The sequence below is a fragment of the Virgibacillus sp. L01 genome, from assembly GCF_052246775.1.
Taxonomy (GTDB): domain Bacteria; phylum Bacillota; class Bacilli; order Bacillales; family Amphibacillaceae; genus Lentibacillus.
In genome coordinates this window covers 1-230,686 of sequence record NZ_JBQQCP010000006.1, presented here as the reverse complement: position 1 = coordinate 230,686, position 230,686 = coordinate 1, and the positions used below count along the sequence as shown (strand labels likewise).

The window sequence follows — 230,686 nt, the reverse complement described above, 5'->3', positions numbered from 1 at the left end:
TTCACGCCCCAAATAAATGGATTCACCCAGTCGTAAATTATTGATTTTTCCGATATTTTCAGCAGCCGTAAACCAATTGTAATTAGCCGAATTCCCCCCTGAAATATATGAAAGTGGGAGAGAAAATTTTAGTTCAATAAGGCCAGCTAGTTTCGATAGGTCTGCCATCTTTTTTTCACTTGGTTTGACCCCTCCAAAGCAGGCGAAATTTGCACCAATCCCAACAATTTTAACTCCTGAAAGTTTTAGGATCTCCTGAACAAAACCCTCAAGGTCTGCAGGCATAATTCCTTCTCTTAAATCTCCCATTTCAACCATCAAAATAATTTCATGCACTGTATTGTATTTTTCAGCTGTCGTACTTAGCCCTTTAATAACAGCTAACTCCGTATTCATACTAATATCAGCATTTTTAACAACTGCATCAAGCTCACTAAGAGCAGGTGATCGTAGCAAAACAAATTGTGCGTTCACGCCTGCATCACGCATCTTCTTGATATTTTCTATTTTAGAATCTGCGAGTAGATGAATCCCTTTATTTACAAAGATTTTGGCGATATTCGGATCACCGCAAACAGTTTTTGTAACCGCCATGATTTCGATCCCTTTTAATCCATAAAATTGAACCAATTTCTCAGCGTTATGAGCGATCTTTCCAAGGTTAACTTCAACCCTGGATGTGGCAGGTGCCGCAGTACCAATCAATTTACGAGTACTTTATTCTTTTTCCTTGCCAACTCCGGATAAGTTGTAAATAATGTATCTATTAATTTGTCACAGCCATGCTTAAGCACATCCGTCGCAGGAAGCTTCAGATCCTTTTCATACGTAGTGACAGCCTCAGAAATCTCTGTATCCGACATATTTTCATGATTGATGGTTACCCCAATCACCTTTGATTTTGAAAAAGTTTCAATGAGTTCAATTTCACTTTGTATTGTTGGCATTTTCATATAGTCAAAATCACCTAAGTTTTTCCGCTTCGGTGGGTGCTGAACAATAATGGAGCTTGGTCTTGATCCCCTGATTATCGAACAGGAACTAATGTATGCGGGGTGACTTAGTGCCCCTTGGCCTTCAACAATAATAATATCCGGATTATCATTATCATAAGCTCTCATAACTTGATTTTCAATCTCCCCTGTCATAAATTGTGAAGGGATTGCATCTATTGCTACGCCGTACTTTGCACCTTGAATTAAACCAGTTTGACCCGTTGCAACAAAAGCCACTTTCAGACCCATTTTTATTAATGCTTCTTCAAGAATTACCGATGTTGTTCGTTTACCAACTGCGCTGTCCGTGCCAAGCACCGCAACGGTAGGTGTATTGATATCGAGAATTCTTCCTGAAAATAAATGCATATCCTTTTTTTCAGGCGGCTTTCTTACGTCATTGATCATTACGCCATACTTTATTGAATGTTTCACAAATTCTTCATCGTTTGTAAAAAATTCATGCAGGGTGTTTACAATACTCATCCCTTGTTTCATTGCTTCTAATACAATTTCACGTTCATAACGTTTCAAGAATGCTTCTGATGGTGCTATCCCATAAATGAACTGATCAGGTACTTTAGATAACTGTAAAAGGGCTTGCTCAAGACTTGCGAATATAGGGATGTTGTTTGGCTTCCCTTCTAAATAATCACCAGCGTCGACACCAGCTTTTGTACTGTCGATTACTCCAACAACCTGGTATTTATCCGATCTGCGTACAAGGCCGTTTGCAGTTTTGCCATCCATTGTACCGAACATGTTCTCACAATAAACTATTGCTGTTTCCTTCATAAACTTCCACTCCTATAGATATTTTAAATTATTTGGTAATTTTTACCATATAAAGGCAAATAAAAAACCCTTTCATCTAGTAAAAATCGACATACGAAGAGCCAAGATACTAATCATGCAAGGATTGTTTTTCGAGGTATTTAGTTTTTTAGTCTACATTTATAAGTATAGCACAGTTAAGGAAATAATATGTCTTTTTTTGAAAACTTGGCTTTTCACCAGGACTTAATAGTGAAAGCCTCCTATGCAGGAAGAAAAGGTAACCCTCCTTTAAGCTGGATGAGTTACCCTTTTAAAATTAGTACATCGTCAGTTTTCTCTGAATCACACCAAGGTCCTCTGGTGTTCCACTTACCAGGATTTTGTCGCCATCCTCTAAGGTGGTGTTCCCGTGAGGAATAACTACTTTCCCATGTCTGTATATGTGTAAGATCAAGGATTCCCCCAGAAATGGCAGATTTGTAATTGGTGTCTGATCATAATAGGAATGATTGACATTAATTTCCCTAATAGTTTTGTTATGGTTCGTAATAAGCCGAACAATACCCGGATTATCAATAAGTGCTTTTAATAGCGTTCTTGTTGAATAGAGCATCGAGTATACTGTAAATCCTTCCTCAGATAACTCATCCTGGAGATTTTTATTTTCAATCCGTAAAATAATTGTTTTTATACCTTGTTCTTTTGCATGACGGCCAAGATCAATGTTAGTTAAATCGTCGTCTGATGCAATTACAATTTTATCTGCCTTGAATGCATTTTGTTCCTCCAGAGATCCTATCGTTAACTGATCGACATGTATATGCGGAAATGAAAATAACTCTGTACCGCGTACAGTCTTAGTACTATACACTCGCACAACTGCCTTATCCTCCATCTTATCTCTTGCGACCAGCATTGTTGCATCATTGGCTCCAATAATAGAAATTTCTAATTGTCTTGGACGATAATTTGATTTTGGAAATAATTTTGTGAACGTAATTGGCGAAATTAGACAGGTTACGATGGATACTAGAATAATAGCTCCATTTAAGACCTCGTTAATCACACCTAATTCAAGCGCTATTGAGGAGGCTGCAATTACGAGACTTAGCTTCGATGTTGTTAAGATACCTACGCTAAAAACTTCTTTCCATGAGTACCACTTTTTCAATACTAATGCCGGAATTACTTTAGCAAGATACATAAATAGTAGTAAGAGCGGCATTAATAACAGGATTTTTTGATCCACAAACAGTTCCCAAATGTCTAACCCCACACCAACCATTACGAAAAAGATGGGGATTAGAAAACCAAATCCGAAAGAGTCCAACTGGTGGATAAATTCCTTTCTGGGTGCAAGTAAAGATATGATAACACCAGCAAGAAACGCTCCCAATATATTTTCTGCTCCAATCGTTTCTGACAGAGAAACAAACAATAAAATTAGAGCAAATACCCCTCTGGTTCCCAGCTGTACTGTTCCTTTTAAAAGGTTATCAAACAGTTCAAAGTTGAAATACTTTTTAATTGTTCGATAGGCAAGAAAAACGGCCATGAAAAGTACTAATAACAGTAATACCCTCATACCTTCCTGATCTTTGAACATGGCATATACCGTTAATAGAATCATAGTTGTAAAATCTGCAATAACGGTGATCAGTAAAATAATTTGACCGAGAAGCCCATCCGTCAGATTCTTCTCTTTAATAACTGGAACGACAATACCAAGTGACACTGTTGAAATAATCAATGTCATTAAGTAAGGGTCCTTAATTAAACCCAACAGAACCAGTACACAGGATAGTGCGAATGACACACTAATAATTAAAGCAAAGATAACCAACGAAACCTTCACAGGATCCGGAGAATTTTCATCTTTCTTTTTCTTCTTTTTAAAAACACTAAAATCTATTTCTAAACCACTGATAAACATAAGGAATATAAACCCAAGCAGTGAAAGCAACTCAAGCAAAGGATCCCCTGAAATAATATTAAAACCGCTTTTTCCGATAATCAGCCCGGCAATAATTTCGGCGATAACGACTGGAATAAACCGTAAATTAAACCGCTGCAGCAAAATTGGAATAAAAAAGGCAATCCCGACCACGATCATTAATGATGTTAGTGATTGATGTTCCATAAAACACCCACTTTGAATTATGTGATAAGAATAAGATTAACGAATGTTCACAGTTTTTACAATAATATTGTTTTTTTCATGGTAAACAAATGGATACAGTGAAGGGTAGGCAAATGGGATAGACAATCTTGAAAGAAGAATTATTTTGAAGATAAATTTATTAGTTTTTCATTGGGACAATTCGTTCTATTTGTAGTAACACGGAGAGTACGTGAATGAATGCTTCATATATCGTGGCATCTTTCATGTGGTTTTTATGGTGATGATCGAACGTCACTGCAATTTCTTTTCTCGATGCATAATCGAAATGGTAAAAATCAATAATTGGAAAGTATAATGCGTCACCAATGGGAATTAAAGTCCCCATTACGATTTCACCGGTTTTTGGAGGAACTGCTGTGGGATCATAAACCATGACATCTATGGTTTTTGTTGTCAGCATATCTATCAGGACAAGCACTCGGTCATTATATTTGTAACCGACATAGTAAAATTTGGGTACTGCCTTGTCCCATTCTCTTAACCACGATGTGATCAAAGGCTTGTCATTAAGTCTATGAGCATTTTCAGCAATATAATCTTCCACACAACTTTCTGAGACATCCTGGCTTGAATGGTATAATACTTGCCACCAAAATAGATTCATTTCTAATACCTGACGTTTTTCACTATCTGGACAATGTTCATCAATAAATTCCTGTAACATTAGACTGTACTCCGTAAAATTTCGTTCCAGCACATACCATGTGAAGTCTCTAAATTCCTCTGTCAGTAAAACCTGCCTCATTTCATCAGGAATCGGATAATCATGCCGGAATTGCTTTGCCTTTGATTCGGACTGCGCAAATTCCGCCACCTTTTCTATTGGTCTTTTCTCCATAAAATCAATCCTTTCTTTTTTAGATACACTAAATTTAATTAGACATTAATCTGCATATTCCTCTTTTTATTTAATAGTTTTTCGAAGTCTGAATTGCAGCTCTCGAAATTCACCCAAAACATTTCCCGCAAAATTTTTTGACAGAAATAAAAATATTTTAACAATCTGGTTTTCTAATCCCTGTCATAGCGCCAAACAGAAGTTGGCATGAAATTTGCTTGTAATAGGTGGAGCATAAAAACAACAAAAACAATAACGTTTTTATGTCGCTTAAAAGTGCGGAACGATTTATAGGGGGTGACAACAAGATGAATCAGAGTATATGGGAATTCTTAGTAAACTATCAGGATCAGTTGATTAGTCTAACCATCGAACACGTAAAACTTGTAGGCCTAGCAATTTCAATAGCAATTGCTATTGGTGTGCCTCTGGGAATATATTTAACTACTAATAAAGGACTTGCCGATTTAGTACTGCAGTTAGCTTCCATCATGATGACAATTCCGAGCCTTGCTTTTTTTGGAATTATGATGCCGCTGCTTGCACTAATTGGACAAGGAATAGGATTTGTACCTGGGCTAATAGCATTAGTTCTTTATTCACAACTTCCTATTATAAGAAACACATATGTGGCGATCAATAACGTTGACCCAAATATTCGAGACGCTGCTAAAGGGCTTGGGATGACGGTATGGCAGCGATTGAGAATGGTAGAAATCCCTAATGCTATGCCTATTATTATGGCAGGTGTCCGTATGGCTGTTGTTTACAGTATTGGAATCGGAACTATTGCGTCATTTATAGGGGCAGGGGGTCTTGGAGTAATTATTAACCAAGGAATAGCCAGAACGAACTTTAACATGATAATCGCTGGAGCTGTTACCGTAGCCCTTTTAGCCATTTTAGTTGATATGCTTTTAGGATTATTACAGAAATGGTTAACACCTAAGAGTATTTAAAACATAAAAGAGGGGTGAAAGAAAAATGATAAATTTTTATAATATAACAAAAACCTACAATGGCGACACGAAAGCAGTCGATGATATAAGTTTTAACGTTCCTGAAGGTGAAACAGTTGTTTTGCTAGGACCATCTGGCTGTGGCAAAACCACACTATTACGAATGGTTAATCGACTGATTTCATCGACAAGCGGAACCATATCCGTCAACAATCAACCTATTAACTCTTTAGACAAAATTGAACTGAGAAGAAAGATAGGTTACGTCATACAAAGTAATGGGCTATTTCCTAATATGACCATCGAAAGGAACATTATGGTTGTCCCTGAGCTTTTAGGCTGGGATAAAGGCAGGAAACGGAAACGCTACAACGAGCTAATGGGATTAATGGGGATGGATGCCGATCACTTTCGCAGTCGATATCCACATGAACTTTCCGGGGGACAACAACAACGAATCGGTATCGCCCGTGCAATGGCAGCTGATCCTCCTGTATTACTAATGGATGAACCATTTGGTGCGCTTGATCCGATCTTGCGTAATAGAATCCAGGATGAATTTTTACAGATTCAAAGAGAAGTAAATAAAACCATTTTATTTGTTAGTCATGATATTGATGAAGCAATCAAAATGGGTGATAAGGTGGCAATTTTCAATTCAGGGAAACTAGTACAGTATGACCGTCCTACTGAAATACTTGCCCGCCCGAATAGTGACTTTGTTGCTAAGTTTGTTGGTAATGACAGAGCATTGAAAAGTCTAAGTCTTCATCTAGTAAAAGACCTGGTTGCATCACAAACTCTATTACCAGCAGATGTTACTGCAAAAGACTCTAAACCTATTAATCTGAATAGCAATTTAAAAAATGCATTATCTATTTTGCTTAACCAGGAAGCGGAGCAGTTGGTCGTATTAGGTAATGACAATAGCCCATTAGGTGCAATCACGTATGAACAGATTGTTCAATATATGCATCATGAAATAAAAGGAGAAGAGTCAGAACTGGGAGTGACAACATGAAAAACCGTTTCGTTGTAAATTCCATAAAAGTTTTATTTACTATCCTGGTAATTAGTTTTTTAACATGGGCTATTCAAAATAATTACTTTAGCCAAATTAGTGACCAGCCAGAAAAGTTTTTCTATTTGTTAAGACAACATGTACAACTTGTTGGGTTATCATCATTACTTGCTCTGCTCGTTGCCATTCCAGGAGGTATCTTTCTGACAAGGCCCAAATTTCGAAAGGCGGAATGGATCATTGTCAACCTGTCAAACCTGGGCCAAACGGTACCAAGTTTAGCCGTACTAGCTCTGTCTATTGGTTTCTTAGGACTAGGATTTATACCGGCAGTATTTGCCTTATTTATTAATTCAGTTCTGCCAATTTTACGTAATACAATCGCCGGGATTGATTCTATTGACCCCGAAATAATAGATTCTGCAAAAGGAATGGGATTCAAACCGCACCAAATTTTGTTTCAAGTCGAACTGCCAAATGCAGCATATTCGATAATGGCCGGAATTCGAACAGCTATTGTCATTAATATTGGTACCGCGGCATTGGCATTCTTAATTGGCGGCGGAGGATTAGGTGTCTGGATTATTACCGGAATTCAAATGTTTGATAATTCATATCTATTCTCAGGTGCAATTCCCGTAACCATATTAGCTATCTTAGTAGACTTTACACTTCGTATCATCGAAAAGGTTATTATCCCTGAACATTTACGTCGGTCAGTGGCAGAAACAGAAAATTAATTTATAAATTACAAAATTATTAGGAGGAACATATTATGAAAAAAACAATTTATTTACTTTTATCATTAGTACTTTTAGCTGGGATTCTTTCGGCTTGCGGAAATAGTGAAGCATCAGGAAATGAAGAAAAGAAAATTACCATTGGATCCAAAAACTTTACAGAACAATATTTATTGTCTAAAATTACGGCACTTTATCTTGAAAAAAATGGATTTGAAGTAGAAGAAGTTAGTGATTTGGGTAGTTCTGCTCTGCGAAAGGCATTGGTAAATGAGCAAGTTGACTTTGTATGGGAATATACTGGTACAGCACTTGTTAATTATTTAGGAAAAGACCCTATCGCAAAGGCTCAGGAATCTTATGAGGCAGTAAAAAAGGCTGATAAAGAAAATAACATTACTTGGATGAACATGAGTGAAGTAAACAATACGTATGCTATTGCTATGGAAAAAACTGATACGAAAAAACTAGGGATTAAATCACTTAGTGATCTGGCAAATTATGTTAACAATAATCCCGGAGAACTTACTTTTGCATCTGCACCAGAATTTGCTTCTCGTGAAGATGGTTTAGTGGGTCTGCAAAAAGTTTATGACTTTAAATTTGGATCTGGAAATGCCCCTACGATGCAATATGGCCTGCAATATGAGGCTATTAATAAACAGGAGCTCGATGTCGTAGAAGTATTTTCAACAGATGCACGTGTTAAAGAATTTGATTTAACTATATTAGAAGACGACAAGCAGTTTTTCCCAGCGTACTACGCAGCAGTTGCAGCAAGAGATGAAATTGTAGAGGAGTACCCTGAGCTAAAAACATTAACTGCTGAACTAGCTGAAGTACTTACTTCAGAAGTTATGACAGACCTCAATTACCAAGTAGAAATAGAAGGCAAAATGGTTGAGGAAGTTGCTAAGAACTGGTTAGACAATAGTGGCTTGTTAAGTAAATAATACTAAAAATTAAAAGTCGCCTGAGCATATGTACAGATAATAAGTACATTAAGGCGACTTAACTTTTATTGGAGGATATAGTCATGAAAATAACAGATATAGAGATTAAACATTATGTAATTCCTTTAGAACCGCCATTTAATGCAGCATGGGATCCGGAGCCCAGGAAGAAATTTGCATCAACCATTGTTTATATATATACCGATGAAGGACATGTTGGCATTGGGTCAGGAGATTTAATGCTAGGTTTTAAAGGGCATGAAAACCTGTTCATTGGAAGAGATCCCTTTGAAATAGAAAGACATTTTCAAGTCCTTGAAAATATTGACCTGCATTATGGTCGCTGTTGGCCTGTCGATCTTGCCCTTTGGGATTTAATGGGGAAAGCAACCGGCAAACCCGTTTATAAACTGTTGGGTGGTCGTTCTAATAAGATTGATGTGTATGTCTCCACTGGTGAAATGGTGGCAGCCGAAACTCGCGCAAAACAAGCGGTTCAATTTGTGGAAAAAGGCTTTAAAGCAATGAAGATTCGCTTTCATCATGAAGATGTAAACGAGGATATTAAAATTGTCAAAGCAATTAGAAATGCTGTTGGAGATAAAATTGAAATTATGGTTGATGCTAACCAAGGGTGGAAAATGCCATGGGATACGGAAGTACCTTGGGATTTGAAAAAAGCTTACCAGGTAGCGAAAGAATTAGAACAACTAAACGTATTTTGGCTTGAGGAACCACTCCCATGCCATGACTTTGAAGGAATGGCAAAATTACGGGAAATGACGGGGATCCGAATTGCTGGAGGCGAAATGAACCGACGTATGCATGATTACCGTGAAATGAATAAACATGGATCATTGGATGTATATCAGTCAGATGTTGCTTTAACTGGAGGCATTACTGGTGTCAAGAGAGTAGCTGAAATGGTACAAGGGAATGGAGCATGGTGGAGTCCACATACTTGGAGTAATGGAATTGCACTAATGGCTAATCTGCACCTGGCATGCGCAATAAGCGATGGCCCTTACGTAGAATATCCCTTTGATCCACCAACTTGGACGCCAGAGAGAAGAGATTTTGTACAAGCAAATAAAATAATTGCTCAAGATGGAGCGATTGTTCTATCTGACAAGCCTGGTCTTGGTATTGAGTTAGATGAAGATGCCTTAAAGAAATATGAGATTGATTCCGTATATTTATTCGGGGAATGATATAATAGATGTAACGTTTATTAAAAGGTGATAAAACTAATGTTATACAGTAAAAAACGGAATTTATTAATCATTTTCTCCATAATTGCTATCATTCTTATCGTAATGGTTTCTGTTAATGATCAGACAACTGAAAACCCTGATACACCGGATGATGAGGTGAAGGGAGAAGTTATTGTTGGCGGGAAAGATTTCACAGAGCAATTTATATTATCTGAAATAACCTCCATTTATCTTAAAGAGAACGGATACTTAGTAGAGGAAGTAAGTGACATTCCACATAGTAAGGTTATCCGCTCAGCGCTTTTAAATAATCATATTGATTTGTACTGGGAATATACCGGTACAGCATTTATGAATTATATGGAATCACAGTATTCAACTGCATTAGTCGACCAAGTCTACACTAAGGTGAAAAATTGGGATGAACAAAATAATGTTAAATGGCTACAACCTACAGATATCAATAACTCATATGCATTAATCATGAGCAAAACGAATGCAGATAGGCTGGGGATTCACTCAATTTCAGACTTGGCTCAGTATATGAACGAACAGAATGATCAATTGAATTTTGCTGTTAATCAGGAATTCCTTGTTCGGGATGATGGGTTAGATGGGTTAGAAAAACATTATGATTTTCAGATTCCGCCAAATAGCCTTAAAAATATAGATACTGGTTTATTTTATAAGGCATTAGAAAATGGAAGAGTAGATGTTTCTCTTGGTTATGCTACTGACGGTTATTTAAAAAACAAAGGCCTTGAAGTCCTAAAAGACGACAGAGCTTATTTTCCACCTTATTATGCTGTCCCCACTATAAGAGAGGAAACATTGGAAAAGTATCCAGACATAAAGAAGCTATTACACGATCTTTCGGACCACCTAAATCATAGAAAAATGATTAATTTAAATTATCAGGTGGATGTTCGACATGCTAATATATCGAAAGTAGCACGGGAATGGTTGATGTCAGAAGAGCTCATTCCCAAAATTGATTTAGAATTATTTGAGGAGACGGGAAAATAACTAAAGCTTTCCAGAATAATAACAGGATAGGATGTTTAGAACGTTCATTTTCAATTGTTGGGACTAATATGAACTTGATATAAACTGCGACACATACTAGGAGAACCGATTGTAGTATTTAGTGTGGCTTTCTGACCACGCAGTTGGAATATACTCGCGCACCAAGGGCTCACCACGAGCCTTCGACGCACAGGACGTGCTAGTGCAGACGTTGCCACAGGACGTGGCGTACTTAGTCTGCCTCGCTCGCAAAGGACGCTCCCTGTGGGGTCTCTTAGGATCGCTGTCCCACAGGAGTCTCGCATATTCCAACTGCTGGTTTAAATTTAGCAGTTAAGAAAGCATAAATCCTTTCTTACTGCATAAGTGCAACTAAGGTTTTCGCCATTAAGGCTTAGCGATAAGCCAAGTTTTCTAAAAATCTTGTTATTATCCATTACCATAATCATTTGTTAACTTCTAGGATAAATTGAGCACACCAGCGTAGGAAATACATGGAGACTCCTGCGGGAACCGGCTAAAATCGGTCACGTCCTGTGACCAACGCCGGTACTAAAACGTCCTGTTCGTCGTAGCAACAGCTGAAGATCCCGCAGGAAGCGGTTTTTGCTTCCGAGGAAGCTGAAGCGTTGCCCGCGGAAAGCGGAATGTATTTCCGAAGCGGTGTCATAGCGATAAAGTTTTCTCTACAGTACTTAGTAGTTTATGTCCAATCAGAAATAATAATAAATCCGAACTAATTCGAATTCCATTTCAAGAATTTTGAATTATAGTTCGGATTTCACTTTGACTGAAACACTTTTATCCCAGCCTCCCTTTGTTAAGGTTATATTAATTATCAAAGGTTGCAGATTTGTTCATCTTATAGGAAAGCAACTGCCTTGATATTCCAAGTAGCTTGGCAGCTTCTGCTCTATTCCCATTCGATTTCTCTAAAGTGGACAAAATAACTTGCTCTTCAACTTCATTCAAATGCTCCGGAAGTGTTTTGGTACCCTCGGTGACATCAGATAATGCAGACTTGGATTTTTGCAATTCCTGCGGCAAATCATCAGTGGACAATTCAGTGCCTTTACTTAATACGACTGCCCGTTCAATTGCATTCTCTAATTCTCTGACATTTCCAGGCCACTCATAATTCATTAGCGCCTTGATAAAAGACTCCGTAAGCTGGCATTCTTTGCTATGAATTTTTTTGTATTTGTCTAAGAATCGATCAGCGAGTAATTCAACATCCTCTATATGCTCCCTTATAGGAGGTATATAAATATCAACTATTTTTAAACGGTAATATAGGTCTTCTCTAAAAGTTCCTTCTTCTACCATTTCTTTTAAATCCCGGTTCGTTGCCGCGATGATTCGAACATCCACTTGCTTGGTCTCATTGCTTCCAATCCGCATAAATGTTTTATCTTGAATAACCTGTAATAGTTTTGCCTGTAATGTAAACGGAACCTCTCCAATTTCATCCAGAAAAATAGTCCCCTCATCAGCCGCTTCAAACTTTCCTTTTTTACTCGTGTTCGCTCCAGTAAATGCACCTTTTTCAAATCCAAACAATTCACTTTCCAGCAGGTTTTCCGGAAGGGCTGCACAGTTGATAGTAAGAAACGGAGCCTTATTTCGGCCACTTACCTTATAAATCATACGTGCTACCATACTTTTGCCAGTTCCACTTTCCCCTTGTAGCAAAACAGTAGCATTCGTATCAGAAACTCTTTCAATTATTTGAAGGATTTGTTTCATTTCCGGACTTGATCCGATAAAGCCTGACCTTGAACTTATTTCCTTTAGTTCGCTCTTTAAATCCTCATTTTCCCTCTTTATATCAATCCATTTTTGCGCCTTTTGAATAACAACTTCAATCTCTTTTATTTTGGCGGGCTTGCTAATATAGTCAAATGCACCTGCCTTCATAGCTGAAACCGCACTTTCTATATCCCCATAGGCTGTCATAATTATTATTGCTTTATCAGGGTAAGTCGACGAGAACTCCTCTAAAAGTTCTAATCCCATGGTGTCTGGCAGCCTTAAATCCAGGAAGACAATATCTATAGGATTTTCCTCCAATTTATCCCTTGCTTCCTCACCATTTGAGGCAGTATAAATAACATAATTTTTCTTTTTAAAAGACGAGGATAATATTTTTAATAATTTAATTTCATCATCGACAAATAGTATATTGTTCAAGTTATATCCTCCTCTGTTATATTTGGCAATTTAATAATAATTGATGTTCCTTTTCCTTCTTGACTTTCGGCCCAAATCTCACCATTGTATCGCTTTACTATTTCATGTGAAATAGACAAACCAAGTCCTGTTCCTGTATTTTTCGTAGAGTAGAACGGGTTAAAAATCCACTTTAATTCTTTTCCGGGAATTCCTGGGCCTGTATCACTTATCTCGACCTTCCACTCCTCTTCAAGCTCCTTAATGCTAACCGATAATATGCCTCCATCCTTCATCACCTGGATACTATTAAGCAATATATTAAGGAACACCTGTGTTATTTGATTTCGATTGCCAGATACAAATGAATCAGCAGCATCGTAGGACCTATTCACAACAATATCCTGAAATTCGGTATTCTTGCCTAAATTTTGGATTAACTCTTCTATGACTTCAGTAATATTAACTACCTCAGTTTCACTAGAACTTTCTTCCCCTTTTGTCAGTTGTAAAAAGTCTGTTAATAAATGATTCATTCGATCAGAGGTTTCCATAATATCATTAGCAAGGTCCTGAACCATATTAGAGTCAATTTCCTGTTCATTGTCTGTCTCTAAGGTTATTGCCTCTGCAGCCGTTTGGATTATATTTAGCGGGTTTTTAATTTCATGTGCAATGCCAGCAGTTAACTGACCCAGCGATGACAGTCGCTCCCTTTGTTTCAAGTAATCTTCCATTTTCTTAATATCACTCACATTACGGATAACCATTATTGTCCCGAGATGTGTATCGGTAGGTGCTTTAAACACGGAAGAGTAGATTTTTACAGTTTGTCTGCTGCCATTCCTGTCATAAATGTAGCTTTCATATTCATCTAATTCTTTACCTTCTTTTAATGTTTTAGATAATATAAATTCACTATTTGGCGGACTTGAAGGAAAATCGAAAATGGATTCCCCAATCACTTCTTCCTTTTTATACTTGGTAAGTTTTTCTGCACCATTACTAAACGATGTAATAGTTCCGTAGTAATCTGTGGTAATAATACAATATGGGATAGACTCGAGAATATAGAAAAGTTTACGTTCCTTCTCCGTTAACTCAGTAGCCATTTGTTCCAATACTAATGATAAATCCTCTATCTCATCTTTTGTTTTTAAATGATCAAAATTAGTTCGCTTGTTCTCCTTATATTCATTCACCTGTTTAACTAAGTTTAAGATTGGTTTTATAACTTTGGATGCACCTATAAAAGTGAGAAATAGTGCAATTAAAAATACAACAATAAACCCTTTAATTAGAAGTGACTCGAGGGAACGTGCAGGAGCCATTGCCTGGCTTTCCGTTTCACCAACAACCAGCCCTAATTTTCCTAACAATAAAGGTCTGTATGTTGCTATCATTTTTTCATTAAATAACGACCCTTGCCACAATCCGAAGCGGTCTTTTTGTAAATTCTCCGTTAAAGGATGATTATCCAGATCGGTGCCTATGTATTCGTTATTACTATGGGCTAAAACTACCCCATTACGGTCAACAATCATATTTATTCCAGCACTACCAATTACAAACTTCTCCAAATAACTGGAAAGTGTATTGAGATCAAGATAAGCAATCACCCCACCTTGGAATTCAACATCATTCTTCAAAGAAGGATAGGCTATTGCCAGTGTTTTTTTACCATTTGGAAGCTCCATTATTGTGGATATGTAAGGTGTTTTACTCCAAGAAAGACGATCCCTTATAAAGCCCACTTGATTGGGCTCCTGGTAGTTAAGTTTAGGTACATAACTTAATACATTGCCATTCTTATCAAATACTTTTAATTGGAGATATAGAGGATCATTTGAAACGATGCTCTCCATCTCTGACTTGTAAGCTTGTTGGTTTTCCCGCGTGTTATAGTATGAAGAAATTCTCAGGTCATTAAGGATTGTTGTTAATTTCGAATCAATATAATTTCCGAGTGTTTTAGAAGCTAACTGATCACGTTGTTCAACCTGTTCTCGAACAGAAGTATTAACGATGTTCACCGTAATTATATATAGAGAGGACAGAACAAAAAGGATAACAACAAAAACAATCAAAGAATATCGTTTAGTTAATCTGGTCTTAAGAAAATGCATGATAGATCTCCTGACTATTATCTCTTACATATATTATAACATCTACGACTATGAGGAGTACTGATTACAACGAATTACCAATGGTGAAAAATGTCATCGCCCACAAATGTAAATCAGCCCAGGTAAAGAAGTTCCGTATTTTTATACTCAAGTATAATTTATTAATCATATGTTCGCTGTTAAGCTATACAAAAGTATAAGGGGGAATTGACTCCAATGAAAAAATTTATAACTGTTTTATGTCTATCCTTCGCTCTCAGTATATTTTTAGCAGCGTGTGGATCTGATGAAGGAAAATCAAATTCAGAGGCAGATACCCAAGAGGATGTTAATGCTAGTAACACTGATGAAACAGATAAAGATAAAGCAGAAAATGAACAGGATGATGACGCAGCTCAGGAAGAGGATGAATCAGCATTACCAGAGGAAGTTCCATCAGACCTTCCTTTTCCATCTGAAGCCAATTTACAGGTTCAATCATATGATACAGCTGGGCACAAACAATATGTGGTAGGTTTTTCGTTTTCAGAAGAAATTAACGGGGTCTATAATACGTTTAAAGATTATGCAGAAAGTAATGGATACGACATCATCACAGAAGATAATGAAAACAACGGCTTTGAATCAATGAAAGAAACTGATGCAGGTCCAACGACATTTGGCGTGAATTTTTCAGATATGGGCTCAGTTAAAACGGGAACTGTGAGTTTTGCTATTCCATTAGAGTAGACATTAAGATCCCGCCTACAGCGAAGCTCTGAAAAGTTTTTGATGGTTTGCCTTCAGCGGAATGAGGATTCATCTCACCCTTCCGAGTGCACCTTTTCTACTAAATAACGGAATGAGGATTCACTTCGATTGTTTGGCGGATCCTCATTCCGTTATTTGCTTGAAATCAATCGTTTTAGGCTTGGGTGCGGATCCTCATTCCGCTATTTGTCATTTTTGCCTCAAATTTTGCTGATTTTCTGCTATTAGCGGAATGAGGATCCGTCTCGCCCTTCCGAGTGCACCTTTTCTGCTAAATAACGGAATGAGGATTCACTTCGTTGTTTGACGAATCCTCATTCCGTTATTTGCTTGAAATCAATCGTTTTAGGCTTGGGTGCGGATCCTCATTCCGCTATTTGTCATTTTTGCCTCAAATTTTGCTGATTTTTTGCTATTAGCGGAATGAGGATGGAAAATAGCCAACAAGACGGATAATTGTCAATAACCACAAGGTAAGATATGCAACAATGTTAATATACAACAGTATTGTGGAAATAGACTCCATCCCCAATAGAAATGATCCAATTGATAATGCCCCAGTAGCCATAACCAATGCGAAATAGCCCGGGAAGAGATCCCGGGCCTGCTGCTTTAAAAATTTAATCATTGCAAGTCAACTCCCTGAAATTAGGACATTATTCTTCACCTAGTTCCTATCTTATCATTTTCACTTCACTTATAATCACAAACCCGAAATTAACTTTCCAGCTAATTAACATGTTATCCTTTAAATACACTACTATCATCGGGGTGATTAAATGAAAATAGGGATTATTGGATTGGGTGATATTGCCCAGAAAGACTACTTGCCTGTTCTCTCGGAAAAAGAGGGTATCGAACTTGTGCTTTGTACTCGAAATGAAGACACGCTTAACCGTTTATCGGAAAAGTATAGAATTCATGAAAAGGTTCAAATAGTAGATGAACTTATTTCAAAGAATATTGATGCTGCATTTGTAAGTACTGCTACAGAGGCACATTTCAAAATAGCTGAAAAATTACTTAAAAGCGGCATTCCTACATATATAGACAAGCCAATATCTATGAATCTTCACGAAACAAATAAAATAACAGAGCTCTCAAAGGAAACAAATACATTAGCCATGGCAGGTTTTAATAGAAGGTTTATCCCGAAAGTTAAAGAGCTAAAGAAACATGGTAAACCAAGCCTGGTACTCATTCAAAAAAACAGATTTTCCTTACCCGATTATATACGAAGATTTGTTGTAGAAGATTTTATACATGTTGTTGATACACTTAGATTTCTAATGGATACAACTGTTTTGGATGTAAAAGTAGAGAACTTAAAAAATGGCGAGATGCTTGATCATCTGGTCATACAGCTTATCGGCGAAGGTTGTACTGCTATAGGAATTATGAACAGGAACGGCGGCGTTACCGAGGAAATCATTGAATATTCTACTAGGCATGACAAATATGTCGTGAACGGTCTTGTCGAGACAATCCACTATCACGATAAAGAAATTAATATTACTAAGACCGGTGATTGGGAGCCAACATTATATAAACGTGGTTTCTATCAAATAGTAGATCATTTTATCGATTCCGTAGAAAACAACAACAAACCTGACCCGTCTATTGATGACTCGCTGATCACTCATGAAATTTGCGAAAGAATTGTGAAACAGATTGACCAAGATGCTTAATAATTGGCACAAATATATAATATCCCAGTTGATGTAACTGGGATATTATACCTTAACTGGATATGGAGCTTATTTAAAATACACTTTCTCAACGTTGTATTTTGATTTTAGTTCATTAATAATATACGTTTCATAAATCTCTCTGTGGGCAGGATCCCTAACAATACAAACTTCAATCTTGCTTACTTCATCCCTGTGCAATTTAATCGGTGACACATTATCATTAAAATGCTTTTTAATTCGTGGTCTTAACTTCCTTGCCTTACCAACAAACAATAGCTCCTGATTGTCGTTGTAAAACATGAAAATTCCACCCTTATCTCTTGTGATCAGGTGAAAATCAGTAAATCCATAAATATTACTTTGCTCCGGATTATCCTGTTTCGTTATGGTAACATCTGGTGTTGGAATCGTTATATTTATCACGTATGCTCACTTCCTCTTCCTGCGTTGTTGTGTAAATGCTATCACAAATCGACATGTATTACTATTTCCTTAAGCCAAATCGTATTAAATAAAAAAAACTGGCACCCACCCTTTTCAAAGAGCAAATGCCAGATTTCACTAGTGACTTGAGTAGTTTACTATATGGGATAGATGATATATTAATGAATTCAAGCATTCAAAGACTTAACTATGTGCAAGCTTCTTTTCACTTAAATCCAACGCCTCCACTATTGAAGCATGAATTTCCCGAAAAAGCTCTGGGTTCTCGACTAGTGAAACGCCATAAGAAGGAATCATTTCTTTTATCTTCGGTTCCCACTCTTTCAAATATTGCGGGAAGCATTTTTCTATTACCTCAAGCATGACGTGAGCGGCAGTAGAAGCTCCCGGAGAAGCGCCAAGCAACGCTGCTATCGAACCATCAGTGGATGTGATTACCTCAGTACCGAATTGAAGCGTTCCTTTGCCGCCTCCCTCTGTATCTTTAATAATCTGCACACGTTGGCCCGCTACTACTAAATCCCAATCCTCAGTTTTGGCATTCGGGATAAACTCTCGTATTTCTTCCATACGTTTTTCTTTTGATAACAGAACCTGTTCGATTAGATATTTTGTCAATGGCATCTCTTTTGTTCCTGCTGCCAACATCGTTACGAGGTTATTCGGTTTCACGGTATTCACCAAGTCCAGCATGGAACCAGTTTTTAAGAACTTTGGTGAGAAGCCAGCAAATGGTCCGAACAACAGTGATTTTTTATTATCAATATATCTTGTGTCAAGATGTGGAACAGACATTGGCGGTGCACCAACCTTAGCCTTGCCATATACTTTTGCTTGATGCTGTGCTACTACTTCCGGATTGTTACACACCATAAATTGCCCGCTTACCGGGAATCCTCCAACATGTTTTGATTCTGGAATACCGGTTTTTTGAAGTAGAGACAGACTGCCGCCTCCACCACCGACAAAGACGAACTTAGATGTATGGTATTCGATCTTGCCGTTAACGTTATCATGTACTTTTACTTCCCACTTGCCGTCGCTGGTACGCTGGATATCCTCAACACTGTGCTTGTAGTTTACCTCAACATTGTTACTATCCAAGTGGTCAAACAACTTGCGCGTTAATGCACCAAAGTTAACATCTGTTCCAGAGTCGACTTTTGTAGCCGCTATTGGTTCATCGGATTTACGGCCTTCCATAATAAGCGGAATCCATTCCTTCAGCTTTTCAGGGGTATCGGAAAATTCCATCCCATGAAACAGAGGATTCTTTGATAGCGCTGCAAAACGTTTTCTCAAGAACGTTACATTTTTTTCTCCACGCACAAAACTCATATGAGGTAATGGCATGATAAAGTCCTGTGGATTACGAATAAGATTGCTGTTTACAAGGTATGACCAAAACTGTCTTGAAAGCTGAAACTGTTCATTAATTTTTACAGCCTTACTAATGTCTATAGATCCGTCGGGTTTTTCGGATGTATAGTTTAACTCGCACAGTGCAGAATGGCCAGTACCCGCGTTATTCCATTCGTTAGAGCTTTCTTCTCCTGCTTTGTCGAGCTTCTCAAACGTTGTAATTTCCCATTCCGGTGCCAATTCTTTCAATAATGAGCCCAAAGTTGCACTCATAACTCCAGCACCAATTAAGATAACGTCTGTTTCTTTAGGCATGTTACTCATATTTATCATCCTTAAAACTTAAAATTTATTTAAAGATTGTAGGCGCGACCAAGTCACAAACCTTACATTATATTCTCTATTATATTGTATCATATTTATTTAAAATTTAGCTTAACAAACTAAAAATGGAGGAGATTGAATTTATACCATCCCCCCTTCTCTTTCATACAAAAAACCATCGTTACCCTTAATACCCTGAGCGAATATTTCAATCACCTTGTCCCATACTAAGTCCAAAAAGGAGGGACATTTCATGGCAAAACGAACAAAGAAGAATGACCCGCAGCAAAAGAATAAACAAGGATTTGATTCCAGTAAAACAGATTCGGAATACTCTAAGGAACTCGGTAGTGCGGCTGCAAATCAGGCACACAAAGAAAAAGCTAAAAAAGAACGAGCATCAAAAACGCAAAATTAGTAGAGAGAATATAAAAAAGGAGTTTTAGTAAATATGTCTAAATCTAAACAACAACAAGAACGGGAATGGAAAGACAGAAAGCAATCACAAAACCCACACGGGAAAGTTAGATCTTTTGAAGAGATAGCTGACGAAACACGGAGAGATGGGAAGAAGTAGAGCGGTAAGAATGTTAGAAAACGAGGCATTCGTTAATGGGATTCTTAAGAATGCTTTCTTAGAACCCTTTATATTCTGGAGTGCAAGCCTAAATATAAATAACCCATTTTTTATTGACGGAGATGTAACTGCTAAAGATCATCATTGTGAAATTTGGACCGATTGTGAAAAATAATACGTTACGTCTTGTGAGTTCAGCTTAAGTGAATTTAGTGTTGCAGATTCGAAAAAAACAATCGAAGTGAATCCTCATTCCGCTAAATAGCTGAAAAAGTGCTCTTGGAAGGGTGAGACGGATCCTCGTTCCGTTAAAAGCAGAAAATCAGCCAATTTTGAGGTAGAAATGACAAATAGCGGAACGAGGATCCGAACCCAAGCTTAAAATGAGGGTTTTTAAGGAAATAACGGAATGAGGATCCGTCGAAGCAGTAAACCGGATCCTCATTCCGTTTAGGATAGATTTTTAAAGGTGTCTTTGCCTTTTGGGGCCAAGACACCTTTATATATTGGATGGATCAGCGTGATGCTATCCTTTTTCATCCACATCTTCCAAGGGTATGTATTTAAATATTTCCCCAGATTTAGTGAGCTTGGTAAGCCGCTCTAGCCAATGATAATATATCAAGGCATCATCTAGTTGTTGATAATCTAACCTGGCTCTTTCTCGTAATGTTTCATCTGTTTCATTATTTTCAATTACCTCATTGAGTTGTTCCTGTGATTTCCTAATACTAACCAAAAACATACTCACTTCGCGTTCCCATTTCATACCAAAGAAATTAGAGAAATAATTGAAGAAGTTTTTTTCAGCCATGAATGAATCTTTTCTCGAGCCTTTCTGCCATACCTTTTGAACGATATTAATTTCTTGAAGCCTTCTTACAGATGTACTCATGCTTGGTTTACTCATGCCGAGTGCTTCTTTCATTTCATCAAGGGTAATTGGCTGATGTTTAAAATACATCATTCCGTACAGACGTCCGACTGAAGGAGTAACACCATAAAGATCCATCGTTTCAGAAATCGTATTAACCATCATATTTTCGGCTAGGTCGATTTTTTCTTTGGCTTTTTCATTATTAAAATTATTTACGTTTCCTTCCATTGCGGCACCTCTTTTTTTTGGAAAATAATAAGAGCATTAGATACCTTTTGCTTGTTAAATTCATTTATAATTAATTAAATGTTTCTTCCATCTTATAATGAATAGTAATGTTATGCAACTACGCCGTTGAACTACCCGCCACTTATCGACCTTACGATCCGATTGAAGTGGGGGATTCCTAAGAACACCGGCGTAACCGCCAGTTATGGATTAGGCTATTCCCGCAGTTCCTGCGGTTAGAAGTCTTATCGCTTCGTTTTTAAGGTTTAATCCTGCATTGATATCTCGATGGTGATGTGCACCACATACACAGGTCCACTCACGCACACGCAGGTCTTTAACGTCTTTGTTTTGATAGCCGCAACTCGAACACAGCTGCGAACTGGGAAAGGTTTTACTCACTTCCACAACAGTCTTGCCGTACCATTTAGCTTTATATGTCAACATGACCTTGAATTGATACCAGGAAACATCAGCAATGGATGGAGCGTTTTTCTTGTTTTTCATCATATTCGATACCTGCAGACGCTCGATTCCAATCACATCGTGGTTTTTAATGATATCGGTAGAGGTCTTATGCAGGAAATCTTCGCGCTTGTTTTCGATTTTCTCATGAATGCGAGCTATTTTGATTCGTTGTTTGTTCCAGTTGTGGGAAGCCACAACGCGTCTTGCGAGCACTTGTTGAGCTCTTCCCAGTTTTTGCTCCAGGGACTTGTAGTAACGATTGTTTTTGTAGATAGTTCCATCCGACAGAACAGCGAAGTCTTTCAATCCCAGGTCAACACCGGTATTGGAATTGGTCTGCGGTAATGGCGCGATCTCCACTTCCGCAAGAACAGACACAAAGTACTTTCCGCTCGGGTTACGTCGGACTGTGGCATTGATAATTCGCCCTTTGATTTCACGACTTTAGGAAAACCGCATGAGACCAAGTTTAGGCAACTTGATATGGTTATCCAAAACAGCGATATTCCCATTGGTTTGTTTGGTGGTATACGACTGGACCTTATTCTTTTTGCTTTTGAATTGAGGCGCTTTATTTTGTTTTCTGTAATACCGTTGGTATGCATCAGCCAGATTCTCAACGGACTTTTGAAGGGAAATACTGTCCACTTCCTTTAAAAAAGGATAATGTTCTTTTAACTGGCGAACCGCTTTTATCGTTCCATATTTATTGAAAAACGCACCTTTCCAATTATTAGAAGGCAGCTGGCCGTTTTGTACCATCTCTTCTGTTATGTACCAGTAGGCATCTTTTTGTTTCTGTTTTGCAAGAAAGAAATTGAACACAAACCTGGAGCAACCAATCGTCTTGTTGATTAGCTCGATTTGGCTTCGATTGGGGTATATGCGGAACTTAAAAGCTTTGTTGACGAACATGAAACTCACCCACTTCACAGGAACGTTTGTTCTAATAATATCATGAAGTAGGTGTTTTGGCTATCGCCAACCGACATTCATCTCCACCTTATTGCTGGGCTGAATCCCTTTGCACAATTGAAGAGGGAGTTTTCTGTCGGAGAATGATAAAATTCCAAACAGGTTGTGATTATTTTAGAAAACTTGGCTTATCCACACGCCTTAGCCATAGAAAAGAAGACGATTCTCTTATCGAGAGTCGTCTTCTGATTTTACACATTTATTTCATCCATTTGTCAATTAGATCCTGGTTTTCTTCAACCCATTTTTGTGCGCCTTTGATAGGATTGTCCTCATTATTTTTGGTGTAAACCATCAATTTACCAAGCTGCTTATCGTTCAATTTAAAGTTTTTCATCCATTTGCTAACTTCTTCAAAGTCTGAGGAAAAATCTTCGCGAGTTGCCATATAAATTTTTTCTACTCCACCGAAAGTATTCTTAGGGTCCTCTAAAAACTTCAAGTCCACTTCAGAAAATACATAATGCGGTTTCCATAGCGGTGCAACGATAGGTTTTTCTTGTTCCACTGCACTCTTAATAGATGAAATCATTACTGGTGTACTGCTATCTACCAATTCATAATCAAGACCGTATTCCTTTATCACATCTTCTGTTACCAGCATTGTTCCTGCTCCAGGCTCAAAACCTACTATTTCTCCATCGAATTTAGCTTTGTTTTCATTTAGATCTTTAATACTATTTATATCTTCCATATACGTTGGAACTGCCAATCCAACCTTTCCATTATCATACCAAGGTTCTTCGAAGAAATTTGCCTCATCTTTATACTCTTCATAATAACTCTTATCTTGTACCGGCAGCCAAATTTCTGGTGCCACATCTAAATCGCCTTCAGCTAAAGCAGCCATCTGGGGACCCATCTCAATAAGTTTTAACTTCACTTCATAACCCTTATCCTCCAGAATTGCCTTCCACATATTTGTAACGGCAATATTTTCGGGCCAATTAATTTGTCCTATCGTGATTGTTCCTTTATTTTCATCTGGTTTGTCAGCTGCACTGCCGGAATCATCACTTCCACTAGTTGAACCGCAAGCTGCTAGTGCAATAATTAAAACAGTAAATAAAACGAATTGACTTATTTTTCGAAAACTCATTAAATGACATACACCTTTCCAATTTTTATTTTGTCAAACATCTATTGAAAAAAACACCTTTTCCAAAAGTGCTAGTAGCATTATATTACTAATTCGGCCCCCTTATATTAAATAAAATAAATACGTTCAATATTTTCTAAATGTTTGACTCTACATATTAGGATAACGAAAGATCAACTTTTGTCAAATCTGATAATTTATTTCATCTTGTTTCATTATTGTCTTAACAGTGATATCAACATCTTATATTTTTTTAATGTTTGAGTTAATTTTCATAATCACTTGTTATCGTTATCTATCCGAACAATTGAATTGATTATCGAAATAAACAACCTGTACCTATTGATTGGTACTAACTTTGATAACGTTATGTAAATCCATGCTTGAGCTCTAAGCCTTTTTAATAGCTATATTACGCTTCCCCCAAGAATACTCCCTCGAGTTTTACAAGTTTAAAAAATCATGTTATGTTTGTATTGTTTCGTGAGTTAAAAATATATTTAACAAATTTAATATTTAAAACACAGTCAAAGAAAATGAATAGCCTTGCATGAAGTTTCTGATGAATATTTTTAAAATTTTCTTTGTCTACTGTATTCCATTTAACAATTTTCAGGAGGTATTACAGATGAATCAAACATACGACTATATAATTGTTGGCGGCGGAAGTGCAGGTTCTGTACTTGGCAATCGCCTAAGTATTGATAAGAATAAAAGTGTTCTAGTTCTGGAAGCGGGGCGTAATGATTACTTTTGGGATTTGTTTATTCAAATGCCGGCAGCTTTGATGTTCCCGTCAGGCAATCGCTTTTATGACTGGATCTATTCTACGGATGAAGAGCCTTATATGAATGGGCGGCGTGTCCCACATGCCCGAGGGAAAGTGCTTGGAGGATCAAGTTCCATTAATGGAATGATTTATCAGCGCGGGAACCCAATGGACTATGAACGGTGGGGGGCTGAATCGGGAATGGAAACATGGGATTACGCCCATTGTCTTCCGTACTTTAAACGACTGGAAACAGCCTCTGGAGCAGACCCATCTGATGAGCATCGCGGTCACCATGGTCCAGTTAAATTAAAGCGCGGACCTGCAACGAATCCTTTATTTCAAGCCTTTTTCGATTCGGCTGTTGAGGCTGGTTACACGAGAACACCCGATGTAAATGGTTTTCGTCAAGAAGGATTTGGTCCATTTGACAGCCATGTACACAACGGTAGACGTGTTTCCGCTTCACGCGCATATTTACGTCCTGCCATGCGACGCAAAAACCTTACAGTAGAGACGCGCGCTTTTGTTACGAACATTAATTTTGATGGTACTCAAGCGACGGGCCTAACATACCAGAAGAATGGAAAAACCCATCATGTTAACGCGGGTGAAGTTATTCTTTCCGGTGGCGCATTCAACACGCCGCAGCTGCTTCAATTGTCCGGTGTAGGAGACGCTGACCATTTGAAGTCACTTGGTATTGACCCGGTCGTTGACTTGCCTGGTGTCGGTGAAAATCTTGAAGATCATCTCGAAGTATATATTCAACACGCTTGTCCGCAGCCGGTTTCGGAACAACCTAGCTTAAATAAAGCAAAAATGCCTTGGATCGGCTTACAATGGCTCCTTGGACGTACTGGTCCAGCAGCAACGAATCATTTTGAAGGAGGCGGGTTCGCCCGTTCGAATAACGATGTAGATTATCCGAATCTGATGTTCCACTTCCTGCCGCTTGCAGTTCGATATGATGGGCAAAAAGCGGACACGGAGCATGGATTCCAAGTACACGTTGGACCGATGTACTCCAATTCAAGAGGCAGTCTGAAGATTCGTTCGCGTAATCCTTTTGAGCATCCAAGCATTGTATTTAACTATCTATCTACCGAAAGGGATCGACGGGAGTGGATTGAAGCAATACGTGTTTCAAGGGATATCCTTTCTCAGCCTGCATTAGCACCTTACAGTACAGGCGAAATTTCACCCGGTCCATCTGTTGAAACGGATGAAGAAATCCTGGAGTGGGTAGCAAATGACGCCGAAACGGCACTCCATCCATCCTGCACGGCAAAAATGGGACCTGCATCAGATCCGATGGCAGTCGTAGATCCACTGACGATGAAGGTTCATGGCGTGGAAAATTTACGGGTTGTTGATGCATCGGCTATGCCGCATACGACAAACGGAAATATCCATGCACCGGTATTGATGTTGGCAGAAAAAGCAGCAGATATCATTCGTGGACAAAAACCAATGAAGCCTGAGTACAAGGATTATTACCGTCATGGCGTTCATCCAGCAGACGCGGGTACGGTTGAGAAGTAAACTTGTACAATGGAAAAATCGGGATAAAAGAATAGATGCAGTGAGAAAGTATATATACTTTCTTCACTGCCAAAATAGGTCAGTCCTGCACAACGCTATCACTTTAGCACAGTGAGGGACTGACCCATTTAATTTTGTTTAATAACTTTACTAAGTTTCTGAACTCCCTCCACTATCTCTTCTTCCTCCGCATAACTAAATGATAGACGAAGGTATTCCGCTCCATCTTGCTGATTCAGGAAAAAATGTTTACCCGGGATATAGGAGACACCTTCATCGAGTGCTTGGGTTAAAAGTTCCGACGTATCAACTCCAGCAATTTTGACCCAAACAAAGTAACCACCTTCAGATACATACCAGGAGACCGATTCCGGCATGTGCTGATCCAATTCAGAAAGTAGGACGGTACACTTACGTTGATATATTTCCCTTAAGAATTTAAGCCGCTTATCGAAGTCATTTTTTTCTAAAAAAGAAGCCATTGTTGCTTGGGTAAATGGATGGTCTAAATCCTTTTTAAACCAATCCACAGCGGTAATCAATTCGGGTGTTGCAGTTATCCATCCGATTCTCATTCCCGGCGCTACTACCTTGGATAAAGAACCAAGATGCAGCACGCGCCCTTCGTTGTCCATTGCTTTTAATGGGGCTGCTTGTTCATGAAAGTATAATTCGCCATAAGCATCATCTTCTAAAATAAGAAAATCATATTTGGTGGCAAGCTCTAGCACATGTTTCCGGCGATCCGTTGTCATCGTTGTACCTGTTGGATTTTGAAAAGTTGGGATGGTATATAAAATACGAGGAAGCGGGAGCTCTTTACTTTCCCTTTCCGCTAGAATCGCTTCCAATTTATTTGTTTGCAGACCGTGCTCATCCACCGGGATACTTATAAAGTGCTCCGTATAGTTTTGGAAGATTTCTAACGCTTCCATATACGTTGGTGATTCTATTGCAACGAAAGTTTCATGATCCATTAAAATGCGGGCAACTAAGTCGATCGCCTGACATGCACCAGATGTAATTAGGAGTTCTTCTTCTGAAACACGAATACCGCGGCGGAACAATTTATCTTTAATCTGCTCCTTGAGCTTTGCCATTTTAGGGCTTCCAACATAATGCAATGGCAAATCTTTCTCATCTTCAAGCAAACGGGTAACTGCTGCTTGTAGCTGCTCAACCGGAATGAGATTAGGTGCTGGAAATCCAGAACTTAAACGGATACAATTATCTGGAAGTATCGGCATCCACTCGCCCGGCGGGTTATTCCTAAGTGCGGCTTTTGTGCTTTCAGCAAAAAATGATTCACTATTCACTTCTATCATTCACCTTTCCATTAAAACGTACTGTTTATATACAGATCACTACTTCTATAATACCATTGTTGGTAAATAATTTTGGAAGAGAAAATTAGCATACATTTCGCCTCTGTTGTTTAAGAACACATTTTTTAACGGAATGAGGATCCGCTTCAATTGCCTGGCGGATCCTCATTCCGTTATTCCCTTGAAAACACTCGTTTTAGGCTTAGGTTCGGATCCTCATTCCGCTATTTGTCATTTTCGCCCACGAATTCGGCTGATTTTCTGCTATTAGCGGAACGAGGATCCGTCTCACCCTTCTGAGAGCACCTTTTCTGCTATTTAGCGGAATGAGGATTCATATCAATTGTCTGACAGTCACTCATTCGTGTGTGTTTTATGTTTTCTCTCCTAAAACTGAACTCATTATCGTGGATACTTAGTCTAATTCTCTAGAAAAATAACAGATGTGCCATTAATGCAGCAACCGGCAGTGTCACGATTGTTCTTTGCAGAAATATAATAAACAGCTGCGCAAATGAAACTGGAATTTTTGACTTTATCAATAGGATGCCAATTTCAGACATGTAGATTAACTGGGACAAGGACATTACACCTATAACAAAACGTGTAAGTTCTGACTCAATCCCACTTCCAATTACAGCCGGTAAAAACATATCTGCAAAACCAACAAGCATTGCAGGTGCAGCAGCTTGAGCTTCTGGAATTTGCAGTAATTGAAGTAACGGTACGAAAGGATATGATAAGTAATTAAAGATTGGCGTAAACTCCGCAATAACAAGTGCTACCGTTCCTAACGCCATCACCAATGGTATTAAAGCGAACCAAATATCGATCACATTCTGTACCCCGCTTTTTATAACACCGGGATAACTCTTGACTTGGTCTGCTTTTTCAACAGCCTTTTTTACCCCCCACTGGAAACTAGACACCCCTTCTGGCACAACTTCATCTATTTGTTTCCCAACCGGTTCGTAATACGTATCTTTCTTAATTGAGAGAGGCGGGATCCGTGGACAAACAATAGCAGCGATTACTCCTGTTACGATTACGGTAAAATAAAACTGGATAAACATATGGTCAATGTTTAGAAACCGTGCAATAACAAGACTAAAAGCAATCGAAGCAATCGAAAAGTTCGTTGCAACTACAGATGCTTCACGTTTTGTATAATAACCAGATTCATATTGTTGTGTGGTCAATAATACACCGACTGTTCCACTTCCCATCCATGATGCTAAGGCATCAACAGAGGAACGTCCAGGCAACTTGAATAAAGGAAACATTACTCTACGTACCAATGTTCCAATAAAATCCATCAACCCAAATTGAAGTAAGAGCGGCATAAATAAACAAGCAAATAAAAACCAAACCATTAATACCGGAATTAAATCATATAGTACTACCCCGCCCGTAATACTCGACCAAATAAATTCAGGACCTATTTGATTCAATGTAAAGACAGCAAATAATGCGCCGATACATCTCAAGATTAACCAGAACGGCGTAATGTCAAATAAAGCCGTTAAGAATGCACTCTTTTTAACCGCTCCTATTGTGGTAAATTTAACGAGCAAACTACCAGCAGCAGAAATACAGAGGATAATTGTCATTATTGAAGGAATATAATCAGCTATTGCACCCTGTAAACCATCCGCTAAAACCCCTAATCCGATTGTTACTTTTCCATTTACAGAAATAGGGACTAAGAATAGCAAAACACCAATTAATGAGGGAAGCCAAAAAGCCATATATTGTTTGGCTGTAAACTCCTTTTTGTTCGTAACTTCTTCTGTCTGTTGTAATTTTTCAGTTAACATGTCGCCTCTCCTCCAACTTCTTTATATTTTAAATATTATTTCCGCTGAGTTTAATAACTCATAATATACATTATTTTGTATAAATATACAACAGACTTTTTATCTTTTAGTGTTTTACTCATTCTAATAATAAAGCCAATTTTCTTTATAAATAACTAGAAAACAGGCTTTTGGAATATGAAAATAAATGTATAAAATATAGGATAATTTTTATTTAACAGGTTTAGTTTTGAAAGTAGAGAACACATAATAATTAGCATACATTTTGCCCTTGTTGTTGAAGTATCCATATTTTAGCGGAATGAGGATTCATCTCAAGTGTTTGTCGGGTCCTCATTCCAAGTAGCTGAAGCACGCGGCAACTTCCATTAGAAAATACGAAACAAGCCCCCCCTTCCCAGTTGTTCAAAATAACCAAATAACCCTTTGATTATTGTTTACTATTGACGTATAATAGATTTTGTTCGACATATCTAACTAGAGAGTGTGAATTCACATGAAAACATTGAATAATTTATTTATCCTGGAAAGCATGAAAGAATGCACGGTGCTTGCAGGCCATCGGGGATTAACCCGAAGCGTGCAATCAGTAAACATATCCGATACGCATGATGTTATTAATTTTTTAGATAAAAATAATTTACTGCTTACAACTGCATATGGATTTCAAAACGATACAGAAAAACTGTGCGAACTCATTAGGCAAATGCATGAACTCGATTGTGCAGGCATCGTTATCAAAGTTAACCGCTTTCTGAAACAATTGCCAAAAGAGGTCAAACTGCTGGCTGATGATCTGGCATTCCCGATTATTGACTTGCCGACAGCTCAAACGCTGGGTAATTTATCACGGCACATCCTTAATTATTTAAATGATCATGAGTCAGAGCAGCTGTATTATGCGCTGCATGTACAAAGAGAATTTTCGGATATGATGGTTCAAGGCCATAGTCTGAGATCGCTTGTAGAACAATTAGGGCACTTTCTGCAGCGCCCAGCTCTCTTATTAGACCACCGGGGAGAGGCAATTACACAAAGTCACGATTTCCGCATGGATTCTATGAAACCGGTGGGACAGAAAATCACTGAGGCGGTTAAGAGTGATTTAGAAAATGCCAGGGAAGGCAGTACATTTTCTTTGCCTGCAGAGGAGAAATCCATTACAACGTATCCGGTCAAAACAAAACGGCAGTATCCAAGTATGTTAGTAATTTTAGATGCACAGACCTTACCTTATCCTTCTTCACATATGGCTATTGAGCAAGCCGGGAACGTGATTTCGTTTACCATAATTAAAGAACAAGCAATTGAAGAAAACACACGGCTGTTGAAAAACAACTTTTTTGCTGATTTGATTGAAAGGCGCGTACACTCTGTTGAAGAGATTATGAGCAGAGCGGAATATTATGGATTGAAAGCTGACAATGAAAGCGTCTGTATTGTTTGTTCAATTGACGCAGAAGGGAACAGCTATGAAACATTGCAGCTTTACGAGAAAAAAATTGGCAACCTGCATCACTACATTTATGACCAGCTAGAAGATGAAATCATTAATGGAAACATGAAGGCAACTTTATTCACGAAGGAAACGTATTTTGTGATGATCTTGCAATTTCCTCACTATACAGAAGCAGAAATTAACAATGTTACCAATTTTGTCGAGCGTGCCCAGACAAATATCGAAGGAGATAATTCGGTATCATTCGGAATAAGCAACCCTATCCAATCGATCACTGAAATCCCAACCGCTTACGAGGAAGCAGTGGAAGCGGTTCTCAATGGATATAGCATGCGAATGGCCGGGTTTATTAACTTTTATAAAACAAAAGAAATAAAGGAATTATTAAACACACTGCCGCGGAAAGACTTAAAGGCAATTTATGAAAATACACTAAAAACACTGGCCTATCCAAAGACAAAAGAGGATGTTGAGCTGGTCAAAACGATCGAAACCTATTTAAATTGCCAATGTGAAATCTCCGACACATCACGAAGACTCTACATCCATCGGAACACGGTAAAATACCGAATCAGCAAAACCGAAGAAATGCTTGATTGTTCTTTCCATGATCCAAATGATTCCCTAAAAGTTCGTGTCGCCATACTAATCGGAAAAATTCTGGAAGAAGATCAGCAGGAATAATTGGGCCAAATGAACAAAAACCCAGGACCACTTTTTGAAAGTTGTCCTGGGCCATTATTTTTATGTTGTGTGAATTCTAGCTCCATTGAATAAGTTGAGCGACGACAAGTGAAACCAGAGATATTGCAGCCAACATCAGGAATAGCGGGAAGAAGAAACGAATCCACTTCTGGTAGGCAACCCCGGCGATTGATAAAGCAGCCATAAAGTAACCAGATGTTGGATAAAGAATATGAGCGAATCCATCTCCCAGTTGGAAAGCAAGGACTGCTGTTTGTCTTGTAACGCCGATAATATCTGACAAAGGCGCCATGATCGGCATTGTCACAAGTGCTTGTCCACTTCCAGACGGAATGAAAAAGTTAATGACCAATTGAATAAAATACATCCCTGCTGCACCGAGAACCGGCGGCAGTTGATCAACTGCTGTTCCTAAACTGTGTACAATCGTATCCAAAACTTGTCCATCTTCCATAACAACCGCAACCGCTCTTGCGATACCAACAATGATAGCACCGACAAGCACATCACGAAAACCTTGGTTAAACCCTTCACAAACCTGCGTTAACGTAAGTCCGGCAATTACACCGACAACAGTACCCATTACAATAAATAAACCTGACATTTCAACCATGAACCAGCCTTGGCCGATAACACCATAAACTAAAATTCCAAAGAAAATGAATGTTGCCATGGAGGCGTATTTTTGCCGTGTTGTCATCTGTTTTGCTTCGATTTGTGCCTTATTCTGATAAAGAACTCTTTTCTCTTCATCATCTTCATACACTAAACTGTTTAACGGATCATTTTTAACTTTCTTCGCATAGCGCATAATATAAAAGACGGCAACGCTCAAAGCAACAATGAAAATAATCAAGCGAAAGCCCATTCCTGAAAAGACCGGAATCCCGGAAATCTTTTGGGCCAAACCTGTATTAATCGGGTTTAAAACCCCAGCAGCAAAGCCTATCACCGTACCGCAAAGTGCGATTGCTGCAGCAACAATTGAATCATATCCTAATGCAATTAAAAGCGGCATAATAACCGGAATATACACCAGACTTAACTCAGGCGTACCAATTAATGTTGCAACGGCAGCAAAAGGAATAGTCAATGCCGGAATAATAAAAATACTTCTATTCGAAAACTTACGTGCTAGATTATCAACGGCAATTTCAATTATTCCTGTGTGACGCAATACCATAAACATACCGCCAATAATAAACGTAAAGAAAACAACTTCCCCTGCATCAATCAGCCCTCTTGGAATAACAGTCAGAAAATCAATAAGACCAACAGGTGTTTGCTCCACTGTCGAATAGGAATTTGGATCAATCGTCGTTCTTCCTTCAGGTCCTGGAACCCGCTCGTATTCCCCGGCTGGCACAAAGTAAGTGGCAACCGCAGCGAGTGCACTTAATATAACAAGAATCACATAAATATGAGGCATTTGAAACTTCTTCTTTTTCTCTTGATTTTCCACATTAGTTCCCCCTTTAGCAATATTCTGATAATAGTTGTTGTTGATTAATCAACTACTAAAACGCTTTCTTTTGTGTAGTATACGAGGACACCAAGTGAAAGTAAATGTATGGATTAAACCAAACTAACATTAGCAAACTGTACAATCTGCACTAGACTTTTTCATTTTTGTTCAAATTGTATAATTAGTTGTACATTTTTGACTATTTCTGATCCAGCGGGACCGGAACTCTGAACCATTTTTTTCCATAATATGAATACTCATCCACCTTCTATCATAAAAATAAATTTGTAATTAGAGAGGTTTTTTCATATAATAAGTGAATTTGAGAATTCGCGGACAACAGAGACCTTAATTGCTTAAAACAAACTAAAAAGGTGATGTTGGCGGATACTAGGGACCTTATTTAAAAACAAATGCCCTCTATTAACCATGATATTGGTAAAATAAGGGCTACTGTGTCCGCTAAATAACAAAAGTCATAGATTCCATTAATTATAGAAGTTAAAAAACGCATGAGAACCGCTCCCATGCGTCTATCTTAGCAGCAGAATTCCTCTCCTGCAGTAACAAATCACCTACATCAAAACCGCTACCAGTCCCGGCGTAATAACCGATACAACTACTGCACTGACAACCATCGCAATCGTGCTGACAGATCCTGCGAGCTGGTCATGTTCCATGATGGTTGCTGTTCCGATGGCATGTGATGCACTACCCATCCCGACACCACGTCCGATTGGGTGATGAATACGGAAACATTTCATAACTGTTGAGCTGATTAGCACCCCGCCAATTCCTGCTATCATCACAAAAACTGCCGCCAAAGGTGTTGCTCCGCCAAGCGTGTCCGTGATGGCCATGGCTACCGGGGTAGTAACCGATTTTGGCGCAAGTGAATGGATAATTAGCTGATCAACCCCCGCCCATTTTGCCAGTAATACACCCGTTGACACGCCGACTGCCGCTCCTAGTATTGTTCCGCTAAGAATAGGCACCAGTATTTTTTTCAATATGCTTCGCCGCTGGTAAACAGGATAGGCGAGGGCCACAATCGCAGGACCCAGCATATGGTTTATCCATTTCCCGCCACGCATGTAGGTGTCATAAGGGATTTGAAACGCCAATAAGATAGCGATAATGATAACCGTAGCTATAATGACAGGTATGGTAAATGCAGAATTGAACTTCTTGTATATATAGAGTGCCGCAGCATATATTCCAACTGTTCCGGTAATAGCGGCTATGGCAATTAGGCTATCAATCATGTTCTACTTCCTTCCCACGCATCATCCACTGCGTCACAAGTCCTGATCCCGCCATCACAAGCACCGTACTCACGAGAACGATCACAATCAGGAGAAATCCCTTTCCGGAAAAAACCTCATAATAATTTATAATCCCGACCGTAGCCGGAATGAAAAACAGCGTTAAATGTTTCACAAAAAAATTGGCACCCTTTTCAACCCATACGTCCTTCACAACATTTGTCGAGAGCAGGATAAACAGAATAATTAACCCGATGACACTCCCGGGCACAAATAAATTCAATGCTTCCTGAATCCAATGTCCGATTAAATAGATTCCATACAAAAAAGCAATTTGGATAATTATTTTATAAATTTTAAACAATTGACGAACACTTCTTTCGGGAAAAATATAGTAGAAAGCTTACGTTGCACTTATGCAGTAAGAAAACTGCAGATAAAGTCTATCATAAAGTGATTCAGACTTCTTGAAAAGTGAACAGACTCACATACTAGCAAATATATAGTAACGTACAGACTGTGTCAGTGATAGTTTTATCCTGAAAAATAATACTATCATTTCGTTCTAGCGTATAAAATTTAGGACTGCCCTTCTTTATATTATAATCGAACCGTCTTTTAAAAAGGTGGCATATATTTCTTAGAAATTTCCCCCTTCAAAATGATACATTTAACTGAGAAAAAACGAATATAGTAATGAATAGAGTGGGTTAGCTCTTTCATCAGGCATATGAGAGAATGGCTCCAACCATATGCTTCTTGAACTACTCCCTCTCATTAGATGGAACAAGCAAATATCCTAGTATGAATGATTAATAACCATCATAATATTAAGTAAAAAATGTTGGGAAGTGTTTACTTCGGCATGTTAAACCCCGATAAACTTTATGTTGAGTTTAGAGAAGGAATTACCGCTACAGAACCTATAATCCATAGGCGTTACACCCTGACCCATTCGGATATTACTGCAGAGCTTTTTTTGACAATTGGATTAAGATTTGCCCGGGATAAATTTGGCCCTATGAGAGATGAAGTACTTGGTGAGTGGACTAAAATTAGAGGTTGCTATGTATATAATGTGTATTTGGATGTAAACGGACAATCTAATCAGACTGTTGCAGCAAAACGAAATGACATATTTAGACGTGAACTACCACTTGCCTTAAGGGCAATCAGATATGGAGATAGTAGATTTTTCATTTCACATCCTGAGTTGAATAATTCTCCAATTATAGTTCACTTTAAATCACTATATCCCCAGTTGAATAAGATAGAAAATTGGGGTACTTTTGTAAAGTACTAAACTAAAAATGACACTTTTTACTAAGCAAAGACGATTATATTAACGAATAGAGTTGGGCTAGCTGCTTTCATCAGTCATCAGGCAAATGAAGCAATAGCCTGCTTTCTTTTTAGATAGCTAGAAAACAGGCTTTTGAATTTTTTTAATTTACTTCGGTTTGATTCAAAGCTTCCTGGATTGAGCGTTGCCGAGCAGTAAACGAAATAATAAGCCTTTATATTTCAGATCGGCTAGACCGGCAATCACCAGTACAATTATGACCGGCAGCAAAAGTCTTTTCTTTCCTGTAACATTCATTCATCCATGCTCCTCTACTAATAGTTATTAATTATATAACAGCCTTTTTTTGACAAACTGGGGCGAATTCGATACTTTCATAGACTTGCGATTGGTTAGTCGCAATGGCAATGTTTAATAAAATCAAGTTCACCTATGCATTTACAATTTTTAATTGGCGTAGTTCTTCTACATTTTTAACACCGGATAACATCATAGAGGTTTGAAGGTCCTGAAGAAAATTAGCCAAAAATTGGTCTACCCCTTTTTCGCCACCTGCAGCTAGGCTATAGACGTATGGACGGCCAGTCAGGACAGCATTAGCCCCAAGAGCTAGCACCTTTAAGGCATCAATCCCTCTTCGGATCCCACTATCAAATAATACAGGAATTTGACCATCTACAGCCTTTACGATTTCAGGTAGAGCATCAATGCTAGAAATAACACCATCTAATTGCCTTCCACCATGATTTGAAACGATAATTCCATCAACCCCATATTCAATAGCCCGAAGAGCATCTTCTGGATGTAAAATCCCTTTCAAAACGATTGGCAACGACGTTCTCTTTTTCAACTCTTTGACATGCTCCCAATTTAAAGCTGGGTAATTAATATTATCTACAATCCCCTGAAAAATAGTGCGTGAATTAACCTTTTCCAATGTTGATAAGAATACAGGATCTGATTCAAAGTTTCCTTGACCATAGCCTTGTTCTAATGGTGAAAAGCGATGATACATGTCTTTCTCTCTATAACCTAGTGTAATAGTATCAATCGTTAATACAATCGCTTCATAACCTGCTTCTTCAGCTCGTTTCACCAAATTAAAGGAAATTTCCTCGCTGGTGGTCCAATATAATTGAAACCATTTAGAACTACCACTAGCAGCTTGAACAATATCTTCAATTGAATAACTCGAAACAGTACTTTGTATAAACGGAACCCTATACTTGGACGCTGCCCGAGCAACAGCCAGATCCCCCTGCTCATCAGCTAACTTTAAAACACCAACTGGCGCGAGTAATAGTGGCGTAGGGTATGTTTGTCCAAAAATAGTTATACTCGTATCCAAATTGGACACATCATTTAATAATCTCGGGGTAATTGAATATTTCTTAAATGCATCAGCATTTTTCCTGATTGTCTCCTCACCACCTGCCCCGGAAGCGATATAACTAAAAGCAGGAGCAGACATAGCCTGTTTTGCAACACTTTCTATTTCCTCGAAGCTAATTGGCAAATTTTCCTCTGTGTCAGTAGATTGAACGACATTATCATTACTTTTAAAAGAATTAGACATCCTTTGATCACCCCTTCACTTTTTGCTATTAAAGCACGGGGACGGGTTTTATGCAATACGAAGCAAGCGGCTCCGTCCCCCTGCTTCTAGCCTGGGGATTGAGCTGTTGCTTCTTCTTATTGTTTAACTAGGAGCAAGTAAACCTTTCCCTTGGATTCTTTGTTTCAATTTAATGTAATCCATATTGTTCGAGATAATCTTTCTCCAGCTTTCTCAAAATTGTTTTCCTTTAGAGACTCTAAGCTGGATGTGATGTTAGTTACGCATGAAATTCACTGAATTACTGCGTTCATCCTTTTTGCTTCTTACATAATTGCTATTCACTATTTATTTTAATAATTATAATACGATAGGCAACAATAGAATTGAATTTCCCAAAGGAAAGAGGCGAATTGGTGAATGCTGTTAAAGTATAAAAACTTTTTTTCAGTTCTGGGTCAATGGATTATCTTTGGAAGCATAATTGGTATAGTTGTTGGCTCGACAACTTATTCCCTTTTAGAGATAAACGATTATCTAGGAGATGATATACGATTAAAAAGGGATTGGCTTATCTTCCTTCTCCCCTTTGGAGGAATTATCATAGGATACATATATATGAACTACGGAAAAGTATTTTGGAATAATACTTTGAACGACACTGCTGAACTAAATAATTTGGTGATAGACTCAGTTCATGGAAAAAAAGATGTACCGCAGAGAATGGGACCTATCGTTTATTTCGCGACTTTTGTCACAGTCCTCTTTGGAGGTTCAACCGGAAGAGAAGGTGCAGCTGTCCAAATGGGAGGAAGTGTCGCTGCTGCGGTAAACAAATTTTTTAAGGTAAACATATTCGATAAGAAAATTTTTATGATGAGCGGGATAAGTGCTGGTTTTGGTGCTGCATTTGGAGCACCTATAACAGGTGCTGTTTTTGGCATGGAGATGACTGCTTTAGGAAAGCTGAAATTTGAAGCACTTGTTCCTTGTCTTACGGCAAGCTTTGTTGGTCACTATGTAACTACAGCAGTATGGGGACATAAACACGAAGAATTTATAATACAAACCGTACCGGAAATATCTATTAGTACATTTATAATAGTTATTCTTCTATCAGTCATTTTTAGCCTAATTAGTGTTTTATACTGTCAGTTGAGGCATGGGATAAAAAAATTCTCTGAGAAACTTTTCAAAAAAAACCACATGAAAAGAGCCTTTTTTGGAGGTATTGTCATTATAGTATTAACTTTAATCGTTAGTTCACAAGATTACAATGGCCGAGGATTACAGATGTTAGAACAATCTTTTATAGAAGACGTTCCACCCTTTGCTTTCCTGGCCAAGCTACTATTTACAGCAGTAACTCTTGGTACCGGCTTTGTTGGCGGTGAAGCCATACCTTTATTTTTTATTGGAGCAACATTAGGCAATACCTTATACACATTCATCGATTTACCTATGTCATTTCTCGCTGCACTAGGATTAATCGCTGTTTTTTGTGGAGGGGCTAACACCCCTATAGCAGCTTTCCTGCTGGCAATGGAAATGTTTGATGGAAAAGGGTTAGAGTACTTTTTTGTTGCTTGTTTAGTCAGCTATCTATTCTCAGGACATCATGGGCTATGGCCATCTCAAAAAATATATGAACCTAAAAGCAGGTTATATAATACTCTTCACGCAGAAACTATTGAAAACGTTGAAAAAAAGAAAAAACTTTAGAAAATTAGACGTAAAACAGCAATATGCTGCCATTTTATTGTTCTAGTTATATAAAGACACTTCACTAAAGAATAAAGTAAAGGATATCATCCACAATAAACAATAGATATTAAACATTCTATATATAGGAATTTTAATTTTAGCAACATTTGAAAAGAGGGGATCCTATTGGATTTACACTTCATATGGAAGGCTGTTGTCGTCGTGATAGGAGGAGTCCTGATTTTACGGTTAGCTGGAAGAAAATCAATCTCACAGCTTACTGTTGCTCAGACTGTCATGATGATAGCTGTTGGATCATTAATTATTCAACCTGTTGGCGATAGGAACATTTGGATTACAATGTTGATTACATTTTTAATGGTAGCTACACTTCTTTTTATTGAGTATATCGTTTTGAAATCGAATGCGCTTGAAACTTTAATTTATGGGAAAGGACTTTTAGTAGTTGAAAATGGCCAAATTAATGAAAGTAATCTAAAGAAGATGCGATTAACGGTTGATATGCTTGAAGTACGAATGAGACAACAAAACATTCAGCATTTTACTGATTTACAATGGGCTACAATAGAATCGAACGGTCAGTTAGGATATATGTTAAAGTCTGATAAACAATACGCTACTAAAGAGGATATTCAGATGCTGAAATCGCTGATTGAATCAAATCAATCTAATCCTCCAAATGAAACATCAAAAACTAAAACAGGTGTGTCAGATAACATATTTACTGAGGTTAAAAATAGAAAGCATAAAGAAAAACCTAAAGAGAATCTGGATTAACAGTAATACTAAAGGATTCCAACTAAGCATGATGATTTACGTTCTTGATCAAGAAACATTCTTTAGGAGAATTACAGTTCGGCTGCATCTTTCCTCTAGAGACAACCCGGAAAACAGAATCTCTTATTTACCGGTATTGGCTGAGAAAAAGAAAGATGTGGCGAAAAGGGAAGCTAAAATGAAGGAGTCCAAACAGACTGGTGAAAAGGCTGCTATCAGACGCTGGCAAGAGAATTGTAACAATTCGAGAATGGACTGTGATTTGGATAATATGACTGAGTTCGCATTACCTGATGGAACAACAAAAAACGAAAGACGGCATACAGGCTTAAAGGGCTAGGTACAGTTTGGGGGTAAGCGGACTTATTCCTTGATCCAGCAGACGAGACCTTCGGGATATGGGTGGTTAATCAGAGTTAGTTGACGAATGTCTACAGGCAACCGTAACGCCCACCCGATTCCATACTCTTGTTAAAATTAGTGATTATGTTTAATTCTATATCCTTTTCTGGGCATAACTCAAACAGTGAATTTATCAGTTCTGTGTCAATACCTAGACTAGGCAGGTCTTTCTGGAAACTTTTAAAGGCAACACGTGAACTTCCTCCCAAGTACTACTTCTTAGATTGAGCGTTGCCACACAGTAAACGAAATAACAAACCTTTATATTTCAAATCGGCTAGACCGGCAATCACAAGTACAATCATGACCGGCAGCAACAGTCTTTTTTTCCTGTGAAATTCATTTAACCCAGCTCCTTTACTATAAGTTTATTAATTACAAAACAGCTTCCGTTGGTAACTAATTATCACACCAGTCTTTTTGTTACTATTATTTTTGAACTATCTATCCATGGCGTTCTATTTATTTAAAGTCAATGGAAGAAAACCTGAACAATAATGATGAAAACAGTTTAAACAAGCCAAAATATACAAGTTTCCTATACTAAACTTGATATTTTGACTTGTTCCTTTTATATCTTCCACCGTACTCACGGTTCCTTGTACGGCACATTTAAGTTCAACGCTGCCGTTTCTCCTATTACCTCGCTTGTACGATAGCGTCAATTATTCCGTAATCTTTCGCTTCTTCAGCATTTAAGAAATAATCACGGTCTGTATCGACTGCAACCTTTTCAACCGGTTGGCCAGTTCGTTCTGCTATTAATTGATTCAATTGTTTACGCAGCTTTATAATCCTTTTAGCTGATATATCAATATCTGTTGCTTGACCTCGTGCACCACCAAGTGGCTGGTGAAGCATAATCTCACTATTTGGGAGTGCAAATCGTTTACCCTTTGTTCCGGCGAGTAAAAGCATTGCAGCGAATGAGGCCGACATTCCTGTACAGATCGTGCTTATATCTGGTTTAATGTATTGCATCGTATCAAAGATTGCAAACCCTGCAGAAGTTGAACCACCTGGGCTATTGATGTAAAGAGAGATATCCTTATCAGCATCATTAGCCGCTAAAAACAATAGTTGTGCTACAACACTGTTTGCCATGTGATCGTTAATTTCATCACTTACCATGATAATTCGATCCTTCAACAACCTGGAGTATATATCGTACGATCGTTCACCGTGACTTGATTGTTCAATTACATATGGGATTGCAGTCATCCCTATTCCTCCTTTGTATACAGCCTAAGCTGCCATCGAGAGGGAGCCTGAAGGAGGAGAGAATTGATAAAGTTTCAGCTTCGGTTGAGTTTCCATTGGGAATAAAATTGGTATAAGCCTGATCACACCAGTAGGATCATTCAACCGGATCGCCTGGATTATTGCCGGGGTCAATACTTCTATATTCTCCTCGGACCAATAATCCCTGACAGAATGTATTTCTTCATCTAATAACTGCCTTGTAAGCCTTTTTCTTGCTCGGTTTAAAACTGCTTTCACAGCTGTTTCAGTCATATCGAACATCTCGGCAATCTCCATAATTTGATACCGAAACACATCTTTTAACGCAACTATAACCGATTGCTTTGGTGTTAGCTTAGAAATCAACTCTTCTACCAAGTCCATCATGTCATCCTTATACTCATTTGTTTCATCAGTTTCTTCAAACGTAAACCCGATTATTTCTCGATTACGTTTTTGGAGTAAATCCATCCACAAATTAAATGCCATCTTTTTTAACAATGCAGCATTCAAATCTTTATGTTGTCCGTAGTGGTTTATCGCTTTGAATAACGTTTCCTGGACAAGATCCTCAGCATCCCATTTGTTTTTGGTCAAATAATGGCAATAAGGAATAAGTTTCGAATAAAGATCTTTCAGCTCAGAAGAATTAACTTTTTCAGTTTGTACTTCTATGCCAGGCCTGGCGTACATTTTACTCACTCCTTTAGCTCCTCTCTTTACTTATTTAACGATTTTAGAAGGAAAAAAGATACGGGAGTTATATATTTTTTATATAACACTAACATTTATACCTCATAAATAAGGGAAAAATGATTATATTCTCTGATTTTTTCTAACATGAGTAAGTCTCTTTCAAAGTCTAAGTTACACTTATGTAAATAAGAAAGCCTTATGCTTTGTTATCTACAAAAAAACACGTAATCCCCTTAACTGAATTAGGACTACGCTTTTGTCTTGTTGAACTTTTATTAACTTGACTAGTATTCCATATCCCATTTCGGGTATTTTAATACGTGACAAGTATTTCTTTGTGTAGACATTCCCATTATTAACACTACCAGCTATTTTTTAAATTTGTTATTCTAAAAAAAATAATGACCACTACTTCGATAAATTTCATAGCCTGGATGAGCATTAATGTCATCCCATGTATTACTCAATGCCCAGGGAGCCAATAAATCATCATCGTCAAGGTGGTATATATATTATTCATATTTACATTGAGAAAATCCAAATTTAAGTTTCTTTCCAAGTAATGAAAACCTTTCTATTGCATCATTTCAAATTTGTATGTACTAATTCGACACTGCTCTTTAAATCCCATTCGTTGATAAAGTTTCTCACCTTGTTTAGAAGATTGTAAAATTCCATAATGATAACTATTCTTTTTAGCCTCTAGTAACGAATATAGTGTGATTTCTTTTCCATAACCTCTCCTGCTAAACTCACTAAGTGTTCCAACATTATATATTCCAGCAACGCCTGCTGTATAATAAACTGATGAGATACAAACTGGTTTCCCACTTTCATATCCTATATAACTTTCTAATTGTGAATCTTGATTAATCCCTTTACTTAATACTGTCTTTAAAAAACCATCTCCCACTACCTTTGGAACTCCATAGATTTCTGTAAATAGGGTTGCTAACGTGTTTGCCTGTTCTTTATTTTCAACTTTTCTAACTTCTAAAGTTTGCGAAGAGGGGGCTTCTCCCTTAATAGTATCAAGACCAATCGCCATTGCCGAATAACTTCTAGAATACTGGAATCCATATGCCCTTAATACTGCTTCTATATTAACAGGTCTATTGGTTGGCCAAATTTCCCAGAACATAGGAACTCCTTTTTTATGATAAATGTTTGCCAGTTCTTTATATTTTATTTCAAAATCTTCTAAGCTGAGGTCTGTTCGAATTACTCGATTTACGACCTCTATCGGTATATCACTATATAATCCCTCAACCTCTTCTTGTTTCAAATAGTAAACTCCAGAACTATATATACTCGTTATCTGAAAGAAATCAATCAAGTTTCTCTGGTTAGCTATTATAAGTTCCACTTCAGTAGCTTCCTTTAAAATAGTGGGCATGATAAACCTCCTATCAATCTGTTCACATTTTTATATCATTATAAAAACAGCATGCGTGTGAGTTGAAAATAGAATTGTACCTTCTCTTTTAGTTATTCCTGATAAGTCATAAAAATGTTGCCTCCTATAACTTTATCTTCTACCTAATTTAAAAAGCTACTAAGATCCTTATACTTTCATTTCTGTAATGATTAACCAAACTCCTTTATATTTCTGAAAGTTCCGCACGTAATGCTGTTCGGCTTAGAGACAAGGTATCGTAATTAATTACATGGCGTAAAAACATGCCTATCACCATGCAAATCACAAATAACGAAAATAATTATCAGAATTTTACTTGAACTATTTTTAAACTCGTGTATACTATATCAAAAAGATACATATCATAATGATAGGTGGTTTACATGACAAAACATAATCATACAACATACGCCATATTGGGGCTGCTGACGATTGGATGCCATTCAGGCTACGCCATTAAGCAAATGATCGACCAGAGTCTAAATCATTTTTGGAAGGTCAGCTATGGGCAGATTTATCCAACGTTGAAGAAGCTTGTTGCGGATGGATTGGCGACCGTTCAGGAATCCTCACAGGAGGGCACACCAGATAAGAAGGATTATTTTATTACCGCAAAAGGAAAGACGGCATTACTGGAGTGGCTGCAAAGCCCTGTAGGTGATGTACCAGTTGAGAAAAATGACGTATTGCTCAAGGTTTTTTTCAGCCGTCATCAACCTCATGACAAAACCATTGCCCATCTTAAAACATACAGACAAAAACTGCAGGAGCGCTACCAGACGTACGAAGCGATTGCAGAAATGATCACATCAAGTTTACACAACGAAGAAGATGCACCATATTGGCTGTTTACCCTGAATTATGGAAGACGGATGACAGCTGCTGCGATTGACTGGTGCAGCGATACCGTCCGTGAAATAAACGATTGGGAGGAATAACTATGGGAAAAACCATTTATGAAGGCCGGTATACGACGGAAAATGACCGGGGTCTTGTTGTGTTTCTGATTGGCATACGGATTAACAAGCGACTTGCCATCCGGAAATGGCTCCCGGTGTTTACCGCGATGCCGGGGATGATTAGGGAACTGTATGAAAACCAGGAGGAGCTTGGATTTCTGTCGATGGAAAATTACTTCGGACTCCGCACAACGGTGATGATCACATACTGGCGGTCGGAAGATGATCTGCTTGCCTACTCAAAGGGGCAGAAGCATTTGACAGCGTGGAAGAATTTTAACCGGAAAATCGGCGATTCCGATGCGGTTGGGATTTATCATGAAACATATGTCGTGCCAGAGGGAAGGTATGAGGCGATTTATGGGAACATGCCGGTTTATGGGCTGGCTAAGGCTGCTGGGCACATGCCGGTTACTCGTGAAATTAGGACTGCGAAGAAACGGCTGAAAACTGAAACGAATTAATCACACCTATTACATGCCAGTCGTTTAAGAACCATGGGGAAGTTATACTGCTTCCACTCCCAAAAAGGAAGCACGAGACCAACCGTCCCCGTGCTTCTTCTACACACACCAAACCAGATGAAATTACATTCTTACGTCCAAGGCCATTTTCAAATATTCAATGAACAGACTGGATTGCTGTTCCAGCTGTACATCTTTTTCCGCCAGGATTGCGTCATCAAGGGCGAGACCATCGATGAAAGTAATGATTGACCGCGAAAGCAGTTCACTGTCAAAACGATCACTAAATTCTCCAGAGTTCTGCCCAGCTTTAATAACATCCGCATAAACACGAACCCCTAAGTTATACCGCTTCCTGCCATATTCTCGTCTTCGCTCATCATTTCTTCCAGTGATGAAAAATTCCAGTTTACTTGGCGCGAGTGGATCCATTTCGGCATCAGGCTTGCCGTCATCCCCAAACAGCAGCTGCATGAGAAGTTTCCAATGCGATTCAGTCATGCTCAACAATTCCGCTGTGTTCTCGGCTTCATTACGAAGTCCTTCTTCAATGATAGCCTCGAATAAGTCTTCCTTATTGGAAAAATACTGATAGAGTCCGCCCCGGCTGACACCAGCTGCATCCATGACGTGCTTCATCGTCGTGTGTTCATAACCATGTTCGATAAAAACATCCCTTGCAGCGCTCATAATATTAGCCCGTCGTTGCCGGAGATGCTCCTCGCTCACTCGTGGAGCCATGTGAATCCCCCCGTTCTACTTTCCTTCTTGTAAAATACCCAATCAACGACACAAGAACCAGCAAGCCTGCCGTAATTGTGAAAGTTGGAATAACCCCAATAACGGTTGACATCCATCCACCAAGCAACGGTCCAATAATCGTTGCCGTTGTCATAACACTGTTGATAACCCCGAAGACTCGCCCCGTCATCTGAACAGGGGTATCGACTTGAACAGTTGCCTGGAATGGCACAAAAATAAGACTGGCTGAAAACCCTCCAGCAAATCCGAGGACTGGTGCCCAGATTACTGAGTAGTTAAGATCGTAATTAGTTAGTACACCCATCATACCAAAACTCAATCCAATTCCACAAACACCCATCACCATGAGTGGGTATGCCTGATAATCGGTTTTTTTAGCAAGCAGGTAGCCAGCAAAGAACATACCAAGACCGGATCCTGTAACCAGATAACCGAATAAATCAGGTGAAGCATTCGTTAACTCCCGAATTAAAACAATCAACTGCGAGTCGGCCAATTGAAGAATTAAAAGACTAACCCCCATAATCAGTAATCCGATTATCATAAAACGGCTTGATTTGATAAAAGAAAGTCCCTCGACGAACTCCTCTTTGAATGATCCTTGTTCCTTTTCATCTTCCTCTACGGTCTCTACTTTTATTACATTAGGTATAAAAAGTAACAATAAAGCTGAGACAAAGAACGTTGCTGAGTCGATAATAAATACCTGCTGAGCACCAAATGCCACAACGAGAACCCCACTAAGGAGTGGCCCAATAATTTTTGTCGATGAATCAATCATTGACGTGATGGACATAGCAGCCTTCATATCACCTTCCCCAACAACCTCCTTCAACTTGCCATTTTTAGCTGGAATGAACACAGCCGAGAACGTTCCAATTGCAAACAGCGTGGCATATACCATCCAGAGCGAACTTGCGATGGTAAGAATAAGAATCAACCCAGCCCGGGTGACATCAGAGATAATCATAATTGTTTTTCGACTGAAGCGATCGGCAACAATTCCCGCTACCGGCCCAAGTAAAGCCATTGGTACAGCCAAACATAGAATAACCAACGAAACCTCCATAGGTGATGCATTCCACTTCAGCCCAACAAGCGTAAATATCGCCACTATACTCAGCCAGTCACCAATACTCGAAATTGCCTGCGCACTCATTAACGTCATGTACCCCTTATTCTTCACCAAACTTTTCATACCGATCTCCCTCTTCCTTAAAACGACATTATTGTCGTTATTGGTTAATACTTATTATATCGACACGAATGTCATTTTGCAACTGTTTTTTTGCCTATTTTGAGAAGAGTTTTTAAAACCTGCTTAAATAAGTAAAAAGCCTCCTGCTTTGTTAGGCAGAAGGCATGGTAATTTCATTTCGTAATAAAGTTAGTGTGATTGGAAATTGCCGTTGGAAAAGTTTATGAAAAGGAAAGTGGACAGTTTTAAACACCTTATTTACTTGTGATACTGTTCAGCATAGTTATTTAAGAGGCAAAAACGAGCATTGGGAGTTAGTTAGCAATGCCTTTTTTAAAGTTAAATTTAACCAAATAAAACTTTAAATAATCGTTCCTTTATTTAATGCATTTTGGTTTTGACAGATAATTGTGGCAGCATACAATTTTGATACTTGACAGTTTTAAACTTATTAATTTATATATTATAAAAAATATTTATATATCCTAGATTTAAGGTTTCCATTTTTATCGAAGTTTCTATCAAACATTTTTCCAATCCTGTGTCTTGTTAGACTTTTCACTTTACTAAATATTATTCTATCATCGCTAGCAAAATCTAGTTCGACCTTTGTAAGAACAGTGGGTAATAACTTTTTATATTCTTTGTTTTTTAAAGCTTGTTTCAATAGAATCCCTTTGACATATAACACGTACATTCTTGTTAAAACAAAAATCACTCGGTCACTATTTACGGAATAATTAATACATTTATAATAATCTAGCGTTATAAAATCCTTTACAAATTGTTTAAAAGGAATTATATCTCCCTTTCTAGTAACTATATTAGTAACTATTAAAGGTGGTGCGCAAAATGTCGTGCTCATGCTAAAAAGAACATTATAATTAGTAAAATAATATATTACTTTTTGAACTAATCCTCCTCCTTTTGAGTGTCCAATCAAAGAGAGGTTATCAACTACAATATATTCTTCAGTTCTGAAAGGGAAACTTTTATCTTGTTCCTCAATAAAAGCTTGAATATTAAAATTACTGGTCATAAATGGACTTTGCTGAAGTACCAAGTGAACAAAGTTTATAGCATGAAAAATTTGCCGATTATCTTTTTTGTTGGAAAGAAATAATGGGTTTAGATTTTCCGCCATATCCCTCCAAAACTGTGGTTGAAAAATGGAGAAGTTTGTACCTCGAAAAGCAATAACATATTTATTCATTGTAACGTTACGAAATAAAAACGCATCCAGATATTCATTGTGAAATGGTTGAGTCACTTCACCTTGGTGAAAAATCCCTTGTAATGTTAGAATTAGTTCCCATTGATCTCGCTTGCGTTTGGGAGATATAAGAGTTTCTAAATCTGGCATTTCTTCTAAAGGCAATACGTGAGTAGGGTTATTAACCTTTTCATGCCCATACAAATCAATATACATCTTTGTTAAGTCTTTATAGGATAACTCACTTAATAATCTTAAATCATACTCTGAAAAACTCATCTAATGTTCCTCTCTTCAACATAACTTCCTGTTTAAATTTATTACAGTATGACACCTTTCCACGTACTAAAATCTATAAGATTAATAAATAGTGCCTGTCACCGCACGTTTAATCTTATTAGTCAATCTATATGTTGTTTATATTTTCTAGATGGCTTTTTATTTCATTTATTGTGCGTTCACAAAATACACCTTTAACTATCCCATATCGCATTATACAATTATCATCCATACATATATCTAAAGCGTTATTTGTATTATTATCATAGTGATCATTAGCTCCAATTAGATGAGCTACTTCATGCCAGATGTTTTTTTCTTGTGTGCAACTTATAACCGCAATATAATCAGTGGCATCTCCCCACTGGTTTTTTGTAGGTAATTCTTCACCAATAATGGCAAAAACTTCACCCTTACTATTATTTAACGTTAAGCTTAAATCAAAGTTATGTATTAAACACTCACTTACATTTAATCTATCAATAATCTTTTTTACTTCTTCAAAATAGAATTGATTATTGTAGTCAATAGAAAATTCATCTATATTTTGTTGGTTTAGATATTCAGTAAAATCACGCATATATTTTTCAATAGTTTCATTTGAAGTCACGTTTGAGTAGTTAAGAACATGAATGTTTGTACTCATTTTTCAGTAGTCTCTCCTAAGATAATAAGTGTCTAACATTTTAATATCAATTTATCCATTTCTGCCTTCTCATTTCCGTTAATAAAAGGGTCAGTCCCTCCAAGCTGGGCTAATTCTTTATGCAATTCCCCCACGATAGTACTCAATTCCGGTACCTATTAAAACTACTCCAGATGTAGGTGACTCATAACTCATTTGAGCTCATCTCATTTAAATAGTGATTTTGCATAATAGTATTCTATTGTTATCCTCAATATACCGGTGTTAATGGTTTTTCGTCCTTCAATACACGCAGGATGTTCTTTGCTGTAAGAATTGCCATCTCATCCCTTGTTTCAATTGTTGCATTACCAATATGCGGAGTCATTACAACGTTCTTTAGTGTCTTTAAGCTTGCCGTGATTTCTGGTTCAAATTCAAACACATCCAGTGCTGCACCAGCAATCTCTTCCTTTTCCAACGCTTCAACAAGGTCTGCTTCCTTCACTACAGGTCCTCTTGACAAGTTAAGAAAAAAAGCGTCTTTTTTCATGCGGACAAAAGTATCTTGATTAAACATGTGATGTGTATCTTCATTATAGGAAGTGTGCACAGTTATTACATCACAAGTTTGTATCAGTTCATCAAATGCAAGATATGTTGCATCCATCTCTTTTTCTAATTCAGCATCTTTTTGTGTTCTGCTTGTATAATAGATATTCATGCCAAAAGCTTTAGCTCGCTTTGCTACTGCCTGACCAATTTCACCAAACCCTACAATTCCCAAATTCTTATCGGTTAGCTCTCTTCCCAAAAAGAAAAGTGGTGCCCATCCGTTGAAACCCTCTGTCCGGCAAAGCTGATCTCCTTCAGGAATACGTCTTGTAACAGCTGTCATTAAACCCAGTGTTAACTCTGCAGTTGCCTCAGTAGAAACTTCAGGTGTATTAGTTACTTGAATGTTTTTTTCCTTGGCAGCTTCTACATCAATATTATCAAAGCCGGCTCCAAAGTTTGCAATGATTTTTAAATTGGGAGCAGCGTTTATCACTTCTCTTGGCACCTTCGTTGAAAGAGGACAAAGCAAGGCGTCTGCTTCACGGAGACCCTCTAGTAATTCTTCCTCCTCGATCAGTCTGTCTTCTTTAAATACATCCAATTGATGATCGGCGAGGAATTCATAACCGACATTCGGAATTTCTCCGGAAATAAATATGTTTGCCATTTTTAATCAAGTCCTTTCGATTATTCATCTGTACTATATTTAATAATTAAATTAAATTAACTTTCCCAGATTTATACGGTTGTCCAGATCAATAGACGCTTTCACTTTTTCATTTAACGTCATTATTTCTTCGTCAATTTCCATAATTTTATCCATTAAAATAACACCAATAATCAGTTCGCTGAGCACCAACAACACCTGTACCGGCATAAAATTATTTTTAGTCCACTCTAACCCTATTCTTGGCAATATATTATCGAATAATTCTCCTTTAATAGTTGAAATACCTTGTTAAATTAACGCGCCTTTAGTTGAAAACAGTTCTAATTGAAATTTAATGAAATTAGTGCAACAAGTATAACATTTATAATTTAAAATACGCATGGCTTTCAACTTTAATCAACCAGAAGGGTCGTGGCAATCATATGTCATTTACTGGTACATTTCTTGTCATTCATTGGTAAAAAAGTATGTCAACGTTGGTACATTTGCTTGATAGTAATCACGAGCACCTTCGCGAAGCATAGGGACGGTTCTACCGCTTCCACGCCTCAAAAGAAAAGCATGAGAACCGTCCCTGTGCTTCTTCTGCCTATTTTGAGAAAAGTTTTGTGAACCTGCTTGAACAAGTAAAAAGCCTCCTGCTTGTTAGGCAGAAGGCTTGGTAATTTCATTAACAATTAGTGTGATTGATATTTTTGTTGGAAAAGTTTATTAAAGGATAGTGGACAGTTATAAAAACCTCATTTACTTGTGATACAGTTCACCGTATTGTATCTAAATGAGGGTTAAAAAATATGACAAGACCTAAAAAGGTCTTGTCATATTTACTTCACTCATTACTTCCTTCCATTTCTTCTGAGTTTTCGATCACTGAAGGAAGTGTATACCCTTGTTCATGAAGAATTGCTTTATATTGGCTTCGAAAGCCTTCATTCATTATATTCAAGTAACTCATTCATCTTCCTATTAAATGTTCCATAAGAAGAGGCTAAAAATGCACTATTTAACTCCGAGACAACAAGTACATCTAAAGACATTTGGGATAAATAAAATTCAATTAATCTCCAATTACGATTGGCAAAGTCTATCCCGTTGGGAGGGGATGACATTCTTTTGTTGTCAAACAAATGACCTCTTAACAAGCTAAAGTATTGAGTTCCTTTTAGAAAATCAATTATAAACTCTGGTGGGATACTTTTAGTTTTGTCTACCAATAGTTTGATAAAATCATCTATTTCATTTAACGGGATTATTTGATTATCAACTAAGTTTTTTATTGTTCTCCATCCATCAGTATCACCCCAAAGCAAAAGTTTCCAAATTTCATTAGTCCAAAACTCTCTAATATAACTCTCATCTGCTGAAACTTCATACAATTTATCATCAAATACAACAATAAACTCCCTAAAGATATCCCAGTCACTTTTAATAAAGGTTATAAATCCTTCCCTTAGGACCTGTAATGGTGAATGTGCGATATTATTCCAAAATTGGTATGTAATACTTTCTTCGTCAAATACTTCGAAACTTGTTACATTATCCTCAAAGTAATCATGGACATCTTTTAAAAATACAGGGAGGTCTCCATTCGTCATAGCGTGTGGGATTTCTCTTATGAGAGGTAAAACATCTGTATTTGGGGGTGTATACCTTACATCATAGTGCTTCTTTATTTTCTCAAACAGCCCATCTTTGCCACCGTTAACTATAAACTTACTTGAATTTGATTCAATAAACAACCAAAGGGATTCTACATGAGGGTGACTAATTATATTGTTCTTCGCATGAGCACAATCATTTCTTATAGTTTTCCAATATGAATACTGAGTTCTTATATCATCATTTATTAAAAATGGATTATCTGGGTTTTGTCTATTAACAAAATCAAACACTGTAACATCCCAAATCTTTTCATCTTTTAAGTCATTTATCCTATTCTCCCACATATGTTGCGGTATATTGTCAGGTTTGTTTTGAGCACTCAGTAATCTCTCTCTCAAAATAGTTTGTAACCCTAAGTAACCCATAATGAACGAGGCACGATAAGCACCAATCTTATAACAAAGAACTGACTCATTAAAAAGGTCTCTGGCGTCTCCTTTAAAGTCATTTTCTTCTATCCATTTCTCAAACCTAGTTTTCATAGAATATCACTCCATAAAATCATCGTTTTAAAACTATTCTTTTTTACCCACTACATTCATTATTAACTTCTAATTTAAAGAAGGTTTTTCTTCATCAAATACCGTCCCTTCATATTCTATTTTAATGAGTATAAAAATCAAGAAGTGGAGGAGGCATGAACAGTTTTCCATTGATAACTCGTCCATACTAATATTATAGTGTGCTAATCTGTTTCTTAAGTTCCATCCATATTCCTTGTTTGTTAAATAGTAATCCATGGTTTCCATTTCTTCTTTAGAAAAAAGCAACAATAATTTATTAATATCAGACTTAACATTAAAATTTAAAAGGTTACCTAGTGTAAAGTTCGCTTCTTTAAAAATCCCACTTTCCCCATACATTAGCTTCAAAAACAATTCTCTTAGAAGCCGTTCAATTAGTTGCGAAATAAAAGAACACGCTATAAAGAATTCATTATCTAACACTAACTTTTTTAATCTATTTATGTCATTTGTGAGAAAATCTGAAATCCCTGTAAAATTAGTTATCTCATCAGAAATTTTGGCGAGTTCCCGCCAAAATTTTTCATCATAATTTTTTATTAAGTACATTGTATTTAATATATTTTCTGTTGTCATATTCTTAAATTTAAATGCGAATGATGCTTTTCCATACTTTTCATGGTTAATACCATTCATATTAGACATTAGGTCCATAATGCTTTGACTGTTTTTATCTTCATACTGCATAATCTTATATCTAGATAATACATCTATATATGTCAGCTCATAAAACTTATCTTTAAAATTATCACGTTTCACTTCATTCTTTGCATATTCTTCAGATGAAATCACATGAGATATTCCTTGACTTTCTAAATTATTTTCCAGCTTCTCCTCTTCTCCTGTTAATTTATCTTTAATCAACAGTTCTCCTTTAATTCCTAGTATGCGGCTACCTAGTACGTCTCTCATTAATTTAACTTTTTCAAAGGGGCTTTGATTTTCAAAAAAGTTCGATTTAATTAAACTAGAAAGTTCCGTTTGAAAACCTTTATAGATTTCAGGATATCTTTTCTTTATACGTAATGCTATCTCGATTTGAGAGTCGTAGTCCATGAAAGTAACTGGGGATAATATTATTCTAGTTAATGTAATTAAATTATCATTGTATTTTTTATGAAGTATTTGGTATAGTTCATCATATCGACTAAATAACATAAACCTGTCAGCTAATTCTATTATTTGGCCCCAAACCCTAATTCCTCCCGAATTTTTTGTAGCAATGTCAAGCGACTCATCTTGAACATAAACGTCTGAAAAAGAAAAAATTTCCGTTGGATTATGATTAATGTATTTAATAATTTTCCCTTTTATTTTATTTTCAAGGTTTCCTTTAGAACTAGCAAGATCATAAAATTGATTTAAACTATTTATTATGCTCGAACTGTTTAAATACGGTATAAATTCTTTATATTCAATAAGAACCTTTATTTTTAATAGAACTTCAAACCCATCAATATTTTCTATATCAGAATTAATTATATTAAATATTCCATCTGTAATCTCCCCGTTCGTAAGGTCTTCTGCAAATTTCTTTATATATTGGCTCGTAGCCAAATCATTCAAACCGTAATTCTTAACAGGATAATCTTCAAGCAAATAACCACCTCGTTTAGTAAAGAAACAACACAACTCAAGATTACTGAAAGTTGTGCTGTTTTTCTTTTATTCTTCAGAACGTCTAAAATAAGTCTTCCCCTTAGCATGTGGATAACTTCCAAAATACCAATCTTCCGATCTATCCATCATCACCTTATATAATATTTGTCCATAAAACTTAGCTGCTTCTTCATCATTTCTTCTGCAAGCTTCCCATATAGGTTCATATACTGTTCCCATCCAATTATGCCCCGGAATCCAACTAGATGTATGAACATCTCCTGTGTCAATTATACGATTTAATTCATCAACTATAAGGTCATAATGTTTTTTGTTTAACATCAATAACCTTTCGTTGAACTTCCTTTCATAAGCTACCTTTGTAATTTGTTCTCCTTCAATTGTAAAAAGCATTTATTCACCTTCCCTTGATTAGACAGTTTATATATATAAATTAAAATAGTTATTATTCTTACCAATCATGTTTACGCACTCTTTTATCCATTAAGATAGCATATAAGTAAGAAGGAGCTTGCAGATTTTGTAACGGAACAGTATTATTTAACGGAACATGTGTTAAAGCCTCTTTAAATGTACTTTTTGAAACAGAACGGTTTGTTCTACTCAACTCTATATAATCCCCCTTTACTTTATAAGTAAATTGCCCGCCTCTTATCTGTCTAAATTGTTCTCCTTCGAGTCCCTTAACCCTTTCCCATACGTACTCTATCAACATACTCTTTCCCTCCAAACTATTGAGTCTCACATGTTATCATTTGGGTTTTTTATATCTTCTAAAAAATTATTTAGTAGAGTATCCACTTTTATAACTTGGTAAGATATTATAGTGAAGTTGCACTTCTTCCAAATTTCTTATACCTATTCTTAATATTAATACATCTTTCATATAAACTTCTTCCATATACTCCATATCCAATGATTTCTGTATAACTTTTTTGAATTCTTCATCTAATTCTAATATTACCATAGTTTGGTGGTCAGGGAGTATAAACTCATCAACTCCCTGACCATTACTTAAATACTCATACAAGTCTTTAAATTCCTCTTCAAGATAATCCGCCACTTCTCTACAAAATCGTTGTTTTATTATTTGCAATTCACTGTAACTATGAATCTTTTTCAACTCCAATTCCTCCCATACTTTTTCTGTCCATATTCAGCTACTATACATAGAGCAATCCCTACCGCTGTTCCTAACAAGAAATATTGCAATACTATCTCCTACCTTTTTCATATATTTATATTTGCTCTTTAACAAAGACATAGATAGATACACCAAACATCATTCCGGCTTTAAATAATTCCACCGATTTCATAAAAATCACCTCCCTTGAGGCATTTTTCAGACATTAAAATAGAGAACACAGCCCCAAAGGTGAATTCTCATAATGGTTTAATATACAACTACTATTAGGTAACTTTCATAATTTTATAGCGTTCACCAGTTCATCATTCTTTAATAACCCTATTGCAATATTGGTTTTTGCTTTTTTATCCTGCAATAGGTATACAACATTCTTGGTTCCTCCCTCATAGAAAAACACAAAGCAATTAATATCTATCATACCTTTGGGAACCATTGCCCTTACCTTACTATTAACAATATCTTCACGTTTTATTAATTGGCTATCAACCAACCAATCATAGAAAGCTATCTTTGGATGGTATTTATATATAAACTCCCAGAAAACATCCATTATACTCATAACATTATCTCCTTTTTTATAAATTGATTCTTTGCTTTAAATCCACGAAACCTAGATATTAAAATAAATAGAAAAAGGGGGAGAAAAATCATCGCTGATAGATGAATTTTCTCCCCCTTGAATGGTGAAGTGTCGAACAACTTCTTTATTTAGTTGGATTTGTATAGATTCAATTTCTCTACTTTCCGATATCGTTATCTGTTTTATAACCAAGTGCAATAATTGCTTACGTTGCTCCCTCGTTAGAGCTTCTTTGTAACTTGCTGTAAAGTTCTTCATCACTTGTGCGACAATCTTGAAGTTTATTTCCTTTACCGAGCCTTGGCCCATCTGCTTCTCAATAGGAGTTATTCGTTCTGTGAGCCTCTCTTTTTCTTCGTTCAAACTGGAAAGACGTGTTACAAGATCTGCTTTAATAATGAGCCCTTCTTCATACAAACCCAGCATTTTATCCTTCTTTGACTGGATGGCATCTAGGGACTTTTTAATTGATTCATATTCCTGTCTGATAGGAGCATCCCCATCTTGGTTCTTTCCATTAATTTTGTCCACTATTTGTTGTATAAGAATCTCGTTATTAGCCACATTTGCAATCTTCTTTAATACGTACTCGTCCGCATAATCAGTTCGGACACCATTAGAACGGCAAACAGTAGTACCTTTATTTTTCCATGCACCACATGCATAGTATTCTATTACTCGCTTTGTTCCGTCTTTTTTACGATTGGTTGTTCTGCTAAGCACCATCCCTGCCCCACACATAGGGCAACGCATGATACCAGTCAATGGAAATTCCCCACTATGGACTCGATTGGGTTTCCCTCCTCTAGTTTTCATTATTGCTTGTGCTTTCTCCCATACTTCTTCCGAAATAATCGCTTTGTGTTGTCCTTTTTCCATGATAGGATGAGGGTTGATATTGTTTCGCCGCTTTTCGTTCCAATCTCTCCTAACATTATAGCGAATCACCCCTTTGTATACTGGGTTTGTCACAATAGTTTTAATTGCGGTGATGGAAAATTCTTTATTGCGTTTTGTTCGGTATCCTCCTTGGTTTAGATGACCAGTTATAGACTTGTAGCCATGACCCTCTGTATAAAGTTGAAAGATCTTTCGAACAGTTTGAGCTTCCAACTCATTCACCACCAGTTTGGAGACCTTCTTTTTTGAATTGTCGCTAGGTGTGCTAACCACATCGTAACCAAGCACTTGCCCACCATTCCATGACCCTTCTTTAGCTCGAGCCAGCATTCCCATCTTTACATTTTCCGCTATATTGGCTCGCTCAAATTCAGAAATTGCAGCCATCATTTGAAATTGGAGCCTACCTGCCGGAGTTTCCGTTTCATATTGCTCGGTTATGGAACGAAACCCAATCTGCTTTTTCTGTAACATTTCCACAATAGTAAGCAAATCTAAACTTTTACGTGAGAAGCGGTTCATTTTCCACACCAATACAATGTCGAATTCTTTATTTTGAGCGTCATTCAATAATTGTTGCAAAGCAGGTCTACCGGTGATGTTTTTTCCACTAATCCCCCTGTCTACATATTCATTGTATATAACATATCCTTCCCTTTCACACAATCCCCTGAGCGTGCGTACTTGTTCATCAATACTATATCCTACCTCAGCCTGCTCGGTAGTTGATACACGAGCATAGATAGCCACCTTCTTTTGTTGTTCAACTTGTACATTATCTCTATGAGGGGATAGCTGCTCCACATAACTTTGCATCATCTCCACTCCCTTTCATACTTGCCCCTCTTGAGATAATCAGTCGTGCTAATGTAGACAATGATACATCTTGCTTAGTTGCCAGATGTTCATGTTTTAATAAGAAGCACATGTGGCCAAACACCTTATTACCTTCTTCAGTTGAAGTATCAAACGACTCGGTTGCTGAACAAAGCTCTACGTCATATCTGGCAAGTTCTCTTTCGATAAGTTGTAGCTCTTCCCCCTCAGATGTGAGCGTAAAGACATCCCATACTAAGACTACCCCGAACAATCCATTAGCCGCTTCTTTTAACAATCTCTGCAGTATAGTCTTTTCTTTTGTCTCACCAAGGTAGCTCGGTTCATAATAGATTTTATGAATTTCATATCCTAACCGCTCGTACTTATTCTTTAGTAATTTTACGTCCCGGTATAGTCGGTGTCCTTCTGGTTGTTCCATAGCGGTATTTCGAGTATATATAACAATTTTTTGCTTCTTAGAATAAGAATTATTCATTAATATTTTTTGCATTTGATTCCTCTCCTTCATGATGAGTTAGTTGGTTTGCAATATAATTCGTGACCATCTCCGCTAAAATATCTATCAAGTTTTGATATTCGTGATCAGGGGATTGTATGTTATTCATACTAAGTACCTCCGTCTTATAATATAATTTTCAATCTCTAGTTAAAAAAGGGGGAATAAGGTGGTCAGTCAAAACAAAACTTTTCTAGGAATACATCTACCTATCTTCATCTTATTAAAGTTTTATTTTTGTAATCCCCCACACCCCTTACTAATTTAAAATTCGATACTATTTCTATTAGGTTCATCGTCTAATCCCATAATTGTTATACCATCTATATGAATAATTCCTCTAACCTTCTTTTTTGCTTTTTCGACGCCATAATTTTTTAAGACAACATCAAGGTTTTTCCAAAATACCTGCTTGGACTTAGTTCCTTTATCATCAATTCCTTGAAGACCTAACCAATACAAGTACTTTTTATGGAATTCTGATTGTTTTGTGCGTGAATTTCCATCTAGTTTAATATGTTCTTCAAAAAATTCTGCAACAGGATTCTGTTCGGTATAGTACGATTGATGAAATTGCTCTATTGTCTCACACGAGCTAAACTGGTATTGGTTCCTTCTCAACCGCTTCAAGCCTTCTATTGCTAAATTCAATATCCCAGGAAGCTCTCCTGATAGTTCCTCTATCAAATTTACGTTCCGTTCATCCAGATGAAATGTACGGTTAAAAGGGATTACCATCAATTTCCTAAAGTAACCGTGTGTCACATCCATAGAATCAGGGAGATTATTAACCAAAAACAAAAGCTTTGTGAACGGCTTGTAATGAATTGGTGTACGGTATTTAATATTAATCCTAATAGGATCGCCACTTACAATCGCTTTAAAATTCTCTGTTCTAAGCGGTTTACCACCTGTTTCATTTTCAGATGCAATATTCACCGTTTTATTGATGAGGCTCTCTAAACCAAATTGTTCTCCAAAGTTAGCTAAGGGAATACTACTAATATTTTCACTCCCTACTAAACTTGTTATAATCGAAGCTAGTACACTCTTGCCATTCGCTCCCCCACCAAAATAGTAAAATGCTTTCTCAGCTTTTGTTTCGGCCGTTAAGAAGTAACCCATAATCTCTTGATGGACTTGCATAAGTTTCGTGTCTTCTACAGTAATTTCATTCATAAACTTCTTAAATAATGGGCAATCCGCTTGTGAATCGTATTCAACAGGAATTTGTACCGTAGAAAGATAATCAGGGTGATGCTGAAAGAGTTTAAATGTATCCAAACTAAGCATTCCAGTCTTGAGGTTAATATAGTTGCGATGCGTATTCATTTCATCAACAGTAACAGCTTCACGTTGAATAGCTTTTATCGCTTCACCCTCTAATTTACTTTTCCAACTGTTGTACCGCCCTTCGTGCATCAATGTTCGAACGATTTTTCCCAACTCTACTTCTGATGGTTCATCGTAAAATCCACTTTGGTTGTATATGAATAGTCTTCCTTCTTTAGTCGAACGCACCGAACACCTACGCAGAAAGTGATTTGCAAAAGCATTAGCATTAAATAAATAGCTGTCCTTTTTTTCATCATAAATGAATCCTCTTTCTTCAGAATCCCCAACCTGTTTCATTAAGGACAGTTCTTTTATTAAGTCATCTGAAACTATAGCCTCTGAAAAGGAACCTGCCGATTTATACAAGTCGGTAGCTTTGTTCATTGGTGTTTGGTTGTATTGCTTCAATAATGATGAAAAGTAGTGAATCACATCTCTACTAACCACCATTTGTAATGCTGTCACAAGCATTGACAGACTATCAGGTAGTTTAATAGATTCAAGCAACCTTATAGTACAGTTGCTTGAATCAAGTAATTTTATTCTTGTAGCTTTGTAAGGTGAAATATATTCAGATATTTGATTATAAACATTAGCATTTTCCAATTCTTTCAGCTCCTTTTTTAAAATATTTTATTCCTTTATATTTTCTGTTACATGTAGAACCTCAAGCTTCTCATAAGCACTACCCGTAGAAGAATACTTATGGTAAATCCTCCCTACGCCTGTTAAACCAACCAAGTCATTCATTGTTATCTTCTTCCCACTGAAAACTGCATTAAATGGTGTTAAAAATTTTATAAGTTGAGATTGTGGATGGGAAGAAACATTAAACGTCATACTCATCTTTTTCTCCCCTAATTCCTTACTGTATATAGAAAAGGCAACTCTAAACTGATTTTTAACACCAAGCTTCGTCTTAACATTTTCTTTGTAATAGGTTTTATCAATTCGGTATTCATACTTTCCTTCACTTATGTTAGCCTGCCTTATAAAACTAGGTGTTCCTTCTTCATTAAAGTAAATGGTAGGGTTCAACGCATTTTCTCCTAAACTTTGGTTTCCTATAGTTTCGTTTTCCATGTTAGCCTCCTCCATTTTCTTCTGGGTTACTGTTTCTTCCTTTTCCTGTTCAGCTTTAGCCTTTTCACTTTCTAAAATTGGTCGTTTTACTTTTCTCAAAGCCATTACGCCACCACCTCCAGTCGTTCGTTCAATATTAGAACTTTTATTTCTTGCTCATCTAGCCCAAAACATTCAGAAGTAAATTGAGGTGAAAAATTAACCAATTGGTTTGGAACAGGCCATACAGACCTTATGGGGTCTTCGATTAAACACCGTTCAAGGAACTTGAGATTTATAGTCTTTGTATAGCTTAAGAATGCTTGAAATTGTTGTATTAACGATAAATACTGCTCTCGTTTCATGACCATTTGAAAACCCTTTGTGTACCAGTGGAGCTCAACTCTTCCAGTGAAAACTACAATCTCACTTGGAACTACCGACCAGCTACCTACTGTATCCATGAGCCTTTGAATTCGTTCAGTTTGACTTAGTGCACCCGGATCTATATCAGTATTCATAACAGCAGACATTCGATATAATGCATTGACTCCATCATGATGATCTTTCCTTATGGAGTAAGAATCTATTGGTTGGTTTTGTGGACATAAAATTTTCATTTTGTTAACCTCTTCCCTTTTAATTTATGAATTTATGAGCTTACTTTTCTTCAATCATCTTCTGAGAACGGAAATTTGTGTATAACCAAATTTTGAAACCATACAAATATAATTGATTCCCTTCTTACTTCGTAAGCAACAGGTTTTATATCGCACTTGTCTAAATCTTTAATAATGGATCGCACCGCTTCCCCTTTTTTTCTTTTTGGTATACCATAAAAGGGCTTTTTCTTATAACCTTTTACCTCTGCAAATGCCATTACGTTTTTTAATGTGTTAACGCCATCCAGAAGCTCCATACTTTTCATAGAACCTTCACCAAAGGAATCCACCTCATCTAAGTCCTTTTGTAAATCTGAGAAAAAACAAATACGTTCATAATTTTCTTGAGCACTTTTAAAGAAAGTCAAATCACCCTTATATTGCTTTTGCACATGCTTTTTTAATGATTCCATTGTACTTTCCTCCCTATTTATAATCGTTCTGTGTTACTGACGATAATACTAGGTACATAAAAAACAAAAAACGGTTGAATCGGGAAAGAAAAATCCCGATTCAAACTTGTTATTTTTATAGAATTTCTTTTTATTGTCCCTAATTATTAGCGTTTTTTCCTCTTTACTTGAGTACTTCCATATACCAGCAATCAATACTAAAACACAAAAAAACTCACCTAAACATAGGTGAGTTTCATCATTACACATATTTATTTCATTGAAATTTTTAATCCCATTGCATCAATAAGTTGATTTATCCTATAAACCTCCTTCATATATTCCTTAATCGTCTCCATATATCCTAGGTCATCATACCAATCATAGAATCCGCCTATGAAGCCTAGCTTACAAGTACGTAAATCCACAAATTGATCTTTCATTTTCTTACAGAAACGTTCTGCTTCCTCATCACTTTGTAACCATTGGGTATTGAAAAGAATGGGTAATCGCCATATACATTTAATTGATTCCTCTTCAATTACCATTTCAGATGGGGGGCAGGTTAACTTTTTAAGCTCTTCTACCATATCTAAAAATACACCATTTTTTTCACTTGCCTTGTCAGTCGCTAGAGGTAAACAAGGTACAAAAAAGCAAATATAATCAGCACATAAATAACATTGCTCCACATCATGTACGTATTTTTCGTAGAATTCCTCACTATAATACCGACTCTGGTACTCCTCGAAATAAATTTTGTCACCTACATTCAAGTTTCTTAGCTGACCTTCATTCTTAATTGTATCGATTTCGCCTTTACACATTTTATTGCCTCCTAATATTTTTCTTTTTACTTACTGGTGTTTCTAAAAACAACTATACAAAGCTTACGGAGATTAAAAAATGGCTGAATCGGATTTTTTTTAACCCGATTCAGCCATTTTTATTTTATAGAGTGTTCTTTTCTATTGTATCTAGCTCTACAGCATACTTTTTTGTAACTACTTTTTTTATTTCATTTAATTTATCACCGAACTGTTCTTCTTTCATGAGATTTTCCCAATAAGAATCTGTGTAATATTTACTTATATCGTAACCAGAGTTAATAAGCCCACTTAATTTTTGAAGATGCTTTATCGATTCATTAACAACGATTCTTTGGTTGTTGACCCCATTTACACTCTCTACTGCCAAAATCATTTCACTCACCGCATCTACTAGTTGAACTGACAATCCTATTTTATTTTCCACTAGCAGTTCAGGATAAGCACATTTTACAAGAATCTGCGCTATAATAGAATCTAATTCAGCATCAAGAACTTCTGAATTTATAATGGCTGTTTCTACTTCTCTAATATTTACAAGGGTTTCCTGAGCAGTCACTTTTTTACCGAAAGTGTCCTGCACCATTTCCTTGGTTATTTTTTCACTCCATGTTGTATGTTTTAACAAGCCCATGCATTTGTATGCCTCCAGTAACCAGTCTAGATTTGAGTCAATGACTTTTTGTGACGGAGCTTTTTCCTTTGATATAAAAGCTTCAACAGTCTTTTTCATCGAATCATATTTTTTTTGCTTGGTAGCGCGTAACATAATTATTAGAAGAGTCATTTCTTCTATGGTCCAATGTTCAGCTTTAAATGGTGGGAGCTCTCCATTATAGTCATTTATTCTCTTATATTTTTCAAGAGACTTAATAGTCTCACCCCTGTTACTGTTTGCCGCTTCCTTATTAATAAATTTTAAAACAGTTGAAAGTAATTCAAGACTTTTTTGTAATCCTTTTTGCATCTTCTCTTTATCAGCAATAAAATCCTTTATAGCACAATTAAATAGAGTATGATTTGAATATTTTTTCTCCAATATTTCTCCTCCTAATAATGACCACTGTCCTTTAAAATTAACTTTCTAATAAGGACTAAAATTTTTCAATATAAATATATTATGCAGGAAAACTGAAGGTGCTGTCGAATTTAGTTAGTATTGGGAATTGATAAAAGAAGTTAATCCCCATATAGGAGACTTAACTTCTTTTATATTGTAAGTAACTACTTCTCCAGACATTTAACTTTTAAATTTTATTTCTTATTTAATCTAAAAAATCGTTTAAAAAATCTGAAATATCATGTATGATTATTTTATAATAAACCGATATGGAGATGATTATTTATGTCAAATCAAGATTCATTAGTTTTAGAGTTGTTTAATCGTGTAAAAATGCTTGAAGAAAAAGTTGCACTTTTGGAAGTTGAAAAGGGGAATCAAAGCAGCGAGAATGAGGTTATCGACAGCGATCATGAACAAGAAAAAAAAATAACCCGATCTGTTGCTCGACAATACGTGATCGATGAGATTAGAGAATTAAATTCGACCTTCAATGTTATAAAAGGAAATAGATCTACAGCTGCAGACCTTATCATTAAGGGTAAAAGTACTATAAACTCAAAGTTTTATTACAGCAGAAGTTATATTGAGGATTATCCTTCCTCCTGGTACACAGTCAAAAAAAATGATGTAACTGATAAAGCTATTGATCTTTATATTTTCACTTTAGCTTACGAAAATGAATTTCACACGTTATTAATTACCCCTAGTGAACTAAAAATGTTGGTCAAGGATAAGCAACCTGATAACAGTAATAAGTATCATTTTTACTTTCATAAACGTGGTGAGCGTTTATTAGAAGTTCGTGATGATGAAATTAATGTAACTAAATACTATGAACGTTGGAACATCTTAAATGAATTATAACTAACTTACTCTATAGACTTGATTTGATTTGTTGAAGAAGGAAACCTAAATAATTGCTTAGGCCTCCTTCATATAACTCTTTAACAATCTGAAGGAAATAACATGGTTTGTTTGTCTGTATCATCAATTATCCAAACAGTCATTGTTTTGGTATTAATCTTACCACTAATATTTATAAATTCCTCTCTCATATAAGGCAGTTCTTGCTTATTAGTTACTCTTAACCCCTTATTGTAAACGTTAATATCAAAAGCCTGAAAATAATCCATCTTTTCTTTTCTTTTTGTAGCTAATAAATCCATTAGTTTCCACAAGTTCATTTGCAATTCTAGGTTTAATGCTTCATTAATTGCCTTAGTCATATATCGGGACTTAGGTTGTTCTTCCTCTTTACTTACCCCCTGTGAATAAATTTTTTCATACACTTTTTTACCATCTTTAAGGCAAACTAAATAGAGTGGATAATCGGTTCCCTCCTTAAAGGCAATTCCGATTATCCACTCTGATTCTTCTTTGTAGACATATGTTTGAAAAACTACTGGGTTTGGCAATAGTTTATTTACTTCAGTAGAAACAATATCTTTATCAATTTCATCCAAATATAACAATAATGCCTCTTCTCCCAACTTTTCACCATCAACAGTAACCTCGAATTTTTCTTTCAATAATTTTATGACATCATCCCTAATATTCAATTATTAATTCCTCCTTACAAGTATCCTTTTTCCTTTAATGATATAAATTTGTCATCACCTATAATAATATGGTCAAGGAGTTCTATCCCAACTATCTTTCCTGCTTCAGAAATTCTTTTTGTAACATGAATATCCTCCTGACTTGGTTCAGGTTGTCCACTTGGATGATTATGTCCTACAATAATTGAAGCTGCGTTAGATAAAATTGCAGGCTTGAACACCTCTCGTGGATGCACTATAGATGCATTTAAGCTACCAACATGACAAACATTCAAAGAAGTCGGCTGATTTTTTGTGTCCACACAAATTACAAGAAAATGCTCTCGGTCTACATCACCTAAGAATTGTTTTATCAGTTCATAACCATCTGCGGGAGAACGGATTGCTCTTTCCTTATACAAAATTGAAGATTCTTTTAAAAGCTTTAGACTTACAATGTTAACCCGTTTAGCAGGCACATGTTTATCCTTGTCTTCTTGTAATATAGATAATTGCTTAACTATTCCATTTTTGTAAAGTTGTTCCATTAAATTTCCTCCTCTTAAAACAAAAATCCCCATATGCCATTAAAATGAACATGATGGGGGAAATTAATAAATAATTATTCAAATATATAATATATATTTAAATTTTTAATTATTGCTTATTAAATATCTAAGTATAATTTTTTATTACTGCATTGCAATTATTATATAGGTTATTGGAAAAGTTCAAAAACCCATGTTTAGAGGAAACTGTTTTTGATTCAACTTCAAGACCTAAGATTATCTTATTTCCAACTTCAATTTTTTCAAACACATTGATATCGCCTAAAGAGTAGCCTTCTTGTGGTGCTACAGGATATGCTAAAAGAACTACTCTATGACCCGAAGCATATAAGAATGCCAAAGATTCATAAATATCTTGTTCCACTATCCTCTTTCTTCCTTTTTCTACATGCCCTTTGTATTTTGCATCAAATATAAAACCTTCTTGCCCACCGTTTGATATTAATAGATCAGGGATTACGTTTACATTTTCAGTAACCCCTGAGCTTCGTTGTCGTTCTCCTAACACAAATGCATTTTGTCGCTTCACATTTTCCATTCCAAAGCCGCTAATGATTGCTGAACTTAAAAAATCTTCCCATACTTTCCATGTATTAAGTACATATCCTGGTGCAATTGAATTTTTTGAATGATAAACAAGCCCATATCCTTTTAAAATATCTAAAGATAGGTTATACAATTGTTGCCATCTAGATAGTCTGTTAGGTAATTTATTACTTCTAACATTAATATAATTAAGTTTTTTTTGAGGTGTAAGTAATTGGATGACTCTTTGTATTTGTGCAATTAAATTTGGTTCCCTTAGACTTGGCAACAGCTGTTTAGCGGCAGTAACTATAACTGAGTTATACTGATTCATATGGTCAAAGAACAAACCTTCTTGTTTATACCCTTCTCCATCAGGAAAAAACAAGGATTCAGGATCTACATCACCATCTATTGAAAAATCTTTAAAAGTTCTTCTACTATAAGTTCTTAAAGAACGCCTATGATTATCCCAATACATTTCCACAAATGCCCTCGCAATTAGGGTGTGCAGGTCCCCTTTTTCACCTGGTTTAGACAATAGTTTATCAGAATTCAATAACTTCCCACTCGTCGACAAGGTGGCCAAATAAAAAAAGTCTTCTCTCCAACGGTGATTTATCGAATCTAAACCTAAAAACTTAGGTGCGACTTCAATTTCAATTGATGGGCCAATTCTTAAAATTCCTGCAAAATCAGTAATTCTTATTTTATCATCGCCTATGTTGATAGGATTTTTTGAATAACCTAGTATGCGTTTGACCCGATCTCCTGCTTTGTTAATCATTTGTATTAAATCTTCACGAGATAAATCTGTGTCCTGCATAATTTGTTCAATTACTGGTTTCGGAGCACCATATTCTATTACAGATATCCTTTTCACGATAGCCTAACCCTCTGACACTGCTTTTAATAATTTGTAAATATTTTGGTTATCGATTTCATCCAACCCTTGTAAATCTAGTCTAGGTTCTCCGCCAAACGTAACTTCTTGTAATTGAATAGGATGTGATCTTATACCACTAGTTACATTTAGTACTGTAGCCATCCCATATATATCTCCGAAGAAAACTTCTTCAATATGTTCTTGGACATAACCCCAAAGTTCAGTAACCTCTTCAAGTGCTTTATCTAATTCCATACTAGGTGCTTTGTCATTAGTAAGAAATACTCCATGTCCTAATTGAAATTCTTTTCCCTTGCCTAAACGAATTCGATTATTTATAGCACTTAGTGCTTTAATTGCTGCTTCATAAACTGATGATGCATTTTCTGGAGTTGATGGCAAGTCATTATCATTTTCTTCTAATGTAAAGTATTCCCTAAGTACTCCATAATTAGGTTTTAACCTATATGGCGCCCATCTTCTTAAGAAAGCGACGTCTAGAGGTTCAACAGATGTATCTGCTTGATTCATTGCAGCTATTATATAGAGATGCTGTGGAAGAGCATATTCTATAATATCTCCTGTCTCAGGATCAAGTAACTCAAAGTACTGAGTATTAATGGTACTAGTGTTTTCTTCTTTTAACCTCTTTTCAGGCTCAATACCAGCAATACTTCCGCCAAATACTTGAACGGCAGGTCCTCGATTAATTTCATCAATTATTAGCAGTGATGCCCCTCCTTGTAATTTGGCATGTTCACTTGCTCTGTATAGAGTCCCACTAACTACTTGAAACCCACTCTCTCCATTTGTTAATGGAGAGAGTCCTGATACAAATTCACGATGTTTAGTTTGTTGATGGAAGACAGTTTTAAATATTTTTCTCTCATCTCTACCTTCAGCTGGCCAGATATTCTGAAAATCCTCATCTTCAGATTCAACCTCACGAGGTATAGCCACAGGTGACTCTGGTACTAAAACTGGCGAAGATGCAGGTACACTAGTGACAGGCGCATCTATAAATGCATGACCTACTTCATTCAAAAGTCTAGATTTACCACAACCTGGTGGTCCAGAAAGTAGTACATTCTTTCTTCTTTTTAACAAACCTAAAATTTCTAAGGCTTCATCTGAGTAATTAGCCATGGTTACAAAATTCACTCCCTAATTCAAAATCTACAAACCCAGAAGTGGCCATTTTTGAGCGTTTTTTAGAATTATGACAGCCCAAAATCATATCTCGTACATCTTCATGCCACTCATTTAATAATGCATTTTCGGTAGCAAAGCTAGGCCATACTTTTCCTTCTCTGTCCTGAATAAATAAAATAAATACCGTTCCTTCTTGCTCTATAGGAATTTTATCAGCCGGTAGAAATTTGTCGATATTTGCTATTCTCCCTTCATTCCCTCGCGCACTTGTAGGAGGGTGAAAATATGCATCCTTTGAAACCTCCCGGCCGTCCTCATACCAGTAAAATTTACCAGAGGCAATTCCTTTACCATCAATATGTGGGAACATTTCTTCAAATGCAGTTTTAAACTGGGAATAAGGACTAAACCGTAAATCTCTTGCTCCTCCACCTGAAGCTGTATTATTTGATCTAGCTTCAAATTTCCTCCTATCACCTGCAAGTAATTCTTTAAACACAATTCTTTTTACAGAAACTTGGGTTTGGCTCATCTTTTAACCATCCTTTACATAATATTTTACCAATAGAAATATATTAACCGTATGTCCAATTGATATTATATTACTTCTAACGTAATTAATCAATGATAATATGTATTTTTTTTGCGTTTAACGTAATTAATTGGTAATATATATAATATACTTAAAGAAAGGTTCGATGACCATGACTGTCAAACTAAGACTATCAGAGTTGTTAGGAATTCATAAAATGAGCCAAAAAGAATTAGCACAAAAAACAGGAATTAGACCTGCTACAATATCAGCTATCTATCATGAACAATTAAAAAGAATTGATATCGATCACATAAATTCTTTATGTAAAGTTTTAAATTGTGAGCCTGGGGATTTAATAGTATATATTGATGATGATAAAAATGGCGATTTTGAAACGTTTTATAATAGGTATTCAAACAAATCCAAATTAAAAAATATTGACATGAAACTTGAGAATTCTGACTATGGTGTAGTAATTAGAAGTAATAATAACACTAAACCCAATGAAGTGTCTGAAAATATTAAATACAACATAACTCGAGAATACATTGAAGACATTTTACTTGATATACTAAATGACAAAAAAAATAAGCATCATGATTAAGATCATGATGCTTATTTTTTCTATCTATCCCGGGGTATATGCAATTGCATTTAAATCCATTGCTTTATTGACACGATCATCAATTCTTCTAAAACCTCCTGTTATTTCTTCCACATTAATACTACACTGCTTGTAAACTTCAATAATGTCTAGTGATATTGGTTGATTATTTATACTCAAATATTGATACAACACTAGGTCCCGGGTGATATAAGAACCCTTTCCCCTGTTATATAAACAATTATCTCCCGGCAGTCCCGGTTGTTTTCTATCTAACAAAGGAAATTGATATAGGACAAATGCAATATCAGGTAAGTTTAATCCATAAATATTTGCTACCATTGCATCTATTTCCGCTCTTATCTCTTGCCTCTCATTAGCATAAATAACTGGTTTTATTTCATCACTCTTAATTTCTCCATTATAAAACTGAATTAATTCTTCTCTTTCTTCATCCATATATGGTGAAAGTAATGTTAATTTGGCTGAGTTTATTACCAATTTTTTACCAGAATCTGAAAATATATCTATTAACGGTAAAGGCAATTGATTCCAATGGAAAAAGTTTATTGTAGTTGACATTCTCAACCTCATTAGCCAATCAAATACAAATGAATTCGTTAAAGCAATCCATAACAAATTATGAGCTATGTCATTTGGAGTTAATCTAACTGTCGGTACTTTATTTCCAGCTACATTATATCCGGGAATCAACGCAGTTTGAACAGCTCTTTCATTGGTTTGTCCCGCTATGTCGCAATACCCTGGTCTTGCTTTATTAGCTTCAATATTTTTTTTATCAACTTCATTTTTTGGAACGTAAAAGTGTGGCAAAATTTTTTTAGAATCCCAACTTAGATCCTGCCACTTAGCTTGCCTACCTTCTCCAAATAAATACTTTTTGGCTGCAAAATCAAATTGGTTTAACATACGACCTTCATACAATGGATAATAATCGTGAAAACCTTCATTAATCGATTCTTTATGAACAAAAAGATTACTATCATTTGTCATATCTAATTCCCTATTGAATTGAATTTTCCAACCATCAGTAGAATTAATAAGTGGATGGACTTTATAAATCTTCTTAAGTAAATCTACTTCGTATTGTGATTTAATATCAGGTAACGTTTTATAGTTCGGACTTAATTGTTCGATTAAATCACTTGGGATTTTTAATAAATCATTATTTTTCAAACAATTATTGACTTCTTCTAATGACCTCAACATAAACCTACATTTAATGTCAGTTTCAGTAGTTTTAAACTTTTTAAATATTAATAATGCATACTTATACCTGCTATCTATAGGAAATATTTTATCTCTGTTTTCAACAGTGAATAACAATTGAATGTTGTTTTGATTAAACAACAGTTCACGCATTCCAGTAGTTCCCTCAGACTGTGTAAACGCGCCTGGAATTATATAACCTACGTACCCCTTTTCACATGTAAGATTATAAGCAAGTTCTAGAAAATATTTGTATAAATCTCTATCTCCACCTTGTTTTCTTCCGTTAATAACATAAGCCTGATGTTGAAATTGGGGGGAATTATTGACTGCTTTTGAGTATCTACTAACTTCCTTCTTATGGTCATTCCATAACTTCTTATAATATTCTTGAGAAAGGAGTTTTTCTTCAACGTATTTTTTTAATGCTTTTCCCTGCATACCTTTTATTGTTAGGTCATAATGTACAAAAAATTCCTTTAAATGAGCTTTTACTTTATTCCATGGTGGATTACCAATTACTCCATCAAAACCATCAGAATTTTTATACACATTTTTAAATGAAACTTGCCATATGAAAGTTTTACTATTTCTTCCCCTTTCTATTAACTTATCATCTAAGAGTTTACCTCTCAATTTTCCTACGAAAAAATCTTCATATTCTTCTTCCAAACTCCTAACTTTGTCTCCATTTAACAGTGTACCAACCAAATAGTAATTTAATAATATTAATTTTTCTTCATCATAATTATTCTTATTCAAATTCCAATCCGTAGCTAATAATGAATCTCCTTCAACAAAGTTTCTTTTTACTGAACTTATTGGAAGTTGACTGTCCCCTACTTCTAACCACAATGAGTAAATTGTTGATTTTAATGCGTTAGGATTAATATCTACCCCATATAAACAATTATTTATTATTTCTTTTTTGTAAGAATTATTATCTATGTCTTTTTTAGAAAGCTTTTTAATATGAAATAATATTCTTTTTAGAGCAGACAGTAAGAAAGAGCCAGACCCAACAGCTGGATCTATGATTTTTAAGTTCAAAATCTCTTTAATTGTTTTATTAGAACATAAAGGGTCAATTGTATTTTTTACGATAACATCAATTAATTCATCTTTAGTATAATAAGAACCTTTTTCCCTTCTATTGTTAGAAGAGCCGTTTTTATTTGCTAAAACGGTTAGGTTGCTTTTTTCCCAAGAATCTTCTACTAAAATACTCAATATATCTATTTTTAGATTTGATTCTTGCATTACTTTATTAAGTTCTTTTATATGTGAATGTAATTCTTCATCCCATTTCTCATTAGTGATATCTTGATTTCGTAAGTTTGAAACTTCCATTTTTAAATTAAATGTTATATCTGTACCTTCACATAGCTTTATTAAATTTCTTTGATTAGCTAATAATATAAACAATAAATCAGTTAGTATTGAAATTGTTTCTTCGTAAATATCACTTGTGTTTCTTTCAGGATATAATTTTTTTCTTTGATTAAACAATAAAAAGCTTAGAGCAAAGATTCTTTTCTTAATTTCTTTATAGTCTAAACTAAAAGAGGACGTTTTATGTGTAACGCCCTTGGAATCTGTCGCTTTAATACTCATTAGAAACCCCCTCTACAAGTTGTTAATTTACAACCTCAACATAATAAAGCATCTCTTTTAAATCCTTTATTTTTTCACTTTCCGGGTTATTACTTCTGAACCTTTTATAATCTACTCCCCAATATTTCGGTTCTCCTCTGGTCGATAAGATATCTAATATTTCATTATGAGATATATGACCATCTGTACTATAACTTAAGAAGATATGTCTTGCTTTAACATTAATTACCAAATCATGTAGTGCATTACTAGCTTCTCTTTTATAACAATAAGCAGAAGTTTCATCACCTTGTCTTGGTCTTTGCCCTGTTTTACCCCAGATTTTAGGATTATCGCCAATTGCAAGGGTTTCAGGAATATGATAATAAGCATTATATTGTCTCTTAGTATAAGGAGGGTCAATATAGACTATATCTGCAGTTTTTAATTTTTTCACTAGATTATTGGCATCTTCATTAAACACACTATATTTCCCATTAGAATAGAATAATGGATACCTTTTAAGTTCAATTTCCTCTAGAGCTCTATTATACCAAGACTTAAGATATGCTCCGTAGGTACCTGATATATTTGCAACTTTATTAGTCGCTAGGATTAAACTCGAGATTAATAGAGATCTTTCAATATCGTCAATAAGTTTATTCTTATACCAATAATTAATCTTTGTTCTGATTGCATCTATTTTTTTTGCATTACTATCAGTAAAATATTGCCTCGGTTGACTCAGGTGTTCGGCTGAACCTCCAGGAGCATATTCTTTATAAAATAAACCTTCTAATTCTGGTGAATCATTTAGATACTGTAATACTAAATCGTAAGGTTGTTCAAATAAAGTACTAACATTAACCTTGATATTTGGTAATAAGTTCTCAAATCGAGGTTCTTCATTCACTAATAATCCAGCCTTAGAATATATAAACGAGCTAATAAGTTTATCATTAGTTATAACATCAAACCCTAGGTTTTTTGCACCAACAGCAACTGATGTTGTTCCCGTAAACAAATCTACAAATAGTCCACTTGTTAATTTTGTTTCTTCAATCACTTTATGTAAGATGAAATCTAATAATTTTTGCTTATTTCCTATAAACCGTACAGCCATGTTGTTACCCCACTTTATATTTATCCCAATAACAAATTATAGCATAAATTTCGACATAGACTAAGAAAGTAATATTTACCACAAAGAAAAACCTCATTTACTTGTGGTACGGTTCCCCCCTATTAATCCTAAACCCCCGATAAATCTGCTCCAACAATATAAGTCTCATTACCTGATGCGGAAATGTCATTTTGGAAAATGATAAAGCGAGGTTACTTCGCTTTTGGACCTCATCACTGATACCTAGTGAACCGCCGATAACAAATGCAAGCTTACTTTTTCCGTAGGTGGCAAGCTCGTCCATTTTGGCTGCAAGTTGTTCGGAGCTTAGCATTTTGCCATTGATTTCGAGCGTTATGACATGGGTATCCTGTTTGATGTTAGCGAGAATGCGTTCGCCTTCCTTTTGTTTTACGTCGATCATTTCAGCGTCGCTCATGTTTTCAGGGGCTTTTTCATCGGCGACTTCGATGATTTGAACTTTTGCATATGTACTTAACCGCTTTAAGTATTCGTCAATGCCCTGCTTGAGGTATTTTTCCTTTAATTTTCCTACTGCGATAATCTTTATGTTCATTGAAATTCATTCCTTTATGGACTTCTTTTGTTTACATTGTATCAAAGAATGACGATACCGTATTACAGTATCGCCATTTCATTCAATTAATCAGACTTCCTCTCTTCTTCTCTTTGTTTCGTCATGAAAAGGGACAGTGGTTGTTCTGATCCAGTCATCAGTTTATAGACATATGTGGAAGTAAGATTATAACTGTTTTCAATACTTTCTGCTATATAGTTAGTTCGTTCGAAAAGAATGGATCGAAACTGATCAATTTGCCTTAACGTTTTCTCCATAAGGGCTTCTTGGTTTTCCAGTCGGTTTATTACTTGATCCTGGTTATCGTCTTGCGTGGAAATCCGCTCTGACATCTGCTTGTTAAGATCATACAGCTCACTCATGTGTGATGCGAGTGCCTGGCTTGAGCTTTCATATTTTCCTAGCTGGTCTACAATAGCCTGATTCGATTCGCCTAAGCGATTGACTTGTTCTGCAATCTCCTTATTTAATAGGCCACCGTTTTCTAAGATATCCTGCAGTTTTGCATTATTGCTATCTAACGTTTTCAACCATTGGACAGCCTGATTCTCGAAATTTTTATGCTGAAGGTTACTTTCTTTTAATACTTCCAGCTGTTTGCCAACCTCCTGCCATCTGCCTGCCTGTGTATTAGTTTGCTGGTGGTATAACGATTTTAAATCACGAAAGGAATTGGATAATGATTTATTCAGTTCTTTCTGTTCTTTTATCATCTCGGAGAAATAATCTACGCGAAAGTATCCCTGGTTCGGCTCCAGGATATCGCTGCCATTCATATAGACGTCTGGATGATCATTATTATTAATATATAATCCCATCTCTTGGTCACTTCCTTATTCATAGTATTGTATTATCCTATGCGTATTATGAAAAGACGGGACAATAATCCAGATTAAGCAAGCTTAAAATGTTCCGGCACTTTTTCATGAATTTTGCGTTAATTCACTATATATAGTATATTGTGGACAATATCTTTTATAGAATAAACTGTGTTAGTACCATCACATCATGTACGATAATGGCAAAATCATTGAAAGATGATGACGCAAAGCTATAGGGGCTAAGTTGGATTTTCCAATAAGTCAGCCAGCTTTCGAATACACTCCTTATTCCTGAAAGGGGGATGTGATTTGGATACTGAAGATGTTCTGAAGATTATTAACAATGATATTAAAATGCTTAAATCCTTGATGTATCAGGTTAAGGCGAATGGAAGTGATTTTACAGATCCATCATTAATACAAGTTAGTCAACTACTAGATGTGAAGCTCAACCAACGAAATCAACTTTTGTCGATTTAGACAAATGAACTCAATTAATCCTACCTTTATGTTTTTCTGGTACTAACACTGCCTTTCTATACTCCGTCCATTTGTGGGGTATAGCTTTTTTTGCATTTAAAGGAAAATACTCGATTATATGGTAAAATAGTAGCGTACTAATTTTATATTTTTATAGTTGGATGTGAAATGATGAGTATCGAAAATAAACCAAATATGCGGATCATAAATATGCTGTTATTTTTCATCCGTTTCTTTACCAGAAGACGTTCAAAAATAGTGATTGAACGCAATGACACCCTTCACATGAAACCGCCTTATATTATTTTATCTAACCACGTAAATAACTGGGATCCACTGATTCTAAATAGTTATGTAAATGAACCGATTTCTTTCATTGCTGCTGAACCTCTTTTTCGAAATCCTTTCTTAAAAAGAATATTAAACTATGTTGGTGCCATCCCAAAGATGAAATTCAAAAATGATACGAGCACGATTAGAGGTGTACTGAAGGCTAAGAAGCATAATAGGGTTATTGGTATTTTCCCAGAAGGAAACCGAAATTGGGACGGTGACACGGAGCCGCTTATTTACTCAACCGCTAAATTAGTTAAGCTGTTGGACATCCCTGTTATCATTACAACAATTCGCGGCGGGCATCTGACTCATCCAAGGTGGGCGGATCAACATCGCAAAGGCTTGATTTCTATCTCCTATAAAAAAGTATGGGATCAGGGAGCATTTACTAACGATTCACCTGACGTCATTAACCAGAAGCTAACCGAAGCGCTTTACCATAATGAAATGGAGTGGCAGTCTGAGATTGCAGGTGAATATCAGGGGAAAAATCTAGCAAACTACTTGGAACGCCTGTTGTTTGTTTGTCCACATTGTAGAATACCTGGACAGCTGCATTCGCACGATGACCTGTTTGAATGCCGAAGTTGTGATTATACCGTTCGTTACACATCCTTGGGAACATTTGAGCAAGTGACACCTCCCATCTATTATTCTACACCCCGTGATTGGAATAAATGGCAGCTTGAATTTTTGAAAGAGACTTTACTTGATCCGAATTGGCAGCAGAACTGGAATGAGGCAATGCAGGACCATGTTAAGCTGTTTTTATCTGAGGACAATAAACCATTCCGTCTTGTTTCTAAAGGAGATCTAGAGTGGAATAATACAACAATTACGTTTAATGGTGATAATGAGGAGCAACATGCATTTGCATTTCGGGATATGGAAGGGATTAATATTCAGTTTCATCATAAGCTGGACTTCTTTTATGAAAATCAATTTTATCGAATTGTATTTTATCAGCCCGACACCTCAGCGTACAAATGGCTAATGGCAATCAAAACCGCACAGGAATTGGAATCTAAACAATCAGATGAGGTGATATCATGAGTAACTCCTGGTCATTTGTACTCGATTTTGCTCTTTTATCTTTTTTAATTGTTATTGCCGCTGTATTAAAAGCTAGAATACCAGCCTTAAGGAAATTAATTGTACCAACGTCCATGATTGCTGGTTTCCTAGGGTTAATCGTTGGACCTGAACTACTAGGATGGATAAATTTTGATAAGGATTTACTTGGAAACCTGGTTTACCATTTAATGGCCATTGGCTTTATTGCTTTATCGTTAAAAGAACGGCAAGTGGAAAATAGTCCAGCTGTTATCAACTCAGGTCTCATGATCGTTTCAACATACCTCATCCAAGGGTTGGTCGGCTTTGGTTTATTCATGATACTTGTCCAAACATTATATCCAGACTTTTTCCCAGGTGTTGGACTATTGCTGCCACTCGGATTCGGTCAAGGACCCGGGCAAGCATATTCGATAGGTACACAGTGGGAAGAACTGGGACTTGTTGGTGGCGGGAACCTTGGTTTAACGATTGCCGGGATAGGCTTTATTTGGGCAACGGTAGTCGGGATTATCCTAATGAACCTGTTAGCCCGCAACAAAAAGTTCCAGAAAATCGAATCTGGCCCAGTCAAAACACATAAACAAATGGTAGAAAGATCAGAGCCAGATGAGATTTCATTAAGTGATGCAATCGATAAGCTAACCTATCAAATAGCATTAATCGGCTTCATTTATCTTGTTACATATTTGACTATATATGGGTTAGACAAAGTATTGACGCCACTTGGAACATTTGGAGCAACTTTTGCCCAGCTAATCATTGGATTCCACTTTTTAATCGGAAGCTTGTACGCGATGTTTTTCCGAACTGTTTTAAATCGATTAAAAAATGCAGGGCTTCAGCTTGAACATTCACCGAACAACTTTTTACTGCAGCGAATTTCCGGTTTTTCGTTCGATTACATGATAACCGCATCAATCGCTGCTATTTCGATCTATGCATTACAGGAGTATGCTGTCCCGATTCTGATATTAACTACCTTAGGCGGCTTTGTAACCATAGCGTTTTTACTTTGGATTGGACCGCGCGTGTTCCCTGAAGATAAACTACCAAACGTATTAGGATTTTACGGCATGCAAACTGGTACAATTTCAACTGGAATGGCACTATTAAAAGCAGTAGACCCAAAATTCCAATCCAATACAGCAGATAATATGGTGATGGGTAGTGCAACAGCAATAATGTTTGGGTTTCCTTTATTACTGCTCTTAAATGTGCCAATCGTTGGGTATGTTCAAAACCAGCCAATCATGTATGTCTATACACTTATTGGATTACTTGTTTATTTCCTGGCGCTTGTTGGGGCCTTGCTGTACAGGACACGAAAAACGGTATAGTTAGTTGGATGGAGCGGGTTCCGTTATTTATCACAAAGAATAAAAATGTAAGATAATCTATGAGGAGGTAAAAAATGAACTTGGATTTCGTTGAAGATTTCAATATAAAAATTGCTACGAATGAGGATAGTAGTGAAATTATTAAAATGTTAAAACAGATAGCTCTATGGATGAAAGATAATGAAATAAATCAATGGGGGTTTCTATTAGATGGTGGTGATGATGAAGAGATTAAACAAGCCATATCCAATCAAGAAACGTATATTGTTTTGAAAGATAACGATATTGTGGCTACATTTACACTTTTATCTGAACAAAGTGAATGGGACAGGCATATTTGGGGAGATGATATTTCCTCGAAATCGCTTTACTTACATAGACTTGCAATTATTCCTACATATATGAAGAACGGAATTGGCAGAAGTGTTCTGGATTGGATACAGAACAATGAAAGTGATAAAGAATATCTTAAATTAGATTGTGTTGCGGATAATATAAAATTAAATAACTTTTATAAGAATAATAAATTTGAACTTGTTGGTTTAACAGATGGACACAGTAAATATCAAAGGCGTATATAAAAAAGGATTAATAACTCTTAAACTATCGAGTGCTTTCCTTGAACAGGAAATTGAATCCGCTTGTCAACTAAAGCTGCAGAAGAGTTGAAGAGAACAGATTTTTAACTTAAATAAATTATAGAAGTTATGAGAGGAGGACGTATAATGAATGAGAAACATTTGGAAGAGCTTATTAAGATTGAAAATACTAAACGAAAATTAATAGCTTCATTGGTAGTTGGAGTTTATTTAATAGTAATTTTTTTACTATTTTTTGGTGTTATTATGTTAGCTGAAATCTAAATTCTCCAACAAGCGAGTAACTTGCCTTGAATAAAGAATTGCACTCCTTGTTCAACTATAGCTGCAGAAGAGTTGAATAGTGTAATGTTATTATGTTACATTAAATGTCGAACAATTGTTCCTATTTCGGGTGAAAGGGTGTTGTAGAATGAATGACAGTAATACTAAGTTGGTTTTTTATGGTGCTATTAGTGTAGACGGTTATCTTGCAAGAGAAGACCATTCGTTGGATTGGTTATTGGGTACAGAGGGTGAGGAAGATATAGGTTACTCGGATTTCTTTTCTACCATCGATATTGTTATAATGGGCAGAAAAACTTATGAGCAAATTATGTTTAATGTTCCTGATAATGGTTTTCCATATAAGGGTAGGGAATGTTATGTGTTTTCTCGTTCATTAACTGGTTCTGATGATAATGTTGAATACGTTAATGGTGATATTGTCAACTTTACAAAATCATTAAAAGAAAAAAGTGGGAAACGAATATGGATTGTCGGTGGTGGAGAAGTTCTTTACCCTCTTCTTCGTGAAAGGCTTGTTGATGAATTTTTTATTCAAATTGCCCCAACCATCATAGGGCGTGGTATCCCACTATTTTTACCGAGTGAGAGAGAGAATAAGTTGAAACTGTTAGGTGTAACGCATTGTAAGCAATTTGCTGAATTACACTATGAGTTAAAATAAAAAGTCAAATAGGAAATAGTCTTCAACTAACCAGCTAGTAGTAGCTCTTTTCTTAATCCATTAACGGGTGCAAGAGTTGAACAAGAAAAGTATTTACTTGATGTTTTTTATTTCTTATGAATTATCTAAATATTATGTTAAAATCAAATTATTAAGTTTTTTAACCAACTAAGCGTTTATGTTGAACTAATTCAATATTTAAGGAGGACTATTATTATGGAAGATGGTTCATTTCGCAAGGTTCTTAATTCCTATTTAGATGTTTGGAGAAATTCGTCTTTGACAGAATTGAAAGATATTATTTCCAAAGATTATAAAGCAAGAGAGATTTCAAATGGCGAATTAGTAGACTTTGGTTATGAAGAGGCGATAACTGGCTGGGAACAAGGGTTTAATTTCGCCAAACAAGAAGATAACAAATGGGATTTAAATGAAGAGGCGATAATTCCTTTACGACAAGATGAAATTATGGCAATTTTATCAGCTACACTAATAATTGATGGAAAGAAATTAGAGAATGTTAGCTTATTCTTTCAGACATTTAAAAGAAATGAAAACAATGATTGGAAATTGATAAGAAGTTACATAGAAGCCGGAGTTCCAAATGCAAATTTAAAGAAGTTACAGTTCAATTAAAGTGTGGTTTCCTTTAATAAGGAATTGCACTTCTTGTTCAACTATAGCAGCCAGGATTATTTAATAAGGTTTATAAAATTGGAGGGAGAATAATGTTTGTAAAAGTTTATCAATATCATATTGAAAATGACAAAGTGGACGAGTATTTAAGTATTCAAGAAAAAGCGTCAGAAATTTATAACAAATATTTGGATCTTAATACTATTTACCTCCAATGCAATGAGGATAGTACGAAATGGATGGAGATTTCAAAATATAAGAATGAGGAAGAGTATCAAAAAAGTATTAACTTAATTAACAAGGAGAAAGATATACAAGAACTGTTTGCAGCGTTCCAATCACTTTTAGTTAGTGAGAAAGAGATAAGTGAAGAAAACTATATAGAAATGAAAGTAATAAATAATTAGCAACTTCATCGCCTTCAAGTAAAAGGCGCGTTAGTTGAAAAGAAAATAAATTCAAGGAAAAATCTCAGTTCAATTAAAATGAACTGAGATTTTTTTAATTACAAGTATCACTGCAAATATGATGCAAATAGTTATACAAATTCAGTTACATTTTAAAATGTAATTCTGATAGGAAACGGAACCAGTTATTATTTATTCCTCTCCTTTAATTTGCAAACACACTATACACATTCGCCCGTTTGTTACGTATTATAGAATTAGATTTCATCACATTAGGAGGTGATATATTTGAGTATTGCAACAGGCACATACTTTATTTATCAAGTCCAGCCAGGTGACACATTGTACGCCATTGCTGACCGGTTTGGCAGTACGCCACAGGCAATTGCAGATGCTAATTATCTGTATCCTCCCGTAACAACGCCTGATCTGATTTTTCCTGGACAGCTGTTGGTCGTCCCATCAACTTCAACAAATGACATCTCCACATTTTACGTAGTAGCGCCTGGTGACTCGCTTACTCGAATTGCTCTACGGTTCTCAACAGCTATCGAGCTGATTGCTGGAATCAACACAGATATTCAGGATCCCGGCTTGATTTATCCTGGGCAGCCATTAATTGTCCCTGCATTTATTTACACTGTAGAACAAGGCGACACTATTTATCAATTAGAACAACGCTTTGGTATTCCACGAGCCAACATCCTTCGTGCCAACCTGGATCGGCCTGGTTTTTCACCAACTACCATTTGGCCGGGATATGCGCTGATTATCCCGCTTGATACTTCAGAAAATATTGCTGTGATGGACCCTTTACCTGGAACCGTCATTCAAAGCGGACAACGGGTTGCAGGCTGGGTGCGAGTTTTTGAAGCGACTGTCCTGCATCAAGTGCGCGATAGTAACGGTGTAATCGTTTCTGAAGAACGATCTGTAATGGCGGATCAGGGAGCACCGGCCTATGGAAGGTTTGAAAGCACTTTACCTTTTGACAGGCAGCCAACCGCAAGCACCGGGGAAGTTTGGGTATATACACGCAGCCCTAGAAATAATGAAATAGAGGACTTGGTACAGGTGAAGGTGAATTTCAATTCTGTATAAGGAAGCAGACGCATGGGGTGATCATGCGTCTTTTCTAATAGTTAGCCGATTTGCAGTTATATGGAAACTTTTTGCTTTTTAATTCGTATTGAATAAAGGAATTTAAATGAAAAATATCGAATTATATCGTTGGCAGTTTTATAAAGGAGAACCGTTATGTCCGACTTTAATGTGAATATATTTCAGCATCGGGGTAGTTCGTATCAAATAGGCTTGAATTTGGGACAGCAAATAGCTGGTACGCCTATAATACAAACCTTTGAAAATATAACCCGCGAACAGATAGATGTTACAAATATGGAAGCCATTTATTCAACATTTTCACCTCATTTATTGGATGAACTTGAAGGTTTGGCAGAAGGTGCGCAAATTCCTTGGCAAAAAGCCGCTGCACAATTCAGCGGATATGATGTTCCCAGACCATTAGCAATGGGTTGTTCGGCAATGGTGACAGATTCGTATTATGTGCGAAACTATGACTTCTCGCCTGCTCTCTATGATGGCTATTTTAGCTTAATCCAGCCTGAAGAAGGGTTTGCATCAGCAGGCTATAATCTGCAAGTACTTGGCAGGCATGATGGTGTTAATCAGCACGGTTTGGTAGTAGGTTTGCATTTTAAGAGCAACAACGGTTATACAGAGGGAACTTCTGCTTGGATTGCAATCAGGATGGTACTTGATACATGTTCTACCGTCGCAGATGCAATCGAAATGCTGCAAGAAATTCCACATGCTGCCTGTTACAATTTTTCCATGGGTGATAACAAAGGTAATGTTGCGGTTGTGGAAGCTAGTCCAGATAGTGTTATCGTGCGGAACGACGCGTCTTATTTAACATGTGTGAACCACTTTCAGGATAGATCACAACAGCACAATAATAGAGCAGTCATAACTAACTCAGAGAAACGCCATACATATATACAAAGCATAAAGAATGAACAACTGACACAGCAGGAAGCTTTTGATCATTTTCGAGATAAGAATTCTTCACTGTTTTATACGGACTATGAAGAGCTGTTCGGAACGCTTCACACGTTTGCCTATGGTTTCAAGGATTCTAGATTATTGACTGCCATTGCCCGAAGTAATCAAATAATCGATATAAATTTTGATGATTGGGTTGCTGGCGAAGCTATTCGTGACCAAAAGTTACAGGGGATTATTGAATGAAGGGCTAGGAGTGAATTTTTATGTACCCAGGACAGGAGCCGATATTCGGGAAGTTGATCATGCTGATAGTCGTACTATCTCTCATAATATTTATCTTTAATACAATCATGCGAAAAATACTTAACGTTAAACGAACCAAATTCTTTTCGCATGGTCATGTGAATAATTTACATAAAAAAGGTGATTGGATTATTGGAACACTGGCTTTTATCGCAACTGTTGTTGCAGCCTTTGCTTTTTTTGGCAATCCACATTTACCAATTAATGATTCATTGGCAGTCTTTATGGTTACGGTGGTATTTTTAGTGTTGCAAGAGGTATTTCGGGCAGTCATGGAATGGAAGTATAAAAAAGGACAAAATGATTACCTGTATACTATCTGGCAATTAACATTTATGCTGTTTGTTATCTACTTCGCATTTCAGTCTGGAGGATTTGGATTGTTTCCCGATTTGTTATGACAGTAATAACCTGGCAATTTGGATTTACTGTTTTCACGCATGTCTACGCTTCCATTTGTTTTCTAGCTGGTCCAACGGAAAGAATGTTATTACGTTTAAATGTACGCACTTGTTTACGATAATAACAGTAGGCAAGAATTTTTTCATCACTATAATTGATTACACGGATATAGCGCTCCGTTACGTTGTTCACATGATCAATATAAAAGATAACGATCTTTTCTTTCGTATCAATTGAACGCTGGATTAATCCATTCATCCTCAAACCACCTTTTAAGAACGTTTGTTCGTATTATAACACAATCTGTGAAAAGAATTCGATGATTTTACAAGTATTTCTGATTATTTTTGCTGAAATAAGTACGAGATTTTGAAGGAAAGGAGAAATTATAATGGAGAAACTTGAAAAATTAATTGATTGGGTTGAGGATATAAAAGAAAAAAACAAGAGTAGTGCTTCTTCATTATATATAATTAAAGATAACAAAGTAATATTGGAACATTATAGTGGTTATCATTCTAATTCTACTAAAGCAGCTCCAATCAATTCATCCTCGCTATTTAACGTAGCATCTGCAAGAAAAAGCTATCTTGGGTTAGCAGTGGCCTATGCTCTTTATGAAGGAAAAATCAAAAGCCTTGATGATTATGCCATTGAATATTTTGAAGAAATAGATGAACAACTACTTGGAAAAACCACATTACGGCATTTAGTAACTCATTCACACGGTTTACACGAAAAAAATGATGGTACTATTTTTAGAGAGTTTGAACCAGGTAACGGCTGGGCTTATAGAGGAATAAATGTGTTAATGATCACTTGGCTGGTAAATAGACTTTTTAACAAGCGTTTTCCAGAACTTTTAAATGAGCGAGTTTTTTTACCTTTAGGTTTAAAGAAAACAGTCTGGCAAACTACGGAGAATGAAGCGTTAGTAAAAGAAATTATTAATCCAGATGAAGATGGTTCATATAAGTTGGGCAGTTCCAATAATGGTACTGAATCAAACCTTCATACGACTGCATCAGAGTTTGTACAATGGGGAAATATTCATTTAAACAAAGGCTTTGCGAATGGGAAACAAATTATTCCAAAAGAAGTGATTGAAATTTCAACTCAAATTCAAAGCCCTATTTTCAAAGATAATAACCTTCCACAAAATGGACTGTTTTGGTATGTACAAGGTACTCCTGCCGATTACAGTGAGATAGGGGAAAGAGTCCCTAAAGGCTCTTATCAAATTTTAGGAATAACAGGACCAACTCTTTTAGTGATTCCAGAATACAATGTTGTTGTAGCTAAAATGTATAACAAGCGATATAACTATGGTGATGACAATTACCTTTACTACCTAAGAGAATTTAGTAATTTAGTGGCTGATACCTTTCGATAATAAATTGTGAAGTATATGCATTTAACTAAACACGGGCATTTGAACAAGAGTGAGGGGGATTATTGTGTCTGAAAAAAGATATCATAGGGCTTTTGGTGTATATGGTATATATGTAAAGGAAGGCAAACTATTAGTAATATATAAGAATGGCGGTCCGTACATAAACCGATATGACCTTCCTGGAGGGAGCTTAGAAGAGGGAGAATCTTTGTCCGAAGCAATGAAAAGAGAGTTCTTTGAAGAAACTGGGCTTAAAATCGATATTGAAGATAACATTGGTGTCACAGATTTCAAACTCCCTTGGCTGTGGAAAGAATTTACTGATGTCCACCATATAGCTGTTTACTACTCTGTTAAAAAGATAGGTGGATTGTTAAGTGCACCAGAACAATTTGATGGTCAAGATTCACTGGGCGCGATGTGGGTATCGGAAAAAGATGTCTCATTGGATAATGCATCACCACTTGTTTTAAAAGCTTTTGAGTGGCTAAGAACAAGGGAATTAGGCGTTGACGCTACTACTTATGAAGATTGGAAAGTCTTAAACTAACGAGTATAAGAGTTGAACTAAACTCAATTACTTCTAACAAAGGCAGTGATTTCATGTATATTTTTCCGATTTTTCTTTTCATCTCATTGGCAACTGTACTTATATTAATGATTTTTATTGCTTGTAGGATTGCTATCACGGGTAAAATTCCGAGCAGTTATTATACTCCATTGGAAGCATCATACGGGCAGGGCAAGGAATTTCATGAAGAGGTGCAGCAGGAAGAACAAGAAGATGAACAAGGCGACGATAAAAACAAAAACTATTCCTAGTTAAAAAACGGGGAGTGATTTTTAAGTGCAAAAATGGCTTGGTTCGTCAGGTGTATGCATCAATGAAAACGGTGAATTACTTATGGTATTACAAGGAAAGCCTGAAGAGGATAAAACTTGGTCTGTTCCTTCAGGCGGACTAGAAGAAAATGAATCATATGAAGAATGTTGTGTTAGGGAAATCAAAGAAGAAACAGGGTATGTTGCAGAAGTAGTTGATGAAATAAAGGTGAAAAAGGGTATTTATGAGGAAATCAATATATCTTTCGAGGTTCACTATTTCTTTGTAAAGATTGTTGGTGGGGACAGAAAAATTCAAGATCCTGATAATTTAATTTATGATATTGCTTGGAAAAACTTAGAACAATTAAAGGAGCTTAGTTTAAGTTTTCCTGAAGATAGAGACTTTTTAATCAACTGCATAAAAAGCAATTATAGTCTTCATTAATAGTTATTAGGGGGAAGTATATGACTTTAACACTAAGGGCTATGTTTACTATGATTTTTCTTTTCCTCTTAGTGGGTTGTGGAAACACCGTTGAAGAGGTATTGATAAATGATATAACTCACTTAGAGATACTTAATGAAACAGAGACGAAGAACGGTAATGTGGTATTTTATAAAACGGAATCACCTATTGAAACGTACGGAGCAAAATTGTTAAAGAAGAACGGTTCGGACTGGGAAATATTATCAGGTACTGAAATACCTGCAATAAAAGGTGCAGAGAACATTGCTTGGGGTGTGAGTTCAACTAAGGATGAAACGACTTTCTTCTACGGCCTCATTAAAAATAAAAATATCAAGAAACTAACCATCAATCGTACTGATGCTAAAATCGTTAACAGGAAGAAAGGATACAATTTGTTCTATCTGTTAACACCCAACGACATATTATCTATACAACAAAATGGTGAGGAAGGCGTTCAAATAAAGGGATTCTCTGGTGATGGAGAACTAATTTATCAAAGATTGGACTTTGACTGACGATTGCTTCCCTTTTAAGAATTTAACGGTAATTAGAGGTGCGATTGCGAAAAAAGAGCAACTAGACATGGGGAATTCGTTTATTCAATAGTGAAAAGGCTACTATTAAGCAGCCTTTTCATTGTTAAAAATTATTGTGAAGCGATATTGGGCCCAAGATTTCCTAGCAGGTTAGATAGAAAGTCTAAGATTTGTTGCGCCTGGTCTGGTGTTAAATTGTCTTCTGAAGTTAGTCTGATACATGGTAATTCTAATTGAAGTTCAAGTCCGAGGAGTACAATGGTTACTGGACAAGGGATAGAAACACATAGTAGTTCGTCACCTTGACAACATCCTTCTGGACATTCTGGCTGTTGTTGGTTGTTACCATCGTTTGAATTACTGGACAATTAAAACCCTCCTTCCTTAATAAACAATGTATGAGTGCATTTTTAAATTGGATAAGCTAAACGTCCTTGATAGACGTGAAATAAAGAAAACATCTATGTCCATTTCACTTAAGAGTGCTATTTGGAAAAAGGAAATTTAGGAGGAGAAGTACGAGGAAAGCGCAGTAATCCAATAACAGCTCCAGTTAAACTTAATAAGTTACTGAGCAGGCTAAGGTACTTTTGGAATCGAAGAACGAATCTTACAGTAGAAGAACGTAATGAAAAAGGCTAAATGTTTGTTCACCTTGTGTTACAGTTGAATTACAATATTAAGAGAAAAGCGTGCAATCCGTCAGAAGAAATAAGGGGGGTTCTTATGAGATTTAGTTTCGGGATTCTTATGGTTATAAGCCTATTGTTAACAGGGTGTGCAAACAATCAGATTGCGTCTGTTGAGGGAAAAATACACGAGGTAAACCATGAGAAAAATACGGTAGTAGTCTATGTAGGCGATACATTGACAGAAAACCAAATGGAAACGATGGATTTTGATGAAAACGAAAAAAACATTGAAGCGTTTCTGGCTCAAGCAGGGAACGATACAGTCGTAAACGGTGAAGCAGATTCGTTTAATGATTTAAAAATGGAGCAAAAGGTATCCATTGAAATTAAAAGGAATTATGAAGAAGAACTGGTTACGATTGGAACTCTTTTTGAAAACCATGAAAAACTGCCCACCTATGATACAAAAAAGGTAACCGTTGTTCCTTATTCAAAAGAAGAAATTGTTGCGGAAATGACAGTGGACAAAGGAAAATATGGGCTTTATATTTACAATCCGATAACAAATGAAAAAGGTGGATACGATGCTTATCCAGTTTCGAATGGGAATTTTCAATTTCAAAAAGTGACGATGACACATGCTGCTAATAGGGTTAAAAATACGAAAGAGCTGTTAGGCTTATATGACGATTCTCCAACGTATATCATTACAGATGATAAGGGGATTATCTTTAAATCGAATAAAGAAAAAGAACTAGATGCGTTTGTTGAAAAATTAAGAGAAAAAGAAACGAACTAATCGTTAAAGTCAGAAAATCGCGGCGGCATTTTACTCGATCTTTTTATTTTGTTAACTGTTTCAGAAAATTGGAATTTCGGAAACGAAAAGCTTAGAATATTTCAAGGTTGATCTTGTTCTATTAATTAATAGTAACGTTACGGAGGATTAACAGTTTAATTTTTAGAAGATAAATCTAACAACTAAATTTGATAGGAGTATAACTTAAAATGAACTATATTGAAGATATGAGAAAGCTTATTGGTCATGAAACACTATTTACAGTTGGGTGTGGGGTAATTGTTGAAGAGGATAAATGTATACTATTACAGCATCGAACTGATGAAGATAATTGGTGTATCCCTGGTGGAGTAATGGAAATTGGAGAATCATTTGAAGAAACAGCTAAAAGAGAAACCTTTGAGGAAACGGGATTGGAAGTCAATGAACTAGAGTTATTTGGGATTTATTCAGGGGAAAGTTGTTTTGTTCAATATCCAAACGAAGATAAGGTGTATAGTGTTCAGGTTATTTTTAAGGCACGAGAATTTATTGGTGAACTAAAACAAAAAGGAATAGAAAGTAAAGAACATAGATTATTTCGAAAAGAAGATTTACCTGAAAACCTAAACCCTCGTCAAAAACAGTTTATACTTCAATGGGCAGAAGAACGAATCTTACCGATAATAAGTTAATTTAACTAAAGGAGTCAAAACTTTTAGAGAGGGAGCTAATTCCTATCGCTATTAACTGCCATCGCTTAAGGTTTCAGTAGGCACCAGCCTGATAAATACAGAAATGCTTCCGAGTAAGATTTTTGAAGAAGAATTAATGTTTCTCTGGAAGGAAGGAAAAAAGAATGAAAAAAGTTATTATTAGTATTGTAACCGTACTTATTTTGACAATAGGAGTTTATGTTTCTTTAGATGTTAACAAAAAGAATAATTCATTCGCTACACCAAAAGAGGCTTTGAATAATATGGAAGAACCAAACTTTGAGATTTTGGAAGTTATAGATACTAAATTCTCTGAAGACAAGAATGTATCATATGTCTTCTTCTATTCTGAAGTGGATAAACCAAAGAACTACTTAACGGCAGCAATTATAACTAAAAATAAATATGGTTGGAAGTTTGCTGAAATGGTCGGTGTTGGAGATATTGCTGTAGGAAATGCTGGAAATTCAACAGGCCATGATGGTTACCGAATTGGGTTTGCTGCATCCGAAGTTGCTAAAGTACAACTGGGTATTCATAATGCTGATATTATCCCTTTGGAAGATAAAAAAATGAAAGCATGGTTGTTACATGGATTAAGTTCGGATGAATTTGAAAAGAATGAATTACAATTTCTTAATGAAGAAGGAAAGAGATTGAAAAGTTATTGACCAAAGGATGCTTCCCTTCAATAAGGAGACGCATTCTGCTCACCTATAGAAGCAATAATGATATTCCAGGAATTAAACAAGACGATAATATTTTGATTTGCTAACAAAAACATTATTTTTGGAATATTATGTTACTATTAGGGATAGAGATATTGAACTAACTACTTATAAGGGGGAGGGCGCTATGAAAAGAATTGTATTGTTTTTCATATTGTTCATCATAACGCTTACCTCGTCTGTTCAAGCACTAAGTTGGGCGTATTCATTTGTTGTTTGGAATGGAAATGTCTATGAAGTCAAAGAAGAAAAAGTATTAGAAGATGAAGTTGGGAAGATCATTGGGAAAGTAAAGACAAAACCTAATGATATGACTGGGAATTACTATGGCAATGCCTCAAATGTTTATCCCAAAGGAACAAAGTATTTTGAAATAAACAGTATACCAACTGAAACTGCAATTGCTGTTGAAGTAGAAGAGAATAAATGGCAAAAAGCTGACTATGCTAGAGAAGCACCTTTTCATTGGATGAATTTAGTCACAAAAATCCTGCCTTTTTTAATTATAATACCAATTGTCATAGTCATTTTAGTACGCTTTCGAAAACAAAGAATTAGCTAATTTGTTGTGAAGATGCCGGAGATATTCAATCATATCTCCGGCTTTTATTTTATACAAATCGCCTGTGCATCCTATTCCTATCATACGATAGCACAACCTGCTTTTCCTCGACATAGGTTTCCATATGCACATCACGACGACTGGAACAACACACAAGGTGACTGGCGGCGTTATTCGAGCTTATACTATTCATTCATTTCTCGTCTTTTGTATACTGTTACTACAAGTATACCTGCAACAACTGCCCACATCGTAATGACAGCTAATTGTGACCATACATCTGCTATTCCTCCTGCCATTTCCACTTCACTTGCTAAAGATACCAATTGGATATTCGGGAGATACTCGATAAAGGTTAGTACAGGATATTTGTCTATATACCCTTGCAAAAATGTCCCAAATCCAAAAATGAAAAGAAATGGCATCATTAGAACCGATGCTTCCATTACCGATTTTGATACAAGTCCAAGTAATGTTCCTAGAGCGATATAAAATATAATGGATATAATTATGGCTATCGAGATTATATAGATATTAGCAGGTTGATAACCAGAAATTGTCACACCAAGAAGGATAGCCACCACAGTAAAAAGGAAGCTTAACAGACTTTTTCCACTGAGGATTTCCATCGTGCTTGCTGGTGACAACATAAGACCACGGAGCGTGTTCTTCTCCTTTTCCTCTGCAATGATGGCGCATTGAAGGAATGCTGTAATTATTATAAATGCCAGATTGATTGCTATATAGTGTGCCTCAGCAGGCGGATTATCTTCCCTTCCAGCAATGAAAGAAAACACTAGCGGTACCGGTAACATGGTTGATACATACAAGTTTTTCAATATGTCCTTAACATCCTTTTGAAAAATTGCATACACACGTTTGATTGAGAATGTCATACTAGCTCCCTCCCTGTTATTTCCACAAAAATATCTCCTAGTGTTGGTTCGTTTGAATAAATAGCTCTTACCTCACTATTAGACATGTACGTATACATCTCTTGTGCACTTGAAGGACCTGTCTGTAAAATTACGCTTCTTCCATCAACCAATTCCACAGTCACAGTAGCATCCGAAAATTTCCGGCGTAGCGTTGCTGGTTCATCGAGCTGTTGAATCTTTCCCTTATTTAAAAAAGCAACACGATCGCATAATAAATCTGCTTCGTTCATATCATGCGTCGTTAAAAAAATGGTTGTTCCTTTTTCATTCAGCTTCCTTAGGCCATGATGAATATGCTGGGAATTTGCCGGATCCAGTGCAGCTGTTGGTTCATCCAAAAATAACAGCTCTGGTTCATGTAAAAAAGTTCGAGCAAGTATAACACGCTGTAGCATTCCCTTTGATAACTTTGAGACTAATTTTTTTTGCTCTTTTTTTAAGTTCACCATATTTAGTACCTCATCAATTCGGCTTAACGGTACATCGTACAGAACACAATAGAGTTTTAAATTATCGTAAATGGATAACCGATGATATAAACCACTGTTATCGGTCAGAACACCAAATCTTTTTCGGTAAACCGCTTTGTTTAATGATGAGGTAGGTATTCCAAATACTTGTGCCACTCCATCTGTCGGAGATATTTGTCCGGTCAATATTTTAATTGTCGTCGTTTTACCCGAACCACTCGGTCCAAGTAAACCAAATATCTCGCCCTTTTTCACATCAAAACTTACATTTTCTATTGCCGTCTGATTCGAAAACATCTTTACTAAGGATTTAAGTTCGATTATATTCTCCACTATTTCCCCTCCTCTGCTGTACATTTAGAATAAAAGAAATACAATTCCAGCACAGCATTTATTCTATGAAAAGAGGTTATTTAAGGTTGAATGGAGACTATTCTTGTTGAATGGAACTTAATTTAGCCCTAGCATTCCTTTTAATTCTGCCATTTTAGTCTTTGACAGAGGTATTTCCGATTTCTTCGTATCCTCTAGGACTAAACTAAAACTATTGCGAGTCCATGTCACTACTTCACGAACCTTTTGTAAATTGACAATATAGGAACGATGGCAGCGAAAAAAGCCGTAAGCCTGTAATCTTTCTTCAAGCTCCGTTAATGTAAATACGCAAGGAAAACCTTCACCCCTGATATATACGTGCGACTGTCCACTATTACTTTCAATATAATCAATTTCTGGGGGGTCAAACAGGACAATTTTTTCATTTACTCTTGTTGGGATTTTATTAAATCGAATAGGTATACCTTGTTCTTCTTCTAGTATATCTCCTTTATCTTCTCTAATGGAACCACTCGATGGATCATTCACGTTAATTTTATATAAACCCTTTTCATCTAAACGGTAGGTAAAGTCAGTTAAAGTAATCGCACTTTCCATATTTCCTGTTAAAATTAAAATACTTTTGCCGTTTTGCAGTAGTTCTCTGAGCACTTTTAATAGGAATCGTTTCGTTTCACCATCAACATTCTGATCTGGCTCTTCTAACACGATTAATGAAGGATCGTGAAAAAGTAACCGAGCCATTTGAACCCTTCTTTTTTCAGAATAAGTTAGTTTACTTGCTCTTTTATGTTTAATTGTGGCTAATTGTACACGATCCAACATATCGTCAATCATGTAGCTCGAACTATATAATCTTCTGAAAAACTGAAAATTATCCTTTATGCTTAAGCGTTCATATAAACCGTCATCAAAAAAGGAAATTCCAACTTGTGAATGGTAAGCCGACTTATCAAGCGAAGCTATTTCTCCATTAACATTTATCTTTCCATTTAAAGTGGCAATTTCACCCATTATCATACGTAGTAACACATTGCGCACATTTGTATTTGAATAAATAGAAACCGATTGTCCCTTTAAGATTTCTAAGTTAAATTCAGGAAATACAACCGTATCTTCAATCTGTTTCTCCAACTTTTCAATCGTTAATACTACCATGAAAAACACCTTCCTAATTGAAAACTGCTATTATCTACCACCCAATCTATACAAGTCATCTTTAATACCGTACTTTTGTGTGATTTTCGTTAGGGCAACATCATGATAGTAATCTTCAGTAAAAAACGTAACAAGCGATCGGGACTGTGTTCGGTTAGCTTGCCACTTTGCATCTATTGGCTCTTGTTCCTTCCTGTAGTTTCCGATCATGGATTCGAGCGGAAGGGCAGTATAAAGTCGCTTTTTTTCAGTTGTCGATTCGAGAATTACCCCTTTCTCCGTTATGCGGTGAAGAACTTCGTATACTTTCGAACGTGGGGTACACCAGATCGTTCAGCTAGCCGTCACATCCAGGGGCTACTCCACTGTAACGAGTGATGATTGATATACCTGGCTTTCTATTTTGTAAATCCGCTACTTGGTTAATTATTACTTTTTATCATAGCATAGAAGACACCACTTTGTAGGGGTGTTTCTTTGAAAAAATCAGCTACATACTATCGCTTTCTGAGACAATAAAAATAACCCTCTATAATTACGTGAGGATTATTTTTTAAAGATGTATTCGGTTTGGTTTGCTTCCCTTTTAAGTTGTAAAGTAACACTGTTAAACGTCTGTAAATTTAGGATGCCGGAGATATTCAATTATATCTCCGGCTTTTATTTTATACAAATCGCCTGTGCTTCTTATTCCCATCATACGAGAATACAACCTGTTTTTCCTCGACATAGGTTTCCATATGCACATCACGCCCCCATAGCTGATAGATGTATGGGAGTCCATTTTCAAGGTACTTTAGATTGAGCTCAATTCCCTCATAGCCATGGACAAGATAAAGCTCACCATTCCGTAAGTAATTACCATTACTGTTGAAAATCATCCAAAAGGATTTAATCAATATTTCTTACAGAAAAGACTTGAAAAATAGTTATTCACCTAAAGGGTACAATAGTATAACAAGGGATCGTCAATTATGGCAATCCTATTCTTCTGAAGAATTATTGGAATTTTATGTTAGAATAAGTACGTAAATTAATGTACTTAAAGTAACGTAGCAGGTTAGTATAGTAAAAGTAACTATTATTACACATAATGAGTATCAAAAACACATATTGGAAGCGATAAAATGGTTAAGGAATTCATAAATATTGGTTTTAATGTTGAGTCATTTATTTATATTTTTGGATATTTGATTGGATTGGTTATTCTTATTTTATTTTTAAAAATAAATTGGAAAAAATATGGTTTATTATTTATCTTATCTGCATTAGTTGGCAACATACTTTGTTATATCTTTGTCAAATTAAATTTCTATTCATTTCCATATTTGTTATTACCGAAAATACTAATTATGCCCCTTACTTCCATTACATTATCTTTTCCAATAATGGTTCTAATAGCTGTACGTTATAGCCCCGACCACTGGGGATGGAAAATACCCTTTTATTGGACAATCGTTCATATAGGTATGTTTTGGGAAACATGGGCATTAGCAAATACAAGATTAATCGAATATAATTTTAAATGGGATTTTTGGGATTCTTATACTTGGTGGTGGATATTTTTCTTGATTTTTGAATGGGTTGGAGGAATTATAGTACCCGAAAATTCAAGAAACCCTATTAACATTCAGTTTTTAAGATTCGGTAAACTAGGGTGGGCAATTATTCACTTCATTTTAATTGTGACAGTTTTTCTCGGAGGTTATTATTTAGGCTCTCTTTAGATAAAACAAAATAAATTAAAAAACTAAAGGGTGCGATTGTTTAATGATATTGGCTTATTGAACTAACGCCGCAGAAGAGTTGAAGAAGAAGAACTTAGTAATTGTAAAGGGGATTTGTATGCCACAAGGGTTACTGCATCACATAGAGTTATATGTTTCAGATTTAGAACAAACCGTTGAATTTTGGGGATGGTTCCTAGAAGAATTAGGTTATACTTCTTTTCAAGAATGGGAGAGTGGTCACAGTTGGAAACTGGGTGACACTTACATCGTTTTTGTTCAAGCAGAAGATAGGTTTCTGGACCCTCCATATCATAGATGTAGAGTAGGGCTTAATCATCTAGCATTTCACGCATCATCACGTCAACACGTAGACGAGATTACGAACAAATTGAAAGAAAGAGAAGTTAACATTCTTTACTTAGATAAACACCCGTTTGCTGGGGGAAATGATTATTATGCCGTTTATTTTGAAGACCCAGATAGAATAAAAGTAGAGCTAGTTGCTCCTGAATAGAATTTTACTACCTGGTGCCTTAGTTCAAAAAGGAATTGAAAATAAACAGAAGAAAAATCTCAGTTCAGTGAATTGAGATTTTTTAATTTTAATTACAAATATAACTACAAAACACGCTACAATTCTAGGTACATTTTATAATGTAATTTCGAGTTTTGCGATAGGAAACGGAACCCGTTATCATAAGACGCTTTTTTTTTACGTTCAGAACCATTGTTTTTTCATAGAAAAAGTTGAAACTTTTTTATAATATTTTCACTCTAATAAGCGGGAAGGAGGTCAAACTGATGAATGAACTTAAACTTATTAAAAAGGCGATAAAAGGAAACAAGGAATGTCTGGAGGAACTTCTTATTTTACACGGTGATCAGTTGTACCGTACTGCTTACTTATACGTTCGGAATCGTGAAGATGCTCTGGATGCTGTCCAAGAGACATCTTACAAAGCTTTTTTATCAATTGGTCAATTAAAAAATGAAAAGTTCTTTTTAACTTGGCTAACAAAAATACTTATAAACTGTGCGTATGATGTATTAAAAATGAGTAAGAAAGAATTACCTTTGAACAATTTCGTCGAGCTTACTGCAGATAAAAGAAAAAAAAGTGAGGAGAACCTAGACTTATTAGAGGCAGTTAATAGGCTAAATGAAAAACATAAAAATGCTATTTTTCTTTTTTACTTTCAGGATCTCCCTATAAGTGAAATAGCTAAAGTGATGAACATACCTGAAAATACGGTTAAAACTTATTTGAGTAGAGGGAAAGAACGATTAAAAAAATTGTTAGGAGGAATGAACTATAATGAAGAAAAAATTATTTAAAGAAGTATATGAGAAGATTGAAGTACCTAAAGATGATGTTTTAGATGCAATAAAGGCTGGAAAAGAACGTGTTAGTCATGATGTATCTAAAAATAAAAAAAGTGCAAGAAAAATTGTATGGTCTACAGTTGCAGCTGCAACTTTATTTGTTTCTTCCAGTTTCATTTCTCCTTCTCTATCTCACGTAATGGCGGAAGTACCCTTAATTGGGAATGTGTATACTGCTTTTAATGATGCTGTAGGTCGAAGTTTACATTCACAAGATTTGATAAAAGAATTGAATCAAACCTCTAGTTATAAAGGTGTAGATGTATCTATTACGAATGCTTATTATGATGGAGCTGTCGTAGGAGTCACTTTTTCTGTTAAAGGAAATGTTAGAACAGAAGAAGATGGCAGCGTTCAAGGATTTTATGAAATATTTGATGGTAAAGGTGGCATTTCTGATAGTAAGGAACTAGTATATATGGAGCCATCAGAAAATGGTTATATTGGGCATATACAATTAAGCTATCCTAAAACTGAATTACCTTCAGAAACTTCTTTCCCACTTGAATTCAAAAGGATAGGTGGAAAGGAAGGAAGTTGGCGGTTCGACGTTCCAATAAATCAATTACCATATCAGACAGTAAATGTTGACAAAGGAACCAAAGAAAAAGATGCAGGGGTAAATGTTCATTTCGATTCAATTATTGAAGGTAAAGCATCAACGGCTATTAATTATACTGCTACTTTTCCGATTGAAGGAAAACATGATCAAGTACGACTAGAGGCTTATGATGACAAAGGTGAGGAAATAAATATCTCCACAGACGGAATAGATCTAGAAATTGTCGAAGAGAACAATAGAATTATTGTTAAAGGTAGAAGTATTATACCACAGTCAGTAAAGGGAGAAACTAGTTATATAGAGGTGCTTCCTAAAGTGGCATTAAGTGAACCTGATCGTTTTATTAAATTAGATGAAGCAACTCCAGTTGAAATTAATTCTGAAAGGCAAGATTTAGCTGTTGAAATGGGAAATATTACCGTTCAGGATAAGAACATCACTTTTGATTTTCAAATAAATAATGGTAATAACATGAATCGACACTTCACGTTTTTTAGTAATTTTGCTCGCAATGATGTTACACTGGTTAAAGAATCAGAAAAAGATATTTATAAGAAGCCGATCAAACACTCAGTTGAAGTAATTGACAAAAACGACTTGAAATTTACAAGCACATATGATATTAGTGAAATTAATGATTTCAGCAAAGATAACTATGTAATAAGAGTTAATATGGGATCATTGAGTGCCAATATTCCTGTTGAATTAGAGAAGGTTAGGATTGATTTGAATTAAATTGAAGAACTTATAAAAGCCAACCTCGTTATACGAAGGTTGGCTTTTATCGAAAATAAAACTTAAAAGATTGTCATGGCTTGTTTCCTTTAACTCTATGTTGCTTTTTATAATTGAATCCTAAATGAAGGTATATTATCATTAATTGGCTAAAAGCTTGGTGGGTTTGTGAATTATTACACTTAAACTATCGGGTGCGATTGTTCAATAAGAATAGTCGATTCTTGTGCTAACGCCGCAGCAGGATAGTTTAACAAATAATTAAAATATAAGGGGGAATTATAATGCCATTAGAAGAAGGAGTTATGGGTCTGTTAATTGCTGGATTTGTGGTTGTTATGGGGATTACCATATTAGTTACTGTGTTACTTTGGGTGAAAAATAAAAATAATAGTATGGGATACATCTCGACTTTACTGCATTTACTGTTAGTCTCTTTTGCAGTGAATTTTGCACTAAAGGCTATTGCTTTCGACTACAATCATGCGATGGCATCAGAAGAAATTTCTTTCCAAGTAGGTATTGCTGGGGTTATTTGGGCATTGAGTATGATTTGCTTAGCAATAGCATTATTTAGTTTTTCAAAGGAGAGAAAGGAAGGTGTTTCCTAAGCAACCGGGTGCGATTATTCAATTGGGGACAGTCGCTTCTCGTAATAATTACCACATACATTAATCAAACCAACTTTTCTAATACTATATTGAAATCAGCAAATCACCATTGTTTATTATTTTTTCAGAGGAAGGGTTAATTGACATTTTCCCATTACAAACTATCCCTATGAGTAAATCATCTTTATCTAAAAATTTATTCTGACATTCTCTAAACTGTTTTCCGATCAAGTGATTAGGAACAGGTGAAGTTTTATACTGTTGGGAGATTATTTGTTCAATAGATGACCTATTTAAACAATCAGTATACGTTCCATGGAAAAATATGCCTCCCATAAACTCATTAGCTCGGATGATAGTAGTAGCTCCTGCTCTTTTAGCATTTTCAATATGTTTTTTTGTGTGAAGTTCTGTTATGATTTTTACATTCGGATTAGCTACTCTTATAGATATAGTAACTAGAATACTGTACTGATCTGCCACGTCTTCTCCTTCAGTAGACTCTGAAGTCACCACAACCGTCTTAGCATGTTCGATATCTGCTCGCTCCAGCGTATCCCTTTTAGAGGCATCTCCTTTTATAAACGTAAAATTAAGTTCTGGCGGGTTATCTAGAGTTGCGTCAATCAATACTACTTTTTCTTCCTCTTTCTTCTCATTAATTTCCTTAATTAATTGCTTGGATCGTTCATTCCAGCCTATAATTACTTGGTGATTTTTCATTTTCACACCTCATCTCTGGTTATTATATTACCTGTTGTGTACGAATAATAACTATATATATAATTACTCCATCAACCAGTTAATATTTCTTCTCTTGCATATCGAACATTAACTTTTTTATGGTTTGCTATAGAAAAGGCTAGTGTCAATGGTCCGACTTTACCGATAACCATAATAGTAATAATTATTATTTTACCAACCGAAGTTAAATTTCCTGTTAATCCCATGGATAAACCAACAGTACCAAATGCGGATACAGCTTCAAAAACAATCATAATAAACGAAGCATTTTCAGTTATATCCAGAATGAAAATGCCTATAAAAACAAAAGTAACACCAATGACAGTAATGGCTAATGAGCGGACGACCGTTGAATCAGTAATTGCCCGTTGAAAAATGCTTATTTCACTCTCCTTTTTAATAAATGAACTAACGGAGAGCATAAGTGCGAGAAATGTGGTCAATTTTATCCCGCCACCTGTTGAGGCACTACCCGCACCAATGAACATTAATAAAATTATAAAGAACAGGGTCGAGTCATTTAAACTAGCTATCTCAAGTGTGTTAAATCCTGCAGTCCTAGGTGTTAATGCTTGAAAATAGGATGCTTGTATTTTATCACCTAACGGGAGGTTACCAATTGTGTTTGGGTTATCAAATTCTAGTGATAACACAAAAATTATTGAAATGATATTTATTACAATCGTGCCAACGACCATTAGTTTTGTATGTAAGCTGAACTTTCCAAACGTTTTCTTCTTCCAAATATCGAAGATTACTGTAAAGCCTATACCACCTAGTATGAATGAAAATGTAATAATTATATTTATAATTGGATCTCCAATAAACCGTGATAAACTATCTGACCAAGTGGAAAAACCCGCATTATTAAAAGCAGAGATGGAATGAAATAAGCTAGCAAACAAACCACCCTTCCAGCCTAGAATGGGGACCCAACGGATTGATAGCAAGGTAAATACAATAGTTTCAACTATTATGGAGAATACTAGGAGTTTTTTTGCCAGAATAATCACGCCACCGATTGAATTCTGGTTTAATGATTGGGTGATTAATACATGTTCCTTAAAACCAATCTTTCTACCTGCCATTAAAAAAATAAAAACGGCAAAAGTCATGATTCCTAATCCTCCAAGTTGAATCAATAGAAGAATAACGATTTGGCCAAATAAAGTAAACGCTGTTCCTGTATCTACTACAATAAGACCAGTAACTGTCATTGCCGATGTTGCTGTGAATAAGGCATTAAGAACTGTAATATGTTCAGAAGTAGCAAAGGGTAACTTTAATAATAAAGTCCCTATAAATATAAAAGTCAAAAAGATCAATAATAAGAATTGGGGAGGATCTAATCTTTTTATTATGTTTTTCTCATTCAACTAGCTACACCCCCTCACTCTCAAAATGTTCAAGATTTTTATTACTCCCTATTGCAATTAAAATATCGGTACTAATAATTTTCATATCAGCCGGGGGCGAGATTAAAATATTGTTGGAGCTTCTTTTAATTGCTATCACACTACAATTGTACTTAGCTCGTATATCTAATTCCGATAATGTCTTTCCGGCAATTTTTTTACTAGCTATAATTTCCACGATGCTATACTTATCAGATAACTCTATGTAGTCAGTTACTTTATCTGATACTATATGGTTTGCAATACGAATCGCCATGTCACGTTCAGGGTGAATTATCTTATCAGCACCAATCTTTCTTAACACTTTCTCGTGATATTCATCCTGTGCTTTCACCCAAACTTGTTCTATTCCCATTTCTTTCAGGATAAGGGTTGCTAAAATACTGGATTGTATACCCTTGCCAAGGCTGATAATTACACAATTAAAATTACTGATTCCCACGGTTTTTAATGATTCTTCATCTATAGCATCTAATTCTGCAGCATGGCTAACTAAAGATGAAAATTCTTGAACACGTTCTAGGCTTTTATCTAAAGCCAGGACATCAACACCTTGGCTTACCAACTCCTTACACAAGTTTCCACCGAAACGCCCTAACCCAATTACTGCAAATTCTTTACGTACTGGTTTTTGCTTCAAGTTGGTACTTCCTTTCCTTGTTAGGGTGTTATTTACAGTATCTACATAATTTTAAATTAATATAAGTTAAGTGTTATCTTACAAGTATATTTTGTATTGGATTCTTACAATTAAGTTGATAGAACGTAGTTGAAGTGATTATTAGAAACCATTATGGAAACAATAATCATTTAAATCTCACTAACTTTATATTGTGCTTTTTCATGTTAAGTTTTATTATGTAGTTATGATTTTTGAAAAGGGATAGTTTAAATGCGAGTTAAGGGGTTTTTTCAGTGATGTCAGCATTCAATTTATTTATAAATCGTTTATCTACTATTCATCTCATTGTTCTTTTTTACTTAATTGCAGTTTTGTTTTCAACAATTTTAATAAGCATACCTTATTTTCATCAAACAGGTGTAGGCTTGTCCTTTATAGATACATTATTTACTGCTGTAAGTGCAATAAGTGTTACCGGATTAACTGTTGTTTCAACTGCAGAAACATTTAATGTTGCTGGTAAAGTAGTCCTTGCTATAATTCTGCAGTTTGGTGGAATTGGAATTATGACTTTAGGAACTTTTATATGGATATTACTTGGAAAGAAAGTTGGGCTTCGAGGAAGACAGTTAATTAAGATTGATCAAAATAGAACCACGTTTTCCGGATTGGTAAAATTAATGATAAGTATTTTTAAAATAATACTTATCATTGAATTATTTGGAACAATCGTTTTGAGTACATATTTTTTGAGTTATTTTGACACATGGCAAGAAGCATTGTTACAGGGTTTTTTTGGTGCTGTGAGTGCAACAACTAATGCAGGATTTGATATAACCGGATCTTCGCTAATCCCTTTTGCTCACGATTATTTTGTGCAATTTATAAATATGCTTCTGCTAATTTTAGGAGCAATCGGATTTCCTGTACTAATAGAGGTTCAGGATTTACTTAGTGGAAATTATCGGGATATTAATAATAAATATCATTTCTCCCTTTTTACAAAAATAACAAGTTTCACTTTCTTCAGTCTCTTACTTGCTGGCTGGCTATTAATTTATATTTTAGAACGCAATGCTTTTTTAGCAGGCAAGCTTTGGCATGAGAAATTATTTTATAGCCTGTTTCAGTCCGTTACCACAAGAAATGGTGGTTTAGCTACAATGGATGTTAGTGAATTCACTATTCCGACATTGCTAGTTATTTGTATTTTAATGTTTATCGGTGCCTCTCCAAGTAGTGTTGGTGGGGGAATTAGAACAACAACTTTTGCTATTATGTTATTAGCGATTCTTAATCATGCGAAAGGGAAATCAAGTATTAAGGTGTATGGAAGAGAAATTGATCCAGATGATATTTATCGGTCCTTTATTGTAATTACAACGGCAATTATGCTTTGTGCAACGGCAATTATTTTCTTAGCGAGCATTGAGCCTTTTCCAATCATAGAAATAATTTTTGAGGTTTGCTCAGCCTTTGGGACGACTGGACTTTCCATGGGAATCACCTCAGAGTTAAGCACTATCGGTAAATGTGTCATTATTTTCATGATGTTTGTAGGCAGAATTGGAATATTCTCATTTTTATTTCTTATGAGAGGTAAAGAAACAAGGGATTTATATCACTATCCAAAGGAGAAGGTGATTATTGGCTAATGGATATAAAGAATACGCTAGTTGGAGGTCTAGTGGGTTTATTTATTGGTACTGTTTTATCAAGGATTTCGCTATTGATAATTATTAGTAATTTTCACGTTCTTTATATAGAGACACATCCAAATATTTATAGCATTATTGTCAAAATAGTATTTATTATTTTAGGAGTTATTATAAGTAAAAAAATTATTTAGTATTGAAATTTATTAATTTAAATATGTTATTATCTGACTCTAGAAAACATTGTTGTGCTATCGGCGCTTTAATTTAACAAAAGATATTAGTAATGAAAAATGGCATGGAAAAATTTCCAAGTCATTTTTTCTGTGAATTTTTATGGTAAAAATTATGTAAGTATTGGTGAGATTTAACTTGCGAATCACTGTTTTCACCTCACAAGACTAAGCAGCGTGGAATCTAAGAAAGCATCGAAAAAAGATTTTAAACAGTCTTATGGAATAGCAAGAATAGGGACAAATTGACCTACATAAATATGGGAAGGAAGAGTAATATCAGGAGGGGATATATTGACGAATCCAATTGTAACGAAATCCTTGGATGAAATTCAATTTTGGTCGAGAATCATGAAGGAGCATGCTTTATTTTTAAGCTTGGGATTCACCTATGAACAAAATCGATTAATTGAAGAAGCCCAACAGTTCATTACCCTTTTTGATCGAATAGAAGAAAAGTTGGCAAGGTTTTCTGTAAACTCAGATCTGCGCCAAGTTCAAGCTTTTAACAAAGAGGTTTATCAGGCAGCTGTTGCCATTTGGAGTTACAAAAGAAAAGTTTTAGGGTTAACTTTACGTTGTGAAATTCAATCAAATAACTTTCCTTTATTAGTCGACCATATTAGCAGAGAAGCAGCTTATTTTGCCAACAGATTAAAAGACCTCAACGAAGGAAAACTTGTCCCCGAACCTGATACGATTATCCAAGAAAATCTATTCTTCTTAAAGATTATGGCAGACCATTCCAAATTTATCGGACATCTTTTAGATCCTTCTGAAAGACAGCTAGTGGAACAGGCAAGAGAATTCAGCCATGATTTTGATCAACTGGTTTTCCAGGCCGTTGATTTAGATTCTATGCGTCCGCAATCTGAAACTGTTCCATTACTGGATCAATTCCTCGATCAAAATAGAGTCTCAGTAGTTTCATTACGGGATTTTAAGAAAACAGCAAGAGATTTAATAGAGGCTTGTCGCATTAAAAGTAATATTCATCCACTCCTAGCTGATCATACATTTAGAGAAGCTGAAAGATTTCTGGAAATTATAGATTTATTTGAGAGCCATCTTTCAACATCAAATCAGTAGTAAATGAGAATTTGTGAATAAATGTTAAACAGATTTTAAGTTGTTAAAATTACACCTGTGTAGTTAAATTTACAAATTGAAGATGCCGGAGATATTCAATCATATCTCCGGCTTTTATTTTATACAAATCGCCTGTGCATCCTATTCCCATCATACGAGAATACAACCTGCTTTTCCTCGACATAGGTTTCCATATGCACATCACGGCCCCATAGTTGATAGATGTATGGGAGTACATTTTCCAGGTACTTTAGATCAAGCTCAATTCCCTCGTAGCCATGGACCAAGTAAAGCTCACCATTCCGTAAATAATCGCCATTTTCAACCTGTATATATGGAAAGCCGCCGTTAACCCTCATCGAGATAAGCTGGTCTCGGACTTTTTCATAATCCTTTTCGGTAATCCGGTAATCTCTTCCTTGCTTTTCGAACAAATACATATCTTCCTCTTGCACCATTTCCTTTGTTAAATAGTTTCGAATGAAGGAAATGTCTGACTCAATTTCGCGAACTTCAAACATCTTTTCCCTTCCTGATCCAGGCTTGACGCCCAATTCTCTCATTTCTTTTGTCGGGTTGTTGTAGCGTTCCTCAATACTTTCAAACATTTTTAATCCTAGATAGTATGGGTTAATTTGTTGTCTGGAAGGCTGCACAACCCCGGCATTCAATTTAGAAAACTCGACTACTTCATCAGTTGTTAAATCCATTTCACGCAAGATTCGTTGATGCCAATACGAAGCCCAGCCTTCGTTCATGATTTTCGTTTCAAGCTGTGGCCAGAAATACTGCATCTCCTCACGCATCATCGTTAATATGTCACGTTGCCAAGTTTCAAGTTCACGACTGTACTCCTCGATAAATAATAATATATCTTTTCTTGGGTTTGGGGGGAACTTTTTTCGTTTACTTCTTGTGTTTGGCTGTTGATCTGCTTCGCTTTGATCCAAATTCCATAAGTCATCATAGGCTGTTTTAACTTTTGGCGTTGCCTCCTCTTCTTCCTCTTCTTCCTCGGCCTGGAACTGATGCCTTATTATTGAAGGATCAATATGTTCTTGAATCGATAAGACAGCATCCAGAAATTGCTCTACGACATCCTTGCCATATACCATTTCGTAATTAGCAATTCGTTCGGCGGTTGCAGTCATGCTCTCTACCATGTCCCGTCTTGTATTTGCAAACCGGGCATTATTTTTGAAGAAATCACAATGTGCAAGTACATGAGCAATTATGAGCTTATTTTGAATATGGCTGTTTGTATCGAGTAGAAATGCATAGCATGGATTTGAGTTAATAACAAGTTCATAAATCTGGCTGAGACCAAGATCATAATGCATCTTCATTTTGTGAAACTGTTTTCCAAAACTCCAATGACTGTACCGTGTTGGCATACCATATGCACCAAATGTATAAATAATATCAGCAGGACAAATTTCATAACGCATCGGATAAAAATCAAGACCAAATTCAGACGCAATTTCCGTGATTTCATCTATCGCGCGATTAAGTGCCTTTGTTTCCGTCAAAATAATCCCTCCAGGTGTGCTTTCTATAGTTTATGATGCCAGAAAGGAATAATGAACTATCGGATAAAAGAAAGTGTTGCACTTATTTCATCTAAGTGGGGTTCATCCGCCCACAAAATAAAGTAATTGTACGTTTCTCCACCTAATTGAACCGGATTAGGATACCGGATGATTAGGGCAGCTTGATTCCTCATTTCAGTTGGCTGGTCTCTGGATGGGAAAATAAAGCATGCCTCTTGTGATTGAATTTGTGTGTTAACAATTCGTGGTGCAGATCCATAAGGCATTAACTGGTGAAATGCTTCATTTTGGCAAACTTGATCGATCGTATTATCTGATGATATTGCCGAAATCTGAAAAAATCCATCTGGTCCCTCATATCTTTCTGCTGTTACGCTTTGCCAATTTGCCGGGTATTGAAACCGAACATTATATTCATTGTTCGTGTAGGTTTTTTTCAATGAGGATCTTGGTGTTGGTGACCACTGTAATGCCATAATCAACACACCCGCGATCAGCCGAATCGGAACAGGATGTGTTAAATCCATCATCCACATTTCAGTAGCGAATTCCTGCTCGTTACAACCTGACAAGTAGGCAATTCTTCTACCATCATTTGACCATGTCACAGGCGTGGCAAAACAATTTGAGATTGCCCTAGTGCCATCGTTTTGCCCTTGATTTCCAGCAGTTCGAATTAACGCGAAATACCCTCTATCTTCAAAAGCGGTAGCGCTGTAGAGAATTGTTTCCGAATCAGGTGACCACTCCGGAAAATAGTTTTTCGCAAGCGGGCCTCCCCGTACTTCAAAGACATTACCTGTTGAAATCTGTACAATAAATATTAGCGAGATACTTACACCGGGAGTTGTATAAAGGGCATACAGGCCATCAGGAGAGAGACGTACATTATTAAGCCTGCCACCAGTGTTTTGCGTGATTTGCCGCTTAGCAGTTCCATCCTGCCTAATACGGTAAAGCTGACTTATCCCTGATTCATCAGGAGCCTGAAAAAGGAGTTCTGTACCATTTGGAAACCATTGAGCATCTGTCACGCCAGGCTGACTTATTCGCTGTACCTGGTGTGTGTCAATATTGTACAAAACAATTTCATCCTGCTTTGTATAGGCAAGCTTTAGACTATCAGGTGACCAGCTTACGTAATTACCTGAGCCCTCTTCAAATTGGTCAATACGCGCAATGGTTCCTTCCTCTAAGTAAGCGACATAGAGAATTGAATTTTTGCCAACAAAGGCAACCTTGCTGCTATTTGGCGACCAAAAAGGTACCGAAAAAGATTCTCCTAAACCTGTTGTAAGCTGTGTATTAACACCGCTCGTAAGGTTATATAACCAAATATCGAATCCTTCCCCAGTGTTTGCTGTGTAAGCAATTGACCCGCTTAACCCAGGCGGTGCATAAGGAATAATTAACCTCATCCCAGGAAAAATAGCATTTGTTGGTAACCGATTCACATTTCTAATTAATTCAGTGTTAACGCGTCCTCCAGTAGTAACGTTGAACCTTCTGCCAATCTGAAACAGCGTATCCCCAGGTTGAACAACATAGTAAGCTACACCAGGTGGAACCTTCAACAACTGCCCTTCCTGAATAATATAAGGGGGTTCAAGTCCGTTTGCTTCAATAATGACAGATGGCGAAACTCTAAACTGCTGGGACAACCTATATACCGTATCTCCAGACCTTACGCGAATAACATCAACACCAGGTGGTACAGAAAGCTGTTGTCCGACATTAATTGTGTAAGGAGCCAATATATTGTTTGCTGCAATTAATGACTCAACTGGCAGTCCCCATCGGTTTGCAATCTGATACAATGTATCCCCAGGATTGACTGTGTAAAAAAGTTGCATTACATTCACTCCAGAATTAAATTATTTAAACTCTCATCCATTGCCTATAGACTATTCAATTAGATAATTGGAGGTTCGGATCTTCAACAGCTTATGAAAATATTTTCCTGAATTATTAATTCAATCATGGAAAATATAAAGTCTAGGAGGGATTACCATGGACCAGCATTTTTTATCGGTTGAAGAATTTAACGAGTTATTAAATAACTGGAATGGACAAACGATTAAGATCTCTAAAATTGAAATGGATGATGTAGACGAAACAATGATACAGCTGAAAAATATTTCCTATGCTACGAACACGAGAAGAATTGATGACTATGAACCGATGCATGCGTTGCAATTTAATGGAACAGGTAATGTTGATACCGATTCAGAAGATCCTCAACCATTGCCGTCAGAACTATATGAAATACCACTGGAAGACTCCTCATTATATGAATTTGATGGATCCAGTTTCTTACTGAGCACATCCAGAGGGGTATATAAGATTGAACTTGCCTAAGGGATATTATTCGACAAAAAACGGGCAGTGACAGGCACGAAAGAAAAACCGGGAAGTGCATACTCCCCGGATACTTTCCTATGCGTTTACTTCTTGTTTTTGGAAGAATTCTTTTAGTGCGTGATACACGTCTTGTTTGCCTTTGAGGATGAAATGGCGGAATTTTGGATTTTCCAGACTGCTGTAGGCTCTCATTAATGTTGATTGCCGGTTATACATGTTCACTTCTGCATAACCAAACATGTTGGAAACATCCATGATCTCATTAACTAACTTAATACAATTTGGGTTATCTGATGTTATATTTTCACCATCTGAAAAGTGAAATGGATAAATGTTATACCGGTTCGGATTATATTTATCGTCAATAAGATGCAATGCTTGGCTGTAGGCTGACGAACATATCGTTCCACCGCTCTCACCTTTTGAAAAAAATGCCTCTTCTGATACAACTTTTGCTTCTGTATGGTGGGCAATAAATGCAATGTCTACCGTTTCATATTTGGAGCGCAGGAATTTCGTCATCCAGAAAAAGAAGCTCCTGGCCAAGTATTTCTCCAGCTTTCCCATTGATGCACTCGTGTCCATCATTGCAAGAACAACTGCTTTAGATTCCGGTTTTACGACGTCATTCCACGTCTTAAATCGTAAGTCATCATTATAAATAGGTGTAAGTCCGGGGTTTCCTTCTGTTGCATTCCTTTTGATTGCCGTTAAAATTGTCCGCTTTTTATCAATGTTACCCATGAGTCCTTTTTTGCGGACGTCATTAAATTCGACTTTTTCGGTCTTAATTTCAGCCTGTTCCTTTTGTTTCAGATCAGGTAATTCCAGCTCTTTAAAAAGAACCTCTTCTAATTCTGCTAGTGAAACTTCTTTCTCATAATAGTCTTTTCCAGCTTGGTCGCCCGCTTTTTTTCCATCTCCATCGCCGCTGTCACCACTCGGATCACGAGCAATGACATCGCCTATTTCACTATCTCCATCGCCTTGCCCTACATGTTTTGTTTTATCGTGATTGTATCGGATTTTGTATTCATCTAATGAACGAATTGGAATTTTAATTATATCGCGACCATTTGACATAACAATGTTTTCTTCACTTACTAAATCTGGTAAGTTATTCTTAATAGCATCCTTTACTTTATCACTATGACGCTGTTGATCTTGATAACCTTTACGATGGAGGGACCAATCTTCCTTGGAGACGGTAAAACTTTCTTTATCTTCCTTCATATCAATCCCCTCCTGCAGATATAGTTTATTCATAGTATGCAAGGTCACCATTAAAGTGTAAAAAAATAACAAGACCTTGAGAACATGTAGTCTTGTTATTTCCAGCGATCCTTTATTTAGCGGTTGAGTAAGCTTCCTACATAACGCAACAATTCATTGGCTGAGATGGAGTTGTAGCCATGCTCATCGATCAGCCTTGCAACAACTTCATTAATCTTCTTAAGTTGTGATTCATCCGGTGTCTGTGATGAAGTTGTTATTTTAACGACATCCTTTAAATCGGCAAACAATTTCTTTTGAATCGCTTCCCGCAGACGGTCATGCGAATTATAGTCAAACCGTTTTCCTTTTCTGGCATACGCAGAAATCCGAATGAGAATCTCTTCTCTGAACGCCTTCTTAGCATTTTCCGAAATACCAATTTGCTCTTCAATCGAACGCATCAGTTTTTCATCTGGCTGCATTTCTTCGCCGGTTAGTGGATCCTGCAGTTTATTTTTATTACAAAATGCCTCGACATTATCAAGATAGTTATTCATTAACGTTTTTGCAGATTCTTCATAGGAGTATACAAATGCTTTTTGAACTTCTTTCTTAGCAATTTCATCATATTCTTTTCGAGCAACAGATATATAATTCATATAGCTTTCCTTATCTTCATCCGATATCGATGGGTGCTGGTCTAACCCCTCTTTCAGCGAACGTAAAACATCAAGCGCATTTATCGCAGGGACATCTTTACGAATAATTGTAGAAGAAATCCTGTTGATTACATAACGCGGGTCAATTCCATTCATTCCTTCATTCGGGAATTCCTTCATCAACTCATCAATATCAATTTGGTTAAAGCCTTCGACACTGTCTCCATCATACAGACGCATCTTCTTGACGAGGTCTATCCCTTGTTTATTGGAGTCACTCAACCTTGTCAAAATAGAAAAAATTGCAGCGACCCTTAATGCATGTGGAGCGATATGAACATGTGCCATATCACTTTCATTAATCATTTTTTCATAAATACGTTCTTCCTGGCTCACTCTTAAGTTATAAGGAACCGGCATTACGATAATACGCGAATGCAGTGCTTCATTCTTTTTATTGGATATAAATGAACGGTACTCTGCCTCGTTTGTATGCGCTACAATAAGTTCATCAGCGGAAATCAGCGCAAATCTGCCTGCCTTGAAATTGCCCTCTTGAGTCAGTGATAACAAATGCCAAAGGAACTTTTCATCACACTTGAGCATTTCCTGAAATTCCATCATTCCGCGGTTCGCCTTATTCAATTCACCATCAAATCGGTATGCCCTGGGATCCGATTCGGAACCATATTCAGCAATGGTTGAAAAGTCAATACTTCCTGTTAAGTCAGCAATATCCTGTGACTTTGGATCTGACGGACTAAACGTTCCGATTCCTACACGTTTATCCTCCGAGAGAATAATCCGTTCAACCTTCACGTCTTCTATACGTCCATCGTATTCCTTTTCAAGTCGCATTGAATTCAATGGTGACAGGCTTCCTTCAATGCGAATACCATATTCTTTTGCAAAATCTTCCCGCAAATGTTTTGGAATAAGGTGGAGTGGATCCTCATGCATGGGACAGCCTTTAATAGCATAAACCGCACCAGCATCTGTTCTGGAATATCTTTCGAGGCCACGCTTCAGCATTGTTACGATTGTTGACTTCCCACCACTAACAGGACCCATTAATAATAATATTCGTTTTCTTACATCCAATCTTTTTGCTGCAGGGTGAAAATATTCCTCTACCAGCCTTTCAATTGAATCTTCAAGCCCAAATATTTCTTCCCCAAAAAAGTCATACATTCTTTTGCCATCTTTTTCTGACAGCCCGGAGCTTTTAATCATATTATAAACGCGTGAATGAGCTGTTTGGGCAACTTCAGGCCTTTCCTTCACAATATCCAGGTACTCAGCAAATGTTCCTTCCCAATTAAGCCTTCTCTCTTCTTCACGGTGGCTTTTCACCTTGTTTAGTATATCCATCCTGTTCCCTCCATCTAGGGCGTGGTTAATATAATCTTATGCGGAAGGCTTATTTAACATGCTGACTAGTTTAGTTTAATCATTGGCTGAATCCTTACAAACTTATTAATTTGTACTTATAATAATCACCTTTTAACAAAAACTATTAGTAAACTTGGCTTTCGTCGAGCTTTTAATAGCGAAAGCCCTAGTTACACTTATACAGGAAGACCTTCGTAGCTACTAAAAATAAATAAAGGATGGATGCTGATGAACGTAGCAGAATTACTCGTTAAATGCATGGAACAAGAAGGGGTTGAATATATTTTTGGGGTTCCAGGTGAGGAAAACATCGATGTCATTAATGCGCTTTACGACTCTGAAATTGACTTTATCGTAACAAGACACGAAACAAGCGCTGCTTTTATGGCTGGTACATACGGCAGATTAACCGGGAAACCGGGAGTTTGTCTAGCTACATTAGGTCCTGGTGCAACAAATCTTATGACAGGCGTTGCCAATGCCAATATGGATCATGATCCGCTCGTTGCGATTACCGGCCAGGCTGGTTTAGGACGGCATCATAAAATATCCCACCAGTACTATGATTTGATCAATATGTATGAACCTGTGACAAAATGGAATGCCCAAATTAAAACAGGTGAAATTACGCCAGAAGTCGTTCGCAAAGCTTTCCAGGTAGCAGGCCAGGAAAAATGGGGAGCAACACACATTGATCTCCCTGAAGATATCGCCGACATGGAGGTTGATGCATCTCCAATGAAACCAACCGACAGACCGCATACGAAAGCAAACCCGGAAATAATCAGACAAGCTGTGAAGCTGATTCAGGAGGCGGAGCACCCAATTGTTCTTGCCGGGAATGGTATTACCAGACAAGAGGCGATCAGTGAAATGCGTTCTTTTGTTGAGCAAAGTAAGCTTCCAATTGTACATTCTTTTATGGGTAAAGGTACGATTTCATGGAAAAATGAGCAAAGCTTGCTGACAGCAGGGATTGGGGGACAGGATTATATTACGTGCGGATTTGACAGTTCTGACTTAATTATTACTATAGGCTTTGACATGGCTGAATATTCCCCTAAGGATTGGAACCCGAATGGCAAAAAGCCTGTTATTCATATCGATACCGAGGAAGCAGAGACAGATGAAAATTACCCGGTTACGCTAAGTGTTTTAGGAGATTTAAAAGCAAATCTTCAGCAATTGGGAGAGCAAATCGATTCTACTGACAGGAATATGGATTGGGTGGCAAATGTAAGAAAAGAAGCTTTGGACGAATTTGATTCATTTAAGGATGATTCCAGTTTTCCAGTAAAGCCACAAAAGATCATTGCCGATTTACGGTCTGTTTTAAAAGAAGAGGATATTGCGATATCTGATGTAGGTGCCCACAAAATGTGGATGGCTCGAATGTACCACTGTTACGAGCCAAATACGTGCCTGATATCGAACGGTCTCGCTTCTATGGGTGTAGCTGTTCCAAGTGCAATTGCAGCAAAAATGGTTCACCCGGAACGGAATGTTGTGGCGGTATGTGGCGATGGTTCTTTTCAAATGACAGGTGCTGAACTGGAAACAGCTAAGCGACTGAACCTGCCAATTATCGTCTTAATGTGGAGAGATGATGGGTATGGGCTGATTGAATGGCACCAATTAAAGAAATTTGATCGTGCATCCTATATTAAATTTGGTAATCCCGACTATATTAAACTTGCTGAATCATATGGATTTGAAGCAATGAAAATAGATAAAGCGGAAGATTTGAAGCCTGCACTGGAAGAAGCGATAGCAATGAATAAACCTGTGTTTATCGATTGCCCAGTTGATTACAGTGAGAACATGAAGTTAACCGAGAAATTAGGAGATATTATATGTTAGCAATAAGGAAGGAGGATATCAATGATAGGTTCGATTATTAATGGTCAGGAGCGCAATACCAGTGAAAATATCATGGATGTTATCAACCCATATAACAAAGAGAAAGTGGAAGAGATTGCACTAGCTTCCCGGGATGATCTTGAGGACGCGATCACTAACTCATTTGATACGTTCCATAACACAATGAAAAGCATGACAGCACATGAGCGTTCTGATATTTTGCGCAAAACTGCAGATTTAATGGAAGAGAATACCGAAGAATTTGCACAAACGATTGTTAAAGAAGCGGGAAAACCAATTACGTTCAGCCGAAGCGAAGTCGGGCGTGCAGTCCAGGTTATCCGCTTCGCATCAGAACAGGCAAAACACATCTCTGGTGAGGTAGTGCCAATGGATGCAGCAATAGGCGGTGAAGGACGACTCGGATTAGTTAAACGAATACCGCTAGGCGTTATCGGAGCAATCACTCCCTTTAACTTTCCATTAAACCTATCGTTGCACAAAATCGCACCAGCAATTGCAGCAGGGAATACCGTCATTTTTAAACCAGCTGAAAAAACACCAATATCCGCTCATATGCTTACAAAATTATTTACAGAAGCTGGCCTCCCAGATGGGGTATTGAATCTAGTGACGGGAACGGGGAAAGAGGTTGGGGAACCACTTGTCCAACATGATAAAGTACACAAGATATCCTTCACCGGAAGCTTACCCGTTGGCAGGTCGATTAGAAAATCTGCTGGGCTAAAGAAAGTTACCCTTGAGCTTGGTTCGAACTCACCTAATTTACTTTTCGAGGACACAGATGTAGAACAAGCGGTTAAGCTTTTAGTCAAAGGTGCTTTTGCCTTTTCGGGTCAGGTATGTATTTCAGCACAACGGATTTACGTCCAGAAAAATATCTATGATCAGTTTCTGAAGCAATATATTAAACAAACAAATGACTTAAAGATAGGAAACCCGGAGGATGAAGACACTGATATAGGGCCAATGATAAGTGAAGAAGAAGCAGAACGAGCCAAGCAATGGATTGACGATGCCGTGGAGAATGGGGCAACAATAGCAGCCGGCGGTGAGCAAAACGGGACCATATTAGCGCCCACCATCATGACAGATGTTGATAAAAACATGAAAATTATCGCCGAAGAAGTATTCGCACCAATTGTATCGGTCATTCCATTTGAGACTGAGGACCAAGTTATTGGATTTTCCAATGATTCTATTTACGGGCTGCAGGCAGGTGTCTTTACGAAGGACTTGGACCGCGCGTTGCGTGTTGCCGATAGTCTTGAGATGGGCGGCGTATGGATTAACGAAATATCAACATATCGCCAGGACAATCACCCATATGGCGGCGTTAAACAAAGCGGTATTGGAAAAGAAGGCGTGAAATACGCCGTTGAAGATATGACCGAGTTGAAGTTTATCGGTATGAAATTGAAACAATAAACGTAGATGGAGCATTGGATTGCACAGGCGCGCAATTTAATGCTCTTTCTTTTGATGCAATAGGCTTTTGTTAAGTGGAATTGTGATATATCGACCGGGATTGTGGTTTATCAACCGGGAATTTGGTTTATCAACCGGGAATGTGGTTTATCGACCGGGAATTCGGTTTATCAACCTGGAATGTGGTTTATCGACCGGAAATGTAGTTTATCAACCCACAATGTGTTTTATCGACCGGAAATGCGGTTTATCAACCGAGAATGTGGTTTATCAACCGGAAATGCGGTTTATCGACCGAGAATGTGGTTTATCAACCGGAAATGCGGTTTATCAACTTGGAATGCGGTTTATCAACTGAAAAACCGGTATATCAACCGGGAATGCCGTATATCAACCGCAAAAACGATATATCAACTTGAAATACTAGATATCAACCAACCGCGAAACAAGAATTAAAAAAGCGGTTCAACCAAGGATTTACACTCCCTGACTGAACCACTTATTTATCAAAAGATCAGCTGTTATACCCGTCGTTCTCATATATCTTCGCTGCAATACTCCTGTTTCGATCGATTGAGCCTGAGAATGAATGACTCATGACCATGGAATACACCTGATTTCTGATTGCATCGTTATTTTCGAAGAGCTCCTGATCAAGCTGCCTTACGATGACTAGCACGTGGTTATATGCTTCTTCAAGTGACGTTTCCATCAACATCTCCTTTAGTAGCGCTTCACCTTTTGAAGCGATCTCTTTCTTGGTACGCAGCACTGCCGACTCGGATGCATACAAGTGGATAGCCACGTCTGATAGTTTCATGAGGACTTCTTGCTGTGTTTCCAACTGCTCGCCAAATTTCTTGCGAGCAAGCTCTACTAGTACAAGATAGATCGCCCTTAAATCCTCGATTAGCTTTACGTGTTTATCCTGGTCATTGTGCTCCTCTTTTAACCGTTGAAAAGCATTCGTTACCGCTTGCTCATAAGGAAGTTCTCCTTTCAGTGACTTTTTCAAAAACTGTCCTGTTAAGAGTAAGCGATTTACTTCATTCGTTCCTTCAAATATACGATTGATCCTGGAATCCCTGTATATCTGTTCAATCCGGTATTCATTGATAAATCCTGCTCCGCCATGTAGCTGTAGGCCTTCATCAGCTAAATAATCCAATGTCTCCGATCCATATACTTTACACACAGCACATTCCAGGGCATATTCCGATAAACCGGCCGCGACAACTCGTTTATCCGCTTCCTGGTCAAGTCCTTTCATTGCTTGCTCCAATAAGGCAGACGTTCTGTATTGCATTGATTCAGACGCATAAATTCGAGCTGCCATCTTCGCTATTTTTTCCTTGGAAGCTCCAAAGTCAGCAAGTGCTTGCTTGAATTGCTTCCGTTCCTTAATGTGGGATACTGTTTCTTTTAATGCATACTTTGAAGCGCCTACACAGGCTGATCCAAGATTAAACCGTCCAAGATTTAAGACAGTAAACGCAATGATGTGTCCCCTGCCAATTTCTCCAAGCAGGTTTTCAACAGGTACTTCACAATCTTCTAAAATTACGGACCTTGTTGACGAGCCTTTAATTCCCATCTTTTTCTCCTCGGGTCCAAGCTTTAATCCTGGAAAGTCTTTTTCCACAATAAAAGTAGTGAACTTTTCTCCATCCACTTTTGCATAAACAATAAATGTATCCGAAAAAGAGGAGTTCGTAATATATATTTTTGTGCCATTTAACAGGTAATGTGTTTTTGCTTCGTTCAGGACTGCAGTTGTTTTCCCTGACATCGCATCAGACCCTGCTTCAGGCTCTGTTAAACAGTAAGCACCAATATATTCTCCGCTTGCCAGTTTAGGAAGATACTTTTCTTTCTGCTCGGTTGTCCCGTAATAGGTAATTGGCAGTGTTGCAATACATGTATGGTTGGAGTGTGCTACGCCATAGCTTCCAGTCCGTCCAATTTGCTCACCGACAATACCTTTGCTAATCTTATCAAGTCCCAGGCCACCAAATTCTTCTGGGATGCTGTGGGCAAGCAACCCAAGATCTCCTGCCTTCTTCATCATGTCAACGACAACATTAAACTGCTGTGCTTCAATCTCTTCGTGACGTGGTTCAACTTCTTTAATGGCAAATTGCTGTGCTGTCTTTTCAATCATCTTATGTTCGTCTGTTAAATCTTCCGGGAAAAACGCTTCATTCGCTTCTATCTGATTAACTAAGTAAGAACCACCATAATTTCCGGTTTTAATAGTTGCCAAATTATTCACTCTCCCTATTGGTGCTTAAAGTTCGCTTTTCTTTTTTCAATAAATGCCTGTACACCTTCTTTAACATCATCGGTTTGAAAGATATCCGTAAAGAGAGTTGCCTCTCGTTCAATGCCATCCGTCAGATTCATCTCGATACCTTCGTCAACAGCTTGTTTAATCCTTGATAGTGATTGGAGTGATTTGTCAGCAATTTGATTTGCTAGATTCATAGCCTTATTCAACCCATCACCAGTTGGAACAACATGATTCACTAACCCTATTTTCTCGGCTGCGTCTGCTGTAATCGGTTCACCGGTAAACATAAGCTCTTTGGCTTTTGCTTCCCCAACAAGCCGGGGCAGTCTTTGGGTTCCACCGCCACCTGGGAATAAGCCAAGCTTTACTTCCGGAAGACCTATTGTCGTATGTTCCTCGGCAATACGGATATCAAAAGTTAAGGCAAGTTCACAGCCACCGCCAAAGGTAAGTCCATCAAGTACCGCAATTGTTGGCTTTGGCAAGTTGTCCAGATTATTTAACATGTTATGCATTTCCATCACACCTGACCGCATATCAGGATTTCCAATCATGTTTGGAAATTCCTTTATATCCGCTCCAGCCATAAATGCTTTCGTTCCCGCAGTAGTAAGTACAACACATACCACTTCCAGATCAGCTTCCACCTTTTCCGTAATCTCTTTTAACTCTTGTTGTACCTGTTGTCCCATAACGTTTAATGGTGGGTTATCAATCGTTATGACCGCAATGCCATTTTCTTTTTTAAAAGAAACGAGTTGTCCCATTTATTTCTCCCCTTTCGTATAGTCATACCAGCCCTTACCTGTTTTTCTGCCAAGGTTTCCTGCTTTCACTTTTTCCTCTACCGATTTTGCCGGTTTGTCTTTTGGATCTCCTGTTTCCTGATAAAGCTGGAGGTTTCCGTAATATCCAACATCAATTCCAGACAGATCCATCAACTCGAATGGTCCAATCGGATGCTTTAACGCCTTTTTGGTAATTAAATCAATTGCTTCAAAATCCGCATAGCCTTCCTCGTACAAGTAGAGCGCTTCTTTTGATATGGCAAATAGTAGACGATTTGCGATAAAACCATAGATTTCTTTTTCCAAAAGCACTCCGGTCCGGCCAATCTGCTCGCAAAAATTCATTGCTGTTTGTGCAGTTTCGTCTGACGTTTGATCACTTTTAACAACTTCTACACAATCCATTACAAGTGGCGGGAAGAAGAAATGCATATTCAATACTTTTTCAGGCCTTGTTGTAACCTCAGCAAGCTTGGAATTGACTATTGTTGAGCTATTTGTTGCCAGTATAGCTTTTTGCGGTGCAAGCTTTTCCAGTTCGGAAAACACTTTTCGTTTTACATCCAGTTTTTCAACTACTGCTTCAATTACTAAGTCAGCGTCCTTTACAGCCGCTTCCAGACTTGTTGTTGTGTGGAGACTGGTAAAAGCAGCATTCTTCTTTTCCTCGGTAATTTTTTCTTTATTGACCCATTTTGCCATGTGTCCTTCCAACTGCTCTTTCGCTTTGTCCAAGGCACTTTCCTGAATATCCTGCAGATGTGTTTCGAACCCTCCAAGCGCACTAAGCATAGCAATTTGATGACCCATGGATCCTGATCCAATAACTGCAACCTTATGTATCGTTTTGTTCTTCATAGCCTTTCCTCCTCCTTAGTTAAGACAGAGCTAATAGGGCCACTTAATCTGCCCTATTAACTCCATTACCTTATTTCTGTAAACTTTCATCTCTAATTGCCCGTCGTAAAATCTTACCTACATTTGTTTTCGGAAGTTCATCCCGGAATTCGACTACCCGTGGCACTTTATAAGACGCCATATTTTCTTTGCAATATGCGATAAGTTCTTCTTCATCACATTGCTTGCCATCTTTTAAAACTACAACTGCTTTAACTGTTTCTCCTCGATATGCATCAGGAATGCCAACAACGACCGCTTCCTGAACGGCAGGATGCTCATAAATAACCTCTTCCACATCACGAGGATAAATATTAAACCCACTTGCAATAATCAGGTCCTTTTTACGATCAACAATATAGGCATAGCCATCTTCGTCCATACGGGCAATGTCTCCTGTGTATAGCCAGCCGTCACGAAGCGTGTTCGCCGTTTCTTCCGGCATATTCCAGTAGCCTTTCATTACCTGTGGACCCCGAATGACTATCTCGCCCGTTTCACCAACAGGAACTTCCTCGGTTCCCTCTGCTAAATCAACAATTTTATAGTCAGTAGACGGGATTCCAATGCCGATGCTGCCTGGTTTTCTTTCGGCAAAAAACGGATTACAGTGTGTAACTGGTGCACTCTCAGAAAGACCGTAACCTTCCAGGATTTTAGCCCCGGTTTTTTCTTCAAAAGACCGCAGTAATTCACCTGGCATTGGAGCACTGCCACTGTTACAAATACGGATGCTGTCAATTCCATACTGTTCTGCTTTTGGATGACTTGTTAATGCTACATACATCGTCGGAACCCCCGGGAGTGAGGTTGGCTTCAAGTCCTTGATCGTTTGCAGCACTTCCTCCAACTCGAACTTTGGCAGCATGATACTTAGTGATCCGGTGTAAATGGAAAGATTCATGCAGGCTGTCATCCCAAACACATGAAAAAGAGGTATTACCGTGAGATAGCGGTCTTTCCCGGACTGAATTTCATCTTTAAAATATTCATAGACTTGCAGCGTATTGGTTAATATATTTCGGTGTGTAAGCATAACTCCCTTCGAACGTCCTGTCGTTCCACCAGTATATTGCAGTACAGCCACATCTTCTTTCGGATCAATTTCTACCGGCTCAGGTGGACGCTGGGCTTGTTTCAGAAAAGCTGTGAACCCTACTGCCAAACTATCTTCGGTGTCACGTCCTTCCAGGTTTACTTTAATCACGCGCTTAACAGATGTGTTATCGATAATTTGGTTCAAGACGGGAAGTAATGGTTCATAGATAACAATCGTTTCTGCCCCGGAATCGGTTAATATATGCTCAAGTTCTTTTCCAACGAGCATTGGGTTGACTTGTGTAACTGTTCCACCGGCTTGCAGCGTTCCATAATAACTTATGACGTAATGCGGACAGTTTGGAAGCATGAGAGCTACGCGATCTCCCTTACTGAGGCCATCTTGCTGAAGAGATGAAGCAAATGCTCCTGTTTGTGTTCCAAGCTCCTTATAGGTGATTTCTTTTCCATAAAAATAAAGTGCTTGATGATCTCCATAATTTGCAATCGTATTCTTTAGCATATCTGGAACGGAGTCATTGGGTATTTCAAGCTCCTTCTTAATATGCTCTGGGTAGTGCTTTAACCAAGTTCTATTCATTAGTCTTCCTCCCCTTAATTTGATAACGCTTACATTAAACTTATTCGTTGCTTGAAAATTTTACGATAGGTTGTTATCTAAAAGTTTTTTGCTACTTATATGAAATTCATCACAGACTAAGGACAACTAATTCACAGTGTTTAGTGTGGCTCTTTGACCTCGCAGTTGGAATATACTCGCTTTCCGTGGGCTCACCACGAGCCTCCGACGCACAGGACGTGCTAGTGCAGACGTTGCCACAGGACGTGGCGTACTTAGTCTGCCTCGCTCGCAAAGAACGCTCACTGTGGGGTCTCTTAGGCTCGCTGTCCCACAGGAGTCTCGCATATTCCAACTGCTGGTTTTAATGGTTTAAAACCTTGTTTTTGCCCATCACAATAAGCATTCTGTAATTATCAGGATAAAGTGAGCAATCCCCAGTGCAGGAAATACACGTAGACTCCTGGGGGAATAGCAACAGCTGAAGATCCCGCAGGAAGCGATTTTTGCTTCCGAGGAAGCTGAAGCGTTACCCTAAGGTTCGCGTAGTGTATTTCCGCAGCGGTGTCATAGCTCTAAAGTATTTTCTACAAACCATCGTTCTTTAAATTAACTGTAGCAACAAAAGTGCCCCACGATGATACTATGGAATTAAAACGAGTTTTCCTTTTGTTTTCCTTCCTTGCATTAAAGCATGAACATGTGCAGCATCTGCTAGTGGGTATGTTCCGCCTACTGTTAATTCTAGCTCTCCTTTTTGTACGTACGTTAAAAGTTCACTTAGACTATCTTGAAAAAGCTTAGGCTTTCGCATGATTTGCGGCAGGAAAAATCCTACAACAGATTGATTGCGTTTCATTAGTAAACCTGGGTAAAATTTTGCCTGTTCACCACTTGCTGCACCATAAATCACCAGACGGCCAAATGGCGCTAAACATTCAATCGTTTTATGAAAAACTTCACCTCCGACCATTTCCAGTGCAACATCAACACCTTCTCCATCCGTTAAATCACGAACTTCTTCTTCCCAATCTTCCTTGGTATAATCAACAGCATGATCTGCACCCATCTGTTTCGCAAACGCCAATTTCTCCTGATTACTGGCAGTGGCAATTACCTTCCCTGCTCCAAATAACTTTGCAAGCTGGACAGCCAATGAACCAACCCCACCAGCAGCCGCATGGACAAGAACTGTTTCTCCTTCTTCTAAACGGCCCATCGTTTTTAAAATATGATAGGCACTCAACCCTTGTAATGGAAGTGCGACTGCATGTTCAAATTCTACACCATCTGGCACAGGAATTACTGATGTTGCCGGTACAACTGCATATTCTGCATAGCCTCCAGACTCGATTAGTGCGACAACCCTTGCACCTTTTTGTATACCTTTTACATTTGAACCAACTTCGCTAACCACCCCTGCGACCTCTGCACCCGGGGTGAATGGAAGGTTGGTTGGTACTACATATTGACCTTCACGCCTGGCAGTGTCTGCATAATTAACACCTATTGCTTGTGCTTCAATTAATACGTCATCTTCACTGAATGCTGGCGCTTTTGTATCAATAACCTCCAGCACATCTGGTCCACCATATTCATTAAATTGTACTGTTTTCATAACTATAGCAATCCTCCATATAAAATTAGTCTTCTGCAATAATTGTTTTGCCGTCAAATAACCTTGGCACAACGGACAATAATCCCTTTTTGCTAACAAATTCCACTTCATTTTCAACACCATATGCAGCCATCAGCTTGCCAACATGTGATTGACGAAGCACATTTTCTGCCTGATCACTTAAATTTTCATAAAACAACTTTGCTGCCAAGGCACTGTCCGTTAGATCTACCTGTTCATGACTATAGCCACTTACAAGCTGATCAATAAAATATCCCGCTCCATAAAAATCCTCGATGCAAAATGAATTGTTGGATCCGGAACAGACAACGACAATCGATTCATTGTCATACCTTTCAATTAAGCGACGGGCGACTGCCTCACCATTTAACAAGGATGCCATATACACTTTCTTGGCAGATGCAGCTTTACGAATTGCTACCGTTCCGTTCGTTGTTGACAGCACCACCTTTTTCCCCGCTATATAGTTCTTAAGATATAATGGGACAGGGTCCAAAAATCCCTTAATCGTTATGCCATCACGCTCTCCAACAAGACAAACATCATCCTTTTCTATTGCCTCCGCTTCTTTTAACGCTTCCTTTTCATTCAATACTGGCGTTACCTGTTTTGCCCCATATGCCAGACACGTTGTAATCGTCGACGTGGCAAGCAGCACGTCAAACACGACAGCAATTTTATCCTCTTTCATTTGAAGATCATCGATTTCTTCCTTTTTCCAGAGAAGATGCACCTTCACTTCCGTCACACACCTTTTGAAGTATGCAACGCATATTGAATTAGGTTGGATACAAATTTATCAAATTGAGAAAATCTCGAATCATTTGTCTGGCCTTGCTTGTACCGGAAATAAATCTGCTGACAAATTACCGCAAGCTTGAAGTAGGCGAATGTCTGGTAAAAGTGAATACTTGAGACATCACGACTGCTTTTCTTTGCATAGTCCTCGATAAACTCCGTACGGGTAAAAAAACCATCCATCACGGTCACAGGAGGCTTACCAAGTCCCTTTTTCAATAGTTCCGGATCACCTGCTTCTATCCAATAACCCATGGCTGCCCCAAGATCTGCCAATGGATCGCCAACAGTTGTCATTTCCCAGTCAAACAATCCCGTTATTTCACTAAAATCTTCGGAAAACATAGCATTGTTCAGCTTGTAATCGTAATGAATAATCGTTGGGCTAGGCGATACCGGAATATTATCCGTTAGCCAGTTTGTTAACGCGGTTACCCCTGGTACGTCATCAGTCTTTGAACGGTCGTACCGCTTAATCCATCCCTTCACCTGACGCTCCATAAAACCATCCGGCTTAGCAATGTTGACGAGGCTGGTTTCCGTGTAATCTATTTGATGCAGCTCTACCAATTTGTCGACCATCAGCTCCGAAACCTTGCGCCCCAATGCCTTATCATATGACACCCCCTCAGGAAATTCAGTATCCAGTACAATCCCCTTTCTTCGTTCCATGATAAAAAAGGGGCTTCCAACAATGTCCGGATTATCCGAAAACACATGAGGCTTTGGCGCTGTTTGGTATGATGGATGTAATCCCGACAACACCGTATACTCCCGCTCCATATCATGTGCCTTTGGAGCAACTGGACCTAATGGCGGTCTGCGCAATACTGCTTCCCAGTCATTAATGCGTAATAAATATGTCAAATTGGAGTGGCCTGCACCAAACTGTTCAACTTCAAGCGGTCCATCCGGAACTCCTGCGATATTTTCTCTAATAAATTTCAATAGTGGATTTTTATCAAGTTCTTCACCATTCCGGACGCGGATTGTATCTTTAAAACCGAATTTCATCTCAGCCATCTCCTTCCATATGCGCCTGCAGCTTATCCTTAAATGAAACAGGAATCGCTATTGTTTGCTCCGCGTTTACGTCAAAATAAACCAGTACTACCTCACCCCTGGCAATCAAATCACCTGATTCACTCTCCGTCATCGTACTCGTCAGCGTTATACTCTTGGTCCCAATCTTTAATACCTCTGTGGCGACTTTGAGTGTCTTTCCGAAATAACCTTGCCTGATAAAGTCACACTTTGCTGACACCAGCATAAAAGCAAAATCACCATTCTCAATATCAATTCCAAGCTTTTTCAAAAACTCAATTCTTGCCTCTTCCATATAAATAAAATAACTCGCATTGTTAATGTGGCCTAACAGGTCTGTTTCACTGACACGGACTTTTATATCCAAAATATCCAGCCTAGCTCACCTCCTATTGCTCAATCCCTTTCAGGATCATATCTACATAGATTTCCACCAGATCGTCAATCGACACTTCTCCATCTGGCTTATACCACTGGTAACTCCAATTTGTAATACCTAAGATCCCAAACGTAATCATATCCGTCCGCAAACCATTACGGAATTCACCTTGCTGAACACCTTCATTAACCGTCTTTTCGATATTCAGGCGAAACTGATCCCGCTTCTTTTTAATATTTTCAATGTTTTCATTAGCCAAATGCCTCACCTCACGGAAAAACACCCGTGCACTTGGCCCTTTATCAGCAATATCTGTTACCAGTAACCGGATTGTCCTGCTTAATTTCTCTTTTTGTGATAGATCTTGATTGTCTAAAATAAGCTGCTGCCTTTCTAATAGATTGGTAATGTAATCAGAGTGAATATCCATTAACAGCTGCTCTTTACTTGAAAAATAATAATAAAATGTTCCTTTGGTCACCTCCAGCACATCGACAATATCCTGAATTGACGTTTGACTGAATCCTTTTTTCTCAAAAAGTATAATACTCTGGGTTGTTATCTTCTCTTTCATATTATATTCCTCGCTAGTTTGATATATTTATAAAGCATGTGCACCGCCATCGACTGATAGAATATCACCGCTGACATAATCGGATGCCTTTGATGCCAGGAATAAAGCCGCTCCTTTCAAATCAGCGTCACTTCCCAACCGGTTCAAGGGCGTTCCTTCTAAAATTTTATCTTTTCCCGAATGAATTAATCCTTTTGACATTTTTGTCGGGAAAAACCCTGGTGCAATGGCATTCACGTTAATATTATGTTGTCCCCATTTTGTTGCCAAATCCTTTGTAAATGTCATAATTGCCCCTTTACTTGTATTGTAGCCGATTGTGTCCATATACCTTGGATCTGTTCCTCCAAAGCCAGCAATCGAGGCGATGTTGATAATTTTACCACCTTCCTTCTCAATCATTACTTTGCCAACTTCCTGACTCATTAAAAACGTCCCCGTGACATTGACATTCATGACCTTTTGCCATGCTTCAATCGGCATATCGACAACAGGAGCGCCCCATGTCGCACCACTATTGTTCACCAGAATATCAATCGATCCAAAGTGTGCCTTTGTTTCATCAACTACTTTTTTAACATCGTCCTGGTTTGTAACATCACAGCTGAATGCCAGTGAATCAACACCAAGTTTTTTTAATTCCGCACTCATTTCCAGGCATGCTTCAAGTTTACGGGAGCACACGACAACATTAGCGCCTGCTTCTGCTAAGCCCTGGGCAATTTGCGCCCCTAGTCCACGTCCTCCACCAGTAACAATTGCCGTTTTTCCTTCTAGCTTAAAAAGTTCTAGTACATTCATGTTATATTCCCTCCATTATCACAAGTTTTTTTGAAGCTCTAATTTGGCTATCTGCCTGCGATGCACTTCATCAGGTCCATCGGCTAACCGGAGTGTTCGTGCATTCGCCCAATGTGCAGCCAGCGTGACATCATCACTCACTCCTGCACCACCAAACGCCTGTATTGCTCTGTCTATTACCCGTAATGCCATACTTGGTGCAACAACTTTGATCATTGCTATTTCTGTTTTAGCTTTCTTGTTGCCAACCGTGTCCATCATGTAAGCTGCCTTTAACGTTAATAATCGGGCTTGTTCAATGTCTATTCGTGATTCAGCAATCCATTCCTGAACGACACCCTGGTCTGCTAATTTTTTGCCAAAGGCTACGCGATCTTGTACGCGCTTACATAAATCTTCAAGCGCACGTTCTGCAGCCCCGATTAGTCGCATACAGTGATGAATGCGTCCTGGACCAAGTCTCCCTTGTGCAATCGCAAAACCTTTTCCTTCACCCCAGATCATATTTTCAGCAGGAACTCTAACATTGTCATATGTAATTTCTGCATGCCCGTGTGGTGCATGATCATAACCAAACACAGAAAGCATTCGCTCCACTTTCACCCCTGGTGTATCAAGTGGTACTAAAATCATCGACTGCTGCGCATGCCGATCAGCTTCCGGGTCACTTTTCCCCATGACAATCGCAATTCTGCAACGCGGATCACCTGCTCCGGACGACCACCACTTACGCCCATTAATTATATACTCGTCGCCATCTCTGACAACGCTTGATTCAATATTCGTCGCATCACTTGAAGCAACATCAGGCTCCGTCATCGAAAAACATGACCGAATCTCACCATTCAGAAGCGGGAGTAGCCACTTTTGCTTTTGGTCCTCGGTCCCGTAGCGATGCAACACTTCCATATTGCCTGTATCTGGAGCATTACAATTAAACACCTCAGGGCCAATCATCGAGCGTCCCATAATTTCACAAAGCGGTGCATATTCCTGATTTGTTAATCCGCCTCCCAACTCACTATCTGGCAAAAATAAATTCCAAAGCTCTTGTTCCTTGGCCTTGTGCTTTAACGTTTCCATAATCGGCGGAACAGCTGTCCAGCGATTTTCCTGGTGATTCAGTTGCTCATCGTAGACTTTTTCGTTTGGATAGACATGCTCCTCCATGAAATCCGTAAGTTTCTTCTGCATATTGATAACTTTTTCTGAGTACGAAAAATCCATCTCTTCATCTCCTGCTTATCTTCTAATTAACTTACTAACCGGATAGTATGTTCAGAATATTATAATTTATTATAAATGATTACTAAAAAAAATGCAATATAAAACGCCAGATACAATTGGAATTAGGAATTGTCCTGACGTTGTTATTTCGACTATTTCAGATGCTCTTTAAAAGCATCAATAAATTGTTGTGGGGATGATTTTACCGTATAGGAATAGACACCCTTATTTGTGTGTAGATACAAGAGACCGCCTGTTTTACCTACAACCCGATATGACATATCAAGTACATTTTCAATCAAAAACTCGCGATGCTGCGTTACTATTTTTTCATCATACATATAAATGATACGTTCATACTCAACATCTCTTTGTTCGAGACTGCTTACTTCCCGTTGAACTTTAACATACGGTTGTTCGGCGATTAAATACATGGACACCCTCCAGATTTCTTGTGGGTTAGGAATTTATAAAATTTAAGTGCTGTGGATAACTGGACTTCCGAATCAGCGACGTCCAGCTCTAGCGCCTAGTGGACTTCCCTCCCCGTGTCTACGATAAGTCAACATCGAATCGCTTACGCTCTTCGTGTATCCTTTATCTCACACGGGAAAATGAAGATCGACTAACACCGCCGCTTTGCGCGGCAACGTCGACCCACCCGCGATGCGCGGGCGCAGTCCATACGGCACTGAACAGGCGCTTGCGCCTTTGTTCCTACGCTATATGTTTTCTATGAATAATCGGATGACATCGGCTCCACCAATAAAGGTTCCTAAAGAACTTCCCAGATTTGCCAATACAACGACAAGCAGAATACGACTTACCTTATTATGCCAAAATCCCTTCACACTAAATACATCCTCTGAAATTGTTTCAAAATCCGCTACATTTGGTCTGCGAATATATGCTTGAACAATTCCCGCAAACCAGCCAGCAGCAATTAACGGATTTAGTGAAGTTAATGGGGCCACGGCAAAAGCAGTAAGAATCGCAAGTGGATGTGCCAAAGCAGCCGCGGCTCCAATCGCTGAAACAGATCCGTTCCATAACACCCAGCTTATCGTTTGCTGGATACCTGCAGAAGGATTTGCATAAAATGTATATGCAATAACTGAAAGAATGAGGATTGGAATTGACCAGCCGATAATCTTAGGAATCTTAGATTTAGGAGGTACTTCATCCAACCGTTCCAAGTCATGTTCATTATAGATTTCCTGTTTAATCCCGGGAACATGCGCTGCCCCCAATACAGCAACAACCTTCGTACCTGGTGCCTCTTTAATTTTCTGGGATAAATACTGGTCGCGCTCATCAATTAAAGGCTTTTTTAACTTAGGGAAGCTATCGGTAAACTCCTGCAGCATTGAATTTAGCATGTCCTGTGACTTCATTTTTTCCAGTTCTTCTTCAGATATTGTTTCTTTCGTAAAAATACTGCCAATCACTTGCATAAGAAGCATAGCTTTACCTTTTAGTCCGATACCACTCCAAATACGTGAAAAAGTAGTTTGGATATTCCGATCAGCAAGTACGAGGCCAGCGCCATTCTCCTTTGCTGATTCAATCCCTTGAATCATTTCCTGTCCTGCATTAATACCAAACTGCTTTGCCATTCGTTTTTGAAAGGATGAGATGGCAAGGTTCATTAGAAGCAGGGTTGCTTTCTTTTCCTTAATGACTTTAAATATATCCATATCCTTCCACTTGTTACCATCGACAATTGACTTATATCGTTGTTCATCCAGTTCAATACAAACAGAATCAGGCTTTTCTGCTTCGATAACTTCTTTCACCTGTTCTGCACTATGCTTTGATACGTGCGCAGTTCCAATAAGTATTAATTCTTTATCATTTATATTTATCCTGGTAATGTTCTCTTCAGACATAAACTACCTTCCTTTTATAGCTTCATTCATCACTATACCCATTATATAATGATACCTTAGACAAACAAAAGCCTGGCGTGAAAACCAGGCTTTTTATCATTATGTCATCCATTTAGGCGGACTGTTTTTATCCCAGTAAATCTCACCAATTTCATGATGGTTTTCAAACCCATCAGTGCTTAAATGATAATGGAAATTAAACCAGTATCCTTCTAACGGCCGGTTGTCACGCCGAACATGGAATCGTGCTATATCTTTTTTTGTTCGATTATCATATATATTAAATATCTTTTCCCCAAGGCCCTGTGATGGCTGTTCAGTAATGTTGTAATAAGGGACTTCATCTTCTCCTGCATCTGCCAAAATCATATTAAGCGATTCCTCAATTTTAGGTAAAATAGCTGTCATGAAATCGTCTTCTACCTGTGTCACAATTTTAGGTCCCATTTTAGTATACGTTTGTTCTTTTGCTTTTTTAGTTATTTCATTAATGAGGACTTCTTCGTCAGAAATTTGATCAGGTTCCGTTTGATTACTAACATCGGGTAAGGCAACTGAAACGGATTCATCAATATCCGACTTCGGTGAAATAGCCTCACTACTTTCCTCCGCTTCGGTTTCCAGAGAAATTTGCGGGACATAGATCCCTAAGGTCATAATTGCGATAAGGATAACTGAAATTTTTCTGAACCATAGTTTCATAGAAAATATCCCCTTTAATGTACTCTATTAAATTTTACCATGTTAAAGAGAAATGTCTACAATATTCTCTTATTTTATTTAAAAGATTACTCAACTTCGCATCTATAGAATAAGCTCAAATAGCTATCTTGATAATCTCAAACCATTTTTAATTGTTAAGTACTTTTTAAAAAGTTTGATTGCTATTGTGCCACTCCGGAAATACACTACGCTTTCCGTGGGCGGCTGATGAGCCTTCTTGCTCCTACGTCGCTGCGCAGTCTCATCTAGGCCTCAGCTCCCACAGGAGTCTACGTGTATTTCCTCCGCTGTTGACTGGAGTAGAAATCGCTATAGAATAAGTGTATGACAGCTACACTAGTCCGGGTGAGCGGAGGGCGGTGACTCCGGGAACAGCACGTGTCCAAAGACCCCGCAGAGTGGTTTTCTCGAGGAGGCTTGGGCCGTGCCCGCGGAAAGCACCCGCCCGTAGCGACCCCGGACGGTGGGATGAGAGTTTATAGAGATTATTCCAGCAGTTAGTTCGCAGCTTTATATCTAACTACAATTAATTCAATTTTTCTACATCTGTTACAGTGAAATTCTTTTTATCCATATCTTTTTTAATACTGTTCACCATTTTTTCGTCGGCTTCTTCTGGGAGTACAATACAAACTCTTCTAACGTATTTGGAACCGTTATTCAGCGAGATAACACTCTGCACATTACAGTATTTGTTAACAATTTTAAGCATCTTTCTTAAAACTCCAGCGTATTCCAGCGTTCCAATTGTTAGGGAATAGCTTCCAATATTCGCTCCCCAGGCATCCTCCAGCACCTGAATAACGTTTCCGTTTGTTAATATCCCAATAAATTGTTCTGAATCATCAATGATTGCAAGAAAAGGAAGACGCTTAATCGAAGAAAATACCTTAAAAAACGGATCATCTTCTTTTACATAGCCATTCTGATCAGAAACCAGCTCATTTAACACTCCATCGAGAGAATGTTCTCTTTCATATTCAAGTAAATCAACTTTGTAAATATTACCGACGTATTTAGACCCTGATTCATCCAATACCGGAATACAGCGATAACCGGTTTCCTCTAATTTATTCAACGCATGTTCCATACTGTCAGTTTCTTTCACAAATTCAACATCATGTTTAACTACATAATTATTTTTTATAAGCATCTTGTCTACCTCCTAATTTTTCTCTTATACTGTGAATAATTTAATATATTTTTACTATTTTCCTATATTTTCATTATAATATCAATAGTTAGAAGATTGAATTATTAAATCTAAAATACAGAAGAATACTTTTTCCTGTACTTCTTGTCTTCTTCTTTTTCAATTAAATCCAGTGCTATGTTCTTTATTTCTTCTTCATTCAATACGTCATACAAATTACTAAGGCTTTTAATAATATCGAAGCGAATTAATGTATAGTTTTTTTCGGAAGTACAATTATTAAAACGGTTAACAAGGTCCTTAATAACCATCTCTTTTTGCTCAGTACCAGCAAGACCTATCTTCCAAATTGATTGCAGGCTATGTCTGGCTGTCACAAATTTCTCATCTTTTGTTACTTCCCATACTGCTGCAAAGTCATGTAACATCCTTTTTTCAGGATCACTTATAGCCAAACTGCATAAAAACTGTGCAGCTCTCGCCCTTTGATGATTATTAGGATGCGTTAAATCATCCACCAATTGCCCCCAAATCTCATATGCCCAATCAACTTCAACTTTTGTAGCATCAATAATATTGTTGAAGGCCTCATATTGTAAGTTCTTATCATCAGATTGTAAATTCGCAAAGTAAGTTTGTATCGTACTATCCATTTGATTTCTCCTTTAAAAACCCATTTACTTAAGTATAGATGAAAGTTTTCATAAAATAAAAGTTTATGATAGGTATAATTACGCTTCAATAATTTTTGCATTCTTTCGATTATTAGTGTATAATGGTAGTTTCATCAAAAAATTTCATTCTCTATAATTAAACTACTTTCGGACAATATTCCATTGTCACTAATGATACAAACATATACTAGACTGAGATTTTTCCCTTATCATTATATTGAAATACTAAAGGAGGAGCTGCATGGATACAATACAAGATGTTTTAATAAAGGAAAGTCACATAGCCAAAGATTATGTTAATAAAGTATATAATACAGTTGAAAAACGTAACCCCAACGAATACGAATTTCTTCAGGCTGTAAAGGAGATATTCGATTCTCTAATCCCCGTATTTGATAAATATCCTAAATATATTAATTACGGCATTCTAGAAAGAATTGTCGAGCCAGAACGAGTTATCACATTTAGGGTACCATGGGTAGATGACCTTGGCACTGTACAGGTAAATCGTGGTTTCCGTGTTCAATTCAACAGTGCAATCGGTCCCTATAAAGGTGGTATACGTTTTCACCCTTCTGTGAACACCAGCATTGTTAAATTTTTAGGTTTTGAACAAATTTTCAAAAACTCGCTAACCGGACAACCAATTGGAGGCGGAAAAGGCGGGTCTGACTTCGACCCTAAGGGTAAATCAGAAATGGAAATAATGCGATTCACACAAAGCTTCACCTCCGAATTACACCGATATATCGGACCGGAAACCGATGTGCCAGCAGGGGATATTGGAGTCGGGGCCAGAGAAATTGGCTTTATGTTTGGACAGTTTAAAAAATTAAGTGGTGGCTTTGAAGCAGGCGTGTTGACAGGTAAAGGGCTAGAATACGGTGGAAGCTTAGCACGTCGTGAAGCGACTGGCTATGGTACTGTATATTTTGTTCAGGAAATGATGAAGGACAAAAACCTCGACTTCAACGGGAAAACTGTAGTTGTATCAGGCTCAGGGAATGTCTCCATCTACGCGATTGAAAAGGCTATTAAATTTGGTGCAAAGGTTGTAGCTTGCAGTGATTCTGATGGCTTTGTTTATGATGAAAATGGAATAAATCTTGAGACGATAAAAAGACTGAAGGAAGTTGGATCAGAACGAATCAGTGAATATGTGGAAGAACATCCTCATGCGCTGTACTCCGGAGATTGCAAGGGTATCTGGTCCGTTCCGTGTGACATTGCTTTGCCATGTGCAACACAAAATGAAATTGATGCAGAAACTGCAAGATTACTAGTAGTGAATGGAGTTCGTGCTGTCGGTGAAGGGGCAAACATGCCGTCTACACTGGAAGCTATCAATGTATTTCTCGACAACGATATTCTCTTTGCACCGGCAAAAGCTGCCAACGCTGGTGGCGTAGCAGTTTCTGCTTTAGAAATGGCTCAAAACAGCGGGAAAATATCCTGGTCGTTTGAAGAAGTCGATATAAAGTTACAGGAAATCATGAGAGATAACTACCGGAAAAGCATGCAAGCTGCAGAAGAGTTTGGAACACCTGGTAACCTGGTGGCAGGTGCCAATATTGCCGGATTTCTCAAAGTAGCAGATGCTATGGTGGCACATGGTATTACCTAATAAAAACTCAAATTATAAGAGGCTGACATTAATGTCAGCCTCTTATAATTTTATTTCAATTCTGACGGATGCTTCATGAAAAATGGTACTGCTTTAACCCCAGCTATGCGAGCGTATGTAAATAATTGACCTTTATGGTGTATCTCGTGATCAATTGCATTGGAAAGCCAGAAACTTCCTGGTGCAATATCTTTATTGAACTCTACTTCATCTGTTAGCTGTGATTTGGAAAGAGATTTTAAATCCTGCTTGGTTGTTTCCGTATATTTCTTGAGAATCTCACGTACATCACGCATTGTCTCATAATTTGATTCCTCTTGCGGAGGAGTGAACTCTCCATTTTTCACCGTTTTAACAAACATGTCCATCGATGTTGCTATATGAACTGCCAAATCGCCTAATGATTTCGCGTCTTCCCAAGGCTTGAACTGAGCTTGTTCGTCATCCACTAGTTCCAGCAACTCTTGTACTACTAGCCTATGTTTCAGCCAACCGTCAACAACTTCATCCATTGTACTCATCTATAACCCTCCCGTTAAGGTATCTTTATATATAATACTACATCTACTATGCTAAATTATTTACTAGAATTTCAAACAAAAAGGGACAAAGTTATTACCTTTTAAAACTTCTAAACAATTAAACTACTGCATGATAATTCTAATTTTTAAAAAAGTACAATCTATAAGAGAACCACTCTTTGCTTCCATGTTTTATAGTTAATATTCCCATTCGTACAACTAATTTGGTTATGATGGCGATTTTGTGTTTATGTGATTTTTAAATCGGGAATTCTATCTAAACAATTCGACAAGGAGTGATTCAGCATGGAACAAATTCTTTTTATTCAAACAGGTACCGGCATAGATGTGCATGGCCAGGATGTCACAAAGGCCTCGATTCGCGCAGTTGAAGATGCGATTTATGGAAACTCTATGCCAGGGATTGCGCAGAGCCTTCCTGATCAGCGAATTGAAAATATGAAAGTAAATGTTCGCTTGGCTGTTCCGCTCGACCGTGACAATTTAAGTATTGAAAAAGTAAAAGACATCATTCCATATGGTACAGTGACTGTTGATGTTACAGATGGCGGAATGGCTACTTCTAGTGGAATTATTTTGGAAGATAAACAGGATGACAATGATTTAATGTATATCGTAAATACTGCTGTTGAGGTAGGCTATTAAAAAGTTGCTGATTAGAAAAGCGAACACTTGATAATTGCAAGCTAAACCCTCCCTAATTTTTGTCACAATACAGTTGTAATAAGGGCTTGGTTACTCTCCAAGCCTTTGTTCATTCCAAGCCAAACACTATTTGCTTTCAGTTATTTGGCGGACACAGGAGCTGCTATTTCGGTAAAAAAAGCACTTTTTGAGGTTACGCGGACACAGATGCACTTATTTCACATATATCCAAGTGAAATAGGTGTAATTCCAGCAAATAAGGTATCTGGTGTCCACTTATACCTTACTATTGCTTGTTTTCCATAAAATAAGGTTCCTCATGTCCGCTAAAGTTGTTGCAGGCATTTGATCGCTATTATATTGTTCTCGTACAACAACGGCATTTAATGTTGTTTGTATTATTTTTTTCAAAAATAATACTTTGTGTAAATAGATTCGATTCTCAAGCATGAGAAGTGGCATTAAAATATCGACAATTTTGTGGAAATTTAAAAATACTGAGTTAACCGCTTAGATGGCTGGGTTTCATGAGGTTTTGGCTAAGTGGAAGGCAGTCGAAATTAGAGGAATCCCAAATACTGGGATTCCCTGTTTATTACTGGAATTCATGCTCTGCCAATGTTGTTGCAATTGAATCCTCAATGGAGGTATCCGAATTGCCTAGATAATTATTTAACATAATGGAAAATACCAAGTCTGTTCCATCCTGTGACGTGACATAGCCAGAAAGCGTTGAAACACCAGTTAATGAGCCGGTTTTGGCTACAACATTATCCTGGGCCGGCGGTGACGTCATACGGTACCTAAGTGTGCCACCAACAAGACGTTCTGGTGCACCAGCAACCGGCAGGGAGTTTTCAAATGCCGGAAACCAGCTTTTGTCCTGAATTGCAGCCAGAAATTTGGTAAGTTCATTGCTCGGAATCATGTTTTTGTGGGACATACCTGATCCGTCCCGCACAAGGATTGTATCACGGTCTACGCCAAGGTCAGCTGCCACATCTTCAATGACATCGAGTCCTTTATCCCAACTTCCTTCGCCATGCACCACTTTCCCCATTTCTTTTGCGAGAATTTCACCATGTCCATTGTTGCTCAGTTTCATGAACGGAATAAACAGCTCTTCAAGAGTCATCGATTTCCTTGAAGCAAGTACAGTTGCATCCTCAGGTGCTACCCCTCTTGTCACATCCGAATTGCCTGTCAGTTTAATGCCATTCTCCTCAAGTGATTTTTTAAATACATCAAGTGCATACCCTGTCGGCTCCCAAACAGAAACCCAGGACCTGGAGCGTGACCCATCAACAGGAATGGTTCCTTCAATTAAAATATCATTTGTCCCGTGCTGTCGCTCAATTGAAATGTCCTTGTTTTCACCAGCTGGAACTGTTTTGGCCTCGTTAACAATCGTGACATAGTCGGTCGCAGGCGTCACGCTGACATCAGGCTTACTACCAGCATCATCAGCTGGATAAACCTCAACAATAACCGTTCCCGCATCATAATCTTCATTTGGCGACAAGGATAATGCTGAAACTTGTGCCCCTGTGTAATAGGGCTCGTCAGACCAGTTTAGGTCCTGTGACAAACGGACATCATCATACCAGCTATCATCACCCATTAAATCACCCTGAATGACACTGATGCCTTGATCTCTTAATTCTTTTGCAAATTGATCCAGATCCTCTTCCATCAGTGTCGGATCACCTTTTCCTTTCAGATATAAATCCCCGTCAAGGGCATTTCCCCTGATATTACCGTCCGTCAGTACCTCAGTGGTAAATCGATAGTCCGGTCCCAAAGTCTCCATAGCAGCTGCACCTGTCAATAGCTTCATATTAGATGCCGGGTGAAGGCGTTCATCACCAGAGTATGCATAGAGTTGTTCACCAGTATTGGCTTCCCGAACACTGACACTTGTACTCGTTCCTTCCAGACTTTCGTGACGGAGAATTTCGTCAAGCTTGTCCGCTAACTGATCATTCTCATTTACTGTTTCTGCCGTATCTTCAGATGCTGTTACAAAGGGTTTCTCCTGACTGGCAAAGAGCATAACAATAACCATTGCCAGAAGGAAAAACAGAAATAACTGCCTCATATATCCCTTTGTGATCATAAAATTGTTCACACCCTTTTGCATTTATTTGAATATTTTCAATTATACTAAAATATCATGTTAATTTAACCTTATTTCTTCAAAATCATTCCTTTCACCTATGCCCAGAAAAAAATATAGTCCATAATATCTGGTTTTAATTAACTATTTTAATGGTGGAATTCTTAGCTACCAAAAAATCCCCCTCCCAGATATTATCAGGGATGGGGGATAAGTTAACCAGACTATTAAATATTAAGCTGCTCGCTTAAATCTTTACAACACTATTAGTCTCTGCGGCTTCCAGTATACCGAGGACCACTTTGAGTGATGACAATGCATCTTGGCCAGTTACAAGTGGCTCTTCATCAAGACGGACACAATCGATAAATGCGTCGATGACACCTGTATTTGTCTGGTTATCATTCGTTTGGATAGTTTCAAGTTTATAATTTACCTGTTCACCATCTTTGGTAATCACTTCAATTTGATACGCAGGATTATGATAGATTTTCATTATCCCATTTTCACAATAGATAGTTGTGCTATTATCTTCCTCCCCATAATAAGTCCAAGAAAAGGCTGCTGTACCAAGTCGGCCTTTTTTTGTCTTCAAGCTGGAAACAATATTGTCACAAACTTCAATTGGTTTACCGTGTTCATCAACCTTATCAAGCGCTCCTTGAAAAGCGCTGACTTGTTCGATTTCATCGTCCAATAAGTAATGGATCAGGTCTAGCTTGTGAATACCTAAGTCACCTGCAACACCAAATCCGGAGCGATCTTTTTTGAAGAACCATGTTGAGTTTGTTTTGTTCACACCCCAATGCTCTGGCCCCTGATGCCCAAAAGTAGTTCTAAATGTGAGAACTTTACCAAGTTCACCATTGTTTAGTATTTCCTTGGCTTTTTGGTGGGCGCGGGTAAATCGCTGATTATGGTCTACCATTAACTTTTTCCCGGATTTCCTTTGCGCTTCGACCACTTCATTTGCATGATCGATTGTAAGGGAGATAGGCTTCTCGCATAGGACATGCTTGCCACTAAGCAATGCTTTTGTTGAAAAAACGTGATGATTTTCATTTGATGAACAGTCACTAATAACCTGTACGGAGGGATCTGCTAACAATTCATCAACGGTTGCTGCAACGCTTCCGTCAAACAGTTCTGCCAATTCTGCTGACCGCTCCGGGTTTCTATCATAAAAAATGATCTCACTTACATATGGATTTGCCTTATACTCCGGTGCATGACGAAACTTAGCAATTGAACCACATCCGATAACACCTGCTTTTATATTCAAATGACCGCCTCCTATTCTCTCTTTTGGAATACTACTGCTATAATTATAATTAAACCTTTTACCAACCCTTGAAGGTGTGGAGAAACATTCATTAAGTTCATCGTATTATTAAGAATGCCCAGGATTAGCACACCAAAAAATGTTCCAATGATTTTTCCCTTGCCTCCGGTCATTCGAGTTCCACCAATGATAACTGCAGCGATAGCATCTAATTCATAAAGCATACCGGAGCTAGAGGACGAAATGGAATTCAATCGTGATGTTTCAATTATTGCTGCCACACTGACAAGTAAACCTGCTAAACTATAGACACCAAGCTTCACACGATCAACACGAATTGCTGATAAAACAGCTGCCTTCTCATTACTGCCAATGGCATATACATAACGTCCGAAACGTGTTTTATGCATTAAAATATATATTAAAGCCGTCATAATAAGGAATATAATAATCGGGTAATCAATCATCCATAAATCGGAATTCGCGATAGCTGTAAATCCGGATACTTCCCCGGACATGCTTCCACCATCGGCAATATATAATGCAATAGAACGGGCTGACGCCATCATTCCCAGTGTGGCGATAAATGAGGCTATTTTCCCCTTGGCGACCATTAACCCATTGAGTAGTCCTGCGAATGATCCAACTATAAAAGCAGTCAATACAGCCACAAAAATACTGCCTGAAGCATTTAGTGCTATTACCGTAATTACACCAACTAGTGCCAGGACAGAACCAACTGATAAGTCAATACCTCCGGATAGCATAACAACGGTCATCCCTAATGCAATAATCCCGATAATCGAAACATGCATTAATATATTAAGCTGGTTATTGATGTCCAGAAACCTTGGGCTCATAATCGAAGCAGCGATAAATATAATCAGGAATGCAATTATCACACTGTATTCTGACCATAACCAGGAAAGCCGACTTGGTGTATTCGATGGACTTGTTTGATGATTGGTTTCTTTTCGTTCTGTATTAGCCAATTGTTACGACCTCCCTTTTTGAGCCAGTTGCATAACTCATGATTTCGTCTTCTGTTGCTTCTTCTCCTTTAAACTCCGCAGTGATTTCACCTTGGTACATGACATGTATATTGTGACAAATCTTTAATAGTTCAGGTGCCTCCGAGGATAAAATAATAACGCCTTTTCCTTGTTCAGCTAAATCTATAATATGCTGATAAATCTCCCGTTTAGCCCCTACATCGATACCTTGTGTAGGGTTATCGAAAATAATAATATCGGTATTCACCTCAAGCCATTTGGCAATAATAACCTTTTGCTGGTTACCACCGCTTAGCTTGTCAATTGTCACTCCTGGATTAGCTACTTTAATGTTTAATTTATCTTTATAATACTGAAATTTTCGTTTCTCCACTTTTTCCTGGATAAAGCCTGTTTTCTCAAAATGTGCCATAGAGGATAAGCTCATATTATGAACCACACTTAAATCCTTAATAATTGCATTTTCCTTCCGATCTTTTGGAACAAGTCCCAACCCCGCTCTTAATGCATCTTTTGGATGACTTATATTTACCACCTGGCCGTTTATCTTAATTTCACCGGTGAACTTTTTTCGATAACCAAACAGACTTTCAAACAGCTCTGTTCTGCCGTCACCAGCTAATCCTGTGAATCCGGCAATTTCACCCTTTTGGACAGTAAAACTAATATTCTTAAAGAAATCCTTATCTGTTAAGTTGTTCACTTCTAATGCTTCCGGCCCAAATTCATGATCTTGTACAAATCGGTCTTCGGATACTGATTTTCCTACCATCAAGTTGGTGATTGTATCCAGGTTTTCATCATCCAGACTGCCGGTGCCAACCAGTTCCCCGTCACGAAGTACTGTATAGCGATCACAGACTTCTTTTATTTCCTTCAGTTTGTGAGAAATATAAATAATTGAAACACCTGACTCTTTTAGATTTTTCATGAGTTCGAATAACCGATTAACTTCATGTTCTGCTAATGCTGATGTTGGTTCATCCATAATAATAAGTGTGGAATTATGTAGTAGCGCCTTTGAAATTTCAATTAATTGTTTATACGAGGTATCCAGATTTCGTACATACTCTTTCGGATTAATGTCAACACCTAACTTGGCAAGTACATCCCTTGTTTGATTGCACATTTCTTCTACTTTAACAAAACCCATTTTATTGAGAAGTTCTGAACCCAGAAACATATTTTCATAAACTCTTAGATCTGAGACCACGTTAAGTTCCTGATGAATAAAACTTATCCCTTGGTGCTGCGATACAATAGGGTTGGTCATTTTAACGGCATTTCCATTCATCTGTATAGTGCCATTGTCAGGTTGATGAACTCCACCCAAAATGTTCATTAAGGTTGATTTACCAGCGCCATTTTCTCCAAGCAATGCATGTATCTCTCCGCGCTCCACTTGTAGTGAAACGTCTTTTAATACAGGGACGTTGTTGAATGACTTTTTGATGTTTTTCATAGTCATGAAAGGATTTGCAGACATGTATAATTCTCTCCTTTTATAGGAAAAGAGGAAATACAACAGCGGTAATCCCCGCATATTGTATTTCCTTTAACTTTATTTAGAATTTAGAATCAGGGTTGTAATACTCCTCAACATTTTCTTTTGTTACCTTCGTTGCTTCTTTTACCACCATTGATTCTTCTGGATCCTTACCTTGCGCTATATCTGCTGCAATTTTCACACCATCTCTAACCATTGTTGGTGAATAGAGGAAAGTTGCCGAAATTAAACCGTCATCTTTAATACTTTCGAATACTCCTTTAGCTCCGCCTGCACCAGTTACGAATTGTATATCTTCACGTCCTGCTTCTTTAATTGCCTGAACGACGCCAAGAGCCATTCCATCATCCTGTGTGAATACAGCATCGATTTCTGGCTGTGCCTGGAGAATATTTGACATAACCTCTAATGACGTTTCAGTTGAGAATTCTCCACTTTGCGAAGCCACTATTTCAATCCCTTCAGCACCATCCATTGCTTCCTTAAATCCTGCACCGCGCTGCTCTGTTACTGAGCTTGGAGGACCTGTTATTTCAACTACCTTACCTTCACCATCTAATTTCTCAATAAAATATTTACCGGCGTTCACACCGATTCCTTCGTTGTCACCTTTAACAACAACCGTAGCTGCATCGTTTTCAAGTTCACGGTCAACAATTACTAATGGAATTCCAGCATCCTTAACTTTCTGTCCTACCGGTGACAGTGCCGCTGATTCGATTGGAAGCATCACAATAACATCAACGCCCTGTGAGATTAAATCGTCAACATCATTTGCCTGCTTATTTGGATCAGCTGCATTAGTCATTACATAATCAATGCCTTCACTTTCTTTGATTTCTTTTGCCTGATTTTCCGCATTTTCAATTAATGCTCCCATCCATCCATGTGTTGCAGATGGCAATGAAATCCCAATTGTAAGACTATCATCTCCGCTTTCACTTTTTCCTTCTTCACCACATGCTGCCAAACTAATTACCGCTGCTAATGCCAAACATAAAACTAGTAATTTCTTCAACAAATTTCACCCCTTAGTTTTTTATTGAAACGCTCTCCTTATAATGTAATCGATTACATCAACATCTAAGGCCAGCGCTCTATTATCAAAATACTATTCAATAACAGAGCGCTACTCTTAGTTGCCTTATCCTGAGGTAGATTCGCGAATAACGAGTTCATGATCTAATATAATACTTTCAACATCTGCACCTTTTATCTTATCAATCAGCATCTCCGCGGCTATCGTGCCCATCCTGTGCATTGGCTGTGCAATTGTTGTCAGTGTTGGATTTGTCATGTTTGAAAAATCGATCTTATCAAACCCTACAACTGCAATGTCATTAGGAACACTTAGGCCATAGCTGTTAATTTCCTTTAATGATCCAATTGCTAATAGGTCTGATACCGCGAACACTGCGGTCGGTCGGTTTTTTGAGCCTAATATTTTCTTCATTGCATGCTGACCATATTCAAATCCTAAGTGCTGTGTGTAATATATGTAGTCTTCATTGACCGGTATGTTATGTTCTTCCAATGCTTTCCTGTATCCAGCTTTACGTTGCCGTGCATATAAGTACTTTTCATCTGTATTTATTAAAGCAATATTTTCATGGCCAATTTTAATCAAATGTTTTACTGCTCGATATGCGGCTTCTTCATTATCGATTGTTACATATGGTATTCCACTGTCTTCTGAGTATTCGCTGCATTGGATAATTGCATGACGCTCGGCCAGTTCAGTTAAAGTGTCAATGTTTACAGCCGGATCCATTGAAATTATTCCATCAGCCATTTTTTTCCTGACTAGATCAAAGTAAATGTTCTCCCGCTCAGGATTCGAATCCGTTTCACATAAAAGAATATTGTAATTCTGACTTAGTGCTGCAGTTTCAATTCCATTAATTATGTCCAAATAAAATGGATTTGCAATTTTTGGTATAAGAATTAAAAGAATTCGACTTTCCGAGTTTCGTAGGTTTCTCCCCAGCAAACTTGGTTCATAATTTAATTTTTTAATTGCATCTTCTACTTTAATTCTTGTTTTGGCGGTTACCGTGCTTTGCCCATTTAATACCCTGGAAACCGTTGCTACGGAAACTCCTGCTTGTTTAGCAACCTGCTGGATGTTTGCCATCTTTTATGTCCTACTTTCCATCATATCAATTTACTATTTAATTGTAATCGTTTACAATTTTTATAGTAATCGATATCAAATTATCTGTCAATACAAAAATTTAATTTATATAAAACTATTGATTTAATAGGATAAATTATATATGTTAATAATGTAACGGATTACAAGGCAGTATATTCTGATAATTATATTGAAGGAGGTCCTTTCTTTGAAATTAGGTGTTTTTACAGTGTTATTCTCTGATCAGACTTTTGATGATATGTTACGTTATGTTTCTTCAAAAGGACTTGAAACAATTGAATTAGGTACCGGTGGATTTCCGGGGGATGCACATTGCAAGGTTGATGAACTATTAAATGATGAAACCAAGCTCCAGCAATTTAAACAGAAGATCACGGAATATGGATTAGAAATAAGTGCACTAAGCTGTCATGGCAATGCACTTCATCCCCAAAAGAAATTTGCTGAACCTGCAGATGAGTTATTGAACAAGACAATACGTCTAGCCTCCAAGCTTGATGTTCCAGTTGTAAACACTTTCTCAGGGTGTCCTGGCGATCATGAAGGAGCGTTGTATCCAAACTGGCCTGTTACCCCATGGCCACACGACTTTCAGGAAGTACTGAAATGGCAATGGGAACAGAAACTGATTCCATATTGGAAGGATAAAAATGATCTTGCAATAGCCCACAACGTGAAGATCGGTTTGGAACTGCATGGTGGATTTTCGGTCCATACACCAGGTAACATGCTGCGTTTACGGGAAGCATGCGGTCCAGCAATTGGCGCCAACCTTGATCCGAGCCACATGTGGTGGCAGGGGATTGACCCGGTAGAGGCAATTAAAATTCTGGGACGTGAAAATGCGATTCACCACTTCCATGCAAAAGATACCATAATCGACCAGCAAAACATGAACAGAAATGGCCTAACCGATATGACCGACTACTCGGAAATGCGTGATCGTGCCTGGTATTTCAGAACAGTTGGCTTTGGCCATGATGTCAAAACATGGGCAGACATGGTCAGCACATTGCGTCTTATGGATTATGATTATGTCGTTAGCATTGAACATGAAGATGGATTAATGTCCATTGATGAAGGGTTCACCAAAGCTGTTGAGAACTTGAAACCCGTTATGGTGAAAGAGTCTGTTGGGGAGATGTGGTGGGCTTAAACGGCTTCATAGATTAAAAGCAAGAGGATGGGACATAACTAAAACTTTCCACTCTAAGGCGAATAATAACAGGATAGGATAGTTGGATCTAATACGTAGTTGATATAAACTTAGAAGTAAACTATAGATAACCAATTCGTAGCATTTAGTGTGGCACTCTACCCACGCAGTTGGAATATACTCGCTTTCCGTGGGGTTCTTAGGATCGCTGTCCCACAGGTGTCTCGCATAGTCCAACTGCTAGTTTGGTGATATAAAATCTTAACGGGTTCCGTTTCCTATCACAAAACGTAGAATTACACTTTAAAATGTAACTAAATTTGTATAACTATTTGCATCGTACTTGTAGTGATATTTGTAATTAAAAATTAAGAATCTCAGTTCACTGAACTGAGATTTTTCTTCAATTTATTTTCAACTGCTTCTTGAACTAACGCACCCGTTAGTCATACATGTAGCGCAAAATCAGCGCTACACCACAGAGAATGAAAATGGTTTACTCCGTCGATACTGGATTCTACGGCTGGGAGAGGAAGGTCGATCAACTATGGTGCGTGAGAGCCCATCCTTTAGTCTGACTCCTTCGACCACGGTGCATCACAGATTGTCGCTCCCTTACGGGAAGCACTCATGGTAGATTAATCCTATTCTGGTTGTTGCACCAGCCTCCAATAATATATGCCGTAGAAAGGATGTTTTCAATGGATGTAATCATTGAAAGAGCCTGTGGTATGGATGTCCATAAAGACAACATTACTGCATGTATCATCACTCCAGAAGGAAAGGAGATTAAAACATTTTCAACTAAAACGGTATTCTTAATTCAATTGGTTGATTGGATTAAGGAACACAGGTGTACTCATGTGGCAATGGAAAGTACAAGTGTCTACTGGAAACCTATTGTCAATTTACTAGAAGCAGAAGATATTGAGTTTCTTGTCGTGAATGCCCAACATATTAAATCTGTCCCTGGACGTAAAACAGATGTAAAAGATGCCGAATGGATTGCCAAACTACTTCGCCACGGTTTACTCAGAGCTAGTTTCATCCCAGACCGAAACCAACGAGAGTTGCGTGAACTTGTTCGTTATCGCCGAAGCATTATTGAAGAGCGCGCTAGACAACATAATCGGATTCAAAAAGTATTAGAAGGAGCTAATATCAAACTTGGTTCTGTTGTTTCCGATGTTATGGGAGTGTCTGCTCGTGATATGCTTCGAGCAATCGCCGAAGGCGAAGACGATCCCAAAATACTATCAAACTTTGCAAGACGAACAATGAAAAAGAAAAAGGAAGAACTTAAGCTTGCACTTCAAGGTTATATTAGTGATCATCAAAGACTCATGATAAAGACTATTTTAAACCATATTGACTTTCTAACTAAACAAATCGATATGCTGGATCAAGAGGTAGCTAGTAGAGTAAGCATTAACCAAGAAGATATTGAACGCTTAGATTCAATTCCTGGAATAGCAACTCGGATGGCTGAACAAATGCTCGCTGAACTTGGAACAGATATTAAAAACCAATTTCCTAGTGCATCGCAAATGTGTTCTTGGGCAGGGTTAGTTCCTGGAAATAACGAAAGTGCAGGAAAACGAAAATCCTCTAAAACTAAGAATGGAAACAAATACTTAAAATCAGCATTAATCGAAGCAGCTCATTCTGTCCGAGGATCAAAAAACTATCTTGGCGCACTTTATCGCCGAACTGCTGCACGAAAAGGTAAAAAACGAGCAGGAATTGTAGTAGCTCATGCGATATTGCGTATTGCCTATTATCTATTAACTCGTAAAGAAATGTATGTGGATTTAGGCGAAGATTATTTCGACAAGCAAAAACAACAATCTATTGTTCGGCATTCACTTCGAAGACTAGAAAGCCTAGGGTATACCGTTTCAATTATAGAACCAGAAGCATCTTGATATGATCATTCAACTTCAATAGACCTTGGAATTTGGCGCTCTCCCTTTTAAAAAAACCAATGAGCTGCGTCTTCTTTAGTTTTGCCTTTTTCTCGTTATTTCAGAAGTTAATTTTCATGGTAGTTTAATAATCTATGAGAAGAGTTTTCCCTTTTCATAAAGACATTTTTTACTTGTAAGCCAAGCCATAACATCAAAGCAGGAACAATTGCGAAAATCAGTGGATAATCAAAATTAGCAGGAATACCTGTTATATTTAAGAATGGTTGAATAGTTACAAAATATAAGAAGTTAAAAGAATTTAACATTGAACCTTCAAAACCAGTGGCAGGTAGTAAAGTACCTAGATATAGTAGCAAACTCAATATTGGGATTAAGAAAACAGCCTGGATATTTTCACCGATGGAACCTTTATTTGTCAAAAAGAAACCTAAACTGAAATACAGAACCAGAGAAAATATTAAGACAGCCAGAGATAAGTTTTTATTTTCAATTCTGCTCCAAACTTCCAAATTTAAAATTCCAGCGATACCTATAACAATGAAATGAAAAAAGAGCGACTTGATATTAGTTTTTAAAAGATTAAATATTCTCATTCAATCCCCTCCTTATTGAAGTAAAGCACCCTTTAATTTAAGTGTAAAAATTCACAACCTATTGTTATTTAAAGACTTAAAGCCTTACCCTTTTGTATTTCCATCAACCCTCGCTTCTCTAAAATTTATATTTTTCATTATTTAGGAGAAATTATTTAATGTCAATTAAAATTTGGAGGGTTATATATGGAAACTGAACACAATATTCGTCTTACTTCATCAGAAGTAGCTTCACTTTGGACTAGCTACATGAATAATAGTATGTCTAAATGTGTACTAAAATATTTTAAAGCAAAAACACAAGATACAGAAATTAGTTCAGTATTAGAACTTGCTATTGAAATTACTGAATCGATAATTCAAGACATCACAAATATCTACGAAAAAGAAAATCACGCTATTCCTGTTGGTTTTAGTGAGAGCGAGGATTTAAATCTTAATGCACCTGCGTTATATTCTGATACATTCCATTTAAAGTTTGTTCATAATATGGCGAGGCACGGGATGACTTCCTACGGTGCATCTTTCGCTGGTTGTGCACGTTCAGATGTAAAAGAACTTAACTCTAAAGCAATTGACCTAACAAGAAATTTATATAATAAGTCATTAGATGTTTTGCTAGAGAAAGGGTTATACAGTAGAGCCGCCCCTATTCCAATACCAGACAAAGTAGACTTTATTGAAAAACAAGGTTATTTGACAGGTTGGTTTGGAGAAAGACATCCTATGAATGCACTTGAAATTATGCATTTTTATAACAATATGGAACGAAATTCCGTTGGTAAAGCATTATTATTAGGGTTTGCTCAAACGGCTGGTTTACAAGAAGTGCGAAATTATATGGTTAGGGGAGCTAATATTGCCAGTAAAGTAGTTGAATTTATGGCTAAAATATTAAATCAAGAGAACCTTTCACAAACTCCAACATTGGACTCAGACGTATTAAAATCAACAACAGCCCCTTTTTCGGATAAACTAATGATGTTTCAGGTATCAATGTTATCAGGAATGTCTCTTGGATATTATGGTGTAGCCTTAGGAACGGTTTCAAGACGTGATTTAGGTTCAAAGTTTATGCGTATTACTTTGGAAGCTGTTCAATATGCAGAGGATGGAGCCAATATTATGATTGAACATAATTGGATGGAAAAACCCCCTTCATCCATTGATAATATTGAAATTGCAAAGACGAAAAAGAAATAGTGGAGATATGAGTGGATAAGAATCCTATTGAGAAACTATTATGGTCAGCTGCTTTACCTGGATTTGGACAGTTTTTAAACAGAAAATTATTTAAAGGCACTGTTCTGCTGATATTAGAGTTCTTGGTCAACGTTCAAGCAAATTTTAACGAAGTGATTATTTTAAGTTTTCAAGGTAATATTCAACAATCGATTGAACAAACGGACTACGGCTGGTTAATGTTTTATCCGTGTCTGTATTTTTTTGCGATGTGGGATGCTTGGAAAGATGCTGGTGGTGGTAAAGATAGATATTCTTTTCTTCCATTTGTATTTGCTGCTTACTCTGTCACCACAGGATTGGTTTTGTGCCAAACATTAACGTTATTTGGGGTGCTATTTGGTCCAGTTTGGCTCCCTATGTTGTTTGTCATTCCTGGAGTAATAATCGGATTGATTATTAGGAGTTTTATTTACAAATTTTTTTAATACCCATTCATCTATATTTATTAAATGTAGATTGGATATTTATGTGGGCTGTTACTTCCCTCCTGCTTATTTAAGTAAGAAAATTCAATTCCCCCTCTTAAAGAAACCTGCTGCGTTAGTGAAATAGTGACTGCCTTATTTCGCAATCGCACCCTTTAGTTCAAGATGATTTCTCTGCCCAAAAATTTACATATAAGTTTGTAACTGTCACATCAATCATTCCTTCTTCTTCAAAATCAGGATTTATATTGTCTGGTAAATCTAAATAAAATCCAAACTCTTCTACATCACTTGTATCTTCAGAAGGACTTAATTGATAAGTATCACCTCTATACGTTGCTTTTGCTTTCGCCTGAAATTTACTAATTAAATCATCATTATTATGTTGGAGTTCCACACCCGATACTAGTGTTGCACCACCTAAACTGTAACTTCCACTTGACCTAAAGAACATTTCATATTCATTTGAATTATGAGCGATTACTTTAGACATATAAATTTGGTTTTCTCCATCCTGAAAAAGCACTTTTTCTTTGTTACTCTCCAAATCATTTAAATCAATCTCGATTGTATTTTCTCCTTCAACAGGGTGTGCATTATTATGATAATCTTCAATGTTAGTGGTAAAGTAATTTATCCCTTGTGTCCGAAGATTATATGTTTCCACTGCTAGAGGTACAAGCACAACACCAAGAACTATTATTGCTGCTGCAATATATACCGTATTTAGATTTAAGAATCGTTTCATTGAACTCCCCCAATTCACAACATTTGTATTTTCGCCATAAGCCTAATTCCATTTTTTTAAAAAACTGTTTTGTTAGTTCAATAAGAAATGCCTTCCTAATTGAAGTAAAGCACCCGTTAATGAAATTACTTTAATTACTCAAGGAACCCAAAAAGTCACCTATACGAATTAACATATCTTCAATTTTATGTTCTTTATTTAAATTTGCTTGACCAGTAACCGTTTCAACTTCTGATGATTCACTGCCTTCTTTTTGGTACTGTAATTCTAAGGTGAATTCATAAATTATCTCTTCAGATTCTGTTTTCTCGTATTCGATATTTTTCACTTTAAAGTTGTAATCATATTTCATTGCTTCAATCAGTATTCCAGAACCATTATTGTTATTTACAAATTCCCTATAGGATGTTTCATTTGCAAAATAATCTTCAAAATGGGCTTTATCATATTGCAGTAAATCTTCGATGCTAGATTCTTCACTATTAAATATTTCCTTTAATTCATCATCTGGACCCATAACAGCATTCTGTAATACAGTTTCAATTGTCTGTATGTTTTCATCTTGTGCTTTCATTTCTGTGTTTTCAGTGCATCCAACCATAAATAATAGAAGTGAAGTTAAAAAAGCGATTGCTAATAATTTATAATTTTTCAAATAAATCTCCCCCTTTATAAGTAATACGACCATTTATGCAAATAGGTTTCAAAAGGCATTATATTCAAATCTTGTTCTTCAACTCTTCTGCTGCGTTAGTTGAACAAGAAATGCCTTTTCTTTATTGAAGGAAAGCACCTTTAGTGGAACAAGGATTATGTTAAAATGAGATTTAAGTAATCACCGTGCCCCCGTATAAGGTCAACTTCATTTACAGAGGAAATCCAAAAAAAGCGGAATGTTAACCCTTCTTCATCTCCTCCACCAATTGGTTTGTAAACCCAATTATCTGGTATACCTGATACATTTATCTTGTAAAAAACCTATTATGTATTGCACCATCACCATTTTCCCAATAATCTTTGGCAATTAATTTCTCAATCTTAAAATTCTTCAATCCTGTTTCTTCTTCAATTTCCCTTATAACTGCATCATAAGTATCTTCTTCGTCATTGACTGTACCTTTTGGTATTTGTATACCTGCTTCAATAATCGGGTGTTGAAAAACCAATACTTGTGTTATTCCATCTTTAATTCTTGTTACATAACCGTAGGCTTTTCTAATGGGTTTCAATGATAATTCCGTCCTCCATAACAGTTTATCGTTTAAATCGCCACTTTAGTGGAACAAGGATGATTCCTTATTCAAGGAAAGCACCCTTTAGCTTAACAAACACTTTATTTATTATATTCAATTGTCGTATTTTCTAATGGAATAACTTCTTCTTCGTTTCCCCATTTAATAACTATTCTAATTTCTGCATCTTCTGGAGTGTAAAATTCACTAGCATTCGTTTCCGTCAAACTACCTCCAGGAGCATTACCAATCCAACTTTGGAAATCAGAATATGTACCACCATAATCCTCTACATCATCCTCACTTTCAATATGCCATTTAATACCTAAATCTTTGGTCCTTTCTAATTCTTCAGCGTCGTCACCAATATATTCAGTTCTCATGCTTAAGCTGTAATTGTATTCACCAAAGTCATTTTCGTCTTTGGATTGTTTAATCTCCAACTTTGGATACCAATGTTCACTCTTCCCTTCAAATACAAGATGGTTAGCTATCTCTTCATTAGAGCACCCAACCAACAAAAGAATCGATAGCCCTAACAATGATGTAATAATCTTTATCAAAACCAAATCTCTCCTAACACAAATTAAAATTTCCCATTTACTTTAAACTGTCCGTTAATTAAAAAGGCATATCTGCTTGTTGTAGATACGCACCCATTAATTTAAGTAGAATTGTTCACAATTCCCTTTGCACTAACTCATTAGCTGTTTAGTTGAAGAAGTTATTTTTTCACCTTATAACGGAGCCAAACTGAACCATTACCAACAGGTTTCACATTTTTTAACTCTAAGTTAGTCGCATCATCTAAATCTTTTAGGTCCTTTGAATCAAAAATTGAGGGTGTAGCAGTACCTCCTATTGCTAAAGGTGCTATTACTAAACTAATTTCATCAATCAGACCCCGTCTTAAGAAAGCTCCATTTATTGAACCCCCGCCACTAAGTCCCAATTTTCTATATCCCATATCATATAGCTTATTTAAAGCAATAGATAAATCTATAAACTCTCCTGTTCCTGCTAATATATGATTGATTCCTTTCTCTTTTAATTGTTGAATATATTCAACCGAGACGTTTTCTTTAGTAACAACTAATAACCCTTCCGTTTGGTACCAGTCAATACGTCCTTTACCATCAAAAACAATATACGCTTTCGATTTTTTAGGCTCGTAAATTGGCTTATCAAGCTCTACCCAATCTTTTCCCCAAACTATTAAACTTTCACTCCCAGATGCTAAACCATCACAATTTAACTCATCGTATAGTTGGTGAGTTATTTCATTCGCCTCTCCGTCAATCCCTGCTGCGGCCCATTCCGCTACATTCTTCTCTGGAGCTGTGGTAATTTTCCCATCAACAGAAGAGAAGACATTTAAAATAACTTCAGGTCTATTCAATATGAAGCACCCCTTTCTTAATCTGTTTCTAATTTTATAGAAAACGAATTAAATATGTCAGTAATTTTTCTCCCCTTATTTAGTGGAACAGGGGTGCAATTCCTTATTCAAGATAAGCACCCTTTACCTAAATAGCTTTTATTTTTTAAAACTGTCTATAAATACATAACCAAATACAATACCTGCTGTTGTTGTTAATGTGGTATTTCCGTACAATATTAAATCATTTACAAAGAATAAATTCCTGTATATCAATATCGGTGCTATTGCTATAAATAGTGCTGGAATTCCAACTGCAACGAATTTAATCCAATCAAATCCCCTTAGCTTTTTCACTTTAATCTCAATAATCAATTTGGGCAATCGTAAGAGCACTCCAATAATCATAGGATATATAGTTGCGAAAATTAAAACAGGCGTTAACTTAAATGTTACATCAGCCTCTTCTTTTAATCGAGTTTGATACTTAGCTCCTAGATAAAAAATAAATCCAATAACAACTGTACAACCGAGATAATATAAAAATCTTTTAACTGAAAACTCCCCCTTAATGTTGGTTTACTTCTAAATATGAAAAGCAACCCACAAATGTTTCTATATTCTGTCAATTTTTCTTCTTCAACTATACTGCTGCGTTAATTTAAGTAAGTTTATTCACATATTCAATTTAACGTAAAATTCCAATAATTCTTGCAATAAAAATAGGATCAACGAAATCGACGATCCCTTATTAAACATTTGTCACCCTTTAGCTTAATAAGAGTTGAGTTATCTTTTTGTCCATTCACCATTTTTATCTAAAAGTAAAGTATTCCGCCCCAACTTTCCTTCCTTTATTATAATAGGGATATGTGTAAAGGTCTTACAATATATTTACAGTAAGCACAAAAAATAATGGATTTGGAACTAACGTAGAACGATAGTTATTAACTTTAAATTTATTTATATAAATCTTTTTAAATATTCGCCAAATATTTTGTTCATAACTTTGGGTGTGTTTTCTAAATAAACATCAATTTGTTCAATGTTCGATTCCAATTTATCAGAGTTTCTTTCATCTGTTGGAAAATCAGATATTCCTTTAATGATAATGCATTCAACATCATTCTTCTTACAGATATAAGCAATTGCACCCGCTTCTGTATCGGCTATTGTTATTTCGTTTTCTTTAAGTTCGAAATAGTCCTTCCACATAACTACTGCTTTATCAGCCGTGGCAATTGTTCCGGTATAAAACTCATTTCCATATTTTGATAGAGCAATATCAACTATGAAGGATTGTTTAATAAGAGGCTCAATTTCTTTTACTGTGCAATCATATTGAACGGCTTTATCGGGTACAAAAATATCCAAATTACTGAATTTATCATCTATTCCTGCACATGTTCCAGCAACGATTACTTTAGTTAAATTAAATTTAGAAATCATATACTGATTACCACCAACACCATTTACTTTTCTTACACCGGTACTATAAAAAACAAGTTCAGTATCATTAATTATTCTTGTGAAATACTCGCCATAAGGATAACCGAAACGTTCGTTATCTTTTATGCTAAAGTATTCTAATGTCACTTCATATTCCCACTTCGTTGCAATACTTATTCCTATCATCGACTTATCACCCTACGAATATAATTTATCACTATTGAATGTCTATACACGGTCTGAATTCATTTTAATCACTATCCTTCTTTACTGTGTTATCACCAATTCGTTATTAATATGTAAATATCCTTTTTTACTAACCTGCTACGTTTAGGTGTAATGGTTCACAATCGCTGCATTTATTTTAACATAAATATTCTGAATACCTTGTAAAATCAAGCGAAAATAAAATAATTTCCAATTTATTGGTAATTTTATATATGTCTATTTGCATACGAATTGGTAGGTTAAAATGTGGACTTGCACTGGCTACTGTTACCTAACAAATTGGGGTACAAATTACACTGCAATTTTAATAGGTATTAAGTCGAAAATGCTATTAAACCAACAAAAAATTAGCATACAATTTGATAGTCATTTTACATTACATTTTTAATGTTTGTGATAGGAAAAGGAACCCGTTAATAAAATCTTGTTTTTTTAAGTTCTAGTGAGCAAAACCCAGTGGAGGAATTTCACGAAGACTCCTGCGTGTCACCGGCTAAAACCGGTCACGTCCTGTGACCAACGCCGGTACTAGAACGTCCTGTTCGTCGAAGCAACAGCTGAAGATCCCGCAGGAAGCGGTTTTTGTTTCCGAGGAAGCTGAAGCGTTGCCCTAGGTGCGCGAAGTGTATTTCCGAAGCGGTGTCATAGCACTCAGCTATTTTTCCATGTTAGTTCGCAGTTTATATCTAATCAGTATCTAAAATAAATCCAAACATATTCGGATTCTATTTCAAGAATTTTGAATCATAGTTTGGATTTTACCTTGATTGAAACACTTTTGTCCCGGCCTCTTTTTATTATATTATTTTTAATTTATAAAGTAACGGACTTATATTTATGATAGAATAATTTTTAAACCGTTAGAAGAGGAGTGATCCAAATGTTCTTTTATGAAGTTGATGAAGATATTACCTTGAAATTCCTGGATAGCAATGATGCCGAATCTCTATTCCAGTTAACGGATACTTCGCGGGATTCGTTACGGGAATGGCTCGCATGGGTAGACAACACAACAACAGTTACTGACTCAAAAGAATTTATTAATTCCACTCTGAAAAGCTATGATGAGAATAAGGGTATGACGACAGGAATCTTCTACAAGGGGTCACTTGCTGGTGTGGCTGGGTTTAATAATTTTAGTTGGCGAAACCGCATTGCTTCTATTGGATATTGGCTTGGGACGAATTACCAAGGCCTTGGGATTATGACACGTGCTACAAGCGGCTTGATCGATTATGCATTCCATACGCTCGAAATGAACCGCGTAGAAATTCGTGCTGCTTATGAAAATAAACGAAGCAGAGCAATTCCTGAACGGCTTGGTTTTGTAAAAGAGGGACAAATACGTCAGGCAGAGTGGCTATACAATCACTATGTGGACCATGTTATTTATGGAAAGCTTGCAAGTGAGTGGGAGAGTCGTAACCGATGAATTTCTACGTGGCTTCAGAATTTGCGAATAAAGAGCAAGTACAATATGTTACACAAAAGCTCCAGTCCAGGGGTTATAACCTTACATATGATTGGACAAGGAACGAGCGAGCAACAACTGAGAGAGAACTCAGTAGAATTGGCATACTCGAAAAAGAAGCAGTTCTTAACTGTGACTTCTTCATTCTTTTGCTTCCTGGCGGTAAGGGCAGTCACACAGAGTTAGGAATGGCACTTGCATTAGATAAACGTGTTTATATTTATTCTACTGACATGATAGATAAAACTACTGCATCAACGTTTTACTATTTACATGGTGTCGAGCATTTTTATGGAGCAATTGATGATTTTGTTGAAAGGATTGGTTTAACCTAGGCTCTATTATAATACCCCTCTGGCTAAAGGCAGAGGGGATTCGTCATTTCCCGGGAAATATCGACAAAATGTTATGTTAATTTATTTATCTGCCTTATCATAAAGTTTGTCAAAGTGATTAACCATCTCGAAATCCAAATCCGTTAGCCCCTTCATTTGCCACGATGAAATTTTTACTGTGACAACTTTATAATCTATCGAAATGAAAGGGTGATGCTGTTTTTCTTCTGCATATTCTGCAATCTGATCAACAAACCGTACACCCTTTAGAAAGTCTTTAAAGCGGTATTTGCGTTCAATCCACTTTTCATCAAGTCGTTTCCAATCAGGCAAATTTGCCAATTCCTTTGTGATTTGCTCTTCACTTAACCGTTCCATTATCTCTCCTCCTTATAAATAATTTGATGGTTATCCTCAGTTTAACAAATAATTATCCTAATCACCTAAAATCAACAACTTATGCACAGTCTATCCACAGGATTTTGGGGATAACTCCTCATATCAATTACAACAACCCAAATACATCATTGCACGTATACAATCCACTTCATTAACTAAGACTACAATTGTGATTACTTATGTCTTGAGGTGGCCAATCGATGAATGAAAAAGAACTTTATTTTAAAATTTACGAAACGAAGGAGCAGCTTGGTAATCTCATTACCGAACATTGGAACATGTATTCAAATATGGGTACGTGGTATTTTTGGTTTAATGTGGCTGCTATTCTGCTACCACTCATTATACTATTTTTCGTGTTAGACAAGAAAAGATTTTTCGAAGTATGTTTCTATGGTTATTCTGTACACATACTTTGGCTATATGTTGATGGCTACTTAACCTCAAATAATTATCTCAATCACCCGCATAGCGTTTCTTATTTATTGCCACAGGCATTCACTGTGACAGCAGTACTATTTCCGGTTACTTTTATGCTACTATATCAATACTGTATCAAGAACGGAAAAAACTTCTACATATATTCCATTATTGGATCCTTTATATTTGCATTTGGATTTGGAGGAATTTCTGCAGCTGTTGAACTGTTAAGGATGCACAAAGGCATGAATCTGGTATATTTATTCCTGATTGACATTGTAATAGTATTTATTGCCCTAGGAATGACGAATCTTTTTAAAAAAATAAAACACAACAAAACCTAAAGGACTCCAGTGCCTAATCTAATTTAGCACTGGAGTCCTCTTATTACTTACCGCATCTGTACCTTATGCAGATGAGCAAATATTCCATTACGCTTCAATAATTCTTCATGACTTCCTTCTTCTTCAATACCATCCTTGGTTACAACCATGATTCTATCTGCATTCTTAATTGTCGCTAATCGGTGGGCAATTATTAATGTTGTTCTGTCTTTTGTAAGTTCTGTTAATGCTTTTTGGATTATCGTTTCAGTTTCTGTATCCAGGGCTGATGTCGCCTCATCTAAAATCAGGATTGGTGGATTTTTTAAAAACATGCGTGCAATCGCAATACGCTGTTTCTGACCTCCTGATAATTTCAAGCCACGTTCACCAACTTGCGTCTCATAGCCATCCGGCAGTTCTTGTATAAATTCCTCCATATGTGCTTGTTTTGAAGCATACTCAATTTCCTCGTTAGTTGCATCAAGCTTACCATAGGCAATATTATCTCTTAATGTGCCGGTAAATAAAAATACATCCTGCTGCACAACACCTATTTGATGTCGTAACGATTCTTTCGTCATATCTCTAAGATCAAGTCCATCAATCTTAATGCTCCCATCATCAACATCATAGAATCTCGGAATAAGTGAACAAATCGTTGTTTTACCAGCCCCAGACGGTCCGACAAATGCAACGGTTTCCCCTGATCGAATGTTTAGGCTGAGGGACTTCAGAACAGGCGCATGCGTTTTTTCATAACCAAACGTAACGTCCTCAAATGAGATATTTCCTTTTAGTGCACTGACTGGCTTTGCGCTGCCATGGTCAACGACATCTGGCTCTATGTCCAATAAATCGGTAAAACGTTTAAAGCCTGCCATTCCTTTTGGGTATAACTCGAGCAAGGCGCTAATCTTCTCAATCGGCTTGAACAACACATTAACAAGCAATACAAAACCAACTAGTTCGCCGGTTGTAATTTCATCGTTAAAGCTAAGCCACGCACCAACTACCAACACGATTATAACGATCAGGCGCATCATCATGTATATGTTCGAATGGACAAATGCCATTACTTTGTATGCTCCAATTTTTGCTTTACGAAAACTGTAATTATCCTTTGTGAAACGTTCCATCTCAAATTTTTCATTTGTAAATGATTGTACAACTCTGACGCCTGAAACAGCGTCTTCAACCCGTGCGTTCACCTCGGCAATATCATGGTACATTGCCCGCCAGGCCTTATTCATTTTAATGTTACTGTAAGCAATCAGAAAGATTAAAAACGGTACGGCAATTAAAATAATCCATGCCAGCTGTGCATTCTGATAGAACATATACCAAAATGCGCCAACAAATGTCATAATCGCAATGAAAAAGTCCTCTGGCCCATGGTGTGCCAGCTCTCCTATATCAAATAAATCATTAGTAATCCGACTCATTATATGTCCTGTTTTTGTATTATCAAAAAAACGAAATGATTGGCGTTGGACATGATGGAACAAGTCCTGGCGCATATCCGTTTCAATATTGACTCCAAGTTTATGACCAAGGTACGTTACAACATATTGCAAGAAAGTACTAAGTAAATAAATCAGTAATAATCCAATACTGACTATGATAATTAAATCCCAATTGTCTTTTGGTAATAATCTATCAATAAATTCCTGGACTGCAATCGGAAAAGCAAGTTCCAATAGCGCAACAAATACTGCCGCTGTAAAGTCAATAATAAATAAACGCCGATGTGGCTTGTAGTAAGCAAAAAAACGTCGAATCAAGAGTTGCACTTCCTTTTTAAGTTAATCTAAAGGAATTATAAGTCTAATTAACAAGCTTGGCAATAAAGAGGACTTGCCACCGAAAAAGGTTGTCAAGGTTGTCTATGTTCTTGCATATGATTACATATAAACTTTTTGGAGGTGAACTACTTATGAAGAAATTACCTGTGATAAATTGGATTTGTTATGCAGTAGGCTACGTATTTATTACAACTGGAATTCTTAAGTTACTCGTTGATGACTTTAAAATAGTTTTCAGTAATTTAGGATTACCATATCCGGAAACAATTCTTTTTCTCGTTGCCATCACAGAAATAGTGTGCGGTGCACTGATTGTTAGCCAAATGTATCTTAAACGCGCTACCGCAGCACTTATATTTATTATTTTAGCAGCTATTTTCCTTACAAAACTGCCTATCTTAACTACAAACCAAGGATTTCTTTCCTTTGCATTTGAAGCAAGGCTTGACATTGTCATGCTTATCTTGCTCATACTGCTTTGGCAGAACGCACCAGGCAAAACACTTACCTAGTACGTTACGATTCAGCGTTGGAAAACTTTATGGTAGCAAACACAACAAAAATAGCACCAATAACTCCTACAACAACCTCTTCTGTAAACGTAATAATATGATCCAATACTTTTAAATCCAGTCCCATTGCCTGCCGCAGTGGGGCACTCATTGTTTCAGTTCTGTAATACCATTAGTAAGCAGTCAGTCAGAATCTACGGACTTTTGAAGGGAAATGCTGTCCACTTCCTTTAAAAAAGGATAATGTTCTTTTAACTGGCGATCCGCCTTAAACAACGCACCTTTCCAATTATTAGAAGGTAGTCGGCCTAGTTATCCACAATTTTATCCACATATGCACAAATGTTCGCACTCATTTAGTTATAGAATAAATGTTCCGTACAATATATTGATGTTATAAACAATCTATTCACAGTCTGTGGATAAACAATGATCTTTTAGCAAACTTTATTGCTCTTTACCATCGCATTTTATTTTTTTTGTTCAGAAACAACAAAATTATAGAAAACAGCCATAAAAAAAGACTAACTTGGAAGTTAGCCTTTAGTTTCGTTGTTCTCCTAGTTTAATTGTTGTTTCTTTCTTTTCTCCATCTCGGTAATAGGTAACCTTTAATGAATCACCTACTTCTTTCTCCTGGTATAAAACTTTTCTTAAATCAATGATATTCATTACTTCCTTGCCACCAACTGCGACAATTACGTCAAGCCGTTCAATTCCTGCTTTATCTGCTGGGGATAGTGATTCAACACTCCATACATAAACCCCACCATTTACACCTTCAGGAAGATTTAAGGTATCATCCCATTCTGTCTGTGGTACTTCTTCAAGTGAATAAATTTCAACACCTAAGTAAGGTCTGGTAACCTTCCCCGTTTTTTCAAGCTCTTCTACAATTGGTCTGGCAGCATCAATCGGGATTGCAAAGCCGATTCCTTCTACAGCTTCCTGGTTGATTTTCATCGAGTTAATTCCAATCAAATTTCCGTTCATATTAATTAGAGCTCCACCGCTATTACCCGGGTTTATTGCCGCATCTGTTTGGATTACTTCCGCCTGCCAGTCAGCACGGCCATCTTGATTAAAATCCTGTGGTATTGTTCGCTGCTTTCCACTTATGACTCCTTGTGTTACAGATCCGGAAAACATCATCCCTAGTGGATTTCCAATTGCAATTGCCGGTTCGCCTACTTTAACGTTTTCGGATGTTCCCATTTCAATGGGTTCCTGAACTTGCTTCCCATCCATTCGCAATACGGCCAAGTCGGAGAACAAATCGCTGCCAAGTATTTCTGCTTCTACATGTTTATCACTGGATAAAACTACTTCAACCGTATCCGCTCCATCTATTACATGATGATTCGTTATAACGTAAGCATAACCATCTGCTTTCTTATAAATAACCCCTGAACCTGTACCTGTTTGATTCTGGCTGTCCTGACCAGTTTTTCCGCCCTGTTGTTCCCAGAAATTACCTTGATGCTGGATATTGACTACACCTACTACAGCAGGAGAGACATTTTCAACAACATCTGTAACTTGAGTTGAAACATCAACGGAAACATAACCACTCGATTCTGGTTTGCTGGCTGTATTGTCACTTGCAGTTTCAATTGGAGCAGTCCATGCTTTTGGTAACACATCTGATTTCAACAAGGTGGGTAAAGCAATCAAAATAATAACCATACCAATGATTATTCCTGCTAGAGCAGGAACCAACCATCGGCTTCGTTTATTATTTTGGTCTGGAGGCTGATAGTCATCATCAAAATAACCCATTGAACCATCCCCTTTTTCTTAAAGGCTCTGTTCTTTTAAGCTTGGCAATTGATATAAAATGCGAAGTACTTTTTAAAAAGTTTGAGTGCTATTATGCCTCAGCTCCCACTGGATTCTACGTGTATTTCCTACGCTGTTGATTCGGGTAGGAATCGCTATAGGATAATGTGTGACAACACTACACTAGTCCGGGTGAGCGGAGGGCGGTGACTCCCGCGGAAATAGCACGTTTCCGAAGCCCCCGCAGAGTGGTCTTCTCGAGGAGGCTGAGGTCGTGCCCTAAGGTGCGCATCCGCCCGTAGCGACCCCGGACGGCGAGACGAGAGTTTATAGAGATTATTCCGGCAGTTCCTTCGCAGTTTATATCATACTACGAACAAAGATCTTTATCGTTAGCTATTTCTATAGTATTACCAAAATTGCAGATTTATTAACCAACATCATATAAAGTGGTTGGTGTTTTTGGGTCTGTATCATATAAATCCAGCTTAATGCCACGCTCCTGCAGCATGCCATCAACTGACATGCGAGCCAAATCTTTCATATTGTTATCTTGGCTCAAATGGGCCAAATAAATACGCTTTGTCCGGTTACTAATTATGTCGCTTAAAGCAATTCCACAATCTTCATTAGAAACATGACCGTTATCACCTAGTATGCGTCGTTTTACATTCCAAGGGTACCGACCCATCCGGAGCATTCCTACGTCATGGTTAGCTTCAAATATATAGGCATCCGCATCTTCAACTGTTTTCTTAATCCGCTCTGATACATAGCCTAAATCTGTTACTAGCGCTACTTTCTTGCCATTTTGACGGAATGTAAAAAACATTGGTTCTACAGCATCATGAGAAACCCCAAATGATTCTACATCAATATCACCAAATGTTTTTACTTCTTCCATATTAAAATGAAATTTCTGATCCACTGATATGGAGCCAATAGAATTCTCCATTGCCTTCCATGTTTTAGCATTTGCATAAATAGGTAAATTATATTTTCTAGCTATTATTCCAAGACCTTTAATGTGATCGCTGTGCTCATGTGTTACGAGAATTCCTGTTAGGCTTGAAGGATTAACCTGAATTTCTCCAAGCAACCGATCCATTTGCTTTCCACTTAACCCTGCATCAACTAATAGCTTCTGCTTGTCTGATTCTATATAAAAGGCGTTTCCCGTACTTCCTGAAGCGAGCACACTAAAACGTAACGTCATTCTGTATCACTCCGATTATCTGTTGGAATTGTATCTAAATGATTTAAAACATATTCTTTTACTTCATTATCATCTTTAAGTGATTGAAGTGTTTCTTTTGTATACGATATATAATCAGTTAAAAATGTCATCTCATCACTGGAAAACACCAGATTTTCCATAGCATTTACATAAAAGTTTTTTTCCCCATTAACGGTTATTGTCCATGTCGGCGCGAATAATTGTTGACCATTGGGCAACGGTATTCGTTGATGGAATCCCATATTAACATCGGTTATCTCATCCTCAGGCCATAGTCTGTCTCCATCAAATAAAACCTTTATTGCATCAATAGGTTTAATGAGTGACTTTTCCTCTGTGGGCGTTTCAGCCTCTCCCAACATTGTCTGCGTGTAGAAAATCATTTCATTACTATTATTGAGATATACAACAACAATTCCATTTTGATTATAGTAAATTGGAAGATCTCTTTTTTTCTGGAAGAAAACCAGTACATTCATTTCCTTATTCCACGTACCATACGTATAGTTTTCCTCCAAGAGAATTTTACTTTTTACGATTTCAGTTATTAAATTATTATCTGCTCCTTCAGGTATCGTAACAGGTTCTTCAAATTGGGACACGATAAAATTTCCGTTTATAACCTCTGATTGCTGATTACCAAGTCCATTCAACGATTCGACTTCTTTGTCAGTAAACGACTTTTGATTTGCCGATATATAGGACTCATTCAACTCCTCTGCAGGTAAATCAGCACTTATTTTTATATTTTCATTTTCAAGCTGCTCCTTGAACGTAGCTTCTTCATTGTCTTCAGCTAACCCATAATCCAATTCTTCCAGTTTATCGAAGAACATAAATAACAAATAAGCATTTAAAACGAGGAAGCAGAGGATAAATAACGTTTTGATCTGTTTCCATTGCATCCTCAACTCCCCCCTTTTTGCTGTGTTATCTCTTCAAAATTTATTTCCTGCCAGCTGCCATTATGATGGACAAACCACGCTGGGTCTAATGTGACTGCATCATCGCTGTTTCGATATGTCAAAAGATAACCGACTTTTATATCCGTAATATTTTCCATGCTATATCTTGTGGTATTTTTTAAATAAAAGACTACGTCACTGCCGGATCGTAGTTCGACAGTGTCATCACCGCCAAGCAGGTTGTTCAATGTGAATAACGGACGGCTGTAATAGTTTAGTTCTGATCCTCGAAATTGCTGTTGAATAATGGATGAATTGGTATTGCTGTATACTGGAAAACCTTGATAATACATTTGATAGCTGATCGTATTTGATACTGTATTAATACTCATCAAGTTAAATTCATCAGTCCATCCATTGTTCTCATTAATGTTTGATTTACTCCGTTCAATAAGATCATTCTGGCTCATTTGCTGATATGGCGACTGAATTGGATTTTGAAATTCCATTGTTCTTCCATTTTGATAGACATGCATAATTCCCCGTGTGCTATCCGTATAGTAATATTCATTTGGATTGACCTGAGTTCCTCTTACAATATCAGTATTGGTAAACAATGCATCTATCATCAGATTCTGATTAATATCACTAACGGCTATCGATCTGCTAGGTACAACTACATTATTTTTAGGGATATAAATTGGTGACCCAGCTAAGTCAACCCGTAAATATTCACTTAACCCTTCAAATGTTGTCAGGTAACCCCATAATTCCTCATATTTATCCGGATTATTGACTACTGCTGTTGCTTGCTGCTGACCATCTGCTGACCTGAATATAATGTTCAGCGAAGAAGAATTCGTATTAAAAGTTATATACAGCCGGTCAAATTTCCAGTCTGGCAACGTAACATCTTCATTAAATGTGAACAATTCTCCCGCTAATCCCATCGACAGTGATTCTGGAAATATAATTTCCAACTGATTTTCCCTTGATGGTCTTTCGCTGACGTTATTAGTTTGAAACTCATAGAGAACCCACTCATGCATGTCCGCATAAAATGTTTGACGGTCCGTTTCTTCCGTAAAACTGAAGTAGTTATTATTATTCTCAAAAATAATTGATTTTGGTTCAATCAGTTCCAATGTTTTCTCTTTTTCGCCTCCAAGGTCAACACTGTCAACAAATTCTTCTGTTTTTACTGTCGGGTATTGAGGCTGATAACTCCATAAAGCAAATGTAAGCAGAAGACTTACCCCGACCAAAATTATTAATATATATGACTTTATCGTTTCAAGCTTCATTTTTTACCCCTCCGCTTCTTATTCATTAGCGGAAGTGTAAAGAGAATGGTTGTCCCTTTACCTTCTTGACTTTTGGCCCATACTTTACCATGATGTGCTTCAACCATTTCTTTCGCTATTGCAAGACCAAGACCTGTCCCACCAAGCTTACGTGTTCTGGCTTTGTCTGCACGGTAAAAACGCTCAAATATTTTATCAAGCTTTTCATACGCAATACCCATACCTTGATCCTCAATACTTACCAGCATTTGATTCTTCTGCTTCACCACACTAAAACGAATGGTTCCACCCTCCGGTGAATATTTAATAGCGTTCGATATTATGTTATCAAGAACTTGGGTCATTTTGTCTTTGTCCATCCATACATGGAACTGGCTATCCGGCAATTCACGCTGCAAGGTTATTTTTTCTGATACATTCATATCAAATCGATCTATTACATGATGGAAGAATGTGATAAAATCAGTTTTTTCCTTCTGTAGTGAATAATCTTTATCATCCATTCTAGAAAGTTGCAGCAAGTCATTCACCATTCGGATCATGCGTTCTGTCTCGTTTTGGGTAACGCTTAAGAATTTAGGTGCAATTTCCTTATCTTCCCATGCACCTTCTGTTAGTGCCTCAATGTAGCTGCGCATCGTTGTAAGTGGTGTCCGTAACTCATGTGACACATTTGAAACGAACTCACGGCGCTCCTGCTCGACTTTCTGCTGTTCGGTAACATCACTAATCACTGTTATAAACCCTGTAATATCCGCTTCGTCATCCGCAATAGTAGAGAAGTTTGCACGAATTAAAAAGAAATTATCCTGGTCACTGAAGTCAATAATCATAGAACCACTATCCGGTAAATCAGAAATATCTACTGTTTTTTCATCTAACTCAAGTACATCAAGTAAAAATTCCCCTTGTGCTTCTTCAGGACTGCGACCAATAAGTCTTGCAGCTGCATCATTCATCAATGTGACTGCCCCTGACTTATCGGTTGCAATGACACCATCGGACATACTGGATAACACGGAGCTTAGCTTTCGGCGTTCCTCTTCCGTTAAAGCCCTGGAGTGCTTCAATTTTGCATTTAAATCATTAAATGATACAGCAAGCTGACCAATCTCATCCGACCCATATACATTTACTTTCTGAGAAAAGTCTTCTCTTGCCATTATTTGTGTCTGTCTACGCATTTCCAAAATTGGCTTTGTAATGGTTCTGGCAACCAGAATTCCCAAAAAGGCTGAAACCGTTATTGCTAATATAGACCCTCGCAGAAAGATGTTGTTAATATCCTCCATCTGATTATATACACCATTGATCGAGGACTCTATATAAAGAGCACCAACCTGCTTCTCTTCATCATTTGTGATGGGGACAGTTCTTCGATAGATTAGATTTCTTTCCGTATTATATACCTTGTCAGAATCAGGAACACCGAACCGTATTGTATTCTTAATAAAGTTACTTGTTGTTTTTTTCTCAAGATTACTGCCGCTCGAACTATTACTTGTAGCGATAATTCTACTTTGCATATCAACAACCTGAATTTTAATAATCTTGTCGGTGTTGTTTACTCTGACAATATCCTGAACTTCTTGCTGAAGTGACGGACCACTTCCGTCCTCAGTTCTATCTTTGCTGAATGCCTGTTTCATGTTCACTTGTAAGATATCAACCGTCGATTCAATAGATTCTTCAAAGTTTTTAACCAGCTCATCTTCCAATTCTTTTGCAAAATAGGACCCGATAACCTGAATTGCGACAAGTAGCAGCAATATAAAAATAATAATAAATTTTAATTGTATCGAACGGAAAAAACCTACTTTATGCATAAAACCTACTCCTGTTCGGGCTTACGTAAATAATATCCCACACCACGACGTGTAACAATCCACATTGGGTTACTTGGATTCTCCTCAATTTTTTCACGAAGGCGTCTTACGGTAACATCTACTGTACGTACATCACCAAAATAATCATAGCCCCATACCGTTTCAAGTAAATGTTCACGTGTCATGACTTGTCCGGTATGTCGAGCCAAGTAATGCAACAGCTCAAATTCACGATGCGTCAATTCCATCTGTTCTCCGTCACGGGTAACTGCATAGGCATCCGGGTGTATTACAAGTCTTCCAATTTCAATATTCTTGGTGGTTTTAACCGCGTCTTCAGGTAATTGCTGCTGTCTGCGCAAATTTGCCTTAACCCTTGCGATTATCTCACGATTACTAAAGGGTTTTGTCACATAGTCATCTGCTCCAAGCTCCAATCCTAACACCTTGTCAATCTCAGCGTCCTTTGCCGTTAGCATAATAATTGGCATCGATTGCGTCTTTCTTATTTCACGGCATACTTCATTTCCATCTTTGTTTGGTAACATTATATCCAATAGAACTAAATCAGGTTTTTCTTCCTCTGCAAGATCAATTGCTTCATCGCCATCATAAGCGACAACTACCTGATAGCCTTCTTTTTCTAAGTTGAATTTTAAAATGTCTGCAATTGGTTGTTCATCATCTACTACTAAAATCTTTTGACTCATTTTAGTCACATCCTTTTCAGCGTTCCTTTGCTCTATTTTATCGTACTTTGGCTCAAATGTCTTGCATATGAAAAAGACTGACTCCTAATTCTGTGGAGTCAGTCTTAATTCTACTTTTGTTTTCTACAAGTGTTTTTGAGGGTTTTGCAGGGAACCATTCTTGTAAAGTTCAAAGTGCAGGTGTATACCTGTTGAATTTCCTGTTGTCCCCATTACCCCTATCTTACTGCCTTTTTCTACCGTCTGGCCTGGACTCACACTTATGGATGAAAGATGTGCATAAATAGTTTTCATCCCGTTATTATGATTAATAACTATTTTATTGCCATAACCGCCACTGTCCCAGCCAGCTGATACAACTGTTCCGTTATCAGCAGCTAAAATAGAACGATTGCTTGGCTGTGCTATGTCCATTCCCTTATGCATTGACCCCCAACGCATACCAATATTACTAGAGACATACCCACCAACTGCTGGCCAGTGTAGTTCACCTGTCCCGCGTGATGGTACAACTTTAGTTCCTTTAATAATAACTTTTTTTACTGGATCTTTTATTATTTTTTCAGTCACTGTATCTTTATTAACTATATTTCCATTTTTTATTTTTAGTGCATAATGGACTTTTTTCTTGCCTTTTTGTCCTTCTTGCTTAACTTTTTTATCACCTTTATACATGTCATCTGATTCTTTTATTTCTGTCTCATAGTCAATTGTTTCTTCTACTACTTTTTCTTTGTTGACGATAACGTCAACAAACGACTGATAATCTGTCACATGAATTTCCTGATCAATTTGCAGAACAGCATCTTCTTTTAACTTTTTATTTAATTCCAGTAATTTTTCAACCGACAAGTCATATTTGTCTGCAATACTACCAAGTACTTCACCTTTTTTGACCTTGTGTACTTTATCTTCTAAAGTACCTTTTTCAAGCATTTTCAGCCCTTGTTTCACATTCAGTACATCTTCCGGTTTAACTTTTTTCTTAGAAAATGAAACTTTCTCTGATAGAGTTACGTCTTTAATGATAGAGTCACCAAGAGCAAGATCCGATTTTTCATTTTGCTGATTCTTGTTTGGCTTATCTTTACTGTCAGAGTCACTTTGTTTATTTGTCAGTTTTTCAAGTACCTTGTCATCGACATATTTTGCTTTGTAAGCTTTTAATACTTTATCAGCGGTTTTTTGGTCCTTAAAAAAGCCCACCGTGTCATCGGCAATTTTTAACTGAACTGCTTCTGCTTTAGCTGAAAGACCTTCTTTAAGCTGTTTTTCTACATTATCCTTATTATATGTAGGGTCAAACACATGCTCAGACACAAGCGACACTTTTTCACCAACCGTTATGGATAAGTTCGCAAACTCATCACTCTTTTTGCTAACCTTTGTATCTATAATGTCCTGGACAGTTTCTTTATCACTAACTTCTCCAATATGTTTACCATCTACATAAACGTGGAAAATAGTTTCTAAAGAGTCACTATCATCATCTGCATATGCTGTTGTAAATGTAAATGACAGACCGACACATGTCATAATTGCGACTTTTTTCAGCATGCTGAATTTACTTCGCCTATTTGATATGTTGCTTACAGGCTTTTCTTTCCTTTTAAACAACGTGGTATTCCCCCTTGCCATATATATATATCTGTTTAGCAGTTAAAAAAATAACTGCCAAGGTTTTCTAATAATTAATTTCTAGGTCAAAAGACTTTCTCATATCATTGTCTAATCTACCATAGTTATAGTAGATAATGAAAGAGAGTCTAGGCAAATGTAAAGTAAATGTATAATAACTTCCATAAATTTACATAAATCGCCGTTAATTTCCGACTTGCAGGTGTAAAATGTAACTTTCAGTGCATTTTGCATCTTTTTTTCTTCCTAATTTTACAGTTATATTACAGAAATAGTGACAACAATAGCTCAAATTCACCAAAAAATGGATATTAATGTAAATTTTTACTCAAAATGCTAGAAAACAGTTCAAATTTTGTCCTTATTTTAATAGATTTTATTGATGAACTTTCCTGATAAGAGGAAAGTTCAGAACATTCCGTCTGATTAGAAAGTACTATACAATATTAACTACCAAAAAGATACAAGGATATAACTAAAGCTTCCCACTTTAAAGACGAATAATAATAGGATAGAATGTTTAGATTGTTCATATTCAATGGTTGGATCTAACACTACTTCGCATTTTATATCTAATCAGCAACATTAGAAAACCCGAAATTCACCAAGCATTTTGGTGAATGCCACAGTTGCACTTATGCAGTAAGAAAGAAGTTATGCTTTCTTAACTGCAAAAAAATCCGAACTAATTCGAATTCTATTTCAAGAATTCGAATCATAGTTCGGATTTTACTTTCACTAAGACATTTTTGTCCCAGCCTCTTTGCTTCTTTTGGACTATTTTTTAACTATAAACACTTCTTACAACATTAGTCTGTGAACGATCCGGTCCGACAGAAAAAATGGATAATGGTATTGCAGTTAATTGTGATATTCGCTCCAGATAGTGCCTTGCATTAACTGGCAGCTCATGAATACTTTTAACGTTTGTGATATCTTCAGTCCATCCAGGCATCTCTTCATATACTGGTTCACATTCAGCTAATACTTTCAAGCTTGCCGGAAATTCGTTAACAATTTCACCTTTATACTTGTAAGCAACACATATTTTTAACGTTTCAATACCAGTTAAAACGTCAAGTGAATTTAATGATATATCCGTAATACCACTTACACGACGTGCGTGACCAACAACAACACTATCAAACCAGCCAACACGACGCGGTCTTCCTGTTGTTGTACCGTACTCACGGCCAACTTCACGGATTTGTTCACCAATCTCATCATTTAATTCTGTAGGAAACGGACCATCACCAACACGGGTTGTGTAGGCCTTTGACACTCCTACAACATGATCGATTTTAGTGGGACCAACACCAGAGCCAATCGTCACTCCACCAGCAACTGGATTCGATGATGTAACAAACGGGTATGTCCCCTGGTCAATATCAAGCATAACTCCTTGTGCACCTTCAAACAACACGCGACGACCACCGTCAAGTGCGTCATTTAATACGGCAGAAGTATCGCAAACATATTTGGCCAATTGTTGCCCATATTCATAGTACTCTTCTAGAATATCTTCAACTTGTATTGGATCAACTTCATATATTTTACTGAATAAGCGGTTTTTTTCTTTTAAGTTTTGCTCAAGTTTCGTCCGGAAGGTTTCTTTGTCCAATAAATCAGCAATACGTATACCGATTCGTGCAGCCTTGTCCATATACGCCGGGCCGATTCCTTTTTTCGTTGTGCCAATTTTATTAGCACCTTTGTCTTCTTCCTGAAGAATATCCATTTTTAAATGATAAGGTAAAATGACATGCGCACGGTTGCTTATACGGAGATTATCAGTCGACACATTTCGTTCATGTAAGTAAGCAATTTCCGCTACGAATGCTTTTGGATCAATAACCATTCCATTTCCTAATACACATGTCTTTTCATTGAAAAAAATACCTGAAGGAATTAAATGCAATTTGTATGTGACATCATCAAACTTTATTGTATGCCCTGCATTGTTACCACCTTGATAGCGAGCAACAAGCTCGGCATTTTGCGATAAAAAATCAGTGATTTTACCTTTTCCTTCATCGCCCCACTGCGTTCCAACTACTACTACTGAGGACATGATGCACCTCCACTATATAATTATTTGTTTTTTATTAAGTAACAGCGTAATTCTAACAATAAAAACCAACAATGTCAACACAAAACACGAACAATAGTAATTATATATCATTAATCGTTCGTTAAAACTGACGTGAGCTTTGAGTTTTTGCTTGCTCTAGATTTTGAATAGTAATAAGTAGTTCAGGCAAACAAAAAAACAGTCTCCTTTTAGAGACTGTTTATACTTATACAGGAACTGGGGGTACATCGCTATCTGAATAACGATGGTCCAAATCTACGAACTTATTATATTCTTTTACAAACGCAAGCTCCACGTTACCAACAGGGCCGTTACGTTGTTTGGATATGATTATCTCAATAATGTTTTGTTTCTCTGACTCCTGATCATAATAGTCATCACGATATAAGAATCCAACAATATCAGCGTCCTGCTCAATACTCCCTGATTCACGCAAGTCGGACATCATCGGTCGTTTGTCCTGTCGTGATTCAACTCCACGGGATAGCTGTGATAAAGCGATTAGTGGTACATTCAATTCTCGAGCCAAGGCTTTTAAAGACCGGGAAATCTCGGAAACTTCCTGTTGTCTGTTTTCTTTTGAATTGGCATTACCTTGAATGAGCTGCAGGTAATCTATCAAAATCATACTAAGTCCATTCTCTTGCTTTAGACGGCGGCATTTAGACCTAATCTCACTAACTCTTATTCCAGGTGAGTCATCAATATAAACTCCGGCATTGGATAAGCTGCCCATTGCCATCGTTAGTTTACTCCAATCTTCCGCCTCCAGGTTTCCGTTACGCAAACGTTGTGAATCAATATTTCCTTCTGCACAAAGCATACGAGAAACAAGTTGATCAGCACCCATCTCAAGACTGAAGATGGCGACATTTTCATCGGTATTTATAGCAACATTTTGCGCGATATTTAAGGCAAATGCCGTTTTACCTACAGATGGTCTTGCAGCAATAATGATTAAGTCATTTCGCTGAAAGCCTGAAGTGATTCGATCCAAATCCCTGTATCCAGTTGGAATCCCTGTCACATCGGCATCCTGATGTTGCAGTTGTTCAATATTATCATATACTTCAATGAGGACGTCTTTTATAGCCTTAAATGCCCCAGTGTTTTTCTTTCCAGATACCTCAAGAATATTTTTTTCTGCTTCATTTAAGACATCTTCCACTTCATCTTCGGTTGCAAATCCGGATGAGACAATATCTGTTGCAGTGCGGATTAACCGACGAAGCAATGCTTTTTCTTCAACTATTTTACTATAGTACAGTATATTTGCCGCCGTTGGAACACTGCCTGCCAAATCGGACAAGTATGCAACTCCGCCAACCTCGTCCAGTTTTTTCTCATTCGACAAGGATGTTGTTACTGTCACAAGGTCAACCGGTTCCCCCTTGTCTGACAGTTTCAGCATCGCTTCGAATATTCGCTGATGACTTGCACGATAAAAGTCATCAGGCATTAATAGTTCTGATGTTGAAGGCAACGCATCAGGTTCCAAAAATATAGCTCCTATAACAGCTTGTTCCGCTTCTATATTATGTGGCGGTGTACGGTCATTCCAAATTTCGCTCATTCATCTCGCCCCCTTTTGGAGAGGATACCTTAGTTAAATAATTACGCTTCTACTACATGAACTCTAATTGTACCAGTTACTTCCGGGTGTAACTTAACAGGGACATTTGTATAACCTAACGAACGGATTGGACTATTAAGTTCAATTTTTCGTTTATCAATTTTATGGCCATACGTTTCTTTTAGAACTTCGGCAATTTGTTTACTTGTGATGGAACCAAATAACCGCCCGCTATCGCCGGATTTTGCTTTTACTTCAACATCTATTTCGGCTAATTTAGCTTTAAGTTGTTCAGCTTCCTCCACTTCCTTCTGCGCTTCTTCCTGTTGTTTATTCTTTTTAGCTTCCAGTTCTTTCATATTACCTGAAGTAGCTTCTTTTGCCATATTATATTTTAGTAAATAATTTCGTGCATAGCCGTCAGAGACGTTTTTTACCTCACCTTTTTTACCTTTTCCTTTTACATCTTTTACGAAAATTACTTTCATTCTTTGTCTCCTCCTTAGTAAAAAAAGTTCAATTTCTATTTTAAGTGTTATTATGACATTTGTTAACGTGCAAAATATTCCTCTATTATATCTTTTAGTAATGCTTCAGCGTCATCAATTGTCGTATCCTCGATTTGAGTAGCAGCATTTGTTAAATGACCGCCACCATTCATTTTCTCCATGATAATTTGAACATTAACTTCTCCAAGTGAACGGGCACTGATTCCAATTCGACCATCATTTCGCTCAGAAATCACAAATGATGCGTTAATACCACTCATTGTTAGGAGTGTGTCTGCTGCCTGAGCAATTAGTACGCTACCATATACTTCTTCTGGTTTACCCTTTGAAATAGCAATCGAATCCCGATAAACTTCAGCACGCTCAATCAGTTTACTTCGTTTAATATAAATATCCAGATCTTCCTTCATAAATTGCTGTACCAATACGGTATCTGCACCTTTGGACCGTAAATAAGAAGCCGCATCAAACGTACGTGAACCAGTTCGCAATGTGAAACTTTTCGTATCAACAATAATTCCTGCCAATAATGCAGTTGCTTCAAGCATTTTTAACTTCAGGCTCTTTGGCTGATATTCCAGTAATTCGGTAACTAATTCCGCTGTAGAGGATGCATATGGCTCCATATAAACAAGTGTTGGATTGTCAATAAACTCCTCTGCGCGCCGATGGTGGTCGATAACAACCTTATACTCGCTTTTACTCAACAGGCGTTGATTCGAGACCATCGATGGCTTGTGTGTATCAACAACTACAATAAGGCTTCTGCTCGTTATTACTGCTTCCGATTCGTCAGGGTCTATGAAATGTTCCCATAGTTCTTCATCCTCTTTTATTCCCTCAACAAGTCGGTAAACACCTGTATCTACGTCGTCTGGATCCAATACAACATACCCTTCAACACCATTGGTTTTAGCTATATTTAATATACCAATCGCTGCACCAACCGAGTCCATATCTGGAGATTTATGGCCCATAATAATAACATTATCACTTTCTTTAATGAGCTCTTTCAGTGCATGGGAGATGACGCGTGCCCTTACGCGGGTACGTTTTTCCATTGGATTGGTACGTCCACCGTAAAAGCGAACTTTTCCGGCTTCATCTTTTATGGCTACCTGGTCCCCACCACGACCTAGTGCAAGGTCAAGGCTCGACTGTGCTAATTCACCAAGTGTTGGAAGCTCCACACTTCCCAGTCCAATCCCAATACTCAATGTGATCGGAATGTTATGTTCAGCATTAAGTTCACGTACCTCATCCAAAATATCAAACTTTGATTTCTCCAGCTGATCAAGAATCTTTTTTGTTGAAACGGCCAGAAAGCGATCCTGAGAGGTTCGTTTCATATATATTCCATAATCATGTGCCCAACTATTTAATACAGAGGTGACCTTTGAATTTAACTGACTCTTTAACGTATCATCCATGTTCTGCGTGATTTCCTCATAATTATCAAGAAAAATTACTAACAGAACAGTTTGCTCATTTTGGTATAGCGTTTGTATTTCTGATTGCGCCGTTCGGTCAAACAAATATAGTAATCGTTCTTCCTTTTTTACCGTTGTTTGAAATTCGTATCCTTCCACATTGAACCATAATTCATCTTTACTTTCTTTAATTCTTGAAATTAAATCGTCAGAAAGTGTATTAACTGATTTTCCGACTAATGTATCTTCATCAGCAAAACGGTTCATGTAAGGATTTGCCCATTCAATAAAATAATCTTCATTATACAGAATGATCCCTATCGGCATTTCCAATAAAGCCTCTTCACCAACACGTTTAATTCGATGGGAAAGCGTTGCTATATATTCTTCGGTTTCATTCTGTAGTGTTCTTTCCGTCCTTATACTATAATAAAACGACCCTGCTAATAGCACTGTCATTATTATTCCTAGCATCCATTGGAAATACCAAATAAATCCAAGCAGTATTATGGATACTAGGTAAATAACCCATAAGTGGCTGCTAAGTATTGGTTTATTTTTTAAATCGTTCATATAATCAGCTCCTACTACTTACCCCACTTATTTCTCATCCTTTGATATACGGTCTCTTAGTGAGAATCCTATATCAATTATACCTAACAGACGTACAAAATAAAGGAAGAAAAACGGGAAAAGTATTGTCAATATAACACTTACTACTGGCAGTGCTTTTGACTTGTTTTTCTTATGAGCATAGAAAAAAATAAAAGATAAGCCTTGCAACGTCATTAATATACCTGTAAGCATCATTACATTATTTACTGCTAAATATAACGTACTCGATGGATCGAGTTCAAAAAATGTAAATATCAATGCGAAGAAATAAATCCAAACTAATGAAACCGGGAAACGCAACATACGAAAAGGAGGAAATCCCAGTTTCATACCGTCTAAACGATTGATAACTTTATAACTTACCCATTGACTGACAAAGGCCATCAAAATTGCAATTAAAGCTATTCCAGCTGGAACCAGACTCGTTATCATGCTCATCTGTTGCTCCAGCATTTCAACCTGTTCTTCAGCTTGGTCTGCTAAGCCAAATTGTTCCATTAAATCTTTTACCATTTGAACATACTGATTAATCATTTGGTCAATTTCACTCATTAAGTTCACTTGTAAAACGAATTGACTAAACACAAAAATAAAAACAAGCCCGACTACAAAACCTATCGTTCCTCTTCCTAACGTTTCATAGGCAGGTAACTTTTTATAAATAGAGCTACCAAGCATTATACCGCCAAGACCCATCAACACAGTCAACGGCAGGCTCACAATTGTTGCAAAAAGAATTGATAATACAACCGCAACCCCGAACATTAAAAGAGCAGGCTTCCAATTATGTCTGGAAGCAAATATGATAAAAGGTACTGGCAGTAGAAAGGTAGCAATTATTGTTATAATTGGAACAAACGCTGCTATTAACAGCAATATAATATATATAGCTGTAAGCATAGCACCTTCTTTTAAGATTTTTGATTGGTTCATTTATTGCACCTACATATCTAATAAATTTATCTCATTACAATATGATAACACGATTTAAGCATGAATTGGTATTCCGAATAACAGATTCTCATATTTCCCGGGTAATAACTTGTAGAATTTTGTAGACAAAGTTTTAAAAGTCAATGAATTTTCAAGGTCAGGAAGCGATTTTATTGCAGATTTTGATTATAATGAAACTAATGGAAGATTCTATAATGAAGGATGAAACTAATGATTTTATTGCAAGCTTTCTTAAACAGTGTTAAATTGCCAAATAAACAGGCAATCTTTAAATTAAATCGAATCGGAATGGATATTACTTTATTATATATGTCTATTCTCGTATTGCTTGTTTCTATTCCCTCACTGGCTGAACGATTAACAGCAACTGATGGAGCAAGTGCCGACATGCAGTTAATATTACTGCTCGTGTACTTTTTTATTTTTTATTACTTACCGTTAATCACAATGGTTTTTCTGCTGATTTCTCTAGTTGCTTACATAGGAACTGGCATATCCCGATTAATGAAGCGAAAAATAAGATTTCCTATACTATGGAAAATGAGTGCTTATACAACAACAATCCCTTTTGTACTATACACAGTTATAGCACTAATTTTTAAGGTAGATGTTATGTATTTATGGCTCTTCTTAATTTCTTCCTTATTTTTTATAATTAAAATTATAACCGTTTATCCGAGGCGAAAAATTCGAAAATAGGAGTTTTATCATGAAATATTTTGTATACATTCTTCTTGCATTATCTCTTCTAATTAATGCAGGCTGCAGTAATCAGGAAAGTACAGAAGAACATAAATTGTTCATATCAGCTGCATCAAGCTTATCCAATGTCCTGTCCAAGCTTGGTGATGAATTTGAATCGGAACATCCAAATACAACACTCACACTTAACTATGGAGCCTCTGGAAAGCTTGCACAACAAATACAGCAAGGTGCACCTGTTGATTTATTTCTTTCCGCAGACCAAAAATGGATGGACAACCTATCTGAACAGAAAATGATTCTTGAAAATACAAGAGCAAATTTCACAGAAAATAAACTTGTACTTGTATCAGCAAATAATACTAACACCCCTATTGATAATTTAAAAGGTCTAATGAATACCGGACTTGATCAAGTTGCACTGGGAAATCCGGAAAGTGTACCTGCTGGAAGTTATGCAAAAGAAGTTTTAACTGCAAGTGGACTTTGGCAAGATATTCAAAATAAGCTTGTTTATGCCAAAGATGTACGACAAGTGCTTACATACGTTGAATCTGGCAACACTGACATCGGGTTTGTTTATGCCAGTGATCTAAAACGTTCCAATATGGTAACGGAGGTTAAAAAAATAAATAAATCGCTATATGGGCCAATTGAATATCCTACAGCTGTAATGGCATCAAGTGACACCAAAGAAAAAGCAAAGACGTTTATAAATTTTCTGCAATCAGATGAAGCACAGTCTATATTGGCCGAATATGGATTTGGCTCTTAAAGGTGGAACTGGAAATGGACTATACACCATTATTTCTATCATTGAAAATAGCCAGCATTGCTACGGCTGTTGTTGCTATTTTTGGCATTTTCCTTGCTAGATTTATATCCCGCAATAGATTTTTGGGAAAGAGAATACTAGAATCATTGTTAATGCTTCCGTTAGTTCTCCCACCTACTGTTGTTGGGTTTGGCTTGCTTTATTTATTTGGCAAAAATGGACCAATCGGAAGTTTATTACTGAATTTGTTTGATTTTCAGATTGTATTTACGTGGTTCGGGGCAGTTATAGCAGCAATAGTCGTCTCCTTCCCATTAATGTATCAAAGCGCAGCAGCTTCATTTCAAAATTATGATCCCAACATTGAAAATGCTGCATTTACAATGGGTGCATCAAGTTGGAGAGTATTTTGGACAGTAACCTTTCCATTGGCATGGCCTGGATTATTAGCAGGATTAGTATTAACCTTTGCTCGAGCACTTGGTGAATTCGGTGCAACGCTTATGATTGCTGGCTACATACCAAATCAAACAGAAACAATCCCACTTGCCATTTATTTTGCTGTTGACTCGGGAAATATGAATGAAGCGTTGTTTTGGGTTATCGGGATAGTTGCAGTTGGATTCACTGCCATACTTTGGCTAAATTGGTGGAGTGGAAGAAATATTTTACGATTTACAAACGACAAATGATATAGGTGAGTTGAATAATGCTTTCACTGGAGATAAATAAAAAACTTAAAGCATTTACGCTTCATGCTGCGTTTAACGTTCGTGAGGAAATTATTGTACTAACCGGACCATCTGGGGCTGGCAAAACCACAACGTTGAACTGTATTTCTGGGCTTGATCACCCTGATTCTGGCGAAATCCTACTAAATGACCGGCAACTCTTTCAGGAAAACAGAAAATCACAGCCTGTACAAAAAAGAAATATAGGATATGTATTCCAGGATTATGCCTTGTTCCCCCACATGACCATCAGACGTAACATAAAATATGGTATGAAGGATAACAATCTTGTTAATACATTAGTTAATGTTGTTGGAATTGAACATATACTTGAAAACTACCCTGCCGAAATATCAGGCGGTGAGAAGCAACGCGTTGCCCTTGTACGTGCATTAGCTACCAAACCGGAGGCATTGCTTCTGGACGAGCCTTTCTCCTCCTTAGATGATAAAACAAAGTTAGAGTGCCAGAACGAACTGCTGCGTTTACATGCCATGTGGAAAATACCTATTATTATGGTTACACATGATGTTAAAGAAGCGGAGAAACTAGGCGATCGTATTCTGAGAATCGAACAAGGAAAGATAATTGATAAATGAATTGCAGTTTTTTAAATGTTTGTAAGGATTGATATAAACTGCGATGTAATATGGAAAAATACTTGAGTGCTATGACACCGCTACGGAAATACACTTCGCGCACCTTAGGGCTCGCGCTGAGCCTCCTCGCAAAGAACGCTACGGGGTCTCACCGTCTTCGCTGTTCCCGCAGGAATCTCCGTGTATTTCCTGCGCTGGATTTTGCTCATTAGAACTTGATAGAAACAAGATTTTAAACCACTAAACTAGCAGCTGGAATATGCGAGACTCCTGTGGGACAGCGAGGCTAAGAGACCCCACAGTGAGCGGTTTTTGCGAACGAGGAGGCTCGTGGTGAGCCCACGGAAAGCGAGTATATTCCAGCTGCGTGGTTAGAGATTCTTACTCAATAATTCTTATCGTATCTACGTTGCAGTTTATATTAACTGCGTCTAAGACTCATTGCTTGGAAAAAGCAACAATCTTTTAGAAAACAACCTATCCTAAAAAATAAACAACTGCATAATGTGTTGGATAAATAATGACTTTAAACTATTTAAACCAGCTGCTGGAATATTGCGAGACTCCTGTAGGAAACTTAAAAAAAGCCTTTTGACAGTATAAATGCTGTCAAAAGGCTTTTTATTACTTAATTTACTCTGTTACATATGGCAATAATGCCATTGAGCGAGAGCGTTTAATCGCTTTTGTAAGTTTACGTTGATATTTTGCTGAAGTTCCAGTTACACGACGAGGAAGAATCTTCCCACGTTCTGAAATGAAACGTCTTAGTAGATCAACATCTTTATAATCGATGTGCGTAATTCCATTAGCTGTGAAATAACATACTTTACGACGCTTTGCACGTCCGCGACGAGCTGCCATTAATACCCCTCCTTTTATTTAAATTACATCTATCCATTTAAAATGGTAGATCATCATCTGATATATCAACCGGCTCACCGTTATTTTTAAACGGGTCCTCTTCGTTTTGATTTTGATTTGTTTGGTTCTGATTCTGATTCTGATTCTGATTCTGATTCTGATTTTGATTTTGCTGGTATCCTGATGCTTGTTGTCCACTGCTTTGTGAAGAACCTTTAGTTTCAAGGAATTGAACACTGTCTCCAACAACTTCCGTTACAAAGACAGTTTTGCCATCCTTTCCTTCGAATGTACGTGTTTGTAAACGTCCATCGACACCAATCATACTACCCTTTTTCATGTAATTTGCAAGATTTTCCGCCTGTCTGCGCCAAACAACACAGTTGATAAAGTCAGCATCACGGTTTCCTTGCTGATTTGAAAAAGGCCGATTAACTGCTATGGTAAAGTTGGCTACCGCTACTCCATTTGGTGTATAACGTAGATCAGGATCCTTCGTTAACCTGCCGACAAGTACGACACGATTTAACATCAGAACCACCCCTTATTATTGATCATCTTCTCGAATTACCATATGACGAATAATATCATCAGAAAACTTAGCTAAGCGATCAAATTCATTGATTGCATCTACTTCGCTGCTGAAGTTAATGAGTACATAATATCCATCACTATAATCATTGATTTCATATGCAAGACGTTTCTTGCCTTTATCATCAACTTTTTCAATCTCCGCCCCATTATCCGTTAGAACTTTATTAAAGCGCTCAACTAAAGCTGTTTGAGCTTCGTCTTCAATATCTGGGCGGATGATATACATGATTTCGTATTTTCTCATCCGGTACACCTCCTTTTGGTCTTAGCGGCTTCATTTTATCAATGAAGCAAGGAGTAACTTTGTTTCATTACTCACAACATCGTATTATACCAAATATTATTATAAAAAACAACCATTCGAGGGATCCTGCTACGTTATTTACTAAACATTAAAACGAAAATGGATTACATCGCCATCTTTAACGATATATTCTTTACCTTCCAACCGAACATTTCCTTTTTCACGTGCTTGCGCCATAGCCCCTGCATCCATAAGATGGTCATAGGATACGGTTTCGGCACGAATAAAGCCTTTTTCAAAATCAGTGTGAATAATTCCCGCTGCCTGTGGTGCTTTTATTCCTTTACGGAAAGTCCATGCGCGCACTTCCTGTTCACCAGCTGTAAAATAGGTTGCCAAGCCCAATAGATTATACGAAGCCTTGATAAGCTTGTCCAAACCTGATTCAGCGATACCTAGATCATCAAGAAACTCTTCCTTTTCCTCCTGATCAAGTTCAGAAATTTCTTCTTCAATCTTTGCACAAACAACAATTACCTCTGCACCTTCTTTTGCTGCATACTCTTTTACCCTTTGCACATTTTCATTTGCATCAGGCTCGGTTATTTCCTCTTCACTTACATTTGCTACATACAGTGTAGGCTTACTGGTTAACAAATGAAGCCCCTTTACAATTTTCCAATGTTCTTCTGAAAATTCCAAGGCTCGTACAGGTTTTTCTTCTTCAAGCCCTTCTTTAAGCTTAAGGAGAATGTCATGTTCCGCAATTGCTTCCTTATCCTTTTGTCTTACAAGTTTCTCCACCCGTTGTATCCGTTTATTAACAGATTCTAAGTCAGCTAAAATAAGCTCAAGACTAATAATCTCAATATCATCTATTGGATCGATTTTACCTGACACGTGTGTAATGTTATCATCTTGAAAACAACGTACAACTTGGCAGATTGCATCAACCTGACGAATATGGGATAAAAATTGGTTGCCCAAACCTTCTCCTTTACTTGCACCTTTCACAATACCAGCAATATCAGTAAATTCGAATGCTGTTGGTATAGTCTTCTTCGGTTTTACCAGTTCTGTTAATTTATTTAAGCGATTGTCTGGTACTTCTACAATCCCCACATTGGGATCAATGGTTGCAAACGGATAGTTAGCAGCCTCTGCGCCAGCTTGTGTAATTGCATTGAACAATGTTGACTTACCAACATTGGGAAGCCCGACAATTCCTGCTGTTAAAGCCATTCAACTTTCACTCCTTAAGGATTTCATTCATATGAACGCGTTAGTCATACCAATTATAGATACAAGATGTTAAATTGACAAGCAATGAAAAAGCAAAAATAAGCAATTATAATTGCCAATTTTCCAAGTGCGTTAGCGTAATTTTCACTTTCCACTGATCATACCTCAGCTATAATTGAGTTTTGGGGCAACAAAAAGAATTTTAGACAAATTTAATCTTCTGCCTTTACAAGTATTTTTTTCATCTTTTTTGCGAATTCTTTCCGTGGAATCATGACGCTGTGATCACATCCCATACACTTAATTCGAATGTCCATACCCATTCGAACAATTTTCCAGCGATTTTCGCCACAAGGATGCTGTTTCTTCATCTGAACAATATCATTTAATCCGAATTCTTTATCCGCCATGTCGCAACCTCCTTTTTATACTTCTTTATCACGGTTTAACTCTAATGAAGTCGGCTCCTGATTCCTGGAATACATCACAAGACGTGGTGCAGGAATCTCAATACCTTCTTTATATAATACATCTTGGACTTCTTTTCGGACTATTCGTGCACCTGCCCATTGATACGATGGCAACGTTTCTGCAATAATACGTATTACATAATGAGAGCTTGCCAGGGTTTGCACCCCTATTATTTCTGGAACTCGAACAATTTCTTCATATTTATCAGGCAATGTCTTGCTCACATCATCGATTATTTGCTCAGCATTGCCAACATCACTTTCATAGGGTACGTTCACATCCACAACAGCAAGACCATTATGAATGGAATAGTTGGTAACCTGTGTTACATTCCCATTTGGAAGTACATGCTGTTCGCCAGTCCAACTCTGTATTTTAGTCGTTCGCAAGCCAATTTCTTCTACGGTTCCTTCAACACCTGAAGTAAGTATATAATCTCCTACAGAGAATTGATCCTCAAAAATAATGAAAAAACCGGATATAATATCACGGACAAGGTTTTGTGCTCCAAACCCGATAGCTAGACCTGCAACACCAGCTCCGGCCAGCAACGGGCCTACTTTTGCACCTAGCACATTATCCAATATCATAATAATTGCTGTGAAATAAACGGTATACTTTAAAACATTTTTGATCAGTTTTTTAAGGGTATTCTCCCTTCTTTCAGTTATCCGAAAAGGACCACGTGATTTATTTTGAAAAACGCGGCCTATAACATTATTTCCAACCCGAATTATAATGATCGACAGGAAAATGATTAAAATAATCTGAAATAATCCCTGACCAATAGCTATCCATAAATCAGGACCTGCAATATAGTCCCATAACTGTATAAATTTATTGTTGATAAATTCCAAAATAATACCTCCGACGTTCAACGCTATAGCTAGATTTTACAACAATGCTGCTGCCATTGAAAGAAAAGAGAAATTTAATTTTTTTCTTCCATTTTTTTCCAAAATGGATAGAGCAATAACCTTGTTAATACATATAAATTAAGAATACCATATATCGGATAAATATAGCTTATTAACGTAGAGAAACCTAATGTCGTTAGTGGAATCATTGCTATTAATATGATAACTACTAATAACCAAATTGGAATGTTTATTATACTTTGAAGTCTGGAAACAATACCTAATATCCCTGCAGCGGCCGTCGTAAAAATGGCAAACCATAGAAGAATTGACATGAGTATAAGCATTCCAAATGGATAGTGCTTAAGTATTGCGAATAATGGTATTTCATACAAAAGCAATTCATCGGCTATCTGTATTAAACTGTTATTATATATGAATGATATCGTACCCAGGGTTAAACCGCTACCGAGTGAAGCAATCCATATTTCCTGTTTGGATCGAACTTTATTCCCTATCGCACCCAACACCGCTATTAAAGGAAGGATATTTAATGCTGTAAACGGAAATGCCGCAGTCCAATTTCGTTGTTCTGACCAATGGGAAAACATTGAAAGCTCCTGGTCCATTGTAAATATTAATAAAATATATAGCAGTCCACCAAGTAATAATGGCAGAATAACCTGATTCATTGCCAACAGCCCACTAATATCTTTTAAAAACAAAATTATTAAGCCAATTGCAATAACTAGCACTCCCCACCAGTAGGAAAAATTAAATGCCTGTCCAGTAGCACCACTCCCTGCAATCATTACAACGGTTGTCGTAAATAAATATAAAAATATCATAACGTCATATAGCTTTGTTAACTTAACCCCTACAATATCCCCTAGTACTGGTAAGTAATCAGTAGATTGTTTTTCATAGCTTACATTCATTATCACATTACAGCATATCGAAAAAAATAAAGTAAACAGCAGAATAGCAAGTCCACTTTCATGACCAAAAAATTGCCATAACTCCCTACCTGAAGCATATCCAGCCCCAATAGTTGTACCGATTATTAAAAACATCCACTTAAGACCAGCTCTCCACATCACATTTCCTCCATTATTTTTCGGATCTACGTATAGATCGATAATTTTTTCCGTATACTTATACCAATATGTTTATGGAGGATAAGCTATGAATCTAATAAATCGATTTGTACCAAAAAATGATAAATTGCAGTTGTTACATACCGACCCAACACTAATGGACGCAATGAGTGAAAGGTTGACTTCCTGGTTTCCAAAAATACCTCGGGAATATGTTGTTGTTTGTATCGGAACTGACCGTTCTACCGGAGATGCACTTGGTCCATTGGCAGGCACTTTTCTTTCGGAAAAAAAACCAAAGCATATAAATATTTATGGGACTTTAGCAGACCCTGTTCACGCCATAAATCTGAAGGATCATATTAAATTAATAAATGCTCAGCACAAGGATGCATTTATTATTGCTGTTGATGCATCACTGGGGAAATCAACATCTGTGGGAAGTATCATTTCAGATGTTGGATCTTTAAGGCCTGGAGCAGCATTAAATAAGGACCTTCCTTCTGTTGGGGATATTCATATAACTGGTGTGGTTAATATAAGTGGTTTTATGGAATATTCTATTTTACAAAACACAAGATTATCACTTGTTGTCGAAATGGCAAAATGTATTGCTTCTATATTAGAAAAGGTAGACCAACAATTAGCATTCAGCAGACCTTTGCCAGCAATAGTTGCTTCGAATCACAAGCGTACTAGTGGTGTAGAAGTTTAGCACGCTTTTCACGTAAAAAGAACCCTACAATGTTGGTAGAGTTCCTTAGAATAATAAGTAGATATAATAGACAATTACTACTGTTAAAATCGATGGCAGCAAATTCCCAACTCGTATTTGGGTAATTTTTAATAGATTCAACCCAATAGCTACTATAAGCAGTCCACCTACTGCGGTTATCTCTACTATTAACCCATTCAAAAACGATTCAGGAAGCCAATTGTCAATTTGGGTAGCTAAAAGTGCAATAGAGCCCTGATAAAGGATAACAGGAATCACAGAGAATATAACACCAAACCCTAGTGTTGTCGTTAATACAAGAGCAACAAAGCCATCTATTACACCTTTTGTAATGAGAACTTCATGGTCTCCACGCAGTCCTCCATCTAAGGCACCAATCACAGACATAGCTCCTATTACAAATATTAACGACGCCGTTATAAAGCCCTGTGCAACACTAAAATCGTCATTTGTTGACTTAAATCGGCTGCCCATCCAAGTTCCTAACTGATTTAAACCTTCTTCGACATGTATCATTTCACCAATTATTGCACCAGTTAATAAGCTTAATAACACAACAACAATAACTTCAGTTGTAAAAGCCATCTGCATACCTATTAATATAACTGCAAGACCGATTCCATGCATAACTGTTTCTTTATATCTTTCTGGTATTTTTGTGAAAAATAACCCTATTAAACTCCCTACTATAATACATGCTCCGTTTACCAGTGTTCCAAATAAGACCATACCGTCACTCCATTTGCTAGTATTAAATAAGATTATATGAGGATGCTATTTCCTCTATTGCTTTAATAAATACGGCGACTTCCTCTTCAGTATTATACATACTCAAACTAGCTCTAACCACACCTTGTTCAGTTGTGCTTAATGATTTATGTGTTAGCGGGCTACAATGTAGCCCTGATCGAACAGCAATTTTATAATGTGAATCGAGAATCATCGCTATTTCCTGTGAGGGTATACCAAGGATATTAAATGCTACAATCGGCATCCGATGTTCATACCTGTCTGGTCCGTAACAAGTAACCCCTTCAATCTTTTCTAAACCATTCAATAGTGTTTCAATCAAAATTGTTTCACGTGGAACATTTTCATTCTTTCTTCCTTCAAATGCTTTAAGGGCGGCATTTAAGCCGGCTATCCCAGGAGTATTTAATGTCCCGCTTTCGAGTTTTTCAGGCATTTGATCAGGTTGATTAGGCTCTTCTGAGAAACTACCTGTCCCTCCTTGAATAATTGGCTGAAGTTTGATATCACCTTCAATCAGCAACATACCTATCCCCTGAGGTCCCATTAACCCTTTATGTCCAGGAAAAGCCATCATATCAATACCCATACGATTCATATGTAATCGCATATGACCAGCAGTCTGTGATGCATCAACAAGTGTTATCACATCATATTTTAATGCGATTTTGGTTACTTTTTCTATCGGTAATACTGACCCGGTTACATTTGATGCATGTGTAATGACTATGAGTTTTGTATTTGACTTAATAGTCTGACTCACACGTTCTATTAATAACCCATCATTTTCATCCCAATTAACATATGAAACTTCAACACCATAAGTTTGTTTTAAATTCTCTAAGGGTCTCCGTATAGAATTATGTTCAAATGTAGTGGTAATGATATGATCGCCCTGATTCCAAGGCAAACCTTTAACCGCCTGATTCAGGGCAGAAGTTGCATTTTGGTAGAAAATTGCTTTTTTAGGGTCACTACACCCAAAAATGCGAGCAGCTCTTTCTCGAGTATCTTGAATTATATTTGATGCTTTCCTTGCTAATTCATGACCACCTCTCCCTGGATTAGCACCTATTTCGTTAAGTGTGTAAACCATTGCCTCCCCTACTTCTACTGGCTTTGGAAAGGATGATGCAGCCTGATCAAAATATATCATAACGGGAACACCTCATTTTGAATTATACAGATACCTTTATTACTTGCTTACTCAACTTTCGCATCTATAGAATAAGTTCAAACGGCTATCTTGATAATCTTAGAACGTTTTTTCTTGTTGCCTTGTTTTGTACACATAAGATGTAAACTACGAAGTACTTGCTGGAATAATCTCTATAAACTCTCGTCCCGCCGTCCGGGGTCGCTGGGCGGATGCGCACCTTAGGGCACGGCCTCCTTGCCCCGGCAAGGGGTATGCCGACGTTGTCCGTAAAAGGACGGTTTTAGTCGGCCTTCATTTAGTTGCTCTGCGGGGTCTTCGGACACGTGCTATTCCCGCTGGAGTCACCGCCCTCCACTCACCCGGACTAGTGCTGTCACACATTTATTCTATGGCGATTCAAACTCCAGTCAACAGCGGAGGAAATACACGTAGACTCCTGTGGGAGCTGAGGCCTAGATGAGACTACACAGCTTCGTAGGAGCAAGGAGGCTCATCAGCCGCCTTAGGTGCGCGAAGTGTATTTCCGAAGTGTCATAATAGTACTCATACTTTTTAAAAAGTACTTCGTAGTTTTTATCAAATACGTACCGTTGATCCAAATTCAACTCAAGTAATGTATCTTCAGCCTTTCTGATTCCTTCAAGGTTTATGCGTTCATTAACGCTGCGAAATTTGAATTGCTTATAATTACTTTTTTCTAGAGGTTTTATAGAAGAGTCACTTTCATGGATACTTGTAATAAACATTTATCCCACAATTTAACGTAATAATGATATATAGTTCGGTAAGTCAAAGTACTACTGGAACGGAAGACGACGACTCCCGCGGAAGTAACATGTTCCTTGAGGCTCCGGAGTTCGATTCCACGAGGAGGCTCAAACCATGTCTACTGAAAGTGCCAGCCTGAAGAGGAAATCAACAGGCATAAAACACTTATAAAGACTTTGGATTTACTGCTTTAATAGTGAATTTGAAACTGATTCAGATGTAAAAAAAGACTGACAGTTTAATGTTGCATTTTTAAAAAGTCAGTCTTCCTATTTCTAATCCAATGTTTCCAATATGCGTTCTAAATCATCATTAGAATAGAACTCTATTTCAATTTTGCCTTTACGCTTCCCCTGGTTTATTGTTACAGCGGTACCTAAGCGGTCACGCAATAATGATTCTCTTTCCTGTAAAAATATATCCTTCTTTGGTTTTTCCTTTCTCTTGTTACCAGGATTCTCGTTCATTTCAAGGATATATTGTTCCACTTGCCGAACATTCATCTTTTCTTTACGTATTTTGTCAACAAACGGCAAAACCTTCTGCTTATCTTTAATACCTAATAACGCACGTCCATGACCCATTGTTAACTCCCCGTTGTTTATATAAGCAACCACTTGATCGGGAAGTGAAAGCAATCGAACAATATTAGCAATATGGGATCTACTTTTGCCCAAACGTCTTGAAAGATCATCTTGTGTTATTTCCAATTCGTTCATCAGATTCTGATATGCATGCGCTTCTTCAATTGGAGTTAAATCCTCACGTTGAAGGTTTTCCAATAAAGCGACTTCCATCATCTTTCCATCAGTCAGCTCTTTAACAACGGCAGGTACGTTTTCAAGTCCTGCCTCTTTAGCAGCACGAAGACGCCTCTCTCCGACCACAACTTCATAGCCTTTAATACTTTTACGCAAAATTAAAGGCTGAATTATACCATATTCGAGAATTGAATCTTTTAACTCTTCTATTGCGTCTGCGTGAAAAGTTTTCCGTGGTTGATAGGGATTTGGTCGACATTCATTAATAGGAACTTCATGAATAGCGTCATCATCCTTCTCCTCAATTTCAGGAAAAAAAGCATTTATTCCTTTACCTAACCCTCTCGCCATTACTCATCACTTCCTTCGCTAATTCAAGATATACTTCAGAACCTTTTGATTTTGGATCATAAGTAATAATAGGTTCCCCATGACTTGGTGCTTCACCTAAGCGGACATTTCTAGGGATGACTGATTTGTATACTTTGTCCTGAAAGTATTTTTTAACTTCCTCAATAACTTGAATACCAAGGTTCGTACGTGCATCAAGCATCGTTAATAAAACACCTTCGATCATTAATGATTTATTTAAATGCTTTTGTACCAGACGGATGGTGTTTAATAATTGACTGAGACCCTCCAATGCATAATATTCGCATTGAACAGGTATTAATACGGTGTCTGAGGATGTAAGTGCATTAATAGTAAGCAATCCTAAAGAAGGTGGACAATCAATAATGATATAGTCATACTCTTCTTTTAAGTTTTCCAACGATTTTTTTAAACGAATTTCACGAGAAATAGTAGGAACTAATTCAATTTCAGCTCCCGAAAGTTGAATCGTTGCAGGTATAATGTCCAAATTCTCGACTTTTGTAGGAACACATACCTTCTCCGCAGGCAAATCCTCTACAAGCACATTATAAATACATTGATTCATATCAGCTTTGTTAATGCCAACTCCACTCGTGGCATTACCTTGAGGATCGATGTCCACAATCAAAACTTTATTCTTCAAGTGTGCAAGACCTGCACTTAAGTTTACCGATGATGTTGTTTTTCCTACGCCACCTTTTTGATTTGCTATGGCTATAATTTTACCCATGCTGTCACCTACCTAAAATCTATACTTATTATTCTATCACTTTTTTCAATAAAAGACCTATTAAAATAGTTTATTGTTTAAAAAAATCTATTAATTACTTCAGAGAGCTTAGTATTCATGAAGAAGTTCTTATGAAAACGCATTTTCTTACTGCTTTTCCAATAAAAAAGTGTTTATCCTTATTTAACTGCTGATTAAGAGTAAAAACCACTCATCTTAGTTTTCAAAAGATGAATGGTTGTATTAAAAATTATAGTAAAAAGCATCTCATATATAAGAAGAATCTATTATTTCTTTTTTGGTATTTTAATCGTAATTTGATAGAATTCATCAAGGTCTTCCTCATCGGTTTCCACATCAATGCCAGTATCTGATACCATATTTAAAGACTGACGTATGGTATTCATTGCAATTCGAATATCCTTATTAACACCTTTAAGTTTAGCCTGTTTTTTTGTTGGCTTCTCTTTCGGCTGATTCAACTTAGTTATATATTCTTCTGTTTGCTTTACATTTAAATCCTTTTCCAGAATTGCATGTAAAACTTTCGATTGTTCATCTGTGTTTCTCAGCTTTATCAAAGCTCTAGCATGACGTTCTGTTATTTCCTTTTTTAATATTGCTTGCCTAACTTCCTCGGGTAATTTAAGTAAACGCAGTTTGTTGGCAATAGTTGATTGGTTTTTACCTAACCTCTGTGCTAAAGCTTCCTGTGTCAAAGAGTGCATTTCTAATAGACTGGCATATGCACTTGCCTCTTCTATTACAGTTAATTCTTCACGCTGCAAGTTCTCTATCAGTGCGACTGAAGCTGTTTCAGCATCAGACATACCTCTAATGATGGTCGGTATGTTTTCCCATTCTAATAACTGTACGGCACGCCATCTTCGTTCACCAGCTATTAGTTCATAATTTTCACCATCTTCCATCTTGCGAACCACTATCGGCTGAATCATCCCATGTGTATGTATAGTTTGAGCTAGTTCCTGGATTTTTTCTTCATCGAATACCGACCTTGGCTGGAATCTATTCGGTTCTATTTTCTGAACAGAAAGTTGGATTACTTCATCTGGATGGTACTTTTCTTCTTCTGACTCAGAATCAGATTTATCTCCCGTACCGAAAATCCGGTTAAAAGGGCTTACCATTACCAAACACCACCTTTAATTATACTATATAACAACTATTACTATATTAAAAATAGCAGAATGTTTCACGTGGAACATTACTGAAAATTTAAAACTATCAACAAGAAAAAAGCGCAGTATAAACATTGCTGCGTTAGAATGATTTATCTCTCAGTTTATAATCCTATTTTACCATATATATACTTGGAATAGTATCAAATAGCAAAATATAATTTCAGGAATCGCTTAGCTATGTAAAGTTTAAACAATTGGTTTTTTACCTGGGACACCAGGCTTTCTCGGATATTTATTGGGTGTATTTCGTTTTTTGTCTATGACAATAATAGACCTTTCACTATTTTCATTTGGTAAGGTGAATGTGTGTATAGTGTCCAGGTTGCCTCCTAGTAATTTAATTGCTGTACTGGAATCCGTTACTTCCTGATCACTATGTGAGCCTTTCATTGCAATAAATACGCCACTCTTTTTCGTTAGTGGCAAGCACAACTCACTCAACACTGTCATTCGCGCAACAGCTCTAGCTGTGACTATATCAAATGATTCTCTGAACTTCTTGTTTTTTCCAAACGTTTCAGCGCGATCATGGTGAAAAACCATTCCATTTATCTCTAATTTTGCAGCTAATTCATTTAAAAAATTAACCCTCTTCTTTAATGAATCAACAATGGTAACTTGTAAATCAGGGAAACATATTTTGAGTGGGATGCTGGGGAATCCTGCCCCTGCACCCACATCACAAATATGCAGTTCTTCCGTAAAGTCATGATAAAAGGCTGCGGAAATCGAATCATAAAAGTGTTTTAAATAAACATCTTCCTCATCCGTAATAGCGGTAAGATTTATTTTTTCATTCCATTCAACTAACGTTTGATAATATATAGCAAATTGCTCGATCTGTTTGTCTGATAGTTTGATACCTTTTTGATGTAATGCTTCTACAAATTGTTTTGGATTCATGAAATAGAGCACCTCACACGTAATTAATTAGCAACTCGAGCAATCTTTCCCTGTTCAATATAAACAAGTAAAATGGAAACATCTGCTGGATTTACACCTGAAATTCTAGATGCCTGACCAACTGAAAGCGGACGTACTTGTTTCAGTTTTTCTTTTGCTTCAGATGCAATACCGTCAATATCATCATAATCAAGATTATCCGGAACTTTTTTGTCTTCCATTTTAAGCATGCGTTCCACTTGTTCGTTTGACTTTTTAATATATCCTTCATACTTTATTTGTATTTCGACTTGTTCCCGAACATCGTACGGAAGTGATTCGTTTGGTTCGATTACTTTTTCAAGCATATCATACGTAATTTCAGGACGTTTTAGTAAATCATAAGCTTTAACCGCTTCTTTTAACGGAGTCCCTTTTGCTTCATCCATCATTTGTTGTACATGTTCTTCGGGTTTAATGACAATTTTTGACAATCTTTTCTTTTCTTCTTCTACAAGCTGTTTCTTTTCAACAAATTTATTATAACGTTCTTCCGTTATTAGACCTAGTTTGTAACCTGTTTCAGTCAGACGCATATCTGCATTGTCATGACGTAGTAATAAACGGTATTCCGCACGTGATGTTAATAGACGATACGGTTCGTTTGTTCCTTTTGTTACAAGATCATCGATTAATACGCCGATATAAGCCTGTGAACGATCCAAAATTAATGGGTCTTTTCCAAGCACTTTAGCAGCAGCATTAATTCCTGCCATTATTCCCTGTGCACCTGCTTCTTCATAACCGGAAGTTCCATTTATTTGACCTGCAGTAAAAAGTCCCGGGATTTTTTTCAATTCCAATGTTGGCCATAACTGCGTAGGAACGACTGCATCATATTCAATTGCATAGCCGGCACGCATAATTTCAGCATTTTCCAGACCTGGAACTGATCGAACCATATCATGCTGAATAGATTCCGGAAGTGACGTTGATAACCCTTGCACATATACTTCTTCCGTATCTCTTCCTTCTGGCTCAAGGAAAATTTGGTGTCGCGGTTTATCATTAAATCGAACAATTTTATCTTCAATCGATGGACAATAACGAGGACCAGTACCACGTTTCATTCCAGAATACATTGCAGATAATGACAAATTATCATTAATTAGTTGATGGGTAACTTCATTCGTGTACGTTAACCAGCAAGGGATTTGGTCCAGAATATATTCCGTTGTTTCATATGAGAAAGCTTGTGGTTTATTCTCACCAGGCTGAATTTCCGTTTTTGAATAATCAATTGTATGGCTATTCACACGTGGTGGTGTACCAGTTTTAAATCGAGTAATTTCAATTCCCAATTTCTCCAGATGTTCAGATAGTTTTACCGATACACGCTGGTTGTTTGGACCACTTTCATATTCAAGGTCACCCATTAGCACTTTACCACGCATAAACGTACCTGTTGTAACAATTACAGTCTCTGCATGGTAGGCGGCTTTTGATTCGGTAATAACCCCTTTACATACACCATCTTCCATTATTAGTTCATTTACCATACCCTGTCTTAATGTCAGATTTTCTTCATTCTCAATAACATTTTTCATTTCTTTTATATATAAAGGTTTATCAGCTTGGGCACGTAATGCCTGTACTGCTGGCCCCTTTCCAGTATTTAACATGCGCATTTGAATATGGGTTTTATCAATCACTTTTGCCATTGCCCCACCCAATGCATCTATTTCACGTACGACAATTCCTTTAGCAGGACCGCCTAATGATGGGTTACACGGCATAAAAGCAATCATATCCAAATTCAATGTCAGCATAAGTGTTTTCGCACCCATTTTGGATGCAGCAATACCTGCTTCTACACCTGCATGACCTGCGCCAACAACGATTACATCATAATGTCCTGCATCGTATACCATACTTTGTCATCCTTTCTTATTTAGCAGTTAAGAAAGTATAAATACTTTCTTACTGCATAAGTGCAACTAGGGCTTATCTATATTAAAGGCATGGCGATAAGCCAAGTTTTCTAATAATGCTACTTTCCTAAACAAAATTGTGAAAATAACTGGTCAATTAAGCTGTCACTAGCAGTATCTCCAATTATTTCTCCTAAAAACTCCCATGATCGTGTTACATCTATTTGCACAATATCAAGCGGCATATTCATATCAAGGCTTCCCATTGCATCTTCAAGAGCCTGTCTAGCCTGCTTTAATAATTGAATGTGTCTTATATTTGAAACGTACGTTAGATCCCCAGCATCTATTTCCCCAGCAAAGAAAGTCTTGGCTATTGCGGACTCCATTTCATCAACACCCTCTTCTTTAATTAATGATGTTGAAATGACTGGTTTTCCTTCAGCTAGTTCATTGACTTTATTCATATCAAGTTTTGGTTCCAAATCAGATTTATTAATAATCACAATATAATCCAATCCTTGAACAGCCTCAAAAAGCTTTTCGTCTTCAATTGTTAGTTCTTCATTATAATTTAAAACAAATAATATAAGATCTGACTCTTTTAACACTTTTCTTGACCGCTCAACTCCAATTTTCTCAACAATATCTTCCGTTTCACGAATACCAGCAGTATCTACTAGCCGTAGTGGAACGCCTCGAACATTAACGTATTCTTCAATCGTATCTCGAGTTGTCCCAGGTACTTCAGTTACAATAGCTTTATTCTCCTGAACAAGTGTATTCATTAATGAAGATTTACCAACATTTGGGCGTCCAATAATTGCTGTCCCTAATCCTTCACGCAAAATTTTCCCTTGCTTTGCAACCTGTAACAGTTCTTCAATCTCGGCATGAACTTCTTTTGACTTACTACGCATCATTTCGTTCGACATTTCTTCGACATCATCATACTCAGGGTAATCAATATTCACTTCTACGTGGGCAACTGTTTCAAGTAAATCCTGTCTAAGCCGTCCAATTAATTCGGATAATCGTCCATCCATTTGCTTTAATGCTACCGACATAGCTTTGTCCGTTTTAGATCGAATCAGATCCATTACAGCCTCAGCCTGTGACAAGTCGATTCGGCCATGCAAAAATGCACGTTTTGTAAATTCTCCAGGTTCAGCAATTCGAACTCCTTCTCCAAGTATTATCTCCAATACTCGGTTCACAGCAACCATACCACCGTGACAATTGATTTCAACAATATCTTCACGTGTGAAAGTCTTCGGGGCACGCATTACCGAAACCATCACTTCCTCAGCAACATCATTTGTCATAGGATCGATTATTTTTCCATAATGAATGGTATGCGACTCAGCCTCAAGCAAATTTTTCCCGCTGAATAACTTAGCCGTAACAGGTATTGCTTTTGGTCCACTCAATCGTACTATTGCAATTGCACCTTCACCAATTGGTGTCGAAATCGCTGTTATTGTATCTGTTTCCACTTCACTCACCTCCATCATTTACAACATAATTTATTATATATATACATCTTTTTATTTTTATCGTCACTAACTTAACAGAATATCACATTTTCGACCAAAAATAAACTTATCCACAATTGAAAAATCAATGTATTAAAAAAACCTTTTATCCACATGTGAATAAAAGGTTTTAATTAGCAGTTAAGAAAGTATAAATCCTTTCTTACTGCATAAGTGCAACTAAGGCTTCCGCCATTAAGGCTTGGCGATAAGCCAAGTTTTCTAAAAATTATTTATTAACAACTATAGATTTGGTTCTTCATAATAATAATCCACAGGTACTGGAGCTACATTTGATTTTTCTAGAGCTGGGGTGTCCTTACGAGCGGCCTGATAGATAGCTGAACCAACGATATCTGCTACATTTTTTAATTTTTCTTTACTAATGTGTTCTATAACATCATCTTCCGAGTGGTACCAAGGCTCTAGTGGTGTATGAATAAATAATGCAGCCGGAATACCTAAATTGTGAAAGGCAACATGATCACTTCTGCCAAGCTCACTATATGGAACGAGTTCACTTACTCTGGATCCTGCTGCAGCACCGAGATCTGTTACTGTATTCTTTTCTCCATTAGCAGTAAACATTACAAGATCTCCTGCATCGGCACTTCCAACCATATCCATTTGGAACATCGCTACCGTATTTTCAGCATCTTCAGCCGACATTGCCTCAGCATATTTTCTGGATCCCCAAAGACCATACTCTTCCGCACCGAACGCGACAAATTTAATGGTCGAATCTGTTGGTGTCTTTGCGTACACTCTTGCTAGTTCAAGTAGAGCGGCAGTACCTGATGCATCATCATTTGCACCTTGCCCCCATGGTACTGAATCATGGTGTGATCCTACGATTATTTCCTGCCCTGTATCATGATTTTTCTGTGGCTCTTTTGTTGCTTCTACATTATAAGAAGTAACTTCTTCTCCACCCGAAGGAAAGGTAAATTCCTGTACAGAAACATTCTCATATCCATAACTTTCAAATTGGTCAACAAGGTACTCAACCGTTTCTAATTCACCTTCAGTGCCTGCACCACGGGATCCTATTTCTTCTGATAAGTAAGCTACATGATTATATATATTATCAACATTCACCTGCTTTACAACTTTATTATCGAAAGCTTGATTAGATTTACCGTTGGATGCGTCTTCTGGGGATGCATATACTGGTGTGACTATCATAAGTAACATTGCCAGTATAAGTATTGAAATCTTTCCATATTTCATAGAATCCACTCCTTTTTCGATTTACTTAATCATTCGATCATCTTTGTGTGGATTCCTCTATTCAACAGAAAAACAGTACAATAGTTTGAGTCGAAACAGGCAAAAGTTGCTTAATTCATCCTTAAGTACTAATTAGTTAACTTGAATTATCACCAAGTTTTAATGGCGAAATTCTTAGCTGCTTTTATGAAGCTGGGACAAAAGTGTTTTAATCAAAGTAACTGCTAGAAAAATCTCTAAAAACTCTCGTCCCGCCGTCCGGGGTCGCTACGGGCGGATGCGCACCTTAGGGCAACGCTTCAGCTTCCTCGGAAGCAAAAACCGCTTCCTGCGGGATCTTCAGCTGTTGCTGTTCCCGCTGGAGTCACCGCCCTCCGCTCACCCGGACTAGTGTAGTGCTGTCACATATTTGCTCTATAGCGATTCCTACTCCGGTCATCAGCGAAGGAAATACACGTAGACTCCTGTGGGAGCTGAGGCCTAGATGAGACTACGCAGCGACGTAGGAGCAAGAAGGCTCATCAGCCGCCCTAGGTGCGCGAAGTGTATTTCCGCAGCGGCATTATAGCACTAATACTTGTTTAAATTTACTACGCATCATATTTCAACTACGTATTAGATCCAACCATTGAAGTTGAACGTTCTTAACATCCTATCCTGTTATTAGTCGTCATTAAAGTGAAAGTTACAGTCATTAACAGTGCATTAAAAAAATCCCTAGGACATTACCTAGAGATTTTAATAGCTTTTATGGTTTTATAACAATATGGCGATGCGGTTCGACACCGTCTGAATAGGTAGAAATATCTTTATTCCCCTGCAAAGCACCATGAATTAGTTTACGTTCAAACGCTGGCATCGGTTCAAGCGCAACTTTCTTGTTTAATCGTGTCGCTTTATCAGCCATTTTATGTGCAAGAGATTCAAGTGTTTCTTTTCTACGACCCCGATATCCCTCTGCATCAACTGTGGCAGTATAATACGCTTTACCATCCTTATTTAATACAAGATGTACTAAATACTGGATAGCATTTAGGGTTTGACCGCGTTTCCCAATCAATAATGCTATCTTTTCACCTGATAATTCGAATGTTACATGATTTCCTTCAACAGTAGTTGTAACTTGAGTCGAAACATTCATATTTTCCGTTACTTCCTGCAAAAACTTTTCGGCTTGTTCTATCTGGTTTTGAGCCATTGTAACTTTTACAATGGCCCGTTTTGAACCAAATACACCCAATAGTCCTTTTTTACCTTCATCAATAACATCGACTTCAACTTGGTCCTTTGTTGTGTTTAACTGCTCTAATGCTGATTGGACCGCTTCTTCAACAGTTTGTCCGCTAGCAGTTATTTCTCTCACTTTTCGTCTCCTCCAGTACTTGCGTTTTTCATCATTGGTTTTCGGATGAATAACGTTTGTGCCACCATAAAGATATTACCAACTACCCAGTACAACGCTAACGCTGATGGGAAGAACATAGCAAACACGGTAATCATAATTGGCATCACATACAGCATAACCATCATTTGTGGATTTTGTGATGCAGGACTTCCTGCCATCATTAATTTTTGCTGTAAAAATGTAGCTCCACCAGCAACGATTGGTAAAATAAAGAATGGATCAGCTTGACCTAGTTGGAACCATAGAAAAGTATGTGTTTGAATTGCTTCAGTACGCATAATAGCATGGTATATTGCAATCAATATCGGCATTTGCACAAAAATCGGCAAACAACCAGCCAGTGGGTTTACCCCGTGTTTCTGAAATAGTGCCATTGTTTCCTGTTGCAATTGCTGCTGTGTCTTCGCATCTTTTGAACTATATTTCTTTTGAATTTCTTTAAGTTCAGGCTGAATATCCTGCATTGCTTTCGAACTTTTTAATTGCTTTACGTTTAATGGTAATAGTACTAAACGAACAATTATGGTAACAATTACAATTGATAAGCCGTAGTTCCCATTAAACAATTCGGCAAAGTATGTAATTAACCAGGACATTGGATATACAAACCATTCTGCCCAGAATCCTTCTGTATTTTCATCAATAGGTTGGTTAACATCCATACAACCTGAAAGAATTGCCAGCAACCCGATCATGGTAACAAGCAATAAAAACTTTTTACGCAATTTGTTTCCTCCTAACTATTCAAACAGCACAGACACTTTGTCCAAGTACTTGTGCTAAACAACAAAATCCCTACGCTAACTTTTCTAGTTGTTATTTTAGCATTAAATGATTATAAGATTCTATATAAATTCATAATTGAATACTATTTTTTTATTAGACGTTCTCTCGATAGTAAATGTAATAAACTCTTTTTTACTTCATGAAAGTTCATCTTCCTGGTTGGCTGACGCGCAATAATTACCATATCATATGTAGGAAGCACTTTTTCATCTAACTCATGAAACGCCTGTCTCAAATACCGTTTGATCCGATTTCGCATAACTGCATTCCCTATCTTTTTTCCAACTGAAATCCCTATACGGAAATGCCGCTGCTCTGATTTTTTTACATAATATATGACAAGCTGACGATTAGCAAAAGACTTTCCATGCTTAAATACATGTTGAAACTCATCATTATCTTTTATTCGAAATATCTTTTTCATGATTATCACCTTTATCAAACAAAAGCGCAAACGCCTGTATATCTACTTATAGACTCACATGCATATAGCAGTTGAGTAACATTACTGTATAGCAGTGTCCTTTGTCCGCCTCTATTAAAAATTCTATATTAAAAATAAAGCTTTACGCTTAATAAGCAGCGGTCCTACTTATAAGAACCACTGCTCTATTTAATAGTCCGCTAACTGCAAATCTGGTTTTCATACACCCTGATAACAATCCTACAGTGGAAAAAAGACCACTGAGATCTTTTTCAGTGGCCTATGCAGACAATACTTTTCTTCCTTTACGACGGCGACGAGCTAAAACTTGACGTCCATTTTTAGAACTCATCCGAGTACGAAAGCCGTGTACTTTTTTACGTTTACGATTATTTGGTTGAAACGTTCTTTTCATTTATCTTGCACCTCCCTGAGGAATTAAAACTCCAAATTACAAATAACTTATCAAGTAGACAGTCTAAGTCATTATACTTAAAACATGCGACATATGTCAACTTCATGTGAGATTTTTTTATCCACATATCGATGTTAAACTTTTATTTACTTCAAATTATTATCCACAACAATTATCGACAAGATAACCACATAATATGTTAGTGTGGATAATTGTTGTCTACAAATGCTGGTTTTTGTGGATAACTGTCGAATATCCGTTGCAAGTTCCCTGTTTTTTTGGTATTATATTTGTGTTTTAATATGTGTAAATCTATCATCAGGTTTTTGCTTATCCACAATCTGTGGAAAAACTGTGGACACTTGTTCACACCTCTGTTCATTAGCTTATCAACAAAACTGTGGATATCGTATATAACCTGACAAAACCGTTTATATTACTGTCTTTTGATATCCACAATTAAAAAATTAATATGTTTTTATTTTTATTTCTATACATAATGCCTTTCCGTCTTCCGTTGTAGCTGCTAATGAAGATTGAGAGAGGTTTTTTCTGTCATTTACAGTAATTGAAAGGGGTGAACCAGTTTGGAAAACATTGATGAATTATGGACAGCAACTTTAGAAAAAATTGAAGAAAAGATTAGTAAACCTAGTTTTGACACTTGGTTAAAAAATACAAAAGCCGAAAAGCTGGAAGAGGATACATTAATTGTGTCAGCACCAAATGAATTTGCACGGGACTGGTTAGAAGGCAGATACACGCAGCTGATTAATGATATTTTGGTAGACATTACTGGTGCAAACCTGTCTACGCAATTTATTATTCCTGAATCACAAGAGCAAGTGGATGAAGTCAATGCTGCTCCTAAAAAAGTACCGGCAATGAAAAATAATGGTGGTGATGCACCAAAAACAATGCTTAATTCAAAATATACATTTGATACATTCGTTATTGGATCCGGGAACCGCTTTGCTCATGCAGCATCGTTGGCAGTTGCGGAAGCTCCAGCAAAAGCATACAACCCACTATTCATTTATGGTGGTGTTGGACTTGGTAAAACACATTTAATGCATGCCATCGGACATTATGTACAAGACCATAATCCTGAGGCGAAAGTAGTTTATTTATCATCTGAGAAATTTACAAATGAATTTATTAACGCCATTATGGACAACAAAGCAACTAGTTTCAGGAACAAATATAGAAGTATTGATGTTTTGTTAATTGATGATATTCAATTCCTTGCTGGTAAAGAACAAACCCAGGAAGAGTTTTTCCACACATTTAATACATTACATGAAGAAAATAAACAAATTATAATTTCCAGTGATCGTCCTCCAAAGGAAATACCAACACTGGAAGATCGTTTACGCTCACGATTTGAATGGGGGTTAATTACAGACATTACTCCACCAGATCTTGAGACAAGGATTGCTATTTTAAGTAAAAAAGCAAAAGCAGAAGGACTTGATATTCCAAATGAGGTAATGCTTTACATTGCAAATCAAATCGATACAAATATTCGTGAACTGGAAGGGGCTTTAATTCGTGTTGTTGCTTATTCCTCTTTAGTAAATCAGGATATTGACGCATCCCTTGCAGCTGACGCACTAAAGGATATAATTCCAAGCAATAAACCGCGAACAATAACAATTCACGGAATACAGGAAGCTGTAGGAGAAAAATACAATATTAAACTGGAAGACTTTATGGCCAAAAAACGCACTAAATCAATTGCATTTCCGAGACAAATTGCGATGTATCTTTCAAGGGAACTGACTGATTTTTCATTACCGAAAATAGGAGAAGAATTTGGTGGTCGTGATCACACAACCGTCATACACGCACATGAAAAAATCAGTAAAATGATGGAAAATGATACACTAATGCACAAAGATATTGAAGATTTAAAAGAACAGTTAAAATCTTTTTAACCTATCAACATGTTAATAGTGTGCATAGCGTGACACACTTATAAACAATCTGTCCACATGGGGATAACTTTATGTCACTTGAACTTGAAGTGCTTATCCACATAATCACAGGCCCTATTACTGTTATTACTATATTTTTATAAATAAAAGAAATAATATATGTCCAAAAAGGAGAATAAATTCAATGAAATTTATTATTCAGCGTGAACAATTAATTAATGGTGTACAAGACGTAATGAAAGCAATCTCTTCCAGAACGGCAATACCAATCCTGACGGGGATGAAAATTGAAGCAAAATCAAACGGAATAACATTAACAGGAAGTGATTCAGATATTTCAATTGAGTCACATATTCCAGCAGAAGAGAATGGAATCGTTCATGTAGAACAAATAGAAGAAGGTAGCATCGTAGTACAAGCACGCTATTTTCCCGATATTATTCGTAAGTTACCTGAAAAAACGGTTGAAATTGAAACAGATTCTAATCTAAAAGTTACGATCCGATCTGGAAAAGCAGAATTTAATCTGAATGGACAAGATGCAGAAGAATATCCACAACTACCAAAGTTACAAACAGATAATAGCTTTGAAATACCGACTGACTTATTTAAAAGTTTAATTAAACAGACTGTCTTTGCTGTTTCAACAATGGAGACGCGTCCTATTCTGACTGGTGTAAATATGAAACTGGAAAATGAAACATTAATATTTACTGCAACAGACAGTCATCGATTAGCGTCACGTGAAATCCCCGTTAAAGAAAACAATGGTGATCTTCCAAGTATTGTTGTTCCAGGAAAAAGTTTAACTGAACTTAATAAAATATTGGATGATACCGAAGAAAACGTTGAAATAAGTGTCACCAACAACCAAATACTCTTCCGTACAAAACACTTAAACTTCTTGTCCAGATTATTGGATGGAAATTATCCGGAAACATCACGCTTGATTCCAGAGCAAAGCAAAACAATATTACATGTAAAAACAAAAGAACTTATAAATACGATTGATCGTGCATCTCTTCTTGCAAAAGAAGAACGAAACAATGTTGTTAAATTAACTACAAAAGGTGATAATCTACTGGAAATCACGAGTAACTCACCAGAAGTTGGACGTGTTGCAGAAGAAATCGGTGTACAATCCATTGAAGGTGAAGAATTAAAAATTTCATTCAGTTCGAAATATATGCTTGATGCCTTAAAGGCTGTGGAAAATGATGAGGTTAAGGTTGAATTTACAGGGGCAATGCGGCCATTTATTATAAAACCAGCAAATAATGATCCGATATTACAATTAATCCTCCCTGTTCGTACGTATTAATAAATCAATATTACGTTTTAAAAAAAGAGGCTGAGACAAAAATGTTTTAGTCAAAGTAAAATCCGAACTAAGATTCAAATTCTTAAAATAGAATTCGAATTAGTTCGGATTTTCTAATGTTGCTGGTTAGAATTAAAATGCAAAATAATTATGGGAGTCTGACTTAGTAAAACTTCCTAACCACGCAGCTGGAATATACTCGCTTTCCGTGGGCTCACCACGAGCCTCCTCGGTCGCAAAAGGACGCTCCCTGTGGGGTCTCTTAGGATCGCTGTCCCACAGGAGTCTCGCATATTCCAGCTGCTTGTTTAAATGGTTTTAAAATCCTGCTTTTATCCGTCATAATATATCTTTTTAATTATCAAATATAGTGTGCAAAACCCAGCGGAGGAAATCCACGAAGACTCCTGCGGGAAAAGCAACAGCTGAAGATCCCGCAGGAAGCGGTTTTTGCTTCCGAGGAAGCTGAAGCGTTGCCCGCGGAAAGCGTAGTGTATTTCCGAAGCGGTGTCATTGCACTCATCTTATAAAAGATTGAAGCAAACCACGGTAAAGTTAATTCGCATTTCATATCAACTACGTATTTGATCCAATCATTGAAAATGAACGCTCTAGACATCCTATCCTGTTATTATTTTTCCTTAAATGTTATGTTCCTGACACTTTTTAAAGCCTTTTTAAAGCATTTAAGGGTCTTGCCTTTCCTAAACATCAAAACTTTAGTAAAATAGAAAGAAGGTACATTTGAAACGCTATTTACAATACTTTAAAAAGATTTGGTGATAAAAATGCACGAAAAAATTGAAATAAATACAGACTATATTACACTGGGCCAGTTTATAAAATTGATAAACATTCTGGAGTCAGGTGGTATGGTAAAGGCATTTTTACAGGACCAAGGCGCATTAGTTAATGGCGAATTGGATCATCGCAGGGGCAGAAAGCTTTACCCGAATGATGTGGTAGAGATAGAAAGTATTGGCTCTTACATTGTTACTAAAGACTAATCGTGAGGAATTCCCATGCATATTGAACATTTACAATTAAAAAATTACCGGAACTATGACCATTTGGAAGTTTCATTTGATGATAAAATTAATGTTATTATCGGTGAAAATGCCCAGGGGAAAACGAATCTGATGGAGGCTATTTATGTTCTAGCATTTACAAAGTCACATCGAACCCCCAGGGAAAAAGAACTTATCCAATGGGAACAAGAATATGCTAGAATAGAGGGAAGGATTACAAAACGAAAACAGTCGTTTCCGCTTGAAATAATTCTTTCGACAAAAGGGAAAAAGGCAAAGTTAAATCGAATTGAACAAAAAAAGTTAAGTGATTACATTGGTGCCTTAAATGTCGTCATGTTTGCACCAGAGGATTTAACGTTAGTAAAGGGACCACCGCAAATCAGAAGACGTTTTATCGATATGGAGCTTGGACAGATTCAGCCTAGATATATTTATCATTTAGGACAATACCAGAAAATCCTTAAACAGCGAAACCATTTATTAAAACAAATGCAACGCAGGGAAAAACAGGATCGAACCATGTTGCATGTATTAACAGAACAACTAATTGAACATGCTGCTACCCTATTAGAACGCAGGTTTGTTTTTTTGGAATTGCTCCGAAAATGGGCGAGTCCAATTCATTATGGAATAAGTCGTGAGCTGGAGCGGCTTGAAATTAGTTACACCTCGACAATTGAAGTATCAGAAACGGCAAATAAGGAGAAAATAGATTCTATATATACAAATAAATTTCAAGAGATTCAAGAAAAAGAGATTGAGCGTGGAACAACTTTAATAGGACCACATCGAGACGATCTAGTGTTTCATGTAAATAATAAAGATGTTCAGACATTTGGTTCACAGGGACAGCAAAGAACAACAGCATTGTCTGTAAAACTTGCTGAGATAGAGTTAATTTATAATGAGGTTGGTGAATATCCTATTTTGCTGCTTGATGATGTGTTAAGTGAACTTGATGATCACAGACAATCCCATTTATTAAATACAATTCAGGGGAAGGTTCAAACCTTTGTATCCACCACTAGTGTAGATGGTATTAATCACGAAACTTTAAGAGAAGCTGAGTTGTTTCACGTAAATAATGGGACTGTAGATACATAATCGTGGAGGGATACGATGTTTATACATATTGGAAATGATAATGTTATCCAATCAAAAGACGTTATTTCGATAATTGACCGAAATATCATATCGTCATCGATCATTATGGAAGAAATGATGAATAATGTAAAAAGTCAAGAAAGGGTTTTTGGTCCAATTGATGAAGCAAAATCAGTTGTCATTACCAATGAGCAAGTTTATTTTAGTACATTATCCGTTTCAACCTTGAAAAAACGAGCCAGTATGATCTCGACAATCAGTAAATTAGATGATTTTTCAGACGAGCTTGAATAAAGAGTGTGAAATCTATAAATCGAAATGTTTAACCTCTAAAGAAACGTAGGTGGAAAAATGTCAGACGAAAAAATGAGAAACGAAGAAGCATATGGTGCAGACCAAATTCAGGTACTTGAAGGATTGGAAGCAGTACGAAAAAGACCTGGCATGTATATTGGGTCAACAAGTGAAAGAGGACTTCATCATCTAGTTTGGGAAATTGTAGATAATAGTATTGATGAGGCGTTGGCAGGTCATTGTGATCACATTCAGGTAATAATAGAAAAGGATAATAGTATCACGGTAAAAGATAATGGACGTGGTATCCCTGTTGGTATTCAGAAAAAAACCGGGAAACCAGCACTTGAAGTTATTATGACTGTTCTTCATGCCGGTGGTAAATTTGGCGGTGGCGGTTACAAAGTTTCAGGCGGATTACATGGTGTTGGTGCCTCTGTTGTTAATGCTCTCTCAAGCAATTTGGAGGTTTATGTCCATCTTGATGGCAAGGTTCATTTTTTAGGTTTTGAAAAAGGTGTACCACAGGGTGAAATTACTGTTGTTGGTGAAACAGATATTACGGGAACAGTCACTCATTTTAAGCCAGACCCGGAGATATTTACGGAAACAATAACATATGAATTTGAAAAACTAGAACAACGTGTACGTGAACTTGCTTTTCTAAATAAAGGGTTAACAATCACAATTGAAGATAAACGAACAGATGAAGAACCTGTTAATTATTTTTACGAGGGTGGCATCAAATCATACGTAGAATACATTAACCGGACGCGTGAAGTATTACATGAACCATTTTATGCTGAAAGTGAAGAGCAGGGAATAGCTGTTGAAGTTGCCATTCAATATAATGATGGATTTGCAAGTAATATTTATTCCTATGCAAACAATATCCACACAATTGAGGGCGGTACGCATGAGTCAGGATTTAAAACAGGATTAACGCGTGTCATCAATGATTATGCACGTAAGAACAATATGTTTAAAGAAAATGACCCGAATCTAACAGGTGATGATGTACGTGAAGGGATGACAGCGATCATTTCAATCAAACACCCTGATCCGCAGTTTGAAGGACAGACCAAAACAAAGCTAGGAAATAGTTTAGTCAGAACTGTAACGGATTCAGCATTTAGTGAAACATTTTCTAAATTCCTTTTTGAAAATCCTGATGTTGCCAAAATAGTGGTAGAAAAAGGATTAATGGCATCACGTGCTAGAATGGCAGCAAAAAAGGCGCGTGAATTAACGCGACGTAAAAGTGCACTTGAAATCTCAAATCTTCCTGGTAAACTCGCTGATTGTTCTTCAAAAGACGCTAGAATTAGTGAGTTGTATATAGTTGAGGGTGACTCTGCCGGTGGTTCAGCAAAACAGGGACGTGACCGACATTTCCAGGCTATTCTGCCGTTACGTGGTAAAATCCTTAACGTTGAAAAAGCGCGCTTGGATAAAATTCTTTCCAATAACGAAGTTCGTTCGATGATCACTGCACTTGGCTGCGGAATTGCGGAGGACTTTGATATAACAAAGGCACGTTACCATAAAATAGTTATTATGACAGATGCTGACGTTGATGGTGCACATATTCGTACATTACTTTTAACGTTTTTCTATCGTTATATGCGTCCATTGATTGAACATGGCTATATTTATATTGCTCAGCCCCCATTGTATAAAGTTCAACAAGGTAAAGCAGCACATTATGCGTATAACGATAAGGAATTAGATCGGATTATGGCTGAAATTCCTAAATCTCCTAAACCGGGACTGCAGCGTTACAAAGGTCTTGGTGAGATGAATGCGACTCAGTTATGGGAAACAACTATGGATCCGGATACACGGACATTGCTTCAAGTCGATTTAACTGATGCAATAGATGCTGACCAGGTTTTCGATATGCTAATGGGTGATAAAGTGGAACCACGCAGAAACTTTATTGAAGAAAATGCCCAGTACGTTAAGAATCTGGATGTTTAAGTAAGCTGTTTTGTAAATTTTGTTTTTCTTAACCCTTGAGTATGCCATACACTGCGGTACGACTATGGAGGGTTCGATTGGTAATATTAAGTAAGGCTCTCTGACGGCGCAGCTGGTTGAGATGATTTAAAATCTTGTTTTTATCTTTAACAAGCTGAGCACACTGAAGCCATGTGGGTTTAACTGCGACAATATCCAGTGAAGGAAATTCACTGAGACACCTGCAGGGCACCGGCTAAAAACGGTCACGTCCTGTGATCAACGGCGGTACTAGAACGTCCTGTTCGTCGTAGCAATAGCTGAAGTGTTGCTCTAAGGTGCATGTAGTGTATCTTCCGAGCCGGAACAATAGTACTTGAGTATATTTTCACGTTACGTCGCAGTTTAGAGGTTTTTGTGTCAAAAACAACAATCACTTTACCAATAGCTTTAAGAAAAAAGCATAAGTATAGGGCCTTTCGCCACTAAAACTTGGTGATATGTCCAGTTTACTAATGTGATAATAAAATTTGATGATATCTGTTTAGTGCAAGTCGTGAGTAAGGCGTCAGCACTTTGTTTTAGCAGTTAAGAAAGTATAAATACTTTCTTACTGCATAAGTGAAACTAAGGCTTTCGCCATTAAGGCTTGGCGATAAGCCAAGTTTTCTAAAGATTTGGAGGTAATTTAATGGTCGATCAACAACGTCCAAACGTTCAAGAAATTAATATTGGTCAGGAGATGCGTACGTCGTTTCTTGATTATGCAATGAGTGTCATCGTATCACGTGCACTACCAGATGTACGTGATGGAATGAAGCCTGTTCACCGTAGAATATTGTATGCAATGAACGATCTTGGTATGCACTCTGATAAAGCTTATAAAAAATCGGCACGTATTGTTGGTGAAGTAATTGGTAAGTATCACCCACATGGTGATTCTGCTGTTTATGAAGCAATGGTTCGTATGGCTCAGGATTTCAGTTATCGCAACATGCTAGTAGATGGTCATGGTAACTTTGGTTCTGTAGATGGTGATTCAGCAGCAGCTATGCGTTATACGGAAGCAAGAATGTCTAAGATATCGATGGAACTTTTACGCGATATCAATAAAGATACAATTGATTATGCGGATAACTATGATGGGACAGAACGTGAACCGGTTGTATTTCCTGCACGTTTTCCAAATTTGCTTGTTAACGGAACTTCAGGTATTGCAGTTGGGATGGCAACTAATATTCCACCACACAATCTTGGTGAAACGATTGACGCTGTTTTAGCTGTTAGTGAAGACCCGGAGATTACAATTGATGAATTAATGGAAAATCATATTTATGGCCCGGACTTTCCTACTGCTGGAGAAATACTTGGACGAAGCGGGATTCGTAAAGCATTTGAAACAGGAAAAGGTTCTGTCATAATTCGTGCCAAAGTACATATCGAAGAACAATCAAATGGTAAACCTAAAATTATCGCTACTGAACTACCTTATCAGGTAAACAAAGCGAAACTAATTGAGAAGATTGCCGAACTTGTTCGCGATAAGCGGATTGATGGTATTACCGATCTACGTGATGAATCAGACCGTAATGGTTTACGCGTAGTTATGGAGTTACGTCGTGATGTAAATGCAAATGTTGTGTTAAACAATTTGTATAAATACACGGCATTGCAGACTACCTTTGGTATAAATACGCTTGCACTTGTTGACGGGCAGCCGAAAGTGTTAAACATTAAACAATGCCTGGAACACTATTTAGAGCACCAAAAGGTAATTATCAAGCGTCGTACTGCCTTTGAATTACGTAAGGCTGAAGCACGTGCCCATATCCTTGAAGGCCTTCGTATTGCGTTGGACCATCTGGATGAGGTTATTTCGTTAATTCGGAATTCAAAAAATGCGGATATCGCACGTGAAGAATTAATCGAGCGTTTCGGATTAACCGAAAAACAATCGCAAGCTATTCTGGACATGCGTTTGCAGCGCTTAACAGGGCTGGAACGTGAAAAAATAGAAAATGAGTATAGTGAGCTTATTCAGCTAATTAATGAATTAAAGGCCATTTTGGCAGATGAAGAGAAAGTTTTAGAAATAATCAGGGAAGAGCTTATAGAAATTAAAGAAAAATACAATGACCAGCGCCGTACAGAGATAATTATTGGCGGAGCAGACTTCTTTGAAGACGAAGACTTAATTCCAGAAGAAAACATTGTTATAACACTCACACATCAGGGTTATATCAAACGTCTTCCTGCATCTACGTACCGTACACAAAAACGTGGTGGTCGAGGTATCCAAGGAATGGGAACTAATGAAGATGATTTTGTTGAACATTTAGTTTCTACTTCAACACATGATACGATTCTATTCTTTACAAATAAAGGAAAAGTTTACCGTTCTAAAGGATATGAAGTTCCTGAATTTAATCGTACCGCAAAAGGTATTCCGATTATAAATCTACTGCAAATTGAGAAGGATGAGTGGATTAACGCTGTTATTTCGGTCAATGAATTCAGCAGTGACTGGTACCTGTTCTTTACGACTAGGCACGGAATATCAAAACGTACACAACTATCGAATTTTGCCAATATCCGTAAAGGTGGACTAATTGCTGTCGGACTTCGGGAAGAAGATGAATTAATTTCCGTACGCTTAACTGACGGTACGAAGGATATTATGATTGGTACTAGAAATGGTTATCTGATTCGTTTTCCTGAGGATCAAGTACGTTCAATGGGAAGAACAGCAGCTGGAGTTCGTGGTATTTCCTTACGTGGAGATGATGAAGTTATATCCATGGAAATTCTCGATGAGGGCGTACAAATAATGCATGTAACAAACAAAGGTGTCGGAAAACGCACACCTGAAGACCAGTATCGAATCACTAAACGTGGTGGTAAAGGTATCTTCACATGTAAACTTGATGACTCGAATCATGTTGTTGCAGTAAAAGCTGTAACAGGTGAAGAAGATATAATGCTTATAACAGTAGCAGGTGTTCTCATTCGTATTCCTGTTGAAAGCATTTCACAAACAGGCCGTAATACACGAGGTGTTCGTCTGATTCGTTTGCAGGAAGAAGAAGAAGTTGCTACCGTTGCTAAAATTGAACGTGAAGAAGAAGAAGAAATTGAATCAGTAGAGGAAAGTACAGATGAAACTACTGAGGATACAGATAATCAGGAAGACTAACAACAGGATGATGATGTAATTTTGCAAGGTGACTCTACAAGGAAAATAGTCAAATCATTTTCTAGGGTCACCTTTTTTTGCAGTTAAGAAACCACCATTGTAGCGCCTCGCAACTAAGTCCTGTACTCCAGAGTATAACGGGTTCTAAGAAAGCAAATTACGCTTTCATAAAAATCCCTTTAACGAATGCCATGTTTTCTAATTTTCACTACGAGGGGGGAAATTAATGCGGGTTGAACCACCACAACTAGTTCCAGGCTGTGTGTTGTTAAAGAATGTTACAGGTAAGTCCAATAAACCGATTATTCCACAGCACACTGTTTTAACCGAGGAGCATATTAACCTGCTTGAGAAGTTTTTGGTTGAAACGGTCGATGTGTCTGCAAAGCTTGCAGATGGAGAGGCTTTTAAACCTAAATTTGTACATAAAGAAGAAGTAAAGCAAAAGGAAGAACCTAGTAAAGAACAAAACGCAGAATTATTCGAAGACCATTACAGAAATGCTGTAAGTAACTATAAAAAGCTTTTTATAAAATGGCAAAATAACGTAGCTATTGATATGCCGGAAGTTCGTAACATACTAATTCCACTGTTTGAACGAATGGATGATATTAGTATGGCAGTATACACTTTACACCACTATGCAGACAAAAAGGATTATATTTTTCATCATAGTATAGCAGTAGGTATTCTTTCAGCATATCTGGCGAAGAAGATGGGTTTTGAAAAAGGAGAATGGCTGCAAGTTGGGTTGGCCGGATCTTTAAGTGATTGTGGTATGGCTCGACTTGATAATACTATCGTTACCAAAACTGGATCATTAAACTTCTCTGACTACCAGGAAATAAAGAAGCATCCAACCTATTCATATCGTTTTATCGAAAAAATCCCAACTATTACGAAAGAAGTTAAGTTAGCAGTACTGCAGCACCATGAACGAATGGACAGCTCAGGTTATCCAATTGGTTTATCAAAAGAAAATATTCATGTTTATTCACGGATTATTGCAGTTTGTGACATATACCATGCAATGACTTGCGAACGCTTATACAAAGAGAAGCAGTCGCCATTTAACGTTATTGAAAAATTACAGCATGATCAATTTTCAAAACTCGATCATCAAGTAGTACAGATATTTATTAAGAGCTTAGCCAATTTTTCAATTGGAACAAAGGTTATACTGTCAACGAATCAATCAGGCGAAATAGTATTTGTAGAAGATAGATATCCTACCAGGCCAATGGTACGAATGGATGAATCAAACGAAATTGTTGCATTAAAAAATGAATCGACTCTATTTATTAGTGAAATTATTGGGAACTAGCCATGATTGCTAGTTCTCTCCAGTAATTTTTCTTCTAATAATAGTGGTATTTTTTCTGCTGTATTTTGTAGAAAATATGTAATAAATGGATAGTCTATTTCGGACTTGGCAGACAGGAGATCCCCCCACCATTCTGATTCATATCGACATAGCATGCTTAAGTTATATAAAAGTAAATAATGAACCATCACTTCTGAATTTAGTAAGTACTTCCTTCGGTGAAACGGAAAGTAAATTAGATTATTGCTTGCATGTGTAAAAAATGGACCGCTGGGTTTATGTAACGGTACTGAAAGTTTTATGCAGAAGGAATTTTTATTAATTTCTGTTTGTTCAATCACTGGTAAATACGCATTTATTCGTTGGGTGAATGATTTTGCTGTTAAATGATAATTATCCAATATTGCATTAGGAAAGTGTAGTTCTGACATCCCAACTTCTCCAACAGTAATCATTTCTTTTTGACCTTGTAACGTGAACAAAGAAGATACTTCAGGGATTAATCCTAAGAGGTCTTCCATCTTAAACTTTTCAAAGGGTGCTTGACTTACAGAAAATAAATGTTTTGAGAAATAAGGAAATAATCCATTCTGTTGCGTTTTTACCTCATCATCCATAAATGAATAGTCTTTTTTCTTCCGCTTCCGACTTGAAACACCATGTGCAAGGATTGTTGTTGATTCTGGATAATCTGGCCGGATTGTTAGTAAATTAGCTTTGAGCAAATGAATCATACCATAGAAGAACATAATAGGCTGAAACAGTATATCGAGGTTTTTTCCATTTTCGTAAAACTGAATTCCATGATCCAGATAATACATGAACGAATTACAGTTTTCGTAGCTCTTTGCTGATGCTTCAACTCCATCCAGGTTTTGGTAGCAATCATATAAAAATTGTTGTGCTGTTTGCTGTGATTGGAGGTAGGTATAAAGTACATTTATCTCTTTATTTTTCATAAAAATTTCCCCTCCTAAATTTTAAAATATTTTGAATCTATTTTTTATTCACATCAGCCAATTCTCTTGTTGAAAAAGCGCGAGACTTGACGTATTGTAAATAACAATAGAATTGCTAGTATAGTTTGACCAATAGAATAAAATCTAGTCACTTTATCTCAGGGTGTTCAATAATTTAGATAGGAGGAGAAATTATGCGTGAAGACAAGTTTGCCAAAGAAGGATTAACGTTTGATGATGTTCTGTTATTACCGGCTAAATCAGAGGTTTTGCCTAAAGATGTGGACCTAAGTACAGCATTATCCAAAAAGATGAAACTTAGATCACCATTCATGAGTGCTGGCATGGATACCGTTACCGAATCAGGAATGGCTATTGCAATGGCACGTCAAGGAGGACTTGGTGTTATCCATAAAAACATGTCAATTGAAGATCAAGCAGAACAAGTGGATCGCGTAAAACGTTCCGAGAGTGGTGTTATTACCAATCCATTTTCTCTGACACCAGAGCATCAGGTATATGATGCTGAACATCTGATGGGTAAGTTCCGTATATCGGGCGTTCCAATCGTAAATAACATTGATGAACAAATTTTAGTAGGTATTTTAACAAATCGGGATTTACGATTTATCCAAGATTACTCTATCTCTATCAAAGAAGTTATGACAAGTGAAAACCTAGTAACTGCACCTGTTGGAACAACATTAAATGAAGCAGAAAAACTCCTTCAAAAACATAAGATTGAAAAGCTTCCTCTTGTCGACGAAATAAATATGCTTAAAGGCTTAATTACTATTAAAGATATTGAAAAAGTAATTGAATTTCCAAATTCAGCAAAAGATGAACAAGGCAGGTTACTTGTAGGTGCAGCTGTTGGTGTTACAGGAGATTCGTTAAAACGTATTGAAAAACTTGTTGATGCTGGTGTTGATGCAATTGTTATTGACACAGCTCACGGTCATTCAGCAGGAGTGTTAGAACAAGTTCGTCTTGTACGGGAAACATACCCTGATTTGGATATCATTGCTGGAAATGTTGCGACAGCAGATGCCACTGTTGAATTGATTGAAGCAGGTGCTACTATTGTTAAAGTAGGGATAGGACCCGGATCAATTTGTACAACAAGGGTAGTTGCTGGTGTAGGTGTACCGCAAATAACAGCCGTACATGATTGTGCAGCAGCAGCCGATAAATATGGTGTTGCCGTTATTGCTGATGGCGGAATTAAGTATTCTGGTGATATCGTAAAAGCACTGGCGTCTGGTGCAAGTGCAGTTATGCTAGGTAGTTTGTTTGCTGGCGTACTGGAAAGTCCTGGTGAAACTGAAATCTTCCAAGGAAGACAATATAAGGTTTATCGTGGAATGGGATCAGTAAGTGCGATGAAAGCAGGCTCAAAGGATCGCTATTTCCAAGGTGCAGAAGAAGATGCTAAAAAACTTGTACCGGAGGGCATTGAAGGAAGAATTGCTTATAAAGGGCCACTTGTTGATACAATTCATCAGTTAGCTGGCGGATTACGTGCAGGAATGGGATATTGTGGGACAGGTTCGATTGAATCATTACGTAATGATTCCAGATTTATTCGAATAACCAATGCAGGCTTGAGAGAGAGCCATCCACACGATGTACAAATTACAAGAGAAGCACCAAATTACTCTGTTTAATTAGTAAAATTAGTAAGGACTTCCTATTAAAACTGAGGAATAGATAGGGACTATTCTCTGTCTATTTTTTTGGACAAATTTATGGTAAAATATCTAAGGTAAATTTAATTTTTAAAAGAGCATAAAATATATATCATTTTCAGGTGGAGGTAGAGAATAAAGTGAAACATAAATTAACAAAAGGTCTGTCATTTTTACTTATTGCTATCGTAATGGTGACAACAATAATTGGACAGCCGCTTTCTGCAAAAGCAGCAGGACCTGATGTACAAGCGGAATCAGCTATTTTAGTTGATGCAGAAACTGGGAAAATATTATTCTCAAAAAACCCTGACATCGCGTTACCTCCAGCAAGTATGACTAAAATGATGACAGAATATCTTGTTTGGGAAGCCATCGAGAATGGAAAAATCAGCTGGAATACGACAACACAGATTAGTGACTATGCTTATAGTATATCTGCAAATAATTCTTTTTCAGGTGTAGGATTAACTCAAAGCAAGGATTATACAGTTCAACAATTGTATGATGCAATGGCAATCAACTCAGATAATGCAACGTCAATCGCACTTGCTGAATTAATTGCCGGTTCCGAAGGTGAATTTGTCAAAATGATGAATGCCAAGGCAAAAGAAATGGGACTTCCTGATTATAAATTCGTCAATTCCACAGGTCTTGCTAATTCAGATCTTGGTGAAAACTATCCAAAGGGAACTGAGCAAGATGCAAGTAACAGGTTATCAGCCAGGAGCACAGCTTTACTTGCGTATAACCTGGTAAATGATTATCCTAAGGCACTGACAATTTCAAGTGTCCCTTCAGCAGAATTCGATGGGCAAACCATACGAAACTGGAATTGGATGTTACCTCATGATCCCGAAACTGCAAGCTCCTTACAACAGTTTTATTATAAAGGTATTGATGGTTTAAAAACCGGGCATACGGATCTTGCTGGATATTGTTTTGCAGGGACTGCAGAACGAAATGATCAACGGTATATTTCTGTAGTAATGAAAACAGAAAGTGTAGAAGCACGTTTCCAGCAAACAGCAAGATTAATGGATTATGGATTTAACAATTTTGATCAAAAAGAGTTATTTGCTAAAGGATATCAGTTAGAAAATAAATCAACACTTCCTATTGCAAAAGGAAAAGAAGATAATGTACAAATTGCAACAAATAATTCGTTTGTTGTGCCGGTTAAAGGTGAACAGGCTAAAAATTACAATCTCGAATATCATTTGGATAAAGATAAGCTAAATAAAGATGGTGAGTTGACAGCACCAATTAAAAAAGGTGAAAAAGTAGGTACTGCCGAACTTGTTTTCAATGGAGAAACAGACTATGGCTATATTTCGGCAGGAGATAGTAAGACTACTGTAGATCTTGTGGCACAGGACACTGTTGAGAAAGATAATTGGTTCATGCTTACACTTGGTGCAATTGCTGACTTTTTTACCGGCTTATTCAGTACAGTTGTTGATACTGTTAAAGGTTGGTTCTAAGACGAATAAGTAGTAAAATAGTCTTTATAGAGAGTTTTGGCAAAATAGGAGGAATAACTATGACAAATACAGGTACAGAACGTGTAAAACGTGGTATGGCAGAAATGCAAAAAGGTGGCGTCATCATGGACGTCGTTAATGCAGAACAAGCAAAAATTGCAGAAGAAGCTGGAGCAGTTGCTGTAATGGCGCTTGAACGTGTTCCTTCTGACATCCGTGCAGCCGGTGGTGTAGCTCGTATGGCAAGTCCTGAAATTACGGAAGAAGTAATGAATGCTGTTTCAATCCCAGTCATGGCAAAAGGACGTATTGGACATATTGTAGAGGCTCGAGTCCTTGAAGCGATGGGCGTTGACTATATTGATGAGAGTGAAGTATTAACACCAGCAGATGAAGTATTTCATCTTAAAAAATCAGATTACACTGTACCATTTGTTTGTGGCTGTCGTAATTTAGGTGAAGCTGCACGTCGGATTGGTGAGGGTGCTTCAATGCTGCGTACAAAAGGTGAGCCTGGTACAGGTAACATTGTGGAAGCAGTTCGTCACATGCGTCAGGTACAGTCTGAAATCAGAATGCTAACTGCAATGTCTGAAGATGAAGTAATGACATTTGCAAAAGAAATTGGTGCCCCATATAATTTATTATTAGAAATTAAAGAAGAAGGCCGTTTACCAGTTGTTAACTTTGCGGCAGGTGGCATTGCTACACCGGCTGATGCAGCGTTAATGATGCAATTAGGCGCAGATGGTGTATTTGTTGGATCTGGTATTTTCAAATCAAACAATCCTCAAAAGTTTGCAAAAGCAATTGTTGAAGCAACAACACATTATACAGATTATAAGCTGATTGGCGAGCTTTCCAAGGGTCTTGGTAACGCAATGAAAGGTATTGAAATGAGTACATTGGAAGCACAAGATCGTATGCAAGATCGCAGTGAATAGAAAGAAGGAATACACATGAATACAATAGGTGTGCTTGCATTACAAGGTGCCGTTCGTGAACATATTCGTTCAATCGAAGCAACGGGTGCAAAAGCAATTGAAATTAAACGGATAGAACAGCTTAAGGCTATTGATGGCTTAATCCTCCCTGGAGGAGAAAGTACCACAATGCGCAGGCTGATAAACAGCTATGACTTTTTCGATGCTATTCAAGCATTTGGTAAACAAGGCAAACCAGTATTTGGAACATGTGCGGGCCTCATTCTGATGGCAAATGAGATTGAAGGTCAGGAAGATGCTCATTTAGGGCTAATGAATATGAAGGTAGCACGTAATGCATTTGGCCGACAAGTGGCAAGCTTTGAAGCAGATTTAAAGGTGGAACATGTTGGCGATGATTTTAATGCAGTATTTATCCGTGCACCATATATATTAAAAGCAGGACCTGAAGTAGAAGTTCTTGCTACCTATCAGGAACGAGCTGTTGCTGCTAGACAGGGTCAATATTTATGCACAGCATTTCATCCTGAATTAACGGATGATAATCGCTTTATTGAATATTTTGCCCAAATGGTGGAACAATCTAAGAAAACACTTGCATCTTAGTCTGAAGTTGGCTATGATATATCATAATATGTAATCAGTAATGAGGGGAATTAGTAACAGGAATTCTTAGTTCAGAGAGCCGGTGGCAGGTGAAAACCGGTATGAGACGTCTTGTGAATCCATCCTCGAACTGGTTTGCTGAATTTTTAAGTAGGTAAACCCGGCTAAAAACCGTTATTTTATTTGAGCCGGAAGAGATTCTATCTCTTCAACAAGGGTGGCATCGCGGGAATAATACTCTCGTCCCTAATTATATTAGGGACGGGAGTTTTTTATTTAGGCTGTGTTCTTAAAGAATTGCCTTTTCCAAGCAATGAATCTTAGTAAGTAGTTGATATAAACTGCGATTTACTTTTTAAAAAGGTTGAGTGCTATTATGCCGCTCCGGAAATACACTTCGCGCACCTAGGGCGGCTGATGAGCCTCCTTGCTCCTACGTCGCTGCGTAGTCTTATCTAGGCCTCAGCTCCCACAGGAGTCTAAGTGTATTTCCTCCGCTAAATGCCTATAGAAGAAATGTATGACAGCACTACACTAGTCTGGGTGAGCGTAGGGCGGTGACTCTTGCGGGAACAGCACGTGTCCGAAGACCCTGCAGAGCAACTAAATGAAGGGCGACTAAAACCGTCCTTTGCGGACAACGCCGGCAAACCCCTTGCCGGGGCAGTAGGCTAAGGCCGTGCCCTAAGGTGCGCATCTGCCCGTAGCGATCCCGGACGGCGGGACGAGAGTTTATAGAGATTATTCCAGCAGTTAATTCGCATTTTATATCAATAGCAACAAACTATTAGAAAACAGCTTTTAGTTTTAAAAAAAACAGGCTGGTATCAGACAATAATTATAACAAGGAGGATTTAACATGCTTGATATGAAATTTTTGCGTAATAATTTTCAGGAAGTGAAAGAAAAGTTGGCCCATCGTGGTGAAGATTTATCAGAACTGGATAAGTTTGGTGAACTGGATGAAAGACGCAGGAATTTAATCGCTGAAACTGAAAAGATGAAAGCTAAACGTAATGAAGCGTCTAAACAGATTTCTGTCTTGAAAAAGGAGAAGAAGGATGCAGAACCTGCGATTAAAGAAATGCGTGAGGTTGGTGAGCAAATTTCCACGCTCGATAAAGAATTAAAAGAAATAGAAGAAAAGTTAAATTATATGATGCTTTCTATACCAAACATTCCACATGATAGTGTTCCAATTGGTGAAGATGAAGAGGATAATGTTGAAGCACGAAAATGGGGCGAAATGCCGACATTTGATTTTGAAGCTAAAGCACACTGGGACATAGCAACTGACCTGCATATTCTTGATTTTGAACGTGCTGCAAAGGTAACCGGAAGTCGTTTTGTATTTTATAAAGGGCTTGGTGCAAGACTTGAGCGTGCACTGTTAAACTTCATGATGGATTTGCATGCTGATGAACATGGCTATGAGGAAATGCTACCACCATATATGGTTAATCGGACAAGTATGACTGGAACCGGCCAGCTTCCAAAGTTTGAAGAGGATGCATTTAAAATTGCTGATTGGGACTACTTTCTTGTGCCGACAGCAGAGGTACCTGTAACAAATTATTATCGTGATGATATTCTAATGAATGATGATTTACCTAAAAAATATGTAGCGTTTAGTGCGTGTTTCCGTTCTGAGGCTGGATCTGCGGGAAGAGATACACGTGGCTTAATTCGTCAGCATCAGTTTAATAAAGTTGAGCTTGTTCATTTTGCTAAACCGGAAGATTCTTATGAGACATTAGAGACGTTAACAGGAAATGCGGAGAAAGTACTTCAGCTGTTAAATCTGCCATACCGAGTTATGAGCATGTGTACAGGTGATTTAGGTTTTACCGCTGCTAAGAAATATGATATAGAAGTATGGATTCCAAGTCAGGAAACGTACCGGGAAATTTCTTCTTGCTCTAATTTTGAAGATTTCCAGGCAAGACGTGCGGGAATTCGCTTCCGTCGTGAAGAGAAAGGTAAACCTGAATTTGTTCATACATTAAATGGGTCAGGCCTGGCATTAGGTCGTACTGTTGCTGCTATCTTAGAAAATTATCAGCAGGAGGATGGATCTGTTGCAGTACCTGAAGTATTGCGTCCATATATGGGCGGAAAAGAAGTTATTAACTAAAAGAATATAATTTTTTGAGAGCTTGGATGTTTTTTCCAAGTTCTTTTTTTATGTAATTTTTTGTGCAGTAAGAAAGTAGTTATACTTTCTTACTGCACAAGTGCAACTAAATCTCCATTAAGACTTGAAGATAAGCTAAGTTTTTCTAAAGTAATTTTTTGTAAGCGTTTTCGATTAAATTTTCAAAAAACTTATGTAAAATCACTTGATTTTTATGTTTTAATACCTTATGATAATTTACATAACTTAATATGTAAGGTAAGTTAACATTAATTGAAAAGGAGGTTAACATATGAAGAAAATAGAAGCGATCATTCGACCAGGAAAGTTTCAAGCACTTCGTGATAAATTATCTGCGATCGGAATAGGGGGGTTAACTGTTACAGAAGCGGCAGGAACCGGGAAACAGAAAGGTCAGACTGGAGTTTTTCGCGGGACTACTTTCCAAGTACAATTATTATCAAAAGTTAAGGTGGAAATAGTGGCTGATGAACATCAAGTAAATGAAATTATTGATTTGATTATTGAAAGTTGCAGTACAGGGGACATTGGTGATGGCAAAATATTTATTTCACCAATTGAGCAAACAATCCGAATTCGAACAGGTGAACGTGGAGAAAATGCAGTTCTTTAATATTTAGGAGGTAAATACATGATTAAAAAAAGTATACTTTTATTTATTATTTTTCTTTCGATAGCTTCAACAGTTAATGCTGCACCGACATCGGAATCCCTGCAATTATCTGTTAATCTTGTTTGGGTAATGGTAGCCGCGTTTTTGGTTTTCTTTATGCATGCAGGATTTGCGATGGTTGAGACAGGATTCTCAAGAGCTAAAAATTCATTGAATATTCTAATGAAAAATTTTATAACAATCAGTGTTTCTGCAATTCTGTTTTATATTTTAGGGTATTCATTAATGTTTGGTACCTCATTGGGATCAATCATCGGATTTGATGGATTTCTTTTAAGTGGAGTAGAAGATATAAGTTTCTTTGTCTTCCAAGCAATGTTCGTTGCTACCTGTGCCACAATAATTTCTGGTGCAGTTGCTGAGCGAATGAAACTTAGCAGTTATGTATTGATTGTTGTCGCAATGACAGCGGTGATTTATCCAGTAGTTGGTCACTGGATTTGGCAAGGAGATGGATGGCTAACAGCTTTAGGGTTTAGTGATTTTGCCGGATCAACTGTTGTTCATTTAACAGGTGCTGTGGGGGCACTTACAGCTGTTCTATTCTTAGGGCCCCGACTAGGAAAATATAAGGGTAAGAAGGTTAATGTAATACCAGGGCATAACATTCCGATTGGAGCACTTGGGGTGTTTATTCTGTGGCTAGGCTGGTTTGGGTTTAATGGAGGCAGTACATTGGCTGCAGATCCTGAACTCGTCCCGATGGTAATTGGTACAACGCTTTTATCAACATCAGCAGCGTTAGTGTCATCGGCTCTTTATACGAAGCTTCGGTTTAAAAGAGTAGATGCTTCCTTATCACTTAATGGCGTATTGGCTGGACTAGTAGGGATTACAGCTGGCTGTGCTGAAATATCCCTTGGAGGTGCCATATTAGTTGGGTTAGTTTCAGGTATTGTTCTGGTCGAAGGAATTCGTTTACTTGATACTAAATTGAGAATTGACGATCCAGTTGGTGCAATTACTGTTCATGGAATTTGTGGTATTTGGGGGACACTTGCCGTAGGATTATTCTCAACTTCAAATGGTCTATTTTATGGTGGTGGCATCTCTCAATTAGTAATCCAACTGATTGGAGTATTAGCCGTAGTAGCATGGACGATGGGGACGATGGGGGCTTTCTTGTATATCATCACACGCTTCTCATCTGTTCGGGTTTCTGAAGAAGAGGAAATTGCTGGCCTTGATTTTGCGGAACACGGTTCAAATGCTTATGAATTAAAAGAAGTTATTTTAACAGACGAATCAGAACCTATCAGTGGTAAACTCGCCTTTGCTGATCGTTTAAATAATTTATCCAGTGCAGAAGAAAAAGGATGAGTATGTTATCAAGCTAGCTCTGTTTTAGTATCATAGAGTTCTATAGGAGCCATGGTAAATCCAAGGATTTACCATGGCTGTTTAGTAACAGATTAAAAAACAATTGTTATATTCCGTTTGACAACGTAATTCATGCATGATATATTATATTTTGTCGCATGGAGGTATACCCAAGTCTGGCTGAAGGGATTGGTCTTGAAAACCAACAGGCGGGTCAAACCGCGCGGGGGTTCGAATCCCTCTACCTCCTCCATTTATTTTAAAAAGCTAATAAATTTAGATATAATAACATGAACCGTTACTAGTGTAGCGGTTTTATTTATGTGGTAATGTTTTAAATATAGTACATATTATTAAATACAGTAATTCTTAATAATGAGATACGTGAAAATGAATTCATTTCATCCTTATGATAGAACGGGTTTTTAACTAAATAGGAGGTAAGAAGAAATGCTGAAGAAAGTTTCTTTTATGGGCGCTGGGTCAATGGCTGAATCAATTATTGCAGGTATTCTGAATAAAGACTTTCTAACGAAGGAACAAATATTTGTAACGAATAGAAATAACCAAGAACGTTTGGATAATCTCAAGGAAAGCTATCAAATACAGGTGATTAAAGATAAGCAAGAGGTAATCTCTGAAGCGGATATAGTTATGTTATCAATGAAGCCTCATGATATGGAAGCAGCTATTGAGTCAATTAAGAAACATATCCAGCCCAATCAATTAATTGTATCTGTTGTAGCTGGTGTTTCGTCGGATGATATTTCTGGTTTATTTGGTAAAGAAGTACCGGTTATTCGGGCTATGCCAAATACATCAGTAGCGATTGGGGCATCAGCAACTGCAGTTTCGAAAGGGAAACACGCAACCGAACAACATATCAATGCAGTTATTGAACTATTTAATACGATTGGTACTGTCACGGTTGTAAACGAAGCGGATATGCATACAGTAACAGGTATTTCCGGAAGCGGCCCTGCATATATTTACTATTTTGTAGAAGCAATGGAAAAGGCTGCAGTCGATGCTGGATTGGATAAAGAAGTTGCTAAGGACTTAATAACACAAACAGTTGTTGGTGCTGGAGAAATGCTTAAACATTCTGGACAGACAGCCGGAGAATTAAGGGAAAATATAACAAGCCCAGGGGGAACAACTCAATCAGGTCTTGAAGCATTAGCTTTTAATGACTTCCAGGAGGCTGTTATAGAATGTGTGAAAAGCGCACGTGAACGCTCAATTGAATTAGGGGAAAAGATATAATTGAAAGGAACTTGGCTTATGCGCCAAGTTCCTTTCTCTCTTCTGTTAATCCTTGTGTATGGAGTGTTGCAATCATTCCATAAAATGCATAGAAAAACTCATCAGGTGCAACTACCCGAATATGTCCAACTTCACTTGTATCAAACTCCATCGCCGCCTCTAGCAAACGATATGTTGAATAGGCATAAAAGCAGAAGTATTTATAATCAAATCTGGGCATCTTTTCATAAATAACTGCAATCTCGTCCCTGTAAATGTCGAAGTTGTTTACAGCTTCATCGACAAACGTTTGCAGATCGGATAAATCAGCCTCAACAACCAAGTCTTTTTCATTTTCCATACGGATGTTAGCCATTTCGTTCATCCTTTCTATTTAGTACTCTCCCATCTTCTACTATATATAAATTCCCATATAATATCGGTGATTCATATCACTATTTAACAAAAAATAATCTAATTAAACGAAACCAAAGAAAAAGGCGCCCCATTTCTGGAACACCTAAATTTAAATTATTATTTTATAAGTTCTCTTGTTTTCCATTTCCGTGATTGTTGAATAAAGTGGCCAATCTTCTCCAAAATTGGTTCAATCGATCCTTCTTGTTTGATTAAGTCGTAATCTGAAATGTTTATCCGTAGAATTGGACATGAGTTAAAGTTATTAATCCAGTTTTCGTAGCGATTATACATTTCTTCCCAATAGGAAATCGGTGTATTTTTCTCCATTTCTCGTCCGCGCGATTGAATTCGTTCGACGACTTCATCAAAAGTTCCTTCCAAATAAATTAAAAGATCCGGATGTGGGAAATATGGTGTCATGACCATTGCTTCAAAAAGATTTGTATAGGTTTCATAATCAGTCTTTGACATCGTTCCATTATCGTAATGCATTTTCGCAAAGATACCAGTATCTTCATAAATAGAACGATCTTGGATAAAGCCTCCGCCATATTCAAATATTTTCTTTTGTTCCTTAAAACGTTCGGCTAAAAAGTATATTTGCAGGTGGAAACTCCAGCGTTCAAAATCATCATAAAACTTTCCTAAGTATGGGTTTGTTTCAACTTTTTCAAGGGAAGTTTTAAATTTCAAGGCATTCGCTAACGCCTTGGTCATTGTGGATTTTCCCACTCCAACTGTACCGGCAATTGTAATGATGCTATCATGCGGTATTTGGTATTTATCGCGTAAATTCATTTCTTTGATCCCCTTTATCGTTTGGAAGTAACTTTATGGTTATCAATCTGGTTTTCCACCTGTCTGATAATCATATTTAAATCATCCTGTTGCTTAACAAAATCAGTCTCATCACCATTTATCCGAATGACGGGAATATCCGGATGAAGCACTTCGAATTCGTTCATATAGTCCTCATAGTCCTGTGCTAGCTGTGCAAGGTATGAAGGTTTAATATTCTGCTCAATATCTCTCCCACGCAAGCGAATTCGTTTTAAAATCGTGTCAAGACTAGCGTGTAAATAGATCATCATATTCGGAACAGGCATATCCTTTGTTAGAATGTGATAAATCTGTTCATATTTTTCAAATTTATCTGGCTGCAAAGTTCGTTTGGCAAAAATCATGTTTTTGGATATATGATAATCGGCAATAACTGCCTTATTTTGATTTAAGTATTTTTTTTCGATATCTTCCAATTGCTTGAAACGATTGCATAGAAAAAACATTTCCGTTTGAAAGCTCCACTCATCAATATCATCATAAAATTTACCGAGAAACGGATTTTCTTCAACGATTTCTTTTAATAAATGAAAATCAAAATGGACAGAAAGTTTTTTTGCAAGTGATGTCTTTCCAATTCCAATTGGCCCCTCTATTGCAATGAACGGAACCTCTGCCATAACTTTCCCTCCAATCAACATAACAATATTCGACATATATTTCTTATTTTAGCATAATAAAAAGATCAGTTCCATGTGTGAAAAGTATTCATGCTTTTCAATCTGTTCTCTGTATTGTATTATAGTTATTGTTGGTTTTTTAATTAGGCTTTTATAGCAAATTTTGATGAATAAAAATAAAGATTTTTAAATCATTTAAACAGCTACGAGGTCAGTGAGCCACATTAAATACTACGAAACGGTTACCCTTAATTCTGTGTCATAGTTCATATCTTTAGTGACAGAAATAAAAAACTTATTATTTGCCCCCGTAGCTCAGGGGATAGAGCATTGGTTTCCTAAACCATGTGTCGCAGGTTCGAATCCTGCCGGGGGCATCAGAATACTATCATGACGGTGTTTGTCAAGGTGATTCATTACGATAAGCCTTACGCCAAGCACACGGTTTAACTGAATATTTACGAGCAGCCTAAAGGCCTCTTTTCCGTTCTTATATGACGGGAAGGGGGCTTTTTTACGTGGGTAAGGAATCGACGAACCGAAAAGGCAAGCCGATTGTTAAACGTCGCACGTCTTCGCAGGTGTTTACCGATAATAGCGTCAATTTATCGCTAGAGGACGCCTTAGAGTACGTTTACGCCTTCAAACAATCGGAAGGTATGCGACAAAGAACTTTGGACGGGTATCGCCTCTTATTTGGCTATTTTACAACATGGCTAGGCGAACACTACCCCGAAGTTAAGCACGTAAACGAAATTTCAAGCGGGCATATTCGCCAGCACGTTATTTATTTGTCGGAGGAACAACTCAACCAACGGACGCAGGAATACGGTCTATCACCTTATACGGTAAACATTCGGATAAGGTTACTCAAAGCGTTCTTTACGACGTTGCACAAAGAGGAAGTAATCGACAAGAATCCAACGGCGACTATAAAACTAATGAAGGTGGACGAGGATAACTTCGAGCCATTGACCGAGGACGAAATCGACAAACTACTAAAAGCGCCGAACGTGAAGGAATACGCTTAGTTTCGTGACCTAGTAAGTATGTTTTTAGTGTTAGATACGGGCATTAGGTGTAACGAAATGTTTGAACTTGAGATAAAAGACATTGATTTTAAAAGTCGATCCGTAATATTACCAGGCCCAAAAACGAAAAACCGCAAGCCTAGGATACTACCTTTATCGAATCAAGTTTTGAGGTTGTTAATGGAGTTAATCACAGAGGTTAAAGCCAACTTCGATACAAGCTACGTATTCGTTAGTAATTTCGGTGAGAAGTATTTGCCGACAAGTTTCCGGCGTCGTGTAGTTATTTACAAGGAACGTGCAAACATTCAAAAACGAGTAAGTCCACACGGCCTACGTCATCAGTTTTGCCGTGACTATATCCTTAACGGCGGTGACATATTCACCTTGCAACGGATAGCAGGACATCAAGACATAACGACTACTCGGAAATATATCCAATTCACGACGGACGACATTAGAAAACAGCACGCCTTATACAGTCCTATCGTGAGACTACGTTCGAAGTATAAGAAAAACTAACGCAAGTTAAAACAAAAAAAAGAGCGCACCGGAACGGATTCCGATACACACTTCTACACTAATGAAATTGTATCGAAAAAAGAGTCGGATTGCAAGGCTTATTTAGGTATATACTTGCAACCGAACGTATATTCGTATATGTGCGCATTCTAGTCGGAGGCCAACGAAATGCAAACTTACGAAACATTAAGTATAGATAACGTACAACAGTATCAAACATTCGAAAATAAATACGAAATGAACGAGATAATATATCAGTATATAGACGTACTAAGAAACGACGAGCAGCCGACAAGTGTCATAGAGGTATTACGGTTTTTTGGGCGGTCTAGCCTGCGAGTTAAAGGCGTATCGTTCGCCAAGTATGAAACCATAGCGAATAGTATCGGTAAATCAAAAAGAACGGTTATAAGGGCTATAAATAAACTTGCTGGCTATGGCATGATTGAACGTATTGAAACCGTTAAAAAATGGCGTAAATCCGTCAATATAATAGTGATCCAAGCGCGATTGTCACCGCAAGGCGTCACCACAGCGGAAGGCGACCAGGCCACGCCGGATAAGGTCGAGGGCGTCGAAAAAGAAACCGAACCACTTGTATTTAATCAATTTAAAAATAATTACATATTAGAAACGGCTAAGGCAGTAAAAAATACCATACCTTCGCCTGTTTATGACGTACTTAGTCCGTTTTTTAACGCAAAGGACTTACGTAGGATCACCGGCGTTATATTCCGAGCAAAGGCACATCCACAAGTAAAACTACGAATAGAAGACCATGCTGAGGAGTTTTCAGACGTATTAACAGACTGTATAAGGCGTTTTAAGTTGGGCGAGGTGTCTAATTTGGACGGATATATATACACTTCAATTAGAAAAACGTGTCGTATGCTATACTTAAATTTAATAAATCCTTACTGAAATGGGGACTAGAAATGATAAAGGTCTTATATAAATTAGACATAGTTAACTTAAGATTTGATGAAGTTATTGAAATTGCTCCATCTGAAATATTAGTAAAGAAGATTGAAATGCTAAAAGAAGAAGACCAAGTTCACGTTTGGCTATGTTTTGATGAGGGCATTGATTTAGAAGTGATTAAAGATGTATCGGAGTCTGAATTGTATAACCTTACTAGAATGCTTTTTTATAAGTTGAATATAATTACATTAAGCCATTATAGGGTTAGAATTGAAACTAAGGAATTTAATGAAGTAACTTCCCGCTATCCGATTCAACAAATATTATATAAAGAACTATCCAGCGATGAAATTATAGAAATAAAAAATATCTTAGTAGATTCTCTGCCTATATTAAACAATAACTATATGGATTTATACTACTCAGCTATGAATATACATGAGCCAGTCGCAAGATATATGTTTTTGTATAGTATATTGCTTCAGGAGTATAGAGATTCCAAAAGACCTCAAGAGGAAATTGATAATTATATAAGAGATTTTCTCGGAGATGTGGAAGAAAGGAATAGTACAAAACATAACAACATGGAAACTATTTATACCTTTCTAAGAAATCAAATAGGGCATACACAGGAATATACTGATATAAAGAAACTTAGAGAAGAAGTAACTGAGCATACAAAAAATTTGTCTGACTTAGTAAAGAATAAAATATTTAATGAGATAAAATAGACTTCCTTAAGTGCTGTCAAAGTAAAGTTTAAAACGTGTAAACTAAAAATACTTAACAAAATAATTATCCAACGCTGAAAAATAATGACATAGGAAGAAACTCGGAGAATATCGAAAATAAATATAAATCGTCGGCAATTCGTACCTACACGTAATTACACGGTTTTTTAGTGAGTTAAAGCGTTAAAGTATTTGTATTGCCGGCTTTTCAGTTCACGCCCTCCGCACCGTCAAAAACATGAGGGTAGATTATTCGGTATGGTCTTAAGTGTTGGTTTTTTTGGTATAAATAACATATTTCTATCTGTTACGGATACCCGTACTAGGCAATGCGAACCTACTACCGCTACTACGTACTTGAACGTCTAAAAGTGTTAACTTTTAAAGGAGTGAAAAATTATGAGAAAAGAACAGTTAGTAAATAGATATATTAACCAAGTAGTTAAGGATTTAATTAATCTTTATAGCCTTAATGAATGGGAAGCTAAAAGGTTAGTTAAGCGTATCGATCTAATTAGCATGTTAAATGAATTTCCTGATGAGACTACTCATTACCCAACTGATTATTGGGCTGAAAAAATTTACAATGATATGACCCAGTTAGTTTGAAAGTTGCCTCGTAAAAAATAGAGGCGACTTTTTTTTATAAGTTAATTACGCTGCTTAACTGAATAAGTGAATTTAGTCTTGTCTTATTCGAAAAGGTCCGATATAATAACAGTAACTATATAAGGACGGATATATTCAAGTTAGACCGTATGATTCACCGTTAAGCTTTCGAGCAAGCAATCGGAAGGTATACGCCAAGCAAACGAGTGTTTTAGCGTTTCCTAAACCATGTGTCGCAGGTTCGAATCCTGCCGGGGGCATCAAACACTGTACTATCAACAGTTGCTAGGCTTTTTGTCTAACAATTGCCTTACTGGAGATACACAGTTTAAAACTTGAATATGTAGTAAACTGAAGTACACTTTCTTACGTTTTCAAAAAAATAACCCTCTACCTTAATTGGTGGAGGGTATTTTTATTCACTTTTTAATCCGATATTTTTGAAATCTCTTCTCGACAAATCCTATTTGTATTAAATTATTTATATTTTCTCTTACTTGTCCATCATTAGTCACATCTTTAATTTCTATTGTTTGGGGATAATTCTTATTAAGTTCAACCAGGATGCTGACTTCGATTAGGTTAAGATTATTTTCCTGTGCTACTTCTAATATGTTTTTCATATTATCAATTCCCCTCCTTGTTGGATTATGATTCCTACAGAAAATATTACCAAAAGTTGAGGTTAAATTAAAAGCCATAGCATTAAACTATGGCTTAATTATTTAGGGGTAACAACAACAACTTAAGTTGAGGTATGGTTGTTACAATTTTAAATTATTACATTTTACACATTATGCATCAATATTTTTTCAACGACTTTTGTGACGGAATTGTGACAGACAAAAGAATAGAATAGATTATTTTTAATGTATATCAATTAATATACTAATTTCAACCAGGTTAAGGTCTGCTGCAAGTTTAAACATATGCTTCAGGTGGTCTATCACTCTCAATTGAATTTTTTTCATTGAGAATTTATGATTATTCCTTCCCTTGCTAATATCTATGTATATTTTCAAATTAAAAACCCTTTCTTTCGAAGGTGAAATATGAAAATATTATTTAAATCCATTAATAAAAGATTCTAATGTTCATAGACTTTCATATATTCCGGTACCGAAACTTCGTCCATCATTTCTATAAACATTTCTACTAATCTTCCATCAAATTGGGTCCAAGAACACCGCCGTAGTTCTTCGAATGCCTCCTCATGGGTTAGGGTGCTATTTGCGGTGTTGCTCTATTTAATGACTTTAACCATAGAAGAAGCGAAATTGGCAATGAAGAGAGCGGATAATCCACAATTACCATTATTAAAAATGAGCTTATGGGCATTTTTGTTTGGTATCTTAACTGAATGGAAGGCCTTAAAGAACATAATTCTAAAAGGTAGTATCAAAATAAATTGGCTTGTAGTTCCTGCAATTATTTTGGCAATTATAAGTTTTATTCCTCGGATGTATTGGGTTAAGTGGTTTGGTATCAATATCCCGTTTTTTATAGAGATGTTTCTATTAGCAGAAACTCAAATTCTTCTTACAGCCTCTTCAGGTATTCTTTTAGCTCGGTCTTTTAACAGAAAACAAAATTAAAGTTATTGAAGTAACAAGGTGCAAGAGTTGAATAAGGAATCGCATCCTTGTTCAACTATAGGTGCAGGTTAGTGGAACAGAACAGGATATATACGAAACATTTTATAGTAAACCAACGTCATTATATAAAGGAGGAAGAAAAATGAAAAAAGTCAGCTTTATTATTTTGATTGTTTTTATTATGTTCATTGTTAGTGCCTGTGAAAATAATAGTGCAAGTCCTAAAATAACAGAAGAAGAAGCAGAGACAATCGTTATGGAACGCCATTCTGGAGGAATAGGAGAAGTTAAAATAAAATCAGTAAGTCATAGTTCAGGAGAGTATATCGTTGAATGGGAAATAGATGCAGATTGTGAGTTTGGCACTGATTATGTAGATGACCAAGGCGGTAAGATAGAAAAAGCCGAAGAGACCAATTGTTAGTATAATGAATATTATATGAGAAATGTTTTTTCAACTATATGGTGCTTTAGTAGAACAAGGAGTTGTCTTTTTGGCAGCTCTTATTGCTTATTAAACTAACGCAGCAGGTTAGTTGAACAAAAGATAATTTGATTAATAAAAATCAGAATAGTTTTAAAAAATTTAAGGTGGGGATTTTATGGCTTATGAAGAAAATTGTCCTTTTTGTAATCCAATGGAAGACAAGGACCAAAATATATTATCTGAAAATGAGACTTATTACTTGTTACAGCATAATAAGCAACAAGATGTGTTAGAGGGATGTGCAGTAATAGTTCCCAAAAAACACCACGCTAATGCATTTGAATTAACTAAACAGGAATGGAATGATACATATGAACTACTGCAAAATGCCAAAGATTATTTAGATAAGGAGTTTTCTCCTGATGGTTATACAATTGGGTGGAACGTTGGTGAAGTTTCCAATCAGTTTATTTTCCACAGTCATTTTCACGTAATTCCAAGATATAACGACGAGCCATTAGCTGGTAAAGGAGTGCGGTACTGGTTAAAACAACCCGAAAATAAAAGAGAAAAGCTTTCGTTAGAAAAATAGTCTTATTCAACAAATGGGTGCGTTTGTTTAATAAGGAATGCCTTATTGCACTAACGACGCAGAAGAGTTGAATAATCCTTAAATTTTATTCGACTTATTTATTTGCAATTAGAGGGGGACAACAATGGGGTTTATAATAACTTTCTTTAGTATTTGGTTGTGTAGCTTTTTAATTGCTAGGTTATTTAGTTTATTTGGTGGTAAATGGAGTCCCTTTGGTAAAACTTATTGGAAAAATGATTTAGTTATTTGTTTAGCCCAAGCTCTGATTATTACTCTTATATTCGTATTTTTCTTTTCTTTTAATACTAAATAATTAAAAGATTTCCATTGTGCTAACGGGTGCTTTTGTTAAAAAATAAATTACAGAGGAAGACTGAGTTGGAAAAAATTAAATGTACTAAATGCAACGAAGAAAATAATAGTTACTTAACAAAATGTAAATATTGTGGCAATAGATTTATACCTTTAGAAGCAAATAAAAAAGAATTAAAGTATTGTGAATGTGGTTGCCCAGTTCCAGTAACAAACGGAGTAGGATATTGTGTGAATTGTAAAGAGGAAGTATATGGTTCTGAACTTTTTTACTAATATAATAAGTTTATTTTATTTTCTTCACCACTCTGTAAAGTGTTGAAGAATGTTTCTCTTCTTCTTAAACAAACGGGTGCTTTCCTTTAATAAGGAATTGTTCTCCTTGTTCAACTAAAGCAGCAGGTTAGTGGAAGAAGGAAGATACTAAATAAAAGTTGAATATTCTCTTTAAAATAATATGGTAGGTGTTTTTAATGGAAAATCTAAGAGAACTAATTCATATAGGGAAACTAGGGGTATATGAATCCGATATAAAAGCAGCAGAAGATAAGTTAGATGCAGTTTTTCCAGAACAATATAAAGAACTTTTCAAGTTAGTTAATAATGCAGAAATTGGTGAGTGGATACTTTATCCTATCAAAGACCAAAGAAACCTTACAAAGACTTGGGATGATATCGTTAGACAAAACACTGAAGTCAGGGAAGAATATATGTCGAAAGACCTTATTGCAATCGGTGAGGATGGTTCGGGAGATAAATTATGTCTAAAAGTAAATGACGGAATAATGAGGAATGAAATTTATCTTTGGTATCACGAAGATGGAGAACTTGAAGAGTATGCTCCTAGTTTGAAAGAGTTTATAATTTCAATATCAGAAGAAGATAATGAATATGATTTTGAGGACGAATAAATCTTTATTCAACATACGGGTGCAAGATTTGAACAAGGTGTTTACTTTAAATAATGAAACAAACACCATATTGAAAATGAGGGATTTATGTGAATGAAGAGTTTGTTAAATCATTATACAAATCAATTGTGAAAGAAAATATGGAACTATCCAAAGATTTATTTGAAACAACGAATGTTAATAAGGTGACTGATGATTATTGGAGAGAAGCTTTAGAACTTTATAATTCCTTAGATAAAAAACATTAAGAGATTTTATTCAAAATTATTGAACAAACTATGATTGATACAATATCCAATATGCTTGGGGTAGTTGACGGAAGCTCTACACTAACAGACTGCACAGTAGAGCCTAAATTACTTCTTGATTCCAATGATACTGATGGAGAACTTCAAGGTAGTTTTCTAGAATTCATAGAAACGAATGGATACCCTTATTAAAGTAACGGGTGCTTTTCTTACATAATAATGGTTTGCACCGTCAATTAACTGGCAGGTTAATTTAAAACTACAAGAAGGGGGAAGTTACGTTGAGAGATTTATTAGGATATTTTCTTATTTCACAAGCTATAATTACAGGAGTTATTGTTTATTCTGTCCAGCACCTGTCGGAATCCATTAAGGCTTCAGCGTCGTATGTTGCAAATGTTTCTGCAAATAACGATGCTCAATTAAGTTGGGGCACAGGGTTTACACCTGTACTATATTGTCTATTGGTAGTTGTTGGATTAGGCATCTTCTTGATTGTTAAGAAAAATAATGATTAAAGCTATTTGACTAAAGGGTGCTTTACTTCAAAAAGGAAAGGGCATTTCTTGTTCAACTAACGCAGCAGTTTAGTTGAACAAGACATAGGAGGGAAATGATGAAGAAATGTGCAGTTTTAATTGGTATCATAATATTCCTTGGTATGATGATAGGTTGTTCGGAAAACAATGAAGCGTTTAATGATGAAAATATTATTTTTGAAGTTGAATCTAATACAATTGAACTAACAAATCAATCTGGATTTGACTTAGACAACCTTTCATTGAAAATAAGCTATCTCTTGGATGAGGAAAAATCAAATAATAGTAATGCTAAAAGAGAAGTTGTTAAATTTATAGAAGAAACTAAGATTAAATCGAATGAGACTAAAGAAATTTCAATTCCACATAATCTTAAAGAGGGTATTGAAGTTGTTGACTTGGAGATTGACTTTAAGGGCAATGTTATTGAGGGGAATGAGAAGGTACCTTTCAATATAGTTGGTTCATTAAGTGCCCTTGTTTCAAACCCTTAACCTAATTGAAGTAACGGGTGCAAGAGTTGAATAAGGAATCGCATCCTTGTTCAACTATAGTAGCAGAATACTTGAACAATAAAGAGGGGAGGATTGATTATGTTTAGTCAAGAAAGAATTAGAGATTATGGAGTGAAA

233 protein-coding genes, 2 tRNA genes, 3 pseudogenes, 1 riboswitch and 1 other annotated feature (1 of these 240 cut by a window edge) are annotated in these 230,686 nt (G+C 37.0%); of the genes and pseudogenes, 100 read left to right on the top strand and 138 right to left on the bottom strand.

Annotated elements, in window-relative coordinates; genetic code table 11:
- From ACTWQM_RS13185 to ACTWQM_RS13170, 4 genes are all read right to left on the bottom strand, one after another.
- Nucleotides 1-705: the 5' portion of an alanine/ornithine racemase family PLP-dependent enzyme gene (locus tag ACTWQM_RS13185; RefSeq protein ID WP_443258625.1), read on the bottom strand. Its footprint begins 384 nt before the window's first position; the window shows 705 of its 1,089 coding nt (coding positions 1-705); the start codon lies at nt 703-705; its stop codon lies beyond the left edge, outside the window.
- Nucleotides 702-1,790, bottom strand: a complete 1,089-nt coding sequence (locus ACTWQM_RS13180) for a DUF1611 domain-containing protein (protein ID WP_443258624.1) — start codon at nt 1,788-1,790, stop codon at nt 702-704. The genes ACTWQM_RS13185 and ACTWQM_RS13180 overlap by 4 nt, the downstream gene beginning before the upstream one ends.
- Nucleotides 1,791-2,088: 298 nt before the next feature.
- Nucleotides 2,089-3,912 carry a cation:proton antiporter domain-containing protein gene (locus tag ACTWQM_RS13175; RefSeq protein ID WP_443258623.1) on the bottom strand — a complete coding sequence of 608 codons (1,824 nt, stop codon included), beginning with the start codon at nt 3,910-3,912 and terminating at the stop codon, nt 2,089-2,091.
- A 160-nt stretch (nt 3,913-4,072) separates the two neighbouring features.
- A complete protein-coding gene (locus tag ACTWQM_RS13170) occupies nt 4,073-4,792 on the bottom strand; it encodes a hypothetical protein (RefSeq protein WP_443258622.1) in 720 nt (239 codons plus the stop codon).
- A 308-nt stretch (nt 4,793-5,100) separates the two neighbouring features.
- On the opposite strand from ACTWQM_RS13170, the gene ACTWQM_RS13165 reads away from it, so the two are divergent.
- The 6 genes from ACTWQM_RS13165 to ACTWQM_RS13140 all read left to right on the top strand — a co-directional run bounded on the left by ACTWQM_RS13165 (nt 5,101) and on the right by ACTWQM_RS13140 (nt 10,705).
- Complete coding sequence (locus tag ACTWQM_RS13165; protein ID WP_443258621.1) at nt 5,101-5,751, top strand: ABC transporter permease; 651 nt, start codon at nt 5,101-5,103, stop codon at nt 5,749-5,751.
- Between the two features lie 25 nt (nt 5,752-5,776).
- Entirely contained in the window at nt 5,777-6,772 is a 996-nt protein-coding gene (locus ACTWQM_RS13160; RefSeq protein ID WP_443258620.1) for an ABC transporter ATP-binding protein, read from the top strand.
- Nucleotides 6,769-7,512 carry an ABC transporter permease gene (locus ACTWQM_RS13155; protein WP_443258619.1) on the top strand — a complete coding sequence of 248 codons (744 nt, stop codon included), beginning with the start codon at nt 6,769-6,771 and terminating at the stop codon, nt 7,510-7,512. Before ACTWQM_RS13160 ends, ACTWQM_RS13155 begins: the two co-directional genes overlap by 4 nt.
- 35 nt (nt 7,513-7,547) lie before the next feature.
- On the top strand, nt 7,548-8,465 hold the full coding sequence (locus ACTWQM_RS13150; protein WP_443258618.1) for a glycine betaine ABC transporter substrate-binding protein: 918 nt from the start codon (nt 7,548-7,550) through the stop codon (nt 8,463-8,465).
- 83 nt (nt 8,466-8,548) lie between these two features.
- On the top strand, nt 8,549-9,676 hold the full coding sequence (locus tag ACTWQM_RS13145; RefSeq protein ID WP_443258617.1) for a mandelate racemase/muconate lactonizing enzyme family protein: 1,128 nt from the start codon (nt 8,549-8,551) through the stop codon (nt 9,674-9,676).
- 39 nt (nt 9,677-9,715) lie between these two features.
- Nucleotides 9,716-10,705: an ABC transporter substrate-binding protein gene (locus ACTWQM_RS13140; RefSeq protein WP_443258616.1), complete on the top strand. Its 990-nt coding sequence runs from the start codon at nt 9,716-9,718 to the stop codon at nt 10,703-10,705.
- An 831-nt stretch (nt 10,706-11,536) separates the two neighbouring features.
- Here the strand turns inward: ACTWQM_RS13140 and ACTWQM_RS13135 are convergent.
- Together ACTWQM_RS13135 and ACTWQM_RS13130 are read right to left on the bottom strand one after the other, a co-directional pair.
- On the bottom strand, nt 11,537-12,895 hold the full coding sequence (locus ACTWQM_RS13135) for a sigma-54-dependent transcriptional regulator (RefSeq protein ID WP_443258615.1): 1,359 nt from the start codon (nt 12,893-12,895) through the stop codon (nt 11,537-11,539).
- Nucleotides 12,892-15,000 carry an ATP-binding protein gene (locus tag ACTWQM_RS13130; RefSeq protein ID WP_443258614.1) on the bottom strand — a complete coding sequence of 703 codons (2,109 nt, stop codon included), beginning with the start codon at nt 14,998-15,000 and terminating at the stop codon, nt 12,892-12,894. The genes ACTWQM_RS13135 and ACTWQM_RS13130 overlap by 4 nt, the downstream gene beginning before the upstream one ends.
- Before the next feature lie 216 nt (nt 15,001-15,216).
- Here ACTWQM_RS13130 and ACTWQM_RS13125 point away from each other — a divergent pair, with 216 nt between their 5' ends.
- Entirely contained in the window at nt 15,217-15,729 is a 513-nt protein-coding gene (locus ACTWQM_RS13125) for a hypothetical protein (RefSeq protein WP_443258613.1), read from the top strand.
- Between the two features lie 436 nt (nt 15,730-16,165).
- Here the strand turns inward: ACTWQM_RS13125 and ACTWQM_RS13120 are convergent, their stop codons facing one another.
- Complete coding sequence (locus ACTWQM_RS13120) at nt 16,166-16,378, bottom strand: SLAC1 family transporter (RefSeq protein ID WP_443258612.1); 213 nt, start codon at nt 16,376-16,378, stop codon at nt 16,166-16,168.
- 151 nt (nt 16,379-16,529) lie between these two features.
- Here ACTWQM_RS13120 and ACTWQM_RS13115 point away from each other — a divergent pair, with 151 nt between their 5' ends.
- A complete protein-coding gene (locus ACTWQM_RS13115) occupies nt 16,530-17,438 on the top strand; it encodes a Gfo/Idh/MocA family protein (protein WP_443258611.1) in 909 nt (302 codons plus the stop codon).
- Nucleotides 17,439-17,507: 69 nt separating this feature from the next.
- On the opposite strand, the gene ACTWQM_RS13110 is transcribed toward ACTWQM_RS13115, so the two are convergent.
- The gene (locus ACTWQM_RS13110; protein WP_443258610.1) at nt 17,508-17,864 is read right to left on the bottom strand and encodes a nucleotide excision repair endonuclease; all 357 of its coding nucleotides are present in this window, start codon (nt 17,862-17,864) and stop codon (nt 17,508-17,510) included.
- Nucleotides 17,865-18,068: 204 nt separating this feature from the next.
- Complete coding sequence (locus tag ACTWQM_RS13105; RefSeq protein WP_443258609.1) at nt 18,069-19,571, bottom strand: malate:quinone oxidoreductase; 1,503 nt, start codon at nt 19,569-19,571, stop codon at nt 18,069-18,071.
- A gap of 253 nt (nt 19,572-19,824) precedes the next feature.
- On the opposite strand from ACTWQM_RS13105, the gene ACTWQM_RS13100 reads away from it, so the two are divergent.
- The 3 genes from ACTWQM_RS13100 to ACTWQM_RS13090 are packed head-to-tail and all read left to right on the top strand — an operon-like array spanning nt 19,825 to nt 20,323.
- Nucleotides 19,825-19,989, top strand: coding sequence for a hypothetical protein (locus ACTWQM_RS13100; protein ID WP_443258608.1), 165 nt, complete (start codon nt 19,825-19,827; stop codon nt 19,987-19,989).
- A 33-nt stretch (nt 19,990-20,022) separates the two neighbouring features.
- On the top strand, nt 20,023-20,148 hold the full coding sequence (locus tag ACTWQM_RS13095) for a DUF6254 family protein (RefSeq protein ID WP_443258607.1): 126 nt from the start codon (nt 20,023-20,025) through the stop codon (nt 20,146-20,148).
- 10 nt (nt 20,149-20,158) lie between these two features.
- Nucleotides 20,159-20,323 (top strand): hypothetical protein, encoded by a 165-nt coding sequence (locus ACTWQM_RS13090; protein ID WP_443258606.1) that lies wholly within the window; start codon nt 20,159-20,161, stop codon nt 20,321-20,323.
- Nucleotides 20,324-20,674: 351 nt separating this feature from the next.
- Here the strand turns inward: ACTWQM_RS13090 and cudC are convergent, their stop codons facing one another.
- The 3 genes and pseudogenes from cudC to ACTWQM_RS13075 all read right to left on the bottom strand — a co-directional run bounded on the left by cudC (nt 20,675) and on the right by ACTWQM_RS13075 (nt 23,795).
- A complete protein-coding gene (gene cudC, locus ACTWQM_RS13085; protein ID WP_443258605.1) occupies nt 20,675-21,253 on the bottom strand; it encodes a choline uptake/conversion transcriptional regulator CudC in 579 nt (192 codons plus the stop codon).
- A gap of 210 nt (nt 21,254-21,463) precedes the next feature.
- Nucleotides 21,464-22,636: pseudogene (tnpB, locus tag ACTWQM_RS13080) on the bottom strand (IS200/IS605 family element RNA-guided endonuclease TnpB).
- A gap of 259 nt (nt 22,637-22,895) precedes the next feature.
- The gene (locus ACTWQM_RS13075) at nt 22,896-23,795 is read right to left on the bottom strand and encodes a glycine betaine ABC transporter substrate-binding protein (RefSeq protein ID WP_443258604.1); all 900 of its coding nucleotides are present in this window, start codon (nt 23,793-23,795) and stop codon (nt 22,896-22,898) included.
- A 628-nt stretch (nt 23,796-24,423) separates the two neighbouring features.
- Here ACTWQM_RS13075 and betA point away from each other — a divergent pair.
- Entirely contained in the window at nt 24,424-26,109 is a 1,686-nt protein-coding gene (gene betA / locus ACTWQM_RS13070; protein ID WP_443258603.1) for a choline dehydrogenase, read from the top strand.
- 128 nt (nt 26,110-26,237) lie between these two features.
- Here the strand turns inward: betA and ACTWQM_RS13065 are convergent, their stop codons facing one another.
- Both ACTWQM_RS13065 and ACTWQM_RS13060 read right to left on the bottom strand, forming a co-directional pair.
- On the bottom strand, nt 26,238-27,425 hold the full coding sequence (locus tag ACTWQM_RS13065) for an aminotransferase-like domain-containing protein (protein ID WP_443258602.1): 1,188 nt from the start codon (nt 27,423-27,425) through the stop codon (nt 26,238-26,240).
- Nucleotides 27,426-27,862: 437 nt separating this feature from the next.
- Nucleotides 27,863-29,251 (bottom strand): YjiH family protein, encoded by a 1,389-nt coding sequence (locus ACTWQM_RS13060; protein ID WP_443258601.1) that lies wholly within the window; start codon nt 29,249-29,251, stop codon nt 27,863-27,865.
- A 532-nt stretch (nt 29,252-29,783) separates the two neighbouring features.
- Between ACTWQM_RS13060 and ACTWQM_RS13055 the strand changes: the two genes are divergently transcribed.
- Nucleotides 29,784-31,394: a PucR family transcriptional regulator gene (locus ACTWQM_RS13055; RefSeq protein WP_443258600.1), complete on the top strand. Its 1,611-nt coding sequence runs from the start codon at nt 29,784-29,786 to the stop codon at nt 31,392-31,394.
- Between the two features lie 76 nt (nt 31,395-31,470).
- On the opposite strand, the gene ACTWQM_RS13050 is transcribed toward ACTWQM_RS13055, so the two are convergent.
- From ACTWQM_RS13050 to ACTWQM_RS13040, 3 genes are all read right to left on the bottom strand, one after another.
- On the bottom strand, nt 31,471-32,844 hold the full coding sequence (locus tag ACTWQM_RS13050; RefSeq protein ID WP_443258663.1) for a YfcC family protein: 1,374 nt from the start codon (nt 32,842-32,844) through the stop codon (nt 31,471-31,473).
- 611 nt (nt 32,845-33,455) lie between these two features.
- Nucleotides 33,456-34,145, bottom strand: coding sequence for an LrgB family protein (locus ACTWQM_RS13045; protein WP_443258598.1), 690 nt, complete (start codon nt 34,143-34,145; stop codon nt 33,456-33,458).
- Entirely contained in the window at nt 34,138-34,509 is a 372-nt protein-coding gene (locus tag ACTWQM_RS13040; RefSeq protein ID WP_443258597.1) for a CidA/LrgA family protein, read from the bottom strand. Before ACTWQM_RS13040 ends, ACTWQM_RS13045 begins: the two co-directional genes overlap by 8 nt.
- 501 nt (nt 34,510-35,010) lie before the next feature.
- Between ACTWQM_RS13040 and ACTWQM_RS13035 the strand changes: the two genes are divergently transcribed.
- Nucleotides 35,011-35,448, top strand: a complete 438-nt coding sequence (locus tag ACTWQM_RS13035; RefSeq protein WP_443258596.1) for a staygreen family protein — start codon at nt 35,011-35,013, stop codon at nt 35,446-35,448.
- A gap of 162 nt (nt 35,449-35,610) precedes the next feature.
- On the opposite strand, the gene ACTWQM_RS13030 is transcribed toward ACTWQM_RS13035, so the two are convergent.
- A complete protein-coding gene (locus tag ACTWQM_RS13030) occupies nt 35,611-35,745 on the bottom strand; it encodes a hypothetical protein (protein ID WP_443258595.1) in 135 nt (44 codons plus the stop codon).
- 133 nt (nt 35,746-35,878) lie between these two features.
- On the bottom strand, nt 35,879-37,024 hold the full coding sequence (locus ACTWQM_RS13025) for an alpha-hydroxy acid oxidase (RefSeq protein ID WP_443258594.1): 1,146 nt from the start codon (nt 37,022-37,024) through the stop codon (nt 35,879-35,881).
- Nucleotides 37,025-37,423: 399 nt separating this feature from the next.
- On the opposite strand from ACTWQM_RS13025, the gene ACTWQM_RS13020 reads away from it, so the two are divergent.
- The 3 genes from ACTWQM_RS13020 to ACTWQM_RS13010 all read left to right on the top strand — a co-directional run bounded on the left by ACTWQM_RS13020 (nt 37,424) and on the right by ACTWQM_RS13010 (nt 39,845).
- Nucleotides 37,424-38,725 carry a voltage-gated chloride channel family protein gene (locus ACTWQM_RS13020; protein ID WP_443258593.1) on the top strand — a complete coding sequence of 434 codons (1,302 nt, stop codon included), beginning with the start codon at nt 37,424-37,426 and terminating at the stop codon, nt 38,723-38,725.
- Nucleotides 38,726-38,893: 168 nt separating this feature from the next.
- The gene (locus ACTWQM_RS13015) at nt 38,894-39,505 is read left to right on the top strand and encodes a DUF421 domain-containing protein (RefSeq protein WP_443258592.1); all 612 of its coding nucleotides are present in this window, start codon (nt 38,894-38,896) and stop codon (nt 39,503-39,505) included.
- Nucleotides 39,506-39,533: 28 nt separating this feature from the next.
- Nucleotides 39,534-39,845 carry a hypothetical protein gene (locus ACTWQM_RS13010; RefSeq protein WP_443258591.1) on the top strand — a complete coding sequence of 104 codons (312 nt, stop codon included), beginning with the start codon at nt 39,534-39,536 and terminating at the stop codon, nt 39,843-39,845.
- A gap of 701 nt (nt 39,846-40,546) precedes the next feature.
- On the opposite strand, the gene clpP is transcribed toward ACTWQM_RS13010, so the two are convergent.
- The 3 genes from clpP to ACTWQM_RS12995 form a co-directional block, all read right to left on the bottom strand.
- Complete coding sequence (clpP, locus tag ACTWQM_RS13005; RefSeq protein WP_443258590.1) at nt 40,547-41,128, bottom strand: ATP-dependent Clp endopeptidase proteolytic subunit ClpP; 582 nt, start codon at nt 41,126-41,128, stop codon at nt 40,547-40,549.
- Between the two features lie 24 nt (nt 41,129-41,152).
- Nucleotides 41,153-41,842, bottom strand: a complete 690-nt coding sequence (locus tag ACTWQM_RS13000) for a sigma-70 family RNA polymerase sigma factor (protein WP_443258662.1) — start codon at nt 41,840-41,842, stop codon at nt 41,153-41,155.
- 577 nt (nt 41,843-42,419) lie between these two features.
- Complete coding sequence (locus ACTWQM_RS12995) at nt 42,420-43,241, bottom strand: GNAT family N-acetyltransferase (RefSeq protein WP_443258589.1); 822 nt, start codon at nt 43,239-43,241, stop codon at nt 42,420-42,422.
- Between the two features lie 404 nt (nt 43,242-43,645).
- Between ACTWQM_RS12995 and ACTWQM_RS12990 the strand changes: the two genes are divergently transcribed.
- Nucleotides 43,646-44,200 (top strand): PadR family transcriptional regulator, encoded by a 555-nt coding sequence (locus ACTWQM_RS12990; RefSeq protein WP_443258588.1) that lies wholly within the window; start codon nt 43,646-43,648, stop codon nt 44,198-44,200.
- Nucleotides 44,201-44,202: 2 nt separating this feature from the next.
- Complete coding sequence (locus ACTWQM_RS12985; protein ID WP_443258661.1) at nt 44,203-44,685, top strand: DUF4188 domain-containing protein; 483 nt, start codon at nt 44,203-44,205, stop codon at nt 44,683-44,685.
- 123 nt (nt 44,686-44,808) lie between these two features.
- Here the strand turns inward: ACTWQM_RS12985 and ACTWQM_RS12980 are convergent, their stop codons facing one another.
- From ACTWQM_RS12980 to ACTWQM_RS12880, 21 genes are all read right to left on the bottom strand, one after another.
- A complete protein-coding gene (locus ACTWQM_RS12980) occupies nt 44,809-45,426 on the bottom strand; it encodes a TetR/AcrR family transcriptional regulator (protein WP_443258587.1) in 618 nt (205 codons plus the stop codon).
- Nucleotides 45,380-46,645: an MFS transporter gene (locus tag ACTWQM_RS12975; protein ID WP_443258586.1), complete on the bottom strand. Its 1,266-nt coding sequence runs from the start codon at nt 46,643-46,645 to the stop codon at nt 45,380-45,382. Before ACTWQM_RS12975 ends, ACTWQM_RS12980 begins: the two co-directional genes overlap by 47 nt.
- Nucleotides 46,646-47,108: 463 nt before the next feature.
- On the bottom strand, nt 47,109-48,137 hold the full coding sequence (locus tag ACTWQM_RS12970) for a hypothetical protein (RefSeq protein ID WP_443258585.1): 1,029 nt from the start codon (nt 48,135-48,137) through the stop codon (nt 47,109-47,111).
- 127 nt (nt 48,138-48,264) lie between these two features.
- On the bottom strand, nt 48,265-48,783 hold the full coding sequence (locus ACTWQM_RS12965; RefSeq protein ID WP_443258584.1) for a hypothetical protein: 519 nt from the start codon (nt 48,781-48,783) through the stop codon (nt 48,265-48,267).
- Nucleotides 48,784-49,033: 250 nt separating this feature from the next.
- Nucleotides 49,034-49,987, bottom strand: a complete 954-nt coding sequence (locus ACTWQM_RS12960; RefSeq protein WP_443258583.1) for an NAD(P)-dependent oxidoreductase — start codon at nt 49,985-49,987, stop codon at nt 49,034-49,036.
- A gap of 51 nt (nt 49,988-50,038) precedes the next feature.
- On the bottom strand, nt 50,039-50,197 hold the full coding sequence (locus tag ACTWQM_RS12955; protein ID WP_443258582.1) for a hypothetical protein: 159 nt from the start codon (nt 50,195-50,197) through the stop codon (nt 50,039-50,041).
- Nucleotides 50,198-50,919: 722 nt separating this feature from the next.
- The gene (locus ACTWQM_RS12950) at nt 50,920-52,134 is read right to left on the bottom strand and encodes a hypothetical protein (protein WP_443258581.1); all 1,215 of its coding nucleotides are present in this window, start codon (nt 52,132-52,134) and stop codon (nt 50,920-50,922) included.
- A 69-nt stretch (nt 52,135-52,203) separates the two neighbouring features.
- Nucleotides 52,204-53,775: a hypothetical protein gene (locus ACTWQM_RS12945; RefSeq protein WP_443258580.1), complete on the bottom strand. Its 1,572-nt coding sequence runs from the start codon at nt 53,773-53,775 to the stop codon at nt 52,204-52,206.
- A gap of 66 nt (nt 53,776-53,841) precedes the next feature.
- Nucleotides 53,842-54,189 (bottom strand): hypothetical protein, encoded by a 348-nt coding sequence (locus ACTWQM_RS12940; RefSeq protein ID WP_443258579.1) that lies wholly within the window; start codon nt 54,187-54,189, stop codon nt 53,842-53,844.
- A 58-nt stretch (nt 54,190-54,247) separates the two neighbouring features.
- Complete coding sequence (locus ACTWQM_RS12935) at nt 54,248-54,511, bottom strand: hypothetical protein (protein WP_443258578.1); 264 nt, start codon at nt 54,509-54,511, stop codon at nt 54,248-54,250.
- A 66-nt stretch (nt 54,512-54,577) separates the two neighbouring features.
- A complete protein-coding gene (locus ACTWQM_RS12930) occupies nt 54,578-54,919 on the bottom strand; it encodes a hypothetical protein (protein WP_443258577.1) in 342 nt (113 codons plus the stop codon).
- Nucleotides 54,920-55,217: 298 nt separating this feature from the next.
- A complete protein-coding gene (locus tag ACTWQM_RS12925; RefSeq protein ID WP_443258576.1) occupies nt 55,218-55,502 on the bottom strand; it encodes a hypothetical protein in 285 nt (94 codons plus the stop codon).
- Between the two features lie 51 nt (nt 55,503-55,553).
- On the bottom strand, nt 55,554-57,239 hold the full coding sequence (locus tag ACTWQM_RS12920) for a recombinase family protein (protein ID WP_443258575.1): 1,686 nt from the start codon (nt 57,237-57,239) through the stop codon (nt 55,554-55,556).
- Complete coding sequence (locus ACTWQM_RS12915) at nt 57,205-57,753, bottom strand: recombinase family protein (protein ID WP_443258574.1); 549 nt, start codon at nt 57,751-57,753, stop codon at nt 57,205-57,207. The genes ACTWQM_RS12920 and ACTWQM_RS12915 overlap by 35 nt, the downstream gene beginning before the upstream one ends.
- Nucleotides 57,731-57,868, bottom strand: a complete 138-nt coding sequence (locus tag ACTWQM_RS12910) for a hypothetical protein (RefSeq protein WP_443258573.1) — start codon at nt 57,866-57,868, stop codon at nt 57,731-57,733. The genes ACTWQM_RS12915 and ACTWQM_RS12910 overlap by 23 nt, the downstream gene beginning before the upstream one ends.
- 155 nt (nt 57,869-58,023) lie before the next feature.
- Complete coding sequence (locus tag ACTWQM_RS12905) at nt 58,024-59,700, bottom strand: DNA primase family protein (protein ID WP_443258572.1); 1,677 nt, start codon at nt 59,698-59,700, stop codon at nt 58,024-58,026.
- Between the two features lie 27 nt (nt 59,701-59,727).
- Nucleotides 59,728-60,282, bottom strand: coding sequence for a hypothetical protein (locus ACTWQM_RS12900; protein WP_443258571.1), 555 nt, complete (start codon nt 60,280-60,282; stop codon nt 59,728-59,730).
- On the bottom strand, nt 60,282-60,776 hold the full coding sequence (locus ACTWQM_RS12895) for a hypothetical protein (protein ID WP_443258570.1): 495 nt from the start codon (nt 60,774-60,776) through the stop codon (nt 60,282-60,284). Before ACTWQM_RS12895 ends, ACTWQM_RS12900 begins: the two co-directional genes overlap by 1 nt.
- Nucleotides 60,777-60,826: 50 nt before the next feature.
- Entirely contained in the window at nt 60,827-61,231 is a 405-nt protein-coding gene (locus tag ACTWQM_RS12890; protein WP_443258569.1) for a hypothetical protein, read from the bottom strand.
- A 251-nt stretch (nt 61,232-61,482) separates the two neighbouring features.
- Nucleotides 61,483-62,037 carry a hypothetical protein gene (locus ACTWQM_RS12885; protein WP_443258568.1) on the bottom strand — a complete coding sequence of 185 codons (555 nt, stop codon included), beginning with the start codon at nt 62,035-62,037 and terminating at the stop codon, nt 61,483-61,485.
- 124 nt (nt 62,038-62,161) lie between these two features.
- Nucleotides 62,162-63,076, bottom strand: a complete 915-nt coding sequence (locus tag ACTWQM_RS12880; RefSeq protein WP_443258567.1) for a hypothetical protein — start codon at nt 63,074-63,076, stop codon at nt 62,162-62,164.
- Between the two features lie 306 nt (nt 63,077-63,382).
- Between ACTWQM_RS12880 and ACTWQM_RS12875 the strand changes: the two genes are divergently transcribed.
- Nucleotides 63,383-63,964: a hypothetical protein gene (locus ACTWQM_RS12875; RefSeq protein ID WP_443258566.1), complete on the top strand. Its 582-nt coding sequence runs from the start codon at nt 63,383-63,385 to the stop codon at nt 63,962-63,964.
- 80 nt (nt 63,965-64,044) lie between these two features.
- Here ACTWQM_RS12875 and ACTWQM_RS12870 read toward each other — a convergent pair whose 3' ends face one another.
- From ACTWQM_RS12870 to ACTWQM_RS12850, 5 genes are all read right to left on the bottom strand, one after another.
- Complete coding sequence (locus tag ACTWQM_RS12870; protein ID WP_443258565.1) at nt 64,045-64,659, bottom strand: DUF960 family protein; 615 nt, start codon at nt 64,657-64,659, stop codon at nt 64,045-64,047.
- 14 nt (nt 64,660-64,673) lie between these two features.
- Entirely contained in the window at nt 64,674-65,186 is a 513-nt protein-coding gene (gene radC / locus ACTWQM_RS12865; RefSeq protein WP_443258564.1) for a RadC family protein, read from the bottom strand.
- A 127-nt stretch (nt 65,187-65,313) separates the two neighbouring features.
- Entirely contained in the window at nt 65,314-66,615 is a 1,302-nt protein-coding gene (locus ACTWQM_RS12860; RefSeq protein ID WP_443258563.1) for a 5-methylcytosine restriction system specificity protein McrC, read from the bottom strand.
- Nucleotides 66,616-66,621: 6 nt separating this feature from the next.
- The gene (locus tag ACTWQM_RS12855) at nt 66,622-67,764 is read right to left on the bottom strand and encodes an AAA family ATPase (protein ID WP_443258562.1); all 1,143 of its coding nucleotides are present in this window, start codon (nt 67,762-67,764) and stop codon (nt 66,622-66,624) included.
- On the bottom strand, nt 67,757-68,302 hold the full coding sequence (locus ACTWQM_RS12850; RefSeq protein ID WP_443258561.1) for a hypothetical protein: 546 nt from the start codon (nt 68,300-68,302) through the stop codon (nt 67,757-67,759). The genes ACTWQM_RS12855 and ACTWQM_RS12850 overlap by 8 nt, the downstream gene beginning before the upstream one ends.
- A gap of 166 nt (nt 68,303-68,468) precedes the next feature.
- On the opposite strand from ACTWQM_RS12850, the gene ACTWQM_RS12845 reads away from it, so the two are divergent.
- Entirely contained in the window at nt 68,469-68,909 is a 441-nt protein-coding gene (locus ACTWQM_RS12845) for a helix-turn-helix domain-containing protein (RefSeq protein WP_443258560.1), read from the top strand.
- Nucleotides 68,910-68,933: 24 nt separating this feature from the next.
- Here the strand turns inward: ACTWQM_RS12845 and ACTWQM_RS12840 are convergent, their stop codons facing one another.
- The 4 genes from ACTWQM_RS12840 to ACTWQM_RS12825 form a co-directional block, all read right to left on the bottom strand.
- A complete protein-coding gene (locus tag ACTWQM_RS12840; RefSeq protein WP_443258559.1) occupies nt 68,934-71,753 on the bottom strand; it encodes an Eco57I restriction-modification methylase domain-containing protein in 2,820 nt (939 codons plus the stop codon).
- A 22-nt stretch (nt 71,754-71,775) separates the two neighbouring features.
- The gene (locus ACTWQM_RS12835; protein WP_443258558.1) at nt 71,776-72,855 is read right to left on the bottom strand and encodes a DNA adenine methylase; all 1,080 of its coding nucleotides are present in this window, start codon (nt 72,853-72,855) and stop codon (nt 71,776-71,778) included.
- 97 nt (nt 72,856-72,952) lie between these two features.
- On the bottom strand, nt 72,953-73,432 hold the full coding sequence (gene rlmH / locus ACTWQM_RS12830) for a 23S rRNA (pseudouridine(1915)-N(3))-methyltransferase RlmH (protein ID WP_443258557.1): 480 nt from the start codon (nt 73,430-73,432) through the stop codon (nt 72,953-72,955).
- 86 nt (nt 73,433-73,518) lie between these two features.
- Nucleotides 73,519-74,271: a hypothetical protein gene (locus ACTWQM_RS12825; protein WP_443258556.1), complete on the bottom strand. Its 753-nt coding sequence runs from the start codon at nt 74,269-74,271 to the stop codon at nt 73,519-73,521.
- A gap of 192 nt (nt 74,272-74,463) precedes the next feature.
- Nucleotides 74,464-74,551, top strand: a riboswitch (cyclic di-GMP riboswitch).
- 32 nt (nt 74,552-74,583) lie between these two features.
- Here ACTWQM_RS12825 and ACTWQM_RS12820 point away from each other — a divergent pair.
- From ACTWQM_RS12820 to ACTWQM_RS12770, 11 genes are all read left to right on the top strand, one after another.
- Nucleotides 74,584-74,754 (top strand): Spo0E family sporulation regulatory protein-aspartic acid phosphatase, encoded by a 171-nt coding sequence (locus ACTWQM_RS12820; RefSeq protein ID WP_443258555.1) that lies wholly within the window; start codon nt 74,584-74,586, stop codon nt 74,752-74,754.
- 171 nt (nt 74,755-74,925) lie between these two features.
- Nucleotides 74,926-76,143, top strand: a complete 1,218-nt coding sequence (locus ACTWQM_RS12815; RefSeq protein ID WP_443258554.1) for a lysophospholipid acyltransferase family protein — start codon at nt 74,926-74,928, stop codon at nt 76,141-76,143.
- Entirely contained in the window at nt 76,140-77,504 is a 1,365-nt protein-coding gene (locus ACTWQM_RS12810; RefSeq protein WP_443258553.1) for an S-layer homology domain-containing protein, read from the top strand. The genes ACTWQM_RS12815 and ACTWQM_RS12810 overlap by 4 nt, the downstream gene beginning before the upstream one ends.
- A 74-nt stretch (nt 77,505-77,578) precedes the next feature.
- Entirely contained in the window at nt 77,579-78,085 is a 507-nt protein-coding gene (locus tag ACTWQM_RS12805) for a GNAT family N-acetyltransferase (protein ID WP_443258552.1), read from the top strand.
- A 144-nt stretch (nt 78,086-78,229) separates the two neighbouring features.
- Nucleotides 78,230-78,367 (top strand): hypothetical protein, encoded by a 138-nt coding sequence (locus ACTWQM_RS12800; RefSeq protein ID WP_443258551.1) that lies wholly within the window; start codon nt 78,230-78,232, stop codon nt 78,365-78,367.
- 148 nt (nt 78,368-78,515) lie between these two features.
- Nucleotides 78,516-79,052, top strand: a complete 537-nt coding sequence (locus tag ACTWQM_RS12795) for a dihydrofolate reductase family protein (RefSeq protein ID WP_443258550.1) — start codon at nt 78,516-78,518, stop codon at nt 79,050-79,052.
- Nucleotides 79,053-79,268: 216 nt separating this feature from the next.
- Nucleotides 79,269-79,688 (top strand): flavoprotein, encoded by a 420-nt coding sequence (locus tag ACTWQM_RS12790; protein WP_443258549.1) that lies wholly within the window; start codon nt 79,269-79,271, stop codon nt 79,686-79,688.
- Between the two features lie 92 nt (nt 79,689-79,780).
- Nucleotides 79,781-80,095 (top strand): hypothetical protein, encoded by a 315-nt coding sequence (locus ACTWQM_RS12785; protein ID WP_443258548.1) that lies wholly within the window; start codon nt 79,781-79,783, stop codon nt 80,093-80,095.
- Nucleotides 80,096-80,383: 288 nt separating this feature from the next.
- Nucleotides 80,384-81,196, top strand: a complete 813-nt coding sequence (locus ACTWQM_RS12780; protein ID WP_443258547.1) for a LysM peptidoglycan-binding domain-containing protein — start codon at nt 80,384-80,386, stop codon at nt 81,194-81,196.
- 156 nt (nt 81,197-81,352) lie between these two features.
- On the top strand, nt 81,353-82,366 hold the full coding sequence (locus ACTWQM_RS12775; protein ID WP_443258546.1) for a C45 family autoproteolytic acyltransferase/hydolase: 1,014 nt from the start codon (nt 81,353-81,355) through the stop codon (nt 82,364-82,366).
- Between the two features lie 20 nt (nt 82,367-82,386).
- A complete protein-coding gene (locus ACTWQM_RS12770) occupies nt 82,387-82,827 on the top strand; it encodes a DUF4181 domain-containing protein (protein ID WP_443258545.1) in 441 nt (146 codons plus the stop codon).
- A 43-nt stretch (nt 82,828-82,870) separates the two neighbouring features.
- On the opposite strand, the gene ACTWQM_RS12765 is transcribed toward ACTWQM_RS12770, so the two are convergent.
- Nucleotides 82,871-83,086: a hypothetical protein gene (locus ACTWQM_RS12765; protein ID WP_443258544.1), complete on the bottom strand. Its 216-nt coding sequence runs from the start codon at nt 83,084-83,086 to the stop codon at nt 82,871-82,873.
- A 133-nt stretch (nt 83,087-83,219) separates the two neighbouring features.
- Between ACTWQM_RS12765 and ACTWQM_RS12760 the strand changes: the two genes are divergently transcribed.
- From ACTWQM_RS12760 to ACTWQM_RS12740, 5 genes are all read left to right on the top strand, one after another.
- A complete protein-coding gene (locus ACTWQM_RS12760; RefSeq protein ID WP_443258543.1) occupies nt 83,220-84,221 on the top strand; it encodes a serine hydrolase domain-containing protein in 1,002 nt (333 codons plus the stop codon).
- Nucleotides 84,222-84,282: 61 nt separating this feature from the next.
- Nucleotides 84,283-84,771, top strand: coding sequence for an NUDIX hydrolase (locus tag ACTWQM_RS12755; protein ID WP_443258660.1), 489 nt, complete (start codon nt 84,283-84,285; stop codon nt 84,769-84,771).
- Between the two features lie 53 nt (nt 84,772-84,824).
- A complete protein-coding gene (locus ACTWQM_RS12750) occupies nt 84,825-85,043 on the top strand; it encodes a DUF3951 domain-containing protein (RefSeq protein ID WP_443258542.1) in 219 nt (72 codons plus the stop codon).
- A 25-nt stretch (nt 85,044-85,068) separates the two neighbouring features.
- Complete coding sequence (locus ACTWQM_RS12745) at nt 85,069-85,491, top strand: NUDIX hydrolase (RefSeq protein ID WP_443258541.1); 423 nt, start codon at nt 85,069-85,071, stop codon at nt 85,489-85,491.
- 20 nt (nt 85,492-85,511) lie between these two features.
- On the top strand, nt 85,512-86,030 hold the full coding sequence (locus ACTWQM_RS12740) for a hypothetical protein (RefSeq protein ID WP_443258540.1): 519 nt from the start codon (nt 85,512-85,514) through the stop codon (nt 86,028-86,030).
- A gap of 131 nt (nt 86,031-86,161) precedes the next feature.
- On the opposite strand, the gene ACTWQM_RS12735 is transcribed toward ACTWQM_RS12740, so the two are convergent.
- On the bottom strand, nt 86,162-86,419 hold the full coding sequence (locus ACTWQM_RS12735; protein ID WP_443258539.1) for a hypothetical protein: 258 nt from the start codon (nt 86,417-86,419) through the stop codon (nt 86,162-86,164).
- Nucleotides 86,420-86,777: 358 nt separating this feature from the next.
- On the opposite strand from ACTWQM_RS12735, the gene ACTWQM_RS12730 reads away from it, so the two are divergent.
- From ACTWQM_RS12730 to ACTWQM_RS12715, 4 genes are all read left to right on the top strand, one after another.
- Nucleotides 86,778-87,482 carry a hypothetical protein gene (locus tag ACTWQM_RS12730; RefSeq protein ID WP_443258538.1) on the top strand — a complete coding sequence of 235 codons (705 nt, stop codon included), beginning with the start codon at nt 86,778-86,780 and terminating at the stop codon, nt 87,480-87,482.
- A gap of 209 nt (nt 87,483-87,691) precedes the next feature.
- Nucleotides 87,692-88,156 (top strand): NUDIX hydrolase, encoded by a 465-nt coding sequence (locus tag ACTWQM_RS12725; RefSeq protein WP_443258537.1) that lies wholly within the window; start codon nt 87,692-87,694, stop codon nt 88,154-88,156.
- A gap of 164 nt (nt 88,157-88,320) precedes the next feature.
- Entirely contained in the window at nt 88,321-88,848 is a 528-nt protein-coding gene (locus tag ACTWQM_RS12720) for a hypothetical protein (protein WP_443258536.1), read from the top strand.
- 184 nt (nt 88,849-89,032) lie between these two features.
- Nucleotides 89,033-89,467 carry a hypothetical protein gene (locus tag ACTWQM_RS12715; protein WP_443258535.1) on the top strand — a complete coding sequence of 145 codons (435 nt, stop codon included), beginning with the start codon at nt 89,033-89,035 and terminating at the stop codon, nt 89,465-89,467.
- Nucleotides 89,468-89,652: 185 nt separating this feature from the next.
- On the opposite strand, the gene ACTWQM_RS12710 is transcribed toward ACTWQM_RS12715, so the two are convergent.
- From ACTWQM_RS12710 to ACTWQM_RS12690, 5 genes and pseudogenes are all read right to left on the bottom strand, one after another.
- Nucleotides 89,653-90,363, bottom strand: coding sequence for an ABC transporter permease (locus ACTWQM_RS12710; RefSeq protein ID WP_443258534.1), 711 nt, complete (start codon nt 90,361-90,363; stop codon nt 89,653-89,655).
- A complete protein-coding gene (locus tag ACTWQM_RS12705) occupies nt 90,360-91,208 on the bottom strand; it encodes an ABC transporter ATP-binding protein (RefSeq protein WP_443258533.1) in 849 nt (282 codons plus the stop codon). The genes ACTWQM_RS12710 and ACTWQM_RS12705 overlap by 4 nt, the downstream gene beginning before the upstream one ends.
- Before the next feature lie 117 nt (nt 91,209-91,325).
- Nucleotides 91,326-92,369, bottom strand: a complete 1,044-nt coding sequence (locus tag ACTWQM_RS12700; protein WP_443258532.1) for a LytTR family transcriptional regulator DNA-binding domain-containing protein — start codon at nt 92,367-92,369, stop codon at nt 91,326-91,328.
- A 30-nt stretch (nt 92,370-92,399) separates the two neighbouring features.
- Complete coding sequence (locus ACTWQM_RS12695) at nt 92,400-92,579, bottom strand: hypothetical protein (protein ID WP_443258531.1); 180 nt, start codon at nt 92,577-92,579, stop codon at nt 92,400-92,402.
- Between the two features lie 455 nt (nt 92,580-93,034).
- Nucleotides 93,035-93,238, bottom strand: a pseudogene (locus ACTWQM_RS12690) (stage V sporulation protein R); the annotation flags it as partial.
- Nucleotides 93,239-93,496: 258 nt separating this feature from the next.
- Between ACTWQM_RS12690 and ACTWQM_RS12685 the strand changes: the two are divergent.
- The 5 genes from ACTWQM_RS12685 (at nt 93,497) to ACTWQM_RS12665 (ending at nt 97,390) form a co-directional block, all read left to right on the top strand.
- Nucleotides 93,497-94,096, top strand: coding sequence for a CBO0543 family protein (locus tag ACTWQM_RS12685; protein ID WP_443258530.1), 600 nt, complete (start codon nt 93,497-93,499; stop codon nt 94,094-94,096).
- A gap of 118 nt (nt 94,097-94,214) precedes the next feature.
- The gene (locus ACTWQM_RS12680; protein ID WP_443258529.1) at nt 94,215-94,613 is read left to right on the top strand and encodes a VOC family protein; all 399 of its coding nucleotides are present in this window, start codon (nt 94,215-94,217) and stop codon (nt 94,611-94,613) included.
- 287 nt (nt 94,614-94,900) lie between these two features.
- The gene (locus tag ACTWQM_RS12675) at nt 94,901-95,434 is read left to right on the top strand and encodes a sigma-70 family RNA polymerase sigma factor (RefSeq protein WP_443258528.1); all 534 of its coding nucleotides are present in this window, start codon (nt 94,901-94,903) and stop codon (nt 95,432-95,434) included.
- On the top strand, nt 95,415-96,779 hold the full coding sequence (locus ACTWQM_RS12670) for a DUF4179 domain-containing protein (RefSeq protein ID WP_443258527.1): 1,365 nt from the start codon (nt 95,415-95,417) through the stop codon (nt 96,777-96,779). The genes ACTWQM_RS12675 and ACTWQM_RS12670 overlap by 20 nt, the downstream gene beginning before the upstream one ends.
- A gap of 284 nt (nt 96,780-97,063) precedes the next feature.
- Nucleotides 97,064-97,390 (top strand): hypothetical protein, encoded by a 327-nt coding sequence (locus ACTWQM_RS12665; protein WP_443258526.1) that lies wholly within the window; start codon nt 97,064-97,066, stop codon nt 97,388-97,390.
- Between the two features lie 84 nt (nt 97,391-97,474).
- Here the strand turns inward: ACTWQM_RS12665 and ACTWQM_RS12660 are convergent, their stop codons facing one another.
- The 3 genes from ACTWQM_RS12660 to ACTWQM_RS12650 form a co-directional block, all read right to left on the bottom strand.
- Nucleotides 97,475-98,113, bottom strand: a complete 639-nt coding sequence (locus tag ACTWQM_RS12660) for an NAD-binding protein (RefSeq protein ID WP_443258525.1) — start codon at nt 98,111-98,113, stop codon at nt 97,475-97,477.
- A gap of 71 nt (nt 98,114-98,184) precedes the next feature.
- Nucleotides 98,185-99,510, bottom strand: a complete 1,326-nt coding sequence (locus tag ACTWQM_RS12655; RefSeq protein WP_443258524.1) for a TrkH family potassium uptake protein — start codon at nt 99,508-99,510, stop codon at nt 98,185-98,187.
- Nucleotides 99,511-99,514: 4 nt separating this feature from the next.
- Nucleotides 99,515-100,189 carry a potassium channel family protein gene (locus ACTWQM_RS12650; protein ID WP_443258523.1) on the bottom strand — a complete coding sequence of 225 codons (675 nt, stop codon included), beginning with the start codon at nt 100,187-100,189 and terminating at the stop codon, nt 99,515-99,517.
- A gap of 278 nt (nt 100,190-100,467) precedes the next feature.
- Here ACTWQM_RS12650 and ACTWQM_RS12645 point away from each other — a divergent pair, with 278 nt between their 5' ends.
- Together ACTWQM_RS12645 and ACTWQM_RS12640 are read left to right on the top strand one after the other, a co-directional pair.
- On the top strand, nt 100,468-101,826 hold the full coding sequence (locus tag ACTWQM_RS12645) for a TrkH family potassium uptake protein (protein ID WP_443258522.1): 1,359 nt from the start codon (nt 100,468-100,470) through the stop codon (nt 101,824-101,826).
- A 527-nt stretch (nt 101,827-102,353) separates the two neighbouring features.
- Complete coding sequence (locus ACTWQM_RS12640; protein WP_443258521.1) at nt 102,354-103,148, top strand: DUF2935 domain-containing protein; 795 nt, start codon at nt 102,354-102,356, stop codon at nt 103,146-103,148.
- 119 nt (nt 103,149-103,267) lie between these two features.
- On the opposite strand, the gene ACTWQM_RS12635 is transcribed toward ACTWQM_RS12640, so the two are convergent.
- Nucleotides 103,268-104,677: a SpoVR family protein gene (locus tag ACTWQM_RS12635; RefSeq protein WP_443258520.1), complete on the bottom strand. Its 1,410-nt coding sequence runs from the start codon at nt 104,675-104,677 to the stop codon at nt 103,268-103,270.
- A 56-nt stretch (nt 104,678-104,733) separates the two neighbouring features.
- Nucleotides 104,734-106,551: a LysM peptidoglycan-binding domain-containing protein gene (locus ACTWQM_RS12630; RefSeq protein WP_443258519.1), complete on the bottom strand. Its 1,818-nt coding sequence runs from the start codon at nt 106,549-106,551 to the stop codon at nt 104,734-104,736.
- A 157-nt stretch (nt 106,552-106,708) separates the two neighbouring features.
- On the opposite strand from ACTWQM_RS12630, the gene ACTWQM_RS12625 reads away from it, so the two are divergent.
- Nucleotides 106,709-107,056, top strand: coding sequence for a hypothetical protein (locus ACTWQM_RS12625; RefSeq protein ID WP_443258518.1), 348 nt, complete (start codon nt 106,709-106,711; stop codon nt 107,054-107,056).
- A gap of 78 nt (nt 107,057-107,134) precedes the next feature.
- Here the strand turns inward: ACTWQM_RS12625 and yhbH are convergent, their stop codons facing one another.
- Entirely contained in the window at nt 107,135-108,292 is a 1,158-nt protein-coding gene (gene yhbH, locus ACTWQM_RS12620; protein ID WP_443258517.1) for a sporulation protein YhbH, read from the bottom strand.
- Nucleotides 108,293-108,408: 116 nt separating this feature from the next.
- Nucleotides 108,409-110,304 carry a PrkA family serine protein kinase gene (locus ACTWQM_RS12615; RefSeq protein ID WP_443258516.1) on the bottom strand — a complete coding sequence of 632 codons (1,896 nt, stop codon included), beginning with the start codon at nt 110,302-110,304 and terminating at the stop codon, nt 108,409-108,411.
- A gap of 249 nt (nt 110,305-110,553) precedes the next feature.
- Between ACTWQM_RS12615 and ACTWQM_RS12610 the strand changes: the two genes are divergently transcribed.
- From ACTWQM_RS12610 to ACTWQM_RS12600, 3 genes are all read left to right on the top strand, one after another.
- Nucleotides 110,554-112,185: an acetolactate synthase large subunit gene (locus ACTWQM_RS12610; protein WP_443258515.1), complete on the top strand. Its 1,632-nt coding sequence runs from the start codon at nt 110,554-110,556 to the stop codon at nt 112,183-112,185.
- A 21-nt stretch (nt 112,186-112,206) separates the two neighbouring features.
- Nucleotides 112,207-113,634 (top strand): aldehyde dehydrogenase family protein, encoded by a 1,428-nt coding sequence (locus ACTWQM_RS12605; RefSeq protein WP_443258514.1) that lies wholly within the window; start codon nt 112,207-112,209, stop codon nt 113,632-113,634.
- 82 nt (nt 113,635-113,716) lie between these two features.
- A complete protein-coding gene (locus ACTWQM_RS12600) occupies nt 113,717-113,992 on the top strand; it encodes a hypothetical protein (protein ID WP_443258513.1) in 276 nt (91 codons plus the stop codon).
- Between the two features lie 156 nt (nt 113,993-114,148).
- Here the strand turns inward: ACTWQM_RS12600 and ACTWQM_RS12595 are convergent, their stop codons facing one another.
- The 16 genes from ACTWQM_RS12595 to ACTWQM_RS12520 form a co-directional block, all read right to left on the bottom strand.
- The gene (locus tag ACTWQM_RS12595) at nt 114,149-115,897 is read right to left on the bottom strand and encodes an acyl-CoA dehydrogenase family protein (protein ID WP_443258512.1); all 1,749 of its coding nucleotides are present in this window, start codon (nt 115,895-115,897) and stop codon (nt 114,149-114,151) included.
- Between the two features lie 14 nt (nt 115,898-115,911).
- Nucleotides 115,912-116,691: an enoyl-CoA hydratase gene (locus tag ACTWQM_RS12590; RefSeq protein WP_443258511.1), complete on the bottom strand. Its 780-nt coding sequence runs from the start codon at nt 116,689-116,691 to the stop codon at nt 115,912-115,914.
- Nucleotides 116,692-117,570: a 3-hydroxyacyl-CoA dehydrogenase family protein gene (locus ACTWQM_RS12585; protein ID WP_443258510.1), complete on the bottom strand. Its 879-nt coding sequence runs from the start codon at nt 117,568-117,570 to the stop codon at nt 116,692-116,694.
- 70 nt (nt 117,571-117,640) lie between these two features.
- Complete coding sequence (locus tag ACTWQM_RS12580) at nt 117,641-119,248, bottom strand: long-chain-fatty-acid--CoA ligase (RefSeq protein ID WP_443258509.1); 1,608 nt, start codon at nt 119,246-119,248, stop codon at nt 117,641-117,643.
- A gap of 622 nt (nt 119,249-119,870) precedes the next feature.
- Nucleotides 119,871-120,845, bottom strand: a complete 975-nt coding sequence (locus tag ACTWQM_RS12575; protein WP_443258508.1) for a quinone oxidoreductase family protein — start codon at nt 120,843-120,845, stop codon at nt 119,871-119,873.
- 25 nt (nt 120,846-120,870) lie between these two features.
- Nucleotides 120,871-121,605: a 2-phosphosulfolactate phosphatase gene (locus tag ACTWQM_RS12570; protein WP_443258507.1), complete on the bottom strand. Its 735-nt coding sequence runs from the start codon at nt 121,603-121,605 to the stop codon at nt 120,871-120,873.
- Between the two features lie 5 nt (nt 121,606-121,610).
- Entirely contained in the window at nt 121,611-122,678 is a 1,068-nt protein-coding gene (locus ACTWQM_RS12565) for a phosphotransferase family protein (RefSeq protein WP_443258506.1), read from the bottom strand.
- A gap of 1 nt (nt 122,679) precedes the next feature.
- The gene (locus tag ACTWQM_RS12560) at nt 122,680-123,075 is read right to left on the bottom strand and encodes an acyl-CoA thioesterase (protein ID WP_443258505.1); all 396 of its coding nucleotides are present in this window, start codon (nt 123,073-123,075) and stop codon (nt 122,680-122,682) included.
- Nucleotides 123,076-123,097: 22 nt separating this feature from the next.
- Nucleotides 123,098-123,661, bottom strand: a complete 564-nt coding sequence (locus ACTWQM_RS12555; protein ID WP_443258504.1) for a TetR/AcrR family transcriptional regulator — start codon at nt 123,659-123,661, stop codon at nt 123,098-123,100.
- Nucleotides 123,662-123,688: 27 nt separating this feature from the next.
- Nucleotides 123,689-124,462: an SDR family oxidoreductase gene (locus ACTWQM_RS12550; protein ID WP_443258503.1), complete on the bottom strand. Its 774-nt coding sequence runs from the start codon at nt 124,460-124,462 to the stop codon at nt 123,689-123,691.
- Nucleotides 124,463-124,480: 18 nt separating this feature from the next.
- On the bottom strand, nt 124,481-125,689 hold the full coding sequence (locus ACTWQM_RS12545; RefSeq protein ID WP_443258502.1) for an acyl-CoA dehydrogenase: 1,209 nt from the start codon (nt 125,687-125,689) through the stop codon (nt 124,481-124,483).
- A 152-nt stretch (nt 125,690-125,841) separates the two neighbouring features.
- Nucleotides 125,842-126,123, bottom strand: a complete 282-nt coding sequence (locus tag ACTWQM_RS12540) for a hypothetical protein (RefSeq protein ID WP_443258501.1) — start codon at nt 126,121-126,123, stop codon at nt 125,842-125,844.
- A 288-nt stretch (nt 126,124-126,411) separates the two neighbouring features.
- Nucleotides 126,412-127,578: a TraB/GumN family protein gene (locus tag ACTWQM_RS12535; protein ID WP_443258500.1), complete on the bottom strand. Its 1,167-nt coding sequence runs from the start codon at nt 127,576-127,578 to the stop codon at nt 126,412-126,414.
- A 99-nt stretch (nt 127,579-127,677) separates the two neighbouring features.
- Complete coding sequence (locus ACTWQM_RS12530) at nt 127,678-128,280, bottom strand: YpjP family protein (protein ID WP_443258499.1); 603 nt, start codon at nt 128,278-128,280, stop codon at nt 127,678-127,680.
- A gap of 547 nt (nt 128,281-128,827) precedes the next feature.
- On the bottom strand, nt 128,828-129,454 hold the full coding sequence (cbpA, locus tag ACTWQM_RS12525) for a cyclic di-AMP binding protein CbpA (RefSeq protein WP_443258498.1): 627 nt from the start codon (nt 129,452-129,454) through the stop codon (nt 128,828-128,830).
- Between the two features lie 110 nt (nt 129,455-129,564).
- Nucleotides 129,565-130,107: a hypothetical protein gene (locus tag ACTWQM_RS12520; RefSeq protein ID WP_443258497.1), complete on the bottom strand. Its 543-nt coding sequence runs from the start codon at nt 130,105-130,107 to the stop codon at nt 129,565-129,567.
- A 262-nt stretch (nt 130,108-130,369) separates the two neighbouring features.
- Between ACTWQM_RS12520 and gdhA the strand changes: the two genes are divergently transcribed.
- Nucleotides 130,370-131,752 carry an NADP-specific glutamate dehydrogenase gene (gene gdhA, locus ACTWQM_RS12515; RefSeq protein WP_443258496.1) on the top strand — a complete coding sequence of 461 codons (1,383 nt, stop codon included), beginning with the start codon at nt 130,370-130,372 and terminating at the stop codon, nt 131,750-131,752.
- A gap of 50 nt (nt 131,753-131,802) precedes the next feature.
- Here the strand turns inward: gdhA and ACTWQM_RS12510 are convergent, their stop codons facing one another.
- The gene (locus ACTWQM_RS12510) at nt 131,803-132,273 is read right to left on the bottom strand and encodes a DinB family protein (RefSeq protein WP_443258495.1); all 471 of its coding nucleotides are present in this window, start codon (nt 132,271-132,273) and stop codon (nt 131,803-131,805) included.
- 306 nt (nt 132,274-132,579) lie between these two features.
- On the opposite strand from ACTWQM_RS12510, the gene ACTWQM_RS12505 reads away from it, so the two are divergent.
- The gene (locus ACTWQM_RS12505; RefSeq protein ID WP_443258494.1) at nt 132,580-132,939 is read left to right on the top strand and encodes a Lin0512 family protein; all 360 of its coding nucleotides are present in this window, start codon (nt 132,580-132,582) and stop codon (nt 132,937-132,939) included.
- A gap of 276 nt (nt 132,940-133,215) precedes the next feature.
- Here ACTWQM_RS12505 and ACTWQM_RS12500 read toward each other — a convergent pair whose 3' ends face one another.
- From ACTWQM_RS12500 to ACTWQM_RS12470, 7 genes are all read right to left on the bottom strand, one after another.
- Nucleotides 133,216-133,389, bottom strand: a complete 174-nt coding sequence (locus tag ACTWQM_RS12500; protein WP_443258493.1) for a hypothetical protein — start codon at nt 133,387-133,389, stop codon at nt 133,216-133,218.
- A gap of 145 nt (nt 133,390-133,534) precedes the next feature.
- On the bottom strand, nt 133,535-135,055 hold the full coding sequence (dacB, locus tag ACTWQM_RS12495) for a D-alanyl-D-alanine carboxypeptidase/D-alanyl-D-alanine endopeptidase (protein WP_443258492.1): 1,521 nt from the start codon (nt 135,053-135,055) through the stop codon (nt 133,535-133,537).
- Nucleotides 135,056-135,302: 247 nt separating this feature from the next.
- Nucleotides 135,303-136,337, bottom strand: a complete 1,035-nt coding sequence (locus ACTWQM_RS12490; RefSeq protein ID WP_443258491.1) for a Gfo/Idh/MocA family protein — start codon at nt 136,335-136,337, stop codon at nt 135,303-135,305.
- An 11-nt stretch (nt 136,338-136,348) separates the two neighbouring features.
- Complete coding sequence (locus ACTWQM_RS12485) at nt 136,349-137,329, bottom strand: ABC transporter permease (protein WP_443258490.1); 981 nt, start codon at nt 137,327-137,329, stop codon at nt 136,349-136,351.
- Nucleotides 137,322-138,836, bottom strand: coding sequence for a sugar ABC transporter ATP-binding protein (locus tag ACTWQM_RS12480; protein WP_443258489.1), 1,515 nt, complete (start codon nt 138,834-138,836; stop codon nt 137,322-137,324). Before ACTWQM_RS12480 ends, ACTWQM_RS12485 begins: the two co-directional genes overlap by 8 nt.
- Nucleotides 138,837-138,915: 79 nt before the next feature.
- On the bottom strand, nt 138,916-139,875 hold the full coding sequence (locus ACTWQM_RS12475) for a substrate-binding domain-containing protein (protein ID WP_443258488.1): 960 nt from the start codon (nt 139,873-139,875) through the stop codon (nt 138,916-138,918).
- A gap of 126 nt (nt 139,876-140,001) precedes the next feature.
- A complete protein-coding gene (locus ACTWQM_RS12470) occupies nt 140,002-140,991 on the bottom strand; it encodes a LacI family DNA-binding transcriptional regulator (RefSeq protein WP_443258487.1) in 990 nt (329 codons plus the stop codon).
- 208 nt (nt 140,992-141,199) lie between these two features.
- On the opposite strand from ACTWQM_RS12470, the gene ACTWQM_RS12465 reads away from it, so the two are divergent.
- Nucleotides 141,200-142,168, top strand: a complete 969-nt coding sequence (locus tag ACTWQM_RS12465; RefSeq protein WP_443258486.1) for a sugar phosphate isomerase/epimerase family protein — start codon at nt 141,200-141,202, stop codon at nt 142,166-142,168.
- A 701-nt stretch (nt 142,169-142,869) separates the two neighbouring features.
- On the top strand, nt 142,870-144,093 hold the full coding sequence (locus tag ACTWQM_RS12460; protein ID WP_443258485.1) for an IS110 family transposase: 1,224 nt from the start codon (nt 142,870-142,872) through the stop codon (nt 144,091-144,093).
- Between the two features lie 107 nt (nt 144,094-144,200).
- Here ACTWQM_RS12460 and ACTWQM_RS12455 read toward each other — a convergent pair whose 3' ends face one another.
- A complete protein-coding gene (locus ACTWQM_RS12455; protein WP_443258484.1) occupies nt 144,201-144,689 on the bottom strand; it encodes a hypothetical protein in 489 nt (162 codons plus the stop codon).
- Nucleotides 144,690-144,875: 186 nt separating this feature from the next.
- Here ACTWQM_RS12455 and ACTWQM_RS12450 point away from each other — a divergent pair, with 186 nt between their 5' ends.
- Nucleotides 144,876-145,892: a DUF3231 family protein gene (locus ACTWQM_RS12450; RefSeq protein WP_443258483.1), complete on the top strand. Its 1,017-nt coding sequence runs from the start codon at nt 144,876-144,878 to the stop codon at nt 145,890-145,892.
- Between the two features lie 11 nt (nt 145,893-145,903).
- Nucleotides 145,904-146,359 (top strand): hypothetical protein, encoded by a 456-nt coding sequence (locus tag ACTWQM_RS12445; RefSeq protein ID WP_443258482.1) that lies wholly within the window; start codon nt 145,904-145,906, stop codon nt 146,357-146,359.
- Between the two features lie 160 nt (nt 146,360-146,519).
- On the opposite strand, the gene ACTWQM_RS12440 is transcribed toward ACTWQM_RS12445, so the two are convergent.
- From ACTWQM_RS12440 to ACTWQM_RS12410, 7 genes are all read right to left on the bottom strand, one after another.
- Nucleotides 146,520-147,107 (bottom strand): hypothetical protein, encoded by a 588-nt coding sequence (locus ACTWQM_RS12440; protein ID WP_443258481.1) that lies wholly within the window; start codon nt 147,105-147,107, stop codon nt 146,520-146,522.
- A gap of 130 nt (nt 147,108-147,237) precedes the next feature.
- Nucleotides 147,238-147,762 carry a hypothetical protein gene (locus ACTWQM_RS12435; RefSeq protein WP_443258480.1) on the bottom strand — a complete coding sequence of 175 codons (525 nt, stop codon included), beginning with the start codon at nt 147,760-147,762 and terminating at the stop codon, nt 147,238-147,240.
- Between the two features lie 307 nt (nt 147,763-148,069).
- Entirely contained in the window at nt 148,070-148,336 is a 267-nt protein-coding gene (locus ACTWQM_RS12430) for an NUDIX domain-containing protein (protein WP_443258479.1), read from the bottom strand.
- A gap of 104 nt (nt 148,337-148,440) precedes the next feature.
- Nucleotides 148,441-148,902, bottom strand: a complete 462-nt coding sequence (locus ACTWQM_RS12425; protein WP_443258478.1) for a hypothetical protein — start codon at nt 148,900-148,902, stop codon at nt 148,441-148,443.
- Nucleotides 148,903-149,063: 161 nt separating this feature from the next.
- Nucleotides 149,064-149,738 (bottom strand): RibD family protein, encoded by a 675-nt coding sequence (locus ACTWQM_RS12420; protein ID WP_443258477.1) that lies wholly within the window; start codon nt 149,736-149,738, stop codon nt 149,064-149,066.
- Between the two features lie 138 nt (nt 149,739-149,876).
- A complete protein-coding gene (locus ACTWQM_RS12415; RefSeq protein ID WP_443258476.1) occupies nt 149,877-150,092 on the bottom strand; it encodes a hypothetical protein in 216 nt (71 codons plus the stop codon).
- Nucleotides 150,093-150,680: 588 nt separating this feature from the next.
- Nucleotides 150,681-151,352: a 5'-methylthioadenosine/S-adenosylhomocysteine nucleosidase family protein gene (locus ACTWQM_RS12410; protein ID WP_443258475.1), complete on the bottom strand. Its 672-nt coding sequence runs from the start codon at nt 151,350-151,352 to the stop codon at nt 150,681-150,683.
- Nucleotides 151,353-152,274: 922 nt separating this feature from the next.
- Between ACTWQM_RS12410 and ACTWQM_RS12405 the strand changes: the two genes are divergently transcribed.
- Both ACTWQM_RS12405 and ACTWQM_RS12400 read left to right on the top strand, forming a co-directional pair.
- Nucleotides 152,275-152,826, top strand: coding sequence for a GNAT family N-acetyltransferase (locus ACTWQM_RS12405; protein ID WP_443258474.1), 552 nt, complete (start codon nt 152,275-152,277; stop codon nt 152,824-152,826).
- Nucleotides 152,823-153,200: a nucleoside 2-deoxyribosyltransferase gene (locus ACTWQM_RS12400; protein WP_443258472.1), complete on the top strand. Its 378-nt coding sequence runs from the start codon at nt 152,823-152,825 to the stop codon at nt 153,198-153,200. Before ACTWQM_RS12405 ends, ACTWQM_RS12400 begins: the two co-directional genes overlap by 4 nt.
- A gap of 81 nt (nt 153,201-153,281) precedes the next feature.
- Here ACTWQM_RS12400 and ACTWQM_RS12395 read toward each other — a convergent pair whose 3' ends face one another.
- Complete coding sequence (locus ACTWQM_RS12395) at nt 153,282-153,578, bottom strand: 4a-hydroxytetrahydrobiopterin dehydratase (protein ID WP_443258471.1); 297 nt, start codon at nt 153,576-153,578, stop codon at nt 153,282-153,284.
- Between the two features lie 221 nt (nt 153,579-153,799).
- Between ACTWQM_RS12395 and ACTWQM_RS12390 the strand changes: the two genes are divergently transcribed.
- Nucleotides 153,800-154,363, top strand: a complete 564-nt coding sequence (locus ACTWQM_RS12390; protein WP_443258470.1) for a hypothetical protein — start codon at nt 153,800-153,802, stop codon at nt 154,361-154,363.
- A 47-nt stretch (nt 154,364-154,410) separates the two neighbouring features.
- Here ACTWQM_RS12390 and ACTWQM_RS12385 read toward each other — a convergent pair whose 3' ends face one another.
- On the bottom strand, nt 154,411-156,126 hold the full coding sequence (locus tag ACTWQM_RS12385) for an ABC transporter ATP-binding protein (protein ID WP_443258469.1): 1,716 nt from the start codon (nt 156,124-156,126) through the stop codon (nt 154,411-154,413).
- Between the two features lie 152 nt (nt 156,127-156,278).
- Between ACTWQM_RS12385 and ACTWQM_RS12380 the strand changes: the two genes are divergently transcribed.
- Nucleotides 156,279-156,659, top strand: a complete 381-nt coding sequence (locus ACTWQM_RS12380; RefSeq protein ID WP_443258468.1) for a DoxX family protein — start codon at nt 156,279-156,281, stop codon at nt 156,657-156,659.
- Nucleotides 156,660-156,663: 4 nt separating this feature from the next.
- On the opposite strand, the gene ACTWQM_RS12375 is transcribed toward ACTWQM_RS12380, so the two are convergent.
- From ACTWQM_RS12375 to ACTWQM_RS12315, 13 genes are all read right to left on the bottom strand, one after another.
- Nucleotides 156,664-156,810 carry a hypothetical protein gene (locus tag ACTWQM_RS12375; protein ID WP_443258467.1) on the bottom strand — a complete coding sequence of 49 codons (147 nt, stop codon included), beginning with the start codon at nt 156,808-156,810 and terminating at the stop codon, nt 156,664-156,666.
- A 392-nt stretch (nt 156,811-157,202) separates the two neighbouring features.
- The gene (locus ACTWQM_RS12370; protein ID WP_443258466.1) at nt 157,203-158,438 is read right to left on the bottom strand and encodes a S1C family serine protease; all 1,236 of its coding nucleotides are present in this window, start codon (nt 158,436-158,438) and stop codon (nt 157,203-157,205) included.
- 430 nt (nt 158,439-158,868) lie between these two features.
- Complete coding sequence (locus ACTWQM_RS12365) at nt 158,869-159,654, bottom strand: MBL fold metallo-hydrolase (protein WP_443258465.1); 786 nt, start codon at nt 159,652-159,654, stop codon at nt 158,869-158,871.
- Nucleotides 159,651-160,580 carry a two-component system regulatory protein YycI gene (locus ACTWQM_RS12360; protein WP_443258464.1) on the bottom strand — a complete coding sequence of 310 codons (930 nt, stop codon included), beginning with the start codon at nt 160,578-160,580 and terminating at the stop codon, nt 159,651-159,653. Before ACTWQM_RS12360 ends, ACTWQM_RS12365 begins: the two co-directional genes overlap by 4 nt.
- Before the next feature lie 2 nt (nt 160,581-160,582).
- A complete protein-coding gene (locus ACTWQM_RS12355; protein ID WP_443258463.1) occupies nt 160,583-161,884 on the bottom strand; it encodes a YycH family regulatory protein in 1,302 nt (433 codons plus the stop codon).
- A complete protein-coding gene (walK, locus tag ACTWQM_RS12350; protein ID WP_443258462.1) occupies nt 161,881-163,710 on the bottom strand; it encodes a cell wall metabolism sensor histidine kinase WalK in 1,830 nt (609 codons plus the stop codon). Before walK ends, ACTWQM_RS12355 begins: the two co-directional genes overlap by 4 nt.
- Nucleotides 163,711-163,715: 5 nt before the next feature.
- Nucleotides 163,716-164,420 carry a response regulator YycF gene (gene yycF / locus ACTWQM_RS12345; RefSeq protein ID WP_443258461.1) on the bottom strand — a complete coding sequence of 235 codons (705 nt, stop codon included), beginning with the start codon at nt 164,418-164,420 and terminating at the stop codon, nt 163,716-163,718.
- A 123-nt stretch (nt 164,421-164,543) separates the two neighbouring features.
- Nucleotides 164,544-166,037: a peptidoglycan DD-metalloendopeptidase family protein gene (locus ACTWQM_RS12340; protein WP_443258460.1), complete on the bottom strand. Its 1,494-nt coding sequence runs from the start codon at nt 166,035-166,037 to the stop codon at nt 164,544-164,546.
- Nucleotides 166,038-166,842: 805 nt separating this feature from the next.
- The gene (locus ACTWQM_RS12335) at nt 166,843-168,129 is read right to left on the bottom strand and encodes an adenylosuccinate synthase (protein ID WP_443258459.1); all 1,287 of its coding nucleotides are present in this window, start codon (nt 168,127-168,129) and stop codon (nt 166,843-166,845) included.
- A 226-nt stretch (nt 168,130-168,355) separates the two neighbouring features.
- The gene (dnaB, locus tag ACTWQM_RS12330; protein WP_443258458.1) at nt 168,356-169,723 is read right to left on the bottom strand and encodes a replicative DNA helicase; all 1,368 of its coding nucleotides are present in this window, start codon (nt 169,721-169,723) and stop codon (nt 168,356-168,358) included.
- Between the two features lie 41 nt (nt 169,724-169,764).
- On the bottom strand, nt 169,765-170,211 hold the full coding sequence (gene rplI / locus ACTWQM_RS12325) for a 50S ribosomal protein L9 (protein ID WP_443258457.1): 447 nt from the start codon (nt 170,209-170,211) through the stop codon (nt 169,765-169,767).
- A 62-nt stretch (nt 170,212-170,273) separates the two neighbouring features.
- Nucleotides 170,274-172,235, bottom strand: coding sequence for a DHH family phosphoesterase (locus ACTWQM_RS12320; RefSeq protein WP_443258456.1), 1,962 nt, complete (start codon nt 172,233-172,235; stop codon nt 170,274-170,276).
- 27 nt (nt 172,236-172,262) lie between these two features.
- On the bottom strand, nt 172,263-173,210 hold the full coding sequence (locus tag ACTWQM_RS12315; protein WP_443258455.1) for a YybS family protein: 948 nt from the start codon (nt 173,208-173,210) through the stop codon (nt 172,263-172,265).
- Nucleotides 173,211-173,441: 231 nt separating this feature from the next.
- On the opposite strand from ACTWQM_RS12315, the gene ACTWQM_RS12310 reads away from it, so the two are divergent.
- The 4 genes from ACTWQM_RS12310 to ACTWQM_RS12295 are packed head-to-tail and all read left to right on the top strand — an operon-like array spanning nt 173,442 to nt 176,038.
- Nucleotides 173,442-173,930, top strand: a complete 489-nt coding sequence (locus ACTWQM_RS12310) for a hypothetical protein (RefSeq protein ID WP_443258454.1) — start codon at nt 173,442-173,444, stop codon at nt 173,928-173,930.
- A 10-nt stretch (nt 173,931-173,940) separates the two neighbouring features.
- The gene (gene modA / locus ACTWQM_RS12305; protein WP_443258453.1) at nt 173,941-174,708 is read left to right on the top strand and encodes a molybdate ABC transporter substrate-binding protein; all 768 of its coding nucleotides are present in this window, start codon (nt 173,941-173,943) and stop codon (nt 174,706-174,708) included.
- A 14-nt stretch (nt 174,709-174,722) separates the two neighbouring features.
- Nucleotides 174,723-175,400 (top strand): molybdate ABC transporter permease subunit, encoded by a 678-nt coding sequence (gene modB / locus ACTWQM_RS12300; protein ID WP_443258452.1) that lies wholly within the window; start codon nt 174,723-174,725, stop codon nt 175,398-175,400.
- A 17-nt stretch (nt 175,401-175,417) separates the two neighbouring features.
- Nucleotides 175,418-176,038: an ATP-binding cassette domain-containing protein gene (locus ACTWQM_RS12295; RefSeq protein ID WP_443258451.1), complete on the top strand. Its 621-nt coding sequence runs from the start codon at nt 175,418-175,420 to the stop codon at nt 176,036-176,038.
- A 633-nt stretch (nt 176,039-176,671) separates the two neighbouring features.
- Here the strand turns inward: ACTWQM_RS12295 and rpsR are convergent.
- The 7 genes from rpsR to ACTWQM_RS12260 all read right to left on the bottom strand — a co-directional run bounded on the left by rpsR (nt 176,672) and on the right by ACTWQM_RS12260 (nt 181,407).
- On the bottom strand, nt 176,672-176,902 hold the full coding sequence (rpsR, locus tag ACTWQM_RS12290) for a 30S ribosomal protein S18 (protein ID WP_443258450.1): 231 nt from the start codon (nt 176,900-176,902) through the stop codon (nt 176,672-176,674).
- Nucleotides 176,903-176,939: 37 nt separating this feature from the next.
- Complete coding sequence (gene ssb, locus ACTWQM_RS12285; protein WP_443258449.1) at nt 176,940-177,434, bottom strand: single-stranded DNA-binding protein; 495 nt, start codon at nt 177,432-177,434, stop codon at nt 176,940-176,942.
- Between the two features lie 15 nt (nt 177,435-177,449).
- Complete coding sequence (gene rpsF / locus ACTWQM_RS12280; RefSeq protein WP_443258448.1) at nt 177,450-177,740, bottom strand: 30S ribosomal protein S6; 291 nt, start codon at nt 177,738-177,740, stop codon at nt 177,450-177,452.
- A gap of 141 nt (nt 177,741-177,881) precedes the next feature.
- Complete coding sequence (gene ychF, locus ACTWQM_RS12275; RefSeq protein WP_443258447.1) at nt 177,882-178,982, bottom strand: redox-regulated ATPase YchF; 1,101 nt, start codon at nt 178,980-178,982, stop codon at nt 177,882-177,884.
- A 212-nt stretch (nt 178,983-179,194) separates the two neighbouring features.
- Nucleotides 179,195-179,392 (bottom strand): DUF951 domain-containing protein, encoded by a 198-nt coding sequence (locus tag ACTWQM_RS12270; protein WP_443258446.1) that lies wholly within the window; start codon nt 179,390-179,392, stop codon nt 179,195-179,197.
- Nucleotides 179,393-179,407: 15 nt separating this feature from the next.
- Entirely contained in the window at nt 179,408-180,310 is a 903-nt protein-coding gene (locus ACTWQM_RS12265; RefSeq protein WP_443258445.1) for a mechanosensitive ion channel family protein, read from the bottom strand.
- Between the two features lie 74 nt (nt 180,311-180,384).
- Nucleotides 180,385-181,407, bottom strand: a complete 1,023-nt coding sequence (locus ACTWQM_RS12260; protein ID WP_443258444.1) for a YkvI family membrane protein — start codon at nt 181,405-181,407, stop codon at nt 180,385-180,387.
- Between the two features lie 88 nt (nt 181,408-181,495).
- Between ACTWQM_RS12260 and yyaC the strand changes: the two genes are divergently transcribed.
- Complete coding sequence (gene yyaC / locus ACTWQM_RS12255) at nt 181,496-182,122, top strand: spore protease YyaC (RefSeq protein WP_443258443.1); 627 nt, start codon at nt 181,496-181,498, stop codon at nt 182,120-182,122.
- 45 nt (nt 182,123-182,167) lie between these two features.
- Here the strand turns inward: yyaC and ACTWQM_RS12250 are convergent, their stop codons facing one another.
- The 13 genes from ACTWQM_RS12250 to rpmH form a co-directional block, all read right to left on the bottom strand.
- Complete coding sequence (locus tag ACTWQM_RS12250) at nt 182,168-182,872, bottom strand: DUF554 domain-containing protein (RefSeq protein ID WP_443258442.1); 705 nt, start codon at nt 182,870-182,872, stop codon at nt 182,168-182,170.
- A gap of 22 nt (nt 182,873-182,894) precedes the next feature.
- On the bottom strand, nt 182,895-184,049 hold the full coding sequence (locus ACTWQM_RS12245; RefSeq protein ID WP_443258441.1) for an aminotransferase class V-fold PLP-dependent enzyme: 1,155 nt from the start codon (nt 184,047-184,049) through the stop codon (nt 182,895-182,897).
- Between the two features lie 1,046 nt (nt 184,050-185,095).
- Nucleotides 185,096-185,932 carry a ParB/RepB/Spo0J family partition protein gene (locus ACTWQM_RS12240; protein WP_443258440.1) on the bottom strand — a complete coding sequence of 279 codons (837 nt, stop codon included), beginning with the start codon at nt 185,930-185,932 and terminating at the stop codon, nt 185,096-185,098.
- Complete coding sequence (locus ACTWQM_RS12235) at nt 185,913-186,686, bottom strand: ParA family protein (RefSeq protein WP_443258439.1); 774 nt, start codon at nt 186,684-186,686, stop codon at nt 185,913-185,915. The genes ACTWQM_RS12240 and ACTWQM_RS12235 overlap by 20 nt, the downstream gene beginning before the upstream one ends.
- 287 nt (nt 186,687-186,973) lie before the next feature.
- Nucleotides 186,974-187,834 carry a nucleoid occlusion protein gene (noc, locus tag ACTWQM_RS12230; protein WP_443258438.1) on the bottom strand — a complete coding sequence of 287 codons (861 nt, stop codon included), beginning with the start codon at nt 187,832-187,834 and terminating at the stop codon, nt 186,974-186,976.
- Between the two features lie 240 nt (nt 187,835-188,074).
- Nucleotides 188,075-188,791, bottom strand: a complete 717-nt coding sequence (gene rsmG, locus ACTWQM_RS12225; protein ID WP_443258437.1) for a 16S rRNA (guanine(527)-N(7))-methyltransferase RsmG — start codon at nt 188,789-188,791, stop codon at nt 188,075-188,077.
- A gap of 23 nt (nt 188,792-188,814) precedes the next feature.
- Entirely contained in the window at nt 188,815-190,701 is a 1,887-nt protein-coding gene (gene mnmG / locus ACTWQM_RS12220) for a tRNA uridine-5-carboxymethylaminomethyl(34) synthesis enzyme MnmG (protein WP_443258436.1), read from the bottom strand.
- A gap of 119 nt (nt 190,702-190,820) precedes the next feature.
- A complete protein-coding gene (gene mnmE / locus ACTWQM_RS12215; protein ID WP_443258435.1) occupies nt 190,821-192,197 on the bottom strand; it encodes a tRNA uridine-5-carboxymethylaminomethyl(34) synthesis GTPase MnmE in 1,377 nt (458 codons plus the stop codon).
- Between the two features lie 282 nt (nt 192,198-192,479).
- The gene (locus ACTWQM_RS12210; protein WP_443258434.1) at nt 192,480-193,466 is read right to left on the bottom strand and encodes a M20/M25/M40 family metallo-hydrolase; all 987 of its coding nucleotides are present in this window, start codon (nt 193,464-193,466) and stop codon (nt 192,480-192,482) included.
- 748 nt (nt 193,467-194,214) lie between these two features.
- Nucleotides 194,215-194,829 carry an RNA-binding cell elongation regulator Jag/EloR gene (gene jag, locus ACTWQM_RS12205; protein WP_443258433.1) on the bottom strand — a complete coding sequence of 205 codons (615 nt, stop codon included), beginning with the start codon at nt 194,827-194,829 and terminating at the stop codon, nt 194,215-194,217.
- Nucleotides 194,826-195,596, bottom strand: coding sequence for a YidC family membrane integrase SpoIIIJ (spoIIIJ, locus tag ACTWQM_RS12200; protein ID WP_443258432.1), 771 nt, complete (start codon nt 195,594-195,596; stop codon nt 194,826-194,828). Before spoIIIJ ends, jag begins: the two co-directional genes overlap by 4 nt.
- 143 nt (nt 195,597-195,739) lie before the next feature.
- Nucleotides 195,740-196,081, bottom strand: coding sequence for a ribonuclease P protein component (gene rnpA / locus ACTWQM_RS12195; RefSeq protein WP_443258431.1), 342 nt, complete (start codon nt 196,079-196,081; stop codon nt 195,740-195,742).
- Nucleotides 196,082-196,361: 280 nt separating this feature from the next.
- Nucleotides 196,362-196,496: a 50S ribosomal protein L34 gene (gene rpmH, locus ACTWQM_RS12190; RefSeq protein WP_092491006.1), complete on the bottom strand. Its 135-nt coding sequence runs from the start codon at nt 196,494-196,496 to the stop codon at nt 196,362-196,364.
- 587 nt (nt 196,497-197,083) lie between these two features.
- On the opposite strand from rpmH, the gene dnaA reads away from it, so the two are divergent.
- From dnaA to ACTWQM_RS12150, 8 genes are all read left to right on the top strand, one after another.
- A complete protein-coding gene (gene dnaA, locus ACTWQM_RS12185) occupies nt 197,084-198,433 on the top strand; it encodes a chromosomal replication initiator protein DnaA (RefSeq protein WP_443258430.1) in 1,350 nt (449 codons plus the stop codon).
- Nucleotides 198,434-198,617: 184 nt separating this feature from the next.
- Nucleotides 198,618-199,754, top strand: coding sequence for a DNA polymerase III subunit beta (dnaN, locus tag ACTWQM_RS12180; RefSeq protein ID WP_443258429.1), 1,137 nt, complete (start codon nt 198,618-198,620; stop codon nt 199,752-199,754).
- 788 nt (nt 199,755-200,542) lie between these two features.
- On the top strand, nt 200,543-200,761 hold the full coding sequence (yaaA, locus tag ACTWQM_RS12175; protein ID WP_443258428.1) for a S4 domain-containing protein YaaA: 219 nt from the start codon (nt 200,543-200,545) through the stop codon (nt 200,759-200,761).
- Between the two features lie 15 nt (nt 200,762-200,776).
- Complete coding sequence (gene recF, locus ACTWQM_RS12170) at nt 200,777-201,889, top strand: DNA replication/repair protein RecF (protein ID WP_443258427.1); 1,113 nt, start codon at nt 200,777-200,779, stop codon at nt 201,887-201,889.
- A gap of 15 nt (nt 201,890-201,904) precedes the next feature.
- Nucleotides 201,905-202,183 carry an extracellular matrix regulator RemB gene (remB, locus tag ACTWQM_RS12165; RefSeq protein ID WP_443258426.1) on the top strand — a complete coding sequence of 93 codons (279 nt, stop codon included), beginning with the start codon at nt 201,905-201,907 and terminating at the stop codon, nt 202,181-202,183.
- Nucleotides 202,184-202,255: 72 nt separating this feature from the next.
- Nucleotides 202,256-204,163 carry a DNA topoisomerase (ATP-hydrolyzing) subunit B gene (gene gyrB / locus ACTWQM_RS12160; RefSeq protein ID WP_443258659.1) on the top strand — a complete coding sequence of 636 codons (1,908 nt, stop codon included), beginning with the start codon at nt 202,256-202,258 and terminating at the stop codon, nt 204,161-204,163.
- 670 nt (nt 204,164-204,833) lie between these two features.
- Nucleotides 204,834-207,335, top strand: a complete 2,502-nt coding sequence (gene gyrA, locus ACTWQM_RS12155) for a DNA gyrase subunit A (protein ID WP_443258425.1) — start codon at nt 204,834-204,836, stop codon at nt 207,333-207,335.
- Nucleotides 207,336-207,561: 226 nt separating this feature from the next.
- Nucleotides 207,562-208,659 carry an HD-GYP domain-containing protein gene (locus ACTWQM_RS12150; protein WP_443258424.1) on the top strand — a complete coding sequence of 366 codons (1,098 nt, stop codon included), beginning with the start codon at nt 207,562-207,564 and terminating at the stop codon, nt 208,657-208,659.
- Here the strand turns inward: ACTWQM_RS12150 and ACTWQM_RS12145 are convergent.
- Nucleotides 208,656-209,618 (bottom strand): YaaC family protein, encoded by a 963-nt coding sequence (locus ACTWQM_RS12145; protein ID WP_443258423.1) that lies wholly within the window; start codon nt 209,616-209,618, stop codon nt 208,656-208,658. The two genes, ACTWQM_RS12150 and ACTWQM_RS12145, sit on opposite strands and share 4 nt — an antisense overlap.
- A gap of 194 nt (nt 209,619-209,812) precedes the next feature.
- Here ACTWQM_RS12145 and guaB point away from each other — a divergent pair, with 194 nt between their 5' ends.
- The 9 genes from guaB to proC all read left to right on the top strand — a co-directional run bounded on the left by guaB (nt 209,813) and on the right by proC (nt 219,754).
- Nucleotides 209,813-211,285, top strand: a complete 1,473-nt coding sequence (guaB, locus tag ACTWQM_RS12140) for an IMP dehydrogenase (RefSeq protein WP_443258422.1) — start codon at nt 209,813-209,815, stop codon at nt 211,283-211,285.
- Nucleotides 211,286-211,446: 161 nt separating this feature from the next.
- A complete protein-coding gene (locus ACTWQM_RS12135) occupies nt 211,447-212,790 on the top strand; it encodes a D-alanyl-D-alanine carboxypeptidase family protein (protein WP_443258421.1) in 1,344 nt (447 codons plus the stop codon).
- A gap of 59 nt (nt 212,791-212,849) precedes the next feature.
- Nucleotides 212,850-213,734: a pyridoxal 5'-phosphate synthase lyase subunit PdxS gene (pdxS, locus tag ACTWQM_RS12130; RefSeq protein ID WP_443258420.1), complete on the top strand. Its 885-nt coding sequence runs from the start codon at nt 212,850-212,852 to the stop codon at nt 213,732-213,734.
- 15 nt (nt 213,735-213,749) lie between these two features.
- Nucleotides 213,750-214,340 (top strand): pyridoxal 5'-phosphate synthase glutaminase subunit PdxT, encoded by a 591-nt coding sequence (pdxT, locus tag ACTWQM_RS12125; protein WP_443258419.1) that lies wholly within the window; start codon nt 213,750-213,752, stop codon nt 214,338-214,340.
- Nucleotides 214,341-214,371: 31 nt separating this feature from the next.
- Nucleotides 214,372-214,591: a binding site (T-box leader), on the top strand.
- A 608-nt stretch (nt 214,592-215,199) separates the two neighbouring features.
- Nucleotides 215,200-216,474: a serine--tRNA ligase gene (gene serS, locus ACTWQM_RS12120; protein WP_443258418.1), complete on the top strand. Its 1,275-nt coding sequence runs from the start codon at nt 215,200-215,202 to the stop codon at nt 216,472-216,474.
- 292 nt (nt 216,475-216,766) lie between these two features.
- Nucleotides 216,767-217,108, top strand: a complete 342-nt coding sequence (locus ACTWQM_RS12115) for a P-II family nitrogen regulator (protein ID WP_443258417.1) — start codon at nt 216,767-216,769, stop codon at nt 217,106-217,108.
- A gap of 18 nt (nt 217,109-217,126) precedes the next feature.
- Nucleotides 217,127-218,488 carry an ammonium transporter gene (locus tag ACTWQM_RS12110; protein ID WP_443258416.1) on the top strand — a complete coding sequence of 454 codons (1,362 nt, stop codon included), beginning with the start codon at nt 217,127-217,129 and terminating at the stop codon, nt 218,486-218,488.
- A 160-nt stretch (nt 218,489-218,648) separates the two neighbouring features.
- Nucleotides 218,649-218,741 (top strand) — tRNA-Ser (locus ACTWQM_RS12105).
- A 197-nt stretch (nt 218,742-218,938) separates the two neighbouring features.
- Nucleotides 218,939-219,754: a pyrroline-5-carboxylate reductase gene (gene proC / locus ACTWQM_RS12100; protein WP_443258415.1), complete on the top strand. Its 816-nt coding sequence runs from the start codon at nt 218,939-218,941 to the stop codon at nt 219,752-219,754.
- Between the two features lie 16 nt (nt 219,755-219,770).
- Here proC and ACTWQM_RS12095 read toward each other — a convergent pair whose 3' ends face one another.
- From ACTWQM_RS12095 to ACTWQM_RS12085, 3 genes are all read right to left on the bottom strand, one after another.
- On the bottom strand, nt 219,771-220,109 hold the full coding sequence (locus ACTWQM_RS12095) for a hypothetical protein (RefSeq protein ID WP_443258414.1): 339 nt from the start codon (nt 220,107-220,109) through the stop codon (nt 219,771-219,773).
- A gap of 158 nt (nt 220,110-220,267) precedes the next feature.
- Nucleotides 220,268-220,951 carry a deoxynucleoside kinase gene (locus ACTWQM_RS12090; RefSeq protein WP_209480977.1) on the bottom strand — a complete coding sequence of 228 codons (684 nt, stop codon included), beginning with the start codon at nt 220,949-220,951 and terminating at the stop codon, nt 220,268-220,270.
- 14 nt (nt 220,952-220,965) lie between these two features.
- On the bottom strand, nt 220,966-221,613 hold the full coding sequence (locus ACTWQM_RS12085; protein WP_443258658.1) for a deoxynucleoside kinase: 648 nt from the start codon (nt 221,611-221,613) through the stop codon (nt 220,966-220,968).
- Between the two features lie 304 nt (nt 221,614-221,917).
- Here ACTWQM_RS12085 and ACTWQM_RS12080 point away from each other — a divergent pair.
- The 6 genes and pseudogenes from ACTWQM_RS12080 to ACTWQM_RS12055 all read left to right on the top strand — a co-directional run bounded on the left by ACTWQM_RS12080 (nt 221,918) and on the right by ACTWQM_RS12055 (nt 225,427).
- Nucleotides 221,918-221,990 (top strand) — tRNA-Arg (locus tag ACTWQM_RS12080).
- Between the two features lie 141 nt (nt 221,991-222,131).
- Nucleotides 222,132-222,644, top strand: coding sequence for a tyrosine-type recombinase/integrase (locus ACTWQM_RS12075; RefSeq protein WP_443258413.1), 513 nt, complete (start codon nt 222,132-222,134; stop codon nt 222,642-222,644).
- A 15-nt stretch (nt 222,645-222,659) separates the two neighbouring features.
- Nucleotides 222,660-223,166: pseudogene (locus tag ACTWQM_RS12070) on the top strand (tyrosine-type recombinase/integrase); the annotation flags it as partial.
- 168 nt (nt 223,167-223,334) lie between these two features.
- Nucleotides 223,335-224,087, top strand: coding sequence for a helix-turn-helix domain-containing protein (locus ACTWQM_RS12065; RefSeq protein ID WP_443258412.1), 753 nt, complete (start codon nt 223,335-223,337; stop codon nt 224,085-224,087).
- A 14-nt stretch (nt 224,088-224,101) separates the two neighbouring features.
- Entirely contained in the window at nt 224,102-224,818 is a 717-nt protein-coding gene (locus tag ACTWQM_RS12060; RefSeq protein ID WP_443258411.1) for a hypothetical protein, read from the top strand.
- A gap of 399 nt (nt 224,819-225,217) precedes the next feature.
- On the top strand, nt 225,218-225,427 hold the full coding sequence (locus tag ACTWQM_RS12055; protein WP_443258410.1) for a hypothetical protein: 210 nt from the start codon (nt 225,218-225,220) through the stop codon (nt 225,425-225,427).
- Between the two features lie 419 nt (nt 225,428-225,846).
- On the opposite strand, the gene ACTWQM_RS12050 is transcribed toward ACTWQM_RS12055, so the two are convergent.
- The gene (locus ACTWQM_RS12050; RefSeq protein ID WP_443258409.1) at nt 225,847-226,050 is read right to left on the bottom strand and encodes a hypothetical protein; all 204 of its coding nucleotides are present in this window, start codon (nt 226,048-226,050) and stop codon (nt 225,847-225,849) included.
- Between the two features lie 627 nt (nt 226,051-226,677).
- Here ACTWQM_RS12050 and ACTWQM_RS12045 point away from each other — a divergent pair.
- From ACTWQM_RS12045 to ACTWQM_RS12000, 10 genes are all read left to right on the top strand, one after another.
- Nucleotides 226,678-227,022, top strand: a complete 345-nt coding sequence (locus ACTWQM_RS12045; protein WP_443258408.1) for a hypothetical protein — start codon at nt 226,678-226,680, stop codon at nt 227,020-227,022.
- A 142-nt stretch (nt 227,023-227,164) separates the two neighbouring features.
- Nucleotides 227,165-227,446 carry a hypothetical protein gene (locus ACTWQM_RS12040; RefSeq protein WP_443258407.1) on the top strand — a complete coding sequence of 94 codons (282 nt, stop codon included), beginning with the start codon at nt 227,165-227,167 and terminating at the stop codon, nt 227,444-227,446.
- A 178-nt stretch (nt 227,447-227,624) separates the two neighbouring features.
- Nucleotides 227,625-228,041, top strand: coding sequence for an HIT family protein (locus ACTWQM_RS12035; RefSeq protein WP_443258406.1), 417 nt, complete (start codon nt 227,625-227,627; stop codon nt 228,039-228,041).
- A 124-nt stretch (nt 228,042-228,165) separates the two neighbouring features.
- The gene (locus ACTWQM_RS12030) at nt 228,166-228,357 is read left to right on the top strand and encodes a hypothetical protein (RefSeq protein ID WP_443258405.1); all 192 of its coding nucleotides are present in this window, start codon (nt 228,166-228,168) and stop codon (nt 228,355-228,357) included.
- A gap of 65 nt (nt 228,358-228,422) precedes the next feature.
- Nucleotides 228,423-228,632 (top strand): hypothetical protein, encoded by a 210-nt coding sequence (locus ACTWQM_RS12025; protein WP_092491097.1) that lies wholly within the window; start codon nt 228,423-228,425, stop codon nt 228,630-228,632.
- Nucleotides 228,633-228,829: 197 nt separating this feature from the next.
- The gene (locus ACTWQM_RS12020) at nt 228,830-229,267 is read left to right on the top strand and encodes an SMI1/KNR4 family protein (RefSeq protein ID WP_443258404.1); all 438 of its coding nucleotides are present in this window, start codon (nt 228,830-228,832) and stop codon (nt 229,265-229,267) included.
- A gap of 89 nt (nt 229,268-229,356) precedes the next feature.
- Nucleotides 229,357-229,515, top strand: coding sequence for a hypothetical protein (locus tag ACTWQM_RS12015; protein ID WP_443258403.1), 159 nt, complete (start codon nt 229,357-229,359; stop codon nt 229,513-229,515).
- A 30-nt stretch (nt 229,516-229,545) separates the two neighbouring features.
- On the top strand, nt 229,546-229,707 hold the full coding sequence (locus ACTWQM_RS12010; protein ID WP_443258402.1) for a hypothetical protein: 162 nt from the start codon (nt 229,546-229,548) through the stop codon (nt 229,705-229,707).
- Nucleotides 229,708-229,796: 89 nt separating this feature from the next.
- Nucleotides 229,797-230,033: a hypothetical protein gene (locus tag ACTWQM_RS12005; protein ID WP_443258401.1), complete on the top strand. Its 237-nt coding sequence runs from the start codon at nt 229,797-229,799 to the stop codon at nt 230,031-230,033.
- Between the two features lie 98 nt (nt 230,034-230,131).
- Nucleotides 230,132-230,548, top strand: a complete 417-nt coding sequence (locus tag ACTWQM_RS12000) for a hypothetical protein (RefSeq protein ID WP_443258400.1) — start codon at nt 230,132-230,134, stop codon at nt 230,546-230,548.
- Nucleotides 230,549-230,686 lie beyond the last annotated feature (138 nt).

Excerpts from the sequence above, each read along its gene's own strand:
- ACTWQM_RS13180 (WP_443258624.1), bottom strand. The coding sequence starts at position 1,790 with ATGAAGGAAACAGCAATAGTTTATTGTGAGAACATGTTCGGTACAATG.
- ACTWQM_RS13175 (WP_443258623.1), bottom strand. The coding sequence starts at position 3,912 with ATGGAACATCAATCACTAACATCATTAATGATCGTGGTCGGGATTGCC.
- ACTWQM_RS13170 (WP_443258622.1), bottom strand. The coding sequence starts at position 4,792 with ATGGAGAAAAGACCAATAGAAAAGGTGGCGGAATTTGCGCAGTCCGAA.
- ACTWQM_RS13165 (WP_443258621.1), top strand. The coding sequence starts at position 5,101 with ATGAATCAGAGTATATGGGAATTCTTAGTAAACTATCAGGATCAGTTG.
- ACTWQM_RS13160 (WP_443258620.1), top strand. The coding sequence starts at position 5,777 with ATGATAAATTTTTATAATATAACAAAAACCTACAATGGCGACACGAAA.
- ACTWQM_RS13155 (WP_443258619.1), top strand. The coding sequence starts at position 6,769 with ATGAAAAACCGTTTCGTTGTAAATTCCATAAAAGTTTTATTTACTATC.
- ACTWQM_RS13150 (WP_443258618.1), top strand. The coding sequence starts at position 7,548 with ATGAAAAAAACAATTTATTTACTTTTATCATTAGTACTTTTAGCTGGG.
- ACTWQM_RS13145 (WP_443258617.1), top strand. The coding sequence starts at position 8,549 with ATGAAAATAACAGATATAGAGATTAAACATTATGTAATTCCTTTAGAA.
- ACTWQM_RS13140 (WP_443258616.1), top strand. The coding sequence starts at position 9,716 with ATGTTATACAGTAAAAAACGGAATTTATTAATCATTTTCTCCATAATT.
- ACTWQM_RS13130 (WP_443258614.1), bottom strand. The coding sequence starts at position 15,000 with ATGCATTTTCTTAAGACCAGATTAACTAAACGATATTCTTTGATTGTT.
- ACTWQM_RS13125 (WP_443258613.1), top strand. The coding sequence starts at position 15,217 with ATGAAAAAATTTATAACTGTTTTATGTCTATCCTTCGCTCTCAGTATA.
- ACTWQM_RS13120 (WP_443258612.1), bottom strand. The coding sequence starts at position 16,378 with ATGATTAAATTTTTAAAGCAGCAGGCCCGGGATCTCTTCCCGGGCTAT.
- ACTWQM_RS13115 (WP_443258611.1), top strand. The coding sequence starts at position 16,530 with ATGAAAATAGGGATTATTGGATTGGGTGATATTGCCCAGAAAGACTAC.
- ACTWQM_RS13105 (WP_443258609.1), bottom strand. The coding sequence starts at position 19,571 with ATGAGTAACATGCCTAAAGAAACAGACGTTATCTTAATTGGTGCTGGA.
- ACTWQM_RS13100 (WP_443258608.1), top strand. The coding sequence starts at position 19,825 with ATGGCAAAACGAACAAAGAAGAATGACCCGCAGCAAAAGAATAAACAA.
- ACTWQM_RS13095 (WP_443258607.1), top strand. The coding sequence starts at position 20,023 with ATGTCTAAATCTAAACAACAACAAGAACGGGAATGGAAAGACAGAAAG.
- ACTWQM_RS13090 (WP_443258606.1), top strand. The coding sequence starts at position 20,159 with ATGTTAGAAAACGAGGCATTCGTTAATGGGATTCTTAAGAATGCTTTC.
- cudC (WP_443258605.1), bottom strand. The coding sequence starts at position 21,253 with ATGGAAGGAAACGTAAATAATTTTAATAATGAAAAAGCCAAAGAAAAA.
- ACTWQM_RS13075 (WP_443258604.1), bottom strand. The coding sequence starts at position 23,795 with ATGAGTTTTCGAAAAATAAGTCAATTCGTTTTATTTACTGTTTTAATT.
- betA (WP_443258603.1), top strand. The coding sequence starts at position 24,424 with ATGAATCAAACATACGACTATATAATTGTTGGCGGCGGAAGTGCAGGT.
- ACTWQM_RS13060 (WP_443258601.1), bottom strand. The coding sequence starts at position 29,251 with ATGTTAACTGAAAAATTACAACAGACAGAAGAAGTTACGAACAAAAAG.
- ACTWQM_RS13055 (WP_443258600.1), top strand. The coding sequence starts at position 29,784 with ATGAAAGAATGCACGGTGCTTGCAGGCCATCGGGGATTAACCCGAAGC.
- ACTWQM_RS13050 (WP_443258663.1), bottom strand. The coding sequence starts at position 32,844 with ATGCCTCATATTTATGTGATTCTTGTTATATTAAGTGCACTCGCTGCG.
- ACTWQM_RS13045 (WP_443258598.1), bottom strand. The coding sequence starts at position 34,145 with ATGATTGATAGCCTAATTGCCATAGCCGCTATTACCGGAACAGTTGGA.
- ACTWQM_RS13035 (WP_443258596.1), top strand. The coding sequence starts at position 35,011 with ATGTTAAACCCCGATAAACTTTATGTTGAGTTTAGAGAAGGAATTACC.
- ACTWQM_RS13030 (WP_443258595.1), bottom strand. The coding sequence starts at position 35,745 with ATGAATGTTACAGGAAAGAAAAGACTTTTGCTGCCGGTCATAATTGTA.
- ACTWQM_RS13025 (WP_443258594.1), bottom strand. The coding sequence starts at position 37,024 with ATGTCTAATTCTTTTAAAAGTAATGATAATGTCGTTCAATCTACTGAC.
- ACTWQM_RS13020 (WP_443258593.1), top strand. The coding sequence starts at position 37,424 with ATGCTGTTAAAGTATAAAAACTTTTTTTCAGTTCTGGGTCAATGGATT.
- ACTWQM_RS13010 (WP_443258591.1), top strand. The coding sequence starts at position 39,534 with ATGATGATTTACGTTCTTGATCAAGAAACATTCTTTAGGAGAATTACA.
- clpP (WP_443258590.1), bottom strand. The coding sequence starts at position 41,128 with ATGACTGCAATCCCATATGTAATTGAACAATCAAGTCACGGTGAACGA.
- ACTWQM_RS13000 (WP_443258662.1), bottom strand. The coding sequence starts at position 41,842 with ATGTACGCCAGGCCTGGCATAGAAGTACAAACTGAAAAAGTTAATTCT.
- ACTWQM_RS12995 (WP_443258589.1), bottom strand. The coding sequence starts at position 43,241 with ATGCCCACTATTTTAAAGGAAGCTACTGAAGTGGAACTTATAATAGCT.
- ACTWQM_RS12990 (WP_443258588.1), top strand. The coding sequence starts at position 43,646 with ATGACAAAACATAATCATACAACATACGCCATATTGGGGCTGCTGACG.
- ACTWQM_RS12985 (WP_443258661.1), top strand. The coding sequence starts at position 44,203 with ATGGGAAAAACCATTTATGAAGGCCGGTATACGACGGAAAATGACCGG.
- ACTWQM_RS12980 (WP_443258587.1), bottom strand. The coding sequence starts at position 45,426 with ATGGCTCCACGAGTGAGCGAGGAGCATCTCCGGCAACGACGGGCTAAT.
- ACTWQM_RS12975 (WP_443258586.1), bottom strand. The coding sequence starts at position 46,645 with ATGAAAAGTTTGGTGAAGAATAAGGGGTACATGACGTTAATGAGTGCG.
- ACTWQM_RS12970 (WP_443258585.1), bottom strand. The coding sequence starts at position 48,137 with ATGAGTTTTTCAGAGTATGATTTAAGATTATTAAGTGAGTTATCCTAT.
- ACTWQM_RS12965 (WP_443258584.1), bottom strand. The coding sequence starts at position 48,783 with ATGAGTACAAACATTCATGTTCTTAACTACTCAAACGTGACTTCAAAT.
- ACTWQM_RS12960 (WP_443258583.1), bottom strand. The coding sequence starts at position 49,987 with ATGGCAAACATATTTATTTCCGGAGAAATTCCGAATGTCGGTTATGAA.
- ACTWQM_RS12955 (WP_443258582.1), bottom strand. The coding sequence starts at position 50,197 with ATGCCGGTACAGGTGTTGTTGGTGCTCAGCGAACTGATTATTGGTGTT.
- ACTWQM_RS12950 (WP_443258581.1), bottom strand. The coding sequence starts at position 52,134 with ATGAAAACTAGGTTTGAGAAATGGATAGAAGAAAATGACTTTAAAGGA.
- ACTWQM_RS12940 (WP_443258579.1), bottom strand. The coding sequence starts at position 54,189 with ATGCTTTTTACAATTGAAGGAGAACAAATTACAAAGGTAGCTTATGAA.
- ACTWQM_RS12935 (WP_443258578.1), bottom strand. The coding sequence starts at position 54,511 with ATGTTGATAGAGTACGTATGGGAAAGGGTTAAGGGACTCGAAGGAGAA.
- ACTWQM_RS12925 (WP_443258576.1), bottom strand. The coding sequence starts at position 55,502 with ATGAGTATAATGGATGTTTTCTGGGAGTTTATATATAAATACCATCCA.
- ACTWQM_RS12920 (WP_443258575.1), bottom strand. The coding sequence starts at position 57,239 with ATGCAAAGTTATGTGGAGCAGCTATCCCCTCATAGAGATAATGTACAA.
- ACTWQM_RS12915 (WP_443258574.1), bottom strand. The coding sequence starts at position 57,753 with ATGCAAAAAATATTAATGAATAATTCTTATTCTAAGAAGCAAAAAATT.
- ACTWQM_RS12910 (WP_443258573.1), bottom strand. The coding sequence starts at position 57,868 with ATGAATAACATACAATCCCCTGATCACGAATATCAAAACTTGATAGAT.
- ACTWQM_RS12900 (WP_443258571.1), bottom strand. The coding sequence starts at position 60,282 with ATGGCTTTGAGAAAAGTAAAACGACCAATTTTAGAAAGTGAAAAGGCT.
- ACTWQM_RS12895 (WP_443258570.1), bottom strand. The coding sequence starts at position 60,776 with ATGAAAATTTTATGTCCACAAAACCAACCAATAGATTCTTACTCCATA.
- ACTWQM_RS12890 (WP_443258569.1), bottom strand. The coding sequence starts at position 61,231 with ATGGAATCATTAAAAAAGCATGTGCAAAAGCAATATAAGGGTGATTTG.
- ACTWQM_RS12885 (WP_443258568.1), bottom strand. The coding sequence starts at position 62,037 with ATGTGTAAAGGCGAAATCGATACAATTAAGAATGAAGGTCAGCTAAGA.
- ACTWQM_RS12875 (WP_443258566.1), top strand. The coding sequence starts at position 63,383 with ATGTCAAATCAAGATTCATTAGTTTTAGAGTTGTTTAATCGTGTAAAA.
- radC (WP_443258564.1), bottom strand. The coding sequence starts at position 65,186 with ATGGAACAACTTTACAAAAATGGAATAGTTAAGCAATTATCTATATTA.
- ACTWQM_RS12855 (WP_443258562.1), bottom strand. The coding sequence starts at position 67,764 with ATGGCTAATTACTCAGATGAAGCCTTAGAAATTTTAGGTTTGTTAAAA.
- ACTWQM_RS12850 (WP_443258561.1), bottom strand. The coding sequence starts at position 68,302 with ATGAGCCAAACCCAAGTTTCTGTAAAAAGAATTGTGTTTAAAGAATTA.
- ACTWQM_RS12845 (WP_443258560.1), top strand. The coding sequence starts at position 68,469 with ATGACCATGACTGTCAAACTAAGACTATCAGAGTTGTTAGGAATTCAT.
- ACTWQM_RS12840 (WP_443258559.1), bottom strand. The coding sequence starts at position 71,753 with ATGAGTATTAAAGCGACAGATTCCAAGGGCGTTACACATAAAACGTCC.
- ACTWQM_RS12835 (WP_443258558.1), bottom strand. The coding sequence starts at position 72,855 with ATGGCTGTACGGTTTATAGGAAATAAGCAAAAATTATTAGATTTCATC.
- rlmH (WP_443258557.1), bottom strand. The coding sequence starts at position 73,432 with ATGAACATAAAGATTATCGCAGTAGGAAAATTAAAGGAAAAATACCTC.
- ACTWQM_RS12825 (WP_443258556.1), bottom strand. The coding sequence starts at position 74,271 with ATGGGATTATATATTAATAATAATGATCATCCAGACGTCTATATGAAT.
- ACTWQM_RS12815 (WP_443258554.1), top strand. The coding sequence starts at position 74,926 with ATGAGTATCGAAAATAAACCAAATATGCGGATCATAAATATGCTGTTA.
- ACTWQM_RS12810 (WP_443258553.1), top strand. The coding sequence starts at position 76,140 with ATGAGTAACTCCTGGTCATTTGTACTCGATTTTGCTCTTTTATCTTTT.
- ACTWQM_RS12805 (WP_443258552.1), top strand. The coding sequence starts at position 77,579 with ATGAACTTGGATTTCGTTGAAGATTTCAATATAAAAATTGCTACGAAT.
- ACTWQM_RS12800 (WP_443258551.1), top strand. The coding sequence starts at position 78,230 with ATGAATGAGAAACATTTGGAAGAGCTTATTAAGATTGAAAATACTAAA.
- ACTWQM_RS12795 (WP_443258550.1), top strand. The coding sequence starts at position 78,516 with ATGAATGACAGTAATACTAAGTTGGTTTTTTATGGTGCTATTAGTGTA.
- ACTWQM_RS12790 (WP_443258549.1), top strand. The coding sequence starts at position 79,269 with ATGGAAGATGGTTCATTTCGCAAGGTTCTTAATTCCTATTTAGATGTT.
- ACTWQM_RS12785 (WP_443258548.1), top strand. The coding sequence starts at position 79,781 with ATGTTTGTAAAAGTTTATCAATATCATATTGAAAATGACAAAGTGGAC.
- ACTWQM_RS12775 (WP_443258546.1), top strand. The coding sequence starts at position 81,353 with ATGTCCGACTTTAATGTGAATATATTTCAGCATCGGGGTAGTTCGTAT.
- ACTWQM_RS12770 (WP_443258545.1), top strand. The coding sequence starts at position 82,387 with ATGTACCCAGGACAGGAGCCGATATTCGGGAAGTTGATCATGCTGATA.
- ACTWQM_RS12765 (WP_443258544.1), bottom strand. The coding sequence starts at position 83,086 with ATGAATGGATTAATCCAGCGTTCAATTGATACGAAAGAAAAGATCGTT.
- ACTWQM_RS12760 (WP_443258543.1), top strand. The coding sequence starts at position 83,220 with ATGGAGAAACTTGAAAAATTAATTGATTGGGTTGAGGATATAAAAGAA.
- ACTWQM_RS12750 (WP_443258542.1), top strand. The coding sequence starts at position 84,825 with ATGTATATTTTTCCGATTTTTCTTTTCATCTCATTGGCAACTGTACTT.
- ACTWQM_RS12740 (WP_443258540.1), top strand. The coding sequence starts at position 85,512 with ATGACTTTAACACTAAGGGCTATGTTTACTATGATTTTTCTTTTCCTC.
- ACTWQM_RS12730 (WP_443258538.1), top strand. The coding sequence starts at position 86,778 with ATGAGATTTAGTTTCGGGATTCTTATGGTTATAAGCCTATTGTTAACA.
- ACTWQM_RS12725 (WP_443258537.1), top strand. The coding sequence starts at position 87,692 with ATGAACTATATTGAAGATATGAGAAAGCTTATTGGTCATGAAACACTA.
- ACTWQM_RS12720 (WP_443258536.1), top strand. The coding sequence starts at position 88,321 with ATGAAAAAAGTTATTATTAGTATTGTAACCGTACTTATTTTGACAATA.
- ACTWQM_RS12715 (WP_443258535.1), top strand. The coding sequence starts at position 89,033 with ATGAAAAGAATTGTATTGTTTTTCATATTGTTCATCATAACGCTTACC.
- ACTWQM_RS12710 (WP_443258534.1), bottom strand. The coding sequence starts at position 90,363 with ATGACATTCTCAATCAAACGTGTGTATGCAATTTTTCAAAAGGATGTT.
- ACTWQM_RS12700 (WP_443258532.1), bottom strand. The coding sequence starts at position 92,369 with ATGGTAGTATTAACGATTGAAAAGTTGGAGAAACAGATTGAAGATACG.
- ACTWQM_RS12695 (WP_443258531.1), bottom strand. The coding sequence starts at position 92,579 with ATGATCGGAAACTACAGGAAGGAACAAGAGCCAATAGATGCAAAGTGG.
- ACTWQM_RS12685 (WP_443258530.1), top strand. The coding sequence starts at position 93,497 with ATGGTTAAGGAATTCATAAATATTGGTTTTAATGTTGAGTCATTTATT.
- ACTWQM_RS12680 (WP_443258529.1), top strand. The coding sequence starts at position 94,215 with ATGCCACAAGGGTTACTGCATCACATAGAGTTATATGTTTCAGATTTA.
- ACTWQM_RS12675 (WP_443258528.1), top strand. The coding sequence starts at position 94,901 with ATGAATGAACTTAAACTTATTAAAAAGGCGATAAAAGGAAACAAGGAA.
- ACTWQM_RS12670 (WP_443258527.1), top strand. The coding sequence starts at position 95,415 with ATGAAGAAAAAATTATTTAAAGAAGTATATGAGAAGATTGAAGTACCT.
- ACTWQM_RS12665 (WP_443258526.1), top strand. The coding sequence starts at position 97,064 with ATGCCATTAGAAGAAGGAGTTATGGGTCTGTTAATTGCTGGATTTGTG.
- ACTWQM_RS12660 (WP_443258525.1), bottom strand. The coding sequence starts at position 98,113 with ATGAAAAATCACCAAGTAATTATAGGCTGGAATGAACGATCCAAGCAA.
- ACTWQM_RS12645 (WP_443258522.1), top strand. The coding sequence starts at position 100,468 with ATGTCAGCATTCAATTTATTTATAAATCGTTTATCTACTATTCATCTC.
- ACTWQM_RS12630 (WP_443258519.1), bottom strand. The coding sequence starts at position 106,551 with ATGCAACTTTTTTACACAGTCAATCCTGGGGATACATTGTATCAGATT.
- ACTWQM_RS12625 (WP_443258518.1), top strand. The coding sequence starts at position 106,709 with ATGGACCAGCATTTTTTATCGGTTGAAGAATTTAACGAGTTATTAAAT.
- yhbH (WP_443258517.1), bottom strand. The coding sequence starts at position 108,292 with ATGAAGGAAGATAAAGAAAGTTTTACCGTCTCCAAGGAAGATTGGTCC.
- ACTWQM_RS12615 (WP_443258516.1), bottom strand. The coding sequence starts at position 110,304 with ATGGATATACTAAACAAGGTGAAAAGCCACCGTGAAGAAGAGAGAAGG.
- ACTWQM_RS12610 (WP_443258515.1), top strand. The coding sequence starts at position 110,554 with ATGAACGTAGCAGAATTACTCGTTAAATGCATGGAACAAGAAGGGGTT.
- ACTWQM_RS12605 (WP_443258514.1), top strand. The coding sequence starts at position 112,207 with ATGATAGGTTCGATTATTAATGGTCAGGAGCGCAATACCAGTGAAAAT.
- ACTWQM_RS12590 (WP_443258511.1), bottom strand. The coding sequence starts at position 116,691 with ATGGGACAACTCGTTTCTTTTAAAAAAGAAAATGGCATTGCGGTCATA.
- ACTWQM_RS12585 (WP_443258510.1), bottom strand. The coding sequence starts at position 117,570 with ATGAAGAACAAAACGATACATAAGGTTGCAGTTATTGGATCAGGATCC.
- ACTWQM_RS12580 (WP_443258509.1), bottom strand. The coding sequence starts at position 119,248 with ATGAATAGAACTTGGTTAAAGCACTACCCAGAGCATATTAAGAAGGAG.
- ACTWQM_RS12575 (WP_443258508.1), bottom strand. The coding sequence starts at position 120,845 with ATGAAAACAGTACAATTTAATGAATATGGTGGACCAGATGTGCTGGAG.
- ACTWQM_RS12565 (WP_443258506.1), bottom strand. The coding sequence starts at position 122,678 with ATGAAATTCGGTTTTAAAGATACAATCCGCGTCCGGAATGGTGAAGAA.
- ACTWQM_RS12555 (WP_443258504.1), bottom strand. The coding sequence starts at position 123,661 with ATGAAAGAGAAGATAACAACCCAGAGTATTATACTTTTTGAGAAAAAA.
- ACTWQM_RS12550 (WP_443258503.1), bottom strand. The coding sequence starts at position 124,462 with ATGAATGTACTAGAACTTTTTAAGCTAGAAGGAAAAACGGCAATTGTT.
- ACTWQM_RS12545 (WP_443258502.1), bottom strand. The coding sequence starts at position 125,689 with ATGGATTTTTCGTACTCAGAAAAAGTTATCAATATGCAGAAGAAACTT.
- ACTWQM_RS12540 (WP_443258501.1), bottom strand. The coding sequence starts at position 126,123 with ATGTATTTAATCGCCGAACAACCGTATGTTAAAGTTCAACGGGAAGTA.
- ACTWQM_RS12535 (WP_443258500.1), bottom strand. The coding sequence starts at position 127,578 with ATGTCTGAAGAGAACATTACCAGGATAAATATAAATGATAAAGAATTA.
- ACTWQM_RS12530 (WP_443258499.1), bottom strand. The coding sequence starts at position 128,280 with ATGAAACTATGGTTCAGAAAAATTTCAGTTATCCTTATCGCAATTATG.
- cbpA (WP_443258498.1), bottom strand. The coding sequence starts at position 129,454 with ATGCTTATAAAAAATAATTATGTAGTTAAACATGATGTTGAATTTGTG.
- ACTWQM_RS12520 (WP_443258497.1), bottom strand. The coding sequence starts at position 130,107 with ATGGATAGTACGATACAAACTTACTTTGCGAATTTACAATCTGATGAT.
- gdhA (WP_443258496.1), top strand. The coding sequence starts at position 130,370 with ATGGATACAATACAAGATGTTTTAATAAAGGAAAGTCACATAGCCAAA.
- ACTWQM_RS12510 (WP_443258495.1), bottom strand. The coding sequence starts at position 132,273 with ATGAGTACAATGGATGAAGTTGTTGACGGTTGGCTGAAACATAGGCTA.
- ACTWQM_RS12505 (WP_443258494.1), top strand. The coding sequence starts at position 132,580 with ATGGAACAAATTCTTTTTATTCAAACAGGTACCGGCATAGATGTGCAT.
- ACTWQM_RS12500 (WP_443258493.1), bottom strand. The coding sequence starts at position 133,389 with ATGCTTGAGAATCGAATCTATTTACACAAAGTATTATTTTTGAAAAAA.
- dacB (WP_443258492.1), bottom strand. The coding sequence starts at position 135,055 with ATGATCACAAAGGGATATATGAGGCAGTTATTTCTGTTTTTCCTTCTG.
- ACTWQM_RS12480 (WP_443258489.1), bottom strand. The coding sequence starts at position 138,836 with ATGTCTGCAAATCCTTTCATGACTATGAAAAACATCAAAAAGTCATTC.
- ACTWQM_RS12470 (WP_443258487.1), bottom strand. The coding sequence starts at position 140,991 with ATGGCAAACATCCAGCAGGTTGCTAAACAAGCAGGAGTTTCCGTAGCA.
- ACTWQM_RS12460 (WP_443258485.1), top strand. The coding sequence starts at position 142,870 with ATGGATGTAATCATTGAAAGAGCCTGTGGTATGGATGTCCATAAAGAC.
- ACTWQM_RS12455 (WP_443258484.1), bottom strand. The coding sequence starts at position 144,689 with ATGAGAATATTTAATCTTTTAAAAACTAATATCAAGTCGCTCTTTTTT.
- ACTWQM_RS12450 (WP_443258483.1), top strand. The coding sequence starts at position 144,876 with ATGGAAACTGAACACAATATTCGTCTTACTTCATCAGAAGTAGCTTCA.
- ACTWQM_RS12440 (WP_443258481.1), bottom strand. The coding sequence starts at position 147,107 with ATGAAACGATTCTTAAATCTAAATACGGTATATATTGCAGCAGCAATA.
- ACTWQM_RS12410 (WP_443258475.1), bottom strand. The coding sequence starts at position 151,352 with ATGATAGGAATAAGTATTGCAACGAAGTGGGAATATGAAGTGACATTA.
- ACTWQM_RS12405 (WP_443258474.1), top strand. The coding sequence starts at position 152,275 with ATGTTCTTTTATGAAGTTGATGAAGATATTACCTTGAAATTCCTGGAT.
- ACTWQM_RS12400 (WP_443258472.1), top strand. The coding sequence starts at position 152,823 with ATGAATTTCTACGTGGCTTCAGAATTTGCGAATAAAGAGCAAGTACAA.
- ACTWQM_RS12395 (WP_443258471.1), bottom strand. The coding sequence starts at position 153,578 with ATGGAACGGTTAAGTGAAGAGCAAATCACAAAGGAATTGGCAAATTTG.
- ACTWQM_RS12390 (WP_443258470.1), top strand. The coding sequence starts at position 153,800 with ATGAATGAAAAAGAACTTTATTTTAAAATTTACGAAACGAAGGAGCAG.
- ACTWQM_RS12380 (WP_443258468.1), top strand. The coding sequence starts at position 156,279 with ATGAAGAAATTACCTGTGATAAATTGGATTTGTTATGCAGTAGGCTAC.
- ACTWQM_RS12375 (WP_443258467.1), bottom strand. The coding sequence starts at position 156,810 with ATGAGTGCCCCACTGCGGCAGGCAATGGGACTGGATTTAAAAGTATTG.
- ACTWQM_RS12370 (WP_443258466.1), bottom strand. The coding sequence starts at position 158,438 with ATGGGTTATTTTGATGATGACTATCAGCCTCCAGACCAAAATAATAAA.
- ACTWQM_RS12365 (WP_443258465.1), bottom strand. The coding sequence starts at position 159,654 with ATGACGTTACGTTTTAGTGTGCTCGCTTCAGGAAGTACGGGAAACGCC.
- ACTWQM_RS12360 (WP_443258464.1), bottom strand. The coding sequence starts at position 160,580 with ATGCAATGGAAACAGATCAAAACGTTATTTATCCTCTGCTTCCTCGTT.
- ACTWQM_RS12355 (WP_443258463.1), bottom strand. The coding sequence starts at position 161,884 with ATGAAGCTTGAAACGATAAAGTCATATATATTAATAATTTTGGTCGGG.
- walK (WP_443258462.1), bottom strand. The coding sequence starts at position 163,710 with ATGCATAAAGTAGGTTTTTTCCGTTCGATACAATTAAAATTTATTATT.
- yycF (WP_443258461.1), bottom strand. The coding sequence starts at position 164,420 with ATGAGTCAAAAGATTTTAGTAGTAGATGATGAACAACCAATTGCAGAC.
- ACTWQM_RS12335 (WP_443258459.1), bottom strand. The coding sequence starts at position 168,129 with ATGTCCTCAGTAGTAGTAGTTGGAACGCAGTGGGGCGATGAAGGAAAA.
- dnaB (WP_443258458.1), bottom strand. The coding sequence starts at position 169,723 with ATGAGCGAAATTTGGAATGACCGTACACCGCCACATAATATAGAAGCG.
- rplI (WP_443258457.1), bottom strand. The coding sequence starts at position 170,211 with ATGAAAGTAATTTTCGTAAAAGATGTAAAAGGAAAAGGTAAAAAAGGT.
- ACTWQM_RS12320 (WP_443258456.1), bottom strand. The coding sequence starts at position 172,235 with ATGAACGATTTAAAAAATAAACCAATACTTAGCAGCCACTTATGGGTT.
- ACTWQM_RS12315 (WP_443258455.1), bottom strand. The coding sequence starts at position 173,210 with ATGAACCAATCAAAAATCTTAAAAGAAGGTGCTATGCTTACAGCTATA.
- ACTWQM_RS12310 (WP_443258454.1), top strand. The coding sequence starts at position 173,442 with ATGATTTTATTGCAAGCTTTCTTAAACAGTGTTAAATTGCCAAATAAA.
- modA (WP_443258453.1), top strand. The coding sequence starts at position 173,941 with ATGAAATATTTTGTATACATTCTTCTTGCATTATCTCTTCTAATTAAT.
- modB (WP_443258452.1), top strand. The coding sequence starts at position 174,723 with ATGGACTATACACCATTATTTCTATCATTGAAAATAGCCAGCATTGCT.
- ACTWQM_RS12295 (WP_443258451.1), top strand. The coding sequence starts at position 175,418 with ATGCTTTCACTGGAGATAAATAAAAAACTTAAAGCATTTACGCTTCAT.
- rpsR (WP_443258450.1), bottom strand. The coding sequence starts at position 176,902 with ATGGCAGCTCGTCGCGGACGTGCAAAGCGTCGTAAAGTATGTTATTTC.
- ssb (WP_443258449.1), bottom strand. The coding sequence starts at position 177,434 with ATGTTAAATCGTGTCGTACTTGTCGGCAGGTTAACGAAGGATCCTGAT.
- rpsF (WP_443258448.1), bottom strand. The coding sequence starts at position 177,740 with ATGAGAAAATACGAAATCATGTATATCATCCGCCCAGATATTGAAGAC.
- ychF (WP_443258447.1), bottom strand. The coding sequence starts at position 178,982 with ATGGCTTTAACAGCAGGAATTGTCGGGCTTCCCAATGTTGGTAAGTCA.
- ACTWQM_RS12270 (WP_443258446.1), bottom strand. The coding sequence starts at position 179,392 with ATGGCGGATAAAGAATTCGGATTAAATGATATTGTTCAGATGAAGAAA.
- ACTWQM_RS12260 (WP_443258444.1), bottom strand. The coding sequence starts at position 181,407 with ATGTGGAGAGCTGGTCTTAAGTGGATGTTTTTAATAATCGGTACAACT.
- yyaC (WP_443258443.1), top strand. The coding sequence starts at position 181,496 with ATGAATCTAATAAATCGATTTGTACCAAAAAATGATAAATTGCAGTTG.
- ACTWQM_RS12250 (WP_443258442.1), bottom strand. The coding sequence starts at position 182,872 with ATGGTCTTATTTGGAACACTGGTAAACGGAGCATGTATTATAGTAGGG.
- ACTWQM_RS12245 (WP_443258441.1), bottom strand. The coding sequence starts at position 184,049 with ATGATATATTTTGATCAGGCTGCATCATCCTTTCCAAAGCCAGTAGAA.
- ACTWQM_RS12240 (WP_443258440.1), bottom strand. The coding sequence starts at position 185,932 with ATGGCGAGAGGGTTAGGTAAAGGAATAAATGCTTTTTTTCCTGAAATT.
- ACTWQM_RS12235 (WP_443258439.1), bottom strand. The coding sequence starts at position 186,686 with ATGGGTAAAATTATAGCCATAGCAAATCAAAAAGGTGGCGTAGGAAAA.
- noc (WP_443258438.1), bottom strand. The coding sequence starts at position 187,834 with ATGGTAAGCCCTTTTAACCGGATTTTCGGTACGGGAGATAAATCTGAT.
- rsmG (WP_443258437.1), bottom strand. The coding sequence starts at position 188,791 with ATGAATCCAAAACAATTTGTAGAAGCATTACATCAAAAAGGTATCAAA.
- mnmG (WP_443258436.1), bottom strand. The coding sequence starts at position 190,701 with ATGGTATACGATGCAGGACATTATGATGTAATCGTTGTTGGCGCAGGT.
- ACTWQM_RS12210 (WP_443258434.1), bottom strand. The coding sequence starts at position 193,466 with ATGAAATATGGAAAGATTTCAATACTTATACTGGCAATGTTACTTATG.
- rnpA (WP_443258431.1), bottom strand. The coding sequence starts at position 196,081 with ATGAAAAAGATATTTCGAATAAAAGATAATGATGAGTTTCAACATGTA.
- rpmH (WP_092491006.1), bottom strand. The coding sequence starts at position 196,496 with ATGAAAAGAACGTTTCAACCAAATAATCGTAAACGTAAAAAAGTACAC.
- dnaN (WP_443258429.1), top strand. The coding sequence starts at position 198,618 with ATGAAATTTATTATTCAGCGTGAACAATTAATTAATGGTGTACAAGAC.
- yaaA (WP_443258428.1), top strand. The coding sequence starts at position 200,543 with ATGCACGAAAAAATTGAAATAAATACAGACTATATTACACTGGGCCAG.
- recF (WP_443258427.1), top strand. The coding sequence starts at position 200,777 with ATGCATATTGAACATTTACAATTAAAAAATTACCGGAACTATGACCAT.
- remB (WP_443258426.1), top strand. The coding sequence starts at position 201,905 with ATGTTTATACATATTGGAAATGATAATGTTATCCAATCAAAAGACGTT.
- gyrB (WP_443258659.1), top strand. The coding sequence starts at position 202,256 with ATGAGAAACGAAGAAGCATATGGTGCAGACCAAATTCAGGTACTTGAA.
- gyrA (WP_443258425.1), top strand. The coding sequence starts at position 204,834 with ATGGTCGATCAACAACGTCCAAACGTTCAAGAAATTAATATTGGTCAG.
- ACTWQM_RS12150 (WP_443258424.1), top strand. The coding sequence starts at position 207,562 with ATGCGGGTTGAACCACCACAACTAGTTCCAGGCTGTGTGTTGTTAAAG.
- ACTWQM_RS12145 (WP_443258423.1), bottom strand. The coding sequence starts at position 209,618 with ATGAAAAATAAAGAGATAAATGTACTTTATACCTACCTCCAATCACAG.
- guaB (WP_443258422.1), top strand. The coding sequence starts at position 209,813 with ATGCGTGAAGACAAGTTTGCCAAAGAAGGATTAACGTTTGATGATGTT.
- pdxS (WP_443258420.1), top strand. The coding sequence starts at position 212,850 with ATGACAAATACAGGTACAGAACGTGTAAAACGTGGTATGGCAGAAATG.
- pdxT (WP_443258419.1), top strand. The coding sequence starts at position 213,750 with ATGAATACAATAGGTGTGCTTGCATTACAAGGTGCCGTTCGTGAACAT.
- serS (WP_443258418.1), top strand. The coding sequence starts at position 215,200 with ATGCTTGATATGAAATTTTTGCGTAATAATTTTCAGGAAGTGAAAGAA.
- ACTWQM_RS12115 (WP_443258417.1), top strand. The coding sequence starts at position 216,767 with ATGAAGAAAATAGAAGCGATCATTCGACCAGGAAAGTTTCAAGCACTT.
- ACTWQM_RS12110 (WP_443258416.1), top strand. The coding sequence starts at position 217,127 with ATGATTAAAAAAAGTATACTTTTATTTATTATTTTTCTTTCGATAGCT.
- proC (WP_443258415.1), top strand. The coding sequence starts at position 218,939 with ATGCTGAAGAAAGTTTCTTTTATGGGCGCTGGGTCAATGGCTGAATCA.
- ACTWQM_RS12095 (WP_443258414.1), bottom strand. The coding sequence starts at position 220,109 with ATGGCTAACATCCGTATGGAAAATGAAAAAGACTTGGTTGTTGAGGCT.
- ACTWQM_RS12090 (WP_209480977.1), bottom strand. The coding sequence starts at position 220,951 with ATGAATTTACGCGATAAATACCAAATACCGCATGATAGCATCATTACA.
- ACTWQM_RS12085 (WP_443258658.1), bottom strand. The coding sequence starts at position 221,613 with ATGGCAGAGGTTCCGTTCATTGCAATAGAGGGGCCAATTGGAATTGGA.
- ACTWQM_RS12065 (WP_443258412.1), top strand. The coding sequence starts at position 223,335 with ATGCAAACTTACGAAACATTAAGTATAGATAACGTACAACAGTATCAA.
- ACTWQM_RS12060 (WP_443258411.1), top strand. The coding sequence starts at position 224,102 with ATGATAAAGGTCTTATATAAATTAGACATAGTTAACTTAAGATTTGAT.
- ACTWQM_RS12055 (WP_443258410.1), top strand. The coding sequence starts at position 225,218 with ATGAGAAAAGAACAGTTAGTAAATAGATATATTAACCAAGTAGTTAAG.
- ACTWQM_RS12050 (WP_443258409.1), bottom strand. The coding sequence starts at position 226,050 with ATGAAAAACATATTAGAAGTAGCACAGGAAAATAATCTTAACCTAATC.
- ACTWQM_RS12045 (WP_443258408.1), top strand. The coding sequence starts at position 226,678 with ATGACTTTAACCATAGAAGAAGCGAAATTGGCAATGAAGAGAGCGGAT.
- ACTWQM_RS12040 (WP_443258407.1), top strand. The coding sequence starts at position 227,165 with ATGAAAAAAGTCAGCTTTATTATTTTGATTGTTTTTATTATGTTCATT.
- ACTWQM_RS12035 (WP_443258406.1), top strand. The coding sequence starts at position 227,625 with ATGGCTTATGAAGAAAATTGTCCTTTTTGTAATCCAATGGAAGACAAG.
- ACTWQM_RS12030 (WP_443258405.1), top strand. The coding sequence starts at position 228,166 with ATGGGGTTTATAATAACTTTCTTTAGTATTTGGTTGTGTAGCTTTTTA.
- ACTWQM_RS12020 (WP_443258404.1), top strand. The coding sequence starts at position 228,830 with ATGGAAAATCTAAGAGAACTAATTCATATAGGGAAACTAGGGGTATAT.
- ACTWQM_RS12010 (WP_443258402.1), top strand. The coding sequence starts at position 229,546 with ATGATTGATACAATATCCAATATGCTTGGGGTAGTTGACGGAAGCTCT.
- ACTWQM_RS12000 (WP_443258400.1), top strand. The coding sequence starts at position 230,132 with ATGAAGAAATGTGCAGTTTTAATTGGTATCATAATATTCCTTGGTATG.